This window comes from Psychromarinibacter halotolerans (assembly GCF_029168315.1).
Classification (GTDB): domain Bacteria; phylum Pseudomonadota; class Alphaproteobacteria; order Rhodobacterales; family Rhodobacteraceae; genus Psychromarinibacter; species Psychromarinibacter halotolerans.
On record NZ_JARGYD010000008.1, the window covers coordinates 1 to 210,739 of the forward strand.

Genomic DNA, 210,739 nt, shown 5'->3' on the forward strand with positions numbered 1-210,739 from the left:
GGCGCGCGGGTCGGACCGGGCGACAGCCCGGTCCGATAAAGGGTCAGTTCTTGACCACGTCCTTCAGCAGCAGGAAGAACGACGGCTCCAGCGCGAAGTTCTCGACCGCCGAAGAGGTCACGGCGTTCTGCTTCCAGTTCGCGACGAAGACCCAGGGTGCGTCGTCCTGCACGATCTCTTGCATCTGCTTGTACAGCTCGGCGCGTTCGTCCTGCGACGTGGACACGCGGGCCTTCTCAAGCAGCTCGTCCACCTCGGGGTTGGAATAGTAGCCCGAGTTGAACCCGCCCGCCTCGGGGAAGGCGTCGGTGCGCAGCGCAAGATACGGCAGGGTGTCCGGGTCGTTGGTCATCCACGCCATCTCGGCCATGTCGGCCTTGCCTTCCAGACCCGGGTTCACCTCTCCTAGGAAGGTGTTCCACTCGTAGGTCTCGATGGTGACGTCGAAGCCGACGGCCTGCAGGTCCGCCTGAATGGCGGTGCCCATCGCGATCGGATCCAGCATCCCCGATCCGCCTTCCGTGACATAGAAGGTCACCGACGGGTTCTCGACACCGGCTTCGGCCAGCAGTTCCTTGGCCTTCTCCGGGTCATAGGGGTACGGGTCCAGCGCGTCGTTGTACGCCCACGCGAAGGCCGGCGGCGTCGGGCCGGCGGCGACATCGGCGGTGCCTTCCAGCACGTCGTTCACCAGCGCCTCTTTGTTGACCGCGAAGTTGGCGGCCTGGCGCACCAGCTTGTCCGCGAAGGGACCTTCCTTGGCGTTCAGGATCAGGAACCAGACGTGCGGGCCCGCCTGTTCGATCACGCTGTACTGGTCGCCCTCGAACTCCGACAGCGCGACGGGCGGCACCTCGACCATCAGGTCGATGCCCCCGGCCAGCATCTCGGCCACGCGGGTGTTGGCATCGGTGATCGGACGGTAGATCACCGCCTGAAGCGACGGCGCCCCGCCCCAGTAGTCCGGGTTGCCTTCGACCACGACAGCCTCGTTCGACCGCCATTCAGCGAAGGTGAACGGCCCGGTGCCCGACGGGTTGCGCCCAAAATCGGCGCCGTACTGTTCCACCGCGGCGGGCGAAACGATCAGGCCCGTGGGATAGGCGAGGTTCGACAGGAACGGCGCGTAGGGCGCGGACAGGGTGAACTTCACCGTCAGGTCATCCACCGCCTCGACCGTGTCGACGGACGAGAAGAAGAACGCCAGCGGGAACGGCCCGGTGTCGGCGTAGGGGTGATCTTCGTTCAGCATCCGCTCGAAGTTGAACACGACCGCCTCGGCGTTGAATGGCGTGCCGTCGTGGAAGCTGACGCCTTCGCGCAGGTTGAACGTGTACTCGGTGCCGTCCTCGCTGATCTCCCAATCGGTGGCCAGCGCGGGTTCGACTTCCAGCGTGCCCGACTTGTAGCGCACGAGGCCGTCGTAGATGTTCATCAGGATGCGGAAATCGTTGACCGCGGTCACCGCCGCCGGGTCGAGCGCCTTGGGCTCGGCGATCTGGCCGACCACCAGCACCCCGGGCGGGGTCTGCGCAGCGGCCGGCGCGCCGCCAAGCGTCCCCACCGCCAGTAGCGCGCCGGTGGCGGCAAGAACCGCGCGGCGCGTCAGGTTACGGATGTTCATTTGGTTCCCTCCAGTGGACTGTGAAAAGAAATTTATCACGATAATTCCCTCAGATCAAAATTTTCATTATAAATACCTGCAGGAGGGATAACCCATGACATTTTCGATCCTTGCGCGCGATGAAACTTCAGGCTGGATCGGCGGCGCGGCCGCCACGGGCAGCCTGTGCGTGGGCGGCTGGGTGCTGCGCGCGAATCCCCTCGGCGGCGCTTCGGCCTCGCAGGGGGCGGCGCCCAGCACCTTCTGGGGCGAGGACGTGCTGACCCGTATGAAGGACGGCGCGACGGCGGCAGAGGCGGTGCGCGCGGTGACCGAGCCCGACGCCGGACGCGCCGCGCGGCAGCTTGCGGCGCTGGACCCGCAGGGCGGCACCGGGGTGCATACGGGTGCGGACAACAGCGACGTGAAAGGCAGCCGCGAATCCGACGGCTGCGTCGTCTCGGGCAACCTTCTGTCGGGGCAGAACGTGCTGGACGCGATCGCGGATGGCTTTGCCGGGGCGGCGGGCAACCTGCCCGCGCGCCTGCTGGCCGCCGTGCAGGCGGGCGAAGCGGCGGGCGGCGACAGCCGGGGGCTGATGTCGGCGGCGCTGCTAATCGTGGGACCGGACATCGCGCCGCTGACCCTTCGGATCGACTATAGCGAAACGCCGGTGGCCGACCTTGTTCGGCTGCACGAGCGGGCGACCAGCGGCGACTATGGCGACTGGACCACCACCGTGCCGACCCTTAGCGATCCGCAGCGTCACTGATCAGCGACCATGCGTCCCGGGCGATCTGGCGCTCTTCCTTCGCGGGGATCACGTGCACGGGGATGTCGCCCAGCCATGCGAACCCGTCGGTGATGCGCTGCCGGATCTCGGCAGAGTTCTCTCCGATCCCGCCGGTGAAGGCCAGCGCGTCGACCCCGCCCATCACCGCGATCAGCCCGCCGCCGACCCGCAGCACGGACCAGACGAAATGCTCGACGGCAAACGCGGCGTCTTCGCTGTCGCTGTCCAGCAGCGTCTTCATGTCGGCAGTGCCCGCCAGACCGCGCAGGCCGGATTCGGTGTTCAGCCGCCGCGTCGCCTCGTCGATGCCGTGCTCGCGCGCCAGCCGCAGCACCGCCATGCCGTCGATGTCACCCGACCGGGTCGCCATCGTCGGGCCGGACAAGGGCGAATAGCCCATCGAGGTGCAGACGGACTTGCCGTCCCGGATCGCGCACAGGCTGCACCCGGCGCCAAGATGCATCGCCAGCAGCCGCTTGGGCAGCGCGTCGCCGAACTGATCCACCATCCCGGCATAGCTGAGCCCGTGGAAGCCATAGCGCCGGATCCCCTCGTCACGATAGCTGCGCGGGATGGCGTAAGTGGTGGCAAGCTCGGACTGGGTGGCGTGAAACGCGGTGTCGAAGCTGGCGTATTGCGGCAGATCGGGCCGCGCCGTGGCCATCGCGCGGATACCCGCAAGGCCCGGCGGATTGTGCAACGGCGCCAGCGGCACGTTGTCCTCGATCACGCCGATGACCTCGGGCGTCAGCCGCACGGGACGGGTCAGCGCCGCGCCGCCGTGGACGATCCGGTGCGCGGCGGCTGTGATGTCCCCGGCCCCTTCCCGGCCCAGCGCGTCCAGCATCGCGGCCAGCCCCGTTTCATGATCGGGCGCGTCGATGGCGGCGTCCGTCGCCCCAAGCCGCAGCCGCGCCCCCTGCGCCTGCCCGATGCCGGTGACCTTGCCGCCCAGAACCTCGGTCAGGTCCCGGTCGAACAGCGCCGCCTTGATCGAGGACGACCCGGTGTTCAGCACCAACAGCATCAGGGCGTCCCCGAGGCGATGACCCCCAGCGCCGCCGACGCCAGCCGCGCCGCCGCGCCCTGACTGCGCGACGTCAGCAGGATCGGCACCTTCGCCCCCAGAACGATGCCGCCCGCGCAGCAGCCCATGCCCAGCACCATCAGCTTGAACACCGCGTTGCCGGTGGTGATGTTCGGGGTCAGGATGATGTCGGCGTTCCCGGCGACGGGGCTGTCATAGTTCTTCACCTCGGCTGCCTCGCGCGACAGGATCAGGTCCATCGCCATCGGGCCGGACACGTCCGCCTCGGGCAGCTTGTCCTTCGCCCACGCGGCGATCTCTGCACTTTCCATCGTGTTGGGCACCGACTCGATCGGGTCCTCGGTCGGCGCCAGAAGACCCGCGCGGGGGCGTTCGACCCCAAGGATCTGACACAGGCGGACGGCATGGGTCAGGCAGGCCTGCCGCGTCTCGACCGACGGGTTCACGTTCAGCGCCGCGTCGGTCAAAAGCAGCGGGCGGTCGCTGCCGGGCGCGGTGATGTGAAAGACATGGCCACAGCGCGCCCCGGGCTCGCGCAGGCCCGCGCGGGTCGGCAAAAGCCCCTTGAGAAAGGTCGAGGTGTGGATCTGCCCCTTCATGATCGCGTCGGCCTCGCCCGTGCGCGCCAGCTCTGCCGCCATGTCGGACGCCGCCGCGTGCGGGGCGTGGATCAGCCGAAACTGCGAGATGTCATAGCCGATCTCTTCCGCCGCGCCTCGGATCTTCAGTTCGTCCCCGATCAGGATCGGCTCTGCCAGCCCGGCCTCGGCGGCCTCGCGGATGCCTTCCATCGGGTTGACCGCCCCGGCGTTGACCAGCGCCACGCGCGGCGTGTCGTGGTTCTTTGCCATCTGCATCAGGCGGTTCGGCGGCGTCGGCTCGGTCTTGCTGAGAAAAGGATAGGCCTCGGGCATGTGCGCTCCTGAATCGTCTGCTCAAATCTGGGCGGATCACACCACGCGTCCGCGGCGGGCGCCAGCCGCGCCCACCGCTTTTCCCGCCGATTTCGCAGGGTTGCGACGAGACGAAGCAGGCACTGCCCCCTAGGCAGGCATCTGCGGCCGCATGTCGGACGGATCGATCCCCGCCACCTCGACCGGCTTTTTCATCGCGTCGCGGCGGAACGGCTCTCCGAGTTCCTGATTGATCATCGCCTCGATCAGCGTGGTGATCCCCGCCGCCTGATCCTTGATCGCCTGCGCCAGCGCCGCGGTCAGTTCGTCCATCGTCCGCGCCACCACGCCCTTCAGCCCGCACGCCTCGGCCAGTTTCGCATAGGACACGCCCTCGCCCAGTTCGGTGCCGACGAAGTTGTCGTCGTACCACAGGGTCGAGTTCCGCTTTTCGGCGCCCCACTGGTAGTTGCGGAACACCACCTGCGTGATCGCGGGCCATTCCTCGCGGCCGATCGCCGTCAATTCGGTCACCGCGATGCCGAAGGCGCCGTCGCCCGAGAACCCCACGACCGGCGTGTCCGGACAGGCGATCTTGGCGCCGACGATGGACGGCAGGCCATAGCCGCAGGGGCCGAACAGGCCCGGGGCAAGGTATTTCCGCCCCACCTCGAACGACGGATAGGCGTTGCCGATGGCGCAGTTGTTGCCGATGTCGGAACTGATGATCGCCTCACGCGGCAGCGCCGCCTGGATCGCGCGCCATGCCTTGCGCGGGCTCAGCCAGTCGGGCTTGGCGTCGCGGGCGCGCTGGTTCCACGTCGTGCCGGGATCGTCGTCTTCGTGATCCATCGAGCTCAGCTCTTGCGCCCATGCCGATTTCGTCTGCGCGATGGCGGCCTCGCGGTCAGTGCGGCCCGCGTCGCCGGCGCTGTCGGACAGCCCGGCCAGCAGGGTCTTGGCGACCTTCTTCGCGTCCCCCACGATCCCGACCGAGATCGTCTTGGTCAGGCCGATGCGGTCGGGGTTGATGTCGACCTGTATGATCTTCGCGTCCTGCGGCCAATAGTCGATGCCATAGCCCGGCAGTGTCGAGAACGGGTTCAGCCGGGTGCCCAGCGCCAGCACCACGTCGGCCTGCCGGATCAGCTGCATCGCGGCCTTCGACCCGTTATAGCCCAGCGGCCCCGCGAACAGCGGGTGCGAGCCGGGGAAGGCGTCGTTGTGCTGGTAGCCGACGCCGACCGGCGCCGACAGCCGTTCCGCCAGCGCGATGGTGTCGGGGATCGCACCCGCCAGCACCACGCCCGCGCCGTTCAGGATCACCGGGAACTTCGCGTCGGACAGCAGTTTGGCCGCCTCGGCCAGTGCGGTCTCGCCGCCCGCAGGGCGTTCGAACTCCACCGGCTCGGGGATCGCGATGTCGACCACCTGCGTCCAGACGTCCCGCGGCACGTTGATCTGCGCCGGCGCACTGGCGCGGCGGGCGTTGGTGATGACGCGGCTGAGAACCTCGGCGATGCGGGACGGGTCGCGCACCTCTTCCTGATAGGCGACCATGTCCTTGAAGGCCGCCATCTGCTCGACCTCTTGGAAGCCGCCCTGCCCGATGGTCTTGTTGGCCGCCTGCGGCGTGACCAGCAACAACGGCGTGTGGTTCCAATACGCGGTCTTCACGGCGGTGACGAAGTTGGTGATGCCCGGCCCGTTCTGCGCGATCATCATCGACATCTTGCCGGACGCGCGGGTGTAGCCGTCGGCCATCATCCCGCCAGATCCTTCGTGCGCGCAGTCCCAGAAGGTGATGCCCGCCTTCGGAAACAGGTCCGAGATCGGCATGAAGGCCGAACCGATGATGCCGAAGGCATGTTCGATCCCGTGGCGTTGCAGCGTTTTGACGAAAGCTTCCTCGGTGGTCATCTTCACGGCCGGTCTCCTCTCCTGTGTTGGCGCAGGAAAGGCGCGCGGCGCGGGGTGTGTCAACCACTGACGGTCGGGGTCAGAAATACGTGCTGATCTTCAACTCGACAAAGCTGTCGCGGTCGACGAAGGACAGCGGGTCGGACCAGCCGTCGGCGCGGACGTGCAGCGCGGTGAGATCCAGCCGCACCGCGTCGTTCAGCCGGGTCGAGGCGGACAGCTGGAACAGCTGCGCATCGCTGTCCAGATCGTGGAACCCGCCCAGCCGGATCGCGGTGTCGCGACTGTCGTTCAGGAACAGGTTGAGGCCGAGAAACAGGTCGTTGCCGAACAGGACCGACGGCGCCCGCGTGCTGCGGTCGTCCCACAGGTATTCGGCGACCAGTGTCAGGCTGGCGTCCGCCGGCCCTATTCCATGAAAAGTGTAATCCCCACCCACAACGCCGGACCAATAGCCGTCCATATTGTCGGGTTTGGTAAAGGCCAGTTCCGTCCGCAGCTGTAGATCGCCGCGCGCATAGACCGCGCTGAGACCACCCTGCTGGATGTGCTGGTAATACGGCACGATCCCCAATCCGGGGATGGCCGAGACTTGCTGAACGGCCTGCTCGACCACGTCTTCGGGCAGATCCGCAAGCTGGTCGAACAGGTCGCGGACACTGGACACGGCGGGGTCGCCGGATCGGAAGGCATCGACCACGGCCGCGTTCACCGCATCGCAGGTCGCGTCCGTCACGCCGCCGGTCGGGGCGCAGCCCAACAGCCCGACCGGCGTCCGGCTGGTGCCGTTGAAATAGCTGGCCGCGACGTCCAGCGCGCCATCGCCCAATGCGAAGTTGTTGCGCCAGCGGAACGCGAAATCCAGATGGCGGCCGTCACCCTCTTGGTACACCGCCTGTCCGTCGGCCACCGGAACCGGCGCGCGCAGGCGCGACGAGGCGCCGGGGCTGACAGGCTCGACAAAGCCGGTCAGGGCATAGGCGCTGAAGGTCCCGAAATCGCTGTAGTAGCTGGCGTTGATCATCGGCGTTCCGACGAAGTCGCCGCCATATATCACGTCGGTCCCGTCCTGCGGGTTCAGCACGTTCAGCACCGACCGGCTTTCCGCGACGCCCCATGTGTCGACGTTCATCCCCGCCAGCAGATCCCAGTCGCCGAACGACCGGGTGTAATAGGCGCGTTGCAGGTTGAACGCATCGCGCGCGCCGTCGGTGTCCGCGCTGGCCGAAAACTGCAGGACGACCTGCCCCGTTCCCAAGGGCATCGTCGCGTTTACCGTCGTGCCGAAGAAGACCTGCGCGCCCGCGTCCGACTGTCCGGCATAGCGCCCGTCGTCCAGATAGGACCGCAGCCCGAAATCGAACTGCCCGGACACGGAAAGCCCATCTCCGGACAGGTCGGACTGCGCGCTGACCGCGGCAGGCGCCAAAAGGCACCCGGCAACGGCAAGGCCGCGCAGGCGGGTCCGCCGCATCTTGCGATGACCGTCCGACATCGGCGCAGTCTGGGCGATCCTCCGGGCCAAGGTCAACGGATGCGGCTAAGCGCGTTGGGCGACAGCGCGTTGGGGTTCACCCCCGCATTGAAGCGATAGCCCGACCACGTCAGCGTCGTCGCCTTCCCGGTCAGGTGGTTCTGCATCACCATCCGGCTCGCCCGCCAGAACCGGCCCTGATACTGGCGGTAGCCGCTGATCGCCAGCGTTTTCACGTGCGCACCGCGCCGGTCGTAATACTGCACCTGCCGGATCGTCAGGTTCGACGTGTCGAACCACACCCGTTGCAGGCTGTAGCCCGACGCGGTGCGCGGACGCCGGTCGACGATGTGACAGGTGCCGCCGCCGGGACAGGCGCCGTCCTGCACCCATGTGTGGGTGAACTTGCCGATTTCCTGATCGGTCATGTCCTCGTAGGCGAATTCGCTGCCCACGAAGGACCCGCTGCGCCCCGAGGACGAGATGCGCCGCACCTTCGACAGCGACGGCAGCCAAAGCCACTGGTCGTCGTTCCGCCCCGCATAGCCGTGGGTCAGCAGCGCCGTGCCCTGAATGTCGCCGGGCCAGCGAAACACGATCAGCGACCGCGACGCGCCCCGCCCCGTCTCGACCCACTGCGCGTCGAACCGGCGCGTGCTGGACGCCCCCCCGGCGGTCAGGATCATCTCGCCGCTGACCGACAGGTCGCCCCAGCCGGAATTGCGCGACGCGGCCTCTTCCGCGATGGCGGTGCCTTTCTCGATGGCGGGCTGCGCCGACGCGGGCAGGACGGTCAGGGACAACAGGGCGATCAACAGAAAACGGAACAGCATCAGCGGCGTCCTTTCAGGGCAAGCAACAGGGCGGGCAGGAACAGCAGGTCGGCCAGCAGCGCGAAGCCCACGACGAAGACCGTCAGCGCGCCGATGTGGCGGTTGATGACGAAGCCCGACAGCGTCATCACCGCGAACCCCGCCATCAGCGCCAGCGAGGTGATCACGATGGCCGCGCCCACGACAGAGAACGTATCGCGCAGCGCCGCCTCGGCCACGCGCCCGGCGCGGCGGCGGCGCAGGTAGTGCATCAGGAAATGCACCGTATCGTCCACGACGATGCCGAAGGTCATGGTCGTCACCACGGTCGATCCAAGGTTCACGTCCCTGAAGGTATAGCCCCAAAGCCCAAAGGCCAGCACGGCAGGCACAAGGTTGGGCACAAGGCTGATCGCGCCGTAGGTGAAACTGCGCAGGGTCAGCACCATGATCCCCGAGATCGCCGCCAGCACCACGGCCAGCCCCATCAGCATCTGCCGGTTGTTCTGCTGCGACAGACGGGCAAAGGCGATGGACACGCCCGACGCACGAGAGGCGATGGCGGGCTCGTTCGCGGCCAGCCATGCCTCGGCCCGGTCGGCAAGGTCGCGGGTCTCGTTCGAGCTGGCGACGCGCAGCCCCGCGATCAGACGGGTCTGGGTGCGGCTGACGTCGATGGTCGAGGTCAGATCGTGCCCCGGTGGCAGCGAGAACTCGTACAGCATCATCAGCTGCGCCCCGGCTTCGCGGCTGTCAGGCAGCGCGGGGTCCTCGCCGGTCATCGCGCCGTTCATCCGTTTCAGGATGTCGGCGATGGACGTGACCGAAACGACGCCCGGCTGCCCCGCCAGCCAACCGGCGAAGCGGTCGACCGAGGCAAGGAACGCCGGATCGAAGACCGAACCGTCCGGCGCTTTGAACGAGAATTGCAGGCTGTCCAGCCCCGACAGCTTGTCCTGGATCGCGTCGGCGGACTGACGGAACTCGGTCCGGGGGGCGAAATAGCGGAAGATGCTGTCGTCGTAGCCGATCCTGAGGATGCCGGTGATCGCCACCAGCACGGCCACCGGGAACAGCCACAGCCAGAGTTTCCAGCGCGTCAGGATCGCGGTGGCGATGCCCTGCATCATCGCGGGCGTGATCGGGATGCGCGCGGCGTGGGCGCGGCGGTCGAACCGCAGCCCCGCCGGGACGACCACCAGCGTCGCGGCCAGCCCGACCAGCAGCCCGAATGCGATGATGTTGCCCATGTCGCGCAGCGGCGGCGCCTGGCTGAAGTTCAGGCACAGAAAGCCGATGGCGGTGGTCAGGTTTGTGACCGTGACGGCGCCGAGGTTCTCTTCCAGCGCGGTCTCGATGGCGCGGTCGGGGCCGTCGCTGTCCAGCGCCCGCATCCAGCTGAGCAGGACGTGGATGCAGGACGCGGTCAGCAGCACCAGCACCGACAGCGGGCTTATCGCGGTGCCGGCGGTCAGCACGATCCCGGCCCAGCCCGCGATGCCAAGCGTCGCCACGGTGCCGCAGATGGCCACCACCAGCGTGGTGATCGCCCCGACGATGGTGCGCATCATGAACAGCAGAACCGCCACCACCATCAGCGCCGCCAGCGGCACCAGCCACGTCAGGTCTTGGATCGCGATCCGTTCCAGCGCCAGCCCGCCAAGAAAGCCGCCGGTGACCTTGAAGCTCCAGTCCGGATGCGCCGCGCGCCAGATGTCCAGCATGGCGTCGACATACGCGGCGGCCTCGTCCCGGCCCGCCTCGGTCCCCGGGAGAACAAGCTGCAGGCTCATCCCGAACGCGTCGCCGTCCGCCGACACGAACCGGCCCTCGGCCTCGTCCAGATCGGCCAGCCCCTCGCGAAAGCGGGTGGCATCGGCCAAGGTCAGGGGGCCGGTGTCGGGCAGCAGCGGCTCGATCAGGATCTCGTCGCCCTCGGACCGCGACAGGGTCAGGTTCACCGGGCTGTCGACGCGCAGGACATACGGCACCTGCCACGCGTCATCGGTGAAATCGCGCAGTGCCGTCAGGGCGTCGGGGTCGAAGGCCGCGCCCTCGGGCGGGGTCAGCAGGAACAGCAAACCGTCCGTGCTGTTGTAGGCGGCGTCCAGCGCCAGCAGGTCGCGGTATTCCGGGTTGTCGCGCGAGAAGAAGGCGCGGTTGTCGGTCGAGAATTGCAGGCGCGGTATACCGGTGGCCAGCACCGCGACCAGCAGCGCCAGCACCAGCAGGAACAGCCGGTTGTGCCGCAGGATCGCCCGCGCGATGCGCTGAGACGCGGTCAACGGCACGGGTCCAGATCGGTCATGGCATTGAAACGGCGGCGCATTGTCCCGGTCCGGTCCTCCCTCGGCCTGTGGCAGAGGTAGTGCACGGCGGGTGGGTCGGGCAAGGGCACGTCCCGCCGCACCCCTACACGTTTGCGGGGGGTCAGGCCGCGCTGCGCGCCCCGACGTAGCCATGCGCCGCGACCGCCAGCAGCGCCGAGGCCGCGACGCCGTCGATCAGCAAAGGGCCGCCCGGTCGCGACAGCGCCGACCGATGCCGCGCCATCCCGGCACAGCCCAGCACCACGCTTCGCGCCCCGTCGGCGGCGGCGGCGGTGATCTCGCGGTCGAGCGTGGCCAGCACATCGTCGCCGCCTTCTTCCACCGCCAGAACCGGCAGGCCGCTGGGACGCACCCCGGTGCAGGCGTCGGCGAAGCCGTAGGAGGCGATGTTGCCCTCGATCACCGGGACCGAGATTGGCAGCGTCGTGACGACGCCGAACCGTCCGCCCATCAGCACCGCCATGTGAAACCCCGCCTGCCCGATGCCCAGCACCGGGCAATGCGCCATCGCGCGGGCGCCGTCCAACCCGGTGTCGTCGAAGCAGGCGATGACGATGGCGTCCACGTCGGCCGTCCGTGCCTTGGGCAGCAGCGCCAAAAGCCCCGGCACCGCCGCGTCGCCATCCGCCGCCCCCTGTATCGCGGGGGGGCCGTCGGTGTTGGTCCAGCCGATCACCTCGGCCTCCGGCACGGCGGCGCGGGCGGCCTCGACGATGCTGTCGGTCATCTCGGCGGTGGAATTGGGGTTGATGTACAGCAGACGCATCAGACGCCCTTGCCGGCATCCGACCCGTGGCGGGCCCGGCGTTTCGCCATGATCCAGACGGTGAACAGGAACGCCCCGATGATCAGGAATGAGAATACCGTCGTCAGTGTGCCCAGCGCATAGATCACCGGCGTGGTCACGTTGGTGGTCATCCCGAAGATTTCGAGCGGCAGGGTGTTGTAGCTGCCCGCAGTCAGCAGCGTCCGCGCGAACTCGTCATAGCTGAGGGTGAAGCCGAATAGCGCAACGCCCAGCAGCGACGGCGCGATGATCGGCAGCACGACATAGCGGATCGTCTGCCATGCGGTCGCGCCTTGGTCGCGGGCGGCTTCCTCGTAGGATTTGTCGAAGCGGTTGAACACGGCGAACATGATCAGCAGGCCGAAGGGCAGCGTCCACGTCAGTTGGGACCCCAGACCCGAAGTGGCCCAGTGGATCTTAAGACCCAACTGGTTGAAGATCAGGCCGACACCCAGAGAGATCAGGATCGACGGGATCACCAGCGACGCGATGGCAAGGTAGAACAGCAGCGCCGATCCGGCGAACCGCTTGCGGAAGGCAAGCCCCGCCATCACCGAAACGACCACGGTGACGACCATCACCAGCAGGCCCAGCGCAAGGCTGCGGCGGAAGGCGCCCCAGATGTCGCCGACCGCCTGTTCCTGAAACAGGTCGCGGAACCAGTGCAGCGACACGCCGCGCATCGGGAAGGTCAGGCCACCGCCCTCGCCCTGAAAGGACAGGATACCGATGGTGATCGTGGGCCCGTAGAGGAACAGCACGAACAGGCCGAAAAAGGCGGCGAGGACGTAGAAGCTGCGGGGGCGTTTTTCCATCGGTCAGAGCTCCTTCCGGATGTTCACGAACCGCAGCAGGATGCCGATCACGATCAGCACCGTGCACAGCAGCACCACCGCCGTCGCGGCGGCGGACGGGTATTGCAGCAGCGCGATGTCGTTCGAGATCAGGCGGCCCACGTTGGCCTTCTGCGAGCCCGACATGAACCGCACCGTGATGAAGTCGCCCATCACCAGCGTGACGACGAAGATGGTGCCGATCATGATACCCGGCTTGGTCAGCGGGATGATGACGTGAAGCAGCGTCTGGAAGCCCGACGCGCCGTTGTCATAGGCCGCTTCGATCAGCGACTTGTCGATGCGCATCATCGTGTTGAAGATCGGCACGACCATGAACAACGTGTACAGGTGCACGAAGGCAAGGATCACCGAGAAATCGGAATACAGCAGCCATTCCAGCGGCTGGTCGATCAGGCCCCAATCCTGAAGCGTCTGGTTCGCGATGCCGTTGCGGCCAAGGAAAGGAATCCAGCTGATCATGCGGATGATGTTCGAGGTCCAGAACGGGATCGTGCACAGCAGGAACAGCGCGATCTGCATCGTCTGGCTGCGCACGTGGAAGGCCAGAAAATACGCGACGGTAAAGCCGATGGACAGCGTGAAGGCCCATGTGATCAGCGCGTATTTGAACGTCGCCAGAAACACCCGCCACGTCACGGACGATCCGAACAGGAATTCGTAGTTCTCGAACGAGAAGTCCGGGATGATCGAGAATTCGGTCGCACGCCAAAAGCTGACGATCACGATCATCACGATCGGCGCGACAAGGAAGGCCAGCAAAACCAGCGTCAGCGGCGCGGCCTGAAGCCAGCCCAGCAGGTTGCGGCCCATAGATCCCGGCGGTTTCGGCGGGCGCGTCGACTGCGGCACGGCAGGCGGCGTGTCGGTCAGCGTCTCGGTCATCGGCAGGCCTTCGAAAAAGGAAAAAAGACGCGGAGGCCGAAACCCCCGCGCCAGTGGTTCATCATGCAGCGATGAATTCGTTCCACTTGCGGACCATGTACTGGTTCTCGTCCATGACGGCGTTCCAGCAAGCCACGCGGCCCATGCGCTCTTCGAACGAGCCGCCGTCGCGGACTTCGCCAGCCTGGGCCAGCGCGTCGCCGGTGGGCGAGGTGATGACGTCGGTGGCTTCCTTGCCCTCGAACCAATAGCCCCACTCGTTCTCGGACATGTACTCTTTCGAGGTTTCCGGAACGGCTGAGTAATAGCCCTGACGCATCAGATAGCCGCCGACCCAGCCGGACAGGTACCAGTTGATGTATTCATAGGCCGCGTCCAGCTCGATGCCCGACAGCGCGTTCGACAGGCCGATGCCGCCGCCCCACGAACGATAGCCCTCTTCCAGCGGCTGGTAGACGCAGGGAATGCCGCGCGACTTCACAGCGGTGATCGCCGGCGACCACATCGACTGGATCACGACCTCGCCCGAGGCCATCAGGTTCACGGATTCGTCGAAGGTCTTCCAGAAGGCGCGGAACTGGCCGTTCTGCTTGGCCTCGGTGAAGATCGCGAAGGTGGCGTCGATCTCTTCGCGGGTCATGTTGCCCTTGTCGCCATAGGTGATCTCGCCCATCGATTCACAGACCATCGCCATGTCCATGATGCCGATCGAGCTGATGTCGAGGATCGAGGCCTTGCCCTTGAACTCGGGGTTCAGCAGTTCCGACCAGTTGTTGATCGGACGGCCGATCAGGTCGGGGCGGATGCCCAGCGTGTCGGCGTTGTAGATCGTCGGGATCAGGGTCATCCAGTTGGTCTGTTCGTCCGCGAACTCGGTCGCGCCCGGCTCGGGGATGAAGCCCACGGTGTGCGGCGCGGTACCCTGTGCGATCTCGCTGTCCGGGGTCAGCTTGCCGTCTTTGAAGATGCCGACGATCTTGTCGTAGTTGGCGATCTTCGACACGTCCATCGCCTGCAGGTTGCCGGTCGGCCAGACCTTTTTGCAGATCCAGTACTCGATGTCGGCGATGTCGAAGCTGTCGGGCTGGGTGGCCGCGCGCTGGGTGACGCTGTCGGAATCGAGCGCGGTCATTTCCAGCGTGAAGCCAAGGTCTTCCTTCACCTTCTGGGCCACGTCGTTCAGGTTCGACACGCCGGTGCCGAACTGGCGCAGCGTGACGTCCTTGATGTCCTGCGCCCAGACCATCGGGGCGGGCAGCGCCGTTGCGGCGATCGCGGCGCCACCGGCTTTCAGCATCGACCGGCGGGTGTATCCAACTCTGGCTTTGGCCATCGTGTTCCTCTCTTCTCTTCCCTGTGCCTTGCGGCGTTTCGTTGGTGTTTGGGGTTTGGCCCGGGCGGCGCCCTAAGCCAGGAGGCGGTGCAGCCGCCCCTCATCCCAGGCAAGGCCGACGGCATCGCCCGGATTCTTCGGATTGGCGTAGAACTCGGCCTCTGGCACCAGCGCCAGAACCTCGGTCTCGCCCAATTTCGAGGTCACGGCGACGCGGTCGCCTTGGTACTCGACCACGCTGACGGTGGCGGCGTGGCCGCTGTCGGCCAGCTTCACGTCGTCGGCGCGCAGCGCGAAGCGGCCGCCGTTCAGGTCGATGACGTTGTGGCCGCCCATGAAGCGAGCCACGAACTCGGTCCGGGGGGCGCCGAACACATCGCGCGCCGTGCCGGCCTGTTCGATGACGGCGTTGTTCATCACCACCACCTCGTCGGCCAGCGCAAGCGCCTCGTCCTGTCCGTGGGTGACGTGGATGAACGAGATCCCCAGTTCGCGTTGCAGGCGCTTCAGCTCGCCCCGCACGCGGATGCGCAGGAACGGGTCCAGCGCCGACAGCGGTTCGTCCAGCAACAGGACGCGAGGCTTGGTGACCAGCGCGCGGGCCAGCGCCACGCGCTGCTGCTGGCCGCCCGAAAGCTGCGCCGGAAGACGTTCGGCCAGATGCCCCATGTCGACCAGCGCCAGCATGTCGTCGGCGGCCTTGTAGCGCGCGGTCTTGTCGATGCCCTTCATTTTCAAAGAGAACGCCACGTTGTCACGCACCGACAGGTGCGGGAACAGCGCGTAGCTTTGGAACATCATCGCGGTGCCGCGCTGTGCGGGCGGAAGCCGCGAGATGTCCTGTCCGTCCAGCAGGATCGACCCGTCGCTGACCGACTCGTGCCCGGCGATCATCCGCAGCGTGGTCGACTTGCCGCAGCCCGACGGGCCCAGAAGACAGACGTATGTACCGTTCGCGAAGACATGGTTGATGTCCTTCACCGCCACGGTGTCGCCGTAGCGTTTGGTCAGATGCACGAGTTCCAGATCGTTCGGTGTCCGCATGTCCGTCCCTGCTGGCTGCTTGAAAGCACTCTTCGCGATGCCGCGCGTCAGAGGGCAGGCAAATCGCCACCGCGCCGCGGCCGAAACAGCATTTGCCCAATTATCAGGCAACGGCGCGATACCCGCGCACAGGATAGCGTCCAACATTGTATACGATCCTGAATGCGACCCGACGTCCCCTCCCGAATCCTTGCCCCTCTAGCCCATCGCGCGCAGGTTCGGGTCCGGAGGCAGACAATGGCAGATTCAGTTAATCAGGCACCCAGCAGCGAGCGCGTGGCAGACGACATGTCTCGGGCGATCCACGAGCATCGCCTGTCGCCCGGAACCAAGCTGAACGAGGACGAGGTGGGCGCGATCTATGGCGTCAGCCGCACCGTCGCCCGCGCCGCATTGCAAAGTCTTGCGCACAAGCGGCTGGTCGAGCTGCGGCGGAACCGGGGCGCGTTCGTCGCGCAGCCATCCGCCCGCGAAGCGCGCGAGGTGTTCGAGGCCCGCGCCCTTCTGGAACCCCGCACCGCGCGGTCGGCGGCGGAACGGGCGACGCCCGAGGACATCGCGGTTCTGCAGCACCACATCGACGAGGAACACGCGGCGATCCGGGCGGGCGAGCTTGGGCGTTCGGTCCACCTGTCCGGCATGTTCCATCTGGAAATCGCCCGTATCGCGCATCAGGAAACCATCGCCGAATTCATCGCGCAGCTGATCGCCCGGTCGTCGCTGATCGTGGCGCTGTACTGGAAGCGGCGCGGCGCGATGTGCGAAAGCCATGCGCACCACGCGCTGATACAGGCCTTTGCGCGGCACGACGGCGACCTCGCCGAAGAGTTGATGAAGCACCACCTTGTGGATCTTGTGACCTCGCTGGACCTCAGCAACGTGTCATCCGCGCCGGCGTCCCTGCGCGAGGCATTGCGTCCATGACGGCGACGTACCGGACCGCCAGTGCGTCCGAGGTCGCGCTGATGCTGGACTGGGCGGCGGACGAGGGCTGGAATCCCGGTCTGGACGATGCTGCCGCCTTTTTTGCCGCCGACCCCGACGGGTTCTTCGTCGCCGAGGTGGACGGTACCCCGGTCGCGGCGATCTCGGTGGTGAACCACGACGACACGATGGCCTTCCTTGGCCTGTACCTGTGCCGCCCGTCGCATCGCGGCCGCGGCATTGGGTTCGGCCTGTGGCAGCACGCGCTGGCCCACGCAGGCGACCGCACGGTCGGGCTGGACGGCGTTGCGGCGCAGCAGGCGAATTACGCGCGGTCGGGCTTTGCGCCAGCCGGGGCGACGCGCCGGTTCATGGGACAGCTTCCTGCCGGAACGACCGTGGGGCACCGCCCCGCCACACCGGCGGACCTGCCCGCGCTTGCGGCTTTGGACCGGGCCGCCTGCGGCTATGACCGCCCGGCGTTCCTGTCGAACTGGATGATGGGAAGCGCGACGCGCCGGACGGTTGTGTCCGAAACCGGCGGTGCATTGGATGGGGCGGCAACCGCCCGAGCCTGCCGCGAGGGGATCAAGATCGGCCCGGTGATCGCGGTGGACGCAGAGCGCGCCCTGTCGCTGGCAGCCTCGGCGGCAGCCGCCCTGCCCGTCGACGGGCCGCGATTCATCGACGTCGCGCCGGGACAGGATGCGCTGGCAGAGCGCCTTACATCGCTGGGATTTCAGGAAACCTTCGCGACGGCCCGCATGTACCGGAGCGCCCCGCCGCAACCGGACGGGACATTGCAGGCCGTGGCGACGATGGAGCTGGGTTGACGCGCAGCCGTCAGGCCGGATCCGGCGCTGGCAATCCCTCGCGACGCGGGCGCGGCGCGCTGACTTCGGCGACCGGCGCATTCTCGACAAACCGCCGCAGCAGGTAGACGAAGAACCGCAGTTCGTCCTTGTTCTCGGCCAGCCCCTCCAGCCGGCGGGCGACCTGTTCCAGAACCTCGCTCTCGCCGTCAAGCTCGACCTCGGCAAGGTCAAGGCAGGGGCGCAGCAGGTACAGCAAAGCCTCTGCCGCGGACCTGTCCAACGCCTCGCGCGTGGTTTGTTCGGTGCGGTATTTCGGAAGCAGGACCGACTGCATCGCGCCCAGCGCCTGCTTGAACCGCATGATCACGCCCTGCACGCCATGCCGCGCCTGCTGCGCCACCACGCGCACGCCCCCCAGCACAAGCCGCTGGGTCTGAACCACGCTTTCGGATTCCACAATCACCGCCGCATCGGTGGTCTGAGGCAGGTGCTTGCGGATCTGTGCCACGAAATCCGCTGAGAACGCGCTGCCGATCGGCGTCGCGCATTTGAACGTCGTCACGTTTCGGGCCCCACCCAAGTGGAACTCGATCCGATCCGCGAACCATTCATCGGTCAGCAGATCTCTGGTCAGGGTCAATGAGACCTGGCAACGGCCTTGCTGGTCAGTACCCGCTTCGGCAAGCACGTCTCTGGTTCCTTCGGCTGGGATAAGCCCCTTTTTGGTACGAAGATTTGGTTTACAAACTGTTAACGCACCACCCGAGCCACCAATATAATAAGAGGAAATCCGCCTAGGCCTCTAGTTCGAACGTCCCGAACAGGTACAGCGGCTTGCCGTCTTCATCGAGATCCAGATCCCCGGTCACCCGGCACCGGACCTCTTTGCCTTCGCCGGTTTGCAGGGTCTCGACCACGTCGAACGGGTCTTTCTTTTGCAGCGCCCGGCGCAGGTGCGTCTCTAGCCGGTCCCGCGAGTCCGGGGCGAACTGTCTCAGCGCGGCGCCGAAGCTTCGGGTCTCTGTCTGGTCCTGCCACAACAGGTCCTGCAACCACGGGCTCCAGAAGGTCAGGTCGTTGCCGATGTCGTGAGAATAGAAACCGGTCGCCTGCTTTGCCGCGATCCTGTTGTAGTGCCGGACCAGAAGGTCGTCCGTCCGCGCCCGGGTATAGTCGCGGAACACGCCGACCATCGCCACCGTCTCGCCGGTCTCGTCCCGGACGGCGGCGCCTGCCGCTTCCACCACGATCACCCGGCCGTCCGCCCGCATCAGCCGCGCGAAATAGTGGAACGGCGTGCCCGACTCTGCGGCATCGTCAAGCTTCGACCGGATGCGCGCCCTGTCTTCCGGAACGTAGTAAGCGATGGCGGCGTCGATCGTCGGCGGGGCTTGGGTTTGCGTCAGGCCGTGGATCGCGAAGGTCTCGTCCGACCATGTCAGCGACCCGCTGCCCATGTTGAACCGCCACGTCCCGATGTTTCCGAACGACCGCAGCGTGTCGTTCAGCAAGGTGTCGCCGGCCATGTCCATGCTGTCGATCATCACGACAAGCCCGATCAACTCGTCCCCGTCGGTCAGCAGCGGGGTCACGGTCAACAGCTTGAGTTGCCAGTACAATTCAAAATGGCGGTTGCAACTGCGCCGCTCTACCAGCGCCTGCGAACAGATATCCACCAGCGGCGGATACCCCGGCGGGATGCGGCACTGCGACAGGTGCCCCATCGACTGCCCCCGGTCGCGGATCTCGAAGGTCTCGACAGCACTGCCCGACGCGTGACGGATCAACAGCCCCGGATCCAGCATCATCATCACGGTCGGCAGCCGCTTGATCAGCCCGTTCAGTTCGACCCCAGTGCGTTCAAGCTGGGCGCTGTTCACGATCAGCTCTTCGTTGACGGTGATAAGTTCCTCGTTGGTGGACTGAAGTTCCTCGTTCGAGGTCTCAAGCTCTTCGTTGGTGGATTGCAGTTCTTCGTTCGACGACTGCATTTCCTCGTTCAGGGACTGCAACTCCTCGTTCGAAGTCTGCAACTGCTCGATCGCCACCTGCAACGTCTCGCGGGTGCGGGTCAGTTCGGTTTCCAGATACTCGGCGTAGTCGCTTTGCTTGTCTCCGCCCGGCACCGGTGGCACGCGTTGCTCGGTCTCGAACGCGACCAACACCAGCGCCTCGGTCTCTTCGTCCGGCTTGACCGGATAGGCGGTCATCCGAACTGTGTTGAAATCGCGCGCCTCGATCTGGTGCCATTGGCCATACCGGGGCTCGCCGTGCTTCAGGGCCACCATCACCATGCTGTTGGCGTCATAGGCCAGCGCCTTGCGCAGCACGTTCAGCGTCATGTTCCCCTGAATCGGAACCTTCATCTCGACGAACGGGGCGATGTCGCCATAGATCCGCTGCACCACCCGTTCGGCGTTGACCAACAGCCCGGTCCCGGCAACCGACCGTGCCAGCGCATCGAACCGTTTGCGATCCTCGTGCGGCGCCTCGCTGCTGCGGGACGGCACCGGGGACGGACGCCGCCGCAAATCCGGCGGAAGCGACTGGTCCAGCGCCGCGACCGCGGGCAGTCGGCTGCTTTGCTTGCGAAAGATCTTGCCGCCCGGCAGGACCGATGAAAACAGGTGTTCCAGCACGCCCGTGGTCTCGGAGGTGCCAAGGAACAGCAGCCCGTTCGGCTTCAAAGCGTACTGAATCCGGGTCAGGACGCGTTCCTGCAGGCGCGGCTCGAAATAAATCAGCACGTTGCGAATGCTGACCAGATCGATCGACATGAACGGCGCGTCCTGAAACACGTTGTGCCGCGTGAACATCAGGTGCTTCTTCAGCCGCGGGCTGGCCTCGATGTGGTCATCGCCGAGAATGAAATACCGCGACAGGTACTTCTGCGGGATATCCGCAATCGCGGCCGCCGGGTACATTCCCGCCCGACCGATCTTCAAGGCGCGGTCGTCGATGTCGGTGGCGAAGACCTGAAGGCGGTCGGTGGGCACGTTGTCCAGCCCGCCCATCGCCTCGACCGCCAAGACCGCGATGGAATAGGCCTCTTCCCCGGTCGCGCAGCCCGGCACCCAGATCCGCACCGCCGCGTCCGGCGTCTCTGACAGCTTGTCGGCCAACACCTTCGACAGCAGATTGAACTGCTCGGGGTCGCGGAAGAAGTTGGTGACCGAAATCAGCAGGTCGCGGTACAGCGCGTCGACCTCCTCGACCGACACGCGGCAGTGTTCGACGTAGTCTTTGAACTCTTCGATGCCCTTGGCGATCATCCTGCGGTGGATGCGGCGATTGATCGTGGTTTCCTTGTAGTGGCGGAAGTCCACGCGGGTGTGGGCCAGCAGGATCTGGAACAGATCCGAATTCCGGTTGTCGCGTTCGTACATCGCGCGCAGGCTGTCCAAATCGCGCGGGCGTTCGAGGATCTTGGCAAGGTGAAGGCCGATCTGCTGCGGGGTCAGCGTAAGATCGACACAGCCCGTCCGAATGGCGGCGACGGGCATACTGTCGTATTTGCAGGACTCCGGCTGCTGCGCGATCGTGATGCCGCCCGCCTCGCGGATCGCCTGTATCCCGTAACTGCCGTCGCTTCCCGTGCCGGACAAGACGATGCCCACCGCGTATTCCCCGGCGTTCTGCGCCAAGGACTTGAACAGCCGGTCCGCCGAGGGCTTGGAACTGGCGGGGTGCCCCAAGGGTTCGGCCAGCTTCAGGTGGCCGTCCACGTAGATCACGTCGTTGCCCGGCGGCGGGATGTAGATCGTGCCTTCGACCGGCTCGACGCCATCCTCGATCTCGGCCACCGCCAGCAAGGTTTCCCGCGCCAGAAGCTGCACCAGCATGCTTTTGTGGCTGGGCGACATGTGTTGCGCCAGCACGTAGACGCAGTTGAGGTTCTTCACGAGGTTCTGCACCAGCAGCGAGGTCGCCTCGAGCCCGCCCGCCGACGCACCGACACCGACAATGACCATCGGTCTGTTCGTCTCCTGCTCAGACACCGCACCCCCTCATGCTTGGCCCCGAACCGTAGGGTCTGAATAGGACCACAGCTTTTCCGCGCACGGCAACATCGCGACCCGCAAAAAGGCGAAACATGGCTGATTATGTTGCATTCAAAACTTTAAGAACGCTAATTAACTCCTTAATTTAAATAACTTTAACCAGAACTTTGAACGACCTGAGAACCGGCATCACAGCGTATCGCTGCGTGGATCTCACATTGATTTCAAAGCGGAATTCGGGACGGCCGCCGACGCCCCGGCAGACCGTCACCACGCGCCACCAATCGCACCAAGGGCCAAAGCGGGACGGCACCGGTCGCGACCTTCGCGCCGCCTTGGAAACGGTGGATGGATGAATTTCCGGCACGGCTGGCAACGATGATTCGGCGCTAGACGCCGCCGACCGCCCCCGCCCGTTGAAACGAGGCCGAAAATGCGCCGCCCCGCACCCCGGCGACCGCCTTGGTTTTCAACCCTTTTTCGGCAAGACCCGGCCGCTGTGGCGCGCAGGCAACGTCCAAGGCGCCCGGCGGACAATCCGATACCGCTTAATACGCGCGCGAGTCGGAAATGGCCCCGTGTCACCCAACATCCGCGTTATCAGCACCGAAAAGGGCCTGACTCTCCGTTTCGGGCTGATAAATATTAAACGTCTTCGAAGCGGATACCCGCATGCGAAGGGATCGCGGGCCGAAAATCCGCGACGGAGAAAAGAAGATACAGGGGGACCTTCACGCGCATGGACAGTGCATTGCTTCCGATCATGGCGATCCTGCCCTTCCTCGGGGCGCTCGTTCCGGGCCTGATGATCCGTGCAGGCCGCAACGCTTGCGCGACGTTCACCGCCGTCCCGACCCTCCTTGCGCTGGTGTTCCTTGGCCTCATGGCGCCCGCCGTCTTCCGCGGCGAGGTCGTTCAGGCCCAGTTCGAGTGGCTGCCCGCCCTTGGCCTGTCGGCCTCGTTCTTCCTTGACGGTTTGGGCCTGCTGTTTGCGGCGATGATCCTTGGCGTCGGGCTGTTGATCATCCTGTACGCCCGGTTCTACCTGTCCGGCGACGACCCGATGGGGCAGTTCTACACCTACCTGCTGCTGTTCCAAGGCGCGATGCTGGGCATCGTCGTGTCCGACAACATCCTGCTTTTGCTGATTTTCTGGGAACTGACCTCGCTGTCGTCCTTCCTGCTGATCGGCTATTGGAAACACCTGCCCGATGGCCGTCAGGGTGCGCGCATGGCGCTGACCGTGACCGGCGCGGGCGGTCTGGCGATGATCGGCGGGATGCTGATCCTTGGGAACATCGTCGGCAGCTACAACCTGACCGACATCCTTGCCGCCGGTGACCAGATCAAGGCGTCGGACTGGTATTTGCCCGCGCTGATCCTGATCCTGCTGGGCGCTTTCACGAAGTCGGCGCAGTTCCCGTTCCACTTCTGGCTGCCGCACGCGATGGCCGCACCGACCCCGGTGTCGGCCTACCTGCACTCGGCCACGATGGTGAAGGCGGGCGTGTTCCTGATGGCCCGTATGTGGCCCGCGCTGGCGGGGACGGACGCGTGGTTCTACATCGTTGCCTCTGTCGGCCTGATCACGATGGTGCTTGGCGCACTGATCGCGCTGTTCAAGGACGACCTGAAGGCGCTGCTGGCCTTTTCCACGGTGTCCCACCTTGGCCTGCTGACCATGCTGCTGGGTTTCGGCACCCCGATGGCCGCCCTTGCCGCGGTGTTCCACATCATCAACCACCTGACCTTCAAGGCGGCGCTGTTCATGACCGCCGGCATCGTCGACCACGAAGCCCACACCCGCGACATCAAGCGTCTGGGCGGTCTGGCGAAGCTGATGCCGATCACCGCCGTCATCGGAACCGCCGCTGCCCTGTCGATGGCGGGCATCCCGTTGTTCAACGGCTTCCTGTCGAAGGAAATGATGCTGGAAGAGGCGTCGCACACCTATTGGCTGGGCAACGACTGGCTTGTGCCGGGCCTTGCGACCATCGGCGCGCTGCTGTCGGTCGCCTATTCGCTGCGCTTCATCTTCCACGTCTTCGGCGGCCCGGTCCGCGACGACTATCCGCACACGCCGCATGACCCGCCCGTCGGCCTGTGGGCCTCGCCCGCGATCCTCGTGGTGCTGGTGGTGGCGATCGGCGTCCTGCCGTGGCTGGCCGAGCCCATCGTGATGCTCGCTGCCGGCGCCGTCACGGGCGGAGACCTGCCCGACGTGCACCTCAAGCTGTGGCACGGCGTCACCCCGGCGCTGTTCATGTCGATCATCGCCGTTGTCGGCGGGGCGATCCTGCTGGCCGTGCACCGCCCGCTGGACCGGCTGTGGATCGCATCCCCCCGCCCCGAGGCGAAGACGCTGTTCGATGGGCTGGTGAGTGCCTGCGTCGCCGCGACCCGCCGGTTCACCGACGTGACCCACAACGGCGCGATCAGCCGCTACCTTGCGATCTTCGTCGCCGCGACGGTGCTGCTGGGCTATCTCGCGTGGCGCGGCGGCGGCATGTTGCCCCCGACGCGCGACCTTGTTCCCGTGCCGCCGGTCATGGCGGTGGGGTGGCTGCTGCTGGTTTTCGCCGCCGGGTACATCGTGGTCCGGCACCACAACCGCTTTCACGCGCTGGTCCTGATCAGCATCGTCGGCCTGATGATCTCGGCCGGGTTCGTCTACATGTCGGCGCCCGACCTCGCCCTGACGCAGATCACGGTCGAAACGGTCACCATCCTGCTTCTGCTGCTGGCGCTGCACTTCCTGCCCAAGCATTCGCCGGACGAAAGCGGGACGGGCAAGCGGTTCCGCGACGGGGCCATCGCGCTGTGCGCAGGCGGAGGCGTCGCCGCCCTGACCTTCGCGTTCCTGACGCGCGACTTCTCGACCATCTCGGACTATCACCTCGCCAACTCGTACAAGGGCGGCGGCGGCACGAACGTCGTGAACGTCATCCTCGTCGATTTCCGGGGCTATGACACCTTCGGCGAGATCATCGTACTGGGCATCGCGGGCCTGACCATCTACGCGCTGATGGAGGCGCTGCTGAACGGTCCCGCCTCGCGCCGTCTGCGCAACATGGACTTCAGCCAAGACCGGTCGCGCGACCGCCACCCGCTGATGATGGTGATCGCCACCCGCGTGATGCTGCCCATCGCCGTCGTGGTCGGCATCTACATCTTCCTGCGCGGCCACAACCAGCCGGGCGGCGGCTTCGTCGCGGGTCTTGTCGTGTCGATCGCGCTGCTGATGCAGTACATGGCCTCGGGCTTCGCATGGACGCAAAGCCGCCAGCGGATCGAGTACCACTCGATGATCGGGTCGGGCGTCGTGATCGCCGGGCTGACCGGCATGGGCGCGTGGCTGGCGGGCAAACCGTTCCTGACCAGCGCCTTCGGCTACGTCCACCTGCCCCCGATCGAGGAATTCGAACTGGCGACCGCCATGCTGTTCGACCTTGGCGTGTTCCTGTGCGTGCTGGGGGCGGTGATGCTGATGCTGTACTCGCTGTCACGCATCGCGCGCTATGCCGGCGAAACCGTCAACATCGACCCGATGGACTATGACCCGTCCCTCGCCATCCTCGGCGACGAGACAGTAGACCCCGCGTCCGCTTCCGCGAAGGAGGAGAACTGATATGGAAATCCTCGTCGCAAGCGCGGTCGGCTTCCTGACCGCCGCCGGTGTCTACCTGATCCTGCGGCTGCGCGCCTTCCCGGTGATCCTCGGGATCTCTTTCCTGTCCTACGCGGTGAACGTGTTCCTGTTCGCCACCGGACGCATCGCCGTCAACATGCCGCCCGTTCTCGATCCTTACGGGGACGCCTCTTACACAGACCCGCTGCCGCAGGCGCTGGTGCTGACCGCCATCGTCATCTCGTTCGGGATGACGGCGGTGCTGGTGATGGTGGCGCTGGGGGCCTACCTCGAATCCTCCGATGACAAGATCGACATGACCGACGACCACGACACCACGACCGAGCCCGCGGAGCAGCCCGAATGAACCACTGGATCATCGCTCCGATCATCCTGCCGGCCATGATTGCGCCGATCGTGGCCTATGTGATGCGCTACGACATGGTGCTGTCGCGGACCTTCTCGCTGGCCACGACCGTGCTGCTGACCGCGATCTCTTTCGCTCTGGTATTGCAGGCCGCCGACGGCACGGTGCATGTCTATCGCCTTGGCGACTGGCCCGCGCCCTATGGCATTGTGCTGGTGCTTGACCGGCTGTCCGCCATGATGCTGCTGGTGACCTCGGTGCTGGGGCTGCTGGTGCAGACCCACGCCATCGCCTCGGGCTGGGACGCCCGCGGCCGGCACTTCCACGCGCTGTTCCAGTTCCAGCTGATGGGCATCAACGGCGCCTTCCTGACCGGCGACGCCTTCAACCTGTTCGTGTTCTTCGAAGTGCTGCTGATCGCGTCCTACGGGATGATGATCCACTCTGGCGGCAAGCGGCGGCTGCAGGCGGGCCTGCAATACGTGGTGATGAACCTTGTCGGCTCCACCCTGTTCCTGTTCGCACTCGGCACGCTTTACGCGGTGACCGGCACGCTGAACATCGCCGACCTCGCCGTGAAGGTGCAGGAGATCCCGCCCGAGGACGCGGGCCTGATCCGCGTCGCGGCGATGCTGCTGATGATCGTCTTCGCGATCAAGGCGGCGCTGTTCCCGGTGCAGTTCTGGCTGCCGGGCGCCTATTCCAACGCCCCTGCCCCTGTCGCGGCCCTGTTCGCGATCATGACCAAGGTCGGCGCCTACGCGATCATCCGCATCCACACCGTGGTGTTCGGACCGCAGACGCCCGCGCTGGACGGGCTGCCGGGCGACTGGCTGTTCCCGGCGGCGGTCATCACCACCTTCATCGGCGCCTTCGGCGTGCTGGGCGCGAAACGGCTGATGCAGCTGATCTCGTTCTCGGTGCTGGGGTCGATGGGCACGCTGATGCTGGCGATTGCGGCCTTCACCCCCGAGGCCGGGCTGGCCGCGCTGTACTATCTGCTGCACTCGACCTTCGCGGCGGCGGCGCTGTTCCTGCTGGCCGACCTCGTGGTGACGCACCGCAACTCTGGCGACCTGCTGAAGGCCGCACCGCCCACGGTGCAGAACGGGCTGTTCGCGGCGCTGTTCTTCGGCGCGGCCATCGGCATGGCGGGGATGCCGCCGCTGTCGGGCTTCCTCGGCAAGCTGCTGATCCTCGACGCGCTGGCGGACCACCCGCAGATGGCGTGGGCCTGGGTCGCGGTGCTGGGCGGATCGCTGATCACGATCGTCGGTTTCGCCCGCGCGGGCAGCCTGCTGTTCTGGAAGTCCACCGCGACCGACGTGAAACCGGCCGAGGCGCATGACGCCTTGCCCGCCGACATCACACCGTCGGGCCCCGCCGTGCTGTTTCCGACCTTCGCGGCCCTTGGCGTGCTCGCTGCGCTCACCATCCTCGCCGGCCCCGTCTCGCGCTACCTTCAGGCCACCGCCGACGAACTGCACGACCCGGCCGCCTATATCGAACAGGTGCTGGTCAATCAGGGCGAAACGAAGGACCTGTCCGACCACGGCGACGCTGACTACGGCGATGGTGACGGCGACCATGCCGAAGACGACCACGGCGACGACGCCACCGAAGGAGGGACCGACTGATGCTGTTGAAACGGATCTTTCCCCACCCGCTCGTCAGCCTTGCGCTGGTCGTGGTCTGGCTGATGTTGGTCAACAAGGTCACCCTCGGCAACCTGATCCTCGGCAGTGTGATCGGCATCATCGTGCCAGCCATGACCGGGCCCTACTGGCCTAACCGGCCAAAGATCCGGCGGCCGCTGAAGATCGTGGAATACGGGCTGGTGGTGCTGTGGGACATCGTCGTCGCCAACGTCACCGTCGCCGCGATCATCCTGTTCAAGCGCAACGAGAATATCCATTCGCGCTGGGTCTGCGTGCCGCTCGACCTGACCTCGCCCGAGGCGATCACGGTGCTGGGCGGAACGATCACGATGACCCCGGGCACCGTCGCGTCGGTGCTGGCGGCGGACGGGTCCAGCATCCTTGTCCACTGCCTGCACACCGACGACCCCGACGGCACACGGGACCAGATCAAGCACCGCTACGAACGCCGCCTGATGGAGATTTTCCAGTGATCACCTACGCTCTCTTCTTCGCTTTCGGCTGCTTCGGCCTCGCCCTTCTTCTGAACCTGTGGCGGATCATCACCGGGCCGGACTCGGCGGACCGCATCCTTGCGCTGGACACGATGGTGATCAACGCGATCGCGATGATGGTGCTCTACGGCATCTGGCAGGGCACCTCGGTCTACTTCGAGGCGTCGATGCTGATCGCCATGGTCGGCTTCGTCTCGACCGTCGCCTATTGCCGCTTCGTCCTGCGCGGCGACATCATCGAGTAGGAGACCGCCCATGCACATCGCGCTCGAAATCGCCGTATGCGTCTTCCTCGTCATCTCCGGCGTGTTCGGACTGGTGGGGTCCTTCGGCCTCATCAAGCTGCACGACACCATGCAGCGGCTGCACGCGCCGACCAAGGCCACCACGCTGGGCGTCGGCGGCGTGCTGATCGCCTCGATGATCTACCATTGGGCATCGACCGGGCAGGTCACCTTCCACGAACTGCTGATCACGCTGTTCCTGTTCCTGACCGCGCCGGTGTCGGCGAACTTCATCGCCAAGACGTACCTTGCGCCCAACGTGGATGAAGACGCGCTTCCCGATGCGCAGACCGAACACGGCTGGGCGATCTACAACGACCCGCCGCTGATCGCGGAAGCCCTGGACTCGGAAAACGAAAAAGGCGCCTGACCCGGCGCCTTCTTCTCTTTCAAAATACCTCGGGGGGCCGCGCACCGCGCGGCGGGGGCAGAGCCCCCTCCGCCGGCATGACACGCACACCGCAGCGCGCGACGGGGGCAGAGCCCCCTCCCCCGCCGGTCATCCGGGCCTTGGCCCGACCGGGAAGGAACCGCCGCCCACCGGGTACGGGACCCCGGCGGCGGCGGCGACCATCACAGCTGGATGGTGATCTCTTCGATCTCGGCCTTCGAGGCGCCGCGGTACGCGGTCACTTCGATCTCGACCTTGAAGTCCGGCGCGCCCAGCGGCGAGCAGGTGACGGTGCGCTGCGGGTCGATGCCCTTCAGGCGCTCGCCGACGTAGGTCATGACGGCCTTCGCGTCTTCCACGTAGGGGATGAAGATCTTCGACTGCACGACGTCTTCCAGGCACGAGCCGACGGACTTCAGCGCGCCTTCGATGTTGTTGAAGCACTGCTTGGCCTGCTCCACGGCGTCTTCCGACATCTCGCGGGTCTTGTAGTTACGGCCTGCGGTGTTCGACACGAAGATCCAGTCGTCCACTGCGACGATGCGCGAGTAGCTTTCCTTCTCTTCGAAGATCGAGCCGGATTTCACCTTGGTAATCTTGACCATTGCCTATGTTCCTTGTGTTGGCGTTGGTTTTTGGGCGAGAAAAGCCGGCCCGGTCGCGGATGCGACCGGGTCGGAGTTGGAGCACCTCGGGGAGGAGTCAGGCGCTCAGGTTGTAGACCGATTGTGCGAGATCGGCGCTGATGCGGCCTTCGGCAAGGTCGCGGCGCACCGCGTCCTCGGGCCGCTTGGACGGGTCGCCGTAGCCGCCGCCACCTGGGGTGACGATCGACACGATCTGGCCCGGTTTCAGGTCGACCATGCCGGAGAACTCGGTGCGGCCGTCGCCGAAGTCGAGATGCGTGCAGTCCGCCTGCAGCCCGCCTTCAAGGCCCCACGGGTTCGACCCCACGCGGCTGCCTTCGACGGTGAAGCGGCATTCCTTCTCGGCGCGGTAGACGCGGCGAATGCCCATGCCGCCCCGGAACTCGCCGGACCCGGCAGAGTCGTCGACCAGTTCATAGCGCAGCAGGGTCAGCGGATATTCCAGCTCCAGCGCCTCGACCGGCAGGTTCGAGGTGTTGGTCAGGCCGACGTGGATGCCCGACAGGCCGTCCGCCGAGGGACGCGCCCCGCCGCCGCCGCCGATGGTTTCCAGGTAGACCCAGATGTCGCCGTTGTCGTCGGTGCCGTTGAAGATCGCCCCGGTGCAGCAGCCGTTCCCCGCCGCCATCACCTTGCCCGGCAGCGCCTTGGCCAGCGCGCCGTATACAAGGTCGGTCACCCGCTGCGCCGCCGCGATACGGCCGTCCACGGCCGCCGGGTGCTCGCAGTTCAGGATCGTACCCTTGGGCGCGGTCACGGTCAGCGGACGGGCCAGGCCGGCATTCGGCAGGATCGTCGGATCCAGCACCGATTTCACGGTGAAGTAGCAGGCCGCCAGCAGCGAGGTGTAGATCAGGTTCAGACCGCCCCGCACCTGCGGCGGGCCGTCGAAGGCAAGCGTCATCTCGTCGCCTTTGACGGTGATCTCGACCTTGAAGGTCATGCCGCCCGACCGCTGGTTGCTGTCGAACACGTCCTCGAAGGCATAGGTCCCGTCAGGGATCGCCGCGATCGCGGTGCGCATCTTGCGCTCGGCGTAGTCCTGCAGCGCGTCACCGGCGGCCAGCACCTTGTCGCTGCCGTATTTCTCGCACAGGTCGGTCATCCGCTGCACGCACAGCCGGTTTGCCGACATCTGCGCACGCAGGTCCGACAGACGTTCGCGCGGCACCTGGCAGTTCAGCAGGAACATCGACTGCAGGTCGGTGTTCAGCTCGCCCTTGCGGTACAGGCGGACCGGCGGGATGCGCAGGCCTTCCTGGAAGATGTGGTCGTGGCCACGGTCCGCGAAGTCCGAGTGGTGCGCGGTGTTGACGGCCCAGCCGATCACGGTGGCATCCACGAAGATCGGTTCCGCCAGCACGATGTCCGGCAGGTGGGTGGCGCCGCCCGCGTAAGCGTCGTTCGCCATGAACACGTCGCCCGGCGCGATGTCCTGCAGGTCGAACCGTTCGAGGATCGCGGGGATCACACCAAGGAACGACCCAAGGTGCATCGGGATGTGTTCCGCCTGGCACAGGGTGTTGCCGCGGTGGTCGAACAGCGCGGTGGAACAGTCGCGCCGTTCCTTGATGTTGGTCGAGTAGGACGCGCGCACCAGCGCCTCGCCCATTTCCTCGACGATGGATTGCAGCGCCGAGCCGATGACCTCGACGGTAATGGGATCGATGGGCGTGCTCATGCCTTCACCTCCAGGATGAGGTTGAGATAGGGGTCCACGGTACCGGTCATGTCGGGCAGGATCACGGTGGTCGTGTCCATTTGCTCGACGATGGCCGGGCCTTGGATGACGTTGCCGGGGCGCAGCTTGTCGCGGGCGTAGACCGGCGACGGAACGAAGTCCTTCGCCTCGGCCATATAGACCTCGCGGCTGTCGATCTGCGCGGCCGAGGGGTCTTCGCCCTCGATCTCTTGCGCGGCGAACTGGGCCTTTTTCACGATGCCCGCCGCTTCAAGGCGCAGGGTGACCAGCTGGATCGGCTCGCCTTCCACGACGAAGCCGAACCGCTGCTTGTGCGCGGCCTCGAAGCCCGCTTCCAGCGCCTTGAACGTCTCGGCGGTGATCGGGCCCGCGGGGACCGGCACCGACAGTTCGTAGTTCTGGCCCATGTACCGCATGTCGGCGGTGCGGGTCATGACTTGCCGGTCGGCTTCGATGCCTTCCTTGTCGAACCAGTCCGCGGCCTGCCCTTGCAACTCTGTATACCCAGCCTCGACCGGGCCAAGAGCCTCGCTGCCCAGCGGCATCAGGCGGGACACGGCGAAGTCGGCACGCAGGTCGGTCAGCAGCAGACCCAGCGCGCACAGGGTGCCGGGGGTCAGCGGAACGATGACCTTGCCCATGTCCAATTCGCGCGCCAGCCGCGCGGCGTGAAGCGGGCCTGCGCCGCCGAAGGCCATCAGCGCATAGTCGCGCGGGTCATGCCCCCGCTGGACCGAGATCACGCGGATCGCCTTCGCCATGTTGGCCGTCACGACCGAGATGATACCCTGCGCGGTTTCCATCACATCAAGGCCCAGCTTGTCGGCCAGACGCTGCACGCTTTCGACCGCAAGGTCGCGGCGCACCTTCATGCGGCCGCCAAGGATCTCGACCGGGTTCAGCGTCTGTAGCACGATGTTGGCGTCGGTCACCGTCGGTTCGGTCGAGCCGAGGCCATAGCAGACCGGGCCGGGGTTCGCGCCCGCCGAGCGTGGGCCGACCTTCAGCAGGCCGCCGGTGTCGACATGGGCGATCGAGCCGCCGCCCGCACCCACGGTGTGGATGTCGAGCATCGGCGCCTTGATCGGATAGCCGTGCACGTCCGCCTCGCCGGTCAGCTGGCACACGCCATTCTGCAGCAGCGCCACGTCGGACGAGGTGCCGCCCACGTCGAAGGTGATGATGTTGTCGAAGCCGGACATCTTACCGATGGCCTGCGCCGCGACCACGCCGGTGGACGGGCCGGACAGCACGGTGCGCACCGGCAGGTCAGCCGCGGTGTCGAAGCCGATGACGCCGCCGTTCGACTGGGTCAGTTGCGGCGCGACCTTCAGGCCGATCTCGTCCAGACGGTCCTTCAGGCGGCGGATGTACCGCTGCATGACCGGGCCGAGGTAGGCGTTGACCACGGTGGTGGACAGACGCTCGAATTCGCGAAATTCGGGGGCGACGTCGTGGCTGGTGGACACGAAGACATCCGGCAGTTCCTCGGCGATGACCTTCTTGGCCATCTCCTCGTGCTCGGTGTTCAGGAAGCCGTACAGGAAGCAGACGGCCAGCGCCTTCACGTCTTCCTTGGCCAGCGCCCGAACCTCGGTGCGCAGGGCGTCGACGTCCAGCGGAAGATCGACGGTGCCGTCGTACTTCAGACGCTCGGGAACCTGACGGCGCAGGTCGCGGGTGACCAGCTGCTCGGGCTTTTCGGCGAACATGTCGTACAGGTTCGGACGCTTCTGGCGGCCGATTTCCAGCAGGTCGCGGAAACCATCCGACACGATCAGCCCGGTTTTCACGCCGCGCAATTCGATCAGCGCGTTGGTCGCGACCGTCGTGCCGTGACCAAGAAAGCCCAGCTCGGACGCGTCTGCGCCCACCTGTTCCAGACCTTCGACCACACCTTGCGTGATACCGCGCGACGGATCGTCCGGCGTGGACGAGACCTTCCAGATCTCGACCTTGCCGGTCTCGTCATCGAACAGGCAGACGTCAGTGAACGTCCCGCCGGAATCTACGCCAATTCTCCATGTCATTGGTTTTAGTCCCTGCTTTGTACTCTTACGCCGCGGCCGGAGTGACGGCCTCGGAATGCGTGTTGCGGAACCGTTCCAGCCGGAACGGCTTGGGGTCGACCACCGGCGCGGTGCCGCGCACGATGTCGGACATCAGTTGCCCTGCTCCCGGACCCGAGCCGAAGCCGTGCCCCGAGAAGCCTGCGTTCAGGTAAAGACCCGGCACTTTCTCGACCGGACCGATCACCGGGATCGCGTCTGGCGTCGCGTCGATCATGCCTGCCCAGCCATGCGTGACGCGCGCGTCCGAGAAGATCGGGAAGGCGCGTGGAAGCGTCTTCAGGATCAGGCGGTTGAACGGCTCGTGCGGCTGCGGATCAAGGACGCGCACCATTTCGAACGGGCTGCGCGCGTCCAGCGCCCAGCGCCGGGGCAGCTTCAGCTCGGTCACGAACTGGCCGTTCACGCGCAGCTTCAGCTCGCGCCAGCTTTTCAGGAAGGTCGGGAAGAAATCCCCGAACAGACGGAAGCTGTCGGGCACGATGGGCGCCACGTTGGCGTTGCGCACCGCGACGGTGAACCCGCCGTCCTGCCGCTTGCGGAAGGCGAAATCGCCGCCGCCCACCGGCATATCGGTCACCTGCGCCGCGCTTTCGATGCGGGCGGCGGTGCCAAGGATCTTCAGTTGCGGGAAGTTGACGCCGAGATTGCCAAGGAACATGCGCGACCACGCCCCCCCGGCGATGACAGCGCGTTCGCAGCGGATCGTGCCACGTTCGGTCACGATGGCGCTCAGTTGCCCGGCTGACGTCTCGATCCCGCGCACCGCGCAGTTCTCGAAGATCTTCACGCCAAGACGCTGCGCGCCCTTCGCCATCTGCGGCACCGCTTTCCACGGCTCCGCCTTGCCGTCGTTCGGCGTGTAAAGCCCCATGCTGTAGCGCGGGCTGATCCCCGGCAGCAGCTTGGCCAGCCCCTTGCCGTCCAGCACCTCGGACGCCATGCCGGCGTCCTTGGCATAGTCGGCCCACGCGCTGAACTCGGCGATCTCGTGCTTGGTGCGGTTGACGTAGGTGATGCCCGTCTCGCGGAACCCGGTGTCGATCCCGAACCGCTGATCAAGCTCGCGCCAGCGGTTAAGGCTTTCGATCGTCAGCGGCAGTTCGACCGGATCGCGGCCCATCTGGCGCACCCAGCCCCAGTTGCGGCTGCTTTGTTCCGCGCCGATCTGTCCCTTTTCGCACAACACCACGTTCACCCCGGCCTCGGCCAGGTACAGCGCCGTGGTGACGCCCGCGATGCCACCGCCGACGATCACCACGTCCGCTGAGGCGGGCAGCGTTTCGTCCGGTGTAATGCGCTCGATCAGTCCGGGTATCATCATGACCTCACAGGGTATCTTCCAGCCGGCAGTTCACCAGCATTTCGGCCATCGCCGCGTTGTTCGGAAGCTCGATCGCGGTGCGGACAAGGTTCGCCATCGTCTCGGGCTGGATCATCTCTTCGGGCGTCACCTTGCTGGTGTACGCGCTCATCTCGGTGCGCACGAACGAGGGGCAGATCGCGGTGGCGCGCACGCCCTTCTCCCAGCCGACCTGCCGGGTGGTGTGGGTCAGACCCATCGCCGCGAACTTGGTCATGTTGTAGCCCACCAGCGGGTTGCGCACGCGCTTGCCCGACATCGACACAACATTGACGATACGGCCACGGCCCGTCGCTTCGAGATGCGGCATGCACAGTCGGATCATCCGCAGCGGCGCCTTGACGTTCACGGCCCAAAGCCGGTCCAGCGCCTCGTCGTTGTCGTCCATCAGGTGGACATGTTCGCCCAGCCCCGCGTTGTTCACCAGCCCGTCGATGCGGCCGAACTTCGCCGCCGCCTCGGACACCCAAGCTTCTGCCGTCGCCGGTTCGAACGCGTCGAAACGTGCATAATGCGTCATGTCATCCGCCGGGCCGTGCTCGCCTTCCAGCGCCTCGACATTCCGGGCCCCCAGCGAAAGCCGATAGCCGTGCGCCTTCAGCTCGCGCACGATGGCCGCGCCGATCCCGCGGTTTGCGCCGGAAATCAGGATGACGGGGCTATCTTCAGTGGCGGTTGCCATAAAACTGTTCCTTCTTTGTCATGGGCGAGTCACCCGCTGACACTGACCCTTGCGCATTCATGCTCGTTTGTGAACGAAAAATCGTGGCTCAGTCGGAAATTTGCAGCTAAGCCGCAAATAGTCGCATCATTTGATTGATATTTAGGCATTAACCGCGACGTCATACGGTAGTTTTGCGAGAATGATTGACACAAAGCGTCACATTATGCCTGCATCGAGTCGTGAACGCGCACTTAATGCCATTATGCGCACGCAAACGATCACATCCGGGCACGCGCCACCACTGCGTCGCCGCCAACAGAGAGAGAGGAACGGACTATGACCTTTTCGCGTAGATCCTTCATGAAGACCGCCGCCGCGACTGGCGCCCTTACGGCCCTCGGCCGTCCCGCGCTTGCGCAGGGCATCCGCTGGGACATGGCCGACGAATACGGCGAGCAGGCGCTTTCGGGCAAGGCGTCGAAGTACTTCCTTGAGCAACTGAACGAAAAGATCGGGGACGCGCTGACCATCACCTACCAAGGCGGCGGCGCACTTGGCTATAACTCGGTCGACCACTTCGACGCCGTGCAGGACGGTGCCGTGCAGGCTGCCGTGACGCTGGTGACCCAGCTGGGCGGGATCGACCCGTTCTTCAACCTGTCCTCGCTGCCCTTCATCGCCTCGACCCCGGAAGAAGCCATGATGCTGTGGCAGGCCGCGCGCGAAGAATACGCGAAGATCTTCGAGGAAAACGGCATGGTCCTGCTGTGGGCGATGCCGAACCCGCCGTCGGGCATCAACGCGCCCGAACCGATCACCTCGCCCGAGGCGCTGGAAGGCCTGCGCATCCGCACCTACGACGTGAACGGCACCAACACCATGATGAACGCCGGCGCCGCGCCGCTTCAGGTGGCATGGTCCGACCTGATCCCGCAGCTGTCCACCGGCGGCATCGACGCGGTTCTGACCTCGGCCGACGGCGCGATGCAGCTGTCGCTGTGGGACTACGTGTCCGACTTCACCGAGCTGAACTACGCGATGGGCCTGTTCATGTGCCACGTGAACAAGGACGAGTTCGACGCCCTGCCGGAAGACGTGCAGACCGCGATCATGGAAATCCTGCCGGCCTGTGACGAGTACAACTGGTCGATCATGGTCGATTCCATCCAGACCGCCTACGACACGATGGAAGAAAACGGCATGACCATCACGCTTGACGATGATGTGCCCGCCGAGGTCTTCGAATTCCTGCAAGAAGCCGGCACCAGCGTGCGCGAGGACTGGGTCGCCCAGACCGGCGAACGCGGTCAGGCCGTGCTTGCCCGCTTCGAAGAGCTGAAATCGCAGGCCGGCTGACGCCGTAACCTGCGCTATACTGCCCGCGCCCTTTCCCTCCCGGGGGCGCGGGCACCCGGTAACGATTGCCCGAAGGAGGTCGCATGAGCGCCCAGACCCACCACGAAATGCCTGAGATCGAAGAACACCACCATCCCGAGGTGAACGACGACCCTGCATGGCTGGCCGTCATCGCGCGGATCTCCACGGCTCTCAACAAGCTGGCCGCCGTCGTCTCGGCGGCGCTGCTGGTCTGCATGACCTCGCTGATCCTCGTCGAGATCTGCATGCGCTTCTTCTCGAAATCCACCTACATGGCGGATGTCCTTGTGGGCTACGGCGTGGCCGCGATCACCTTCCTTGCGGCCCCTTGGGCGCTGGAGGAAGGCGCGATGATCCGCGTCACCGTTCTGACCGACAAGATGAAGGGCGCGGTCCGCTGGATCGCGGAAGCCTTTGCGCTGGCCTCTGCCGGTGCGCTGATGTGGTTCCTGATGATGCACCAGTGGGGGTCGGTCACCAAGCTGTTCGCCCGCGGCTCTGTCAGCCAGCACTTCATCCCCATCCCGCTCTGGATTCCCGAGGCCTTCTTCCTGACCGGCCTTGTCCTGCTGCTGTTCCATATCGTCGTTCGCGCCCTGCGGCTGCTGGCCGTTGGCCACGCCGAAGAACGCGCCCTGACCCTGTAAGCCCGAAGGACGACGTCTCATGACCACCGCCGCTTCCTCTCTTGTCCTTCTTGGCCTTCTGGTGCTGTTCCTTGGCGCCGGCACATGGATCTTCTCGGGCCTCATGCTAGTCGGCGCCAGCGCGATGTATTTCGTGCTGGACTTCAACCTGACCCGCATCGGGTCGATCGCCACCAAGGTGATCTCGTCCTCGGCGATCTCGTGGGAGCTTGCCGCGATCCCGATCTTCATGTGGATGGGCGACATCGTCTTCCGCACCGACATTTCACAGCGCCTGTTCCGCGGTCTTGCCCCGATGGTCGCGCGCATCCCCGGCGGGCTGCTGCACACCAACGTGTTCGGCTGCACCGTCTTCGCCGCCATCTCGGGTTCGTCCACCGCCACCACGGCGACGGTGGGCAAGATCACCATCCCCGAACTGCAAAAACGCGGCTATGACATCAACCTTGCCTCCGGCTCGCTGGCAGGCGCCGGCAGCTTCGGCCTGCTGATCCCGCCGTCCATCGCGATGATCGTCTACGGCGTGTTGGCGCAGGTCTCGATCGCGGACCTGTTCGCCGCCGGTCTGATCCCCGGCCTGATGATGGCCCTGCTCTACTCTGGCTACATCGCCATCTCGGCGCTGATCAGCCCGTCCAAGGCGCCCCGCTACGAAGGCGAGATCACCCTTGGCACGCTAGGCAAGGGCCTGCTGGAACTGGCGCCGATCATGATCCTGATGTTCATCGTGCTGGGCTCGATCTATTCCGGCATCGCCACCCCGTCCGAGGCGGCGGCGGTCGGCGTCGCGGGCGCCATCGTGATCACCATCGTGACCGGACAGTTCTCTTTCGCGCTGATGCGCGACAGCCTGATGAACACCATCCGCGTGTCGGCGATGATCCTGATGCTGATCGCGGCCTCGGCCTTCCTGTCGGCGGCCATCGCCTACATGCACCTGCCCACGCAGATTACCGAGGCGATCTCGGCAATGGATCTGTCGCCCTATGGCGTGCTGCTGATCCTTGCCGCGCTGTACATCGTGCTGGGCATGTTCCTTGACGGTACGTCGATGACCGTGATGACGGTTCCGATCGCCGTGCCGCTGATCGTGCAGGCCGGGTTCGACCCGCTGTGGTTCGGCATCTATCTTGTCATCATGATCGAGATGAGCGCCCTGACCCCGCCCGTCGGCCTGAACCTGTACGTTCTGCAGGGCCTGACCGGGGACAGCATGGGCCGCACCGTGCGCGCCGCTGCCCCGTTCTTCATCCTTCTCTGCATCGGTACGGTCATTCTGGCCGCATTCCCTCAGGTTGTCCTTTGGCTTCCGAACGCTCTGTGACAATCGTTGCACATAATAAACGAACGACCGGAACAAGGACTTTTCAGTGGGTGATTTCGAGGATGCGATAAGCGAAGAGATGCTGCCGGCAGAACGGCGGCAGCGTCTTATCGAGTGGTTCAAGACCAACCAGGCGGGCGTCACGCAGGACCTTGCGCGGATGTTCAACATCTCGGTCTCGACGATCCGCCGCGATCTTGACCTCCTGGCCTCGGAAGGGCTGGTACGCCGGACCCACGGCGGCGCGGTGGCGATCCGCAACCGCGCCACCTTCGAACTGTCCACCGACATGTCGCGCCGCACCGCGGTCGAGGAAAAGCAGGCCATCGTCGAGGTGGCGCTGAAGCTGATCGAACCGGACCAGTCGCTGCTGATCGACACCGGCGCGGTGATCTGCCACCTGCTGGCCGACGGCGTGGCGCAGCTAGACCACAACCTGACCGTCATCACCAACGACCTCTACGTCGCCAAGGCGCTGACCTACCGCGAGAACATCAAGCTGATCGTGCCCGGCGGCGCTTGCCGCTTCGGGTCGTTCTCTTTGTTGGGGGAACCGGCGCTGAGCTATCTCAAGGACATCCGCTGCGACACCTTCTTCATGTCGGCGGCGGCCATCGACGAGGAATGCGTGTCCGAGACGATGCTGGAGATGGTGCAACTGAAACGCGCGATGGTCGACGCCGCGCGCGAGACGGTCCTTCTGGCCGACAGCAGCCGCTTCATGGCCCGCGCCCTGCACCGCACCGCGCCGATCGAGCGGATCTCGACCATCATCACCGACCCCGGCCTCGCCGACGAGGACCGCGTGCGCTTCCCCTCGCCCACACCGTCCTTCCGCATCGCACAGATGTAGACCGCGCCTCGTCGGGCCGCGGCTCGGCGATCCGACGGTCGAGGCGTGGCAGTTTATGCCCGCCAAGCATCTCTGCCTTCGCCGCGTCGCGATGCCCTTGGCCAAATCGCCGGGCCGTGCGGGCGGCCCGACGATGCGCGGCGGCCCTAGGGGCCGCGGTTTCGCGCCGGGTGGGCGGAGCTGGGTGCAGGCAGGGCAAATCAACCGGAATTGTATTCTAAGGTGGATTACGCCTATTCGGAACTCAGCTAAGGCTAATATCCCATTTCGAACGACCGCTATGCGGACAGAGCCGACACAGGCTCAATGACACGAACGAGACCCAGCGAGAATATCGGCGATTTCTTTGGCACGGTCCCACTCAAACCCCGCGAGGGCTAAACCACTAGTAATCGGAGATAAAATTCTTGGACGACTAACAACTTCTCCACAGACACTTATGACAACCTGGCCTCCAACGTTTTCTGAAGTCAGCTTTGTCAATGCTGTTGACGTTGGCCCGTCAACTCGAAAAGAAATCTGATTGAATTCGGCATTTTCACCAAGTCGCACGTCCGAGATCGCGTTGCTTCCGAAGGCAAGGTCGCTACCGTTGTTCGCCGTGATCTGAATAACTGGTGCGTTCATATCATCTGCTCGAACCACCGAAACACTCCCCAACAGAACCAGCCCTATAGAGAGTATCCCAATCATGCTTTTCCCTCTGTTCTTCCCAATCCTCCATCAGACATTGGATGGCTTCTAAGAAACTTACAAGATGGGGCTCCAAGCCGACATTCGCCCTTCGGCACATCACCCCCTCAACGCAAAAGGGGCGCACCTCCCGGCACGCCCCTCCCATAGCTCATTCGCCCCCGATCAGAACGGGTAATGCTGCCCCGGCTGTTCGATGGTGATCCAGCGGGTCTCGGTGAAGGCGTCGATGCCCTGCTGGCTGCCGAACCGGCCATAGCCCGAGTCCTTCACGCCGCCGAACGGCATCTGCGCCTCGTCCTGCACCGTCGGGCCGTTGATGTGGCAGATGCCGGCGTTCAGGCGGTCGGCCACGTCCAGCGCGCGGGTGATGTCCGAGCCGAAGACCGCCGAGGACAGGCCGTATTCGGTGGTGTTCGCCAGCTCGACCGCGTGGTCGGTGTCGCGGGCGCGGATCACGCAGACCACGGGGCCGAAGCTTTCCTCGGTGAACAGCGGCATCGCGTCGGTGACGTGGTCGACGATGGTCGGCGGCATCACGGTGCTGTCCTTCGGCGCGCCGCCGGTGGTGACCTTGGCCCCCATCTGCACCGCCGAGTCGATCAGCCCATCGACCTTCTCGACCGTATCCATGTCCACGACGGACCCGATCACGACCTGCTCGGTCGGCTTGCCCACCGGCAGACCCGCGGTCTTCTCGGTGAATTTCTTCACGAACTCATCCGCGATCTTGTCGTCCACGATCACCCGCTCGGTCGACATGCAGATCTGGCCCTGGTTCATGAAAGCGCCGAAGCAGGCGGCGTTCACCGCCGCGTCGATGTCGGCGTCCTCAAGAACGACCAGCGGCGCCTTGCCGCCCAGTTCCAGCAGGCAGGGCTTCAGGTGCTTGCCCGCCTGTTCGGCGATGATGCGGCCCACGCGGGTCGAACCGGTGAAGTTGATGCGGCGGGTTTTCGGGTGCGCGATCAGGGCGCTGACCACCTCGGGCGCGTCCTCGGCCGAGTGAGTCACCACGTTCAGCACGCCGTTCGGCAGACCGGCGCGGCGGAACACCTCGCCGATCAGCATGTGAACGCGCGGGCATTTCTCGGACGCTTTCAGGATCACCGTGTTGCCGCAGGCAATCGGCATCGCCACGGCGCGGACGCCTAGGATGATCGCCGCATTCCACGGCGCCATGCCGACCAGAACGCCGACCGGCTTCTTCTGCGCCATCGCCAGCGTGCCCGGCTTGTCGGACGGGATGACCTCGCCCTTCAGCTGGGTGGTCATCGCCGCCGCCTCGCGCAGGATCTTGGCCGCGAACATCGCGTTGAACCCGGCCCACGGGCCGGTGCAGCCAACCTCGTCGACATAGGCCGAGATGAACTCGTCGGTCATCGCCTCCATCTCGTCGGCGGCCTTGTTCAGCAGCGCGCGCCGCTCGGACGGGCCGGTCTTCGACCAACTGGCAAAGGCGGCATCGGCGGCGGCCACGGCACGGTCGACGTCGGCCTTGCCGGCGGCGGGCGCGGTGGTGGCGACGGCGCCGGTGACCGGGTTCTTCCGGTCGAAGGTCCGTTTGCTGACGGCTTCGGCTTCTTGGCCGTCGATGAACAGGTCGATCTTCAAGGGGGTATCCTCCTCCAAAGGTGCAGTCTGCGGGTCGCGTCAGTCGCGCCCGATGGAAACTTCGATCAGCGCCAGACCCTTGTCGGCGCGGGTGTGGGCCAATGCCTCGGCCAGCGCGGTTTCGAACCCGTCAGCGGTCGAGACCTTGCGGGCCCACGCCCGGCTGGCTTGCGCGACGCGGACGAAATCGGGGCTGGGTTCCAGTGCGGTCAGCGGGATTTCGTTCGCCCGGGCGGCATAGCCGTTCGGGTACAGCCCCACGACGGACTGGCGCACGGCGCCCCACTCGGTGTTGTTCAGCACGACAAGCACGACCGACAGTCCTTTCGCCTCGGCAATCTGGTGGCACGCCACCGGGTTCGAGAACATGTAGGACCCGTCGCCCATCGTCGCGATCACGGTTCGGTCAGGATCGGCCATCTTGAAGCCCAGCGCGGTCGGGAAGCTCCAGCCCAGCCCGCCGGAATGGGGTTCCTGATACCACGCCTTGGAATGGCCCAGCGTCATCGGCCCCATCGGGCAGCCGAGTTCCGAGAACACCGTCGCCTCGTCACCGTCGATCGCGTCGGACAGCGCCTTGGCCACCCATGCTTTCGTCAGTTGCGGTGCATCACGGCCCGCGTCTGCGGCGCGCAGCCGGGCCTCGCGGTCGGCTTCGTTGCGTTTCGCCACCGTGGCGGCGCGTTTTTCGTTGCGCGCCTTCCGGCCCGACAGACGCGCATCCATCGCCGCCTTCAGCGCGCGGATGGAATCGCCGGTCTCGCCCACCAGCCCAAGGTCGCAGCGGAAGTTGCGCACGCCTGTCCGGCTGTGCAGCGGGTCGGGGCCCATCTGGATCACCTGCGCCTCTTCGCGCGGCTCGGCCACGTCGGGCGCCCACGGTGCAAGGCTGTTGATCACAAGAACCACGTCCGCCTCGGCCAGCAGCGGCTTGGGGTCGGGACCGGCGGCCATCGGGTGATCGGTCGGGATCGCAAGCTGCACGGCCCAGTACTGGCACACCGGGATGCCCCATTCCTCGGCCATCTCGGCCAGCGCCCCGAAGGCATGTTCGTCCCCTGCCCCGCGCTGCGCGAAGATCACCGGCGACTTCGCCTCGGCAAGGTAGTCGGCGGCAAGGTCGATCTCGGATTGCGGCGGCACCACGGCGCCCGCCTGCATCTGCGGACGGCGGCGGCCCCGGTCGGCCGGGATGGTTTCGCACAGCACTTCGCGCGGCAGGCTGACATAGACCGGCCCCTTGGGGCTGGAGGTCGCGATGCCATGCGCGCGGTCCATCACGTCATAGACCTGTTCCGGGAAGCGCAGTTCATAGTCCCACTTGCACGCCTCGCGCACCAGCGCGGTCTGGTCGAGCATTTCCTGCCCCCAGCCGATCGGCACGGTGCGCACGCCAAAGCGGCCGCGTTCCAGCGTGGGCGTGCGGCCGCCGATCAGCAGCACCGGCACCTGTTCCGTCGCCGCGTTGATCGCGCCCATCGAGGCATTCGCCAGCCCGACGTTCGTGTGCACCATCACCGCCTGCGGGCGGCCCGATGCAAGGTAATAGCCGTGCGCCATGCCCATCGCCGCGCTTTCGAACGGCATCACGATGGCCTCGGGCAGCTTCATGCCGCGCGCGCTGGCCTCGGCCAGACCTTCGATGATCGGCGGAAAGTCGGTGCCGGAGTTCGCAAAGATCACGTCGACACCCAGTTGTCCAAGCCGCGTCAGCAGCCCTGCGCCCGCGGTGATTGTTGTGGCCCCTGCCGTCGTCTCGGCGTTGCTGTCGTCGCGCATTTCGCTCCTCCCCTTGACTTCATCTCAATATTTGAGAAAGTTAATTCATATTATGATTTATGCCGCACCCGAGTCAATCCGGGTCGCGCCACGGGGGGGGGGTGGATGAGCACACCGCTGAATGGATCGCTGCTGCGCGGGTTCGAGATTCTGGGCCTGTTCACCGCCGACCGGCCCGAGATCACCGCCGCGCTGGTCCAGAAAGAACTGGGCCTGAACGCGGCGACGGCCCATCGGTTCCTTGCCACGCTGGAAGCCGCCGGCGCGCTGCACGCGGTGCGGCGCGGGGCCTATCGGCTGGGCACGGGGCTGATAGAACTGGGCGCGCTGGCGGAACAGACCAACCCCGCCCTGCGCCGCATTCAGCCGATCCTGGACGAACTGCGCGACCGCCTGAACGAATCGGTGATGGTCTGCCGCCTGTCGCGACAGGGCCCGACCTGCGCGCTGGTCGCCACCGCCGAACGGCCGATCACCGTCAGCATCCGCACCGGCACGACGCTTAGCCTGCTGAACTCGGCACAGGGGCGGCTGTGGCTGGCAGAGCTGTCGCCGACCGAGCGCGCGACGCTGGCCCAACGCACGGGCGAGACGCCCGCGGCGGAGCTTCCCGCCCTGCTGGACGCGATGGAACCGGAACTGGATCGCATCCGCGCCGACGGCGTTGCGCGCAATGCGGGCGACGCCGAGCCCGACATCGGGGCGGTCGCGGTGCCGCTGCGCGACCGGCAGGGAAAGGTCGCCCTGACGCTGTCGGTGTTCGGGCCGCTGAACCGCTTTACCGCCGAGCACGGCGACCGCCTTGAACCCGCCATCCGCGAGGCCGCGACCCGGATCTCGGACCTGCTGTCCGCCTGACGGCAGCATGCCGGGACGAAAACTGTTCGCCAAAGCAACCGACTGTGCTAACCACGCTTCCCGAACGAGCCATCCTGTTGCCTGACGCATCCGACGGCTTGGGACCGGAGATCCCGCGATGACGAACGCACAGGCCGAACCGGGCCAGCCCGACCTGAATTCCGACGTCCTTGGGCGCATCCACCAGATGATGCCGACCCTGTCGAGGACACAGCAGAAGATCGCCACGGCCATCATCTCGTACCCGCGCTTATTCGTGGAAAAGCCGATCGAGGATCTCGTGCCGTGGATCGGCGTCTCGGCCCCGACCATCACCCGCTTTTGCCGTGCCACAGGATGCGACGGGCTGCGGGACATGAAGCTGAAGGTCATGGGCGCGATGCGGGTCGGCGCACGCTATCTTGAAGAACCGGCGCCGCCCACCACCTTCGAGGCGATGCGCGAACAGGCGGCGATGCGGGCGCAGAACGGGGTCGCCGACGCGATGCGCATCCCCGAAGAACTGATCGAAAAAGCCATCGACCGCCTGCTGGGCGCGCGGGTGATCTATGCCTTCGGCAGCGGCGGCGTGTCTTCGTGGCTGATCGAAGAGGTCCAGAACCGGCTGTTCCGGCTGGGCATGAAGGTGATCCCCTGCCGCGACGGCGTGATGCAGTCGATGTTCGCGTCAACCACCAGCCGTGACGACGTGGTGCTGTGCTGCTCGCTGGGCGGCAACAACCGTGCCGAGCTAGAGGCGATGCGGATCGCGCAGGAATACGGCGCCTACTGCATCGCGATCTGCCCACCCAACACGAGTATGCAAGAGGCCGCCGACCTGGGGCTGCCGGTGGAAACCCACGACGACGGCGACGTCCTCGGGCCGACGTCAGCCCGGTACTCGATGCTGTTCGCGATCGACCTGATCTCGTTCGGCGCCGCGATTCGGTCGAAGACGCTGGCGGCAGAGTCGCTGCGGCGACTGAAGCAGCAGTTCGTGTCGCACATCGATCCCGACGACCGCCGCCCGCTGGCAGACTGATACAAAAATGTAAAATTTTGTGCAGCAGGTCGTCCGTTTTTTGGTCAGATAGCGAACCTCACAGCTATTTTGATCCAAAAATGCAAATTTTTAATTGAGCGACTTTCAGAAACTTCCAAGCTCGAAGGCAAGACAACCGGCGGGAAACGTCGGGACGACAGCCATCTCCAGCAAGGGAAGTTCTCTCATGAATACCAAATTGGACCAGTTTCTCGCCTCGCGGCGGCAGGTGCTTCAGGGCGGTGCTGCCGCGCTTGGCGCATCCACGATGCTTGGCCGCAGCGCCTTCGCCCAGCCCGCCGAGGCGATCTCGTTCATCGGCTGGCAGTTCCAGCCGCAGATGGTCGAGGAAAACGTCGGCATCTTCGAAGAGCTCTACACCGAGAACGTGAACTACGAACTCGTCAGCGGTGAATACCACCCGATCGCCGAAACCCGTCTGATCGGCGGCGAGCAGATCGACATGCTGTACGGCGAGGAAGACCGCGTCGCCCGCTGGAACATCGCCGGCTGGACCCGCGACCTTGAAGGTCTTCCGGGCGTCGAAGAGATCAAGGAAGGCCTGTACCCGGCGTCGCTGAACTCGCTGTCGCTGCCCGATGGCCGTCTGGCCGCGATGCCCTACTACGCCGGGCACCTTGCGTTCATGTACAACGCCGAGGCGCTGGAACAGGCCGGGCTGGAAGTTCCCACCACCATCGAGGAACTGCTGGACGCCTGCCGCAAGCTGAAGGCCGACGGCATTTCCGACGCCCCGTTCAACGGCGCGTGGGGTCAGGGCTGGCCGGAACTGTCGTGGTCGCTGTTCGGCTCTTGGTACGCCGAGGGCGCGCAGGTGTTCGATGCCGAAGGCAACTTCGTCGACGAGCCCGCCCTGCGCCGCGTGCTGGAAATGTACCGCACCCTGTACGAGGAAGGTCTTGTCGTCGAAGACATCATGACCCAACCGAACGAGGGCGTGCCCGCCTTCTCGTCGGGGGCGCATGTCTTCACCTTCCACCACGACTATAACCAGGCCGTGTTCAACAACCCCGAGCTGTCGCAGATCGCGGGCAAGGTGCAGAACGCGCTGATGCCGGGTGCGACGCAGTCGACCTTCGCTTGGACCGCGACCTACATGATGGGCGCCAACGCAGATCCCGAACGCGTCTGGGACATGCTGCAGTTCTTCGGCGGCAAAGCGTCGGACGGCGAATACTATGTCTGCAAAAAGTGGGCGCTGGCCTTCGGTCTGGGCTCTGCCCACCGCGAACTGATGGCCGACCCGGACGTGGTCGCCAGCTTCCGCGAATGGCGCGATCTGGACGTCACCAACGAGCAGATCGGCAACGCCACCTCGCGCAGCATCGCCAAGGAAATCTGGTTCTCGGAATGGGACCTGTTCATGATGCAGCGCGTACAGGAATACATCCGCGGCGCCGGCGACACCGACAGCCTTGTCGCGGCTCTGGCCGAGCAGGCGGAAGGCCTGAAGGCCGAGTACCAGTAAGACAGCCAAGGGTTCGGGCGCGGTCTTCCTCTCGCGCGCCCGCCTCGACGCTACGGCTTGCTTTCGGCAAGCCATTCCGCCGGGCCTCTCTCCCTGGGCCCGGCGGCACAAGCCCCAAATCCCCGCGCCGCCGCCCCAGGAGACCGATTTGACCGCTGTGGAAACCGAAGCCCGGGCCGTCCCCCGCCCCCCGCGCCGCCGCAAAGGCGGTGGCCGCGCACGGCCGCCCCTGTTCGCCTATCTCGCCACCGCGCCGACCCTGCTGCTGGTGCTTCTGGTGGTCGGCCTGCCGCTGGCCTATTCGATCTGGCTTGCCACGCACAAATCCAACCCGATCACCAAGCGCACCAGCTTCGTCGGGCTGGACAACTTCCGCACGGTGATCGCGCAGGACAGCTTCTGGAGCGCGTTCTACCGGACGATCTATTTCGTCGGCTTCTCGATGGTGCTGACCACGGTGCTGGGCATCGTGATGGCGCTGGTCCTGAACAAGGCCTTCCGCGGCCGCGGCTTCATGCGGTCGGTGATGCTGGTGCCGTGGGCGATGGCCCCGGTGTCCATCGGCGTTTTGTGGTCGTTCATCTACGCGGGCGACATCGGCACGCTGAACGGCCTTTTGCATGACCTCGGGCTGGGCTTCCTTGCCACGCCCTGGCTGGGCAACAATACCCGCGCGCTGAACCTTGTCGCGCTGACCCACGTCTGGAACCAGACGCCGCTGACCGCGCTGATGGTGCTTGCCGGGCTGCAGTCGATGCCCGCAAGCCTGCACAAGGCGGCGATGCTGGACGGCGCCGGTCCGGTCACCCGGTTCTTCCAGATCACCCTGCCGTGGCTGAAACCCACGCTGTTGTTCGTGTCGATCATCGCCACGATCAACGCGCTGATGGCCTTCGACATCATCATGATCATGACCGGCGGCGGCCCGGGCGAGGCGACGACCGTCTTCGCGTGGCTGGGCTATGTCTATTCGTTCCAGTTCCTGCGCTTCGGCCAGGGCGCGGCGATGCTGTACATCCTGACCGGCCTGTCGTTCCTGCTGGCCATCGTCTATGTCTTCGTGCTCAGCCCGCGCCGCCGCAAGGCGCGCGCCGCCGCCGTCGCCACGACGCCGGACACCACCACCCAGCGCATCCGCCGCCCCTACAGCATCACGCCGCCGCCGCCGCGCGACCCGGTGCTGTCGCCGCGCACCCGCGCGATCCTGTCGGACATCGGCTTTCGCCTGCTGGTGGCGCTGATCTTCATCTGGTCGGCCGTGCCCGTGCTGCTGCTGGTGATGATGAGCCTGACCCCCGCCAGCGACCTGATCCGCACCCCGCCCTCGGCGATCCCCTCGGGCTTCACGCTGGACAACTTCAAGGCCGTACTGTTCCCGGACGGCGGCACCACCTCGGTGCAGGCCCGCCGCGTGCCGCTGTCGCTGATGAACAGCTTCATCATCGGTGCGATCACCGTGGCGGTAGCTCTGGCGATCGCGCCCTTCGCGGGCTACGTTTTCGCCCGCTGGCCCCGCGCCCGCGTGTTCCAGGCCGGGCTGTGGGCCATGCTGTTCACCCGCATGACCCCGGCGCTGACGCTGGTGCTGCCCTTCTTCGTCATCTACCGCACGCTTGGCCTGATCGACACGCGGACCGGCATGGTCATCGCGCACCTGTCGATCCTGCTGCCGCTGGTGTCGTGGATGATGAAATCCACCTTCGAGGGCATCCCGAAAAGCCTTGATGCCGCCGCGCGCATCGACGGCTGCACCAATTTCCAGATGATGACCAAGGTGCTTCTGCCGGTGATCCGGCCGGGCATCATGGCAGCCGCGATCTTCGGCTTCCTCGTCAGCTGGAACGAGTTCCTGTTTGCCATGATCCTGACCTCGACGCCCGACAGCCAGACGATCACCGTCGTCCTGTCCGGCTTTCTGCAGCAGGCGCGGTTCCACGAGTACGGGCCGATGTTCGCGGCCTCTGTGCTGTCGGTCCTGCCGCCCGTGATCATCGCGTTCGTCTTCCAACGTTACCTCGTGCAGGGCGCATTGTCCGGCGCGGTCAAAGGCTGAGGAGTAGTCCAATGGCTTCCATCACCATCGACAACGTCATCAAGGACTACGGCACCACCCGCGTCCTGCATGGCCTGAACCTCGACATCCGCGAGGGAGAGTTCGTGTCGCTTCTCGGGCCCTCGGGCTGCGGCAAGTCCACGCTGCTGTTCTGCGTCGCCGGACTTGAACCGATCAGCGACGGGCAGATCCGGTTCGACGGCACCGACATGGCGCAGCGCAGTTCGCGCGACCGCAACATCGCGCTCGTGTTTCAGGACTATGCCCTCTACCCGCATATGTCGGTCCGCGAGAACATCGCATTCCCGCTGAAGCGGCTGAAGGTCGACACCCAGACCATCGAGGCACAGGTCAAATGGGCCGCCGAGACGCTGGGCCTGTCGGCCCTGCTGGACCGCGCCCCGTCCGACCTGTCGGGCGGCCAGCGCCAGCGCGTCGCCGTGGGCCGCGCCATCGTGCGCAACCCCGCCGCGCTGCTGATGGACGAACCGCTGTCGAACCTCGACGCCTCGCTGCGGGTCCACATGCGGACCGAGATCAAGCGGCTGGCGCGCGAGCTGGGACTGACCGTGCTGTTCGTCACCCACGATCAGGAAGAGGCGATGGTGATGTCCGACCGCATCGCGGTGCTGTCGAACGGCTATCTTCAACAGTTCGCGGAACCGATGGAGGTCTATCGCAACCCGGCCAACCGCTTCGTGGCCGAGTTCATCGGCTCGCCGAAGATGAACCTGCTGCCGGGAGCCGACAGCAAGATCCTGATGGGCCTGCGCCCGCAGGACCTGACGCCCGCCAGCTCCGCCGACGCGTCCGACGCCTATGCCGTCACCGGCAACGTCGCCCTGATCGAACCGGCGGGGCCCCACTATTTCCTCGACGTCATGGTCAACGGGCAGATGGTCAAGGCCACCGCCAACGAGATCGACGGCATCGGGCAAGGGTCCGAGGTGAAACTCACGGCCCCGGCGCACCGCGTCTATCGCTTCGACAGCGAAAGCGGCGTGGCTCTCTGACGCGCATTGCGGGGACAAGCGGCGGCACGACCGCCGTGCAGAATAAAGACAACGAAAAGGAACATTGTATGAGTTTCGACCTTCTCCTTCGCAACGGGCACGTGATCGACCCCGCCCAAGGGATCGACGGCGTGCAGGACGTTGCGCTTAAGGACGGGAAGGTGGCCGCCATCGGTCCCAACCTGACCGGCGATGCGAAGGAGGTCTCTGACCTGTCCGGGCTGATCGTGACCCCCGGCCTGATCGACCTGCACACTCACGTTTACTGGGGCGGCACCTCGCTGGGGATCGACGCGGACATGTTCGCCAAGACCTCGGCCGTGACCACCGCCGTCGACACCGGCAGCGCCGGGCCCGGCAACTATCCCGGCTTCAAGAAACACGTCATCGAACCCGCGACCGCGCGGATTCTCGTGTATCTGCACGTCTCTTTCGCCGGCATCTTTGCCTTTTCGAAGAACCTGATGGTCGGCGAAAGCCACGACTGGCGGCTGATGGCCCCGCGCGAGGCCGTCGAAGTGGCCAAGTCCGACCCCGACAACATCATCGGGATCAAGGTCCGTATCGGCAAGCACGCCTCTGGCCCCACGGGGATCGACCCGCTGGTCGTCGCACTTCAGGTCGCCGACGAGACCGGCCTGCCGCTGATGTGCCACATCGACGAACCGCCCCCCTCGTACGAGGCGGTGGTCGACATGCTGCGCCCCGGCGATGTGCTGACCCACTGCTTCCGTCCCTTCCCGAACTCGCCCCTGACAGGCGATGGACAGGTGAAACCCGCCGTGCTGGCCGCCCGCGAACGCGGCGTGATCTTCGACATCGGCCACGGCATGGGCTCGTTCGGCTGGGAAACCGCGCGCGGCATGATGGCGAACGACTTCCCGCCCGACGTGATTTCGTCGGACGTGCACGCCTTGTGCATCGAAGGCCCGGCCTATGATCAGGTCACCTCGCTGACCAAGTTCCTGCCACTGGGCATGAGCCTGTCCGAGATCGTCCGCTCGTCCACCGAAACGCCCGCCAACGCGATCCGGCGGCCCGAACTGGGGTCGCTGAAGCCGGGGACCCCGGGCGACGTGTCGGTGCTGTCTATGAAGAAGGGCAGCTTCGATCTGGAAGACGTCCGGGGCGAGATCGTCACCGTGGAGGAACGCCTGTTCGCCGAGGGCTGCGTGATCGGCGGGAAATGGTTCAAGGAAGCCGGAAAGGTCGTGGCATGAACGAGCAGGCAAAGATCATGGCGGCGGACCTGCCCGCCCTTGCGGACACCCCCGCGAATTTCATCGGCGGCGCGTGGGAAAACGCGGAAAGCGGCACCTTCCCGGTCGTAAACCCCGCCACCGGCGAAACCATCGCACTGCTTCCCGCAAGCAGCCGCGCGACGGCGCACCGGGCCATCGAAGCCGCGAACGCGGCGCAGCCCGCGTGGGCCAAGGTTCCGCTGTGGGACCGCGCCGCGCTGTGCGTGAAGCTGGCCGACGCGATCGACGCCAACCTCGAAGACCTTGCCCGCGTGCTGTCGATGGAACAGGGCAAGCCGCTGGCCCAGTCGATGGGCGAGGTCGGCAAGGCCGCCGATGGCTTCCGCATGAACGCGGAACTGGTCAAGTACATGACCGGCGAGACGATCCCCGGCGAAACGCCGAACCGGCAGGTCATCACCCGCCGCTTCCCGCGCGGGGTCTACGCGGTGATCACGCCGTGGAACTTCCCGGTCAACATCCCGACCGAATACCTCGCCCCCGCCATCGCCACCGGCAACACCGTGGTCTGGGTGCCTGCGCCGACCACCTCGCTTGTCGCGGTGGCCTTCATGCGGGTGCTGGCCGAAGCCGGGCTGCCCGAGGGCCTGATCAACCTTGTGCTGGGCGAAGGCGCGACCGTCGGGGACGAGATCGTCGTGAACCCCGGCACCCACGCCATCGGCTTCACCGGCTCGGCTGCCACCGGCAAGCGCATCGCGGAACGCGGCGCGGGCAAGCCGATGCTGCTGGAACTGGGCGGCAACGGCCCGATGATCGTGCGCGCCGACGCCGATCTGGACAAGGCGGCTGCGGCCGCGGCGGACGGGGCCTTTGGCAACGCGGGTCAGATATGCGCCGCCACCGGCCGCGTGCTGGCGCATGTCGACGTGGCCACGCCGCTGGCCGAGAAGATCGCGGAACACGCCCGCGCCCATGTCGTCGGCGACCCGATGCACCAAGGCACGACGATGGGGCCGCTGAACAACGCGGCCGTCGCCACGAAAGTTGCGCAGCACGTCACCGAGGCCATCGCCGACGGCGCCCGCGTGCTGGCTGGCGGCAAGGCCCTTCCCGAGGCGGGCAGCGACCTGTTCTATGCCCCCACCGTGTTGGACGGCGTCACCCCCGAGATGCGGATCGCCCGCGAAGAGACCTTCGGCCCCATCGTTCCGGTGATCGCCCTTGGCGACGACGCAGAGCTGATGCGGGTGGCGAAGGACACCGAGTACGGCCTGTCGATGTCGATCTTCTCGAACGACATCGAAACCGCGATGGCGATGTCGGGCGAACTGTCCGCCGGGATCGTGAACATCAACGAGGGCACGACCTACTGGGAAATCCACATGCCCTTCGGCGGCGGGTCCGGCACCAAGTCGGGCATCGGCCGGATCGGCGGCAAGCACACACTGGAAGCGATGACCGAGGTCCGCTCGGTTTCGGTTCCCCTCCCCCATTTCGGATAGAGCCGGAAAAGGAAACGGTAGAATGACGGTACATGACGGAACGAAGGGCGTTGCGCTGGCACAGCTTGCCGACGCGCTTGCCGCTTTCGTGGACGAGCTTTTGCCCGGCGGCAACGGCTGGCCCAAGGCCTCGGTCGTCGGGATTCAGTTCCCGCTGGTCGAGCGGCTGATCGAGCAGAACGGCGAACCGGCGCTGACCGCGCTGGCCCAGACGCTGAACAAGATCGGAGCGCCGTGGGCCGGGATGGAACCGGCGGAACGGGTCGAGGCGGTGAAATCGCTGGAAGCGTCCGATCCGGGCCGCTTCGGCTGGCTGCGCGACGCTGCGTTTCAGGCCTATTACGAAAGCCCCGTCATCGTGATGCTGATCGACGCGAACGGCACGCCCTACAAGATCCGCCCGCACCTGTCGGGTTACGACCTGCCCAAGTTCGACCGCGCCACGCAGACCCCGCGCCACAACCGGGGCCACTACATCCCGACCGATCAGGTGAAACCCGTGGATACCTCGGGGCTGAACCTCGACACCGTGAAGACCGAGAAATGGGGGCTACAGCGATGAGCACCGAAACCGAACGCGACGTTCTCATCATCGGATCGGGCGCCACGGGCGCGCTGTCGGCGCTGGTGTTGTCGCAGGCCGGGCTGGACGTCCTGTGCCTTGAACAGGGCGGCTGGGTCGAGAAGAACGAGTTCGTGCACAACCACACCAACTGGTCATGGCAGCGGGCGACCAACTGGAACCCCGACATCACCCAGCGCGACCATCCCGACGACTACGAGATGCAGACCGACAGCAGCCAGCCGCTGATGTGGAACGCGGTGGGCGGCTCGACCAACGCTTACGGCGCGATCTGGCCGCGCTATCGCCCGTCGGATTTCCGCAAGGGGGACGAGCACGGACTGCAGCCGAACTGGCCCATCGCCTATGAGGACATCGCGCCGTTCTACGAACGCGTCGACGCCATTCTTGGCACCTCGGGCCTGTCGGGCGACCCGGCGATGCCGCCGCGCCCCGAATGCCCGACCGGGCCGCTGCCCTTCACCAAGCCGGCGCAGAAGCTGGCCGAAGGGTTCGACAAGCTGGGCTGGCATTGGTGGCCCGCCGAGGCGGGCGTGATTTCCGAAGACTACGACGGCCGCCCGGCCTGCAACAACTGCGGCCTGTGCAACGGCTGTCCGCGCGGGTCGATGACTCTGTATGCGGAATCCGTCTGGCCCAAGGCGCTGGCCGCCGGGACCGAGTTGCGCACCCACGCTCGGGTGCTGAAGATCCTGACCGGCACCGACGGCCGCGCCACCGGCGCGCGGTTCAAGGACCGCCTGACCGGCGAGATCCACGAGGTCACCGCCAAGATCGTCATCGTCGCGGCCAACGGCGTGGGCACCCCGCGCCTGCTGCTGGCGTCGGGCATCGCCAACTCGTCGGACATGGTGGGCCGCAACCTGCTGCACCACACGCTTGTCTCGGCGCAGATCTGGGTCGACGAACAGGTCGACGGTCAGATGGGCTATGTCGCCTCGGTCCTCGGGCGCGAATTCGCGGAAACCGACACCAGCCGCGGGTTCGTCAACGGCTTCAACTTCAACTGCACCACCTCGACCCCCTCGGCGGGCGAACTGGCCACCGGCTGGATGAGCGGCACCAAAGCCCCGTGGGGCGCCGAGCATCACGACTGGATGGAAAAGCGGTTCGGCCACTCGATCGGGCTGTTCGCCATCGGCGACGACCTTCCCAACCCGGAAAACCGCGTGTATCTGGATGACAGCGTCACCGACGAGGATGGCATCCCCGTCATCAAGATGCACTACGAACCCGGCGAGAACGACAAGCGCATGATGAACTACATGCTCGACCGTTTGCAGGAGATCGGCGAGGCCTGCGGGGCCTTCGACATCGCGCTGAACGACTATCGCGATGAAGACGGCGTGTACCGCACACCCGCGTGGCACATGATCGGCACCTGCCGGATGGGCGACGACCCCGCGACCTCGGTGGTCAACGGGTGGCACCAGTCCTGGGACGTGCCGAACATGTTCATCGTCGACGGCTCGGTGCTGGCGACCGGCGGTGTGGTGAACCCCACCCCGACGATCTCGGCACTGGCGCTGCGCGCGGCGGAATACATCCGCGACAACTTCGCCGACCTGACCACACCGCAGCGGACGATGGCCGCCTGAAGATCGGGAAGACAATGACAGCAGACCGTTCGGTCGCAGTGATCGGTGCCGGCTTCGTCGGCACCTCCTGCGCCCTTCACCTGGCCCGCAAGGGCTGGACCGTGACGCTGATCGACAAGGGAGGCCCCGCCAACGGGGCCTCTTTCGGTCCGGCGGGCATCATCCAGCGCGAGGCGGTGGCGCCCTATGCCTTTCCCCGCTCGGTGTCGAAGATCCTGTCGGTGCTGATGCGCCGGGGCATCGACATCCGCTATCACACCACCGCCCTGCCCGGCGTGGCGCGCGGGCTGGCAAGCTACTGGTGGAATTCGGCCCCGAAACGCCACGCGAAGGCGACGCAAGCCTACGCGACGCTGATCGAGCATTCGCTGACCGAACACGGTCGCCAGATCGACTGGGCCGGACAGGTGGCGGACGACCTTATCCGCCGCGACGGTTGGTACGACCTGTACCGCACCCCCGCCGGGCTGGCCGGTGGACTGGCCCACGCCAAGGAAAACCACGACGGTTTCGGCGTGCCCTTCGAACGCCTGTCCGGCGACGAGGTCGCCACGCTGGAACCGCACCTTCAGGAACGCTTCACCGGCGCGATCCACTGGCCCGACACATGGTCGGTGCGCGACCCCGGCGAACTGGTCGCGGCCTATGCAGACGCCTTCGTCGCATCGGGCGGAACATTGGTCACCGGCGACGTCACCGACATCGCCAAGGTCAAGGACCGCTGGGTCCTGTCGTCGAACGGCACCGAGATCGCCGCCGCCGACAAGGTGGTCGTCGCCACCGGCGCGTGGACCGACAAGGTCGTGGCAAAGCTGGGGTGGAAACCGCCGCTGTTCGTGAAGCGCGGCTATCACCGCCACTTCAAGGGCGAAGGCAACCGCCCCCTGAACAACTGGGTCGCCGACCTTGAAACCGGCTTCCTGATCGCCCCGATGAAACGCGGCATCCGCCTGACCACCGGCGCGGAACTTGGCCGGCTAGAGACTCCGCAGACCCCGGTCCAGATCACCGAGGCCGAGAAGATCGCCCGCCGCATGTTCCCCATCGGCGAGCCTGCAGATCCAAAGCCGTGGATGGGCGGTCGCCCCTGCACGCCGGACATGCTGCCCGTGATCGGCCCGTCGCCGGACCGCGACGGCATCTGGTACGCCTTCGGCCACGGCCACCAAGGTCTGACGATGGGCCCCGCCACGGGCCGCCTGATCGCCGAGATGATGGGGGGCGAGACGCCGTTCGTCGACCCCGCGCCGTTCCGGCCGTCGCGCTTTCGCTAGGCGGCTGCCGACGGATCAGGGATACGCCACCATCGGCAGGATCAGGCCCCACTTCGTCTCACGCGCAGGGCCCTCGGGTCTGAACCCCACCTTGTGATAGACGGCGATGGCCCGGGCGTTGTCGGGATGCGGATCTATCGCGATCACCGGCGCGCCCGCGTCGAACAGCGCCCGCATCCGCGCCGCGATGAACGCCGTGCCATGCCCGACGCCGACCATCGCGGGATCGCCGATGTATTGGTCGATGCCACGCGACCCTTTGGGCAGATGGGCGAAAGGATGCCCGTCCCAGCCGTGCACGGTATAGTCCTGAATATACGCAAGAGGCCGCCCGCCATGCGACACGATCAACCGGACAACGCGCGGGTCTTTCAGATGCGCGGCGTCATAGGGTTCGTCGTCCTCCCACCACGCGCGAACGTGCGGCATCGCCTGCCACGCGCGCAACATCGGCAGATCGTCCAGCGTCGCCGCCCGGAAGTCATAGTCCTTGGCGCTCATGCCTCGACACTACCGGATCGGGGGCCAGCTGTCCCGCCTGCGCCGCTCAGGCCGTCGTCGTCGCCTCGTCGGCCCACGGCATCCGCTCGAACCCTTCGCGGAAGGCGAAGGTCTTCAGATGGCTGTCGATCACGCCCTTGGCCCGCGTCAGCCCCTCCGCGTCCGGCGCGGTGACCTCGATGGTCAGCGCCTCTGCATCCGCCGTCATGACCGACGGCCCCATCGGCAGGTCCGCCCGGCCCTCTGACGGGGTGTAGGAAACCTCGACCTTATGGCCGAAGTGCTTGCACAGCTGCTGCAAATACTTGGATGCATTTTCAGTCGGCCAGCGCGCGTAAGTTTTCAGCATGGGGGATATCCTTGCGTTTCTGTCAGGATAGTGACTGGACGCCAGCCCGACAATACCCTAGCAAAAGCCTCGGAAACGCCCGCCAGACGGGCCGAGTCAAGGAGTCCCCGATGTTCCGCACATTCACTGCCACGGTTGCCGCCGCAGCGCTGCTTGCCCTGCCCGCGCTGGCCCAGCCCGTCACCATCGAGACCGCGACCGGCCCGGTCGAACTTGAAGCCGCGCCCGAGACCGTAGCCGTCTACGACATGGCCGCGCTCGACACGCTGGACGCGCTTGGCGTTCCGGTGGCCGCGTCGATCGGCAACATCATGGTGGACTACCTTACGCAGTACGAAGGCGACATCGGCACCCTGTTCGAACCCGACTTCGAGGCGCTGTACGCCCTTGGGCCCGACCTTGTGGTCGCCGGTGGCCGGTCCGCGTCGCAGGTGACCGAGCTGCAGAAATACGCCACCACCATCGACATGACCACGATGGGCGGCGACCAGTACGCCACCACGCTGGCCCGTCTCGACGCCTACGGCAAGCTGTTCGGGCTGGAAGACAAGGCCGCCGAACTGGCCGACGCGCTGAACACCCAGCTTGAGGCCACGAAAGCCGCAGCCGAAGGCGCGGGCAACGCGTTGATGATCCTGACCAACGGCCCGAAGATCTCGGCCTATGGCGGCGGCTCGCGCTTTGGCTGGATTCACGGCGCGCTGGACCTGCCAGAGGCGGTCGCAGACGTCGAGGACACCACCCACGGCGAGGCGATCTCGTTCGAGTTCATCGCCGAGGCGAACCCCGACTGGCTGCTGGTGATCGACCGCGTCGCCGCCATCGGCGCCGAGGGTGACAGCGCGCAGGCCACGCTGGACAACGCGCTGGTGGCCGAAACCAACGCTTGGAAGAACGGCCACGTCGTGTACCTGAACGCCGCCGACATCTACATCTCGGGCGGTGGCTATACCTCGACCATGAACACGCTCAAGCTGCTTGAAAAAGCCTTCGGCGGCGCCGCTTCGTGATCGCCACGCGGCTGACTGTCGTCGCGGGACTGCTGGCCCTGGCCCTCGTGAGCGTGCTCACGGGGGTCGCGTCGTTAAGCGGGGACCCGTGGCTTGTGCTGGTCAGCCGCCTGCCGCGCACCGCCGCCGCGATGCTGGCGGGGGCGGGTCTGGCGGTGTCGGGCGTCATCATGCAGATGCTCGTCCGCAACCGCTTTGTCGAACCCTCGACCGCCGGCACCGGACAGGCGGCAGGCTTCGGCCTTGTCGCGGTGACCCTGCTGTACCCGGCCGCCGGGATCTGGCTTAAGATGCTGGCCGCCATCGCCACCGCGCTGGCCGGCACCGCCGGGTTCCTTGCGCTGGTGCGCCGCCTGCCGCCCCGCGACCCGCTGCTGGTGCCGCTGACCGGCATCGTCTACGGCGGCATCATCGGCGCCGCGACCACCTTCCTTGCCTTCGAACGGGACCTGATCCAGTACATCTCGATCTGGATGAACGGAGAGTTCTCCGGCGTCATGCTGGGCCGGTACGAATACCTCTGGATCGCCGGCGGCCTGACGGTGCTGGCCTATCTTTACGCCGACCGCTTCACCATCGCGGGCATCGGCGAAGACGCCAGCCGTAACCTTGGCCTGAACTACGGTCAGGTCATGGCGATCGGGCTGGCCATCGTGTCCGTCGTGACCGCCGTCACGGTCGTTACCGTCGGCATGATTCCCTTCGTCGGGCTGGTGGTGCCCAACATCGTCTCGCGGCTGATGGGCGAGAACCTGCGCCGCACCCTGCCCATCGTCGCCGCCTCGGGCGCGGGGCTGGTGCTGGCCTGCGACATCATCGGCCGCCTCATCCGCTTCCCCTTCGAGATCCCCGTCGGCACCGTTCTTGGCGTCGTCGGCGCGGTCGTCTTCCTCTGGCTTCTTCATGTTCGCCCGCGCCCTGCCCGATAAAACCGTGCTCTTTGCCCTCGGCGCCCTTGCCGCCGCTGCCGCCGCCTACCTTGCGGTCGGCGCGCGCGGGGACCTCGGGTTCATCCTGATGTTCCGTGGCAGCAAGCTGCTGGCGCTGATCACCGTGGCTGTCGCCGTCGCGGTGTCGACGGTGGTGTTCCAGACCCTGTCGAACAACCGCATCCTGACGCCGTCGATCATGGGCTTCGACGCGCTTTACCTGCTGATCCAGACCGCGCTGGTGTTCTTCCTGACGGGCCTTGGCTTCGCCTATCTCGACCCCTTCTCCAAGTTTGCGCTGGACACCGGCATGATGCTGGGCGCGTCTTTCCTGCTGTTCGGCACGCTACTGCGGAACTCGCGCGACCTCAGCCGGATGATCCTGACCGGCATCATTTTCGGCGTCCTGTTCCGCAGCCTTACCGGCCTGCTGAACCGGATGATCGACCCGTCCGAATTCTCGGTGGTCCAGTCCGCCAGCTTCGCGCGGTTCAACTCGGTCAACGCCGACCTCACATGGCTGGCCGCCGGGATCACCCTGCTGGTCACCGGCTGGCTGATCTACCGCCACCGGACGCTGGACGTCATCGCCCTTGGCCGCGAAACGGCGATCAACCTTGGCGTCAACCACGACCGCGAGGCGCGGCACCTGCTGGCGCTGGTGGCGCTGCTGGTCTCGGTCTCGACCGCGCTGGTCGGGCCGGTCGTGTTCTTCGGCCTGCTCGCCGCCGCGCTGACCAATCAGGTCGCGGGCACATGGCGCCACATCGTGCTGCTACCGCTGTCGGGGCTGATCGCCGCGACGATCCTTGTCGGCGCGCAGACGCTGTTCGAACGCGTGCTCCGCCTGCAGACCTCTGTCTCGGTGGTGATCGAGGCCCTCGGCGGCCTCGCGTTCCTGTACCTCATCCTTCGAAAGGCCAGCAGATGATCGGCATTCGCGATCTCGACGTCAGCCTGACCGGCAGCCCGGTGCTGCACGGCATCACCACCACCCTGCCCACCGCACGCCTGACCGCGCTGGTCGGCCCCAACGGGGCGGGCAAGTCGACGCTGCTGTCCGCGCTCGGCCGGCTGGTCGCCCCCACCCGTGGCGAGGTGCTGCTGGATGGCCGACCGCTGGCCGACTACCCCAACCGCGATCTCGCGCGCCGTCTGTCGGTCCTGCGGCAGGACGCGCTGATCGGTCCCCGGCTGACGGTCGAGGATCTCGTCTCCTTCGGCCGCTACCCGCACTCCCACGGCCGCCTCACCGACCTCGACCATGCCCGCGTGGCGCGCGCGATCGACCGGCTGGACCTTCGGGACTTCGCCGGCCGCTACCTCGACTCGCTGTCGGGCGGCCAGCGGCAGCGCGCGCTGATCGCGATGGTGCTGGCACAGGACACCGACGTGATCCTGCTGGACGAGCCCCTGAACAACCTCGACCTCGCCCACGCGCGCCGCGTCATGCAGATCGCGCGGGAAGAGGCCGACGCGGGCCGCACCGTCGTCGTCGTGCTGCACGACCTGACCGTCGCCGCCGCCTATGCCGACCACGTCGTCGCCCTGAAGGACGGCCGCGTCTACGCGCAGGGCGCCTCGGACGAGATCATGACCCCCGACGTCCTGTCCGCCCTCTACGACACCGAGGTTTCGGTCGCGACCGTCGACAACCGCCGCGTGGTCCTTACCCTCTGACCAAAGGCGGCCCACCCGGCCTGCTTCTTCTCTTCCGAAATACCTCGGGGGAGTCACACCACAGGTGTGACGGGGGCAGAGCCCCGTACCTTTTTACGTCACGCACCTCCGGTGCGTCAGATCCCCGCCGCCTGCGGCAGGACGAACGGCACCGGTCCGTCCGGCACCGCATTCACCCGGACCCGGCAGCCGTAGACGCGCGACAGCAGGTCGTCGGTCAGCACCTCGGACGGGTGTCCCTGCCGCGCCATCCGCCCGCCGTGCAACAGCGCCAGCCGGTCGGCGTACATCGCCGTCAGGTTCAGCTCGTGCATCACCGCGACCACCCCGCCACCGCGCCGGGCATAGTCGCGGGCGATCTCCATCACTTCCAGCTGGTGGCCGATGTCCAGCGCCGACACCGGCTCGTCCAGCAACAACCACGACGGACGCCCGTCCGCCACCGGCTCCCAGACCTGCAACAGCACGCGGGCCAGTTGCACACGCTGACGCTCGCCGCCGGACAGATCGTGGTAGAACCGCCCCTCGAAGCCGGCCAGCCCCACGCGGTCTAGCGCCGTCACCGGCAACTCGGTTCGCCGCGCCATGCGGCCCGCCTGCAGGCCAAGGCGCAGGATCTCCAGCACCGTGAACGGGAACGACAACTGGCCCGCCTGCGGCAGCACGCCCCGGCGCGCCGCCAGCTCCCAGCCCTTCATCGCCGACACGTCCGCGCCGTCCAGCGTGACCGTGCCGGAATACGGCACCTCGCCGGTCATCGCCTTCAGCAGCGTCGTCTTGCCCGATCCGTTTGGCCCGGCGATCACCGTGACCTCGCCCGCCCGCGCCTCGAAGTCGACGCCCTTCAGCACCGGCGTCCCCGCCAGCGCCACCTCTATTCCGACAGCGTGCAGCATCAGCCCCCCAATGCCGCGCGGTTGCGCAGCAGGATCCACAGAAAGAACGGCCCGCCCAGCACCGCCGTGACGATGCCGATGGGTAGTTCGGCGGGTGCGACCACGGTGCGGGCGATCATGTCCGCCGCGATCAGCAGCGCCCCGCCCAGCAGCGCCGAGGCGGGCAGCAAAAAGCGGTGGTCCGGTCCGATGGCCAGCCGCAGCAGGTGCGGGACGACGATCCCGACAAACCCGATGCCGCCGGACACCGCCACCGCCGCCCCGGCCGCCGCCGCCACGCAAAGGATCGAGATGTTTTTCATCCGCTGCACCGGGACCCCCATGTGCGACGCTGCCGCCTCGCCCAGCGCCAGCGCGTTCAGCGCGCGCGACAGAAACGGGACGACGCACAGCGCCAGCAGGATGATCGGACCGGCGGCCAGCACCTTGTTCCACGTCGCGCCGGCCAGCGATCCGAGGTTCCAGAACGTCAGGTCGCGCAACTGCGCGTCATTGGCCATGTAGACAAGAATGCCCGACAGCGCCCCCGCCAGCGCCTGCAACGCGATGCCCGCCAACAGCATGACGGCGACCGAGGTGCGCCCGTGGTGCGTCGACACGCGGTACAGCAGCAGCGTGGTGATCCACGCCCCCGCGAAGGCCGCAATCGGCACAAGATAGCCCGCGAAGGGCGCCGCGATCCATGCTGGCAGCAGGCCGCCCAGAACGATGGTGCCCACCGCGCCAAGCCCCGCGCCCGCGCTGACGCCGACCAGCCCGGGGTCGGCCAGCGGGTTGCGGAACAGCCCCTGCATCACCGCGCCCGACACCGCCAACGCACCGCCCACCAGCAGCCCCATCGCCATGCGCGGCAGGCGGATGTCCAGCAGCACGATGCGGTCGCGCGCCGCCAGCGGCTCGCCCGCCACCAGCGCCTTGAGCACCGGCCACAAGGCGGTGCCCGTCGCACCGACCGTCAGGCTGACCACCGCCACGGCGCACAACAGCACCGCCAGCCCGGCCAGCACCAGCCGCGCCCGCGCGCTGCGATCCCCGGCCAAACGTGCGCCGGGGGCAGAGCGCATCCGCCCCGCCCCCGGTCCGATCTCTGTCGACGCCATCGGTCAGGCGCCGCCGTACAGCGCGTCGTGCAGGCTGCGCACCGCGTCCGGCGTGCGGGGACCGAAGCCCAGCAGCAGCAATCCGTCGATCCGCACGACGCTGCGGCTTTCGGCTGCCGGCGTCGCAGAGACGGCGGGCAGCGCGAACAGGTCGTCGTCCGACATGGCGTGTTCGCCGCCCCGGTCCATCATCAGGATCACGTCGGGGGCTGCCGCGATGATCGCCTCTTCGCTGACCGGCTTGTAGCCGTCGAAGCCCTCGACCGCGTTGACCGCGCCGGACATTCGGATGATCCCGTCCGCCGTGGTGTCGGTGCCCGAGGCCATGATCCGACCGCCCTGCGCGGTCAGGATGAACATCACCCGCTTCGGCGTCTCCGGCATCTCGGCGGGGATCGCCTCGGCCAGCGCGGCGTCGACCTCGTCGGCCAGCGCAGCACCCTTCTCGGCCACGTCCAGCGCGGCGGCCACCGCCTCGATCTTGGCGCGCACGGTGTCGCGGTCGAAACCGTCCGGCACCGCGACGAACTCGATCGCCGCCTCTTCCAGCACGTCGATCGTCTCGGCCGGGCCGCTGCCCGCTTCGGCGATCACAAGGTCGGGGTTCACCGACAGCACGCCCTCGGGCGACAGCGCACGCATATAGCCGACGTCGGGCAGCTCCAGCACCTCGGGGGGATAGCTGGATGTGGTGTCGCGCGCGACCAAGCGGTCCTGTTCGCCAAGGGCATAGACGATCTCGGTGACCGAGCCGCCGACCGACAGCACACGCTCGCCCGGGGCCACGTCCTGCGCCAGCGCCCCGCCCGTCAAAGCCGCAAGCGCAACGGCGCCAAGGATGGGAACGGAAGTGATCCGAAAGCTCATGCGACGGCCTCCTTCTCGGCCTCGGCCCGGACGCTTTCGAGTGTCGCGACCACCTCGGCGAAGGCGGGGCGGTGGTCCGTCTCGCCCGACCGGCTGCCGAACACCTGCAGGATCAGCATCCCGTCCTTGTCGAAGCCTTCGATCGACAGCGCGGGCCCGCGCCGGGTGGGCTTTTCCACCGCCCAAAGCTCGGCGACATGGTCCGACCGCAGGTGCAGGTTGAAGTCGGGGTCCAGCACGTTCTGCCACGGCCCCATCTTCTTCATCGTGTTCAGCGGCCCGGTGTGGATCTGGATGCAGCCACGGTTGCCGACAAAGACCATCACCTCGACGCCCTGCGCCGAACAGGTCTCTAGTGCGGTGTCCAGCGCGGCGGGGTCCAGCTGCCGCACCCACGGCGCGCCCGCGATGCGGTAGGCGCCCAGCCGGTTCATCCGCAGCTTGGCCGTCAGCCGCAGGAACTGGTGGGTGTCGGTCATCCGCTCCCATTCCTTCAGCAGGATGTCGCGCTTTTCCGGCTCGGACTTCGGCGCCTCGACCGGTTCGCGCGGCTGCAGCGTCAGCGATTGCGACGCATCGCCGGTGGCCAGCGCGTCGCGGATGGCCAGCCACTCGGTCGGGTCGGCATCCAGCGGCAGGATCACCTTGTGCACGGCATCCCCGGCGGCGTCGAACACCTGAAAGCTGCGGCGCACGCCGTTGTCCGTCTCGACCTCGACCGCAAAGCCGTGGACCCACGCATTCGGGAAGATCCGCAGATCGATCGCGCCATTCAGCACCATCGACGCATGGGCGCCGGATTTGTAATTGTCATACACGCCGGTCTTTTCGCTGACGGCGCTTTCGTTGCGGGTCAGGGCCATCACCGGCCCCAGCGCGCCAAGTCGCGGCACCAGCGCATCGGGGGTCGCGTCGATTCGCGTCGCGCCCTGCCCGACACGCGCGGCGACCAGATCCGCCTCGGTCACGCCGAGTTGAGCGGCGAGGTCGCGCGGGCGCGCCTTGGGGTTGTCATTCATTGCGCGCAGAAGGGCCTGCGGCGAGCTGCCTGCCTTGGCATCCATAGAACGGAGTCCTTGTGGTGTTGGGTATCACGTAGCCTGGCTCGCCGCGCCATGCGCAGGCTTCGCTGGGGCGCCGCAGGATGCTGCCATGCGGCGGATATACTTGACGACTTTAGTCAGCCATTCTAACCAGTGCAACAAGCGATCTGCGTCACACTCGCGCAAATCGGCACCAGCCAGCCAAGCGCCAGCTCCAACACATCATTATCACCACGATTGGGGAAGACATGCGCGTCGGCCACTCGAAAAGTTTACTGTTCTGCACGACCGCGCTGACCGCGCTTCTGGCCGCGCCCCTTGCCGCCCAAGAGACGGTCGACGAAACCGCCGACGGCGGCGTTTTCACCCGCCTTGGCCGGATCGTCCTTGGCTTCGGCGGCACAGAGACCGTCGCGATCGACACCCCGCAGGCCGTCACCGTCCTGAACCAGGACGACATCGACAAGGAACAGGCGTCGACCGCCGCCGACCTGTTCGACATGGTTCCCGGCGTGCAGGGCATCGGCACCGGCCGGGTCGGTGGCGTGTCCTTCAACATCCGGGGCGTCGGCGAACTGGCCTCCTCGGACGAGTCGAAGATCATCGTCACCGTCGACGGCGCCACCAAGTTCTACGAACAGTACCGCATGGGCTCGTTCTTCTCGGACCCCGAACTGTACAAGCAGGTCGAGGTGCTGCGCGGCCCGGCGTCCTCGACCCTGTACGGGTCCGGCGCAATCGGCGGTGTCATCAACTTCGAGACCAAGGACGCCGGCGACTTCCTGACCACCGGCAACCACGCCCTGCGGTTCCGCACCGGCTATACCAGCAACGGCAACGAAAAGCTGGTCTCGGCGATCTACGCCACGCGACCGGTCGACACGTTCGAGACGCTGTTCGCGCTGAACTACCGCAAGGCGGGCGACTATGAAGACGGCGACGGCAACGACGTGGCCGGGTCGGCCTATGACGCGCTGTCCGGCCTGATCAAGGCCAAGTACACCTTCGGCGATACCCTGTCGAAATCGCTGACGGCGTCCTACTCGGCGTGGAACAGTTCGCTGGACGACACCAGCTATGCCCAGACCGACAGCTTCAATTTCGGCACCATCGACCGGGACATCTTCGACCAGACCTTCGCGCTCCGGTACGAGGATTCCGCCCCCGGCAACCCGTGGCTGGATCTGGATGTCGTGCTGACCTACTCGGACACCGACGTCGAGCAGGGCGACTCCTCGCTTCCGGCGATTTCGCCGCTGTTCGAGGATTCGCATTATGCCTACCGCACCCTCAGCCTGAAGGCCGAGAACACCTTCGACGTCAGCTTCGGCGCGTGGCAGAATTTCCTGACCGCCGGTATCCAGCTGTCCCGCCAGGAACGCATCGCGAAAAGCACCAGCGGATCCATCGAATTCCACCCCGAAGGCACCGACCAGAAGATCGGCGCGTACCTGCAGGGCGAATTCGTCTGGAACGACCGCCTGACGCTGGTGCCCGGCATCCGCGCCGACCTTGTGTCGCTGCAACCCGGCGACGGCGGGCAGGACTATGACACGACGCTGATCTCTCCGAAGATCGCGGCGCATTACAAGCTGACCGAGGACCTGTCCGTTTTCGGCTCGCTGGCGCACACCGAGCGCACGCCGACACTGGACGAGATCTATTCCTTCAGCCCCACCGAGCCCGCCAGCGGCGGTCTGGACCCCGAGATGGCGAACAGCGTCGAACTGGGCGTAAGCTATTCCCACTACGGCATTTTCACGGCGAACGACGTGGTCGAGCTGAAGGCGACCGGCTTCTACTACGACATCACCGACATGATCTCGCGCGATACCACGGCAGGCACGCCGTTCTACCGCAACATCGACCATGTGAAGCTGTGGGGCGTCGAACTGGAAGGCGCCTACGAGGCCGAGCGCGGCTTTGCCCGCGCGGCGTTCTCCGACGTGCGCGGCGAGGATACCGCCACCGGCCTGACCCCGACATCCGTGCCGCAACGCTCGCTGGTGCTGACGCTGGGCGGACGGGCACCGGAATACGGGCTGGAATACGGCTGGCGCGGCCACTTCTACGGCGACATCGACTATGGCGACGGCACGACCTACGACGGTTACAACCTGCACGATCTTTTCGTGAACTGGTCGCCGCAGCAGGGCCCGCTGGAAGGGCTGACAATCGGCCTGACCGCCGACAACATCTTCGACACCACGTACCGCAACAGCCTTGCCGGCGACAACGGCGAGGGCCGCTCGTACAGCATCGCGCTGACGCGCACCTTCGAATTCTGATGACAGGAGACACAATGCGCATTTCCAGACACCGCACCCCGTGGCTGGCCGCCGCCGTGATCTCGGCGTCGCTGACCGGCGTCGCACTGGCACAGGACGCCGCGCCGGATACGGAAACAGACACGGACACCGGCACCGCGCCCGCCCTGAAGGTCGAGCTGAACAGCGCCAGCCCGCTGGACGGCGCCTGCCGCCTGACCTTCATGGCGACCAACGGCACCGGCGTCGACGTCGACAAGCTGGTGCTTGAAACCGTGCTTCTGACCACCGACGGCGTGGTCGACCGCCTGACGCTGTTCGACCTGCAGGCCCTGCCCGCCAACCGGCCCCGCGTGCGCCAGTTCGACGTGTCGGGACTGGACTGCGGCAGCCTTGGTCAGGTGCTGATCAACGGCATCCAGACCTGCGACGGCGAGGGGCTGGACCCCGCGACCTGCACCGACGAACTCGACCTGTCGACGCGCGCCGACATCGAGGTGCTGGGGTGACTGTCATCGATGTCCTGCGGGACCGCCTGAACGCCATTCTCGACCTCGGCGGCCCTGTCGTCGCGATCCTGCTGTGCCTGTCCGTCGTGTCGCTGGCGGTGGTGCTGTACAAGCTTTGGCAATACGCCTCTGCCGGGGTCGGCCGCCACCGCAGCCTGCGGCAGGCGATGGCCGAGCTGGACGCCGGGCGAACCGACGCCGCCGCCGGCTACCTGCGCAAAAGCCGCAGCCACCTTGCGCCGGTCCTGCTGCGCGCGCTGAACGCGGGCACCGCCCCCGACAAGACCCGGATCGAGGCCGAGGCCTCTGCCCGCCTCAACCGTCTGGAACGCTGCTTCCGCATCCTCGACAGCATCGCGCAGATCTCGCCGCTGCTGGGCCTGTTCGGCACCGTGCTTGGCATGATCGACGCGTTTCAGGCACTGCAGGACGCGGGGTCTGCGGTCGATCCCTCGACCCTTGCAGGCGGCATCTGGGTCGCGCTGATGACCACCGCCGCCGGGCTTGCCGTGTCGATGCCCACCAGCCTGCTGCTGACGTTCCTTGAATCCCGTCTCGCCCGCGAACGGTCCATCGCAGAAATCGCGATAGAGACGCTGTTCGCGCCGCTGCCCAAGGCCCGCGACAAGGGCGACGTGCTGCAACCCTTCCCGCAGGCCAATGCCCGTTAGAAGCCCTGCCCGGCCCCGCCGCGCGGTCTCGGTGACGTCGCTGATCGACGTGATCTTCCTGCTGCTGCTGTTCTTCATGCTCAGCTCGACCTTCACGAAATTCGCCGAGATCCGGCTGGACACCGGAACCGGCGGACCTGCGGCACCGGCCCCGGCAGCGACGCCGCCGCTGTTCCTGCAGCTTGGCGCCGACACGATCCGGCTGAACGCGCAAGAGGTGTCGCTGGAAGACCTGCCCGACCGGCTGGCCGCCGAGGCGCCCGACGACACCGAAACCGCCAGCCGCACCCTGATCATTGCCCCCTCTGGCGACGACCTGACCTCGCAACGGCTGATCGACCTTCTTGTCGTGCTTCGGCAGCAGCCGGGCTTCGACATCCGCGTTCTGGAGTAACCCATGGCCCTCCGCCGCACCGCCGAACGACGCAAAGGAGAGCCGACGATCGCCCTGATCAACATCGTGTTCCTGATGCTGATCTTCTTCATGATCGCCGGTGCGCTCGCCCCGCCGCTGGATGCGCGCGTCGAACTGGTGGACACCGCCGACCTGGACGGCCGCGCGCCGCCGGACGCGGCGGTCGTGCTGGCTGACGGCAGCCTGCTGCTGCGCGAACAGCCCGTCAATGCCGCCGCCGTGGTGGCCCGGGCGCGGGAACAGGACCCCGCGTCCGACGCGCCCGCCGTGCGGTTGGTGCCCGACCGCAACCTTCCCGCCGCGAGCCTGCTGGCGCTTGCCGCCGACCTTCGCGACGCGGGGGCCGGGGACGTCTGGCTGGTCACAGAGAAGGGGCTGGAATGAAACGCGCGGCCACCATCGCCGCCGGCGCCGGTCTGCTGTCGCTGCTGGCCCACGGCACCGCCCTCGTCGCCTTCCAAGAGGCCCCGGCCCCCGCCGCGATGGACAGCGCGCCGCCGGGAACCGCCCGCCTCGGCAACGCCTTCGCCGACATGGTGGCCGGCGCCCCGGCCCCGGTCGATGCGACAGAGGTCACCGAACCGGCGGACACCGACACGGCCACGCCGGTCGAGACGCCCGAGACCGAACCCGCGCCACCCACCGAGCTGTCCGAGGCCACTGAAACCATCAGCGCCCCCGAAACCGCGCCGGAGCGGGTCGAAGCCGCGCAACCCGGCCAGACCGAACCCGCAAGCCCCGACGCCGCAACGCCCGTCGCCCCGCCGGAAATGGCGGACACGCCGCCCCCGGACCCTGCGCCGTCGGCCAGCGCACCCGTCGATGTCGAGATATCGACCGCAGAGCCGGTGCTGCCGGTCCAGCCCGAGACGACCGAGGACCCGGACCCCGCCCCGCCGACCGAAACGGCAGAGCCCCCAACACCGGAAGCCGCCCCCGTCGCGCCCGAAACGGTCGAGGCCCTGCCACCGGACGGGTCCGAACTGGCCGTGCTCAGCGCCCCGCCGCCGCCCTCGCGGCCAGAGGATCTGGTTCCCGAATCCGAACGCACGCCGACGCCTCCGCCGCCGCAGCCGACACCGCCCCCCCGCAGCGCCGGCAACGCCGCCGAGGACACCCGGCGCGGCACGGCGACGGGCACCGAAACCGCCAACGACGCCAGCCAAGGCAACGGCAATTCCGCAGCCGCCGCCGCCGCGACCGCCCGCGCCGCAGCGCAGTACGACAACGCGGTGATGACCCGCATCGCCCGCACCCGCCGCGAACGCACCCGCCTGCCCGGCGTCGCGCTGGTGGCATTCCAGATCGGATCGAACGGCGGCCTCGTCTCGGTCGGCATCGCCCGCTCGTCCGGCAGCCCGCAGCTGGACCAGATCGCGATGAACCACATCCGCCGCGCCGGCCCCTTCCCGCCGCCGCCGCCCGGCGCGCGCACCAGTTTCTCGGTCGAATTCGCGGGCGGCTGACCGGGCAAGCGAGGGGCCAGCCCCTCGCGCTCCCCGAGGTACTTGGAAAGAGAAGAAGACAAAGCGCCCCTACCCTTCTTCTCTTTTGAAATACCTCGGGGGAGCGCGCGCAGCGCGCGGGGGCAGCGCCCCCTTGCCGCGGGTCAGTCCGTGCCGAGGTGTGTCTGGCGCACCGGGCCGCGGTATTTTTCGGTCAGGTCCTCCGGAACCTCGCTGCCGTCCACAAGGAACGGCAGGATGCCCTTCCGCGCCGACCGGCCGCGCATGGCGGCGATGTCGGCGTCCGAGCGGGTGACGCGCTGCGACATCCGGCGGCCCCAGCGGGCGAGGGATTCGTACAGACGGGCGATCTCGGCCTCGTGGCCCGGGGCTTTCGCAAGATCGCGGAACTCGTCCGGGTCGGTGTCCAGATCGAACAGCATCGGGCGGAAGCCGCCTTCGAAATGGATCAGTTTCCAGCGGCCGTCGAACACCATGAACATGCGGGCGTCGCGGCTGTCGAGGCCCAGCGCGGTGCACATCGGCGTGACGGAATAGTCGTATTCGCTGATCGCCACGTCGCGCCAATCGGGCGTGCCGGGCGTTTCGCCGTCGAGCCACGGCTGAAGCGAGCGGCCCTCGACGATATGCGACGGGACTTCGCCGCCTGCCGCCTCGATGAAGGTGGCCGCAAGGTCGATGGCCTCGACCAGCGCGTCGCAGGTGGTGCCTCGGGTGGCGTCGGCGCGGGCGCGTGGGTCGCGGATGATCATCGGGATCTTGACCGCGGGCTGGTGGAACATGTCCTTTTCGCCCAGCCAGTGATCGCCGAGATAATCGCCGTGGTCCGAGGTCAGCACGATCATCGTGTCGTCCATCCGGCCCGTGCGTTCGAGGTAGTCCAGCAGACGCCCCAGTTGGTCGTCGCATTGCCGGATCAGACCCATGTAGGCCGGGATCACCTTGTCGCGCACATCGTCGCGCTGGAAGGCGGACGCGATGCGGTTCGACTGGTAGGCCGCCAGCACCGGGTGCGGGTCATCCCGTTCCATCTGGTGCCGGGTCGCGGCGGGGACGTGGTTGGGCCCGTACATCGCATGGTAGGGTGCGGGCACGATGTAAGGCCAGTGCGGCTTGATGTACGAGACATGCGCGCACCACGGGCCGTCGGCCCGTTCGATGAAGCGGATCGTCTCGCCGGTCAGCCACGGCGTCTCGCTGTCTTCCTCGCGGATGTTGGCGGGTTTGTCGGCGTTGGCGAACATCCAGCCGCTGGCGATCTCGCCGTCCTCGATCCCGGCATTCGCATAGTCGGCCCACGGGTTTTCGCCGTCGTAGCCCTTGGCCTTCAGGTACTCGTTGTAGGGCGAGCGTTTCGCGTCGTAGAACCCGTCCGGCCCCTGCCCCCATAATCCGTCGTCACGGATCCATGCGTCGAAGCCGCACTCGGCCTGCCGCGCGCCGATGAGGCTGTCGGGGGCAAGGCCCAGCCGTTCCATCCCCTCGGCATCCGCTTTCATGTGGGTCTTGCCGATCAGCCAGCAGCCCATGCCAAGCTTTCGCAGGTGGTCGCCCATCGTCTGTTCGCCCACCCGCAGCGGGAACCCGTTCCACTGCGCCCCGTGCGAGGACGGGTAGCGCCCGGTGTAGAAACTCATCCGCGACGAGCCGCAGACCGGCGACTGGACATAGGCGTTGGTAAAGCGCACGCCGCCCGCCGCGACCCGGTCGAAATTGGGCGTGTGCAGGTGCGGGTGACCGGCGCAGGACAGGTAGTCGAACCGCAACTGGTCGTACATGATGAACAGGATGTTCAACTTGGTCACTGACGCGCCTCCTCCTTGCCGTGCCGGCGCACGATAGGCGGGATGGCGGCGGGGGGAAAGCACCCCCGCCCGGTCTGTGGCTTATGCGGTCAGAAGGGCACGTCGTCGGCCCGGTCGGCGGCAACGACGAACTTTGCCACCACCTTCTTGGAGCCTGCCTTTTCGAACTCGATGTCCAGCTTGTCGCCCTCGATCCCCATGACGTAGCCGTAGCCGAACTTGGTGTGGAACACCCGGTCGCCCTGCGTGTAGGCCGAGACGGCGGTGGAATCGATCGTCATGTTGCGGCTTTCCTGCGGCTGGCTCATGCCGCGTGTCGACTGCCGCGCCTGCAGCCGTTTCCAGCCGGGCGAGTTGTAGACATTCGCATCGGCCGCGCGATCGACGATGGTGGACCCGCCGCCCATCCCCGCCGCGCCATAGCCGCCGCCGTACAGGCCCGGCGGGGTCAGCACCTCGACATGGTCCTCGGGCAGTTCGTCGATGAACCGCGACGGAAGCGCCGACTGCCACTGGCCGTAAACCCGGCGGTTGGCGGCGAAAGAGATGGTGCACAGTTCCTCGGCCCGGGTGATGCCGACGTAGGCAAGGCGGCGTTCCTCTTCGAGCCCCTTCAGACCGCTTTCGTCCATCGACCGCTGCGAGGGGAACAGCCCGTCTTCCCAGCCCGGCAGGAACACGGCGGGGAACTCAAGCCCCTTGGCCCCGTGCAGGGTCATGATCGACACCTTGGCGCCGCCATCGTCGGTTTCGTTGTCCATGATCAGCGCGACGTGTTCGAGGAACCCCTGAAGGTTCTCGAAGTTCTCCAGCGCCTTCACCAGTTCCTTGAGGTTCTCCAGCCGGCCCGGCGCCTCGGGCGTTTTGTCGTTCTGCCACATCGTCGTGTAGCCGGAATCGTCAAGGATCTGTTCGGCCAGTTCGATATGGTTCTGCTTTGGGTCCAGCGCCTTGGCGTGCCAGCGGTCGAACTGTTCGACCAGCGCGCCGACCTGACCCTTGGCCTTGCCGGTCAGTTCGCCCGCCGATACGCACAGGCGCGCGCCTTCCAGCAGCGACACGCCGTTCGCCCGCGCCGCGCGTTGCATGGTCTGCTGGGCCTTGTCGCCCGCACCGCGCTTGGGCGTGTTCACGATGCGCTCGAACGCAAGATCGTCGTCCGGCGAACAGGCGACGCGGAAGTAGGCCATCGCATCGCGGATCTCCATCCGCTCGTAGAAGCGGGGGCCGCCGATCACGCGGTAGGGCAGACCGATTGTCAGGAATCTGTCCTCGAACGCCCGCATCTGGTGCGAAGCACGCACCAGAATGGCGCATTCGTCCAAGTTCATCGGACGCTGGCCGCGGGTGCCGCCCTGCATCGCTTCCAGTTCCTCGCCGATCCAGCGGGCTTCTTCTTCGCCGTCCCAGTGGCCGATCAGGCGCACCTTCTCGCCGTCGTTCTTGTCGGTCCACAGCGTCTTGCCCAGCCGCCCTTCGTTCGCGTCGATCACGCGCGAGGCGGCGGCAAGGATGTGCGGGGTCGAGCGATAGTTCTGTTCCAGCCGGATCACCGTGGCGCCGGGGAAATCCTTTTCGAACCGCAGGATGTTGCCGACCTCGGCGCCGCGCCAGCCGTAGATCGACTGGTCGTCATCGCCGACGCAGCAGATGTTGCGGTGCCCCTGCGCCAGCAGCCGCAGCCACAGGTACTGCGCCACGTTCGTGTCCTGGTATTCGTCCACCAGCACGTAGCGGAACCACCGCTGGTACTGGGCCAGCACGTCGGAATGGGTCTGGAAGATCGTCAGGACGTGCAGCAGCAGATCGCCGAAATCGACCGCGTTCAATTCTTTCAGGCGGGCCTGATACTGAGCGTAAAGTTCGGTGCCGCGCTGGTTGAAAGCCGCCGCTTCGGCGGCGGGCACCTTGTCGGGCGTCCACGCACGGTTTTTCCAGTTGTCGATGATCCCCGACAGCATCCGGGGCGGCCAGCGTTTCTCGTCGATGTTGGCGGCCACGATCAGCTGTTTCAGCAGGCGGATCTGGTCATCGGTGTCGAGGATGGTGAAGTTCGACTTCAGCCCCACCAGTTCCGCGTGCCGCCGCAACAGCTTGACGCAGATGGCGTGGAACGTGCCCAGCCACGGCATCCCCTCGACCGTCTGGCCCAGCAGCTTCGCGACGCGCTCTTTCATCTCGCGCGCGGCCTTGTTGGTGAAGGTGACCGCGAGGATCTCGTTCGGGCGCGCCTTGCCCGAGTTCAGCAGGTGGGCGATGCGGGTGGTCAGCGCCTTGGTCTTGCCCGTGCCCGCGCCGGCAAGCATCAGGACGGGGCCGTCCAGCGCCTCGACCGCCGCACGTTGCGCGGGGTTAAGGTCGTCCAGATACGGGGCGGGCCGCGCCGCCATCGCACGGGCCGACAGGGACCCGGACGCGGCAGCCTCGAAGGCGTCGTCTTCGGCGAAATTGCTCATGCCGCCAATCTAGCCGGTCCGGTGCGCGAGGAAAAGCCTTGTTCTCTTAATGTTCTCAACACTTACGGTGAGCGACTAAATCCGTTTAATCCTGTACGGGCGTTTCCTGCGATGCAGGAATTTCCTCCAACGGGGGCACTTCAAAGGCGCTTCCAAGATTGCAATGCTGCTTGGCCAAAGGCTCGTCCGGCAAATCGAACAAGTCTTTGTCTAGCCCTAACTCTCGGTAAGGAGAGGTCGCGACCCACCGTCGGACGAAATCCCGAGAACAGACTGCGTAGGCAACACCAGCGCGCTTCGTGACCTCCCGCAGCTCGTACTGATACCGATCTTCGATCCCATCTGTGTCTATGACGATCACCATCGGCGTTTTGCCCGTCAGTATCCCAGCGAATATTGCTTGGTGGACACTGTCACGGTTGGATGGCGTGTTGTCCAACCCGACCTCAATGACATGGGTCGGTGTTTCACAATCAATGCGGACATATCGCTCCTCGCCGATATTCGGGAAGTAATGGCGGGTTTCCGTCTCCCCTCCTGACAACAGCGTACACAATAAGAAAGTACTCGCCAGTTCGTTCATAGTGAGGCTCCTCCAGACCAAAACGTTAATAAAAAGTTAATCCTGGATACCACACGTTAACGCTTACCGATATCCTCGCCACGCAGCCGTCTTCCCCACCCCCGCGCGCCGCGCTAAGCAGTCGGCATGATCGAGGCGATCCTTTATTCCCTGCTGGCTGGCGCAATGATGCCGCTGGGCGGCCTGCTGGCGCGGGCCGAGCAGGCGCGTCCGGTCTCGATTGAGCCGGAACTGGTGCATTTCGTCGTGGCGTTCGGCGGCGGCGCGCTGGTAGCTGCCGTGGCGCTGGTGCTGGTGCCGCAGGGGGCCGAGGCGCTGCCCGCGTTCTGGGCGGTCGCCTGCCTGTTCGGCGGCGGCGGCCTGTTCCTGCTGATCGACCGCGCACTGGCGAGGACCAGCGGGCACAAGGGCCAGTTGCTGGCAATGCTCGCGGATTTCGTGCCCGAAGCGGTGGCGCTTGGCGCCCTGTTCGCGACGGGCAGCGACGCCGCCCCGCTGCTGGCGATGCTGATCGCGCTGCAGAACCTGCCCGAGGGGTTCAACGCCTACCGCGAGACCGCCGCCAGCGGGCATCCGGGCGGCAAAACCTTGAAAGTCTTCTGCCTTCTGGCGCTTATCGGTCCCGCCGCCGCATTGGTGGGGCATCTTGTCATGGCGGACATGCCGTCGCTGCTGGGGGCGCTGATGATGACAGCCTCTGGCGGTATCCTGTATCTCATCTTCCAGGACGTTGCGCCACAGGCGCCGCTGGCCAACCGCTGGGGACCTTCCTTCGGCGCGGTGCTGGGGTTCGGCCTGGGCCTGTTCGGACATCTGGTGACACATTGAGCGATCTCGACCAAACACACCCCTCTATCGCCGACCTGCGCGACCGTGCCCGGCGCCGCCTGCCCCGCTTCGTGTGGGACTTCATGGACAGCGCCACCGGCACCGAAAGCACCGAGAAGCGCAACCGCGACAAGCTGGACGAGATCCGCTTCCGCCCCGACGTTCTGTTCGGCGAACCCGAGTTCCGGCTGGGCAAGTCCCTGCTGGGCCGAGATTACGCCCTGCCCATCGGCATCTCGCCCGTCGGCATGTCGGGGCTGGTCTGGCCCGGGGCCGAGGTCGCGCTGGCCAAGCTGGGGGCGGAACGCAACATCCCCTACGGCCTGTCCTGCGTAGCAACGCAATTGCCCGAGAACGTCGGCCCGTACACCAACGGCGACGGCTGGTTCCAGCTGTACCCGCCGCGCGATCCGAAGATCCGCGCCGACATGCTGAAACGGGCGAAGGACAGCGGGTTCCGCACCCTCGTGCTGACCGCCGACGTGCCCTATGCCAGCCGCCGCGAACGCCAGCGCCGGGGCGGCATGACCAGCCCGCCCCGCATCACCCCGCGCATCGCGTGGCAATGCGCCACCAAACCCGCGTGGTCGCTGGCCACCGCCCGCACCGGGATGCCCCGGCTGGCGTTCATCGAAAGCTATACAGGCCGGTCCGGTGCCCTGTCGTCGACGGCGCATGTCGGCTACCTGATCCGCACCTCGCCCGACTGGGACTATCTTCGGGCGCTGCGCGAGGAATGGGACGGGCCGCTGGTGGTCAAGGGCATCCTCGTGCCCGAGGACGCGGCGCGGCTGAAACAGGAAGGCGCCGACGCCGTGTGGGTGTCCAACCACGCCGGACGCCAGTTCGACGCGGCGCCATCGTCGATCGAGGTGCTGCCCGCGATCCGCGACGCGGTCGGCCCAGACTATCCGCTGATCTTCGACAGCGGCGTCCGCAGCGGTCTGGACGTGCTGCGCGCGCTGGCGCTGGGGGCGGATTTCGTCTTTCTCGGCCGCGCGTTCCACTACGGGCTGGCCGCTTTCGGGCCAAGCGGGGCGGCGCATGTGGTCGACCTGATGACCGAGGACCTGAAGGCGAACCTTGGCCAGCTGGGGCTGCCAAGCTACGACGGGCTGGCACAGCGTCTGTTGACGTAACACCCCACGCGGTTAGATAAACTTGGCATACGCGGCGGCCGGACTTCGGCCCATCTCGGCACGCGTACAGATCGGACGGATACACCCATGGCGCTTCCCGCGAACCAGCAGCTTAGAATCTGGAGCATCGCCATCGTGGTGTTCCTTGTCGTCATGTGGTTCCTCGGCGACGTTATCCTGCCCTTCGTGCTGGGCGGCGCGGTCGCGTACCTTCTGGACCCGATCGCCGACTGGCTTCAAAAGCGGGGCCTCAGCCGGATCGCCGCGACGATCCTGATCTCGGTCTGCGCGGTGCTGGTCTTCGCCATCGTCAACCTTGCGCTGGTGCCAACGCTTGTCCGTCAGGCCAACGCGCTGATCGAGACGTTCCCCCGCCTTGCCGAGAACCTGCAAGCTTGGCTGGCGACGCATGTCCCATCGCTGATGGATCAGGATTCGACGATCCGGCAGTCGCTGCAATCGCTGGGCGAGATGCTGAAGGAACGCGGCGCGGCGCTGGTCGAGACGGTTCTGTCCTCGGCGGTGAGCGTGCTGAACATCCTGCTGCTGGTCGTGATCGTGCCGGTGGTGGCCTTCTATCTGCTGCTGGACTGGGACCGCATGGTGGCCCGCATCGACGACCTGCTGCCCCGCGACCATGCCCCGACGATCCGCAAGCTGGCCTCTGACATCGACCGCACGCTGGCGTCGTTCATCAGGGGTCAGGGCGTCGTGATGATGATCCTCGGGGCCTATTATGCCATCGCGCTGATGCTGGCGGGGCTGCAATTCGGGCTGGTCATCGGCGCCATCGGCGGGCTGCTGACCTTCATCCCCTACGTCGGCGCCCTTGTCGGCGGCGCGCTGGCCATCGGGCTGGCGCTGTTCCAGTTCTGGGGCGAATGGCTGCACATCGCGATCGTGGCGGGCATCTTCTTTTCCGGCCAGTTCATCGAAGGCAACATCCTGACCCCCAAGCTGGTCGGCGATTCCGTCGGGCTGCACCCGGTCTGGCTGCTGCTGGCCCTGTCCGCCTTCGGGTCGTTGTTCGGGTTCGTGGGGATGCTGGTGGCCGTGCCCGTGGCTGCGGCGCTTGGCGTGCTTGCACGGTTCGCAGTGGACCAATACAAGCAGGGCCGCCTCTACAAGGGGTACGACACGCAGGACGACGCAGGGCGCGACTGACCCTTGGACGAACAGTACAGCTTTGACCTGACCCGGCGCCCGTCGCTGGGGCGCGGGGATTTCTTCATCTCTCCCGCCAACGCCACAGCCGTGGCGACCGTCGAATCGTGGCCGGACTGGCCCTCGGCAAAGCTGGTGCTGCACGGGCCGGAAGCCTCTGGGAAAACCCATCTTGCACATGTCTGGGCGGCCCAGACCGAGGCGACGATCACCGACGCCGCCGACCTGTCCGCCGCCGACATTCCGGTGCTGGTGACGGCGCCGGTGGTGATTGAGGACGCCGATACGCTGGCCGGCGACGACGCCGCCGAACGCGCCCTGTTCCACCTGCACAATCTGTGCCTTGCCGAGGGGCGCCCTTTGCTGCTGACCGCCGCGCGTCCGCCGCTGCAATGGGGCCTGCGCCTGCCCGACCTTGCCAGCCGGATGCAGGCGACCGCGACGGCCGAACTGCAACCGCCTGACGACATGCTGCTGACCGCCGTTCTGGTCAAACAGCTGATCGAACGGCAGATCGATTTCGCCCCCGACATCGTCACCTATGCCATCCAGCGGATGGAGCGCCGATTCTCCGCCGCTGCGGATCTGGCCGCCGCGCTGAACCGCGCGGCGTTTTCCGGTCGCCGCAAACGGTTGACCAAACCACTTGTCCGCGACGTCCTCGACAAGTTGGGACAGCCGGGGTCATAACTGTCACCGCAGTGTCACCAAGAACGGCTTAACAGGCGGACATGACTCAGGCAGATTTCCTTAAGGCGCCCTTCCCGGCCGCCGTCGAGCTTCCCCCCGAAGAGGTGGATGGCCCGAAACGCTTCTTCAATCGCGAACTCAGCTGGCTGGGCTTCAACTGGCGTGTGCTGGAAGAGGCCGAGAACCCCAAGGTGCCGCTGCTTGAGCGGCTGCGCTTTCTGTCGATCAGCGCCACGAACCTAGACGAATTCTATACCGTCCGCGTCGCGGGCCTGCGGGAACTGGCCCACGCCGGAAACGAGACGCCCGCCGCCGACGGGCTGTCGCCCTCGGAACAGCTGGTGCTGATCAACGCCGACGCCCGGTCGCTGATGGAACACCAGCAGGTCGTCTGGAACGCCCTGCGGTCCGAGATGGAAACCGCCGGGATCGTGCTGGAAACCTCCGAGACGCTGCGCGACGAGGACCGCGCCCATCTGGACGAAATCTTCCTGTCGAACGTCTTCCCGGTGCTGTCGCCGCTGGCCATCGACCCGGCGCACCCCTTCCCGTTCATCCCCAACACCGGCTATGCGCTGGCGCTGCAGATGAAGCGGTCGTCGGACCGGCAGGAACTGAAGGCGCTGCTGCCGATCCCGCACCAGATCGACCGTTTCGTGGCACTGCCCGATGTCGGCGAGACCCGCCGCTTTCTGCCGCTGGAGGAACTGCTGCTGCTGTACGTCGGCGTGCTGTTCCCGGGCTACAAGGTCACCGGCCACTGCTCGTTCCGGGTGCTGCGCGACAGCGACCTGGAGGTCGAGGACGAGGCAGAAGACCTTGTGCGCGAATTCGAGGTGGCGCTGAAACGCCGCCGCCGGGGCGAAGTGATCCGGCTGTCGATCTCGGCGAACGCCCCGCAGCCGCTGCAAAAGGTCATCGTGGACGAACTGCACGTCGGCGAAAGCGAAGTGATCGAACTGTCCGGCATGATCGGCGTCGCCGACCTGAAGGAACTTGTGTTGGACGACCGGCGCGACCTGCTGTGGCCATCGTTCACGCCGCGCGTGCCGGAACGGGTGCAGGACCACGACGGCGACATGTTCGCGGCGATCCGCCAGAAGGACATGCTGCTGCACCACCCGTATGAGACGTTCGACATGGTGATCCGCTTCCTGAATCAGGCGGCGGCGGACCCCGATGTGCTGGCGATCAAGCAGACTCTTTACCGGACCTCGACGGAATCGCCCATCGTCACCGCCCTGTGCGAGGCCGCCGAGGCCGGCAAGTCGGTCACGGCATTGGTCGAACTGAAAGCGCGGTTCGACGAGGCCGCCAACATCCGTCAGTCGCGGCGTCTGGAACGCGCGGGCGCCCATGTCATCTATGGCTTTTTGAACTGGAAGACCCACGCGAAGATCTCGACCGTGGTCCGCCGCGAAGGCGGCAAGCTGGTGACCTATACGCACTACGGCACCGGCAACTACCACCCGATCACCGCGCGGATCTATACCGACCTGTCCTTCTTCACCTGCGACACCGCGCTGGGTCGCGACGCGACCAAGGTGTTCAACTACGTCGGCGGCTATGCCCCGCCGGAAGGGCTGGAGAACCTTGCCATCTCGCCGCACGGGCTGAAATCGCGCCTGATCGAGCTGATGGAGAAGGAAGGCGACAACGCCGAGGCGGGCAAACCGGCCGCGATCTGGGCCAAGATGAACTCGGTGATCGAACCCGACGTGATCGACGCGCTGTACCGCGCGTCGCAGCGCGGCGTGAAGATCAGCCTTGTGATCCGCGGCATCTGCGGGCTGCGGCCCGGCATCAAGGGCCTGTCCGAGAACATCCGGGTCAAGTCCATCGTCGGCCGGTTCCTTGAACATTCGCGCATCGTCTGCTTCGGCAACGGCGCTTCGCTGCCGTCGAAGAAGGCGCGCGTGTTCATGTCCTCGGCCGACTGGATGGGCCGCAACCTGAACCGCCGGATCGAAACGCTGGTGGAATGCACCAACGCGACGGTGAAGGCGCAGATCGTCAGCCAGATCATGGCCGCGAACCTTGCGGACGAGGCGCAAAGCTGGGTCATGGCGCCCGACGGCAAGTTCACCCGCGAGATCCCGCAGGACGGCCAGCAGCTGTTCAACTGCCACCGGTTCTTCATGGAGAACCCGTCGCTGTCGGGACGTGGGTCCGCGGGCGCCGCGGATGTCCCCGAACTGACGCACACCGAGGATTAAGAAGACTTTTTTGCCTCCGGCGGGGATATTTGAGGACCAAAGAGGGGGCGCATTCCCCTGTCTCTTTGGTCCTCAAATATCCCCGCCGGAGGCTCCCGGACCCTCCGGGCGCGCTGTCCGTTGGGGTGCGAAAGCCGCCCACCGCCGCGCCACGCGCACGCCGCGATTGACCCCCGGGGGCTGGTGTGCGATTTGGCCACACCACGACGAGGCGAGAGACAAGCATGGACGGCGGCAACGACCCGCAAGCCGACGACTGGGGCCCCTTCGGGCGGCCGCTGTTCGACGATCCGGCATCCCAGTGGCTGAAACGCGTTGGCGTCGTGGACGTGGGGTCGAACTCGGTCCGTCTCGTCATCTTCGACGGCGCCGCCCGCAGCCCTGCCTATTTCTACAACGAGAAGATCATGGCCGGCCTCGGTGCCGGCTTTGCCGAGACCGGCCGCCTGAACCCGGAAGGCCGCAAGCGCGCGCTTGAGGCGCTGCGCCGGTTCAAGCTGCTGTCAGAGGATTTCCAGATGGCGCCGCTGACCGTGGTCGCCACCGCCGCGATGCGCAACGCCGAGGACGGCCCCGAGTTCTGCGAGGAAGTGCTGCGCGAGACCGGCCTGCGGGTCTGGGTGATCGACGGCGAGCAAGAGGCGCAGCTGTCGGCGCAGGGCGTGCTGCTGGGCTGGCCCGACGCCACCGGCATCGTCTGCGACATCGGCGGGTCGTCGATGGAACTTGCCGCGCTGCTGGAGGGCGAGATCGGCCTGTGCCAGACCTCGCCGCTGGGCCCGCTGCAATTGCAGGGCATCAAGGACAAGAAGAAGCGGCGCGAGCACATCCGTTCGACCATCGAAGAGATGTGGGACAAGATCGGCCCGCACGAGGATCGCCTGTACCTTGTCGGCGGATCGTGGCGCGCCATTGCACGGCACGACATGGTGCGGCGCGATTATCCGCTGCACGTCCTGCACGAATACCGCATGACGCCGCGCGACGTGATCGACACGATCGACTGGATCGCCGAGAACGATTCATCGGAACTGGCGTCTAAGTCCGGCACCTCGTCCAGCCGGATGGCGCTGGTGCCGCTGGCCTGCGAGGTTCTGCGCGAACTGGTGGGCGTTCTGAAGCCGCGCGAGATCGCGATTTCAAGCTATGGCCTGCGCGAGGGGCTGCTGTACCAGCAGATGCCGACGGAACTGCGCGAACGCGACCCGCTGATCGAGGCCTGCCGCTTCGCCGAGCAGAAGGACAGCCGCCGGCCCGGCTTTGGCCGTGTCCTGCATCACTTCGTCTCGCCGCTGTTCGAGGATCTGCCGCTGGCCCGCCGCCGCATCGTCAAGGCGGCCTGCCTGCTGCATGACGTCAGCTGGCGCGCCCACCCCGATTACCGCCACGAGGCCTGCTTCGACTATGTCACCCGCGCCTCGATGGGCGGCCTGACCCATCCGCAGCGGATCTTCCTTGGGCTCGCGCTGTTGCACCGCTACAAGAACAGCCGCTCCGGCACCCATTTCGAGCACCTGCTTGGCCTGCTGTCCGAAGAGGAACTGCATCAGGCCGAGGTTCTGGGAAAGGCGATGCGGTTCGGGTCGATGCTGACGGCCGACACCGACGAAAGCATCGGCACCCTGTCGTGGAAGCCGCGCAAGCAGTTGCTTGAACTGACGCTGAGCGACCGCGTCAAGGTCCTGTTCGGCGAGGTCGCGCAGGCCCGGTTCCAGTCGCTTGCGAACACGCTGGGCGCGGAAACCAAGATAGACTGACGCCGCGGATCGCGGTCGGAAGAGTTAAAGTTCGACCGCGCCGTCTTCGCCGATTTCGGGGCCGGTCTCGGGGTCCAGTTCGGGCTCGACCTGAAGCGGGACCTTGCGGCGGATCAGGATGTCGCCGTTCGGCAGGATCTCGGGCGCGTGAAACGCGGACAGGTTGCCAAGCGCGTTGCGCATCTCTTCCGACATCTCTTCCATCGCCGGCCCCATCTCGTTCATGAGACCGCGCAGCAGAAGCTTCGTACCCTCTTCGAGAAGACCAAGACCCTCGGACATCTCGGAGTCGTCCTGCGCCGTTGCGGGCAGCGGCGCGGCAAGCATGGCGGCGCACAGCACCGCGGGAACAATCTGTTTCATGCCCTGAATATAGGCGCTTTGCGCGACAGGTCCATGACCCGGCGGCACCATCCGTCTTATGACAGGTCCAGATCCAGCGACACCGGGAAGTGATCGGACGCGGTCAGCAGCGCCTCTCGCAATTCCGGGGTTCGGTAGCAGACCGGGTCGTCGAACGGGTGCCAGATCCGCCAGCGGGGATCGCGGCGCCGCAGCCTCGGCGACACCATCACGTAGTCCAGCAGCGCCGAGAGATAGCGTTCCTCCTGCTGGATATAGAACCGCGCGGTCGAGGGCATCGCGCCCACCCGCTGCGACAGCGCCATGTGGGCGTGGGGGTCGTATAGCGGCGTGCGGCCATCGTCGTCGCCCAGCACGATCTCGACGCCGGAACGGCCGAACAGCTTCTCATATTCGTCCAGCCCGGGGCCGTCGTTGAAGTCGCCCAGCACGATCAGATCCTCGCCTTCCTGCAGCACCTCGTCGACCCGGCGGCGCAGCCAGACGCATTGCGCCAGTTGCTTGCGGCGGTTCTCGATCGAGATGCGCATGACCTGATCGGGGTTGGTGGCCCCGTGCGGCGCCTTGGACTTGACGTGAACGCCGATCAAACGCAGCGCGCGGCCGCCCTTGGTCCGCAGCGCGGCTTCCAGCGGCGGCTTTGAAAACACGATGGGTTCCGGCGCCGCGTCGGTATCCAGATCCAGCCGGAATGTGCCATCGAAGCGCGGCAGGCCCTGTCCGCCCCGCTTGCCCGAGGGCGCGCCCCACGGGTCGTGTGCGGCGGTCAGCACGTCCGGGTCGTACAACAGGGCGATCTCTTGCTGGGTCTGGTTCGAGAAGCCCAGAAGCGCCTTGCGCGTGCGCAGGTCATAGCGGGCGGCGAAGGCTTCCAGTGCGGCGACGGTCGAACGGTCACGCACCGTGTCGGGCGCCTCGACCACTAGGACGGCGTCGGCATTCATCGCGGTGAACACGATGCCCAGCGCGCCCAGTTGGTCGGCGCGGGTCACATCCCTGCGCGAGGACCAGCCGTCGTCTTCCAGAAGACCGTTCGCATCGTCGAACAGGGAATTGAACCATTCGACGTTGTAGGTCGCGATCCGCACCGGATCAGGCCGCCATCGCCTGAATTTCTTCCCATGCGTTGTTCACGTCGATCAGCCGTTTCTCGGCCATCATCACCGCCTCTTCCGGCAGCCCCCGCGCGACCAGCCGGTCGGGATGGCTTTCGCGGACGATCTGCGACCAGGCCCGGCGGATCTCGGGCAGCGGCGTGTCGGGCGACACGCCCAGCACGTCATAGGGGTCGGGCGCGCAATCGGCCACGAACCGCGACCGCACGCGGCGAAACTGCATCTCGCTGAGACCGAAGATCGACGCCACGTTCGACAGGAAATCGTCCTCGGCCTTGTGATAGTTGCCGTCGGCCACCGCCACGTGGAACAGACCTTCCATCAGGTCGCACAGGACGCCGGTTTCCGAGGGGAACATGCGCGCGATGCGGCGGGCGTACTCCTCGTAGCCCGCGACGTCGGTCCGGGCGAGGTTGAAGACGCGGGCAGCGTTGTATTCCTCTTCCGGGGCGATGGTGAACACCTCGCGGAAGGCCGAGACCTCGTTGCGGGTGACCCGGCCATCGGCCTTGGCCATCTTGGCGCCCAGCGCGACCACCGCGATGGTGAAGGCAACCGACCGTTCCGGCGGCGTGCGCAGCCTGTCGAACACAGCCGACAGGCCCTCGCCCTTGGCGAGCGCGGCAATGGCTTGGGCGATGCGGGTCCAGATCGACATGTCGGCACCCTAGTGCGAAACGGACAAGGCTGTAACGGCAAATCGCCGTGACGAATGCGCACTGCCGCGCAGTCTGCGTGCGACGGCGCGGGAACGGGCAAACCGGCGTTTCGCCGGTCGCCGGTGTTACAGGTTCTCGGTCTGCGGCATCCCGAGGACGTGGAAACCGCCGTCCACGCGGATCGTTTCACCGGTGGTGTCGCGGCCATAGTCGGACGCAAGGTACACCGCCGTGCCGCCCACCGATTCCAGCGCGGCGTTGCGGCGCATGGGGGCGTTCATCTCGGTATGCTTGAAGGTCTTGCGCGCCCCGCCGATGGCGGCGCCGGCCAGCGTCTTCATCGGACCGGGCGAGATCGCGTTCACGCGGATGCCTTCGGGACCAAGGTCGTTGGCAAGGTACTTCACCGTCGATTCCAGCGCCGCTTTCGCCACGCCCATGACGTTGTAGTACGGCGTCACGCGCGACGAGCCCTGATAGGTCATCGTCAGCACAGTGCCGCCGTTCGGCATCAGCGCGCGCGACCGGCGGGCGACGTCGATCAGCGAATAGCACGAGATCGCCATCGAGTTGGTGAAGTTCATCAGCGACGTGTCGATGAACCGCCCGGACAGCTCGGCCCGGTCGGAATAGGCGATGGCGTGCACCACGAAATCGAGGCTGCCCCAAGTGTCCGCGATCTGCTGGAAGGCCGCGTCCATCTTCGCTTCGTTCATGACGTCGCAGTCGATCATCATGCAATCGCCCAGCGTTTCGACCAGCGGCTTCACGCGCTTCGCGAAATTCTCGCCTTGGTAGGTAAATGCAAGCTCGGCCCCCTCGGCGGCCAGAGCCTTTGCGATGCCCCAGGCGATGGAACGCTCGTTCGCAACGCCCATGATCAGGCCGCGTTTGCCGCGCATCAGGTCAGCCATGTCGTGTCACCCGTCGTACTTGCTTAGCAGCATCGAACCGTTGGTCCCGCCAAAGCCGAAAGAATTGGTCATCACGGTGTCCAGCCCGGCGCCGGTTACCGTTTCGGTCGCGATCTCTTCGGGCTTCAAAGCCGGATCCAGAGTCTCGACGTTGATCGAAGGCGCGATGAAATCGTTCTTCATCATGAGCAGGCAGAAGATCGCCTCGAGCGCGCCCGCGGCACCCTGCGCGTGGCCGGTCATCGACTTGGTCGAGCTGACCGGCGGCGTCTGGCCGTCACCGAACACGCGGCGCACGGCTTCGATCTCGCCCACGTCGCCCACTGGCGTCGAGGTGCCGTGCGCGTTGATGTAGCTGACCTTGCGGTCCTCGGACAGCGTCTTCAGCGCCAGCCGCATCGCACGCTCGCCGCCCTCGCCCGACGGCGCGACCATGTCGTGCCCGTCCGAGGTGGCGCCGAAGCCGGTGACTTCCGCGTAGATCGTCGCACCGCGCGCCTTCGCCCGTTCGAGATCCTCTAGCACGACCATGCCGCCGCCGCCCGAAATCACGAAGCCATCGCGGTTCGCGTCGAACGCGCGAGAGGCCAGCGCGGGGGTGTCGTTGTACTTGGACGACATCGCGCCCATCGCGTCGAACAGGCAGGACAGGGTCCAGTCCAGTTCCTCGCCACCGCCCGCGAACATGATGTCCTGCTGGCCCAGCATGATCTGCTGCGCCGCCATGCCAATGCAATGCAGCGAGGTCGAGCAAGCCGAGGTGATCGAGAAGTTGACGCCCTTGATCTTGTAGGCCGTCGACAGGTTGGCCGAGATCGTGGACGACATGCATTTCGGAACCGCGAACGGGCCAATCCGCTTGGGCGCGCCCTTTTCCAGCACCGTCTGGTGCGCGGCGAACATGGCAGAGGTCGACGGCCCGCCGGATCCGGCGATCAGCCCGGTCGACGGGTTCGACACGTCGGCCTCGGTCAGGCCCGCGTCGGCGATCGCCTGTTCCATCGCGATATAGCTGTAGGCCGCGCCCGGTCCCATGAACCGAAGCAGACGCTTGTCGACGAGCTCGGACACGTCGATGTTGATTTCGCCCTTCACCTGACTGCGGAATCCGCGCTCGGTGTAGTCGGGTGCGGCGACGATGCCGGATTTTCCGGCCTTCAGGCTGGCGGTGACTTCCTCGGCATTATTGCCGATGGATGACACGATCCCCAGCCCGGTAATGGCGACGCGGCGCATTGACGGACCTCCCCGTGGTCTGTTCAGGCTTCTTTGGCGGCGGACAGGCCGACTTTCATGCCCTTGGTCTCGCAGACGAGTTCACCATCGGCGAAGACCTTGCCGTCGGCAACGCCCATCTTCAACTTGCGGTCGATGACGCGGGTAAAGTCCACCTCGTAGGTGACCAGCGTGCGGTCGGGCCGCACCATGCCAGAGTTCTTCACCTCGCCCACGCCCAGCGCGAACCCCTGCCCCAGCCAGCCACGCCAGCCAAGGTTGAACCCGGTCAGCTGCCACAGGCCGTCCAGCATCAGGCAGCCCGGCATGACCTCGTTCCCCGGAAAGTGGCACGGGAAGAACCAAAGGTCGGGTGTGATGTCGAGCTCGGCCCGGATGTGGCCCTTGCCGTGTTCACCGCCGTCGGCGGACACCTCGGTGATCCGGTCCATCATCAGCATCGGGGGCTCTGGAAGCTGTGCGTTGCCTGGCCCGAACAATTCGCCCCGAGCGCATTTCAGCAACTCTTCCTTACCGAAGGATGTCGGATACTGGCCCATGCCCGCGAGGCTCCCTGCATTCGCCTTGTTTAATCTGACGGGTCTCTATCACTCGCTGGCGCGCCGTTGCAAGGCGGTCCGGACGCAGGAACAGCCGTACCGGACGCCTTATCTGTCAGGAAACCGTTTGAAACTCTGCCGACAGCACCTTTATATTAAACAAGTGCGGGATTGGGACCATGATGCAAGAGACCGACATTCGCCAGAAACGCGGAACCGAATGGCTGGGCAAGGCCGGGCTTCGCCCGACGCGGCAGCGCGTCTCGCTTGCCGCCCTGCTGGTCGGTGACGGGCACGACCGCCATGTCACCGCTGAAAGCCTGTACGCCGCAAGCTGCGACACCGGCGAGAAAGTATCGCTGGCGACAGTGTACAACACCCTGCGCGCGTTCTGCGACGCGGGCCTGATGCGGGAAATCACGGTGGACGGCTCGAAAAGCTATTTCGACACCAACACCTCGAACCATCCGCATTTCTACTGGGAAGACGATTCGCACCTGTCCGACGCCCCGGCCGAGGAACTTGAGATCGCGCGCCTGCCCAACGCACCCGAAGGCGCAGAGATCACGAATGTCGACGTGGTGATCCGCCTGCGGCCCAAGCCGAAGCACAGCTGATCCGGCGAATATCACGAATGTGATGGACGCGGCGCTTTCGGCGCCCCTTTTGCTGTTCGGATTGTGGGTATTGTGCTGGCCGTCGGGCCTGCCCCGCTTTCGCGGGGCGAAGGCTCAGGTCAGCCGCTTGTCCGGGTGCAGCGAGTTCGACAGCACATGTTCCGAGTTCTGCACGACGTGCTGCGCACGCCCCACGATCAGCGGGTCAGGCCGGCCGACGATCTCTTCGTCTTTGTCGGGATAATCGACGCTGGCAAGGAAGTGCTGCATGCAGTTCAGCCGCGCACGCTTCTTGTCGTTCGACTTGACGATCACCCACGGCGCATCCGCCGTGTCGGTGTAGAAGAACATCGCCTCTTTCGCCTCGGTATAGTCGTCCCACTTGTCGAGGCTGGCCTTGTCGATCGGCGACAGCTTCCACTGTTTCAGCGGATCTGTTTCGCGCGATTTGAACCGGCGCCGCTGTTCGTCCTGCGTGACAGAGAACCAGTACTTGAACAGTTGTATCCCCGACCGGACCAGCATCCGTTCCAGTTCCGGCGCCTGCCGCATGAATTCGAGGTATTCGTTCGGGCTGCAAAAGCCCATCACCCGCTCGACCCCCGCCCGGTTGTACCAAGACCGGTCGTAGAAAACCATTTCGCCCACCGTCGGAAGCTCGGCGATGTAACGTTGGAAGAACCACTGCCCCTGCTCTTCCCACGTCGGCTTGTTCAGAGCCACGATCCGCGCATGACGCGGGTTGAGATGTTCCATGAACCGCTTGATGGTGCCGCCCTTGCCGGCCGCGTCGCGCCCTTCGAAAAGCAGTACGAATTTCTGCTCTGTTTCCTGCGCCCAGATCTGCAGCTTCAGAAGTTCGGCCTGCAGCTCTGCCTTGCGGGTTTCGTACTCGGCGCGCGGCATCTTGCGGCTATAGGGGTATTGCCCCGTCTCGAACGCCTCGCGCACCTGATCGGGCGTCACGGTCGGGAACGCGGTCAGCGAGTCGGCGGCAGCGGCCCCGTTTGCCGGCCGCGAGGCGAGGGGTTCGGTTGCCTTTGAAGTCATGCGGTTTCTCCTTGCCTTGCGTTGCGACCACGCTAGTTGAAATCGCCCCCGAAAACCTTGATCCGCATCAATGCCCCGCGACTCACCCTCAAGGCGTATGCGCATTTGATCACCCACCGCAGCCGAACGCGCCAACTGACGGGAATTTCACTTTTAAAGTGAGAAATTAACGTAAAGTTCGCGGCATCGCAGCATACATAAATTATTCTATCATAATGATTTTAAGTCTCTTCCGACGACAAAATCATTTGATCCATGCCGGAAGCAGCTTTTTAACTTACATGCCAAAATTTAGCCACGTTCGACACCTAGCGGTTGTCTTAACGGGCCTTTGATCAAACTGGCCCACCAGTGAGCAGTACCATTTTCCGGAGGCGAACGTGGGCTTTGAAACTATCTTCGGACGCAAGGGTCAGACCCACGCGTACGGATCTTCGCAACCGACGAAAAGCGTCGAGATGCCGTTCGGGTATCGCGAGTCGGTAGAGTGGGTTCCGCGGATCGGCGACATCTTTCCGAACTTCCGCGCCGACAGTACCCATGGCAGCATCGACTTCCACAAATGGGCCGAAGGCCGCTGGATCTATTTCTTCAGCCACCCGACAATCCGGTCGGGCGTCAGCGCAACCGAAGTGGCCAGCATCGCGAACGCGGCGCCCTTCTTCCGCAAGCGCGGCGTCGAAGTGCTGGGCCTGTGCGCCGACTCTGCCGCCGCCCATGCGAAGTGGGAGGCCGAGATCGGCCGCATCTTCGGACTGCAAATCGACTATCCCGTGATCGACGATCGCGACGCCCACCTGAGCCAGGCGTTCGGTGCCGTGCACCCCAAGCAGGGCAGCGCGATGGCGATCCGGAAAAGTTTCATCATCGACCCCGCGCTGCGCGTGCGCATGATCTTCGAATACCCCCTGAACGTCGGCCGCAGCGTCGACGAGATCCTGCGGGTCATCGATGCGCTTCAGCTTGTCGACACCCACCGCGTCGGCATCCCCGCCGACTGGGAGGCCGGCGACAGCGTGGTGGTTCCCCCGTACATGGACAGCGACCAGGCCCTCGACCTGCACGGACAGGTGGAAGAACTCTCTCCCTCCCTCCGACTCGTGCCGGCTCCGGACCCGTCCGGTGATCACGCAGAAGCGCCGATGCCGGACACCCTTGAGGGGATCTACGGTCGCTGACATCGGCCTTCGGCGGCGGGCAAGACCCGCCGCCGGGCCAATGAAAACCTGCTGCCCGCGCATCGCCTGCGCGGGTTTTGCTTTTCCGGGCGCCCGCATATGCGGCAGGCATGCCCCGGGCGACAGAACCGTCCACAGCTTTTCCCGCCACGCCGCTTCCCATCGCCTGCAAAAGCTGGTCTAATCCGACCTCAAACACGAAAAAAAGAGCAGAGCATGGCGGCAGACGATCTTCTGGCCGGCGCGGGCGCCGACCAATCCTACGACGCAAGTTCCATCGAGGTGCTGGAAGGGCTAGAGCCCGTCCGCAAACGACCCGGCATGTACATCGGGGGCACCGACGAACGCGCGCTGCACCACCTTGTGGCCGAGGTTCTCGACAACTCGATGGACGAAGCGGTCGCGGGCTTTGCCAACCGGATCGAGATCGAGCTGCACGACGACTACTCGATCACCGTGCGCGACAACGGGCGCGGGATGCCCTTCGACCCGCACCCCAAGTTCCCCGGCAAGTCGGCGCTGGAAGTGATCCTGTGCACCCTGCACGCGGGCGGCAAGTTCTCGGGCAAGGCGTACCAGACATCAGGCGGCCTGCACGGCGTGGGCGCGTCGGTGGTGAACGCGCTGTCGGATTCGATGGTGGTGCAGGTCGCGCGCGACCGGAAGCTGGTGGAACAGCGTTTCTCGCGCGGGATTCCCCTTGGCCCGGTCGAGGAAATCGGCGCCGCCCCGAACCGCCGCGGCACCACCACGACCTTCCATGCCGACGAACAGATCTTCGGCAGCCACCGGTTCAAGCCGAAGCGGCTGTTCACGATGGTCCGGTCCAAGGCCTACCTGTTCTCGGGCGTCGAGATCCGCTGGAAATCCGCCATCGACGACGGCGAAACCCCGACCGAGGCGACGTTCCACTTCCCCGGCGGTCTGGCCGACTACCTTGCCGAACAGCTGAACGGGTCCTCGACCTATGCCGACCGCCCCTTCGCGGGCACGGTGGAATTCCAAGAACGCTTCAACACACCGGGCAAGGTGGAATGGGCGATCAACTGGACGCCCTCGCGCGATGGCTTCCTGCAGTCCTACTGTAACACGGTCCCCACCCCCGAGGGCGGCACCCACGAGGCCGGGTTCTGGGCCGCGATCCTGAAGGGCATCCGCGCCTACGGCGAGTTGGCCAACAACCGCAAGGCCAAGGACATCACCCGCGAGGATCTGGTGTCCGGCGGCTGCGCGCTGGTGTCGTGCTTCATCCGCGAGCCGGAATTCGTGGGCCAGACCAAGGACCGTCTGGCCACCACGGAAGCCGCGCGACTGGTCGAAGCCGCCGTGCGCGACCACTTCGACAACTGGCTGGCGTCCGACACCAAGTCGGCGGGCGCGATCCTTGATTTCCTAGTGCTGCGTGCCGAAGAACGCCTGCGCCGCCGTCAGGAAAAAGAAACCGCCCGCAAGACCGCCACCAAGAAGCTGCGCCTGCCGGGCAAACTGGTGGACTGTTCGACCTCGGCCCGCGAGGGCACCGAGCTGTTCATCGTCGAGGGCGACTCGGCCGGTGGCTCGGCGAAGATGGGCCGCAACCGAAAGACGCAGGCGCTGCTGCCGCTGAAGGGCAAGATCCTGAACGTGCTGGGCGCGGCGTCGTCGAAGCTGGGCCAGAACCAGGAAATCAACGACCTGTGCCAGGCGCTTGGCGTGGGCATGGGCACCAAGTTCCGTTTGGATGACCTGCGCTACGACAAGATCATCATCATGACCGACGCCGACGTCGACGGCGCCCACATCGCGTCGCTGCTGATGACGTTTTTCTTCACCCAGATGCGCCCGATGATCGACGCGGGCCACCTGTACCTTGCCTGCCCGCCCCTGTTCCGGCTGACGCAGGGCTCGCACCGGCAATACTGCCTGGACGAAGCGGAACGAGATCACTGGCTGGAAAAGGGTCTTGGCGGCAAGGGCAAGATCGACGTGTCCCGCTTCAAGGGTCTTGGCGAAATGGACGCCAAGGACCTGAAGGAAACCACGATGGACCCCGAGTCCCGCAAGCTGATCCGCGTCACCATCGACGAGGACGAACCCGGCGAAACCGGCGACCTGGTGGAACGCCTGATGGGCAAGAAACCCGAACTGCGCTATCAGTACATCCAAGAGAATGCACGGTTCGTGGAGGAGTTGGATGTTTAGGGATGCGTCCGTGATCTGAGATACATGAAGCTGCTTAACCTATTCAGTGGAATTCCCAATAAGGTTCGCGCAACAGCTTCCCTAGCGCTGCTCATTATCGCATGCCTAATCATTTCCAAGACTTTCGTTGTTGAACGCGTGTTTCTACCTGACCAACTGCGGAGCTACACCCCGGGATTGGTGGCAGGACTTGTGGCTATCTTGCTCACCATACCGATTGCACGCGCAGATCTTTTGGCCGTTCACCAGGACAGCATCTTCGAGATGTTTATGACACTAGGGATCTGTGTCGCGATCGTTTATCTCACAGCCGCCTTGGCGACGATAGGGCTCGGAGGCAACGGCGGATGGCTCGGTCGGCCCGTGTCATTCTTCGTGATATTCATCATCATAATATCCAACTTGAACCCATCAAGGTACGGCGAACTCGCCGTACTTTCCATTGGCGCGCTTAGTGCGTGGAACATCAGCGAAGCCGACAACATAATGGGTATATATGGATTTCTGATTTGGGTATTTGCTGTCCCAGGGTTCGTTTTGGCCTTGGACTTGGAGAAAGCGATTGAGCAGATGCGCTCAAACCCGGCAAACGACGATAGGCACTCGCGATAGCTAGGCTGCCCTGGATGGGGTGAAACCCCATCCTACCGGTCCCGTAGGGTGCGCTTCAGCGCGCCAAATTCGCCGCAACAAACGCAACCAACCGCCACCACCCCGTAGGGTGCGCTTCAGCGCACCGTCGCCCCACCCCCCGCGTCTACCGCTGCGCCGCCTCCAGCCAGCGCACCAGTCCCGCGATGGCTTCGGTCGTCATCACCGGCTGTCCGGTCTCGGCCTTCAACATGACCGTCGCGCCCTCCAAAGCCGCGCCGAACTCCGGCATCTCGGTGTGCGCCGTCACCGGGTCGCGGCCGTCGATGCGGAAGACGACGCGGGCCAAGGGGAAGACGCCGCCGTTTTGCTCTGCCAGCTTCGTCAGGTCCGGCGGCGTGGTGTCGAGAATGAAGGACACCGGCCCCCCGCCCCGCGCGTCTTCTCCGTGGCAGCCCGAGCAGTGGATGAAGAAATTCCGTTCCGCCGGGCCGAAATCCTGCGCCGGGGCCGCCCCCGCCGCGCAGGTCAACAGAACCGCAATCAACTGTCGCATGGCAAGATCCTCCTCCCCGCAGTTTGCCCCATCTTCCCGACCCCCGCCTTGATCCGGCGCAATTCGGTGCTTTGGCGCCCGGCCCACGCCAAGCGCGGACAAAAAAAGCCCGCCGTGGGTTTCCACACGACGGGCCAGAACACCTTTTAACGAAAGCCGAGGCGCGACGGTCAGGCCGCGCGACGGAAATCGATCACCTTATGAACGCCCACGTCGGGCGTATGTTCCTCGTTCATGTTCGAACGGGCGATTTCCCACGCGAAACTTACGGGATTTCCCGTGCTGGACCACACCGCCGCTTCGGCGATGGGCATTTCCAGCAGGGTCACGCGCGGATCGTCGCGACCGCCTTCGAACCAAGCGGCGGCGATGTTGCTCCACAGCTCGTCCAGCTTGGCGCTGTCGTTCGACACGCGGATCGGCCCCTGCAGGCCGGCGTAGAAGTCGTGATCCTTGCCGGTCAGGGCGAACCGTGCGTCGGCACCGTTGCCGATTGCCTTCACAAGGTCCGTATCGGACGCGGTGATGAAATACAGCGCCCGCGCGTCGCGATCGGCGAAGTGGCTCATGGGCTGCATGTGGTCATCCGCACCGCGAATGCCCAGCATCCCGGCGCGCACGCGGTCCAACTCGTCAAACAGCTGGCCGGTGGCGTCGTCTTGGGTTCGCTTGATGTCAGCCATTGCTTACACCGCCGCGTGCCATTGGTCGACTTGGCGCTCTGCCTCTTCCTTGGCGATCCCGTACTTTTTCTGGATCAGACCGACCAGCTGCTCGCGCTCGCCACGGACTTCCGCCAGATCATCATCGGTCAGTTCGCCCCATTCTTCACGGGCCTTGCCTTTGATCTGGTTCCAATTGCCTTTGACTTGTTCCCAGTTCATGTGTGCCTCCTTTGGCTGGTCCGGCCGAGTTGGCCGGCTCTTGCACATGAAACGAGAGCGGTCCGCCCACGGTTCCGAGAAATCGGATCAAGTTTCCATGACAGGCGGGATCCGACCTATTCGGCGTCGGTCCCGTCGCGCTGGATCGACCGGATGTATTCGGCCAGTTCGACAAGCGGTTCTGGCGTGGGCGTCAGGATGCCGTCGCCGGTCTGCACCAGCACGGTCCGCCCTTCCAGCAGCGGCCAGAAGGCGGGCATCGCGCCGTGGTGTTCCTCTCCCTTGGCGTAGCCGTCGATCTTCGACATCACCTCGACCATCGGGAAGCGGCCGCCGTTGCGCGCGGCGATCAGCGTCAGGTCGGCCGGGACCGCATCCAGCGACACCGCCGCCGGACCCGTGCCGCGACCGTCGTCGCCGTGGCATCCGGCGCAAAGGTTCATGAAGTTGGATTCGCCCGTGTCGGTCTCTGGTGTGCACGCCCCAAGGGCGGCGAGACCGATGAGTGCGACTAGGCTGCTCGTTGCCCGCATCGTTCGTCTTTCTTTATTCTGACTTTTCCCAAGCCTATCACATCCGAACCGCGCGCGAAAGAATCCCCCACGCGCGCCGCCCGACGAATTCGGCGTCAGCGGCCCTGCAAAGCCGAGAGGTACTCGGCGATCCGAACCACATCGCCGCGTGTCTGGACCACCGATCCGTCCGGCCCGTCCAGCACCGCCGCACCGCCGCCCAGCATCGGGCCGAACACCGGCATCGGGCCGCCGTGGCCCTGCAAAAGCTGGCGGCCGTCGATCAGTTCGACCACCCGGATCAAGGGAAATTCGCCACCGTTGCGCGCCGCAAGGCCCGTCAGATCGGCCACCGGCACCGCCAGAAGCGGCGCAAGAGGGCCTTCGCCCTTGGCTTCGACGCCGTGGCATCCGGCGCAATAGGACTGGAACAGCGCCTCTCCCGTCTGGATGTCGCCGGACGCGTCCTGCGCCATCGCAGCGCCAGCCGAAAGCGAAAGAGAGAGTAGAACAAGTGCGGCCGTCTTCATAAGGTCCTCCCGGCTTGAAACACCGGAAGTCTGCGCCCGGGCACCGAACGGCGCCTTGACGCAGGTCAAACCCTAGACGATGCGGCCTTCTTCCAGCCGGACGGTGCGATCCATGCGCGCCGCAAGCTCTAGGTTGTGGGTCGCGATCAGCGCGCCCATACCCGTCTCGCGCACCAGTTCCATCAGCGCGTCGAACACGACGTCCGAGGTGCCGGGGTCAAGGTTGCCGGTCGGTTCGTCGGCCAGCAGCAGCTTTGGCCCATTGGCAAGCGCCCGGCAGAAGGCCACCCGCTGCTGTTCCCCGCCCGACAGGGCCGAGGGGCGATGGTCCACGCGACCGGACAGGCCGACGCGGGCCAGAAGGTCCTGCGCCCGCGCATCGGCCTTGCTGCGCGACACGCCATCCGCCAGTTGCGGCAGCACGATGTTCTCCAGCGCGCTGAACTCGGGCAGCAAGTGGTGGAACTGGTAGACGAAGCCCACCTGTTGGCGCCGCACCCGCGTGCGCTTGCGGTCGGACAGGCCGTCCATCCGGTCCCCGGCGATCTTCACCTCGCCCGTGTCGGGCGTGTCCAGCAGGCCCGCGATGTGCAGAAGCGTCGACTTGCCCGCCCCCGACGGCGCGACCAATGCCACGACCTCGCCCGGTCCGACGGTCACGCCCGCGCCGCGCAGCACCGCGACCTCGCCCGGCTCGCCGCGCTTGTAGACCTTTTCCAGCCCCGACAGTTCCAGCACCGGATCACTCATAGCGCAGCGCCTCTACCGGGTTCATCCGCGCCGCCCGGCGGGCCGGGAAGATCGTCACGATGAACGATAGCCCCAGCGACAGGACCACCGCGCTAAGAACGTCGGCCAGCTGCAGCTTTGCGGGAAGGTTATAGATGCCACGGATCGACGGATCCCAGACACCGCCGCCCATGATGTAATTCACGAAGCTGAAGATCGGGTCGATGTAGATCGCGAACAGGCAACCCAGCACCACGCCCGCCGCCGTGCCCACCAGCCCGACAGACGCGCCGCACAGGAAGAACACCCGCAGGATCGAGCCTTCGGTCAGGCCCACCGTCCGCAGGATGCCAATGTCGCGGCCCTTGTTCTTCACCAGCATGATCAGGCCCGAGATGATGTTCATCGCCGCGATCAGCACAAGGATCGACAGGATGATGAACATCACGTTGTCTTCGACATCCAGCGCCCGCAGGAAGCTTCCCGCGCTGTCGCGCCACGTCCAGATCAGCGCCGTGTCCCCGGCGGCCTGAAGAAGCGGCAGCGAATAGGCGTCGATCTCGTCCGGGTCTTCGACCATCACCTCTATCTCGTCGGCAGAGCCTTCCTTGTTGAAGAAGCTCTGCGCCTCGGCGAACGGCAGATAGACCCGTGTCCGGTCGATGTCATAGCGCCCGGCGCTGAAGACATAGACGACCTCGTAGGCGTTGATCCGGGGGCTGGTGCCGAAGGCGGTCTGCACCCCGTTCGGAGAGATGATGCGGATCGTGTCCCCGACCATCGCCCCAAGTTCACGCGCAACGCCCGACCCGATGGCGATGCCGCTTTCGAAACTGTCGATGTCACCGGCGGATGTTTCGGGGTTGGCGATGCGCGGCAGCCCCTTGAGATCCTCCAAAGAGATACCGAACACCTCGACGCCCGCGTTGTCGGACCGCAGGTTGGCCATCACCTGTCCCTTGACCAGCGGCGCGGCGCGGATGACGCCGGGGATCTGGGCGATGCGGTCGGCCATCTCCTCGAAATCGGTGATCGCGCGCGAGGTCTGCCCCGTCTCGGTCTGGTAGACCGAGGAATAGACGGTGCTATGCGCGTTGGCACCAAGGATGGTGTCGACGAACTCGGCCCGGAACCCGGCCCGGACAGACAGCGTGGCGATCAGGGCGAAGACGGCAAGCGTGATGCCGACAAGGCTGATCCATGTCATGACGCTGACGCCCCCGTCGGCCCGCCGGGCCCGGAGGTAACGCCATGCGATCATCCATTCGAAACGGGAAAATGCGGCCATGCCGGAGCCATACCCGAACCGCCGTGGGCGTCAAGCATCGCCCGCGTCGCCATCACGCGGGTGTGCGGACAGTGCGGGAAAGGCACAGTGTGCTGGTGCGCCGTGCAGCGACGGTCAGGCGAACCGCCGGAACGGCCGCATCAGCAGCCCGAACAGCAGCGTCAGCGCCAGCCAGCCGCCGGCGAACCCGATGCCCGCGCAGATCAGCCCGTCGGTCGTGACGGGAACGGCGGGGCGGAAATCGTCCCACGTCCGCTGGGCAAGGTCCGGATCGTCAAAGCGCCAAAATTGCGCCAGCCGTTGCAGCGGTTCCGCCTGACGCAATGCGGTGTAGTCCGCTGACAATCGCTCGTAGCGATGCACTTGCTCTCCGAAATGCGCCTGAAGCCCGGACTGGAAGGTCGAGCCGTCCAGTTCCGCCAGCGCCTCTTCGCGCGTGATCCCCGCCGCCGTGGCAAGGGTGTCGAACGCGACGACCTGGGTGCGCAGTTCGTCCACCGCGCCGGACAGGCGCTGAAGATACTGCTGCGAGAATTCGGGAAACTGCGACAGCGCAACCGCACCGGCCACGCCCCCCGCAAGGGTGAGAATCTTCAACATGCCTGCCTGTCCTGCTCTTTTGCGACGCAGGCTAGCCGATTCCGCGCGTCCGGCCAACGCGCGGGACCGCGCGGGCCGGAACGTGGCGGGCGGGCCGCTGTGACGTGCTATGCTTTCGCGACGCGCTTGTGTTCCGCCTTGCGGGCCTTGGCCTTCTTGTCGGCCTTTTCAGCGATTTTCCCGGCCTTGGCGGCCTTCTTCGCAGCCTTGGCGGCCTTTTCCTCGGCCTTGGCCGCCTTTGCGGCCCTGCGGGCCTCCTCGGCGGCGGCCTTCTCGGCGATCCGCGCGGCCTTTTTCGCGGCTTTCTCGGCAGCCAGCGCCGCTTTCTTCGCGGCCTGCTCCGCCGCGCGCTGCGCCTTCTTCTCTGCCTTCGCCTTCGGCGCTGCCTTGGCCTTTGCCTTCGCTTTTGCCTTCGGCTTCGGGTCCGACTTGGCTTTCGCCTTCGGCTTCGCTTTGGGCTTGGCCGTCGCCGGGGGTTCGGCCTTCGCCTCGGGCGTATCCTGTGCAGGAGCAGGCGGCTGCGGTTCTGCGGCCTTCGGTTCTTGTGGCGCTTCGGTGGGCGCATCCGACCCGGCCTGAGCCGCATCCGCCGCGGCGGCGGCAAGCATCACGGCGCGGGCGCCGCCGATGCCGGGCACGGTCATCAAAACCTCGGGCCCTGCGGCGGCCATCGCCTCTGCGTCCGGGATACCGGCGGACTGCAGCGCCTTGGCCAGCGCGTCCCCGACTCCTTTGACCTTGGTCAGATCCGTCATGCGTCACTCCTGTCAGCAACCGGGCCAGCTTGGCCCGGCCATCCTGTTTCGTCCATGCGTGGCGGCGGGCTTAAGCCGCCTTTTTCAGGGCCTTGCGGGCCTTTTTCAGCTTGCCCTCGTGCTTCGCGATCTTGGACTTCCGCGCCTTGATCTCACGCTTCAGGTCTTTGACCTTGCTCTTCTTCGACATCGCAATCTTCTCCTTCGTGCAGATGGCCCGCCATGCGGTGCGCCGGCGGGCCGTGACGGTGAGGTATACCACAAAGATATGCTTTGTATATACCTTATCATGAAGACGCCGACACAAGCAAAAAGGCGCCACCCCGGCAGGGGCAGCGCCTTTCGTGTCCCGTCCAGCGGGAAAGCCTTGGCTCAGGTCAGCGCGGCGGCGACCAGCTCGGGCTTGATTTCCTCGCTTTCGCCGGTGCGGCGGTCGGTGAGTTCGACAACGCCCTTCTCTAGCCCGCGCGGGCCGACGGTGATGCGCTTTGGCAGACCGATCAGGTCCATCGTCGCGAACTTTGCGCCCGCCCGCTCTTCGCGGTCGTCGTACAGCACCTCCAGCCCGGCAGCGGTCAGTTCCTTATACAGCGCATCACAGGCCGCATCGGCGGTCGCGTCGCCCTGCTTGACGTTGACGATGCCCACCTGGAACGGCGCGACTTCCCAAGGCCAGACGATGCCCTTGTCGTCGTGGTTCGCCTCGATCAGCGCGCCCACAAGGCGGCTGACGCCGATGCCGTGGCTGCCCATGTGCACCGGGGTGGCCTTGCCGTCCGGCCCCTGAACGGTGGCGCCCATCGCCTCCGAGTACTTGGTGCCGAAATAGAAGATCTGGCCGACCTCGATGCCGCGCGCGACGCGGCGGCGGTCTTCGGGGATCTGGTCGAAGATCGCCGGATCGTGGGTTTCATCGGTGCGCGCATAGCGGCTGGTGAATTCTTCCAGCACCGACTGGCACTGCTGGACCGAGTCGTAGTCGATCTCGCGGTCGCCGAACTTCAGATCGGTGATCTCGCTGTCATAGAACACCTCGGACTCGCCGGTCTCGGCCAGCACAAGGAACTCGTGGGTGTCGTCGCCGCCGATCGGGCCGCTGTCGGCACGCATCGGGATCGCCTGAAGGCCCATGCGCTCGTAGGTGCGCAGGTAGCTGACAAGGTGGCGGTTGTAGGCGTGCAGCGCATCTTCCTTGGTCAGGTCGAAGTTATAGCCGTCCTTCATCAGGAATTCGCGGCCACGCATGACACCGAAGCGCGGACGCACCTCGTCGCGGAACTTCCACTGGATATGGTACAGCGTCATCGGTAGGTCTTTGTAAGAACTGACGTGGCTGCGGAAGATGTCGGTGATCATCTCTTCGTTCGTCGGACCGTACAGCATGTCGCGGTCGTGCCGGTCGCGGATACGCAGCATTTCCGGGCCATAAGCGTCGTAGCGACCGCTTTCGCGCCACAGGTCGGCGGACTGAAGCGTCGGCATCAGCACCGGAATATGCCCGGCGCGCTGCTGTTCCTCGTGGACGATACGCTCGATGTTGCGCAGCACGCGATAGCCCAGCGGCAGCCACGAATAGATCCCGGCGCTGGCCTGTTTGATCATGCCCGCGCGCAGCATCAGGCGATGGCTGGCAATCTGGGCCTCGGCCGGGGTCTCTTTGAGGACCGGCAGGAAGTAACGAGAGAGGCGCATAAAGGCTCCTTGGCAGGAAATTCCACGTCGAAAGCGGTCTATGGGAAAGCCCACACCAAGACAAGCTGGCGCAGGGCGCGGCACGCAGGGGAATTGACGCTACGTCGCGACGCAGCCGGGGTCGCGCGGCTTGACGTGGAAACGCGGTGGCACCAAATGTGAACCCGCCGAAAAACGCTTGGCCGGTACGGTTATCCCGGCCCCCGCATCGCGGGAGTTAGTCGATCTTTCGAACCCACGGCACCCCGAAACCAAGGGGGTGCGTGGCCGTCGGAAACGGCTTGCGGCGCCTCCGCTATGCGAAAGGCTTTATTGATGACCGATACCGACCAGACCACTCCCCTAAACCCCAAGGCCACCGTCATCGTGGCGCAGGTGTTCATCTCTTGCCTGATGGCCTTCCTGATGACCGGCATCTTCACCGCCATCCCGATGCAATTCCAGCCCGGCTGGGTTGGCGCATGGATTGCGCGCTGGCTGACCGCGTGGCCCATCGCCTTCGTGCTGTCGCTGGGCGTCGGTCCGATCAGCTTTGCCCTGTCGACCCGCGTGCTGATGGCCGCCCGGCGCGGTTAGGCCTGCATCGACCCGGTCTCCATGAACCGCTGGTGCCACGACAGCGCCTCGCCCGGAAGCATCGGCGCGTGCTGACCGTAAGACCCCTTCGCCGCGCGGGCCATGTACTCCTCTAGCATCGGGCGATAGGCCGGGTGCGCGCATTTCTCGACGATCAGCCGCGCCCGCTGTTTCGGGGACAGGCCGCGCAGGTCCGCAAGGCCCTGCTCGGTCACGATCACCTGCACGTCCTGGCTGATGTGGTCGACGTGGCTGACCTGCGGCACGATGGCCGAAATCGCCCCGCCCTTGGCCGTCGATGGCGTCATGAAGATCGACACATAGCCGTTCCGCGCGAAGTCGCCCGAACCGCCGATGCCGTTCTGTATCCGTGACCCCATGACATGAGTCGAGTTGACGTTGCCGTAGATATCCGCCTCGATCAGGCCGTTCATCGCGATGCAGCCCAACCGCCGCACGAGTTCCGGATTGTTCGATATGTCCTGCGGACGCAGGAGAAGCCGATCGCGGAACCGCTGCGCATTTTCGTTAAAGTACTGGGCTTTCTCGGGCGACAGCGAAAACGCCGTGGCCGAGGCCATGCGCAGCGTCCCCGCCTCGATCATGTCCAGCATCCCATCCTGGATCACCTCGGTGAAGGCGGTCATCCCCTCAAACGGCGTTTCGATCAGCCCCGCCATCACCGCGTTCGGCACGTTGCCGACGCCCGACTGCAATGGCAGCAGCGACGGCGGCAGACCGGCGCGCTTTGCCTCCCACGTCAGGAAATCGAGGATGTTCGACGCAATGGCCAGCGCGGTGTCGTCGGGCGGCGAGAACGGCGCGTTGCGGTCCGGTGCGTCGGTCTCGACCACCGCGACCACCTTCGCCGGGTCGATGCGGAAATGGGGCTGGCCGATCCGGTCGTCGGGCTTGACCAGCGGGATCGGCACCCGGTTCGGCGGCAGCGCGGTGCCGTAGTAAATGTCGTGCATCCCGTCCAAGGCCGGGGACTGCCAGCGGTTCACCTCTAGGATGACCTTGTCGGCCAGTTCCAGCCACGTCTTGTTGTTGCCGACCGACGACGACGGGATCAGATCGCCCTCGGGCGTGATCCCCGACACCTCGACCACCGCCACGTCCATATGGCCAAGAAAGCCTTCCCATGCCATCGGGGCGACGTGGCTGAGATGCAGGTCGAAATACTCCATCTCGCCCGCGTTGATCTTCTGCCGCGCGATCGGGTCCGAGTTATAGGGCATACGGAATTCGATCCCGTCGGCCTTCGCCATCGCGCCGTCCAGTTCTGGCCCGGTCGAGGCGCCGGTCCACACCTTCACGCGGAACGGATGGCCTGCGGCATGTTCCGCTTCGATCCGCTCGGCAAGGGCCACGGGCACCGCCTTGGGATAGCCCGAGCCGGTGAAGCCGCTCATGCCCAAGGTGTCGCCCGGGCGGATCAGGGCGGCGGCGCTTGCTGCATCGGTCACCTTCGCCGCCAGTCCGGCGTGGCGGATTCGGTCGCTGGTCATTGCGGGCTCCTCCCGTGTCAGATCTTCTGCATACGATGGAATACATCGGCCGAACGCGGCGCGTCACCGGTCCGCTGCGTCACGGAATTCCGGTATGCGGCCGCGGCATGTCATGCAGGCGTTTCAGGGCGCTTTCCGCCCCGGTCCCGGCACATTCCGGGCGAGCATCCCGCAGGGTGCAAACGAAATTTCAGTTTACGCCGCGACGGCACCGGTTATTCTGCATGTGCAAAATAGCTTACAGGGGGTGCAGCCGTGGCCGACTTCAAGAAGATCCTGATCGCGAACCGCGGGGAGATCGCCATCCGGGTCATGCGCGCCGCCAATGAGCTTGGCAAACGGACGGTCGCGATCTTCGCCGAAGAGGACAAGTTGTCGCTTCACCGGTTCAAGGCCGACGAGGCCTACAAGATCGGCGAAGGCATGGGCCCCGTGGCGGCGTATCTGTCGATCGAAGAGATCATCCGCGTCGCCAAGATGTGCGGCGCCGATGCGATCCACCCCGGTTACGGCCTGCTGTCCGAGAACCCGGACTTCGTGGACGCCTGCGCCGCGAACGGAATCACCTTCATCGGTCCCAAGTCGGACACCATGCGCGCGCTTGGCGACAAGGCCAGCGCCCGGAAGGTCGCCATCAAGGCCGGCGTGCCGGTGATCCCGGCGACCGAAGTGCTGGGCGACGACATGAAGGCCATCGCCAAGGAAGCCGAAGAAATCGGCTATCCCATGATGCTGAAGGCGTCGTGGGGCGGCGGCGGACGCGGGATGCGGCCGATCATGGGCCCCGACGAGCTTGAGTCGAAGGTCAAGGAAGGCCGCCGCGAGGCCGAAGCCGCCTTTGGGAACGGCGAAGGTTATCTTGAAAAGATGATCATGAAGGCCCGCCACGTCGAGGTTCAGATCCTCGGCGATCAAGAGGGCAACATCTATCATCTGTGGGAACGGGACTGTTCCGTTCAGCGCCGCAACCAGAAGGTCGTGGAACGCGCCCCCGCCCCCTACCTGTCGCCCGCCCAGCGCGAAACGCTGTGCAATCTTGGCAAGAAGATCGCCGAGGCGGTGAACTACGAATGCGCCGGCACCATCGAATTCCTGATGGATATGGAAAGCGGCGAATTCTACTTCATCGAGGTGAACCCCCGCGTGCAGGTGGAACACACCGTCACCGAGGAAGTCACCGGGATTGACATCGTCCGCGCGCAGATCCTGATCGCCGAGGGCAAGTCGCTGACCGAAGCCACCGGCGTCGCCAGCCAGTACGACGTGCAGCTTGACGGCCACGCGATCCAGTGCCGGATCACCACCGAGGACCCGCAGAACAATTTCATCCCCGACTATGGCCGGATCACCGCCTATCGCGGCGCGACGGGCATGGGCATCCGGCTGGACGGCGGCACCGCCTACAGCGGCGCGGTCATCACGCGGTATTACGACTCGCTGTTGGAAAAGATCACCGCGTGGGCGCCGACGCCCGAGGCCGCGATCAAGCGGATCGACCGGGCCCTGCGCGAATTCCGCATCCGGGGCGTGGCGACGAACATCGATTTCGTCATCAACCTGCTGCGGCACCCGACGTTCCTGTCGAACGAATACCACACCAAGTTCATCGACCAGACGCCCGAACTGTTCGACTTCAAGCCGCGCCGCGACCGCGCGACGCGCCTGCTGACCTACATCGCCGACATCACGGTGAACGGGCACCCGGAAACCGAAGGTCGACCCAAACCGCACCCGGAACTGAAGCCGGCCCGCGTGCCGGAACTGAAGCTGGGCACACCGCCGCCGGGCACCCGCCAGATCCTTGAGGAAAAGGGCCCTAAAGGGCTGGCCGACTGGATGCTGGACCAAAAGCGCCTGCTGATCACCGACACCACCATGCGCGACGGGCACCAGTCGCTGCTGGCCACCCGGATGCGGTCGATCGACATGATCAAGGCGGCGCCCGCCTATGCCGCCAACCTGCCGGAATTGTTCTCGGTGGAATGCTGGGGCGGCGCGACCTTCGACGTGGCCTATCGCTTCTTGCAGGAATGCCCGTGGCAACGCCTGCGCGACATCCGCGCGGCGATGCCGAACCTGCTGACCCAGATGCTGCTACGCGGCTCGAACGGGGTGGGCTATACCGTCTATCCCGACAACGTGGTGAAGGCCTTCACCAAGCAGGCCGCCGAGTCCGGCGTCGACATCTTCCGGGTGTTCGACTCGCTCAACTGGGTCGAGAACATGCGCGTGTCGATGGATGCGGTGCTTGAGACTGACAAGGTGCTGGAAGGCACGGTCTGCTACACCGGCGACCTGTTCGACGCGGCGCGGCCCAAGTACGACCTGAAGTACTATGTCACGATGGCGAAAGAGCTGGAGAAATCCGGGGCCCACGTCCTTGGCGTCAAGGACATGGCTGGGCTGCTGAAGCCGGTCGCGGCGCGGACGCTGTTCAAGGCGCTGAAGGAAGAGATTTCGATCCCGATCCACTTCCACACCCATGACACCGCAGGCATCGCCGCGGGCACGATCCTTGCCGCCGCCGAGGCGGGCGTGGACGCGGTCGATTGCGCGATGGACGCGCTGTCGGGCAACACCAGCCAAGCGACGCTGGGCACCGTGGTCGAGATCCTTGCCCAGACCGAGCGCGACACCGGGCTGGACGTCGAGGCGATCCGCGCGATGTCGAACTACTGGGAAGCCGTGCGCGGCCAGTACGCGGCGTTCGAGAGCGGCATGCAGGCGCCCGCCTCTGAGGTGTACCTGCACGAGATGCCGGGCGGCCAGTTCACCAACCTCAAGGCGCAGGCCCGCAGCCTCGGGCTGGAAGAACGCTGGCACGAGGTGGCCGAGATGTACGCCGAGGTGAACCTGATGTTCGGCGACATCGTGAAGGTGACGCCGTCGTCCAAGGTGGTGGGCGACATGGCGCTGATGATGGTCAGCCAAGGCCTGACCCGCGCGCAGGTCGAGGATCCGAAGACCGAAGTGTCGTTCCCGGATTCGGTGATCGACATGATGAAGGGCAACCTTGGCCAGCCGCCGGGCGGGTTCCCGGACGCGATCCTGAAAAAGGTCCTGAAGGGCGAGAAGCCGAACACCGAACGCCCCGGCGCGCATCTTGCCGCCGAGGATCTGGAGGCCAAGCGCGCCGAGTTGGCCGAGAAGTTCCCCGACGAAGAGTTCGACGACGAGGATCTGAACGGCTACCTGATGTATCCCAAGGTCTTCACCGACTACGCGGCGCGGCACGCGACTTATGGGCCGGTGCGCACCTTGCCGACGCTTAACTTCTTCTACGGGATGGAACCGGGCGAAGAGATCTCGCCCGAAATCGAGCCCGGCGTGATGCTGGAAATCCGGCTGTCGGCCCTGTCCGAGACCAACGAGGACGGCGACGTCCGCGTGTTCTTCGAACTGAACGGCCAGCCCCGCGTGATCCGCGTGCCGAACCGCAAGGCGGGCGGCGCATCGACGGTGCGGCCCAAGGCCGAGGTCGGCAACCCGAACCATGTCGGCGCGCCGATGCCCGGCGTCGTCGCAACCGTCGCGGCGCAGGCAGGGGCGAAGGTCAAGCAGGGCGATCTGCTGCTGACCATCGAGGCGATGAAGATGGAAACCGGCCTTCATGCCGAAAGGGATGCTACGGTGAAGGCGGTTCACGTCTCGCCCGGCGCGCAGATCGACGCGAAGGACCTGCTGGTCGAGTTCGAGGACTGATCGCCATCCCGACCACAGGACACCACGCATGACGGGCGTGCACTGGGCCGCTTGGGCCATCGGGGCCGGCTATGTCGCCGGCTTCCTTGCACTGACCTTACTGGCCTCGCGCCGGGCCGGGCGCAGCCTTTGGCTGTTCGACCGTCCCGGCCAGTCCGGTCCTGCTTGGGGCTTCCGGCTGGCCTTTGCCGCGCTGGTCCTGTGGCCGCTGGCCGGGCCCGGATGGTCGTCCGCCGCGCTTTGGCTGCTGCCGGTGGCGCTTGGCGCTGGGTTCGCGCTGTTCTCGCAGGCCTACATGGGCAGATCGTGGCGCATCGGCACGGCCGAGGGCGAATTGGGCGCGCTGGTCGACGGCGGCCCGTTCCGCCTGTCGCGCAATCCGACCTTCGTGGGACAGATCCTGTTGGCTTGGGGTCTGGTGCCGCTGGCGGGCCTGCCGATGCTGGCGGGCGCAGTGCTGATGACGGTGTCCGCCGTGCTTCAGGTTCGGTCCGAAGAACGGGTGCTGTCGCTTGATCCCGCATGGCGCGACTTCGCCGATCGCACACCAAGGTGGATTGGACCGATCTGATCCACGCGGGGGCGCTTGCCGTGGCGGCAGCGCATGGCATGCTGGGCAATGTCCTGACACGGAGCCTTAGCGATGCCCCCTTCCATCACTGCCATCTACGCCAGCCTGCTGGCCCTGCTGTTCCTTGGCCTGTCCGCATGGGTGATCCGGGGGCGTTATGCGTTCCGGGTCAGCCAAGGGGATGGCGGAGAGGCGTTACTGGCGCGGCGCATCCGCGCCCACGGAAACTGCGCGGAATACGCCCCTATCGGCGTTCTCATGCTGTTGCTGGCAGAATTGCAGGGCATGTCCCCTGCCCTGCTGCACCTGTTCGGCCTGATGCTGGTCGCCGGTCGGCTGTCGCACGCCATCGGGTTCGGACGCACCCCGCAGATCAGTCGGCTGAGGATCGCGGGTATGGTTCTGACGGTGGTCGCGATCACGCTAGCCGCAATTGGGAATCTGGTGCTCGCGATTTTCTAACCACATCCCACAAAGCTTGAGGCCATGTCGGCCCCGTTCGCCTGCCCGAAAGCCACCGCCGGCAATGACATCGCAGTGATGAGGGTCGCGAACCTGCGTCACCAGAAACCGCGGAACGCACGGCGGGCCATGCCGTAGCGGCATCGGAAAAAATCGGTGGGACGGGTCAAAAACCTGCATTTTTCCTCTTGCAGCCCCCCGCCGTTCTTTATATCTCACGCCTCACCCAAGGACGCGGGCGTAGCTCAGGGGTAGAGCATTACCTTGCCAAGGTAAGGGTCGTGAGTTCGAATCTCATCGCCCGCTCCAATATCTCTCCGGATGGAGAGGGGTGTGACAAAGGGCTGCCTTCGGGCAGCCCTTTTGTGTTTCAGACAAACGTTCACGCCCATTCCCACCCAGCCTTGGCGCTACCCCCGGTGAACCTTCTGCTGATGCGTGGCCACATCAAACGACACCGGCATCCGAGGCTCGCGGCAAATCCTGCCGTCCCGACCCAAGAACCAAACCAAACGCAAATGAACTGGACGCCACCCCAAGCCCTGCGACGGAAAGGCGAAACGCATGTCCACTGTCACCGTCTGGCCGATGATCTCGCAACTTGCCCGATGGCATCGGTCCGGATCTGGCGACGTTCCGGCTCTTTTGAGAAGGGCGCGGATGACGACGGGGGCAAATTCGCAATCAAGACAGGCGCGGCATTAAATCCGTCAAAAACTGTCGGCCATAGCCAGCCAAGCCAATCATACACATGCCGATGGCAGAATTGTTTCACAACATTACAGTCAATCACGCTAGAAGTAAGAGTTTCGATTAAGAAACTACTCTGACTTACTTCAAAGAACTGTCATTCAGACAGGCGGCCCGAAGGCTCTGGAGTCAGCCGCGCAAGGCGACAAGCGAGATTGCGCCGATCTCAGAGACCCCTAGGATTTATCTTTTCCCAGCGCGACACGCACAGGTTGAAACGGGGATGTAACCCGCCTTTTGCATTAACAAAACAAGGGAAATCGGGATCTTGGGCGGCTCACACGCCGTCACCGATTCGGAAATCCGCGACGACCGCGCCTTCACCGGCGGCAGCGACACAGCCCCGACGCGTTCCCATTCCGCCTTCGGAATCGGCAGACTTGGCGGAAAAATGCCAAACCGCCATAAATATTGACTACTTACCAAGTTCCTCTGCGTCACTCGCCTGTTGATAATTTAAACCTCCTCAAAACCAGTCTTTGCTGATAGGTATTGAGCAGTCCTACTTGGTGAGTGCTCGCTGCGGGGTGGTTCCTGCAGCACGGTTGATGGGTTGGTTCTCGCTTGGGGGCGTATTGTGAGCCAGATAGATTTTCATGACAGCGCGGTGCCTATTCACCGCGAACAGGCTGCACCTTCGATCCGGCCAGCGCACCGTGGCTATCGGGTATTTGGAAAACGGGTGGCGGACCTTCTGGCCTGCGCCTTTCTTCTCCCCATCTGCATCCCGCTGATCGCTGTGTTCTGGCTGCTGATCCGGCGCGACGGCGGTCCCGGGTTCTTCCTGCAGGACCGCGTCGGGCGGAACGGCGAAACCTTCAAGTGCTACAAGCTGCGCACGATGGTCGTGAACGCCGAGTCCGTGCTGGACGAGATGTGTAAGAAAGACCCCGAGCTGGCGGCGGAATGGAAGCGGGATCAGAAGCTTCAGATCGACCCGCGCATCACACGGCTGGGCGCGTTCATGCGCAAGACCAGCATCGACGAGCTGCCGCAGATCTTCAACGTGCTGACCGGGGACATGAGCCTTGTGGGCCCCCGCCCGATGCTGACCAACCAGCGCGAGCTTTATACCTCTGCCGGGGGTGGCACCGGCTACTTCGCCATGCGCCCCGGCATCACCGGCCCGTGGCAGGTCGACGGTCGCGGCGAAACCGCGTTCGTGGATCGCATCGGCTATGACAACCGCTATTGGGCCGAAGTGTCCTTCGGCAAGGACCTGTCCTACCTCGCGCGCACCGTGAAGGTTCTGCTGCGCCAGACTGGCGCCTGACAGGTATTCCCTGGATCGGATCGCGTTCGGGGCCGGATTGTCGCGGCCCCGTCAGCCCAATTCCTGCTTCAGCCGATCAAGGTGCGCGGTCACCAGTTCCTCTGCCCGGTCCGGGCTGGACGCCTCGGCATAGCAGCGGAACTCTGGCGCGTTGCCGGACGGGCGCAGGTGCACGATCTCGTCCCCGTCGAAGCTGACACGCAGACCGTCGGTCAGATCGGTGCCGGTTTCGGCCCCCACCCCGGTAAAGAACGCCGCGCGCCGCGACGGGTCGTCGGTCATCTCGGCAAGGAAGCGTTGCGACGTTTCCGGCTCGATCCCCGCGATGCGGTCGGCGGCGGTGAAACGGCGGGGCATGGTCGCCACAAGGTCGGCCAGTGACATCCCCTTCGCAGCCGCGCTGGCCAGCGGGGCCACCATCGGCAACAGGCTGTCGCGCGTCGCCAGCGGCGACAGGCGACCGGTGTCGAAGCCCAGCAGGAAGCCGCCGTTCGCCTCGTACCCGACGACCTTCTCGCCTGCGTGGGTGTCCATCGCGGCGATCACGAAGGGCGAGCCGATGCGCGTGCGGTCGACGCGGGCAAAGCCCATTCCGTCGACGGCGGTGTTCGAAGACACCGGCGTGCAGATCACCTGCGCGCCCAGCGCCTTGGCGGTCAGCGGCCCAAGCACGTCACCGGGCACGATCCGTCCGGTGGCATCGGTCACCATCGGCCGGTCGGCATCGCCGTCGGTCGAGATCACCGCGTCCAGCCCGTGGTCGGCACACCAATCGGCCAGCATCGCGCGGGTGTCCGGATCGACCGCCTCGGTGTCGACGGGGATGAATTCGTCGGATCGGGCAAGCGGCACGGCGGTCGCGCCCAGTGCCTCGACCACCGCCACCATGATGTCGCGCGCGACCGAGCTGTGCTGGTAGACGCCGATGGTCAGCCCCGCCAGTGCGTCGTGCCCGAAGGCGTCGGCATAGCGTGCGACATAGGCCGGGGCCGCGTCGTGGTCCTGTACCGGGGCCGAACCGCCCTGCGGCGCCGCGCCCAGCGCGCCGGTGATCCGCGCCTCGTCATCCTTCGAGACTTCGCCCCCTGGCAGGTAGAACTTCAGGCCGTTGCGGTCGGCGGGGATGTGGCTGCCGGTGACCATCACCGCCGCCTGCCCCGCGCCCATCGACGCCAGCGCCAGCGCGGGTGTCGGCGCCGGGCCAACCCGCGTCACCGGCAGCCCAAGGTCGGTCGCCGCCGCCGTCACCGCCGCCGCGATGCGCGGGGACGAGGCGCGCAGGTCCTCGCCCACATAAACCCCGCCGCCGGTATCGCACGACGTCAGGAAGGCGCGGGTGTAATCCGCGACCAGCTCGTCGGTCAGCTCTGTCACCAGCCCGCGCAGGCCGCTTGTTCCGAACTTGGGCGCCATCGTCCCCTCTCCTCAGGTCCGTGCGTAGATATCGTCGTAACGGGTGATGTCGTCCTCGGCGAGGTAACTGCCCGTCTGGATCTCGATCAGTACCATCGGGACAATTCCCGGATTGGCAAGGCGGTGCTTTTCGCCCAGCGGCACATAGATCGACTGGTTCTCGGTCAGCAGCCGTTCGGTTTCGCCGATTGTGACCTTGGCGGTGCCCTCGACCACGATCCAGTGTTCGGCCCGGTGGTGGTGCGATTGCAGCGACAGCGCCGCCCCCGGCTGCACGACGATCCGCTTTACCTGAAAGCGGTCGCCGCCGACCAGCGTCTCGACCCAGCCCCACGGGCGGTGGTCTTTCGGAAAGCTCTCGGCCTGCGCCGCGCCCCGGTCCTTCAACGCAGAGACCGCGATCTTCACGTCCTGCGCCCGGCTGGCGTCGGCCACCAGCACCGCGTCGGGCATCGCGACGGCAACGATGTTCTGCAGGCCGATCCCGACCAGCGCCTGACCTTCGGCCTCGGACCGCAGCAGCGTATCCTCGCAGTCAATCGCCAGCGCGTTGCCCGCCTGCGCCACCCCGGTGTCGTCTGCCGTCTCGCGCCAGACCGCGTACCAGTCGCCAAGGTCGGACCAGCGCCCGTCGAACGGCACCACCGACAGGTTGTCGGCCCGTTCCATCACCGCGTAGTCGATCGAGATATCGTCGGCGCCTTCCCATGCCTCGGGATCGAGCCGCAGAAACCCAAGATCTTCGCGGCCCTTGTCCAGCGCCGCGCCCACAGGCTCCATAAGATCCGGCGCATGGGCGCGGAAAGCATCAAGGATGGTGCGGACCGAGAACAGGAAGATCCCCGCGTTCCACAGGAACCGCCCGGCGTCCAGCATGGCGCTTGCCTTGTCCTCGTCCGGCTTTTCGACGAACCGCACAAGATCCTGCACCCCTTCGCCGCCGGCCTCTGCCAGTTCCAGCCAACCATAGCCGGTTTCCGGGCGGTCGGGCGCGATGCCGAAGGTGACCATGCGCCCCGCGCGCGCTGCTTCGGCGCCGGTCTCCAGCACGGCGTGGAACGCCTCTGGCTCGGGGATGACGTGGTCCGAGGGCGCGACCAGCATCAGCGCGTCGGGATCGGTTTTTTCCAGCCACAGCGCGGCGGCCAGTACGGCGGGGGCCGTGTTGCGGCCTTCGGGCTCGATCAGGATGGCGCCGGGGTCGATCCCCGCGCCGCCAAGCTGTTCCGTGACGATGAACCGGAATTCCGATGCCGTGACCACCAAAGGCGGCGCGAACCCCTCGCCCGACAGCCGCTTTGCCGAGGCCTGGAACAGGCTTTCCCGCCCAAGGAACGGCGCGAATTGCTTTGGATAGGATTTGCGCGACAGCGGCCACAGGCGTGTGCCCGAGCCGCCGCAAAGGAGAACAGGGGTTATCGTCAAAACAGCTCCATCCCGGAAATCGGTGTCATGCAGTCGGTATCGCCATCGAAATCGTCGGCAGCCCGACGTTGGGAATGACAATAGCCTGCGACCCTACCGAGACAACCAGCAACCCGGCCCCTATACTGCCCCGATCCGGCGGGTCGGCGTCCGGTTCAGAGCATCCCGTCGTAGCGGACAAGCAGCGACAGAAGCGTATCCAATTCCTTGCGGGTCAGCCCGGTTTCGGCGAAGGCGCGGCGCTCTTCCGCCTCGACTTGCCGCAGTGCAACATCGCCCAGCGCGACGCCCGCCTCGGTGATCGCGACCGGCCGCGATCGCTTGTCCTCTGCCCCGTCGGGGCGGGTCACAAGGCCTTTTTCCTCCAGAGATCGCAGCACCTGCGTCATGCCCCCAGAGGATATCACCAATGCATCATACAGCATGGACGGCGTCATGGGTTTGCCTTCCGCCTCGGTGCGAAGGATCATCAGAACCTCGAACTCTGTCGGGTTAAGATCATGTTTTCGCATAACCTTTCTAGCCCTCCGCGCGACGACCTGCCCGGTATGCTGCACGACTCCCGACACTGCGAGCACGTCGTGATCAAGGTCGGGCCAGTGGCATTGAACCCTCAGTTTTCTGTCTTCACCCATCTTCAGGCATTTCTCCCCTTGCCCCCTCCGGCCCAAGTTCAATATCTTAGAAGAAAGATAAATGCGACGGAAATGTTTCCCTCGCGCGTAGAGACAGACGAACACCGCCGCTGCACTGCAGCGGCGAAATGCATGTAAGGGGACCCGGTTTGAAGGTTTCAGGAAAAGACGCGCGGACACGGCGCGAAGATAGTCGCGTGGTGCGCCCGTTCGCTCACCTGTTTCATGTCGCCGCGCTGGTCGCGGCGGGCTGGGCGGCCTCGCCCGCGCTGGCGCAGATGCCCGGCGGCGGTGGCCCCACGAATGTCGGCGTGATCGAACTGGACGAAGCGCGGGTGCCCTACTCGGTCACGCTTCCCGGACGCGCGGTCGCCTTCGAGGAAACCGACATCCGGCCCCGCGTTGCCGGTGTGATCTCCGAAATCGTGTACGAACCCGGCACCGAGGTCGAAGTCGGCGACGTGTTGTTCCGGATCGAGGGCGACACCTTCGCCGCCGATCTTGCAGCCGCCGAAGCCACCGTTGCCAGTGCCGAGGCGTCGGTCTCGGCCGCGGAAACCACGCTGGCCCGATACGAAAGCCTTTCGGGCACCGGCGTGACCGCCGAAACCGTCGAGAACGCCCGCGTGACGCTGGCGCAGGCCGAGGCGACGCTTAGCTCTGCCCGCGCGGCGCGCGACCTTGCGCAGCTGAACTTCGACCGCACCGAGATCCGCAGCCCGATCACCGGCATCGTGGACATCGCGAACGTGTCCGTCGGCGCGCTGGTGACGGCGAACCAGACAAACGCGCTGACCACGGTCACGCGTATCGATCCGATCTATGTCGATGTGCAGGAAAGCAGCCGACGGGTTCAGACGATCCGCGACCGGGTCGAGGCAGGCACCCTTGCGCCGGGCGAGAACCTGGACGTGTCGCTGCAACTGGAAACCGGGAACACCTATGCGATGCCGGGCACGCTGGTCACCGGCGGCACCTCTGTGTCCACGACCACCGGCACCTCTATCTTCCGCTTCCGGTTCGACAATCCGGACAGAGAAATCCTGCCCGGCCAGTTCCTTCGGGTCGACATCACGCTGGGCGAAACCCCCGCGATCCTTGTACCGCAACGCGCCACGTCGCGTGCCGCCGACGGCACCCTGACGGCCTTCATCGCGGTCGACGGCGTTGCCGAGGAACGCACGCTGACGGAAACCGGCGTCTACCAGAACGCATGGATCGTGACCGACGGCGTGTCGGACGGCGAGATGCTGATCATGGATGGCCTGACCAACCTGAGCGCCGGCGCAGAGGTGCAGACCGTTCCGGTGACGATCTCGGAAGACGGTGTCGTCTCGGACGTCGCCACGGCGGATGCGTCGGAAGACACCGCCGAAGAACCGGCGACGGAAACTCCGGACGAGGACGGCTAAGACATCATGGGTACCTTCTTTATCCGGCGCCCGGTTTTCGCCTGGGTCGTTTCCATCATGATGATGCTGGCGGGCGCGGCTTCGTTCCTTGGCCTGCCGGTGTCGCAATATCCCGACATCGCACCGACGACTGTCCGCGTCTCGACCAACTACCCCGGCGCGACCGCGTCGGCGGTGCTGAACTCGGTGACCCGCGTGGTCGAAGAGTCGATGTCCGGTCTCGATGGCATGCTTTACATGACGTCGCAGTCCCGCGAGGGGTCGTCCTCTATCACCATCATCTTCGACGAAAGCGTCGAGGCGATCGATGCGCAGAACGAGGTCCAGTCAAGGGTCAGCCGGGTCGAGCGCCAGCTGCCCTCTGTCGTGCAACAGCAGGGCGTGAACGTCACCCGGTCGGACAGTTCGATCCTGCTGGTGGGCGCGCTGGTCGACACCTCGGGCAACTACACCACCCTTCAACTGGGCGACCTGCTTGACGAAATCGTCGAAAGCGCCGTCGAACGGACAGAAGGCGTCGGCGGCATCAGCACCTTCGGCTCCAGCTACGCGATGCGCGTCTGGCTCGATCCGCTGGCTCTGGTCCGCTACCAGCTGACCCCGGCCGACATCACCGCGGCCGTGCAGGAACAGAACACCACCGTGTCGGTCGGTTCGCTGGGCGATCAGCCCACGATGTCCGGGCAGCAGTTCACCGCGACGATCACCGCGCAAAGCCAGCTCACCACCGCCGAGGAATTCGAACAGATCCTGTTGAAGACCGAAACGGACGGTTCGGTCGTCCGGCTGGGCGACGTGGCCCGGATCGAGATCGGGCAGGAAAGCTATGGCGTCGAGTCGCTGTACAACGGCCAGCCCGCCGCTGGTTTCGGCGTCAACCTCGCCACCGGCGCGAACGCGGTCGAAACCTCGGAGAACGTCCGCGCCACGCTGGAATCCCTGCGGGCCGCTTTGCCCAATGGCGTCGAATACCGCATCGCCTATGACACCTCGCCCTTCGTGGAACTGTCGATCGAGCAGGTGGAACACACCCTGATCGAGGCCGTCCTGCTGGTGCTGCTGGTGCTGATCGTCTTCCTGCAGTCGTGGCGCGCCACGCTGATCCCGCTGGTCACCGTGCCGGTGGTTCTGCTGGGGACGCTCGCCGTGCTGTATGCCGCAGGCTATTCGATCAACACACTGACGATGTTTGCGATGGTGCTTGCCATCGGCCTTCTCGTCGACGACGCGATCGTCGTGGTCGAGAACGTCGAACGCCTGATGGAAGAGGAAAAGCTGTCCGCACGCGAAGCGACGGCCAAGTCGATGGGACAGATCCTGTCGGCGCTGGTCGGCATCAACGTGGTGCTGGCGGCAGTGTTCCTGCCGATGGCGTTCTTCCCCGGTGCAACGGGGGTGATCTATCGCCAGTTCTCGCTGACGATGGTCACCGCGATGGCGCTGTCGCTGATCATCGCGGTCGTCCTGTCGCCGCCGATGTCGGCGCAGTTGCTGAAGGCGAACCACGGCGAGACACGTTTCCCGCCCGCGCGCTGGTTCAACAACGGCATGTCGAGGTTCACCGACTTCTACTCGGGCACCGTGAAGCTGTCGCTGAAGGCGCCCTTGGTAATGCTGCTGATCCTCGGCGCAATCGGCTATGTGGCCTACAGCGCCAACAGCCGGATCACCTCGTCCTTCATCCCGACCGAGGACCAAGGCGTGCTGATCACCATCGTCAACCTCGACGAGGGATCGACCGCCCAGCAGACATCCGCGGTGGTGGACCAGATTAACGGTTTCTTCATCGGTAACGAAGAGGCTGCTGTAGAGTCGACCTTTGCAGCCCTTGGCTTCGGGTTCGGCGGATCCGGGCAGAATCGCGCGATGGTCTTCGTTAAGCTTCGGGAATTCGAACAAAGGGCCGACAATCCGCAGCTTGCGGCCTCGGCGGTCGCCATGCGCGCCAACATGGCGTTCATGACCAACCGGGCGGGGCAGATCTTCGTGATGCAGCCGCCCGCGATCATGGGCCTCGGCAACACCGGCGGCTTCTCGATGTACCTCGTCGACCAGGGCGCGAACGGCACCGAGGCGCTGATCGAAGCCGCGACCGAACTGGAAGCCATCGCCAACCAGGACGAGCGGGTGGTCAACCTGCGCGTCACCGGCACCGAACAGGAAAGCGCCCTGCGCATCGAGATCGACCAGCAGAAGGCCGAAAGCCTTGGCCTGTCCCTGTCGGCGATCAACTCGATGCTTTCGGTCGTCTTCTCGGGCTCGGAAGTGAACGATTTCATCCTGGGTGATTCGCTGCGACCGGTTATTGTTCAGGCAGATGCACCCTTCCGGATGCAGCCTGACGACGTGTTTGATTGGTATGCGCGCAACACTTCCGGAGAAATGGTACCTTTCTCGGCCTTCGCCACAACCTCGTGGGAGCCGGTTTCTCCGTCGCTTCAGCGGTACGAGGGAACCAACGCGATCGAGGTCTCCGGCTCGCCCGGGGAAGGCGTCTCGACCGGGACCGCGATGGAGGTCATGGAGGAGCTCGTCGCAAGCCTAGACGGGGGCTACGGAGCGGCCTGGACAGGCATTAGTTACCAAGAAAGACAGTCCGGAGACCTTGCTTACATCCTTTACGGCATCTCGGTTCTGGTGGTCTTTCTGGCGCTTGCCGCACTGTACGAAAGCTGGTCGATTCCGTTCGCCGTCATGCTGTCCGTTCCGGTCGGCGTGATGGGTGCAATGGTGGCCGCTTGGTACTTCGGACAGCAGAACGACGTGTACTTCAAGGTCGGTTTGCTCACCACCATCGGGCTTGCAGCACGCAACGCCATCCTTATCGTGGAGTTCGCAGAAACCTTGCGCAGTGAAGGACGCACGGTCACAGAGGCAGCTATCGAGGCGGCTCGGCTCCGGCTGAGGCCCATTTTGATGACAGCATTGGCTTTCATCCTCGGCGTGCTGCCGTTGGCGACCGCTTCTGGCGCGGGGGCTGCGGCGCAGAATGCCATCGGCATCGGCGTTATTGGCGGCATGATCGCCTCGACTTTCCTCGGCATCTTCATGGTGCCGGCGCTGTACGTTCTTATCATGCGCCTGACGCCGGGCGCGCGGACCAAGGAGGCTTGAACTTGCCCCGTCTGAAACTCACTGCCCTGGCAGTGCCCGCCCTTCTGGCGGCGTGCACGGTCGGTCCGGACTTCAAGTCACCCGGCATCCCGCTGGCTAACAGCTTCGCCGAAGGGGCCCACGCCCCGATCGGCGACGCCGCGGCCCAACAGTGGTGGCTGCAGTTCAACGACAAGATGCTGAACCAGCTTGTCGCCGCTGCGATGCGCCAGAACCTAGACGTGCGGACCGCGCTGGTCCGCATCGACGAGGCGCAGGCCGCCGCCCGTGCCACCGGCCTTGCGGGCCTTGTGTCCGGGGGCGTCACCGGCCAGTGGACGCGCCAAGGCGGGGACAACATCCCCGTCAGCGAAACCCGCAGCGCCGGGTTCAACCCGTCGATCATCATCGACCTGTTCGGCAGCCAGCAGCGCCAGCGCGAAGCCGCACTGGCCAACCTGCGCGCGACCGAACTTAGCGTCGGGACGGCGCGGCTTGCCGTGCTGTCGGCGCTGGTGTCGTCCTACCTCGACCTGCGTTACTTCCAGCAGGCGCTGGCGCTGACCCGCGGCACTATCTCCAGTCAGGCCGAAACGCTTGAGCTGGTCCGTGGCCAGTTCGGCGCCGGTGCGTCGACCCAGCTTGACGTTGCTCAGGCCGAAGCCGCCTACAACCAAGCCCGCGCCAACCTGCCGGGACTGGAAAGCGGCTATTACAGCGCGCTGTATTCGATCGCGACGCTGCTGGCGGTGCCGGTGCAGACGATCCAGACCCAGCTGCAGGCTGGCGGGCGTCAGCCGAACGTCTACGCGGGTGCCGGTGCCGGCATTCCGGCGGACCTGCTGCGCAATCGCCCCGACGTCCGCTCGACCGAGGAAAGCTATGCCGCCGCCGTCGCACGCGTCGGTGTCAGCGAGGCCGCGCTGTACCCGTCCCTGTCGCTGGGCGGCAACGTCGGCATCAGCAATGGCGTCAACACCTGGAGCTTCGGCCCCACCGTGTCGATCCCGCTGCTGAACATGCCGGTGCTGCTGGCCAACCGCGATCAGGCGATCGCACAGGCCGAACAGGCCCGTCTGGCATGGCGCGCCTCGGTGCTGGGCGCCGTGGAAGAGGTCCAAAGCTCGCAATCCGCCTATATCCGCGCGCGGCGCGAGGTGTCGGCGCTGCAGGGGTCGGTCACGTCGTTCTCGCGCGTGGTGGACCTGTCGCAGCAGACCTACGACGCGGGCGCGACCACGCTTCTTGACCTGCTGAACGGTCAGCGGTCGCTGTCCTCGGCGCAGCTGTCGCTTGCCGCGTCGGTGCGCGACATGGCCGCCAACTGGGCGGCGCTGCAGGTCGCGGCCGGTCGTGGCTGGGCCATCGTGCCACCGGCAACGAACTGATCGCCGTTCCATTTCATTCAAAAGCCCCGGCCACCGCGCCGGGGCTTTTTCTTTGCGCATGAATCCCACGCCCCGGGTCGACCGGTCGACCACGCTCGCGCTATGATGCCGGGCCGGCAGGAGGAGGCCGGCGCAATCAGCGGAGTTTTCATGCCCGAGTTCGCGTCCGACATCGAGATCGCCCGAGCCGCCCGTAAGAAACCCATCCAAGAGATCGGCGCCCGCCTTGGCATCCCGCCAGAGCACTTGCTGCCCTACGGCCACGACAAGGCCAAGGTCGGGCAAGAGTTCATCGCCGGGCTGAAGGACCGCCCCGACGGCCACCTTGTCCTTGTGACCGCGATCAACCCGACCCCCGCGGGCGAGGGCAAGACGACCACCACCGTCGGACTTGGCGACGGTCTTGCGGCGCTGGGAAAGAACGTCGCGATCTGCATCCGCGAGGCAAGTCTTGGCCCCTGCTTCGGCATGAAGGGCGGCGCGGCTGGCGGCGGCCATGCGCAGGTCGTCCCGATGGAGGACATGAACCTTCACTTCACCGGCGACTTCCACGCGATCACCTCGGCGCACAACCTGCTGGCCGCGATGCTGGACAACCACGTCTACTGGGGCAACGCGCTGGACATCGACGTGCGGCGCGTGGCGCTGCGGCGGGTGATGGACATGAACGACCGCGCCCTGCGTGGCATCGTCACCTCTTTGGGCGGCGTCGCCAACGGCTTCCCGCGCGAATCCGGCTTCGACATTACGGTCGCGTCCGAGGTCATGGCGATCCTGTGCCTTGCGACCGACCTGTCCGACCTTGAACGCCGGTTGGGCGACATCATCGTGGCGTGGCGGCGCGACCGCACGCCGGTCTATGCCCGCGACCTGAAAGCTGAAGGCGCGATGACCGTGCTGCTGAAGGACGCGATGCAGCCGAACCTTGTGCAGACGCTGGAAAACACGCCCGCCTTCGTGCACGGCGGGCCCTTCGCCAACATCGCGCACGGCTGCAACTCTGTCATGGCGACGACCACCGCGCTGAAGCTGGCGGATTTCGTGGTGACCGAGGCGGGCTTCGGCGCCGACCTTGGGGCCGAGAAGTTCTTCGACATCAAGTGCCGCAAGGCCGGGTTGAAGCCCGCCGCCGCGGTCGTGGTGGCGACGGTCCGGGCGCTGAAGATGAACGGCGGCGTCGCGAAGGCCGACCTTGGCGCCGAGAACGTGGACGCGGTGCGCGCGGGCTGCGCGAACCTTGAACGCCACCTGAACAACGTGGGCCGGTTCGGCGTGCCCGCCGTGGTGGCGATCAACCACTTCACCGGCGACACCGAGGCCGAGATCGCCGCCGTCACCGACCATGTGTCGCAATTGGGCGCCAAGGCCGTGGTCTGCCGCCACTGGGCGGACGGGTCGTCCGGCATCACGGATCTGGCGTCCGAGGTCGTCGCGCTGGCCGAGGCCGGCAGCGCCGACTTCACGCCGCTTTACCCCGACGAAATGCCTCTGTTCGAGAAGATCGAGACGGTGGCGAAAAAGATCTATCACGCGGGCGACGTCACCGCCGATGCCAAGGTGCTGAATCAGTTGAAGGAATGGGAGGCGCAGGGCTACGGCCACCTGCCGGTGTGCATGGCGAAGACGCAGTATTCCTTCACGACCGACCCGAACCACCGGGGCGCGCCCGAAGGGCATGTCGTGCCGGTGCGCGAGGTGCGGCTGTCGGCGGGCGCCGGGTTCGTCGTGGCGATCTGCGGCGACATCATGACGATGCCGGGCCTGCCCAGCGTGCCCTCCGCCGAAAGCATCCGGCTGAACGACGCCGGAGAGGTCGAAGGCCTGTTCTGACCGGCCCCCGCGCTGCCGCCGAGTAAGCGGGGGCGCGGGTTGCAGTGGCCGGAAATTTCCGAAAAACCAGTCGGGCCGAAACCCGGCATGAGAACCAAAGGGGGTCAGACATGACGAAATCCTTTCTGAACGAGGGCGCCGTCGCCGTCATCACCGGCGCCGCGTCGGGCATCGGCCGCGCCGCAGCCGTGGCGTTTGCCGGGCGTGGCATGAAGGTGGTCATGGTCGATGCCGACGGCGACATGCTGGCCGACGCGGTCGAACGCGTGTCCGGCATCGCGGGCGAGGACAACGTGATGAACCGCGTGATCGACGTGTCGGACGTGCACGCGATGACCGATCTGGCCGACGCGGTGTTCGACCGCTTCGGGCAGGTGGATCTGCTGATGAACAACGCCGCGATGCGGGTGGCGGGCGGCAGCGACGAAAGCCTGCACGAATGGCGCCGCACGATGGACGTGAACTTCTGGGCCGCAGTCTATGCCGAACGCGCCTTCCTGCCCCGGATGCAGGACCGCGGCGCCGAGGGCGCCATCGTCAACACCGGTTCCAAGCAGGGCATCACCAACCCGCCGGGGAACCTTGTCTACAACGTCACCAAGTCGGCGCTGAAAAGCTACACCGAGGGGCTGCAGCACATCCTGCGCAACACCGAGGGCTGCAAGATCTCGGCGCATCTCTTGGTGCCCGGCTTCACCACCACCGGCACCCGCACCCACAAGCCCGAGGCATGGCTGCCCGAGCAGGTGGTCGACCGGATGATCGGCGCGCTGGAGGCGGACGACTTTTATATCATCTGCGAGGATGGCGAGGTCACCGCCGAGATGGACGCCAAGCGGATGCGATGGGCCGCCGGGGACATGATCGAGAACCGCCCCGCCCTGTCGCGCTGGCATCCCGACTGGGCCGAGGCGTTCAACGCCGCCGACTGAGGCTTCGGCCACACACGACATTCCACGTCCGGGCCGGCAGGTGTCGCGCCCGGACGCTTTCCGTCTGCAAGGAGACTTTCATGAAAACCGTACAGATCCGCGACACCGGCCTTTCGGTGACCGATATTTGCTTTGGCACCTCGGCGCTTGGCAACATGCCCGACACCTATGGCTACGCGGTGGACGAGGACCGCGCGCGCGCCACGCTGAAGGCGATCTTCGACGGTCCGGCGAACTTCCTCGACACGTCGCGCGCATATGGCCTTGGCGAAAGCGAACGCCGCATCGGCGCGGTGATCCGCGAGATGGGCGGCCTGCCAGAGGGGTTCGTGCTGTCCACCAAGCTGGACCGCGATCTGGACACGGGCCGCTTCGACGCCGCCCGCGCCCGCGCCTCGCTTGAGGAAAGCCTTGAGGTGCTGGGGCTGGACAGCATCCCCGTCCTGCACCTGCACGACCCCGAGCACGCCCGCGATCTGGAAGAGATCACCCGCGACGGCGGCGCGATGGACGAGCTGTTCAAGATGAAGGAAGAGGGCCTGTGCCAAGCGGTCGGCCTTGCGATGGGCCGCATCGACATGATGTTCCCGCTGGTGAAAGCCTATCCGTTCGACACGCTGATCTCGCACAACCGCTACACCCTGCTGAACCGGGCGGCGGACGAGATGTTCACCTATGCCCATGCGCAGGGCATGGCGGTGCTGAACGCGGCGCCCTATGCCTCGGGCGTGCTGGCCAAGGGGTCGGCCGAGATGCCGATGATCACCTATCAAAAGGCCGACGACGCGGCGCTGGCCCCCGTCCGCCACATCGAAGAGGTCTGCGCGGCACAGGGCATCGCGACCGGGCCGGTAGCGCTTCAGTTCTCGATGCGCGACCCGCGCGTGGCCTCGACCGTGATCGGCGTGTCGAAGCCCGAACGCGTGGCGCAGACGCTGCAATGGGCGGCGGTCGACATTCCCGACCAGATCTGGGACGCGCTGGAAGAACTGCCGTATTCGATGGAAGACCCGGAAGCGAACCGCGACTACAAACCCGGCTGAGTCCGAGAGGATCAGGGCGGGGGCTCTGCCCCGTCGCACCGAAGGCGCGCATTGAAAGGGCGATCGGGGGCTCTGCCCCCGTCACCTTCGGTGACTCCCCCGAGGTATTTCGGAAGAGAAGAAGCAGGGGGCGTGGCCCCTACTCTGCCGCTTCGACAGCCTTTTCCGCGCGGACGGCCGAGAACTTGAACTCGGGAATCTTGCCGTAGGGATCCAGCGACGGGTTCGTCAGGATGTTCGCCGCCGCTTCCACATAGGCGAAGGGCAGGAAGACGTTGTCGGGGGCGACCGCACGGTCCTCGCGCACCATGACGACAAGCGTGCCGCGCCGGGTGGTCAGGCGCACCATGCCGCCGGCCTCGATCCCGAGGCGGCGCAGCGTCGACGGGTGCATCGAGCAGTTCGCTTCGGGCTCGACCGCGTCCAGCACCGTGGCGCGGCGGGTCATCGAGCCGGTGTGCCAGTGTTCCAGCTGGCGGCCAGTGATCAGCACCATCGGGTATTCGGGGTCGGGCAGTTCGTCCGGCGGCACCACGTTGGCAGGTGTGAACCGGGCGCGCCCGCCGGCGCGGGGGAAGCCGTCGCCGAACACGATGGGCTGGCCGGGATCTTCGGGCGACAGCGAGGGATAGGTCACCGCCTCGGCTTCCAGCCGGTCCCACGTGATGTTGTCGAAGGATTTCATCGAGTGTTTCATCTCGGCGAAGACTTCGGACGGGTGGGTATAGGTCCACGGCAGGCCAAGCCGTTTCGCCAGCTCGACCTCGATCCACCAATCCTCGCGCGCGTCGCCCGGGGGCGGCACCGCGGGGCGGCCCATCTGGACCTGCCGGTTGGTGTTGGTCACCGTGCCCGTCTTCTCGGGCCACGCGGTGGCGGGCAGGATGACGTCGGCGTAGTTCGCCGTTTCGGTCAGGAAGATGTCCTGCACCACGAGATGTTCGAGCTTTGCCAGCGCGTCGCGGGCGTGCTCGACGTCGGGGTCCGACATCGCCGGGTTCTCGCCAAGGATGTACATGCCGCGAATGTCGCCGGCGTGGATCGCGTCCATGATCTCGACCACGGTCAGGCCCTTGTCGGGGCTGAACTCGGTCCCCCACAGGTCGCGGAACAGCGAGCGGACGCCGTCGTCGCCCACCGGCGCATAGTCGGGCAGGAACATCGGGATCAGACCCGCATCCGACGCGCCCTGCACGTTGTTCTGGCCCCGCAGCGGGTGCAGCCCCGTGCCGGGACGACCGACGTGACCGCACATCAGCGCAAGGCTGATCAGGCAGCGCGAGTTGTCGGTGCCGTGGATGTGCTGGCTGACTCCCATGCCCCAGAAGATCATCCCCGCCCGCGCGGTGGCGAAGGTGCGGGCCACGTCGCGCAGCGTGTCGGCGGGGATCCCGCAGACCTCGGCCATCTTTTCGGGCGGGAAGGCCTTCAGGTGGTCCTTCATCGCGTCGAAATTCTCGGTGAAGCCGGCGATGTACTGGTCGTCGTACAGGTTTTCCTCGACGATGACGTGCATGATCGCGTTCAGCATCGCCACGTCGGCGCCGGGCTTGAACTGCAGCATGTGCGAGGCGAAGCGGCGCAGGCCGACACCGCGCGGATCCATCACGATCAGCTTGCCGCCGCGCTTGGTGAACTGCTTGAAGAAGGTCGCCGCGACGGGATGGTTCTCGATCGGGTTGGCGCCGATGACGATGGCGACATCGGCGTTCTCGATCTCGTTGAAGGTCGCGGTCACCGCCGCCGAGCCCACGTTCTCCATCAGCGCCGACACCGAAGACGCGTGGCACAGGCGGGTGCAGTGGTCGACGTTGTTGTGGCCAAAGCCCTGCCGGATCAGTTTCTGGAACAGGTAGGCTTCCTCGTTCGAGCACTTGGCAGAGCCGAAGCCAGCCACGCGCGTCCCCGCGTCGTCGCGCAGCCGTGCAAGGCCACCCGCGGCGCGGTCCAGCGCCTCGTCCCACGTCGCCTCGCGGAAATGGGCCTGCCAGTTTTCCGGATCGACGTTCAGCCCCTTGGCGGGCGCGTCGTCGCGGCGGATCAACGGTTTCGTCAGGCGGTGCGGGTGGTGGATATAGTCGAAACCGAAGCGGCCCTTGACGCACAGCCGCCCCTCGTTCGCGGGGCCGTCGACGCCGTCGACGTATTTCACCTTGTCGTCCTTGATCTTGAACGACAGCTGGCAGCCGACGCCGCAATAGGGGCAGACCGATTTCACCTCGCGGTCGTAGTCGGCGCTGTCGCCCTGCTGCGCGTCGTCCAGCACCGTGGCGGGCATCAGCGCGCCGGTCGGACAAGCCTGCACGCATTCGCCGCAGGCCACGCAGGTCGAGGCGCCCATCGGGTCGTCCTGATCGAACACGATCTCGGCGTCGTGGCCGCGACCCGCCATGCCGATCACGTCGTTGACCTGAACCTCGCGGCAGGCGCGGACGCACAGGTTGCAGTGGATGCAGGCGTCAAGGTTGACGCGCATCGCGACATGGCTGTCGTCCAGCAGCGGCACGCGCTGGTCCTCGATCCGGGGGAAGCGGCTTTCGGTGGTGCCGTTCAGCGCGGCCATGTCCCAGAAATGGCTGGACGCATCATGCGGCGCCTCGGGCTGGTCGGCGACCAGCAGTTCCATCACCATGCTGCGGGACTTCACGGCGCGGTCGCTGGCGGTGTTCACCACCATGCCGTCCGCCGCCTCGCGGATGCAGGACGCCGCAAGTGTGCGTTCGCCTTCCACCTCGACCATGCAGGCGCGGCAGTTGCCGTCGGGGCGATAGCCGGGCGCGGGTTTGTGGCACAGATGCGGGATAGTCAGGCCACGGCCATGCGCGGCGTCCCAGATCGTGGTGCCCTGCGGGACGGTGACCTTGTCGCCGTCGAGGGTGAAGGTCACGGTCTTTGTCTGGCTTCCGTCGGGCATGGTCAGACCTCCTCCGGGAAATGTTTCATCACCAGCCGGATCGGGTTCGGTGCCGCCTGCCCCAACCCGCAGATGGACGCATCCGTCATCACCTGGCACAGGTCTTCCAGCAGGTCGCCGTCCCAGCGGTCGGCCTGCATCAGCTTGACCGCCTTCTCGCAGCCGACGCGGCACGGGGTGCACTGGCCGCAGCTTTCGTCCTCGAAGAACCGCAGCATGTTCAGCGCCGCGTCCTTGGCGCTGTCATGGTCCGACAGCACGACAACGGCGGCAGAGCCGATGAAGGTGCCGTGCGGTTGCAGGGTGTCGAAATCCAGCGGCACGTCGTCCATCGACGCGGGCAGCAGCCCGGACGACGGACCGCCCGGCTGGTAGGCCTTGAACGTGTGGCCCTTCAGCATGCCGCCTGCCGCGTCGATGATGTCGAGGATCGTCGACCCGGCCGGCAGCAAATACACGCCCGGCGCCGCGACGCGGCCCGAGACCGAATAGTTGCGATAGCCGGTGCGCCCGTTTCGTTCGACCCCGTTCAGGATGTCGGGCCCCTCGCGGCAGATCATCGCGACCCAGTGCAGCGTCTCGACGTTATGGACCAGCGTGGGGCGACCGAAGATGCCGTTCTGCGCGACATAGGGCGGGCGGTGGCGCGGCAGGCCACGGTTGCCCTCGATCGACTCGATCATCGCGGATTCCTCGCCGCAGATGTAGGCCCCCGCCCCGCGCCGCAGTTCGATATAGCCCGGCGCAACCAGCCCCGAGGCCTCGAGCGCGGCGATCTCGCGCCGCAGGATTTCCAGCACCGCCGGGTATTCGTCGCGCATGTAGATGAAGCAGCGTTCCGCCTCGACGGCGGCGGCGGCGATCAGCATGCCTTCCAGCGTGACGTGCGGCTCGCGTTCCAGGTGCACGCGGTCCTTGAAGGTGCCCGGTTCGCCCTCGTCCCCGTTCACCGCCAGATAGCGCGCGCCCGGCGCGGCGCGCACAAAGCCCCACTTGCGCCCCGACGGGAACCCGGCGCCGCCCATGCCGCGCAGCCCCGCCGCTTCCAGCAGATCCTGTACCGCGTCCCAGTCGGCCCCCTTCCGCAGCCGCTCCAGTTCGACATAGCCGCCCCGGTGACGATAGGCCGACAGACCTTCGTAGTATGGCAGATGCGCATGGGTGTCGCCCGCCGCGATGGCCGCCTGCACCTTGTCAGGCGTCGCGTGACCGATGTGGTTGTGCCCGAGTTCCAGCACCGGCGCGCTGTCGCAGCGGCCCATGCAGGGCGCGCGCAGCACGCGCACCTCGGACGGGTCGAGCCCCTGCTCCAAAGCGGCACGCAGGGCGCTTGCCCCGGCAATCTCGCACGACAGGGAATCGCAGACCCGGATCGTCAGCGCGGGCGGCGGGATTTCCCCTTCGGCGACCACGTCGAAATGGGCGTAGAAGGTCGCGACCTCATAGATTTCGGCCTGCGCCAGACGCATCTCTTCGGCCAAGGCACGGATGTGCACGGCGGACAGATGGCCGTGGGCGTCTTGGATCAGGTGCAGGAATTCGATCAGCAGATCGCGTCGGCGCGGGCGGTCGCCCAGCAGGTCGCGGACCTCGGCCAGCGCGGCATCGTCCAGCTGACGTCCTTTCGGCGTCCGACGGCCCTTGCCCCGGCCCGATTTCCAGACACCTTTACGCTCGTCCAGGGGCGCCATGCCGATCCTCCCAATGACATGAACGGAAAATGGCACCGCGCACCCGTCCCGTCAAACCCATATACTCGCCCATAGGGAAACATTTATTCCCCAAGGGAAATCAACTCAATCAAGCGGCGCGGCCTTCCGCCGAGAGCTTCGGTTGTCACTGATTAGCTTCCCCGCACCGGCCAAGGCGCGACATGGACGGCACTTTTTCCGTCATCCGCGACACCCGCACCACCTGAACCAGGGCCCACCGGGCGGGCACACCAGACCCAAGCGCAAAAGCGCGTCTCACATAATTATGAGGGGGGAATGGTGGGCGACCCTGGAATCGAACCAGGCATGGGTCTCCCCGGCGGAGTTACAGTCCGCTGCCGCACCTTGCAGCACGTCGCCCGACGCGTCGCGTTGATTATCCGTAGCACTTTTGGACGTCAACCGTTAAATCCCCGCAAACTGAGGATGCCGTAACCGGAAGGCGCGAGACGATGAAAAAGCCCAAGTGGGTGGTCGAGAAGGAACGCGGCAAGCGGGCCGCGGCGGCGGAAACCGTGTGGCTGTTCGGTCTGCACGCGGTCCGCGACGCGCTGATGAACCCCCGGCGCGAGAAACTGCAACTGGTCCTGACCAAGAACGCCGCCGACCGGCTGGGCGATGCCGTTGCCAACGGGCCCGAACCGCAGATCGCGGACCCGCGCAAGTTTCCTGCCCCGCTGGACCCCGGCTCGGTCCACCAAGGCGCGGCGCTGGAAGTGCGGCCGCTGGACTGGGGCCCGATGGGCGACCTGTGCCATGCCCCCCCGGGAGAGTCGCCGTCCGTGGTGCTGCTGGACCGCGTCACCGACCCGCACAACGTGGGCGCCATCCTGCGGTCGGCCGAGGTGTTCGGCGCCCGCGCGGTGATCGCCCCGGCGCGCCATTCCGCCCCCGAAACCGGCGCGCTGGCCAAGACGGCCTCGGGCGCGCTGGAACGGCAGCCGTACCTGCGGGTGCAGAACCTGTCGCGCGCGATGGAAGAGCTGCGCGAGATGGGCTACCGCCTGCTGGGTCTGGATGGCGAGGCGGACACCACGCTGGAGGACGGGCTTGCCGGCGCTGTAACCGATCCCGTGGGGCTGGTGCTGGGCGCAGAGGGTCCGGGCCTGCGCGAGAAGACGCGCGACACCTGCGATACACTTGTTCGCGTCGATTTCGCCGGGCCGTTCGGGTCACTAAACGTGTCGAACGCGGCGGCGGTGGCATTGTACGCAGCCACCCGGCGCTAGACCCGTCGCGTCAAGGACCGGGTCGCCTTAAAGCTGCGAATCCAATGGTCAATTCCCGGCATTAACATGGGTTTGCCGATTTTTTAGGCGGATTTCCGCGTATGCGAACGGATTTTAATTCAACCGTAACACGAAGAGCCGAACCGATTCGTGGTACGGTTGGCGCCTTGCAAGCACCTGAAAAGCCTTCATTCGGCAGGTCCGCTTGTTCAGAGTCGGGTAAAGTCGACAGACCAGATCACCCTTCAGTCACGCCGATATTACGTGACCTTTAAAGCCGCCGGTGCAATTCTAAATATCAGAGTGAGCGTGGGAACGGAACATCCACGCTTCACTTCACTGTCCCTCGTTCCGTGACTTGCGCCCGGCCCATTGTGGCCCGGGCGCTTTTTTATGTGCCTTGCCCGGACGTCTCGTGGCATACCCAAGGCGACCATGATGGTAAAGAACCGATGACCTACTCCGACGCTTTCCTGCGCAACGTGTTGCACGGAACCAAGACCATCGCCTGCGTGGGCGTGTCGCCGGACCCCGTGCGGCCCAGCCATTTCGTGGGCCGATATCTGTCGCTGAAAGGCTACCGCGTGATCCCCGTGAACCCGAAGGTCGCCGGGACACGGCTGTTCGGCGAAACCGTGGTGCCCGACCTTGCGGCGATCCCGGCGGACGCCAAAGTCGACATGGTCGACATCTTCCGCAAGTCCGATGCCGTGCCGCAGATTCTGGACGAGGCGCTGGCACACCTGCCCCACCTGCGCACGGTCTGGATGCAGATCGGCGTCGAACACGCCGAGGCCGCCGCCCGCGCCGAAGCGCAGGGGCTGACCGTGATCCAGAACCGCTGTCCGAAGATCGAACATCAGCGGCTGTTCGGAGAACTGCGCAAGGCCGGGTTCAACACCGGGGTCATCTCGTCAAAGCTGTGACCCCGCCCCAGGTTCAGGCGCGGCGGGTCAGTTCGTCAGCGTGCGCTTCCACGTCTGCGTGTCGCAATCGCCGACGGTGTTGCAGACCTTGACCTCAAGCCGGTTGCCGGTGGCGATCAGCACGGTGGGATACTCGTTCCGCATCACCGGCACGTACATGTTGCCCTTGCCCCAGCCTTCGACGCTACGGACGTTCCAGATGATCCGGCGCCCGACGTTCGGCGACCCGCTGGGCTTGCCGTGCTTGTCGACCGACGCGATCAACGTCCCGCACAGCCGGTTGCCACAGGGATAGATCCGCACATATCCGGTCTGGTTCTTCGCATCGCGTTCGGTCTGCCATACGCCCAACAGCGTTTCCCCCGCCGAGGCCGCGCCAGCGACAGAGATCATCAGGCCGGCGATGAATAGTACAATTCTTGTCATCTTGTGCTGCTCCACTATGCCCCGAGCCCTATTCCTTGGCTCTATGCGACATACTGTGGCCCATGACGTAGCGTCGGGCAAGCATCAACGCCGTCTTTGCCCGGCACTGGAACGGCGGCGCGGCATTAATGTTTGCTTGGCAATCGGGGGACAGGGTGGCAAAGACCGCGCCGTACAGTCCCAGCCGGAGCGAAGCCCATGATCCTCTACCCCGCCATTGACCTGAAGGACGGCCAGTGCGTGCGGCTTCTGCGCGGCGAGATGGACGCGGCCACCGTGTTCGGCGACGACCCCGCGGCGCAGGCGAAAAGCTTCGTCGAGGCGGGCTGCAAGTGGCTGCACCTTGTCGATCTGAACGGTGCCTTCGCCGGTCGCCCGGTCAACGGCGCGGCGGTCGAAGCGATCCTTGCCGCCGTGGACGTGCCGGTTCAGCTGGGCGGCGGCATCCGCGACATGGCCACCATTGAGGGCTGGCTGACCAAGGGCGTCAGCCGCGTGATCCTTGGCACCGTCGCGGTCGAGAACCCCGACCTTGTCCGCGAGGCGGCAGCCGCGTTCCCGGGGCATGTCGCGGTGGGCATCGACGCCCGCAACGGCCGCGTCGCCACCAAGGGCTGGGCGGAAGAGACCGACGTGATGGTCACCGACCTCGCCCGCCAGTTCGAGGACGCGGGCGTCGCCGCGATCATCTACACCGACATCGACCGCGACGGCGCGATGCAGGGCCCGAACGTCACCGCGACGGCGGCGCTGGCCAACGCGGTGCAGATCCCGGTCATCGCCTCGGGCGGCGTGTCGTCGATCGATGACCTCGTGGCGCTGCGCGATTGCGGTGCCGCGCTGGACGGGGCGATCTCGGGGCGGGCGCTGTACGACGGTGCGATTGACCTGTCGGAGGCGCTGCGCGTAGTTTCGGCCTGACCCGACCGGAGGCCCCGACGTGCTGAACGACCTGCTATTATCCTTCTTCTTCGGGATGCCGGCTGTCGTGGCGCCGTTCCTTGCCGCCGACCTGCGCAACCCCGCGTCGCGCTTCATCATGTTCTGGGGCGGCATCGCCTTTACCGTGATGGTCGCGATCGTGGTGATCCCGATGCTGTTGTGCGACGGGTCGATCACCGGCGCCTATTCGAACTGCGTCGGCGGCACCGGGCTGGCCGCGGCCTTCACCTCGGCCCAGCCGGTAATCCGCGCCTCGGCCTTCGCCTACATCATGGCCGGGCCGCCGCTGGCGATCCTCGCCTACCTGCTGGAATGGCTTTACCGGCGGCAGCGCGCGGCCTGAGGCGACCGGCATGAAATGGGTCCACCGCATCTTCGCGATCCTCACGCTTGGCCCTTGGGTCGTCTGGCTGGCGTGGGTCGCACTGGCGCTTGGCCTCAGCTATTTCGGCGGCTGCCGGATCGACGAAAGCGGCGTCCACCCCTGTACCGTCGCGGGACGCGAGGCCGGAGAGCTGGCCTATACCGCAGGCTTCTGGTCCGCATGGGGCGTGATGCTGATCGGGCCGTTCTCGTTCGGGTTCGGGCTGACGTGGGCGATGGCGACCTTCGTCGCCGCCCGCATCCGCCGCCACCGTCAGCCGCCCGCCGCCTGAGCCGTCAGCCGTTCCAGCGCCCCGGCGATCGGCGCGACATAGTCCGCATCGGCGTCACCGCCCGCATCCTCCAGCATGTCGCCGACATCCTGATACGACAGCCAGACCGCGCCATCGGCATCCTCATAGGCCAGAACCCGCAGCGGCAGCATCAGCCCGGCCATCGGCGCATCCCGGATGGCGGGCGTCCCCAGCGTCGGGTTGCCGAAGATCAGCAACTCCATGTCCGGCAGATCCTGCCCCACGGTTTGCGCAGCACCGGCGTGATCGACCCGCGCGAAGACAAGCGCGCCCGCGCCTTCGACCGCCACCACCAGGCGGTTCATCACCTCGGCCACCGAGGCGTCGGCCCGAACCTTCACGAAATCGGCCTCGGCCCATGCCGGGGCAGCACCCGTCACCAGCGCAAGGGCCGCAAGAAAACCCCTCATCGCAAACTCCTTTCCCTTCCCCCCATTCCGGAATAGTACGAGCCCGACACGGAAAGACCAGTCTGCCATGCTTAAGACCCGCATCATTCCCTGCCTCGACGTGGCCGACGGCCGCGTGGTGAAAGGCGTCAACTTCGTCGATCTGATCGACGCCGGCGATCCGGTCGAGGCCGCGCGCGCCTATGACGCCGCCGGTGCCGACGAACTGTGCTTCCTCGACATCCACGCCACGCACGAGAACCGCGGCACGATGTACGACCTTGCGACGCGCACGGCGGAACAGTGCTTCATGCCGCTAACCATCGGTGGTGGCGTACGCACCTCGGAAGACGTCCGTAACCTGCTGTTGGCGGGGGCCGACAAGGTGTCGTTCAACTCGGCCGCCGTGGCCGACCCCGACGTCATCGCCCGCGCCGCCGACCGCTTCGGGTCGCAATGCATCGTCTGCGCCATCGACGCCAAGACGGTCGAAACGGGGCGGTGGGAGATCTTCACCCATGGCGGCCGCAAGCCCACCGGGATCGACGCGGTGGAATTCGCCGTGATGATCGCCGAGAAAGGCGCCGGAGAGATCCTGCTGACCTCGATGGACCGCGACGGCACCAAGCAGGGCTTCAACCTGCCCCTGACCCGCGCCATTGCCGACGCGGTGGACGTGCCGGTGATCGCCTCGGGCGGCGTCGGCACGCTGGACCACCTTGTCGAGGGCGTGACCGAGGGCCATGCCAGCGCGGTGCTTGCCGCCTCGATCTTCCACTTCGGAACCTACACCATCGGCGAGGCCAAGGCCCACATGGCCGCCGCCGGCATCCCGGTGCGCCCATGACCCACACGCTCGACCGCCTCGCCGCCACCATCGCATCCCGCAAGGGCGCCGACCCCGACAGTTCGTGGACCGCGAAGCTGCTGGCAAAAGGCCCCGAGAAATGCGCCGAGAAGTTCGGCGAGGAAGCGGTCGAAGCGATCATCGCCGCCGCGAAGAACGACCGCGCAAACTTGACCTACGAGGCCGCCGACGTTCTCTACCACTTGTTGGTCATGCTGGCGGCGCGCGACGTTGACCTTGCCGACGTGCTGGCCGAACTCGACCGCCGCGAAGGCACGTCGGGCCTCGACGAGAAAGCCGCGCGCAAGGGCTGAGCCGCCACGCCTGCCCCTTCTTCTCTTCCTAAATACCTCGGGGGAGTCGCCGCAGGCGACGGGGGCAGAGCCCCCGCCCCGCGCCCGACGCGATTGTCAGACCGTCAGGGTTTCCAGTTCAGGAAATTCCCGATCAGCCGCAGACCCGCGGCCTGGCTTTTTTCCGGGTGGAACTGGGTGCCGACGATGTTGTCGCGCCCGACGATGGCGGTGACCGCCCCGCCATAGTCGCAATGCGCCAGCAGATGTGCCGGGTTGGCGACGCGGAAGTGGTAAGAGTGCACGAAATACGCGTGCTCGCCCGTGGCGACCCCGTCCAGCACCGGGTGCGCGTTGTCGACGACCAGATCGTTCCACCCCATGTGCGGCACCTTCAGCGCCGGGTCGGACGGGTCGATGTGCACGACGTCGCCGCCGATCCAGCCCAGCCCCGCGACCTCTTCGTATTCGTGGCCCGCCGTCGCCAGCATCTGCATCCCGACGCAGATCCCCATGAAGGGCACGCCGCGCTGCATCACCGCCTCGGTCATCGCTTCGGCCACACCGTCCACCGCGTACAGCGCGCGCTGGCAGGCCGGAAAGGCTCCGTCGCCGGGCAGCACCAGCCGGTCGGCCCGCGCCACGTCCTCGGGCTTGTCGGTGACGATCACCTCGCCCGCGCCGGTCTCGGCGGCCATGCGCTGGAACGCCTTCTCGGCGGAATGCAGATTGCCGGATTCGTAGTCGATGATCGCGGTCAGCATCGGGCGTTCTCCTGCGGTTGCGGAACCACCGGGTGACTAGGCGGTTTCGCCGCCGTTTCCAAGCCCCGCCGTGCCAAGCGCGCCCGTCGCACCCACCCCGTCCAGCAGCGTCATCACCGCGTCGAACAGCCCATCGGGCGCACCGGACCAGAATCGCCCAGCCAGGTAGAGGCTCGCGTAGCCGTGCGCCAGCGACCAGACCTGCGCTTCGACCACCTGGGGCGCGGTCCCGTCCGGCACGAAGGGCGCGCAGCAGCGGCGCAGCGGCTCATAGGCGAAATGACCGGCGTCGGCGCCTGCCTTACCGGCACCGGACAGGTCATAGCCGAAGATCAGGTGAAACAGCGCGCGGTTGTCGCGGGCAAAGTTCAGATAGCCGCGCGTGATCGACTTCAGACGACCCCGGTCGGTCTGGTCCCCGGTGACCTCGGCGTCGACCATGTAGTTGCGAAAGCGGCGAAATCCCTCGTCGGCGATTGCGCCGCGCAGCCCCGGCAAACCGTCGAAGTGATGCGCGGGCGCGGCATGGCTGACCCCCGCAAGGGCAGCGCAGCGGCGCAGGGTCAGCGCCTCTGGTCCGCCCTCTTCCAGCAATTGCAATCCGGCCAGCACCAGCGCCTCGCGCAGGTTGCCGTGGTGGTGCGGTTTCTTGGGGGACGCATCGGTCATCGGACGGCCAGCCTAACGCCGAACTTGACAGCGTCAAGTCAAGGTGATCTTTACACTGTCAAGTTGCCTGCAATCACCCCCAACGAGGTCGCACATGCCCGCCTTTCTCCGCACCCGGACCGCCCTGTTCTGGCTGTTGTCCTTCGCCGTCGCGCTGGTGTCCTATCGCTGGCTCGTGTTCGGGGTCGAAGCCTCGATGGACTTCATGCTGCACCATTTCATCGACCGGCGGGCGGCGTTCCTTGCGCATGTCCTGTTCGCCCCCGTCGCGCTGGTGCTGGCCCCGTTCCAGCTGGCCCGCGGGCTGCGGGCGCGCCGCCCGGCCCTGCACCGCTGGCTGGGCCGGGTTTATGGCGTGGCGATCCTGATCTCGGGGCTGGGCGGTCTGGCAATCGCGCCCTTCACCTCGGCCGGTCCGGTCGCGGCGTGGGCCTTCGGCATCCTCGCGGTGCTGTGGATGGGAATCACCGGGCGCGGCATCTGGCTGGCGATGCAGAGGCGCATCGCAGAGCACCGCCGCTGGATGATCCGGTCCGTGGCGCTGACCTTCGCGGGGGTCACGCTGCGGCTGGAGCTGCCGCTGCTGATGGCGGCGTTCGGGTTCGACACCGGCTACCAGATCGTCGCCTGGCTGTGCTGGGTGGCGAACCTGCTGATCGCGGAATGGTGGCTGCGGCGGGACCGGGCGCGCGCGCCGCTGGCCGCCTGACGCGCGGCCCCGGGCGGTATCGGGCGGCTTACAGCGCGCCCTTGGTGGACGGGATCGCGTCGGATTTGCGCGGGTCGGTCTCGACCGCCTCGCGCAATGCCCGCGCCACCGCCTTGAACGCGGCCTCGACGATGTGGTGCGCGTTGATCCCGTGCAGCGCATCGACGTGCAGGGTGATCCCACCGTGGGTCGACAGCGCCTGAAAGAACTCGCGCACCAGTTCGGTGTCGAAGGTGCCGATCTTCTGTGCCGCGATGTCCACGTTCCACACAAGATAGGGCCGGCCGCTCAGATCCAGCGCCGCGCGCACCAAAGCGTCGTCCATCGGCAGCAGGCACGACCCGTACCGGCGGATGCCCTTCTTGTCGCCCAGCGCCTTGGCCAGCGCCTGCCCGATCGCGATGCCGGTATCCTCGACCGAGTGGTGGTCGTCGATGTGCAGATCACCCTGACAGCGGACCTTCATGTCGATCAGCGAATGCCGCGACAGCTGGTCCAGCATGTGGTCGAAGAACCCGATGCCGGTGTCCATCTCGTAGGACCCGGTCCCGTCGAGATCGATCGACACCGAGATGTCGGTCTCGGCCGTCTTGCGGACGATTTCTGCAGTTCTCATAGCGACCTCCATGACGTCGGCGGCGTTATAGGACCGGCAGGTCGGCTTTGGAAGCAGGGGCCATTGATTCCCGCGCCGACCGCGGCCATTCTGCCGCTCGACCAAGGGAGACCCCGATGACCACCTGCGTTTTCATCCAGATCCGCTGCAAGCCCGGCACCACCTATGCGGTCGCCGAAAAGATCGCGCTGGAAGAGATTCACTCTGAACTTTATTCCACCTCGGGCGAGTACGACCTGCTGATCAAGCTGTACGTCCCCGAGGGCGACGACGTGGGCAAGTTCATCAATGATCGACTGTTGCACATTCCCGGCATCGAGCGGTCGCTGACGACCCTGACCTTCAAGGCATTCTGATCGCGTGGGACGGGCCGCCGCCGATGGCGGCCCAGCACTTTTCCCGCAATTCCCGTGGTGTGACGCAAGTTGACGCAGCGTTTTCCACACGGGCGAAAATCGGGCGAAATGCCGATTTTCCATTTTTATTCAGCGCCTTAATTCGTGACATTTATGTGAATGCGGATTCGCTCCACCAAGTTATCCCCCGCGTGTGGACACCTGTCCCGCGACCCGGCGTCAGGAAAACTCTGCCGCCAGCCGCTTGCCCGCAGCTGTGTATTCTTCCCGGATCCGGGCAATCAGGCTGGCCGCAGGCTGCACCGCGCGGACCGCGCCGATGCCCTGCCCGGACCCCCAGATGTCCTTCCACGCCTTCGCGCCACCGCCAGTGTCGGCCTTGGCGAAATCCATCATTTGCGCGTCCGCCCCGGACAGCGCGTCGGGGTCCAGCCCCGCGCGCTGGATCGACCCGCGCAGGTAGTTTCCCGAGATGCCGGTGAACAGCGCCGAGGTCACGATGTCCTCTGCCCCGCCGTCGACGATGGCCTGCTTGTAGTCCGGGATCGCGTTCGCCTCGTCCGTCGCGATGAAAGGCGAGCCGATATAGCCAAGGTCCGCCCCCATCGCCCGCGCGGCCAGCAGCGCCTCGCCGGTGGCGATGGCCCCCGACAGCAGCAGCGGCCCGTCGAACCAGTCCCGGATTTCGCGCACCAGCGCGAAGGGCGACTGCGGACCGGCGTGTCCCCCGGCCCCGGCCGCGACGGCGATCAGCCCGTCGGCGCCCTTCTCGATCGCCTTGCGGGCGAAGGTGTTGTTGATGACGTCGTGCAACGCCAGCCCGCCGCAGTCATGCGCCGCCGCGTTCACCTCGGGCCTTGCCCCAAGCGAGGTGATCCAGATCGGCACCTTCCACTTGTGGCAGATCTCGATATCGCGTTGCAGGCGGGCGTTCGTGCGGTGGACGATCTGGTTCACCGCGAAGGGCGCAGCGGGCGTGTCGGGGTTTGCCTGATTCCACGCGTCCAGTTCCTCGGTGATCCGCTTCAGCCATGCCTCCAGCATCGGCGGCTCGCCTTCGGCCTCGCGGGCGTTCAGCGCCGGAAAGCTGCCGACGATCCCGGCCTTGCACTGGGCGATGACCAGATCCGGCCCCGACACGATGAACATCGGCGCGGCCACGGCGGGCAGGCGAAGATTGCGAAACACCTCGGGCAGCTTGCGGTCGGTCACGGTCATTGCGTCCTCTTGTCCATGTAGCGTCGGTTGATCCAGTCGGCGGCCAGCGCGGGGCGGTCCTGCCCCTCGATCTCGACCGTTACGGCCAGCGCGAAGGTCACTTCCCCCGGGCGGGTTTCCTCGACCGAGGTGACATCGAAATGCGCGCGGATGCGGGCGCCCGCGGGCACCGGCGACAGAAAGCGCAGGCGGTCGAACCCATAGTTCACGCCCATACCCGCCCCCGTAAGCCCCGGCAGGGCCTCAAGCGACATGGGGGCCAGCAGCGACAGCGTGAGGAAGCCGTGCGCGATGGGGCCGCCGAATGGCCCCTCGGCGGCACGGACCGGGTCGGTGTGGATCCACTGGTCGTCGCCGGTCAGCGTGCCGAAGGCGTCGATCGTCTGCTGCGACACCTCGTGCCACGCCGACGTGCCCGCCCGTTGTCCGACCAGCGCACGCCATTCGTCCAGCGTCAGCGTCCCTGTCCGATGTTCCTCCAACGCACGGCCCTCCCGTTCCTGCAGGGCAACCTTGGGCGCCGGGGGGCCGGGTTGACAAGGTGTGACGGTGCGGCACAGCTTCGCGTCGAAGGAGACGCCGATGACTGCCAAAGCGATGCTCAGCCGGGCCCCGGGCGGCCCCGAAACGCTGGAGCTGTCCGACATCCCGATGCCAAAGCCCGGACCGGGCGAAGTCCGCGTCGCGGTGAAGGCTGCGGGCGTGAACTTTCCCGACACGCTGATGATCCGCGACCTTTACCAGTACCGCCCCGACCGCCCTTTCGCCCCGGGCGGGGAAATCGCGGGCGTGGTCGATGCGGTCGGGCCGGGTGTCGCGATGACGGTCGGGACGCGGGTGCTGGCGCTGACGCTGTACGGCGGCTTCGCAAGCCACGTCGTGATCCCGGCGGACGATGCGATCCCCTTCCCCGACGCGATGCCGTTCGACGAAGCGGCAGCGTTCATTTTCACCTACGGGACAAGCTATTACGGCCTGACCGACCGCGGGCACCTGTCGTCGGGCCAGACGCTTCTGGTGCTGGGCGCAGCGGGCGGCATCGGGGCCTCGGCGGTGGAACTGGGGCTGGCGATGGGCGCGCGGGTGATCGGCGCTGTGTCGTCCGAGGACAAGGCCGCCTTCGTGCGCGGCTTGGGCGCGCAGGACGTTCTGGTCTACCCGGCAGAGATGGACCGGGCGGGGCAAAAGCAGTTCGGGTCCAAAATCAAGGCGCTGTGTCCCGACGGCATCGACGTCGTCTACGATCCCGTCGGCGGCCCCTATGCCGAACCGGCGCTGCGGGCGATGGCGTGGGGCGGGCGGTATCTTGTGGTGGGGTTTCCGGCGGGCATCCCCGAGATCCCGCTGAACCTGCCCCTGCTGAAAGGCTGCGACATCGCGGGCGTGTTCTGGGGCGCGTTCACCAAGAAAGACCCCGCCCGTTTCGCGCATCAGGTCGCCGAGATGTTTCGCCTGTATCGCGCCGGGCAGATCCGGCCCCGCGTGTCGGAAACCTACCCGCTGGCGCAGGCGGCGGTCGCGCTGAACCGGATCGCGGACCGCAAGGCCACCGGAAAGATCGTGCTGACGATCTAGGGGCAACGCCCCCGGGGCCTAGTGGACCTCGGGCAATGTATGGTCCGCGTATTCCTGCCGAAGCGTCAGCTTCGACACCTTGCCCGTCGCCGTCAGCGGCAGCGTATCCACGAACACCACGTCGTCGGGCAACTGCCACTTGGCGAAATGCGCCCCAAGGTGCCGCAGGATGTCGGCGCAGTCGGGCGTCTTGCCTTCGGCGGGGACGGCGATCAGCACCGGGCGTTCGTCCCACTTCGGGTGCGGCACCGCGATCACCGCGCAGTTTGCGATGTCGGGATGCGCCATCGCCATGTTCTCGACGTCGATAGAGCTGATCCATTCGCCGCCCGACTTGATCAGGTCCTTGGTCCTGTCGGTGATCTTCAGATACCCGTCCGGCGTGATCGCCGCCACGTCGCCGGTGCCGAACCAGCCGTCGGCGTCCAGCGCCTTGGCGGTCGCTTCGGCGTTGTCGTAATAGCCCGCGACCACCCCGTTGCCGCGCACGAACAGTTCGCCGACGGCGGTGCCGTCATGCGGTTGCGGGTGGCCGTCTTCGTCCACGATCTTCATCTCGACCCCGAAGGCGCGGTGGCCCTGCGTGGCCTTTAGCGGCAGCCGGTCCTCGATCGGTCCGGCCTGCGTGGCCGGGTCCAGCTTAGTCAGCGTGCCGATCGGCGACATCTCGGTCATGCCCCATGCGTGGACGACGTCGACGCCCCGGCTTTCGAACGCCTCGATCAACGAGGGCGCGGCGGCGGACCCGCCGATCACCACCTCGGCGAACCCTTCCGGCAGGCGGCCCTGCTTCTCGATCTCGGCCTTCAGACCCAGCCACACGGTGGGCACCCCCCATGCCGAGAACACGGTCTCTTCCTCCATCAGCGTGAACAGCGACGGCCCGTCCAGATGCGGCCCGGGCATCACCAGCGTCGCCCCCGTCAGCGGAGCGGCATGCGCCAGCCCCCAAGAGTTCGCATGGAACAGCGGCACCACCGGCAGGATACGCCGACCGACCCGCATGGCGTCCTGCATCGACAGGGCGACGGTGAAGGCGTGCAGGACCTGACTGCGGTGGGAATACAACGCGCCCTTCGGGTTCCCGGTCGTGCCAGAGGTATAGCACAGCCCTGCGGCGGTATCCTCGGAGAACTCGGGCCAGACAAGCGTGCCGTCTTCGGCGGCCAGCAGATCCTCGTAGCACAGCAGGTCCAGCGCGCTGTCCTTCGGCATGTGGGCGGCATCGGTCATCAGCACGTATTTCATGTCGGCCGGGAAATGCGCGGCCAGCTTCTCGACATGCGGCAGAAAGGTGAGATCGAAGAACAGGATGCGGTCTTCGGCGTGGTTGACGATGTAGATGATCTGTTCGGCGGACAGGCGGGGGTTGATGGTGTGACAGACGCCGCCGATGCCGGGAATGCCGTAGTACAGCTCGATATGGCGATAGCCGTTCCACGCCAGCGTCGCCACGCGGTCCCCCGCGCCGATGCCCAGCCGCTGAAGCGCGGCGCCCAGCTTGCGGGCGCGGACGCCGGTTTCTTTCCACGTTTGCCGGTGACGCCCGCCCTCGACCGTGGCGGACACGATGCCTTCTTGGCCGTGGATCTCTGCGGCGAAGGTCAGGATGTCCGCAATGTGCAGCGGACGGTGCATCATCTGGCCAAGCATCGTCTGGTTCCTCCCTTACGTGCCCGGTTCAATACTTCCCCAGCGTCCCCTTATGTTTCAATAAGAAATCCCCGACGGTCTCTCGCGTGATCCACATTTGGCGGGAAACCGTCGAAACACGTCTCAGGCGTCCGCACCGACCCGGACCAGCTGCTTGCCGAAGTTGCCCCCCTTCAGCATATCGAGAAACGCCTGCGGCGCAGCCTCCAGCCCCTCGGCCACGGACTCGCGATAGTGCAGGTCCCCGCCGCCCACCAGCGGGCCGACCTCGTCAAGGAACGGCTGCAGCTTGTCGGCGTGGTCGAACACAAGGAACCCCTGCACGCGCAGGCGCTTGGTCAGGATGGTGCGCCAGACCGGCGGCAGGGTCGGCGGGTCCTGCAACCCTTCGGGTGAATACCACGCCACCATGCCGCAGATCGCGATGCGGCCGTCTTGGTTCATCCGGGGCAGCACGGCCTCCAGCACCTTGCCGCCAACGTTCTCGAAATAGCAGTCCACCCCCTGCGGCGTCAGGGCTTCCAGTTCTTGCGCAAGGTCCGGGTCGCGGTGGTCAAGGCAGACGTCATAGCCAAGGTTCTCGACCGCATAGGCGCATTTCTCGGACCCGCCCGCGATGCCGACGGTCTTCAACCCGGCCCGCTTGGCCAGTTGCCCCGCGACGCCCCCGACCGCGCCCGTTGCGGCGCCGACGACCAGCGTCTCGCCGCGCTGCATCTTCAGGATCTCGTTCAGACCGACCCACGCCGTCTGGCCCGGCATCCCCAGCACGCCCAGCGCGGTCGAGACCGGGGCAAGATCCGGGTCCAGCTTGCGCGCCTCGGCCCCCCGCACGATACCGTGGGTCGTCCAGCCGATCCGGGCCAGCACGATGTCGCCCGCCACGAACCGGGGATCGCGGCTTTCGGTGACCTCGGCCACGACCTCGCCCGTCATCACCTCGCCGATCTCGGTCGCGGCGGCATAGGACGGCCCGTCGTTCATGCGGCCGCGCATGTAGGGGTCCAGCGACAGCCAGATGGTGCGCAGCCCAAGTTCGCCGTCTTCGGGCGCGGGGATCTGCGCGGTCTCGGTGCGGAAATCGTCAAGGGTCGCGTCGCCCTTCGGACGGCTGGCAAGTACGATACGAGTGGCGGTGGTCATGGTGCTGTCCTCCTGTGCTGGCATCAGCCTAGCCCGGCGGGTTGCCTTGCCAAGGGCTTTACGCACGACGCCGGATGGCGGATACCCAAACACGCAGGTGAAGGGAGAGGAACCATGCCAAATCCGTTGTACGACAGGCTGTTCGGGCGCTACGCCGGACAGCAGACGCCGTTCCTGCACCTGCCCGACGGGTCGGTGATCGCGCACGACGCCTTCCTGCGGATGGCCGCCCGGTTCGCCCACGCGCTGACGGCGCAGGGGCTGACCCCCGGCGACCGGCTGGCCGTGCAGCTGGCGAAATCGCCCGAGATGCTGGCCGTCTATGCCGCCTGCGCGCAGGCCGGGATCATCTTCCTGCCGCTGAACACCGCCTATACCGCCGCCGAGGTCGATTACTTCGTCGGCAATTCGGGCGCGAAGCTGGTGTTGTGCGACACCGCCGCCGAAGCCGCGCTTGTCCCCGTCTGCGCGGCGCACGGCGCGGCCCTGATGACGCTGGACGGCGACGGCACCGGCAGCTTCGCCGACGCGGCACAAGGCCTGCCCGAGACGTTCGACACCGTCGATCGTAGTGCCGACGATCTTGCCGCGTTCCTGTACACCTCGGGCACCACGGGCCGGTCCAAGGGGGCGATGCTGTCGCAAGAGAACCTGCTGTCGAACAGCGCCACGCTGGCTCAGGTCTGGCGGTTCACCGAAGACGATGTGCTGCTGCACGCGCTGCCGATCTTCCACACCCACGGGCTGTTCGTCGCGACCAACGTCACGCTGCTGGCGGGCGGGTCGATGATTTTCCTGCCGAAGTTCGACACCGACACCGTGATCGCCAACCTGCCGAAGGCGACGGCGATGATGGGCGTGCCGACGTTCTACACCCGTCTGCTGGACGACCCACGCTTCGACCGCGACCTTGTCGGCCACTTCCGGCTGTTCGTGTCGGGCTCTGCCCCCCTGCTGGCCGAGACGCACCGCCAGTTCGAGGACCGCACCGGGCACCGCATCCTTGAACGTTACGGGATGACCGAAACCAACATGAACACCTCGAACCCGTATGACGGCGACCGCCGCGCGGGCACCGTGGGACCGGCCCTGCCCGGGGTGGAACTGAAGGTGACCGACCCCGAAACCGGGGCCGAACTGCCAAGGGGCGAGATCGGGATGATCGAGGTGCGCGGGGCCAACGTGTTCCAAGGCTATTGGCAGATGCCCGAAAAGACGAAGGAGGAACTGCGCGAGGACGGGTTCTTCATCACCGGCGACCTTGGGCTGGTCGAGCCTGACGGCTATGTCACCATCGTCGGGCGCGGCAAGGACCTGATCATTTCGGGCGGGTTCAACATCTATCCGAAAGAGATCGAGCTGGTGCTGGACGATCTTCCCGGCGTCAAGGAAAGCGCGGTCGTCGGCGCGCCGCATCCCGATTTCGGGGAAAGCGTGGTGGCGGTTCTGGTGCCCGAGACGGGTGCCACGCTGGACCACGCCTTGGTCGCGCCGGCGCTGGCCGACCGGCTGGCGAAGTTCAAGCAGCCGCGCCATGTCGCGGTGGTGGACGCCCTGCCCCGGAACACGATGGGCAAGGTGCAAAAGAACGTCCTGCGCGACCAGTTCGCGGGGGTCTTCACCGATGGCTGAGCCGCACAGCACCGTTGTGCTGCACGACGTGGCGACGGGCCGAGAAGAGATCGCCTTCGAAACCGACGCGCTGATCGAGGCGCCGAACTGGTCGCCCTGCGGCAGCTTCCTGATCGTCAACGGCGACGGACACCTGTTCCGGCTGGACTTGGACGGGACACGGGCGCTGCAGCGGATCGACACCGGCGACCTGCGCAGCCTGAACAACGATCACGGCATCTCGCCCGATGGGACGACGCTGGTGGTCAGCGAAAGCCCTGCGCGCGGCACCTCGGTGATCTACCGTCTGCCCATCGGCGGCGGCACGCCCGAGCGGGTGACCGATCTGGCGCCGTCCTATTATCACGGCTGGTCGCCCGACGGCCTGACGCTGACCTACACCGCGCGGCGCGACGGCGTGTTCCAGATCGCGACCTGCCCGCTGGCCGGCGGCGCCGAGACGGTGCTGACCCAAGGCCCCGGCCACCGAGACGGCCCGGACTATACCCCGGACGGGCAATGGATCTGGTTCAACTCGGACCACCACGGCGGGCTGCCCGAGCTTTGGCGCATCCGCACCGACGGCAGCGGGCTGGAACGGATGACGGACGACGGCCGCGTGAACTGGTTCCCGCACCCGTCGCCGGACGGCAAGCTGGTCCTGTTCCTCGCCTACCCGCCCCACGTCGAGGGGCACCCGCGCGGCGAGGATGTGGAACTGAAGCTGATGCCGTCAAACGGCGGCGCGCCGTGGACGGTTGCGGCGTTCCACGGCGGTCAGGGGTCGATCAACGTGCCGAACTGGGCGCCGGACGGGGCACGGTTCGCCTATGTCCGGTACGAAAAGGAATAGCGGCGCACGGCCCCTACTGAAGCACGTCACCGCGCTGGTATTCTGCCCACTCGACGGTTCCGTCGTCATAGGTCAGCTCGATCCGCAGTTTCTCGACCGACTTCAGCGGGAACGTCGTGAACGGCAGGCGGTCGGCGGGGATGTCCGAGAACGCCTCGTCCCCTTCGCAGGGCGGCGTCTCCCACACGGCGGGTTTGCCTTCGTTGATCACGTAACGGATCTGGTCGATGCCGCAGCGGTAGACCTCGAGCATCGTGAAATACAGCAGGTCCTGCCCCTCGTACTCGCGCAGCGACACCCACTGCGGCTTGATCATCTTCAGGATCGGTTTGACCTGTTCGGCCGAGTCGAACTGTGCCTGCGCGGGCGCCACGCCAAAAACTGCCGCGGCCAGCGCCGCCATGATGATCCGCATCGAAAACCTCCTGCTTCAATTCATTCTTCCGGGAAACCCGCTTCCCGCCTATAGTCCGCCCAAAACGGGCAGGTAGCAGTAATATGGCGAAAAAGCCGGAAGAACGCCAAGCGTTCAACGTGATGATCGTCGGGCAGGACGGCCGTCTGGGCTATGAAGCGGCGCTGTTCGCCGCCAGCCTGCGCCAGTCCGACCCGGGTTTTGCCGGTCGCCTGTTCGTCGCGGAACCCCAGCCCGGCCCGTTGTGGAAAAGCGATCCGCGCATCTCCTCGCCCGAGCTTCGCGCCCTGCTAGCCGACTTGGACGCCGAGATCGTGCCATTCGAAAGCCGCAGCTTCGGGTCGCGCTATCCGCAGGGCAACAAGATCGAGGGCCTGTTCGCCCTGCCCAAGGGCGAGCCCTTCGTGTTCTTCGACACCGACACCTTGGTCACCGGGCCGCTGTCGTCGGTGCCCTTCGACTTCGACCGGCCCTGCGCGTCGCTTCGGCGCGAAGGCACCTGGCCGCAGCCCGAACTGTACGGGCCCGGCTATCACCAGATCTGGCAGTCGCTTTACGACAAGTTCGGCCTGGACATGGGCCCCACCGTCGATGCGACCGAGCCAGAGGAATACTGGCAGCGGTTCATGTATTTCAACGCGGGCTTTTTCTTCTACGCCTGCCCGCACGCCTTCGGCCGCCTGTTCCACGACTATGCCGTCGCGGTGCGCGACGATCCTCCGCGTGAACTTGTCGGGCAGGAAATGATGCCGTGGCTGGACCAGATCGTGCTGCCGCTGGTGATCCACGCGCTTGGCGGCGCGCGCCAGACGATCCCCGACGGTCTGCTGGACGGCTCTGTGACCTGTCACTATCGCCTGCTGCCGCTGCTTTACGCGCGCGAGGCGGACGCGGTGATCAAGGTGCTGGAAAGCGTCGCGGCGCCGAACCGGGTGAAGAAGGTGCTGAAGGAATACGATCCGATCAAGCGGATGGTGTTCCAGCGGAAGGGCGAGAAGGTGCGCGCATTGTTCGATCAGGACAACCTTCCCCGGCGCGAGCAGGTGATCCGCAACCGGATCAAGAAGGAAAAGTTGTGGATGCGCTGAGACCGCCAAAGGCCCAGCGCGGAGTGGCGGGCCGGTAAGCGCGTCACGCGCCCCCGGCCCTGCCGGATCAGAAGTTGTAGGTCACGCCAAGGCTGATGAACGGCACGACCGAGAAGTCGTCCAGATCGTCCTGATAGTCCTGGATGTCAGCCTCGAAATCGGCCTGTGCGCTGGCCGACAGCTGGTCCTGGCCCTGGGTCTCGATCTCGTACTGGGTGAACCGCGCGCCGCCTTCGACCACAAGACCCCAGCTGTCGTTGAACATGTGGCGATAGCCGATCGCCAGTACCGGCGAGACGTTGTTCTTCGCACGCACCGTGCCGGTGATGTCGCCTGCCAGCGACTCTCCGTCGATGGTGGGGGCGACCATGATGGCGTCGGCTTCGTACCCGCCAAAGGCCAGACCGCCGGACAGACGGAAGCCCGTGCCCATCACGTAGTAGTCCGCCATGACGGCGACCGAGGAAAACGACAGGTCGGTGTCGACGTCGTTATCATCGTATTCGTAGGTGTCGCTGAAATTGCCGAAGTACAGCGGCGTCCGCAGGTGGACGTCACGGTGCAGCTGAAAGTCCGGGGCGATGAAGACGCCAAGTGTCGAAACACCCGCTTCCAGTCCGAAGGACGACATGTCCTGAGCGGCGGCCTGCCCGGTCATGGCTGCCGTGGAAAGGGTGACCGAGGCGACAAGTGCTGCGGCGCTGCGGGTGAAATTCATGCTCTGCTATCCTCTGTGGGGCCGACGCGGCCCGGTCTTGATTGAAGGCAGAGTATCAACAGAAGGTTAATTTCCGCTAAGCGACGTAGCGGAAAGAAAGTTAACATGGTTAAGCGTTACTTCCGTGCAACGCCAAGTTGTCAACTTTACGTCCGGGGCCGCGGAAAACGGCCCCGGCGTGTCAAATCGAAGGTCGCGCGAAGGACTTAGCCGTAATAGGCGACCGGCGTCCCCGCCAAAGCGGACATGTTGAGAAGACCGCGCGCGGTGATCGACGGCGTCACAACGTGGGCGCGATTCCCCATGCCCATCAGGATCGGCCCGACTTCCAGCCCGCCGGCCTTCATCTTCAGCACGTTCCGCACCCCAGAGGCCGCGTCGGAAGACGCGAAGATCAGCACGTTCGCCGCGCCATCGAACCGCGAGCCGGGAAGCAGGCGGTCGCGCAGGGTCTGGTCCAGCGCGCTGTCGACGTGCATCTCTCCCTCGAACGCGAAATCGACCTGCTGTTCTTCAAGCAGTTCCATCGCCCGCCGCATCCGCAGACCGCTTTCGCTGTCCAGACTGCCGAACTGCGAATGCGAACACAGCGCGATCTTCGGTTCGATCCCGAACCGGCGGACGTGGCGCGCCGCGCCGATCGCCGTTTCGCAGATCTCTTCCGCCGTGGGCTGCTGGTGAACCTGCGTGTCCGCGATGAACAGCGGGCCGTCTTCAAGGATCATCAGCGACAGCGCGCCCACCGGGTGCAGCTTGTGGTCCGCCAGCACCTGACGGATGTAGTTCAGGTGCCAGCCAAACTGGCCGAAGGTGCCGCAGATCAGGCTGTCCGCCTCGCCCCGGGCCACCATGACCGACGCAATGGCCGTGGTGTTCGTGCGCATGATCGCACGCGCCAGATCGGGGGTGACACCGCGACGGGCCATGACCTGGTGATAGGTTTCCCAGTACTCGCGATAGCGCGGGTCGTTTTCGGGGTTCACAAGGTCAAAGTCGCGGCCCGGCCGGATCGCAAGGCCGGCCCGTTCGCAGCGCGCCTCGATCACCTCGGGGCGGCCGATCAGGATCGGCGTGTCGGTGGTTTCCTCGATCATCGCGCTGGCCGCACGCAGGACGCGCTCGTCCTCGCCCTCGGCGAACACGATGGACCGGCGTGCCGTCGCCGCCGCTTGGAACACCGGACGCATGATCAGGGCGGACCGGAACACCGACCCGTCCAGCCGCGCCTTGTAGGCCGCGATATCCTCCAGTGGCCGCGTCGCGACGCCCGACTCCATCGCCGCCTTCGCCACGGCCGATGCCACCACGCCGATCAGGCGCGGGTCGAACGGCTTGGGGATCAGGTAGTCGGCGCCAAAGCTCAGTTGTTCGCCCTGGTAGGCTGCCGCCGCCTCTGCCGAGGTGGTGGCGCGGGCCAGTGCCGCGATGCCCTCGATGCAGGCGATCTGCATCTCGTCGTTGATCTCGGTCGCGCCGACGTCCAGCGCGCCCCGGAAGATGAACGGGAAGCACAGCACGTTGTTGACCTGGTTCGGATAATCCGACCGCCCCGTCGCGATGATCGCGTCGGGCGATACCGCGCGCGCGTCCTCGGGCAGGATTTCCGGCGTGGGGTTGGCCAGCGCGAAGATGACCGGACGGTCGGCCATCTTGGCCACCATGTCCGGCTTCAGCACGTTCGGCCCGGACAGGCCAAGGAACAGGTCGGCGCCGTCGATCACCTCGTCCAGCGTGCGCAGGTCGCTGTCCTGCGCGTATTCGGCCTTTTGCGGGTTCATGTCCTCGGTCCGGCCCTTGTAGACCAGCCCGTGAATGTCGCACAGCCACACGTTCTCGCGCTTGACGCCCAGCTTCAGCAGCATGTTCAGGCAGGCGATGCCCGCCGCGCCGCCGCCGGTCGAGACGATCTTGATATCCTCGAACGCCTTGCCGGCCACCTCCAGCGCGTTGGTCGCCGCCGCGCCCACCACGATGGCGGTGCCGTGCTGGTCGTCATGAAACACCGGGATGTTCATCCGCTCGCGGCACAGCTTCTCGACGATGAAACAGTCGGGCGCCTTGATGTCTTCAAGGTTGATCGCGCCGAAGGTCGGTTCCAGCGCGCAGACGATGTCGGCCAGCTTTTCGGGATCGGATTCATTCAGTTCAAGGTCGAAGCAGTCGATGTTCGCGAACTTCTTGAAAAGAACCGCCTTGCCCTCCATCACCGGCTTGGACGCAAGCCCGCCGATGTTGCCAAGCCCAAGAACCGCGGTGCCGTTCGACACCACCGCCACAAGGTTGCCCTTGGCGGTATAGCGGCTGGCGGCCTGCGGGTCGGCCTTGATCTCTAGACAGGCCTCGGCCACGCCGGGGCTGTAGGCAAGCGACAAGTCGCGCCCGTTCGCCAGCGGCTTGGTCGCGCGGACCTCCAGCTTCCCCGGCTTCGGGTTCTCATGGTAATGCAGCGCCGTCTGGCGGAACGCGTCTCTGTGTTGGTCTGACACCTGTCTTCTCCCCGACTTCAGAGTCGCGCGCTGATTAGCGGGAAAATCTCCGGGCTGGAATGGCAGAATGCGAAACGGACCCGGCGGCGTCCTCCCTGCCGCCGGGTCCGCCGCTTACAGCCGGTCGCGCAGCCGGGCGATCCTGTCCTGCGCCTCGCGCCGGGTCAGGGTGGCCGCGAAGGGTTCCCCAAGACGGTCGGCAAGCGTCCGCAGTTCCGCAATCTGCAGGTCGGTCATCGGGGCGGCTTCGGCCTTCCGGTTGGCGGTGTCGAGGAATACGGGCGTGGCGCAGGCCACCACGTCCGCGGGGGTCTTCACATCTGACATTCAACGTCCTCCCAGTCCGTGGGCCAGTATAACGCGACGGAAGGATTCGGGCCAAATTTCCATCGGCAATTGTCCGCTGCCGCCCAAGCCCCTGACCGGGCGGGATTTCCAGTCCGCAAAGGCCGCGGTTCGCCGGACAGGCGCCCAAGGCCGCCGCATCTCGGCCCGCCGTCCGCGACACAGTCGGCCCGCCGCGCGCTTGGGGCTTGCGCTTCCAGCAGCGCCAAAGCAGGCTTGCCGGAAACGGTACAAGGTCCTGCCCATGCCCCTTCTCGACGACGCCGCCCGTGTGCGCGACAACGCCTACGCCCCCTATTCGAACTTCAAGGTCGGGGCGGCGCTGCGAACCGCGTCCGGCAAGGTCTTTGTCGGCGTCAACGTCGAGAACGCGGCCTATCCCGAAGGCACCTGCGCGGAAGCCGGGGCCATCGCGGCGATGATCGCCGACGGAGAGTTGGAGATCGTCGAGCTTGCCGTGATCGCGGACGCCCCGCGCCCGGTCGCACCCTGCGGCGGCTGCCGCCAGAAGATCGCCGAATTCGCCGCCCCGGAGACCGAGGTGACGATGGCCACGACGCGCGGCGCGATGAAGACCATAACGGTGGCCGACCTGCTGCCCGGCGCTTTCGAAAGCGGCGACATGGAACGGGACAAGGGCTGAGCCGTGGATGCCCGGGCGATCCTGTCGCGGCTGCGGCGCGGCGAACACCTGACCCCGGCCGAGATCGGCTGGTTCGCGGACGGCCTTGCCAGCGACGCCGTGAGCGACGCGCAGGCCGGCGCCTTCGCGATGGCGATGTGCTTGTCCCCCCGAACCGAGGAAGAGCGCATCGCCCTGACCCTCGCGATGCGCGATTCCGGCACGGTGCTGGACTGGGACCTGCCCGGCCCGGTGCTGGACAAGCATTCCACCGGCGGCGTGGGCGATTGCGTGTCGCTGTTGCTGGCGCCCGCGATGGCGGCGCTGGGAACCTTCGTGCCGATGGTATCCGGGCGCGGGCTGGGCCACACCGGCGGCACGCTGGACAAGCTTGAATCGATCCCCGGCCTGTCGACCGAGATCGACGAGGACCGCTTCCGCGCCATCACCGCCGAGGCGGGCTGTGCCATCGTCGCGGCGTCGGAACACACCGCCCCCGCCGACCGGCGCCTGTACGCGGTGCGCGACGTGACCTCGACCGTGGAATCCATCGACCTGATCTGTGCCTCGATCCTGTCGAAGAAGCTGGCCGCCGGGCTGGATGCGCTGGTGCTGGACGTCAAGGTCGGTTCCGGCGCGTTCATGAAAACGATGGAGGACGCCGTCGATCTGGCCGAGGCATTGGTCGACACGGCGAACGGCGCGGGTTGCCCTTCCAGCGCGTTGATCACCGACATGAACCAGCCCTGCGTCCCCGCCGTCGGCAACGCGCTAGAGGTGATGGAGGTGATGGAGGCCCTGACCTGTGGCGACACGGGTGGGCTGCTGTGCGACCTTACCGGCGACCTTGGCGGAGAGATGCTGCGCCTTGCCGGCATGGCCGACACCCGCGCGGAAGGCGCCGAAATGGTTCTTCAGGTCATCGCAAGCGGCGCGGCCGCCGAACGCTTTGGCCGCATGGTCAGCGCGATGGGCGGCCCGGGCGATTTCGTCGACCGCTGGCGCGACCGGCTGGGCTCGGCCCGTGTGATACAGGCGGTTCCGGCGCCCGAGGCCGGGTATCTGTCCGCCATCGACGGAGAGATGCTGGGCAACGCCGTGGTGCGCCTTGGCGGGGGCCGGATGCGGTCGGGCGACCGGATCGACCCCTCCGTCGGCCTGTCGGACATCGCGCTGCTGGGCGACCCGGTCGATGCCGGGGCGCCACTTGCCATCATCCACGCCGACAGCGACAAGGCGGCCGAACACGCCGCCGACGTGCTGTCGCGCGCCTTTACGGTATCGCCGGACGTCCCGGACCTGCCGCCCACCGTGTACCGGAGTGTCGGCTGATGCCTCGCGCCTTCCTTGTCGTCCTTGATTCCGTGGGCTGCGGCGGTGCGCCCGATGCAGCCGCGTTCGGGGACGAGGGCGCGAACACGCTGGCCCACATCGCCGCCGAATGCGCCGCTGGGCGCGCCGAAGAGGGCCGCAGCGGGCCGCTGGCCCTGCCCAACCTCGACGCGCTGGGGCTTGGCGCGGCGATCCGGCTTGCGTCGGGCGCGGCGACGCCGGGCCTCGACGCGACACCGCAGGGGCTGTGGGGCGCGGGCACCGAGGTGTCGAACGGAAAGGACACGCCCTCGGGGCATTGGGAACTGTCCGGCGTTCCGGTGCCGTGGGACTGGACCTATTTCCCCGAAACCGTGCCCTGCTTTCCCGACGATCTTGTCGCGACGGTCTGCGCCGCCGCCGGAACGGACGGGATCCTTGGCAATTGCCATGCGTCCGGCACCACCATCGTGTCCGAGCTTGGGGCCGAGCACATCCGCACCGGCTGGCCGATCTGCTATACCTCTGCCGACAGCGTGTTCCAGATCGCCGCGCACGAGGATCACTTCGGCCTCGACCGTCTGCTGGACCTGTGCAAGACGCTTGCCCCTACGCTTCACGCGATGAAGGTGGGCCGCGTCATCGCCCGGCCCTTCGTCGGCTCCGAGACCGAAGGCTTCACCCGCACCACCAACCGCAAGGACCTTGCCATCGCGCCGCCCAGCCCGACGCTGTGCGACTGGGCGCAGGCCGCCGGGCGGCGGGTGCAGGCGGTGGGCAAGATCGGCGACATCTTCTCGATGCGCGGGATCGACGAGGTGCGCAAAGGGGCGGACGATGTCCTTTTCGAACATTTGACGGCCTTTGCGGACGAAGCTCCTGACGGATCCTTTACCTTTGCGAACTTTGTCGAATTCGACAGCCTGTATGGCCATCGCCGCGACGTGTCCGGCTACGCCCGCGCGCTGGAATGGTTCGACGCCGCCTTGCCCCGCTTTCTGGATCGCCTGCGTCCCGGCGATCTGGCGATTTTCACCGCCGATCACGGCAACGATCCGACGTGGCGCGGCACCGACCACACGCGGGAACGGGTGCCGATCGTGGGATACGGGCTTGGCGCGAAGGAAATCGGCAATGTCGGCTTCGCGGATGTCGCCGCCTCTGTCGCCGCGCACCTTGGAATACCGGCGCAACCGCCGGGGAGGTCTTTCCTGTGAGCTTCACCGAATTGCCGAAGGTCGAACTGCACCTGCATCTCGAAGGCGGCGCCCCGCCCGCCTTCATCGCCGGGTTGGCGAAAGAGAAGAAGTTGGACATTTCCGGCATTTTCAAGCCGGACGGCAGCTATGATTACCGGGATTTCTGGCACTTTCTTGAGGTCTACGAAGCCGCTACCTCGACCCTGCAAACCCCGGACGACTACAAAAGGCTGACCCTCGCGGTGCTGGAAGAAAGCGCGAAGAACGGCGTGGTCTATTCCGAAACCTTCATCAGCCCCGATTTTTGCGGCGGTCGCGATCTGGGCGCGTGGCGGGAATACCTGCACGCGATCCAAGAGGCGGCGGACGAAGCCGAGCGCACGATGGGCGTCACCCTGCGCGGCATCGTCACCTGCATCCGGCACTTCGGCCCGGAGAAGGCCAAGGAGACCGCGCTGTGCGCCGCCGAGACCGCCGGCGACTGGCTGGTGGGGTTCGGCATGGCCGGCGACGAGAAGAAGGGCAAGCCGGCGGACTTCGCCTATGCCTTCGACATGGCGCGCGAAGCGGGGCTGGGGCTGACGGTTCATGCCGGCGAATGGGACGGCCCCGACAGCGTCCGCGATGCGCTTGACGCCCTGCGCCCCGCACGGATCGGGCACGGCGTGGCGGCTTGGCACGACAGGCACCTTGTCGAACGGCTGGCGCGCGAGAACATCGTGCTAGAGGTCTGCCCCGGGTCCAACGTTTTCCTGGGCGTCTATAAGCAACTTCACGACCACCCGATCGAGAAGCTGCGCGAGAACGGCGTCGCCGTCACGGTGTCGACCGATGACCCGCCGTTTTTCCACACCACGATGACGCGAGAGTTCGAGCAGCTTAACCGGGTGTTCGGCTGGAACGAGGAAGACTTTGGCTACCTCGCGAAAGAAGCCCTTGATGCCGCCTTCTGCGACGACGTAACCCGTGCGAAAATCCGCAAGAGACTGGAGCCTGCCGATGTATGATCACCTGACCGTCGTGAAACACCCGCTTGTGCAGCACAAGCTGACCATCATGCGCAAGCAGGACACCTCGACCGCGTCCTTCCGCCGGCTTCTGCGCGAGATCAGCCACCTGCTGGCCTACGAGGTCACCCGCGAAATGCCGATGACCACCGAAACCATCGACACGCCCCTGTGCAAGATGGAGGCCCCGGTGATCGAGGGGAAGAAGATGGCGCTGGTGTCGATCCTGCGGGCCGGCAACGGGCTGCTGGACGGCGTTCTGGAACTGATCCCCGCCGCGCGCGTGGGCTTTGTCGGCCTGTACCGCGACGAGGAAACGCTGCAGCCCGTGCAGTACTATTTCAAGGTGCCCGACAACCTTGGCGAACGCCTGACCATCGCCGTCGACCCGATGCTGGCAACCGGCAACAGCTCTGCCGCCGCGATCGACCTACTGAAGGAAGCGGGCGCCAAGGACATCCGGTTCCTTTGCCTGCTGGCCGCGCCCGAAGGCGTCGCCCGCATGAAAGAAGCGCACCCCGACGTGCCGATCATCACCGCCGCGCTGGACGACCACCTGAACGAGAAGGGCTATATCGTGCCCGGCCTCGGCGATGCGGGCGACCGGATGTTCGGAACCAAGTGATCCGGCTTGGGACTTTACCCACAGTCAGAATCCGTCCATGTTGGGATAACATCATGTGTGGGGGCACATTATGAAACGATTTAAGACCATTACCGCCACCGCCCTGTGTTTTGTCGCCGGTCTCGGAACGGCACAGGCGCAGTCCGTGGACGACATTACCGGCCCTGCCGAGGTTCCGCCGACCGATTACACGGGGAAAGAGTACGTCGACAGCAACGGCTGCATCTTCGTGCGCGCCGGTCTGGATGGCGCCGTGACATGGGTGCCGCGCGTCAGCAGCGACCGCCAGCTTCTGTGCGGCTACACGCCGTCGCTTGCCAACGCGCCCGTGCCGACGCCCGCACCGCTGGCCCAGCCCGCGCCGGAACCCGCACCTAGGGTCGTGACCGCGCCGCCGCCTGCCGCGACGACGCCCGCGCCAACCCCCGCGCCCACCATGGTCGCGACCAACGTGGTCCGCACCACGCCGCCGCCGCGCACGGTGACTGTTCACGCGCCCCCCGCCGCGACCCGCGTGGTGTGCACCTCGCAGTGCGGCCCCGGCCCCTACGTGCTGTCGGACGGCACCCGCGTCATCCACGTTCCGAAGCCGCCAGCGATCACGCCCCCGCCGGGCTATCGCATGGCGTTCGACCCGGAAGACGGCCGGTTCAACCCCTACCGTGGCCATGTCACGCCCGAGGGGTTCGTACAGATGCGGCTGGTCTGGACCGCCGGTGTGCCGCGCAAGCTGGTGACGCCCGAAACGGAACGCTACACCGTGATCAACGGCCGCCCGACGCCGGACCGCGAATACATCCTGACGCACGAGGCGCCCCACGGCCCGGCCTATACCGTGTCGACCAAGAACACCCCGCCCACCGGGCATCGGTTTGTCGAGGTCGGGGTCTTTTCGACCCCGGACAAGGCGCGCGCCGCCGCTGCGGGGCTGTCGCCGCTGGGCCTGCCGATGAACCTGTCGACCGCCCGGCGTGGCGGCACGGAGTATACCGTGCTTCTGGCCGGTCCGTTCGCCAGCACCGGCACTCTGTCGAACGGCCTGAGCATGGTGCGCGGCGCTGGCTACACCGGCGCGACCACGCGCCGCTAGGGCGACCGAAAACCGCCCAAAACCTGCAAACCCGGCCGCGCGCGGTCGGGTTTTGCGTATACACACAAGGGTTTGCACCGCGTCTCGACGCCGGGGTTTACATTCGGCGCCTCGGATGGAACGATTCCCGGATGAACCACGAGCACCCGCAGGACGCGGCCTCGGCAATTCCCCCCCTATTCAGGAGCCCTCATGACCCAGGTGAAAACCGGCGACACCGTCCGTCTGCATTACACAGGAACCCTAGACGACGGGACGCAGTTCGACAGTTCGGCGGGTCGCGATCCGCTTGAATTCACCGTCGGGTCCGGTCAGATCATCCCCGGCCTTGACCGCGAGATGACCGGCATGGAAGTCGGCGAGAAGAAAACCGTGAAGATCGCCCCGGAAGACGCTTACGGATCGCACGATCCGGGCCGCGTTCAGGCCGTGCCGCGCGACCAGATCCCCGATCACATCCCGACCGAGCCCGGCACCCAACTGCAGATGCAGACCCCGCAAGGTCAGGCCATCCCGGTCACCGTGACCGACGTCAACGACAGCGAGATTACGCTGGACGCCAACCACCCGCTGGCCGGCAAGACGCTGACCTTCGACGTGGAACTGGTCTCGGTCAACTGATCGCGCGCGGCGGGTTCGAATTTTCATTGAAAATTCGGGCGTACCGCTGCGGACGCATGGACAAGCATGCGGGCAGGATTAATCTTGCCCGCATGACAGACGATTTCTCTCCTGCCAGCTTCTGGGACGACCGGTACGATCGGTCGGATTACCTGTTCGGCACCCGCCCCGCCGGTTTCGTCGAACAACAGGCCCACCGCATCCCGCACGGCGCCCGCGTACTGGCCGTCGCCGATGGCGAGGGGCGCAATTCGGTCTGGCTTGCCAAGCGCGGGCTGGACGTCACCGCGATGGACAACTCGCAGGTCGGGCTTAGCAAGGCGCGCGCCCTTGCCGCAAGCGAAGGCGTCTCGGTCGATTTCCAGCTGGCCGACATCCTGTCCTACGGCTGGACCGCCGACAGCTATGACGTGGTGCTGGGCGTCTACTTCCAGTTCCTGTCACCCGACGACCGCCCGGCGGTGTTTCATGGGATGAACGCCGCCCTGCGGCCCGGCGGCCTGCTTATGATCCACGGGTTCGCCCCGCGACAGGTGGATTACGGCACCGGCGGCCCCGGCAAGATCGAGAACATGTACACGCTGGACCTGCTGCACGACGCCTTTCCAGACTACGAAGTGCTGCACGAGGCCGACTACGACGCCCATGTCGACAGCGGAGAGGGCCACAACGGCACCGCCGCGCTGATCGATTTCGTCGCCCGCAAGCCCGGCGCCTGACGCTCCGGGCCACTGGCCCGCTCTTGCCCCGACCGACGTGCTGCCCTAGAGGCAGCGCATGAGCCGCTGGCGTACATACAGGCCGCATGTCGCGGGTCTTCTCGGGCTTGGCCTGCCGCTGATCGGCAGCCACCTTGCACAGGTTGCGATCGGCGTGACCGACGCCCTGATGCTGGGCTGGTACGACGTCGAGGCACTGGCCGCCGCCACCCTCGCACATTCCATCTGGTTCGTGATCTTCATCCTCGGCTCGGGCTTCGCCTTCGCCGTCATGCCGATGGTCGCGCAAGCCATCGGATCGGGCGACGACCGTCAGGTCCGCCGGGTGACGCGGATGGGTATGTGGATCTCGATCCTGTTCGGACTGGCCGTGATGCCCGCCCTGATCTGGTCGCGCCCCCTGCTGGAACTGATGGGCCAGACAGAGATCGTGGCGACGCTTGCGCAAACCTACCTTGCGATCACCGCAGTCGCGATGGTGCCCGCCCTGCTGGTGATGGTGCTGAAAAGCTATCTGTCGTCGCTGGAACGCACGCAGGTGGTTCTGTGGATCACGCTGGCCGGGGCCGGTGTGAACATCGCGCTGAACTACATCCTGATCTTCGGCAAGCTGGGCCTGCCCGAGATGGGCATCGCCGGCGCCGCGACCGCCTCTTTGACGGTGCATGTCCTGAGCTTTCTTGCCTTCGCGGTCTATGCGGCGCAGGTGACCCGCGAACACACGCTGTTCGCCCGCTTCTGGCGCCCCGACTGGGAAGCCTTCTGGCAGGTCTTCCGCCTTGGCTGGCCCATCGGCATCACCAACCTTGCAGAGACGGGGCTGTTCGCCGCGACGGCGGTGATGATGGGCTGGCTGGGCCCGGTGCCGCTGGCGGCGCACGGGGTGGCGATCCAGCTGGCATCGCTGACCTTCGTGGTTCACCTTGGCCTTAGCCAAGCCGCCACGGTGCGGGCCGGCGCGGCGCTTGGGCGCGGCGACCTCGACTTTCTGCGGCTGGGCGCCCGCGCGGTCACCGGCTTGTCGATTCTGTTCGCCATCGTGACGATGGTCGTCTACCTGTCGGTGCCCGAACTGCTGGTCGGCCTGTTCGTCGACCCCGCCGACCCACGCCGCCCCGAGATCCTTGCCATCGGCGTCGTCCTGCTGTCGGTCGCGGCGCTGTTCAACACCGTGGACGGGCTGCAGGTGATCGCCCTTGGGCTGCTGCGCGGCCTGCAGGACACGCGAACCCCGATGATCCTTGCGGCGGTGTCCTACTGGGTATTCGGCTTTCCGGCGGGCTACGTGTTCGGCTTCGTCCTGGACTTCGGCGCGCCCGGCGTCTGGGCCGGGCTGGTCTGCGGCCTTGCCGTTGCGGCGTTCACCCTGCTTTGGCGATTCTGGGCCGAGTTCGCACGCCGCGCCCGCCGCGCCGACCCGGCACAGGCCTAGGCGCTACAGCGGCCAGAACACCAGGATCGCCGGAACCGAGACCGCGACGACCAGAATTTCCAGCGGCAGCCCCATCCGCCAGTAATCGCCGAACTTGTAGCCGCCCGGCCCAAGGATCAGCGTGTTGTTCTTGTGCCCGATGGGCGTCAGGAAAGCACAGGACGCGGCGACCGCGACAGCCATCAGGAACGGGTCCGGGTTCACCTCCAGCGACTGCGCCATTCGAATGCCGACCGGCGCCGCGACGATGGCGGTGGCGGTGTTGTTCAGCACGTCCGACAGGCTCATTGTGACGACCATCAGCACGGTCAGGATCGCCCAAGGCGGCATCCCCTCGGTCAGGCCGACCAGCGCCCCGGCGATCAGTTCGGTGCCGCCCGAGCTTTCCAGCGCCGCGCCCAGCGGGATCATCGAGCCCAGCAAGACCACAACCGGCCACTCGATGTGGGTATAGACCTCTGTCACCGGCACGATGCGCGTCAGCACATAGCCGACCACGACCAGCCCCAGCGCCACCGGCAGGTAAATCAGCCCAAGCGACGCCGCCGCCACCGCCGCGGCGAACATGCCGATGGCCAGCCACGTCTTGCTGTCCTGCGTCACCGACAGGCCGCGCTCTGCCAGCGGCAGACAGCCCAGCCACTCGACAACCTCGGCCTCCTCGCCTTCGGGCACCAGCAACAGCAGGATGTCCCCGGCGCGGATCGTCTCGCGGCGCAACTGGCCCGAGACGCCGGCGCCCTTGCGCGAGATCCCCAACAGGATCGACCGCCGTCGCCAGTTCAGCCCGATCGCCCGCGCGCTGCGCCCAGCGATGCGCGCGTCCTGCGGCACCACGACCTCGATCTTCGAGACGCCATCGCTGTTGTCCAGCAGGTACGACTCGCGCTTGGGATCGGCGAACTTCAGCGACAGCGCGGTGCGGAACTCGTCCAGCGCCTGCGGCGTCGCCTGCAGCACCAGCGCATCCTGCGCCTCAATCACCATGTCGCGCCGCTTGCCCTTCAGACGCTCTCCGCTGCGCACGATACCAAGGATCACGACGTCGGCCTTTTCGGCCTCTTCGTCCAGATCGTCCAACCGCATCCCGATCTGCGCGCCGTCCTCCGGCACGGTCAGTTCGGCGATATAGGCCGCGTCGTCCATCGCGCTATCGGACACGGTGGCCGCCGCCGTCGGGATCAGCCGCCAGCCCACCAGCGCCACGAAGGCCAGCCCCACCAGCGCGGTGATGCCACCGACGGGGGCAAAGTCGAACATGCTGAAGCTTTCGCCCAGCGACTCGGCCCGGATCGAGGCGATGATGATGTTGGGCGGCGTGCCGATCAGTGTCGCCATGCCGCCAAGGATGGTGGCGAACGACAGGGGCATCAGCGACAGGCCGGGCGCCCGGCCCGCCTTGCGCGCGGTCTGGATGTCCACCGGCATCAGCAACGCCAGCGCGGCGACGTTGTTCATGAAGGCCGACAGCACACCGCCGACCCCGCCCATGATCGCGATATGCGTGCCCAGCGCGCGCGAACTGTCCACCAGTGTCCGGGTGATCAGATAGACCGCGCCGGACCGCACAAGCCCGGCGGACACCACCAGCACCAGCGCCACGATCAGCGTGGCGGAATGGCCGAAGCCGGAAAACGCCTCTTCCGTCGGCACCACGCCCAGCACCACCCCCAGCATCAGCGCCCCGAAGGCCACGAGGTCATAGCGGAACCGCCCCCATAGAAGCAGTCCGAAGACGGCGATGAACAGCGCGAAAAGGATGATCTGGTCCTGGGTCATGGCGCGACCCTATGCCGGTTTCGCGCCAAGCTGAACCACTCGTTACACGCCCCGGCGCGCGCCCGCCCGAACGTCGCGGCGGCGTCGAGTGCGGGAGCCTCCGGCGGGGATATTTGAGGACCAAAGACATCGGGACGCACGGCAGGTCTCTTTGGTCCGGAAATATCCTGGGGGTGAATGCGGGCGCAGCCCGCAGAGGGGGCAAAGCCCCCTTCCCCGATGGCCCCTGACCTACAAGGCCTACCGCTTCGCGGCGAAGAAGTCCTTCAAAAGCGCCTCGCAGTCGCGGGCCGCGATGCCGTCGATCACCTCGGGGGCGTGGTGCATCTGGGGATGGCTGAAGACGCGCGGGCCGTGGGCCACGCCGCCGGACTTCGGGTCGGACGCGCCGTAGCACAGCCGCGCGATGCGGGCGAAGCCGATGGCGGCGGCGCACATCGGGCAGGGTTCCAGCGTCACGTACAGGACGTGGCCCGGCAGCCGTTCCGAGCCGGCGGCGGCGCAGGCGGCGCGCAGGGCGAGGATCTCGGCGTGGGCGGTGGGGTCGGACAGTTCGCGGGTGCGATTGCCCGCGCGTGCGACGATGCGGCCCGCGGGGTCTGTGATCACCGCGCCCACCGGCACCTCGCCGCGCAGGGCGGCGGCGCGCGCCTCTTGCAGCGCGGCATCCATCTGGCTTGCAAACGCGGTCATGGCGTTTCTTCGCGCAAACGTCAGCACTTTGCCAGCGGCAATCTTTCCGCGCGCGCCTTGACCCTCGCGCCGCCGGGCGAAAGGATCGGTGCGACCGCCTCCATTGACCGCCCGGACCTTCATGCAGCAGACACCCCTTTTCAATCTCGTGCTTTTTCTGGTGCTGGCGGTCACGCTGACGACGATCCTGTACCTTGGGCGCGGTGTGATCCTGCCCATCGTCGCCGCCACGATCCTTGTCTACCTGATGAGCGCCGCGACGGCCGCGCTGGCGCGGGTGCCGATGCTGGACCGGCTGCCGAACGGGATGCTGAGCTTTCTGGTCGTCCTGGTATTCTCGCTGGTCGTCGCCCTGTTCGCCGCCGTCGTCGCCGCCACCGTGCGCAGCATCATCGAGGTGATCCCGGGCTACGAAGCGAACCTGGACCGCTTCATCGTCGGGATGGCGGACCGGCTGAACCTTGACGCGACCGAGATGTGGGACAGCCTGCGCACCGCCACCATCGACCGGATCGACATCGAGGCGCTGACCATCGCCCTGCTGGGCAACTTCACCAGTCTTGGCGGCATGATCTTCGTGATCCTGATCTACGCCGCCTTCCTGACCGGCGAGCGGATGCGGTTTCCCGCCAAGATCGCCCGCGCGCTGCCCGAAGCCGGCGACGCCGAGCGGGTGATGAGCGTGGTGCAGCAGGTCAACGCGCAGATCACCACCTATCTGGGCGTCAAAACGCTGATCAACATCATCCTTGCGTCGATCTGCTATGTCATCCTGTGGGCGCTGGGCATCGATTTCGCGCTGTTCTGGGCGATCGTCATCGGGATGCTGAACTACATCCCCTATTTCGGCTCGTACCTTGGGGTCGCCTTCCCGGCGGTTTTGTCGCTGGCGCAGTTCGTTTCGGTGCCGTGGACGTTGCTGGTCACGGTCCTGCTGACCGCCGCGCAGTTCGTCGTCGGCAACATCCTGGAACCGCGCCTGATCGGCAGGCAGTTGAACCTTAGCCCCTTCGTCGTCCTGATCGCGCTGGCGTTCTGGGGCGCGCTGTGGGGCATTCCGGGGGCGATGCTTGCGATCCCGATGACGTCGATCCTGATCATTGTTCTCAGCCAGTTCCGGTCCACCCGCTTTCTTGCCGTGCTTGCCGCCGAACGGCTTGACCCGGACCCCGGTCTGCCCGCGCGGTCTCGTCCTGCCGCGGACGAGGTTTCCGCGCCCTGACAACGCGGGCTGACGCCGCTCTTCCAAAGCGCCGCACGGCGCGGTAAGGCGGGCGCATGACCGAGACCCCTCCTCCCGGCGACCGGATCGCCAAGGTGCTTGCCCGCGCGGGCATCGCCAGCCGTCGTGACGCCGAGCGGATGATCGAGGCCGGCCGCGTCGCGGTGAACGGCAAGGTGATCGGGTCCCCGGCCCTGAACGTCACCGCGCAGGACCGCGTCACCGTCGACGGCGCGCCGCTGGCGCCGCCCGAGCCGCCGCGGCTGTGGCTGTACAACAAGCCCACCGGGCTGGTGACCACCGCCAAGGACGAACAGGGCCGCGAGACGGTGTTCGACGCCCTGCCCGAGGATATGCCCCGGGTGATGAGCGTGGGGCGGCTTGACCTGAACTCGGAAGGGCTGCTGCTGCTGACCAACGACGGGGGCGTCAAGCGCAAGCTGGAACTGCCCTCGACCGGCTGGCTGCGCCGCTACCGCGTGCGGGTCAACGGAAAGCCCGACGATGCGACGCTGGAGCCGCTGCGCAAGGGTATCGAGATCGAGGGCGAGCGGTTTCAGGCGATGGAGGTCGTACTGGACCGCCAGCAGGGCGCGAACGCGTGGCTGACGGTCGGCATCCGCGAGGGCCGCAACCGCGAGATCCGCCGCGCGATGGAAGCCGTCGGCCTTGCGGTGAACCGGCTGATCCGGGTCAGCTATGGCCCCTTCCAGCTGGGCAACCTCGGCACCGGCGAGGTCAGCGAGATCAAGGGCCGCGTGCTGCGCGATCAGCTTGGGCTGGACACCTCGGAGACCGAGGCCCCGGGCCGCGCGCCAAAGGGCAAGGGGCGACCTGACCGGTCCGGCCCCGGACAGACCAAGGGTCCGCGATCCGGGCCGGGAAAGCCGGGTTCCGGCAAACCGGCCTCGGCTAAGCAAGGATCGGGCAAACCGGGCCGGGCACGGGGTGCTGCGGCGCACAAGGACGAGTGGCAGTCCGGCAAGTCATGGCGCGGCGCGGGCGGGCCCGCTGCCAAAACAGGGCCCAAGTCCGGCCCGAAATCCGGCCCGAGGGGCAACGCCACCGGCGGCAAGCGTCCGGGCGGCGACGGTCGTGGCCCCAACCAAGGACCTAAGAAAAGCCCGGGCCAAGGTCCGGGCCGGGGCCCCAAACCGCGCGGCTGATCCCGGCGCATCGCACCCGCTTACCTTGCCGTCCGACCAGAACCGGCGCGCAATGCACGCACCGGTCCGAAAGGCGTGGCGTGCGGGGCCAATCCCGGCGGCGCCCTTGCCTGCGGATGTGCCTGCTGTATCTCTAATCACAGATTTTTGACCGAGCGGGACGAATACATGGCCGATCTTCTTACACTCCAGAACCTCGGCAACCTTTTGATGCTGTGCTTTCTTCAGGCGGTTCTGGGCTTTGACAACCTTCTGTACATCTCGATCCAGTCGCAACGCGCCCCCGTGGCGCAGCAGAAAAGCGTGCGGTTCTGGGGGATCATCATCGCTGTGGCGCTGCGGGTGATTCTGCTGTTCGCGATGGTCCACCTGATCGACCTTCTGGCCGAGCCGTTCTTCGTGATGAACTGGGAGGGCGTGCTGGAAGGCGGCGTGAACTTCGCGACCTGCGTGTTCATCTTCGGCGGCGTGTTCATCATGTACACGGCGGTGAAAGAGATCGCGCACATGCTGTCGATCAACCACCTCGCGACGGATGTCGAGGGTGGCGCCGGCATGTCGGCGGCCAAGGTTGTCGGGCTGATCGTCATGATGAACCTGATCTTCTCGTTCGACTCGATCCTATCGGCGCTGGCCATCACCGACGTGTTCCCGGTCCTTGCGATCGCGATCATCCTGTCGGGCGTGGCGATGCTGGTGCTGGCCGACGGCGTCACCACCTTCCTGTCCAAGAACCGGATGTTCGAGGTGCTGGGCCTGTTCATCCTGCTGATCGTCGGCGTCGTGCTGCTGGGCGAGGCCGGGCAGGCCGCCGCCCATGCCGCCCATGACGAGACGCTGGCGCTGCATGTCTTCGGCTACGAAATCATCCCGATGTCCAAGACAACCTTCTATTTCTCGGTCATCGTGTTGTTCGCGGTCGAGGCGATACAGGCGCGCTATTCGCGCAAGCTGGCGGCCGAACGGCAGGCCGCGACGCGCCAGATGGCGGGCCACTGAAGAACATCGGGCCGGTGCGCAATGCTCGCTGGCCCGGACCCTGCAAATGACCTAGGCTGCGGGTAAGAAGAAGGAGGGCTTGCCCTTGGCACGGCTGGTACTTGCCGTTCTATTCATCGGCATTCTGGTTCTTGCCGGACTTGCCGTGGTTCGCACCGTGCGCGGCGGCATCGCCGCCGTGGATCAGGGAAAGGGACTTGATATGGCCGAGAACGGAATGCTTCCGAAGATCGCCTACGTTCTGCTGATCGCCCTGATCCTCTACGTCGTCCTCTGGGGGAGCTGACGATGGCGCAACGCTTTGGCGGGCGGTTCAGCCCGGACGGCAGCAATCAGCCGGGACCTCAGGGCGCGCCGAATGCGCGCGGCTGGGCCGGGCGGCGCCCCCGGTCGGGCGGACGGGCCAACCTGCTGTTCATCGCGCCCCTGCCCCTTGTCGTCACCGCGTTCTTCAAGGAACCCGTCGGGCTTGCGCTGGATCTGGTGGCGTTCGGCATCCTGATGGCCGCCGCCTTCATGACCCGCGAGGGGCTGAAGGCCGAGGCCGCCTATGACGCACGCCGCATCGCCCGGCGCCCAGCCCTGCCGCGCAAGATCCTTGGCTCGGTCCTGACCGGGCTCGGGCTGGCCGTCGCGGGCTGGAGTGGGGACGGCAGTGTGCTGAACCCGCTGATCTTCGGCGTACTGGGCGTGGTGCTGCACGTTCTGTCCTTCGGGCTGGACCCGATGTCGGACAAGGGTGCCGAGGGCATCGACCAGTTTCAGTCCGACCGCGTCGCCCGCGCGGTGGACGAGGCCGAGAAGCACCTTGCCGCCATGTCCGACGCCATCCTGCGGGCCGGCGACCGCAGTCTTGAACGGCGGGTCGAGAAATTTCAGGGCACCGTCAAGACGATGTTCCGCACGATCGAGGACGATCCCCGCGACCTGACCGGCGCGCGCAAGTACCTTAGCGTCTATTTGCTGGGGGCGAAGGACGCGACGGTGAAGTTCGCCGACCTTTACGCCCGCACCCGGGACGAAGGCGCGCGGTCCGATTACGAATCCCTGCTCGACGATCTAGAGGCGAATTTCAGCGCACAAACCGAGAAGCTGCTCGGCGACAATCGCACTGACCTCGATATCGAGATAGAAGTTTTGCGTGACAGGCTTGCCCGTGAAGGGGTCCGGCCGGAGTAGGGTATTGAATTGGCATATTTCGGGGACAATTAGGGGGTTAGCACCATGACCGAGGCCGTACGTCAGAAAGCCGCTGAAACGTTGAAAGAAGTCGAAGAAGTCACCGCCGTTCTCCTGCCCGAGCCAAGCACCGAGCTTGTGCCGCTGAAAACGGCTGACGCGCCCACCGCCGACGCCATCCGCAAGCGCATGGACGAGATCGACATCACGGATGCGAACTCGATCATCTCGTTCGGGTCCGCCGCGCAGGCGGAATTGCAAGAGATCAGCCAGTCGATGCTGACCGACGTCCGCAACAAGGACGTGGGCCCGGCGGGCGACTCGTTGCGCGACATCGTCACCACGATCCGCGGTTTCTCGGTCTCTGAACTGGACGTGCGCCGTGACCGGTCGTGGTGGGAAAAGCTGACCGGCAAGATGGCCCCGATGGCCAAGTTCGTCGCCCGTTACGAAACGGTGCAGGGGCAGATCGACAAGATCACCGACACCCTGCTGGGGCACGAGCACAAGCTGCTGAAGGACATCAAGTCGCTGGACGTCCTGTATGAAAAGACGCTGGCCTTCTACGACGAGCTTGCGCTGTACATCGCCGCCGGCGAGGAAAAGCTGGAAGAGCTTGACGCCGTGACCATCCCCGCCAAGGAGAAAGAGGTCGAGGCCGCGCCCGAGGACGAGGGCGTGATGAAGGCGCAGGAACTGCGCGACGTGCGCGCCGCCCGCGACGATCTTGAACGCCGGGTGCACGACCTGAAGCTGACGCGGCAGGTCACGATGCAGTCGCTGCCGTCGATCCGGCTGGTGCAGGAAAACGACAAGTCGCTGGTCACCAAGATCAACTCGACCCTCGTGAACACCGTGCCGCTGTGGGAAACCCAGCTGGCGCAGGCTGTCACGATCCAGCGCAGCGCCGAAGCCGCGCAGGCCGTGCGCGAGGCGAACGACCTGACGAACGAACTGCTGACCTCGAACGCCGAGAACCTGCGCACCGCGAACCGCACCGTGCGCGAGGAAATGGAACGCGGCGTGTTCGATATCGAAGCGGTGAAGAAGGCGAACGCCGACCTGATCGCGACGATTCAGGAAAGCCTGCAGATCGCGGACGAAGGCAAAGCCAAGCGCGCCGTCGCCGAGGAAGAACTGCAGAAAATGGAAAAAGAACTGCGCGACACGCTGGCCTCGGCCAAGGCGCGTGGCGACCGGACCGGCGACACCGTCGGCACCGCGGTTCCCGGGGTCTGACGGGGGATCGTGAGGGCGCGCATACGGATATCGGCGGTCGCGGGGCTGCTTCTGGCGCTCGCGGCCTGCGAGGACTCGGTGCGCTTTTCACCTCCGCCCGCGGCGCGCCCCGACCTGCCCGAAGCCGAAACCGCGCCAGAGCCTTCGGCGGTCAGCCGCGAACTTGCGGGCTATTACGCGCGGGTCGAGAATGACCTGCGCGCGCAGGGCCTTCTGCGGACCGACGGCGGCGGGACCGACACGCCCTACAGCACCCGTCAGCTTGTCGAGAACTTCGTGCGCATCGCCCTGTACGAGGAATTTGCGAACGTGAACGGGCGGCTTGTGGCGCAGCAGACGGAAAGCCGCCTGCACCGCTGGACCCAGCCGATCCGCATGAAGGTCCACTTCGGCGACACGATCCCCGAAGACCAGCGCAAGACCGACCGGGACGAGATCGCGCTGTACACCGCACGGCTGTCGCGCGTGACCGGGCTTCCGGTGCTGCTGACCGACCGCAACCCGAACTACCACGTCTTCATCGTCAACGAGGATGAGCGCCGGCAGATCGGCCCTGAACTGCGGGCGATCATCCCCGACATCAGCCAAAGCGCGATCACGACCGTCGAAACGATGCGCCGGTCGACCTTCTGTCTGGTGTTCGCCCGCGATCCGCGCAACGACGGCGCCTATACGCAGGCCGTCGCGGTGATCCGTGGCGAGCATCCCGACCTGCTGCGGAAATCCTGCATCCACGAGGAACTGGCCCAAGGCCTTGGCCTGTCCAACGACAGCCCGATGGCGCGGCCGTCGATCTTCAACGACGACGAGGAATTCGCGCTGCTGACCCGGCATGACGAGCTGCTTTTGCGGATGCTGTACGATCCCCGGATGCGCAACAACATGTCCGAGCGCGAAGCCCGCCCGATCGCCAACATCATCGCCGCAGAGCTTTTGGGCGGCGATTCGTAAGGCTTCCTTAGCTCTTGCCGGCGATACAGTGCCACTGGACCCGTTGCCTGACCGGACCCGATGCTTGACCAGACCGACATCCGCCGCATCCGCACCGGCTTTGCCCGGATCAAATGCGCCCCCGACGCCCTGACGCGGGACTTCTACGAGCGGCTGTTTCGCGCCGCGCCGGACGTGCGCCCGATGTTTCCCGACGACATTCGCCGGCAGGCTGGCAAGCTGCAAAAGATGCTGGCGCTGGTGGTCCAGACGCTTGACGACCTTGATGCGCTGATCCCGCAGCTTCGTGCGCTGGGGGCCCGCCACGTCGGCTATGGCACGGCGGACGCGCAATACGCCGTGGTGGGCGAGGTGCTGATCGACACGCTGGCCGCGCATATCCCCGGCTGGACCGATGCCGACCGCCGCGCGTGGACCGCCCTGTACGGGCTGGCCACCGCCGCCGCGCTGGAAGGCGCCGCAGAGGCGCGCGCGGCGGGCTGACGCCGTTCCCCCGACGCCGGGCCGTTGCGCGACCGGTCCGAGGGCAAGCCGCCACCGCCGCCTCCGCCACCTTCGGCGAATTGGCCGCGCCGCAACACGCTTCCCGCCCCGGCCCCCGTTTGCTACACCGCTGACAACAGGGCCTTGGAGGTTTGCATGGGCATCTTCGATTTTCTCAGCGGCGAATTCATCGACGTCATTCACTGGGTGGACGACACCCGCGACACGATGGTCTGGCGGTTCGAACGCCACGGCCATGAAATCAAGTACGGCGCCAAGCTGACCGTGCGCGAGGGACAGGCCGCCGTCTTCGTCCACGAGGGCCAGTTGGCCGACGTCTTCACCCCCGGTCTCTACATGCTCGAGACCAACAACATGCCGATCATGACGACGCTGCAGCACTGGGACCACGGCTTCAAGTCGCCGTTCAAGTCCGAGATCTACTTCGTCAATACCACCCGCTTCACCGACCTGAAGTGGGGCACCAAGAACCCGATCATGCTGCGTGACCCCGAATTCGGGCCGACCCGGATCCGCGCCTTCGGCACCTACTCGGTCCGCGTCGCCGACCCCGCGAAGTTCATGACCGAGATCGTCGGCACCGACGGCGAGTTCACGATGGACGAGATCGGGTATCAGGTCCGCAACATCATCGTGCAGGAATTCTCGCGGACCATCGCGGGCTCGGGCATTCCGGTGCTGGACATGGCGGCGAACACCGCCGACCTCGGCAAGATGATCGCCGCCGAAATCTCGCCCATCGTGGGCGAGTACGGCCTGTCGATCCCCGAGTTCTACATCGAGAACATCTCGCTTCCCCCGGCGGTCGAAGAGGTGCTGGACAAGCGCACCTCGATGGGCGTCGTCGGCGATCTGGGCAAGTTCACCCAGTTCTCGGCGGCAGAGGCGATGACCCACGCGGCGCAGAACCCCGCAGGCGGCGGCATGGCCGCCGGGATGGGCGCCGGAATGGGGCTGGCGATGGCGCAGAACATGGGCGCTGGAATGGGTCCGTGGGGCGCCCGCCCCGCGCAGGCGCAGCCCGCACCCCAGGCCGCCCCCGCGCCGCCGCCCCCGGCCGAGAAGGTCTGGCACATCGCGGCGAACGGCGAGACGACCGGCCCGTTCTCGAAGGCGTCGCTGGGCCGCATGGCCGCGGCGGGCGACCTGACGCGCGAAAGCTATGTCTGGACCGCCGGGCAGGACGGCTGGATGAAGGCCGAGGATGTGCGCGAACTGGCGCAGCTGTTCACCATCCTGCCGCCCCCGCCGCCGCCGGGCATCTGACCCGCATCGGGCTGCGCGTGGGAAGATGGGGGCTCTGCCCCCGTCTCCTGCGGAGACTCCCCCGAGGTATTTTCGAAGAGAAGAAGCCCCGGCGTTAGTCCGCCAGCGGCAGCGCGCTAAGGATCATCGTGCCGTGGCAGGCATCGGCGGGAAAGCTGAAGCCATCGTCGCGCGCCGCCGGGAAGGGGCGTGTCGGCGGCACCTGGCTTTCGACCAGCAGCGCGCCGCCAAGGCAAAGGTCCTGCGCCGCGTTGCCGATGTTGAAGCCGAAGCCGTCGGGGCCGCAGTCGGTGCCGATGCCGTTCATATTCCACGCCTGCGGCATCGGCGCACCCGGGCCGAACACCACGAACTGTTCCAGCACCGGGTCGAAGGTCATCGTCCAGGTCGTCGTTTCGGTCAGCATTCCCAGCGCCCAGCGCCCGATCGGCGCGCCGTCGTGGGTGCCCTCGACCACGAAGCAGTCGACGTCCTCTTCGGTCACGATCTGTTCGCCCAGCAGCGCGGCGTCGAACGACAGTGCGCCGCGCATTGCATAGCCGCCGCCGCCGGGCCATTCGAAGCTGTAGGTCACGGTTTGCGCGCCCGCCGCCGGGGCGAGGCCAAGCGCCAGGGTCGCGGCGGCGCAGGTGATGCGGAACTGCTGCGTCATCGGGTCATCCGTCGGTTTCGGTCGCTCAGAACCATAGGCCCCGCGCCCCGCCGCGCAACCCGCGTCACGGCGGAAATCACGGTTCCTTCCCCGTCGGTTGCAAGCTACGGTCGCGCCGCGACCCCGTGCGGAGATTTCCATGACCGAAGAGCATCGTTTCCCCTGTGACCAATGTGGCGCCGACCTGCGCTTTGATCCGGTGGCGGGGAACCTGAAGTGCGATCATTGCGGCAACGAGCAGCCGCTGGAGGAGCACTACACCGGTCCCGCGATCCGCGAGCTGGATTTCCGCGCCGCGCTGGACAAGCAACTGCCGGATGCCGAGATCGAAGAGACCCGGGTGCTGCAGTGCCCGAACTGCGGCGCACAGGTCGAGTTCGACGACACCGTGCATTCCAAGGAATGCCCGTTCTGCGCCACCCCGGTCGTCACCGACACCGGCACGCACCGGCACATCAAGCCGCGCGGCCTGCTGCCCTTCGCGCTGGAGGAAGGCGCGGCGCGCAAGGCGATGACCGACTGGCTGGGCCGGTTGTGGTTCGCGCCGAACGGGGTGCAGGAATACGCCCGCAAGGGACGCAAGATGCAGGGCGTCTACGTGCCCTACTGGACCTTCGACGCCGACACCACGTCAGCCTATCGGGGCGAGCGGGGCACCGTCTATTACGTCACCCGCACCGTCACCCGGAACGGCAAGACCCAGCAGGTGCGCGAGCCGCGCGTGCGCTGGTCTCCGAAATCCGGCCGCGTGGCGCGGTTCTTCGACGACGTGCTGGTGCTGGCCTCGAAGTCGCTGCCCAAGCGGTACACCGACGGGCTGGAGCCGTGGGACCTGAGCGCGCTGGTGCCCTACAGCCCCGAGTATCTTGCCGGGTTCCGGGCCGAGGGCTATCAGGTCGAACTGGACGAGGGGTTCCACGAGGCGCGCGCGCGGATGGACCGCCAGATCGAGCGCGACGTGCGCTTCGACATCGGCGGCGACCGGCAGCGAATCCACGGGATCGACACCGACATCCGCGACATCACCTTCAAGCACATCCTGCTGCCGGTCTGGCTTGCGGCCTACAAGTACCGGGGCAAGACCTATCGCTTCGTGGTCAACGGGCGCACCGGGCGGGTGCAGGGCGAACGGCCCTGGTCCGCCTGGAAAATCGCCATCGCGGTGGTGCTTGGCCTGATCGTGGCCGGGGTGTTGGGCTACTTCGTGGCGCAGAACCAGTAACGGGCCGCCAAGCTGGCACCTTCTGGCGCTTTGGGATAGGAGCGCAGGACATCCCGCGCCCGAGGCCCTTCGGACGCCTGCAGCCGGACCGAACACCTTGCGTGGCGACGACACCCGATCCCATCCCCTGACGGACGCGCTGACCGGCGCGGTCATGGCCTGCCTGACGCTGGCGGTGATCGGCGTGGAATGGGGCGGATCGGCGCTGGCGGGCACCATCGCGGTGCTGCTGGCGGGCGCGGCGCTTGCGCTGAACGTGGCGCGGGTCGGGCGCACCGGGAAGATCTTCGTGGGCGTGGGCCTTGCCCTGACCGCCGCCGCCGCCGCGGTGCATGGGGACTGGCGGTCCGAAATCGCCGAGGGGCTGGCGAAAGCCGCGTTCATCGGCGCCTTCTTTACCGCGTTGACCACCCTGCGCCACGCGGCGGACACCTCTGCGTCGATCGCCCGCTGCGGCCGGTTTCTCGCAGAGCAGCCGCCGGGCCGCCGTTACCTTGCGCTGACCGCCGGGGGGCACCTGTTCGCGCTGCCGCTGAGCTATGGCGGCATCGCCCTGCTGGGCGGGCTGTCGCTGGCCAGTGCCGGAAAAGAGCCGAACGAAGAGATCCGCCTGCACCGGATCCGGCGGATGCTTCTGGCGATTCAGCGCGGCTTCATCTCGTCCTTGCCGTGGTCGCCGCTGTCCTTCGCGGTTGCAATCTCGACATCGCTGGTGCCGGGGGCAAGCTGGGGCAACTCGGTGCTGCCCTGCGCGATCAGCGGCCTGATCCTTCTTGGTCTGGGCTGGGCGCTGGACACGATCTTCAAGCCGCGCCTGTCGACCGCGCTGCCGCCGCGCAAACCGTCGACCGACAACTGGTCGGCGATGCGCCCGCTGATCGTGCTGCTGACGATCCTGGTCCTGTCGGTGGGCTCGCTGGCGCTGGCGACCGGCATTCGCGCGGTGGGCGTGGTGATGCTGGTGGTGCCGCTGCTGTCGGCGGGATGGATCCTGATCCAGTCGCAGGGCAACCGCGTCGCCGAACTGGCGCGCCGCACCGGGCTGTACCTGTCGGGCGACCTGTCCCGCTATCGCGGCGAGATCGTCCTGCTGATGATGGCGGGATTCATCGGAACCGTGGGCAGCCGCCTGCTGGCCCCGGTGATGGAGTCGTCGGGACTGGACCTGACGGTGGTGCCGTCGTGGGTGATCCTGCTGGCCTTCGTCTGGGGCATTCCGCTGACCGGACAGATCGGCATGAACCCGATCCTTGCCGTGTCGCTGGTGGCGCCGGTGCTGCCCGCCCCCGAGGCGCTGGGCCTGACCGCGCCCGAGTTGATCGTCGCGATCACCGCGGGCTGGGCGATCTCGGGCGCCAGTTCGCCTTACACGGCCACGACCCTGCTGATCGGCGCCTTCGGCGATGTCAGCCCGCGGCACGTGGGACTTGTGTGGAACGGGCTCTATATTGCGCTGGCAGGCGTGATCCTGTCGGCGTGGTCGCTGATCTTCGCCGCACTCTGGTAGCGGGCCACCCCGCGACGATTGCGGCCCGGCGCAAGCCCGGCTAGACCGTCAGAACCCCAAGACCGCCGGCGCCGACCGGCGCCAGAGACTGGAGCGACCAAGATGATCCTCTGTTGCGGCGAAGCCCTGATCGACATGCTGCCACGGACCTCCGAACAGGGAGAAGAGGCGTTCGCGCCCTACCCCGGCGGTGCCGTGTTCAACACCGCCATCGCGCTGGGACGGCTAGGCGCGCCCGCCAGCTTTTACTGCGGTGTCAGCAAGGACATGTTCGGCGAGATGTTGCAGAACGCGTTGTCCGAAAGCCGGGTCGACACCGGCTATCTGCCGTCGGTGGACCGCCCCTGCACGCTGGCCTTCGTGCGGCTGGTCGACGGGCAGGCAACCTATGCCTTCTACGACGAGGGTACCGCGATGCGGATGATGACGCCGGACGACCTGCCCGAGGTGGGGGACGACATCAACGCGCTGTTCTTCGGCGGCATCAGCCTTGTCAGCGAGCCCTGCGGCAGCGCGTTCGAGGCGCTTGCCACCCGCGAGGCCGAGGATCGCGTGATCATGATCGACCCGAACATCCGCACCGGGTTCATCACCGACGAGGCCGCCTATCGCGACCGGGTTCAGCGGATGATGGCGCTGTCGGACATCGTGAAGGTATCGGACGAGGATCTGGAGTGGATCATGGGCGACGGCGACACCGGCGCGCTGGCCCGCAAGGTGCTGGAGATGGGGCCGAAGGTGGTCTGCATCACCGAAGGGGCGAAGGGCGCGCTGGGTGTCACCGCGTCTGGCGAGGTTCGCGTGTCCGCCCCGAAGGTCGAGGTGGGCGATACCGTCGGCGCGGGCGACACGTTCAACGCGGGCGTTCTTGCGGCGTTGTCGAAGGCCGGGGTGCTGACCAAGGCGGCGCTGGCCGATCTTGACGACCGGGTGCTGACGGACGCGCTGACGCTGGGCGTGAAAGCCGCCGCCGTCACCGTCAGCCGCGCGGGGGCGAACCCGCCGTGGGAAAACGAGCTGTAACATGCGGGCGCTGATCCAACGGGTGACCGACGCCGCCGTGCGCGTCGAGGGAGCGGTGATCGGGGAGATCGGGCCGGGCCTGCTGATCCTGATCTGCGCCATGCAGGGCGACACCGAGGCGCAGGCCGACAAGCTGGCCGCCAAGATCGCCAAGCTGCGCATCTTCGAGGATGACGCGGGCAAGATGAACCGCTCGGTTCTGGACGTTGGCGGGTCGGCGCTGGTGGTCAGCCAGTTCACGCTGGCCGCCGACACCTCGCGCGGGAACCGGCCCGGCTTTTCCACCGCCGCCGCCCCGGCGGACGGTCAGCGGCTGTACGAGTATTTCGCGGCGCAGGTGCAGGCGCAGGGCGTGCCGGTGGCGACGGGCCGCTTCGGCGCCGACATGAAGGTCAGTCTGGTCAACGACGGCCCGATCACGATCTGGATGGACACCGACGCCTGAAGCCACGGGATTTTCTGCAAAATCGCGTGCGGCATGCTTTGCCAGAGAAGTTTGTCCGGCACGCCTTAAGCGATCAGTCCGTCACGCCGCAGGCCGCCAGTTCCTCGGCGGTCAGGAACCCGCGCAATTCGCGCGCCATCGGTTCCAGCGCCGGGCCATAGCGCCGCCAGCGTTCCACCGCGCGGCGGTAGATCGGCTCGCGCACCTGACTGACCGAGGCGGTGTTCACCTGCCGCAGCGACGACTTGTAGTCCAGCACGTCCGGCGTCCAGTCCAGCCCGACGAAGTCCAGCACCTCGCGCATCTGGCCCTCGGGGTCGGCGGTCACGTCCTCGTAATGCCCCTCGCGCACGCGGTCAGGCAAGGCGCTGGCCCAGTGTGTCGCCGCCTTGTCGAACGACGCGTAGACCGACGCCAGATGCGCGAAATCGGTCGAGAACGGCTGGTTTCGGCCAAAGTGCTGCATGTAGTTCGACAGCAGGTTGTCCAGCGGATGCCGGCGCATCACCAGAAACTTGGCGCGCGGCAGCGCAAGGGCCAGCAGCCCGATATACTGATAGTTGGCGGGCATCTTGTCGGTGTGGAACTCGGACGTGATGCCTTCCTGATGCACCGATGCGGCGTAATCCTCGCCCAGCCGGCTGAAATCGTCGGCGGTGATCTCGGCGTCGGGCAGCTTTTCCTCAAGCGCGTCGCGCAGGCGACGGTTGCGGGCCAGTGACATCACGGCAGCCCGCAGTTCGCCGCCGGCCTGCACCTTCGGATGGCGCGAGAACATCTGATCCATCAGCGTCGTGCCCGACCGGGGCATGCCGCATATAAAGATCGGCGCGGTTTCCGACAGGCCGCCACCGGCGCAGCGGGTCATCAGGTCGGGAGAGCAGAATTCAAGGACCCGGTCGGCCCGCTCTGCCGCAGCGACCGGATCGAAGGGGTGGATTTCCTTGTTGATGTCGTTCGCCTTGCGGAAGTGGGCAAAGGCCGTGGCATAGTCGCCGAGGTCGTCGAACGCCTTGCCGGCGGCGAAATGCACCGTCGCCTTCTGTTCCGTGGTCAGCTTGTCTTCCTGCCGCAGCGCGCTGGCCAGCAGCGCCTGCTCGGGCGAGTCTGCGGTGGTCTTGCGCAGGTGGATCAGCCGCGACAGCGCCGCCAGCGGCATCACCGGGCCGCGCGCCACCTTCAGCAGAACCTCGGCGGCCTCTTCCATCTTGCCAGACGACGCCAGCGCGTTGCCAAGGTGCAGCGCCGCCTCGGGGGCGTTCGGCGCCAGTTCCAACGCGCGGCGGGCGTGGTGCTCGGCGCTTTCGTAGCGTTCGCGCCGCAGCAGCGCCCCCGCCAGCGAGATATGCGCCCCGACCGCTTGCGGGTTGATCGCAAGCGCGCGGAACAGCACGTCAATCGCCTTGTCGTACTGGTGCGTCCGCATGAAGGCGGTGGCGAGGTTGGTGTGCGCGTCGATCAGCGAGCTGTCCAAAGCGATGGCGCGTTCAAGATGGCGGATCGCAGGCTGAAACTTTTCCTGAAGCACCAGCGCGGCTCCAAGGTTCGACCGGGCGATGGCATAGTCCGGCGCCACCTCGACGGCGGTCTCGAAATATTCGGTCGCCTTGTCCAGTTCGCCGTTCTCGGCAAGGTGGCTGGCAAGGTCGCACAGCTGCAGCGGATCCTCGGGCGCCATGGCAAGCGCCGCTTCCATGATGGCGCGCCCCTCGTCCTTGCGGCCCATCAGGATCAGGTTCATACCCTTGTAGTGTTGCAGCCGGATGTTGCCCGGATGCTCTTGCAACAGGTCGTCCAGCAGGACCATCGCCGCGTCGTGGCGGCCAGCGGCCTGATGCTGCTTGATCCGGCGGAAGGTCTCGTTGGCGCGCGCCTCCGGCGTCTCGGACGGCTGTTTCGCATCGGCCAGGTTGGAGAAATCGGTCATGCTGAACGGCGCCTTCAAGTCGGAATTACAGCCGTAACCGTACCCGCGCACCGGTCGGTGTCAATCGACCGGCGCGGGGCAATGACTTACCTGGCTCGGTGTCCCGTTACGGCATCTGGTAGCCGGGGGTCGAGCGCGAGATTTCCTGCTCTGCCTCGGACATTTCGGAGGGGATGTCTTCGAACAGCGGGGTCGAAAGATACCGCTCGCCCGTGTCCGGCAGCATGGCCAAGATGACCGAACCCGGCGCGGCATCCTGTGCCACCTTCATCGCCACGGCGAAGGTCGACCCGCCGGACACGCCGGTCAGGATGCCTTCCTGCGCCGCCAGCTTGCGGGCCCACTCGATCCCTTCGGTCCCCGCGACCGGCAGAAGCTGGTCGTAGTTCCCGGCATCCAGCGTTTCCTGAAGAACCAGCGGAATGAAATCCGGGGTCCAGCCCTGAATCGGGTGCGGCTCGAACGCGCCGTGGCTGGCGGCGGGCTGGCCGCTGTCGGTGCGGTCCTGCGCGATGCCAGAGGCGACCAGCTGCGCATTCGCGGGTTCCGACAGGACGATCTTCGTCTCGGGCCGCTCGCGCCGCAGCACGCGGGACACGCCCGTCACCGTACCGCCGGTGCCGTAGCCGGTGACGAAGTAATCCAGCCGACGGCCTTCGAAGTCCGCGATGATCTCGCGGCCCGTGGTCGCCTCGTGGATGTCGGCGTTGGCCACGGTCTCGAACTGGCTGGCAAGGAACCAGCCGTTCGCTTCGGCCAGTTCGACCGCCTTGCGGTACATGCCAAAGCCCTTCTCGGCCTTGGGCGTCAGGATGACCTTCGCGCCCAGCATCCGCATCAGCCGCCGCCGTTCGACCGAAAAGCTTTCGGCCATCGTGATGACCAGCGGATAACCCTTCGCGGCACAGACCATCGCCAGCCCGATGCCGGTGTTGCCCGACGTCGCCTCGACCACGGTCTGCCCGGGTTTCAGCGCGCCCGACGTTTCGGCGGCCTCGATGATGCCCAGCGCCAGCCGATCCTTCACCGACGCTGCGGGGTTGAAGAATTCGGCCTTCACGTACAGCTCGACCCCTTCCGGGGCGAGCGAGTTGATGCGTACGACGGGCGTGTTGCCGACGGTCTGGACAATGTCGTCGTAGACGCGGCCGCGGCCTTCGGTGGTAAAGCGGGTGGTTCCGGCCATGACGGGCCTCCTGTCAAAACGGGTGCATGACAGGTAACACCTCTGGCCGCCGGTTGGACCCTGCCGGAGAAAAGAGGTCTAGTTGTCCGCCCGGGGTGCGTTTCGCGGGCTGTCCTGTTCCTCGGGTCCGTTGTCGGCCAGAACAAGCGTCATCACGTTCTCGCCCTTGGTCAGAACAACCGCATCGGTGAACGGGTCGAAGGACACGAGGATTTCGCCGCTCAGAAGCGACTGGATCGCGCCTTCCTGCGCATTGATCGCCTCGCCCTCGCAGAACATCCGGGTCAGCGCCATGGGCCGCTCGATCAGCAGCTTGTCGTCCTCGAACCGACCGCTGCCCTGAAATCCGTTGCAGCCGGTGTTACCCACGATCTCTCCGGCGACGGTGAAACCGATCTGCGCGTCGCCCGCGGCGGGAAGCCCGTTGACGGACTGGATGCGCCACTCGGCGGCGCCAGCGGGAAGCGCGATAGCGGCGAACAGGGCGGTCAGGCGTTTCAGGTTGCGTTTCACGGGCGGGCCCCTTCGGTCGATGGCATCAGGGCCGGCGCGACACCCGCGACCGGCCCTGACAGATATAGGCATCACCTTGTGCCGACGTTAGTGCCCCGGCGCACGTTCCGCCGCGTCGGCGACCCTTCGCGCGGTTTCCCGCGAACGTCGCGGTCAGGCCACCTGCGCCGAGGCGGCGGGAACCTGCGCCATGATCACTTCCAGCGGGTCATGCTCGGCCACGAAATGACCGGGCGCGACCTCTGTCAATTCGGGCACGTAATCCACCTGCCCCGCCGACAGACGGCTGGGCAGAAACCGCAGCGCCGCCCTTGGGTCCAACGGCGAGGGCAGTTCCCCCGGAAGCCGGATCCGTTCGCGTGTGCGTTCGACCTGCGGGTCGGGGATCGGCACCGCCGAGATCAGCGAGCGGGTATAGGGGTGCAGCGGCTGGCCGCAGATCGTCTCGCCGTCGCCCAGTTCGACGATCCGGCCAAGGTACAGCACCATGATCCGGTTCGAGATCGCGCGGACCACCGACAGGTCATGGCTGATGAACAGCATCGACATGCCGAATTCGGCCTGCAACTCCTTCAGCAACTGCACGATCTGCGCCTGAATCGACACATCCAGCGCCGACACCGCCTCGTCACAGATGATAAGGCGGGGCTTGTTGATCATCGCCCGCGCGATGCCGACCCGCTGGTTCTGGCCGCCCGACAGTTCGTGCGGGTAGCGGTTGAACATCGTCCGGTCCAGCCCGACGCGGTCCATCATCGCCAGCACCTCTTCCTTGCGCTCGCGCGATGTCAGGTCGGGGCGGAAGGTCTTCAACGGCTCGGCGATAGAGGCCGAGATCGTCATGCGCGGATCAAGCGAGGCCAGCGGATCCTGAAACACGATCTGCAAGTCCTTGCGGGCGTCCAGCATCTGTTTGCGGTCAAGGTCGGTCAGATCGGTGCCCAGCCACGCGACGCGGCCATCGGTTGGCTCGATCAGGCGCAGCACGCCGCGCGCCAGCGTGGACTTGCCACAGCCGGATTCCCCGACGATGCCCAGCGTCTCGCCCTCGGCAAGGTCGAAGCTGACGCCGTTGACGGCCTTCAGCGGCACGGTGCGACCAAAGATGCCGCCCTCGACCCGGATCGGGAAATGCACCTTCATGTCGTCGACCGACAGGATGGGTTTGCCCTCTTTCACGCCCGGCGCGTCCCCGGCGTCGATGCGGGGCATCGCGTCCAGCAGGCGGCGGGTGTAGTCGTGGGTCGGGTTCGCGAAGATGTCGCCCACGTCGCCCTCTTCCACGAAGGCGCCCGTGCGCATCACGTCGATCCGGTCGCACATCCGCGCCACCACGCCCATGTCGTGGGTGATCAGGGCGATGGCGGTGCCGTGGTCCTTCTGAAGCGCCGCGATCAAATCCAGCACCTCGGCCTGAACGGTCACGTCCAGCGCGGTGGTGGGTTCGTCCGCGATCAGCAGCTTGGGGTCGCACAGCATCGCCTGCGCGATCATCACGCGTTGGCGCATCCCGCCCGACAGTTCGTGCGGGTACTGCTTCAACCGGCGCGCGGCCTCGGGGATGCGCACGCGGTCCAGCCAGTCAAGGCAGTGCCGCCGCGCCGCCGCGCCCGACATGCCCTTGTGAACCTTCAGAACCTCGGCCATCTGCTCGCCCACCCGCAGGTGCGGCGTCAGCGCGGTCAGCGGGTCTTGGAAGATCATGCCCACGTCGGCGCCACGCACCTTGTTCAGACGCGCGGGCGGGAGGTTCAGGATCTCGTTCCCTTCCAGCTTCACCGACCCGGTGGCGCGGCCGTTCGGCGGCAGCAGACCCATCGCGGCCATGAAGCTTTGCGATTTGCCCGATCCGCTTTCGCCGACGATACCAAGGCATTCGCCTGCCTCGATGTGGAAGGACACGCCCTTTACCGCCTCGACCACGCCATCGGGCGTGTCGAAGCTGACGGTCAGGTTTTCGACGTTCAGTACCGACATATCAGCGATCCTTCGGGTCGAGCGCGTCACGCAGGCCATCGCCGATGAAGAACATCGTGATGATGATGGTGACGTAGAAGAACAAGGGGAACAGAAGCTGCCACAGGGTGCCATAGGCCATCGTGCCCGCCCCTTCCGCGATCAGCCGCCCCAGCGAGGTCATCGGTTCCGAGATGCCAAGGCCAAGGAACGAGATGAACGACTCGGCAAGGATCATCTCGGGCACCAGCAGCGAGGCATAGACGATCACCACGCCCATCAGGTTCGGCAGGATGTGACGGAAGATGATCTTGCCTTCGCTGACGCCACCGGCGCGGGCGGCCTCGATGAACTCGCGGGTCTTCAGGGTCAGCGTCTGTCCCCGGACGATGCGGCTCATGGTCAGCCAGGACACGGCGCCCAGCGCGATGAACAGCGTGGTGAACGACCGGCCCGCGATGACAAGGATCAGGATCAGCACCAGCGTCAGCGGGATCGCCAGCAGGATGTCGACGAAGCGCATCATCACGCTGTCGAGGCGGCCGCCGTAGAACCCGGCGATCACACCATAGGCGGTACCCACCAGCAGCGCCATCGCGGCGCCGATCAGCCCCACCAGCAGCGACGTGCGCGTCGCCTGGATCACGCGGCTGTACAGGTCGCGGCCAAGATCATCGAGACCGAAGTAATGCCCCGTCTCGACCGAGGGCATCCCCTGCCCCCTGATGTCGCCCATGCGGTTCCAGTCGATTTCCTCGTTCGACCACTGCGCGACCAGCGGCCCGAAGATCACGAACAGAACGATCAGTCCCAGCACGAAGACGGACGCCATCGCCGCCTTGTTGCGCAGGAAGCGGTCCATCGCGTCGCGCCACAGCGACCGGCCCCGGACGGCAGTGAAATCGGTGATGTCGGCCGCAAGTTCCTCGGCCCGTTCGGATTTGCCAAACACGCGCGTCTCCTCAGTACCGGATCTTGGGGTCGAACCACGCATAGGCGAGGTCGGTGGCAAGGTTCACCACGACGGTGAGGCCGCCGTACAGGATGGTGACCCCCAGAAGCACCGCGTAATCCCGCGTCAGCGCCGAACTGACATAGGATTGCCCCAGCCCCCCGGTCGAGAAATACAGGTCCACGAAGACCGAGCCGGTCAGCACGTAGACGAACACGGGGCCAAGGTAAGAAATCACCGGCAGAAGCGTGGGCTTCAGCGCGTGCCGCCAGATCACGGTGCGGGCGGGAAGGCCCTTGGCCCGGGCGGTGCGGATGAAGTTGGAGTTCAGGACCTCCAGCATCGACGACCGGGTGATCCGGGCGATGTTGCCCATGTAGCTGGTCGACAGCGCGATGACGGGCATGATCAGGTATTCCCACTGACCGCCGTTCCAGCCGCCGCCGGGCAGCAGTCCCAGCCACAGGGTGAAGGTCAGGATCAGGATCGGACCCATGATGAAGTTCGGAAGCGCCTGCGCGGCGATGCCCAGCGACACGGCGAAATAGTCGACCCAGCTGTTGTGGCGGATCGCGGCGGCGATACCCAGCGCGATGCCCACGACCGAGGCGACGACGAAGGCCAGCGACCCGTAGGTCAGCGAGATCGGGAAGCCCTGCGCGATGATGTCGTTCACGTCGCGGTCCTTGAACCGGAACGACGGGCCGAAGTCGAAATGCAGGACGATGTTGGTCAGATAGTCCCAAAGCTGCTTCCACAGCGGCTGATCAAGGCCATAGCGCGCCTCGATGTTGGCCAGCACCTCCGGCGGCAAAGGCCGTTCCGACGTGAACGGACCGCCCGGCGCGGTGTGCATCAGGAAGAAGGACGCGACGACCAGCAGCAATAGCGTGGGGATCGCGATCAGGAGACGGCGGATGATATAGGCGGTCATGTGGGTTTTCGTGTCACCGGCGCTTGCGGAAAGACCCCGTCCCGGCCCTGCGCCGGGACCTTGGCGCGGATGGCCCGTCGGGCGGCATCGGCACGTGGTCCCCGGTCAGGCCCGGTACGGATAAGCCATGCGACGCCCACGCGGGCGCCGCATCTTGGATCGCGACGTTACTCGGCGATCTTGTACAGGTTCTTGGAGTACCAGTTCTGTTCGACGTTGTTCACCGGCCAGTTCCCCACGTCGCTGTCCATCATGTAGACGCCAGCATAGTGGTAGATCGGGATCACCGGCATTTCGGCGGCCAGGATCTGTTCGGCTTCGGTGTAAAGCGGCGTGGTGTCGTCCGCCGTCTTCGCGTCTTCCAGAAGGCCGTCGTACGTCTCGTTGGCGTACTTGCCGTCGTTGTAGCCCGACGCGCTGTCGAGCAGGTCGAGGAAGGTGGATGCTTCGTTGTAGTCGCCGCACCATGCGCCACGGGCCAGTTCGAAGTTCTGGTTGCCCCGCTCTTCAAGGAACACCTTCCACTCCATGTTGGCCAGCGTCGCCTCGACGCCCAGCTTCTGCTTCCACATCTGGCTGAGGGCGACGGCCACTTTCTCGTGCGCTTCCGAGGTGTTGTAGATCATCTCGAAGGTCAGCGGATTGTCCGGGCCATAGCCAGCCTCGGCCAGCAGTTCCAGCGCCATGGCGTCACGGTCGGCCTGCGACATGCCGGCCATCTCGGTCGCCGGAGGCTCGAAGCCCGCAACGGCAGCCGGGGTGAACGTGTAGGCCTCGGGCTGACCGCCGGCCATGATGTTCTCGACGATGATCTTGCGGTCCACGGCCAGCGCCAGCGCCTTGCGCACGTTCACGTCCTTGAAGGCCTCGGGGCCGCTGTCGGACAGGTTGAACGTGTAATAGTAGTTGCACAGACGCGGGAAGCTGATCGCTTCTTCGGGGTATTCCTCGGACAGGCGCGGGAACTGACCAGCCGGGACTTCGGTGCGGTCAAGCTCGCCCGCCATGTAACGGGTCAGCGCGACGTTCTCGTCGTTGATGACCAGCGCCACGACCCTGTCGATGATCGTGTTCTCGTTGTCCCAGTACATCTCGTTGCGCTCGCGCACGGACCGTTCGTTCGGCAGGTGCTCGGTCAGCACATAGGCGCCGTTCGACACGATGTTCTCGGGCCGGGTCCAGTCGGCGCCGAATTCCTCGACGACGCTTTGCGGCGCCGGGAAGGTCGTCGCGTGCGTGGTCATGAACGGGAAGTACGGCAGCGGCGAGGTCAGGCGGACCTCAAGCGTGTGGTCGTCCACCGCGGTCACGCCCAGTTCTTCGGGGGCCATGTCGCCCGCAACGATCTCGGACGCGTTCTCAAGCGACATCAGTTCGATGAACCACTGGTAGGGCGAGGCAAGCGCCGGGTCGGCGGCACGGCGCCACGCAAAGACGAAATCGTTCGCGGTGACGGGATCGCCGTTCGACCACACCGCCTCGGGGCGCAGGGAGAACGTGTAGGTCAGCTTGTCGTCGCTGACTTCGTAGCCGGTGGCCACGCCGGGAACCAGTTCGCCATTCTCGTCCTGGTTCATCAGGCCTTCGAACAGGTCGCGCACGATTTCCGAGCCCGACACGTCTTCGACCACCTGCGGATCGACCGAGCTATGCTCGTCCAGAACGCGGTAGGTAAAGGTCTGGTCGGCGGCCAGCGGCTCGCCGGTTTCCGGATGCGTGTCCTGCGCCAGCGCGGCGCCGGCCAGAATCGAAGTAGACAGCAGCGCCGAGAGCGTTGCCCGGGTAACGATCTTCATGGAATTGGTCTCCCCTTGTTCGTGCCCGGTCCCTTGTTTCCGTCAGGGACCGCCGCACGGTTTTTGGATGGATCGATCTTAACGGAGTCGAACGCACCGGCAACCCGTGCCCAAGGGCGGACCACCCCCATCGGCGGCGTTCTGCAGGCGGCGGTGGCGGCCGCACGGTGCCGCAACGGAAGATCTGACGACAGGTCAATTATTAAGCAACTGCCTGAATTTACTCGCAATCCGCGAACACTCGCCGCCCGGCTGGAAACAACCATTCCGCGAATCGCGTTCGTTCAAAACGTCGCGTCATGACGCCGGGGACCTCGCGATAAATTGCCGTTCGGCGCCGCAAGACAGCGTGGCTGGCAATCCGCGCGGGGCCTGTTATCTGTCGCAAAAGCCCGCGAAAATCCCACCGGAGCCGCACATGGCGCATATCCTGATTCTGTCCAGCTGGGTCGCGCACGGCCATGTCGGCCTGTCCGCCGCGACGCCGGTGCTTCAGGCGCTGGGCCACCGGGTCACGCAACTGCCGACCGTGGTCCTGTCGAACCACGCGGCGTGGCCGCATGTGGCCGGCGCGCGGGTGCCGGTCGACCAGATCGCGGCAATGGCCGACGCGGCGCAGGCGAATGGCTGGCTGCGGGATGTGGACGCGGTTCTGACCGGTTATCTTCCGACAGCGGACCACGTCGCCCTGGCGGTACGCCTGCTGGACGACCTGCCCGACGCCCGCAAGGTCGTGGACCCGGTGCTGGGCGACGCGCCCAAGGGTCTGTACATCGCAGAGGATGCCGCGCGGGCGATCCGCGATGACCTTGTTCCCCGCGCCGACATCGTGACCCCCAACGCGTTCGAACTGTCGTGGCTGACGGGGCAGGACGTGGGCAGCGTGGCGCAGGCGCTGTCCGCCGCCCGCACGCTTGGCCCGCGCCTTGGCCCGCGCGTGCTTGTCACCTCTGCCCCGGCGGGCGACGGCCAGACCGGGGTGCTGGACAGCGGCGACGCGACCCTGTTCGCCACCCCGCACCGCGATGGGGTGCCGAACGGCGTGGGCGACGTGTTCTCGGCCCTCGTGGCGGCGGGGGTGCCGTTGCCGCAGGCGATGGGGCATTTGCAGGCGCTGATCGATGCCAGCCTTGGCGCCGACCACCTGCGCATCGCCGAGACGGCAGCGGACTGGACCGGCGCCGCCCCCCTGACCCATACTCATATAACCGGAACGGAGACCTAGGCGCATGGCGTTCGACTTCATCCTGATGCTGACCGAGAACGACCGCACCATCCCCGACGCCAAGCGACGGCTGGACGAGGCGCTGGAAGGCGGCGCGCGACATATCGGGTTCAAGGACGTGGGCCTGCCGCTGACCGAGTTGCAGGACCTTGCCGACCGCATCCGCGCGGCGGGCGGGCGCAGCTATCTTGAGGTGGTCAGCCTTGACGAGGACAGCGAACTGGCCTCCGCCCGCGCGGCGGTCGGGCTGGACGTGGATTGCCTGCTGGGCGGCACCCGGGCCGAGGCCGTGACGACCATCACCCGCGATCATCCGCTGCGGTATTATCCCTTCCCGGGCCGCATCGTCGGACACCCCAGCGTGCTGGAAGGACCCGCCAGCGCCATCGCGGACAGTGCCCGCGCGCTGGCGGAGCTGGAACATGTGCACGGGCTGGACCTGCTGGCCTACCGGTTCGACGGCGACGTCGCCGGGCTGATGGCGCAGGTCTGCGGCGGCATCGACAAGCCGGTGATCATGGCGGGCAGCATCGACAGCGCTGATCGCGTGTTCGCCGCCGCGCAGGCCGGGGCCGCAGGATTCACCGTCGGCACCGCCGCCCTGGCCGAGGCGTTCCCCGCCGAGGATCGCGGCTTTGTCGCGCAGGTTCGGGCGATCCTCGACATCACGCGGCGCGCCCGCGCCCGGTCCACCGCGCCAAGGCGGCTGGCGCTGGTGGCGCACGATACGCGCAAGTCGCACCTGAAGGCATGGGTACAGCGCCATGCCCGCGCCCTGTCCGGGCATCGGCTGGTCTGTACCGGCGGCACCGGGCGCATGGTGGCCGAGATCGCGCCCGAGCTGACCGTCCGCCGCCTGCAGCGCGGCGCGCGGGGCGGCGACCAGCAGCTTGGCGCGCTTGTGGCCACGGGAGAATTGGATGCAGTGATCTTCTTCGCCGACCCAACCATCGCCCACGGCGGCGACGCCGACCTTCAGGCGCTGACCCGGCTGGCGATGCTGCACGACACGCCGCTGGCCCTGTCGCCGGGGTCTGCCGACCTGCTGGCATCGGCCCTGCTGATGCAGGAAGACTAAGCCGGGCTGCGACCAATATTTGACGCTACGTCATACGATAGTCGACAGCCACGGCGTGCCGCCGGACGCGATCTGGATCGGTATGGTCGTAGGGGAAGCTTGCCGCCCTGCGTACGTGGGGCTGGAAAAAGATCGGCGCGGCCCCGTCGAAGCGGGTACCGCGCCTTTCGCACCTTTGTCTAGCAAGGTAACTCCAACGGCGAAAACATCAATACAGGAAATGCGTTCCGGGCCCCCGACCGCACGATTTTGCGGGTTATCACGGCGGATTTACCCCGGCACTTTCCTTTCGGCGCGCGATCAGTAGGCTGCGCGCGAACTCAGACAGGAGACTTCCCGGAAATGACCGATCTCAGGATCATGGTCGTGGGCGCCGGCGTGATCGGACGCACCCATATCGAAACGCTCGGCACGGCAAAGGGCGTGGCCCTGTCGGCCATCGTCGACACCGCCCCCGAAGCGAAGGCGCTGGCCGAAACGAAGGGCGTCCCGTTCTTCGAAGACGCCGAGGCCGCGCTTGCGGCCGGTGTGGCGGACGCCGTCGTCGTGGCGACCCCAAACGACAGCCACCTGCCGCTTGGCCTGCTGTTCCTGAAGGCCGGCCTGCCCGTCCTGATGGAGAAGCCCGTCGCCGGTACGCTGGCCGAGGGCGCGGAACTGGCGCAGGCGGTGAAGGACACCGGCGTGCCGGTGCTAGTCGGCCACCACCGCCGCCACAACCCGATAATCCAGACCGCGAAGGCCGCGATCGATCAGGGCGAGATCGGGGATCTGGTCACAGCCACCGTGATCAGCACCCTGACCAAGCCCGACCCCTACTTCGTCGCATGGCGCGTGAAGCCGGGCCACGGCGGCCCGCTGCTGATCAACGCCACGCACGAGATCGACCTGCTGCGGCATTTCTTCGGAGAGGTCGCCAGCGTCTCGGCCGTCACCTCGGACCTGCGGGGCGGTCGCCCGGTCGAGGACACCGCCGCCGCCATCCTGACCTTCGAACGCGGCGGCATCGCCACGATCACCCAGTCCGACGCGGGCGCCGGTCCGTGGTCGTGGGACGTCACGGCGGGCGAGAACCTTGCCCGCTTCCCGGCGCACGACACGATCTGCCACGCCTATTCCGGCACCAAGGCGGCGCTGTCGCTGCCCGACCTGTCGCTGTGGCGTCACCCGGGAATCCCCGACTGGACCACCGAGATGTCCCGCACCACGCTGCCGCACCCGGACGGCGACGCCTATATCGGGCAGCTGGAACATTTCGGCGCCGTCGCACGGGGCGAGATCGCCCCGATCAACAGCGCCGAGGACGGTCTGGGCACCATGCGCGTGGTCGAGGCGATCAAGCGGTCGGCCTCGACCGGTTGCGCCGTCGCGCTGTCCGAACTGGGCTGAAGCCGGCTGAACTGGGCTGAACTGGGCTGAACCGGGCCGGGGCCCGGCAAAACCCGGCGCTCGGGGCCCCCGCGCGCCTTTGCCCGGTTGATCAGAAGCCCGTCATCGTCTAGGCGAAAGCCAACGATTATCTCGGGGATCACCGGGCCGCGGCCCCGCCCATGAAGGGTGCGGCGCACGCAGGCCTCTGCTTTCAATCTGACAGGAAGGGCTCTTTCGACAATGGCCGACGCAAAGCAACCAGACATTGTGTATACCACGGTAGACGAAGCGCCGGAGCGTGCCAGCGCCTCGCTGCTGCCGATCATCCGGTTCTTCGCCGACGCGGCCGACGTCACCGTCGACACGCGCGACATCTCGCTGGCCGGCCGTATCATCGCAACGTTCCCGGACGTGCTGACCGACGACCAGAAGCAATCGGACGATCTTGCGTGGCTGGGCGAGTGGGTGAAAACCCCCGAGGCCAACGTGATCAAGCTGCCGAACATCTCGGCGTCCGAGCCGCAGCTGGTCGCCGCCGTGAAAGAGCTTCAGGCGCAAGGCTACGCCCTGCCCGACTATCCCTATGAACCCTCGACCGACGAGGAAAAGGCGGTCCGCGCCCGCTATGACGGCATCAAAGGCTCGGCGGTGAACCCGGTTCTGCGCGAAGGCAACTCCGACCGCCGTGCCGCCGCCGCCGTCAAGAACTACGCGATGGCCAACCCGCACCGCATGGGCGACTGGTCCAAGGACAGCAAGACGCGCGTCGCCTCCATGTCCGGCGGCGACTTCTTCTCGAACGAAGTGTCGGCCACGCTGGACGGCGCCGCGACCGCCAAGATCGTGCTGGAGACCGCCGATGGTGAAACGGTGCTGAAAGAGGGCGTCTCGTACCCCGCGGGCACCGTCGTCGACGCGACCTTCATGTCGGCCAAGGCGCTGGACGCCTTCCTTGCCGAAGAGATCGAGAAGACGAAGGCCGAGGGCGTTCTGTTCTCGCTGCACATGAAGGCCACGATGATGAAGGTCTCTGACCCGATCATCTTCGGCCACGCGGTGAAGGAATGGCTGAAGCCGGTGTTCGACACCTACGGCGACAAGATGAAGGAACTGGGCGTGAACCCCAACGGCGGCCTCGGCGCGCTGCTGGACCGCGTCAAGGACGAGCCCGAGATCATGGCCGCCATCGAAGACTGCCGTGCCGCGCGTCCGCCGATGTACATGGTGAACTCGGACAAGGGCATCACCAACCTGCACGTCCCCTCGGACGTCATCATCGACGCCTCGATGCCCGCGCTGATCCGCGCTGGCGGCAAGGGCTGGGGCCCGGACAACAAGGAACACGACGCGGTCTGCGTGATCCCGGACAACAGCTATGCGCCGGTCTACGACGAGTCGATCGAGTTCTTCAAAGCCAACGGCAAGCTGAACCCCGCCACCGCCGGCACCGTTCAGAACATCGGCCTGATGGCGCAGAAGGCCGAGGAATACGGCAGCCACCCGACCACCTTCGAGATCCCGGAAGACGGCACCGTGAAGATGGTGCTGGATGACGGCACCGTGCTGCATTCGCACAAGGTCGAAGCCGGTGACATCTGGCGCTCTGCCTCGGCCCGCAAGGCACCGATCGAGGACTGGGTGAACCTTGCCATCGACCGCCAGAAAGCGACCGGCTACCGCTCGATCTTCTGGCTGGACGAGACCCGCGCCCACGATGCGCAGCTGATCGCGATGGTGAAGCCGATCCTCGAAGCCAAGGGCGTCGCCGACAAGTTCGAGATCATGGCCCCCCGCGAAGCCACCCGCGCCTCGCTGGAGACGATCACGAAGGGCGAGTCGACCATCGCCATCACCGGCAACGTGCTGCGCGACTACCTGACCGACCTGTTCCCGATCCTCGAACTGGCCACCTCGGCCAAGATGCTGTCGATCGTGAAGCTGATGCAGGGCGGTGGCCTGTTCGAAACCGGCGCCGGCGGCTCGGCCCCGAAACACGTTCAGCAGCTGGACGAGGAAAACCACCTGCGCTGGGACAGCCTTGGCGAGTTCTGTGCACTCGGCGAAAGCTTCAAGTTCCTCGCCGACGCCAAGGACAATGCCAAGGCGCGCGTTCTGGGCAACGCGGTGGACGCGGCGACGCAGGGCATCCTTGACCACGACCGGTCGCCGTCGCGCAAGGTCGGCGAGCCCGACAACCGCGACAGCCACTACTGGTTCGCCCGCTACTGGGCCGAGGCGCTGGCCGCCCAGTCCGACGACGCCGAGCTGGCCGAGAAATTCGCGCCGGTCGCCAAGGCGCTGGCCGACGGCGAAGCCGCGATCACCGGCGAGTTGGCGGCGGCACAGGGCAAGCCGGTCGACACCGGCGGCTATTACCACCCGGATGCGGACAAGATGTCCTCGGTGATGCGCCCCTCGGCCACGCTGAACGCCATCTTCGGCTGATAAAGACGCTCCCCCGGCGCCACTGGTGCCGGGGGACACACCCGCACCGGGCGCCACGGCGCCGGCGGTTCCCCACCGATAAATTCCCCTGCGTCACTTTTGACTTTGCGCCGCGCGACTTCCGCGCGACCGTGGACCGCATAGGCGCGCGTTTCACGGGACAAGGGGGACACCACCATGACCACGCTTCGCACCATGACCGGCCTTGCGGTCGCATCCGTCACGCTTGTCGGCTGCATCGACATGGAAGACGACACGCCCAGCGGCCCGGACCGCCCGGCGGAACTTGCGCTGTTCGGGACCGGCTATCCTAACCCGGGCGACCCGTGCCTGCGCGCGGGCGAAAGCGCCTTCACCGCCACCTATCTTGACGATGCGGCCGACCTCGTGGCCTGCCCGCCCGGCACCGATCCGGGGCTGTTCGCCTACACCACCGGCGGGCGCGAGGTGGCGCGGCTGGACGGATGGATCGTGTTCTCGATCCCGCGCCGCTAGACCTGACCCGCCCGGCGCAGTGACCCGTGCGCCAGCGTCAGCTTCTCGCGCACCCCCTCGCCCAGCACGAACGGATACAGGTCCGGCAGGTCCAGCGCGCGGTTGACGTGGTTCACCCGCATCGCGAAATCCGCCGCGCGGTGGATCAACTCCTTGGTCGACGGCTCGGCATAGGGGTCCTGCCCGTCCAGCAGACCGACGGCGCAACCGCTGTCCGCCAGATCCGTCAGGTGCAGCAGGTGCGCCACCGTCTCGGCCCAGTCCTCGTGCGGGTGGGCCGTGGCGTAGCTGGTGATGAAGTCCGGGCCAGCCTGCCCCGGATTCTCGTAATGGGACTGAAGCGCGGCGCCATAGTCCTGCGTCTCGTCCCCGAACAGGGCGCGGAAGTCCTGCAGGAACTGCGGGTCCTCGGCCAGCCGGACGAACAGGAAATGCGCCAGCTCGTGCCGCATGTGGCCGATCATCGTGCGATAGCGTTCCGACATATCCTCGCGCCGCGCCTCGCGCACGGCGCGGCTTGCCTCGGCCACGTTGATCGTGATCACACCGTTGGCGTGGCCCATCGTGATCTGCGCGGGGCCGTCGGACGTCTGCTCGGCCACCAGATCGAACACCGGCTTGCCGCCGCCGTCGGCAAAGCCGAACCAGCCCCACCGGTGCAGCCCCGCCAGCACCCAGCGTTTCGCGGCCTCGGTCGCGGCAAGGTCGCGCAGGTTGTCCTCCAGCGCGAGGTCCGGCACCGTCCGCGTCATCGCGCAGGACCGGCAATAGCCGTCACCGGACGGGTCGGCGGCCCAGTTGCAGCCGATCTGCGCACGCCAGTTGCAATCCGCCGCCGGCACCATGCGCTGGCTGTCGGGGTCGAAATGAAGCGTATGGCCCTGCGGGCAGACGAGGTTGTCGAACCAGACCTGCGCGTTGCACTCGGGGCAGTGGAAGACCTGCATGGAACCGTCCTGTATCGGGGGTCGCGCTCGGGGCGCGCCCGGGGCAATCTAGGGCGGCGGATGCGCCGAGGCGAGGTTTTTGCGCGCGGTGCCGTCCGGCCGGTGCTAGGGCGCGCCGAACTCCACCCACAGCGGCCAGTGATCCGAGCCCTGCGCGGTGTCGTCGATCCGCGCCGACCGCACCAGCCCCGCCATGTCGCCCGACACGAAGCAGTGGTCGATCCGCCCGTCGCCGCCATGATAGGTCACACCCGAGGCCTCGTCGTGCCCGGCCAGCACCCACGCGTCCAGCGGGCCCATGCGGTTGGTCAAGCGCCCGTAGCGGGGTGCCATGCCGCCAACCATCGCGTCGTATTCCGCGCTTTCGGGCAAGAAGTTCATGTCGCCCATCAGGATCCAGCGTGTCGGCATCGGCGGCTCGGGTTCCTCCAGCCAACCGGAAGACGGGTCGGGATGCCCGCCGCACCATGCGCCGCCTTCCGATGGCGCGGCGGTCAGGATCTCGCGCATCCGCGCCACCTGCGGCAGGCGGATCGCCGGCGACAGGTGCGACAGGTGGACCGAATAGATCCGCACCGGCCCGATCCCCGGCGCGTCGATCACCGCTTCGAGCATCCCTTGCTGGATCGAATGGTGCCTGCGGTCGCCGAACTTCGGCAGCGGGAAGTTGCGCGACGAGATGATCGGCCAGCGCGACAGGATCAGCGTCCCGAACTGCTTGCGGCGGTGCAGGATGCGGCCCGCCTCGGTCACGCTGGCGTCCATGTCTAGGTTGGCGCCGTAAACGTAGTGATGGCCCGGCAGACAGTCGGCCAGCACGGCGGGCGCGTCGCGCATCCCCGAGCGTTGCCAGAAGCGGTCCACCTCTTGCATCGCGATCACGTCGGCGTCCGCCACCTCGGCCGCGATGCGTTCAAGATCGTACCGGCCGTCCATGCCAAGGCCGTACTGGATGTTGTAGCTGACGCATTTCATGCGCTGTCCTTTCCTTGTGTCCGGCCGGGACAGGGGGGGCTCTGCCCCCGTCGCTGCGCGACTCCCCCGAGGTATTTCGGAAGAGAAGAAGCAATGAACTGCCGCTTGCGGCCGGGTGGGTCCCTCTGCCGGACCGGGGGAGGGTCAGGGAGGGGGTCGTGGTGCGATAGGGCCGGTGGATGACGGTTGCGTGACAGGGCGCCGTCGCGGGCGCGGGTTGGCTGCGGCGGCCCGCGATTGTCGCGTGGCTGTCATGCGGCTGTCATTGCGGCGCAAGGTTCGCCCCCTAGCAGGGAGTCATTCGGATGAATGACCCTGAGGCGAAACCGTGGACACGACGAACTGGGAGCGGGCGCGGGACTGGATCCGCGCGGAGATTGCCGCGAACGCGCTGGCAGAGGGCGACCAGTTGCCGCCGGAGTCGGACATGCAGCGCGAGATCGGCGTCGGACGCCATTCGCTGCGCCGCGCCGTGGCGGCGCTGGCGGCGGAGGGCGTGCTGAGCGTCGAGCAGGGGCGCGGCACCTTCGTGCGCGAGCCCGCCCGCATCGCCTATCGGATCGGCAGCCGCACCCGGTTTCGCGAGAACTTGCAGGGACAGGGCGTCGTGCCGGGCGGCGAGACGATCTCGGCCGAGGTGCTGCCCGCCGATGCCGAGGTCGCCGGGGTGCTGGGGCTGGCCGAGGGCGCGGACGTCACGCGGGTGATCACCCGGGGCCGGGCCGACGGGCGCCCCATCCTGCTGACCTGCAGTTTCCACCCGCACGACAGGTTTCCCGATCTGGAACGTCGCCGGCTGGCGCGCGAGTCGGTGACCGAGATCTACGCCGCGCATGGCGTGGCCGATTATGTGCGGAAGGAAACCGCGCTGTACGCCCGCCTGCCCCGGAAATGGGAGGCCCGGATGCTGGAGCAGCCCGCCGATCAGCCCGTCGTCGTGATCTCGAAGATCGACGCCGACGCGGACGGTTTTCCCATCGGCTACGCCGAAAGCATCTGGTCCGCCGGACGGGTGCGTTTCTCGCTTGACCACGCGCTTCCGAAAGGACCGACCCGCCATGTTTGACCATACCGCAGACCCTGACGACGTGCTGCTTTCGGTGCTGGCCCGCGCCGATGCCGCCGCGCTCAAGGCCGAGGCCGAGGCGGTGCTGCCGCTGCTGGGCGAGTTGGACGTGATCCAAAGCCGCACCGGCCTTGTGATGCTGCCGATGCGCGATCCGGTGCAGGGCACCGAGTTCCACCTTGGCGAGGTGCTGGTGGCCGAGGCGCATATCCGGCTGCCGGGTCCGGGCCCGCATCAGGGCACCGAGGGCTACGGCATGGTCATCGGCCGCGATCTGGAACGCGCGATGGCGATGGCGCTGCTTGACGCCGCGCTGCAATCCGGCATCGCCGCCGACCGCATCCACGCTTTCATCACCGCCCAGCGCGCCGCGCAAGAGGACGAAGACCGCGAGACCCTGCGCCGGATCGAGGCCACCCGCGTCGACATGGAGACCTTCTGAATGCCCGCCACGCTTGCCCAGTCCGATCCCAACGTCCCCGCGCCGGACGCCGCCGAGGCGCGCGACAACGCGACCTTCCTTGCCGTGCTGTCGGCCCTGTCGCGTCCCGGGACGGTCCACGGCCTGCCCGACGCGGGCGCCTGCCCGCTGGCGCAGGCGCTGATCGACCGCGAGTGCCGGGTCTGGACCGACAGCCCGCATCTGGCCGAGGTTCTGGCGATGACCGGCGCCACGCTGGTTCCGCCGGAGCTTGCGGATCACCTGTTCCTGTCGCTCGACAGCGCCGAGGGGGTGGAACGGCTGTCCCGTGCGCAGACCGGCAGCCGCCTTTACCCCGATCAGGGCGCCACGGTCGTCGCGCCTGCCCGGATCAGCCAAGGCCCGGCGCTGGACCTGACGGGACCCGGCATCGACGGCACCCGGCGGCTGAGCCTTGGCGGGCTTGACCCGCAGGTCTGGCGCGTCCGCGCGGCGCTGAACCGCTATCCGCAGGGCATCGAGATGCTGTTTCACGATGGCGCCGCTTTGGTGGCGCTGCCCCGGTCCACCCACGTCACGGAGATCTGATCCATGGCCTATGTCGCAACCCGAGGTGGCGAACGCGCCATCGAACAGGCGGAACGGCTGTACCGCGCCCGCACCGGCCGGATCACCCCCGCCCGCGTGAAAGAGATCGGCGCCGCCCTGCCCGCCCTTGTCGACCGGGTGCAGGGCGAGGCGTCGCTGTACGCGCCCGACCTTGCGGCGCTGGCGCTGGCACAGTCCGGCGGCGACCTCTACGAGGCGCTGCTGCTGCTGCGCGCTTGGCGCACCACGCAACCGCGCCTGCAGGTCGCCCGCCCCGTCGCCGCCGACGAAGGCTTCACCCACCGCCGCATCTCGGCCGCGTTCAAGGACATCCCCGGCGGCCAGATCCTTGGGCCGACGCTGGACTATGCCCACCGCCTGCTGGCCACGCAGGTGCTGGAGGGCGAGGCCTACAAGCCCGCCGCCGTCACACCGGCCGCCTCCCCCGCCCCGGCGCGGCATCCGTCGCTGGCGGCGTGGCAGGCGGCGCAGGGGCTGGTCGAGCCGCCCGCCGCCGACCCGGTCGAGCCCGACGCCATCCCCGACCTGACGCGCGAGCCGCTGCTGTTTCCCGCGAAACGCGCGCACACGCTGCAAAGCCTTGCCCGCGCCGACACCGGCGGCACGCTGGCGCTGGGGTATTCTGCGATGCGCGGCTATGGCACCGCCCACCCCACGGTGAACGAATTGCGCCTGTCCGAGGTCGAGCTTCGCGTCCGCCATCCGCGCGGCGTCACCTTCTCGGCCGGTCGGGTCATGACCAGCCAGGCCGAGGTCGTGACCACCAAGGGCCGCGAAAAGCTGCGGCTGGGTTTCGCCGCCACGCTGGGCTGGAACGAGGTCAAGGTGATCTCGGCCGCGACGCTGGACCTCAACAGCCCCGGCGCGCCGAAGAATTCGCCGGTGAACGAGGAGTTCTTCCTGTACCACACCGAGCCGGTCGAAAGCTCTGGCTTCTGCATCCACTTCAAGCTGCCGCACTACGTGACGTTCCAGTCCTCGCTGGACGCCCTGCGCGACGCGACCGCGAAACGGGACGCCCCCGCGCCGGCCAAGACCGAGGAAACCGCATGAGCCTGTCCGACCTTACCCGCCCGTGGCGCGCCTTTTCCTACGGGTTTCTGGACGCATCCGCGAAGCGCGAGATGCGCCGCAAGATGATCAAGGCGGTGGCCGTTCCCGGCTGCCAGATGCCATATGCCAGCCGCGAGGTGCCGATCGCGCGCGGCTGGGGCACCGGCGGGCTTCAGGTCACGCTGACCTTGGTGACGCCGAAATCCGTGGTGAAGGTGATCGACCAGGGCGCCGACGACAGCGTCAACGCCGCCTCGATCCGCCGCTTCCTGACCCGCGTGTCCGGCGCCGACGCCACCAACGACACCCGTGCGGCCACGCTGATCCAGTCGCGCCACCGCATCCCCGAGGAAAAGCTGGGCGCCGACCAGATCCTGATCCTGCAGGTCCCGAACCCAGAGCCGCTGCGCCCGGTCGAACCGAACATGTCCGCCGCGCGCCGGATGCACGCCGATGCCGACTATGGCCGGCTGTGGCTGACCCTGTACGAACAGATCGTGCGGTCAGGCCGCGTGATGCAGGGCGCGTCCTATCCGTCGATGGTCAACGGGCGGCACGTCATGTCGCCCTCGCCCATCCCGCGCTGGGATGTGCCAAAGCTGCACATGGCCGACCACCTGACGATCCTGTCGGCGGGGCGCGAGAAGCGCATCTTCGCGGTGCCGCCCCACACGCGGGTGGAACCGCTGGTGTTCGACGACGTCCCCTACCGGGTCGAGGATCACGCGGGGGTCACCTGCGCCCGGTCGGGCCTGACGGGCTATTTCATGAACGAGATCCCGCAGGACGGCGGCGGCGCGGCCTACGAGGTCTCGGACAGCGAGCTTGGCGCCAAGGCGATCCGCCACGCCGAGGGCGGACCGGACGAGACCGGCGCAACATGGTACGTGAACGGAGAGATGCAGGGATGAGCGCGCTGGCGAAATCCGAACCCCGGCTGGTCGAAGCGACCCCGCTGATGCGGCTGGACGGCCTGTCGAAACGCTATGGCCCGGTGGTGGCGCTGGACGACGTGTCGGCCCATGTCTACCCCGGCGAGGTGCTGGGCATCGTCGGCGAAAGCGGATCGGGCAAGTCCACGCTGCTGCGGATGATGAACCTGCAGGAGACCCCCGATGCCGGGCGCTATGCGCTGGATCTGCCGGACCTGCCCGGCAACCTGTTCGACCTTGACCGGTACGAGCGCCGGATGCTGTGCGCCCGGCGCATCGGCATCGTCTATCAGAACCCGCATCAGGGCCTGCTGATGACGAACTCGTCCTCGGGCAACGTCGCCGAACGCCTGCTGATCGCGGGCGAACGCCGCTTCGCCGTGCTGCGCGAAAAGGCGCGCGGCGCGCTGGATGCGTCCGAATTCCCGCTGGACCGGATGGACGCCCCGCCGATCGAGCTGTCGGGCGGGATGCAGCAGCGGGTGCAGCTGGCCAAGGCCATCGCGCTGGAACCGGCGCTTTTGCTGCTGGACGAGCCCACCACCGGGCTGGACGTCAGCGTGCAGGCGCTGGTGCTGGATACGCTGAAGCGGCTGCAACAGGACCGTCGCATGACGATGGTGCTGGTCAGCCACGACCTTGGCGTGATCCGCACGATGGCCGACCGCGTGGTGGTGATGCGCCGCGGGCAGGTCGTCGAAGAGGGCCTTGCCGATCAGGTCTTTCAGGACCCGCAGCACGCCTACACCCAGCAACTCGTTCACGCGAAACTGTGACACCCGGACAGGACCCCGCCGCATGACACCCCTTCTTACCGTGGACGCCTTGTCCAAGACCTTCCGGATGCACCACCTTGGGCAGGCGCTGCCTGCGTTCGAGCGGCTGTCGTTCACCCTGTCGCGGGGCGAGTTCCTGCTGTTGTCGGGGCCCAACGGCGCCGGCAAGTCCACGCTGCTTCGCACGCTGTACCGCAGCTATCTGCCCACCGGTGGGCGGCTGATCTATGACAGCGAACAGGGTCCGATCGACCTTGCCACCGCCGCCGACGTCGATATCGCGCACCTGCGCCGGGCCGAGATCGGCTTTGTCACGCAGTTCCTGATCGCCCGCCCCCGTGTCGCCGCCGAAGAGATCGTGGCAGAGCCGCTGCGCCTTGCCGGCACCCCGCGCGAGACGGCGCTGGACGCCGCCCGTCACTGGCTGGCGACCTTCGGCGTGAAGCCCGACCTGTGGCGTGCCTACCCCACGACCTTCTCGGGCGGCGAGCAGCAGAAGGTGAACCTTGCCCGCGCGCTGATCCGGCCCCGGCGGCTGCTGTTGCTGGACGAACCCACCGCCTCGCTTGACGCGGGCGCCCGCGCGGCGCTGGTCCAGCGGCTGACGGAACTCAAGGATCAGGGCGTCGCGATGATCGGTGTGTTCCACCACCCGGGCGACGTGGCCAGCCTGATCGACCGGGAAATTCCGTTGAAGACGAAGGAGATGGCCGATGTGGCTGAGTGATTTCCGGGTCGTTCTGCCCGATGCCGTTCTCGACCACGGCGCGCTGCGGATCGCAGACGGCACCATCGCCGAGATCCGCGACACCCCTGTCTCAGGCGCAGAACTGGACGGCGGGATCAACGGCGGCGGCCTGCTGCTGATGCCCGGCTTCATCGACATGCACGGCGACATGATCGAACGCGAAGTCGAACCCCGCCCCAACGTGAAGATGCCGATGGAGCTTGGACTGCGCGACCTCGACCGCAGGCTGAAGACCGCCGGGGTGACCACCGGCTACGCCGCCGTGTCGTTCAACCCGAAATTTGCCTATGGCCATCTGCGCAGCTACGACCACTCGAAAGAGATGCTGCGCGCCCTGAAGGCGATGCGCGCGATCCTCAAGGTCGACCACCGCGTCCATGCCCGGTTCGAAATCAACTATCCCAACGCGCTGGCCGTGGTCGAGGAACTGATCGCCGACGGCACCGTTGACCTTGTGTCCCTGACCGACCACACGCCGGGACAGGGCCAGTACCGGGACATCGAACGGCTGACCCGCCGCACGCAGGCCGAAAAGGGCGTCTCCGAGGCCGAGGCAATGGCCGCCGTGCAAGCCCGGATCGACGAGAAACAGCAGGCGGCGGGCGACACCGCCGCGACGCTGAAGGCGATCTCGGCCACCTGCGCCCGCCACGGCATCGCGCTGGCCAGCCACGACGACGACACACCCGACAAGGTCGCGCTGATGCAGTCACTGGGCGCCGCGATCTCGGAATTCCCGGTGACCGAGGAAGCCGCCCGCGCCGCCCGCGATCACGGCCTGCTGACCGCGATGGGCGCGCCCAACGCGCTGCGCGGCGAAAGCTACTCCGGCAACCTCTCGGCCCGCGCCTGCCACGCCGCCGGACTGCTGGACATTCTCGCCGCCGACTACCACCCTTCGGCCATCCTGCCCGCCGTGCTGATCCTCGGCCGGACCGATCCCCACGGCCTCGCCGGCGCGGCGCGGCTTGCCACGCTGAACCCGGCCCGCGCGCTGGGGCTTGCCGACCGGGGCGCCATCGCCCCCGGCAAGCGCGCCGACCTCGTCATAGCCGACGACGAGGGCGTGGGGCACGTCCGGGCGACCCTGCGCGGCGGGCGGATGATCTTTTCCGACGGCACGCTGACCGCGCGCGCCGCGGCCTGACCGAAAGGACGACGACATGACGCTTCCCGTGATCGGCGCAGCCCTTGGCGTAGGCGACCTGCCCGCCTACCGCGACTGGCTGTTCGAGAAGGACCGCGACCTCGAACTGCAAAGCTTCTGGTCCGCCGAGATGCTGAACACCGAAAGCTGGAAGGACCCCGTCGCCGAGGCGCGCCGGCAGCTAGACGGCTGGGCCGGGCGGCTTGGCATCCACGGGCCGTTCTGGGGGCTCGACTTCGCCAGCTTCGACATCGACATCCGCGCCATCGTGGCGAAACGCATGATGCAGGGCCTCGACGTCTGCGAGGCGCTCGGCGCCACCCAGATGGTCGTGCACTCGCCGTTCTCGACATGGGACCACTACAATCTCGACATGTACGACGACGGCCGCGCGCGCATCTTCGAAACCACCCATGAAACCCTCGGCCCGGCGGTGAAACGCGCCGCCGACGCCGGGATCGAGATCGTGCTGGAGAACATCGAGGACGGCAATCCCGCCGACCGCAAGGCGCTGGTGGAAAGCTTCGCCTCGGACGCGCTGAAACTCTCGATCGACACCGGCCACGCCCACTATGCCCACGGCATCTGCAACGCCCCGCCGGTCGACTATTACGTCAAGTCCGCCGGTAGCCTGCTGGCCCATGTCCACCTGCAGGACGCCGACGCCCACGCCGACCGCCACTGGTCCATCGGGCGCGGCTCGATCCACTGGCACGCGGTGTTCGAGGCGCTCGGCAAACTCGACGCCAACCCGCGCCTGATCCTAGAGTTGAAGAACCGCGCCGAGATCCCCGCCAGCATGGCTTGGCTCGAAGCCGAAGGGCTCGGCCAGTAACCGGCCAGCAACAGCAACCGGCCCCCTTCTTCTCTTTCCAAATACCTCGGGGGAGCCGCGCAGCGGCGGGGGCAGCGCCCCCACCGCCCCTACGCCATCACCGCCTCACGCATCAGCCCGGTGTCATAGGCCACCCGCCCGCCACTGACCGTAGCCCGCACGCGCGGATAGGCGCCCTCCGGCCAGTCCAGCAGCACAAGATCCGCCCGCTGTCCCACCGCCAGCGCGCCGCGGTCCGTCAGGTTGGACGCCGCCGCCGCGTTGGCCGACACCAGCTTCCACATCTCGTGCAGCGGCCCCACACCGTCTGCCACCAACCGCGCCACCGCAGCCAGCATCGCCGGATAGTAGTAATCCGACGCCAGCACGTCGCACAGCCCGCGCGCGATCATGTCCGCCGCGCCCGGCGATCCAAGGTGACTGCCCCCGCGCAGCACGTTCGGCGCGCCGAACACGATCAGGTCGCCGGCGTCCCGCGCCGCCTGCGCCACGCGGTCGTTCATCGGAAACTCGGACACCCGCGCCCCGTGACCACGGTAGAAGGCGCGGGTCTCGGGCTGGGTGTCGTCGTGGCTAAACATGGCCGCCCCCGCGCGGCCCGCCGCCGCACCGACGCGGGCGATGGCGTCGGGCACGTCCGGCCGCCGCTCCCACGTTTCACGCAAAAGCGCCACGTAGTCCTCTGCCGGGATGTCCGACCGCGCGGCGCGGGCCGACATCTTGCGCAGGAACGCGGCCGAGGACGTGTCGACCACCGGGAAGTCCGGCGCGTGGTCGAACGGCCGGTCCTGCAACCGCACGTCGGGCGCCAGCATCGCCATCGTCGTGTGATCGTTGAATGCCACCGAGGGCGTCAGCGGACCCGCCAGCGCCTCGGCGATCAGCGGCTCGGCTTCGAAGCAGAAGGTCTCCCACCGCAGCTGCACCCGGTTCTCGACCGTCAGCCGTGCCGCCATCGCCTGCCACAGCCGCACCAGTTCCGTCCCCCGCGCGACCGAGCGCAGGCCCGGCTCCCATCCCAGCGTCAGCGCGTGATAGGCGGTGGCGATCCCGTTGCCCGCAAGCTGTCGGTCCGTCTCCATCACCGCGACGTCCAGCGGGAAGAACACACCGGGGCGCGGCATCAGCTGGCGCTCGAACGCGTCGCCGTGCACGTCGACCAGCGCCGGGGCCAGCACCAGCCCGCGCGCGTCCACCACAGGCGCGCCGTCGCGCGGGCCGTCCAGCGCGGCGATGCGCCCGTCCTCGACCCGCAGCGCCACGGCTTCGGTCCCGCCCGGAAGCACCGCGCGGGCACCCTCGATCACATAGCTGTCCATTCTGTCCGCTCCTTCTGTGCGCCGGTCCCGGCCAAATGATCGGGTTGATCGGATGATCCGGATGATTCCCCCCGGCGCCCTTCCCTGCCTCAGCCGCATCACAGGAATAGGACAATCGCCCCGCCCGCCGTTCCCCCGCAACCGTCGAATGTGACACCCGCACGACGCTGGACCCATTCGACACGGGCAAGCGGTGGAAAAACCCGGCCGTGACGGCCCCAAGACCCGGACCGACAGGCAAGGGGGTCACATTTCCGTTGCCCAACATGCGCGAAAAATTCATTCGGATGATAGCGGGAGTTTACGATGCGCCTGCAGCATCGGGGGCATGGAACACGCAAGCCTCAGCCTCACCCGCCTGACCCGCCGCTTCGGCCAGACGACTGCCGTGCGCGACGTCACCCTCAGCATCCCGCCCGGCCAGTTCGTCGGCGTCATCGGCCGGTCCGGGGCGGGCAAGTCCACCCTTCTTCGGCTGGTGAACCGCCTTGTCGAGCCGTCGGACGGGTCGATCTTCTTCGGCGACCGCGAGATCACGCGGCTGAAGGGGCGCGCCCTGCGCGACTGGCGCCGCGATTGCGCGATGATCTTCCAGCAGTTCAACCTTGTCGAACGGCTGGACGTCCTGACCAACGTGCTGGTGGGTCGTCTTGCCGGCCACGGCTTCGTGTCGTCGATGACCATGCGCTTCACCGACGAAGAACGCGCACTGGCGATCGAGGCGCTGGATCGGCTGGACATGGCGCCCAAGGCTCTGCAGCGCGCCGGTACCCTGTCGGGCGGCCAGCAGCAGCGCGTCGCCATCGCTCGCGCGCTGGTGCAGAACCCGCGCATCATGCTGGCGGACGAACCCATTGCCTCGCTCGATCCCGGCAACGCCACCCGCGTGATGGACGCGCTGGCCCGCATCAACCGTGAGGACGGTCTGACCGTTCTGGTCAACCTGCACACACTGGATACCGCGCGCGCCTATTGCGACCGGATCATCGCCATGCGCGAGGGCGCGGTGATGTTCGACGGCTCGGCGACGCAACTGACCGACGACGTCGTGGCCGACATCTACGGCGCCGAGGGGCTGGCCGAGTTCGACGCGGCCGTGACCTCGACCTCGATCCGTCCGCAGGCGGAGAAAATCCCCGCCTGACGACGCCCCAACCACCCCTTCATTGGCAACCACGGGAGAGACACCAATGAAACTGTTCACCACCGCCGCCATCGTGGCGCTTGCCGCCGCCGGTCCGCTTCTGGCCGAGGGCTGGCGCGACGACTATCAGGTCATCAAGTTCGGCATCCTCTCGGGCGAGAACGAGCAGGACCGCCTGATGCGCAACGAACCGCTGCGCGTCTACCTCGAAGAAACGCTGGGCGTCGACGTCGAGATCTTCACCGCCGGCAACTACGACGGCGTGGTTCAGGCCATCGCCGCCGACCAGATCGAGGTCGCCCGCTTCGGGTCGTCCTCTTACGCAGCGGTCTACACCGCGACCGACGGCGGCGTCGTCCCGACGCTGACCTCGATCGCCGAGAATGGCAACACCGGCTATCACTCGATCGTCGTGACCCGCTGCGACAGCGGCATCGAAAGCCTCGAGGACGCGGCGGGCAAGGTCCACGCCTTCGCCGACCCGGATTCGACCAGCGGCTATGCCGTGCCCTATTTCAACATGGTCGAGCGTGAAGGTTTCGTGCCGGAAGAACATTTTGCCGCCGTGCCCTTCTCGGGCAGCCACGAGGCCGGTGTGCAGGGCGTCGTGAACGGCACCTTCGACACCGCGTCCACCTATCAGGACAACGACACCGACGGCGTCTATCAGCGCATGGAAATCAAGGGGATGATCGAGGAAGGCGTGATCTGCAAGATCTGGGAATCGCCGGAGATCACCTCGGGTCCGTGGACCTTCCGCAAGAACCTGCCCGCCGAGATGATCGAAGAGGTCACCGCCGCGATCGAGGCGTTCCCGACCGACGACGTCGAGGGCTTCCGCCTGTACTCGTCGTGGACCGAGGACAACCCGAACCCGGACGCCGGCTTCACCCGCGTCGACCACGACCGCTATCAGTGGATCGTGGACATGCGCGAGTGGCTGCGCGAACAGCGCCGCGGCTCGTAATCTGACAGACACGAAACGGGGCGGGAGCGTTTCTTCGCAATCAAAGGATCGCCCCCGCCCCGACCCCTTACAGGCTGCCATTCCATGACCCTGACCGCCGATTTTCCCGGGCCGTCCCGCGCGGGAGACGCCCGCGCCGCGTTCGAACGCGACTTCGCCGACAAACGCCGCCGCGCCCGCGCCCGCTGGACCGTCGGCGCAGTCCTGTTCTTCGCCGCCTTCCTCGCCTCGGCCTGGTTCGGCGACTTTTTCCGCGTCACGCAGGTGACACTGCCGGACGGATCGCGCAACTGGCGCTGGATCATCCCGGCGGGCCTGCCTCGGCTGGGCGAATACATCGTCCAGACCTTCCCGACCCTGCGCTGGGACAGCCTTGGCGCCGATCTGGCAGAGTGGTTCTGGCGCTGGCAGACGTGGCTGCGGCTGCTGCTGGAAACCATCCTGATCGCCTTCATGGCCACCGTGTTCGGTGTGATCGGCGGCTTCGTTCTGGCCTTCCCCGCCGCCCGCAACCTGTCGCCCAACCGGGCCGTCCTGTGGGTCTGCCGCCGCTACCTTGAAATCGCGCGCACCGTGCCGGAACTGGTCTGGGCGCTGATCTTCGTGTTCTGCTTCTCGGTCGGCCCTATGGCGGGGGTCATGGCCGTCGGGCTTCACGCCACCGGGGCCTTGGGCAAGCTCTATTCCGAGGCGGTCGAGAACATCGACATGAAGCCGCTGGAGGGCGTGAAGGCCTCGGGCGGCGGCTGGTTCGACCAGATCCGCTATGGCGCGGTGCCGCAGGTGCTGCCGAACGTGATCAGCTACACGCTGCTTCGGTTCGAGATCAACGTCCGGTCCTCGTCGATCATCGGCTACGTCGGCGCGGGCGGGCTGGGACAAGAGATCCGCACCGCCATGTCGTTTCAGGAATACACCGACCTTTCGGCCCTGTTCGTGATCATCTTCGTGACCGTCGTCGTGATCGACTACGCGTCCGAAAAACTGCGCCACCGCATCATCGGCATGGGAGACCGGACATGAGCCTGACCGAAGATCGTATCACCGCAGCCCGCGCCGCGCATCCCGGCGCCTTCCGCGCGCCGCTGTCCGTGCGCCTGCGCCGCGCCGCCGGCTGGACCCTGTTCACCGGCCTGTTCGTCTATTGCCTTTGGGCGTTCGACTTCTCGCCCGCCCGGATCTGGACCGGGCTGCAACGGTTCGGCGACGTGCTGGGCTTCATGTTCCCGCCCTATGTCTGGTCCAGTTGGGAAGAGTTCTGGCCGATCCTCGAAGGCTTGGGCGAAACGCTGTCGATGGCGTTCCTTGGCACCCTGCTGGGCGCGGTGGTGGCATTTCCGGTGTCGTTCCTTGGCGCGAAGAACATCAACCGGCTGGGTGTCCTGCGGCTGGGCGTGCGGCGCGGATACGACGTGATCCGCGCGTTCGAGACGCTGATCCTTGCGCTGATCTTCATCCGCGCCTTCGGTCTGGGCCCGCTGGCGGGCATCCTTGCCATCGCCGTCAGCGAGATCGGCACCTTCGCCAAGCTGTTCTCGGAGGCGATCGAGAACACCTCGGACCGGCCGGTGGACGGGGTGAAAGCCTCGGGCGGGTCGCGGCTTCAGCAGATCCGGTTTGGCACCCTGCCGCAGGTGATGCCGGTGATCTGGTCGGTGCTGCTGTACAACTTCGAATCCAACGTCCGGTCCGGGACCATTCTGGGCATCGTCGGCGCGGGCGGCATCGGCTTCCTGCTGTCGGACCGGATCGCCGCCTATCGCTGGAACGAGGCATGGTCGATCATCTTCCTGATCATCGCGATGGTCTATGTGATCGACTATCTCTCCGGCCTGATCCGGGCGCGGATCATCGGCACCGGGGAGCTTTCCAGATGAGCCGCCTGTCCGAAACCCCCACCGTCCACGAGACCGCCACCGTCGTCGACTGCACCCTTGGCCGCTGGACCGAGGTGAAGGCCCGCGTATCGCTGCGCGAGGTCGCGTTCGGGGACTATTCCTATATCGTCAGCGACAGTTCCGCCGTCTGGGCGAGCGTCGGCAAGTTCTGTTCCATCGCACAGGGCGCCCGGATCAACCCCGGCAACCACGCGACGTGGCGTGCATCGCAGCACCATTTCACCTACCGGGCCGAGATGTTCGATCTTGGCGAGGACGACGACGACTTTTTCCAGTGGCGGCGGCATCACTGGGTCACGATCGGCAACGACGTCTGGATCGGCCACGGCGTGACCGTGCTGCCCGGCGTCACCATCGGCGACGGCGCCGTGGTCGGCGCGGGGGCGGTGGTGTCGAAGGACGTGGCCCCCTACGAGATCGTCGGCGGCGTCCCGGCGCGGCACCTGAAGCGGCGGTTCACCGAAGCGCAGGCCGAGGCGCTGCAACGCATCGCGTGGTGGGACTGGAGCCACGAGGCCCTGCGCGCCGCCCTGCCCGACATCCGGCGGCTGTCCATCGACGCGTTCATCGAACGTTACGGCTGATCGGAGCTTTCGGGGGCTCTGCCCCCGTCGCACCAGAGGTGCGCTTCACAGGCGGCGGCGGGGGCGCTGTCCCCGTCGCACCCAAGGTGCGCCTCAAAGGTGGCGGCGGGGGCGCTGCCCCCGTCGCTGCGCGACTCCCCCGAGGTATTTTGCAAAGAGAAGAAAGGGACGCGCGGGCGCGGGAACGGGTGCGGCTGAGCGGTTCCCTCCCCCGGTCCGGGGGAGGGTCAGGGAGGGGCGCGCGGGTTTCCCGGATGCCCAACAACCGGTCACTCTGCGGGCCGTAGCGCGTTTTGAGAGAAAACAAGGGCGGCGGCGCGAAAAAAGTTTTTACCGCGCGCCATGATGTGCCAGGCTTGGATCGAACGTCGAGAAACAGACGAGGGACAGGCATGAAACGCATCGCAAGCCTGGCGGCGCTGGCCGCAGTTTTCGCCACCTCTGCCGTTGCAGAGCCGCTGACGGAACGGGAAAAGGCCATCTATTCCAGCACCTGCGCGCATTTCGACAACCGGGTCGAAAGCGCACCGGCAGACGTCGACACGGGGCTGCTGTTCGCATTGGCCGAAAGCTGTGCCAGCGCCCTTGGTGATCTGGGCGAGGAAAGCGGCGACGCCGCCGCCACCTATCTGGCGCGGCTGGCCGAGTTCAAAGCGATCGTGGTGGGTATGAATGTCCGGCGCGTGTTCGGCGACGGGCCGGCCACGCCGGTGTCCGCGACCGGGGAATACCTGATCGCGCGGCGCATGGGCCTGCTGGGCGCCTACCGCGCCTATGCCAGCGCGGCGGACATCCGGCTGGCCGGGATCGACTGAGACCGGAGGTTTCCGATCAGGCGTTGAACAGGAAGTGCAGGACGTCGCCGTCCTTCACCTCGTAGCCCTTGCCCTCGACGCGCATTTTGCCCGCGTCCTTGGCGCCCTGTTCCCCCTTCAGCGCGACATAGTCGTCGTAGCCGATGGTTTCGGCGCGGATGAAGCCGCGTTCGAAGTCGCCGTGGATCACGCCCGCCGCCTGCGGCGCCAGCGTGCCCGTGCGGATGGTCCAGGCGCGCGCCTCTTTCGGGCCGACGGTGAAATAGGTCTGCAGGCCCAGAAGCTGATAGCCCGCGCGGATCACGCGGCTGAGGCCCGCCTCTTCCAGCCCCATCTCGGACAGGAACATCTCTGCTTCCTCGTCGTCGAGCTGGCTGATCTCTTCCTCGATCCGGGCCGAGATCACCACCGAGACCGCTCCTTCGGCGGCGGCCTTCTCGGCCACCTTGGCGGAATGCGCGTTACCTTCGGCGGCTTCGCCCTCGTCGACGTTGCAGACGTACAGCACCGGCTTCTGCGTCAGCAGTTGCAGGCCCTTCCACGTCTTCATGTCGTCGTCCGACACCTCGACGGTGCGCGCGGGGCGGCCGTCTTCCAGCGCGGCCATCGCGTCTTTCAGCAGCCGTTCCTGCTGGACGGCTTCCTTCTCGCCGCCGCGCACCTTGCGCACCAGACCCTGCAGGCGCTTTTCGATGGATTCCATGTCCGCCAGCATCAACTCGGTCTCGATGGTCTCGGCATCGGCCAGCGGGTCGACGCGGCCGTCGACATGGGTCACGTCCTCGTCCTCGAAACAGCGCAGCACATGGGCGATGGCGTCGCATTCGCGGATGTTGGCCAGGAACTGGTTGCCCAGCCCCTCGCCCTTGCTGGCGCCCTTCACCAGCCCCGCGATGTCCACGAAGGTCATCCGCGCCGGGATCACCTGCTTGGAGCCGGCGATCTCGGACAGGGTCGCAAGCCGCGGGTCCGGCACGGCGACCTCGCCCACGTTCGGTTCGATGGTGCAGAAGGGAAAGTTCGCCGCCTGCGCCGCGGCGGTCCGCGTCAGCGCGTTGAACAGCGTCGACTTACCCACGTTGGGAAGCCCCACGATACCGGTCTTGAAGCCCATTTCACGTCCTCTGGTGATGCCGGGCGCATGTAGGGTGCCGGGGCCGTCAGGGTCAAGGGGGCCGGGCGTCAGAACCCGACCTTGTCGCCCCCCTTCAGCCCAAGGATCTCGCGCGCCTCGTCGGCGGTGGCGGGTTCGATCCCCAGTTCGGCCATGATGCGCCCGATCTTCTCGACCTGCTGGGCGTTCGACACCGCCAGTTCCCCGCGCGAGATGAACAGCGAATCCTCGAGCCCCACGCGCACGTTGCCGCCCAGTTGCAGCGCGGTGGCCGCCAGCGGCATCTGCGCCGCCCCCGCCCCCAGCACCGACCAGCGATAGTCGTCGCCGAACAGACGGTCGGCGGTGCGCTTCATGAACAGCAGGTTGTCCACGTCGGCACCGATGCCGCCGGTGACGCCGAACACGAACTGCAGGAACACCGGCGCCTCGAACAGGCCGCGGTCCATCAGGAAGCGCAGGTTGTAGAGATGGCCGACGTCGTAGCATTCATGCTCGAACTTCACCCCCAGCGGCAGCAGCGCCTCGGCGGCCTCGCGGATGTCGGCCAGCGTGTTGCGGAAGATGTTCGCCTCGGACCCTTCGATATAGGGCTTCTCCCAGTCGTGCAGAAAGCTGTCGTACCGTTCGGCCAGCGGATGGAAGGCGAAATTCATCGAGCCCATGTTCAGCGAACACATCTCGGGTGCCAGCGTGCGCGACGCGTCGATCCGTTCGCGGATCTGCATGGTCGGCGCGCCTCCGGTGGTGATGTTCACCACCGCGTCGGTCGACTGTTTCACCCGCGGCAGGAAGGCCATGTAGTCGTCAAGCTTCACCGAGGGACGGCCGTCGGTGTTGTCGCGGGTATGAAGGTGCAGGATGGCGGCGCCTGCCTCGGCGGCGGCGATGGCCTGTTCGGCGATCTGGTCGTGGGTCACCGGCAGGTGCGGCGACATGGTGGGCGTGTGAATCGCCCCCGTCACCGCGCAGCTGATGATCGCCTTTTTCGGCTTGGCCATGATCTCCTCCCTCTGGTCAGGCTCCTCGGACGGGAGTGAACCCGTTTTCGGGCCCAGAGGGAAGCCAGAGGAAAGCCAGAGGAAAGATCAGGCCGGAAGGAAGCCGGGGCCGCGAGTGTCGTCGCGGCCCCGAACGTTTTAACCCAGCGCCTCGTCGCAACGGCCGCAGACGCCCGGATGGGCGTGGGTGCCGACGTCGGGCAGGATCTTCCAGCAGCGCTGGCACTTCTCGCCGTCTGCGGTCTCGAACACCACGCCGACACCTTCGATCTCGGGCAGGCGGAATGCCTCGGCCGGGATCGGGTCGTTGGTCAGCGAGATCGCCGAAGTGATGCATATGTCCTCGAAATCGACGGATTTAACGTCAGAAAGCACGTCGGATTCGCGGATATGTACAACTGGCGCGGCCTCAAGCGAGGCGCCGATGACCTTGTCGCGGCGCTGGATTTCCAGCGCGGCGGTGACCACGCGGCGCACCTTGCGGATGCCGACCCACTTGGCCGCCAGCGCCGGGTCCAGCCACGCGGACGGGGTCTCGGGGATGTCGACAAGGTGGACCGAGCTGTCGTCGCCCGGGAACCGTTCCAGCCAGACCTCTTCCATCGTGAACACGAGGATCGGCGCCAGCCACGTCGTCAGGCGGTGGAACAGGATGTCCAGCACCGTCCGCGATGCGCGGCGCCGCAGCGCGTCGTCGGCGTCGCAGTACAGCGCGTCCTTGCGGATGTCGAAATACACCGACGACAGGTCGATGGTGCAGAACTCGAACAGCGCGCGGAACACACCTTGGAAGTCGAAGGCGGCGTAGCCTTCGCGCACCCGCACGTCCAGTTCGGCCAGACGGTGCAGCACCCAGCGTTCCAGTTCCGGCATCTCGGACGGATCGACCTTTTCCGTATCGGTAAAGCCCGACAGGTTGCCCAGCAGGAAGCGCATGGTGTTGCGCAGGCGGCGGTAGCTGTCGGCGGTGCCCTTCAGGATCTCGGGGCCGATGCGCTGGTCGCCGGTATAGTCGGTCTGGGCCACCCAAAGGCGCAGGATGTCGGCGCCGTACTGCTTGATCACGTCCTCGGGCGCGATGGTGTTGCCGAGCGACTTGGACATCTTGTTGCCCTTCTCGTCCAGCGTGAAGCCATGCGTGACCACGTTGCGATAGGGCGCGCGGCCCAGCGTGCCGCAGGCTTCCAGCAGGGACGAGTGGAACCAGCCGCGGTGCTGGTCGGTGCCTTCCATGTAGACATCCGCGATGCCGTCCGGCGCGCCGTCGGCGCGGTCGCGCAGAACGAAGGCGTGGGTCGAGCCGCTGTCGAACCACACGTCGAGGATGTCGAACACCTGTTCCCACTCGGCCGGATCATGATCGGATCCAAGGAAGCGTTCCTTGGCGCCGTCCTTGTACCACGCGTCCGCGCCCTCGGCTTCGAAGGCCTCTGCGATGCGGGCGTTGACCGCCGCGTCGCGCAGCAGAAAGTCCGGGTCGGTCGGCAGCGCGCCCTTCTTGGTGAAGCAGGTCAGCGGCACGCCCCATGCCCGCTGGCGGGACAGCACCCAGTCGGGCCGGGTTTCCATCATCGCGTGCAGGCGGTTGCGGCCCGAGGGCGGGGTGAACTTGACCAGTTCCTCGATCGAGGTCAGCGCACGCTCGCGGATCGTTTCGCCGTGGGTGTCCTGCCCGTCGCCGACCTTGCGGTCGATGGCGGCGAACCACTGCGGCGTGTTGCGGTAGATCACCGGCGCCTTGGACCGCCACGAGTGCGGGTAGCTGTGCTTGATCTTGCCGCGCGCCATCAGGCCCCCGACTTCGACCAGCTTGTCGATGACCGCCTTGTTCGCGTCACCCTCTCCGCCCTTGCGGTTCAGGATGTACTTGCCGCCGAAGAACGGCAGGTCGGCGCGGAAGCCGCCGTCGTCCATCACGTTGTAGGTGATAACCTGTTCCAGCATGCCAAGGCCGCGGTACAGTTCGTATTCCTCCATCCCGTGCGACGGGGCGCAGTGGACGAAGCCGGTGCCCTCCTCGTCGGTCACGAAATCGGCGGCGCGGAAGTCGCGGACATCGTCCCACTCGCCGTTCGCGCCCTCGGCGCCAGCCAGCGGGTGCTTGAGCGTCAGCGCGGAAAGCTGATCGGTGGTCACGTCCTGAACGCGCGTCCACTGGCTGTCTTCCAGCCGCGCCTTGGCAAAGGTCTGCGCGGCCAGCTTGTCGGCAAGGATGTAGCGTTCGCCGGTCTTCAGCCAGCATTCGTCCGGCGTGCCGGTGACCTCGTACAGGCCATAGTCATAGTCGGCGCCGAAGACGACGGCCTTGTTCGACGGGATCGTCCAGGGCGTGGTGGTCCAGATCACGACATAGGCGCCGACCAGCGCGTCGCGCACGTCCTGCGCCGCCGCCACGACGGCCGCGCCCTGCGTGTCGGTCGCTTCCTCGTCCGAGGCGTCGGTCGCGCCGGGCGCGTAGCTGTCGACGCGGAACTTCACCCAGATCGTGAAGCTTTCCTTGTCGTGGTATTCCACCTCGGCCTCGGCCAGCGCGGTCTGTTCCATCGGCGACCACATCACGGGCTTCGACCCCTGATACAGCGTGCCGTTCATCAGGAACTTCATGAACTCCTCGGCGATGACGCGCTCGGCGTGGAAGTTCATCGTCAGATAGGGATCGTCCCACTTGCCGGTGACGCCAAGGCGCTTGAACTCGTCGCGCTGGACGTCGACCCAGCCCTCTGCGAACTTGCGGCATTCCTGGCGGAAGTCGATGACCGGCACGTCATCCTTGTTGCGGCCCTTCTTGCGGTACTGTTCTTCGATCTTCCATTCGATCGGAAGGCCGTGGCAGTCCCAGCCGGGCACGTAACGGGCGTCGCGTCCCATCATCTGATGCGAGCGGACGATCATGTCCTTGATCGTCTTGTTCAGCGCGTGGCCAATGTGCAGGTGGCCGTTCGCGTAAGGAGGCCCGTCGTGCAGGATGAACGGTTCGCGGCCCTCGGCGGTCTCGCGCAGGCGGTCGTAGACACCGATCTGCGCCCAGCGGTCAAGCCAGCCGGGCTCGCGCTTGGGCAGTCCCGCACGCATCGGGAATTCGGTTTCGGGCAGGTTCAGCGTGTCTTTGTAGTCGGGCGTGTCAGCACACATGAGGCGGTGTCCTCAGGTCGATCAGCGAAAATTGGATGAGGTTCGGCGTGGAGTGCATGCGCCTTGTCCCGGCGGCTCGTGGATCAGAGCGCCGGGCCGGTAATTCGGATGATGATCGCGAACCGGTCCGTCATGCGCCGGGTTATAGGCGCGGCAGGCGGGAGCGTAAAGCGGTCATCCGCTTGTGTGTCTTGGCGATGGAATGTGTCGCGGGAGCCGGCTTGGCTGGCGGAAGCTGGCGGAAGCTGGCGGAAGCTGGCGGAAGCTGGCGGAAGCTGGCGGAAGCTGGCGGAAGCTGGCGGAAGCTGGCGGAAGCTGG

Annotated in this window: 193 protein-coding genes and 2 tRNA genes; 110 read left to right on the forward strand and 85 right to left on the reverse strand. The window is 66.4% G+C overall.

Translation table 11 applies throughout. The annotated features are described in order from the left end of the window. Positions 1-43: 43 nt before the first annotated feature. Positions 44-1,624, reverse strand: coding sequence for an ABC transporter substrate-binding protein (locus P1K30_RS17955; RefSeq protein WP_275634151.1), 1,581 nt, complete (start codon positions 1,622-1,624; stop codon positions 44-46). A 94-nt stretch (positions 1,625-1,718) separates the two neighbouring features. Between P1K30_RS17955 and P1K30_RS17960 the strand changes: the two genes are divergently transcribed. Further along, positions 1,719-2,375, forward strand: coding sequence for a DUF1028 domain-containing protein (locus tag P1K30_RS17960; RefSeq protein WP_275634152.1), 657 nt, complete (start codon positions 1,719-1,721; stop codon positions 2,373-2,375). Here the strand turns inward: P1K30_RS17960 and P1K30_RS17965 are convergent. The 11 genes from P1K30_RS17965 to P1K30_RS18015 all read right to left on the reverse strand — a co-directional run bounded on the left by P1K30_RS17965 (position 2,353) and on the right by P1K30_RS18015 (position 15,776). After that, entirely contained in the window at positions 2,353-3,423 is a 1,071-nt protein-coding gene (locus P1K30_RS17965; protein ID WP_275634153.1) for an acetate/propionate family kinase, read from the reverse strand. The two genes, P1K30_RS17960 and P1K30_RS17965, sit on opposite strands and share 23 nt — an antisense overlap. Further along, complete coding sequence (locus P1K30_RS17970) at positions 3,423-4,358, reverse strand: phosphate acyltransferase (RefSeq protein ID WP_275634154.1); 936 nt, start codon at positions 4,356-4,358, stop codon at positions 3,423-3,425. The genes P1K30_RS17965 and P1K30_RS17970 overlap by 1 nt, the downstream gene beginning before the upstream one ends. A gap of 129 nt (positions 4,359-4,487) precedes the next feature. After that, positions 4,488-6,263: a sulfoacetaldehyde acetyltransferase gene (gene xsc, locus P1K30_RS17975; RefSeq protein ID WP_275634155.1), complete on the reverse strand. Its 1,776-nt coding sequence runs from the start codon at positions 6,261-6,263 to the stop codon at positions 4,488-4,490. A 73-nt stretch (positions 6,264-6,336) separates the two neighbouring features. Beyond that, entirely contained in the window at positions 6,337-7,752 is a 1,416-nt protein-coding gene (locus P1K30_RS17980) for a hypothetical protein (RefSeq protein WP_275634156.1), read from the reverse strand. A 32-nt stretch (positions 7,753-7,784) separates the two neighbouring features. Continuing rightward, positions 7,785-8,564 carry an outer membrane lipoprotein-sorting protein gene (locus P1K30_RS17985; protein ID WP_275634157.1) on the reverse strand — a complete coding sequence of 260 codons (780 nt, stop codon included), beginning with the start codon at positions 8,562-8,564 and terminating at the stop codon, positions 7,785-7,787. Next, a complete protein-coding gene (locus P1K30_RS17990; protein ID WP_275634158.1) occupies positions 8,564-10,828 on the reverse strand; it encodes an efflux RND transporter permease subunit in 2,265 nt (754 codons plus the stop codon). Before P1K30_RS17990 ends, P1K30_RS17985 begins: the two co-directional genes overlap by 1 nt. A gap of 145 nt (positions 10,829-10,973) precedes the next feature. After that, positions 10,974-11,639, reverse strand: a complete 666-nt coding sequence (locus P1K30_RS17995; protein ID WP_275634159.1) for an aspartate/glutamate racemase family protein — start codon at positions 11,637-11,639, stop codon at positions 10,974-10,976. Then, positions 11,639-12,475: an ABC transporter permease gene (locus tag P1K30_RS18000; protein WP_275634160.1), complete on the reverse strand. Its 837-nt coding sequence runs from the start codon at positions 12,473-12,475 to the stop codon at positions 11,639-11,641. Before P1K30_RS18000 ends, P1K30_RS17995 begins: the two co-directional genes overlap by 1 nt. Positions 12,476-12,478: 3 nt before the next feature. After that, positions 12,479-13,327: an ABC transporter permease gene (locus P1K30_RS18005; protein ID WP_275634336.1), complete on the reverse strand. Its 849-nt coding sequence runs from the start codon at positions 13,325-13,327 to the stop codon at positions 12,479-12,481. A 133-nt stretch (positions 13,328-13,460) separates the two neighbouring features. Further along, a complete protein-coding gene (locus tag P1K30_RS18010; protein ID WP_275634161.1) occupies positions 13,461-14,732 on the reverse strand; it encodes an ABC transporter substrate-binding protein in 1,272 nt (423 codons plus the stop codon). Between the two features lie 72 nt (positions 14,733-14,804). Beyond that, positions 14,805-15,776, reverse strand: coding sequence for an ABC transporter ATP-binding protein (locus P1K30_RS18015; RefSeq protein WP_275634162.1), 972 nt, complete (start codon positions 15,774-15,776; stop codon positions 14,805-14,807). A gap of 237 nt (positions 15,777-16,013) precedes the next feature. On the opposite strand from P1K30_RS18015, the gene P1K30_RS18020 reads away from it, so the two are divergent. Beyond that, positions 16,014-16,700 carry a GntR family transcriptional regulator gene (locus tag P1K30_RS18020; RefSeq protein WP_275634163.1) on the forward strand — a complete coding sequence of 229 codons (687 nt, stop codon included), beginning with the start codon at positions 16,014-16,016 and terminating at the stop codon, positions 16,698-16,700. Beyond that, positions 16,697-17,533, forward strand: a complete 837-nt coding sequence (locus P1K30_RS18025) for a GNAT family N-acetyltransferase (protein ID WP_275634164.1) — start codon at positions 16,697-16,699, stop codon at positions 17,531-17,533. Before P1K30_RS18020 ends, P1K30_RS18025 begins: the two co-directional genes overlap by 4 nt. Before the next feature lie 10 nt (positions 17,534-17,543). On the opposite strand, the gene P1K30_RS18030 is transcribed toward P1K30_RS18025, so the two are convergent. Both P1K30_RS18030 and P1K30_RS18035 read right to left on the reverse strand, forming a co-directional pair. Continuing rightward, complete coding sequence (locus P1K30_RS18030) at positions 17,544-18,155, reverse strand: hypothetical protein (protein WP_275634165.1); 612 nt, start codon at positions 18,153-18,155, stop codon at positions 17,544-17,546. Between the two features lie 154 nt (positions 18,156-18,309). Next, positions 18,310-21,486, reverse strand: a complete 3,177-nt coding sequence (locus P1K30_RS18035) for a chemotaxis protein CheB (protein WP_275634166.1) — start codon at positions 21,484-21,486, stop codon at positions 18,310-18,312. A 769-nt stretch (positions 21,487-22,255) separates the two neighbouring features. Between P1K30_RS18035 and P1K30_RS18040 the strand changes: the two genes are divergently transcribed. From P1K30_RS18040 to P1K30_RS18065, 6 genes are read left to right on the forward strand one after another with little or no spacing between them, the layout of a single operon-like run. Further along, a complete protein-coding gene (locus P1K30_RS18040; protein ID WP_275634167.1) occupies positions 22,256-25,144 on the forward strand; it encodes a monovalent cation/H+ antiporter subunit A in 2,889 nt (962 codons plus the stop codon). Between the two features lies 1 nt (position 25,145). Then, on the forward strand, positions 25,146-25,511 hold the full coding sequence (locus tag P1K30_RS18045) for a Na+/H+ antiporter subunit C (protein ID WP_275634168.1): 366 nt from the start codon (positions 25,146-25,148) through the stop codon (positions 25,509-25,511). Further along, the gene (locus P1K30_RS18050) at positions 25,508-27,148 is read left to right on the forward strand and encodes a monovalent cation/H+ antiporter subunit D (RefSeq protein WP_275634169.1); all 1,641 of its coding nucleotides are present in this window, start codon (positions 25,508-25,510) and stop codon (positions 27,146-27,148) included. The genes P1K30_RS18045 and P1K30_RS18050 overlap by 4 nt, the downstream gene beginning before the upstream one ends. Before the next feature lie 2 nt (positions 27,149-27,150). Further along, a complete protein-coding gene (locus P1K30_RS18055) occupies positions 27,151-27,642 on the forward strand; it encodes a Na+/H+ antiporter subunit E (protein WP_275634337.1) in 492 nt (163 codons plus the stop codon). Next, on the forward strand, positions 27,639-27,908 hold the full coding sequence (locus tag P1K30_RS18060; protein ID WP_275634170.1) for a K+/H+ antiporter subunit F: 270 nt from the start codon (positions 27,639-27,641) through the stop codon (positions 27,906-27,908). Before P1K30_RS18055 ends, P1K30_RS18060 begins: the two co-directional genes overlap by 4 nt. 10 nt (positions 27,909-27,918) lie before the next feature. Then, the gene (locus P1K30_RS18065; RefSeq protein ID WP_275634171.1) at positions 27,919-28,317 is read left to right on the forward strand and encodes a Na+/H+ antiporter subunit G; all 399 of its coding nucleotides are present in this window, start codon (positions 27,919-27,921) and stop codon (positions 28,315-28,317) included. A 203-nt stretch (positions 28,318-28,520) separates the two neighbouring features. Here P1K30_RS18065 and P1K30_RS18070 read toward each other — a convergent pair whose 3' ends face one another. The 5 genes from P1K30_RS18070 to P1K30_RS18090 form a co-directional block, all read right to left on the reverse strand. After that, positions 28,521-28,943, reverse strand: a complete 423-nt coding sequence (locus P1K30_RS18070; RefSeq protein ID WP_275634172.1) for a RidA family protein — start codon at positions 28,941-28,943, stop codon at positions 28,521-28,523. Between the two features lie 97 nt (positions 28,944-29,040). Beyond that, positions 29,041-30,666: a hydantoinase B/oxoprolinase family protein gene (locus tag P1K30_RS18075; protein WP_275634173.1), complete on the reverse strand. Its 1,626-nt coding sequence runs from the start codon at positions 30,664-30,666 to the stop codon at positions 29,041-29,043. Continuing rightward, on the reverse strand, positions 30,663-32,717 hold the full coding sequence (locus P1K30_RS18080; protein WP_275634174.1) for a hydantoinase/oxoprolinase family protein: 2,055 nt from the start codon (positions 32,715-32,717) through the stop codon (positions 30,663-30,665). The genes P1K30_RS18075 and P1K30_RS18080 overlap by 4 nt, the downstream gene beginning before the upstream one ends. A 25-nt stretch (positions 32,718-32,742) precedes the next feature. Beyond that, positions 32,743-34,080: an NAD(P)/FAD-dependent oxidoreductase gene (locus tag P1K30_RS18085; RefSeq protein WP_275634175.1), complete on the reverse strand. Its 1,338-nt coding sequence runs from the start codon at positions 34,078-34,080 to the stop codon at positions 32,743-32,745. 4 nt (positions 34,081-34,084) lie between these two features. Then, a complete protein-coding gene (locus P1K30_RS18090) occupies positions 34,085-34,801 on the reverse strand; it encodes an SDR family NAD(P)-dependent oxidoreductase (protein ID WP_275634176.1) in 717 nt (238 codons plus the stop codon). A 318-nt stretch (positions 34,802-35,119) separates the two neighbouring features. On the opposite strand from P1K30_RS18090, the gene P1K30_RS18095 reads away from it, so the two are divergent. From P1K30_RS18095 to P1K30_RS18110, 4 genes are all read left to right on the forward strand, one after another. Beyond that, positions 35,120-36,139, forward strand: a complete 1,020-nt coding sequence (locus tag P1K30_RS18095) for a TRAP transporter substrate-binding protein (RefSeq protein ID WP_275634177.1) — start codon at positions 35,120-35,122, stop codon at positions 36,137-36,139. An 83-nt stretch (positions 36,140-36,222) separates the two neighbouring features. Further along, entirely contained in the window at positions 36,223-36,807 is a 585-nt protein-coding gene (locus tag P1K30_RS18100; RefSeq protein ID WP_093994442.1) for a TRAP transporter small permease, read from the forward strand. A gap of 19 nt (positions 36,808-36,826) precedes the next feature. Beyond that, positions 36,827-38,131 carry a TRAP transporter large permease gene (locus tag P1K30_RS18105; RefSeq protein ID WP_275634178.1) on the forward strand — a complete coding sequence of 435 codons (1,305 nt, stop codon included), beginning with the start codon at positions 36,827-36,829 and terminating at the stop codon, positions 38,129-38,131. 46 nt (positions 38,132-38,177) lie between these two features. Beyond that, positions 38,178-38,984, forward strand: coding sequence for a DeoR/GlpR family DNA-binding transcription regulator (locus tag P1K30_RS18110; RefSeq protein ID WP_275634179.1), 807 nt, complete (start codon positions 38,178-38,180; stop codon positions 38,982-38,984). Between the two features lie 303 nt (positions 38,985-39,287). Here the strand turns inward: P1K30_RS18110 and P1K30_RS18115 are convergent, their stop codons facing one another. The 3 genes from P1K30_RS18115 to P1K30_RS18125 all read right to left on the reverse strand — a co-directional run bounded on the left by P1K30_RS18115 (position 39,288) and on the right by P1K30_RS18125 (position 43,070). After that, complete coding sequence (locus P1K30_RS18115) at positions 39,288-39,677, reverse strand: SecDF P1 head subdomain-containing protein (RefSeq protein ID WP_275634180.1); 390 nt, start codon at positions 39,675-39,677, stop codon at positions 39,288-39,290. A 165-nt stretch (positions 39,678-39,842) separates the two neighbouring features. Then, a complete protein-coding gene (locus P1K30_RS18120; protein WP_275634181.1) occupies positions 39,843-41,291 on the reverse strand; it encodes an aldehyde dehydrogenase in 1,449 nt (482 codons plus the stop codon). A 39-nt stretch (positions 41,292-41,330) separates the two neighbouring features. Beyond that, the gene (locus P1K30_RS18125; protein WP_275634182.1) at positions 41,331-43,070 is read right to left on the reverse strand and encodes a thiamine pyrophosphate-requiring protein; all 1,740 of its coding nucleotides are present in this window, start codon (positions 43,068-43,070) and stop codon (positions 41,331-41,333) included. Between the two features lie 105 nt (positions 43,071-43,175). Here P1K30_RS18125 and P1K30_RS18130 point away from each other — a divergent pair, with 105 nt between their 5' ends. From P1K30_RS18130 to P1K30_RS18175, 10 genes are all read left to right on the forward strand, one after another. Next, positions 43,176-43,928, forward strand: coding sequence for an IclR family transcriptional regulator (locus P1K30_RS18130; protein ID WP_275634183.1), 753 nt, complete (start codon positions 43,176-43,178; stop codon positions 43,926-43,928). Positions 43,929-44,046: 118 nt separating this feature from the next. After that, a complete protein-coding gene (locus P1K30_RS18135; protein ID WP_275634184.1) occupies positions 44,047-44,949 on the forward strand; it encodes a MurR/RpiR family transcriptional regulator in 903 nt (300 codons plus the stop codon). A gap of 187 nt (positions 44,950-45,136) precedes the next feature. Beyond that, positions 45,137-46,438, forward strand: a complete 1,302-nt coding sequence (locus P1K30_RS18140; RefSeq protein WP_275634185.1) for an ABC transporter substrate-binding protein — start codon at positions 45,137-45,139, stop codon at positions 46,436-46,438. Positions 46,439-46,595: 157 nt separating this feature from the next. Next, positions 46,596-48,491 carry an ABC transporter permease gene (locus tag P1K30_RS18145; protein ID WP_275634338.1) on the forward strand — a complete coding sequence of 632 codons (1,896 nt, stop codon included), beginning with the start codon at positions 46,596-46,598 and terminating at the stop codon, positions 48,489-48,491. Positions 48,492-48,502: 11 nt separating this feature from the next. Continuing rightward, positions 48,503-49,504 (forward strand): ABC transporter ATP-binding protein, encoded by a 1,002-nt coding sequence (locus tag P1K30_RS18150; RefSeq protein ID WP_275634186.1) that lies wholly within the window; start codon positions 48,503-48,505, stop codon positions 49,502-49,504. Positions 49,505-49,572: 68 nt separating this feature from the next. Beyond that, entirely contained in the window at positions 49,573-50,724 is a 1,152-nt protein-coding gene (locus P1K30_RS18155; protein ID WP_275634187.1) for an amidohydrolase/deacetylase family metallohydrolase, read from the forward strand. Next, positions 50,721-52,211, forward strand: a complete 1,491-nt coding sequence (locus tag P1K30_RS18160; protein ID WP_275634188.1) for an aldehyde dehydrogenase family protein — start codon at positions 50,721-50,723, stop codon at positions 52,209-52,211. Before P1K30_RS18155 ends, P1K30_RS18160 begins: the two co-directional genes overlap by 4 nt. 22 nt (positions 52,212-52,233) lie before the next feature. Then, positions 52,234-52,773 carry a hypothetical protein gene (locus P1K30_RS18165; RefSeq protein ID WP_275634189.1) on the forward strand — a complete coding sequence of 180 codons (540 nt, stop codon included), beginning with the start codon at positions 52,234-52,236 and terminating at the stop codon, positions 52,771-52,773. After that, positions 52,770-54,392 carry a GMC family oxidoreductase gene (locus P1K30_RS18170; RefSeq protein ID WP_275634190.1) on the forward strand — a complete coding sequence of 541 codons (1,623 nt, stop codon included), beginning with the start codon at positions 52,770-52,772 and terminating at the stop codon, positions 54,390-54,392. The genes P1K30_RS18165 and P1K30_RS18170 overlap by 4 nt, the downstream gene beginning before the upstream one ends. Before the next feature lie 14 nt (positions 54,393-54,406). Continuing rightward, a complete protein-coding gene (locus P1K30_RS18175; RefSeq protein ID WP_275634191.1) occupies positions 54,407-55,666 on the forward strand; it encodes an NAD(P)/FAD-dependent oxidoreductase in 1,260 nt (419 codons plus the stop codon). 15 nt (positions 55,667-55,681) lie between these two features. Here P1K30_RS18175 and P1K30_RS18180 read toward each other — a convergent pair whose 3' ends face one another. Together P1K30_RS18180 and P1K30_RS18185 are read right to left on the reverse strand one after the other, a co-directional pair. Continuing rightward, complete coding sequence (locus tag P1K30_RS18180; RefSeq protein WP_275634192.1) at positions 55,682-56,167, reverse strand: GNAT family N-acetyltransferase; 486 nt, start codon at positions 56,165-56,167, stop codon at positions 55,682-55,684. A gap of 46 nt (positions 56,168-56,213) precedes the next feature. Beyond that, positions 56,214-56,516: a DUF2218 domain-containing protein gene (locus tag P1K30_RS18185; RefSeq protein WP_275634193.1), complete on the reverse strand. Its 303-nt coding sequence runs from the start codon at positions 56,514-56,516 to the stop codon at positions 56,214-56,216. Between the two features lie 110 nt (positions 56,517-56,626). Here P1K30_RS18185 and P1K30_RS18190 point away from each other — a divergent pair, with 110 nt between their 5' ends. The 4 genes from P1K30_RS18190 to P1K30_RS18205 are packed head-to-tail and all read left to right on the forward strand — an operon-like array spanning position 56,627 to position 60,135. Continuing rightward, positions 56,627-57,526 (forward strand): siderophore ABC transporter substrate-binding protein, encoded by a 900-nt coding sequence (locus P1K30_RS18190; protein ID WP_275634194.1) that lies wholly within the window; start codon positions 56,627-56,629, stop codon positions 57,524-57,526. After that, a complete protein-coding gene (locus tag P1K30_RS18195) occupies positions 57,526-58,455 on the forward strand; it encodes an ABC transporter permease (protein WP_275634339.1) in 930 nt (309 codons plus the stop codon). Before P1K30_RS18190 ends, P1K30_RS18195 begins: the two co-directional genes overlap by 1 nt. 4 nt (positions 58,456-58,459) lie before the next feature. Further along, positions 58,460-59,386, forward strand: coding sequence for an iron chelate uptake ABC transporter family permease subunit (locus P1K30_RS18200; RefSeq protein ID WP_275634195.1), 927 nt, complete (start codon positions 58,460-58,462; stop codon positions 59,384-59,386). Beyond that, on the forward strand, positions 59,383-60,135 hold the full coding sequence (locus tag P1K30_RS18205; protein ID WP_275634196.1) for an iron ABC transporter ATP-binding protein: 753 nt from the start codon (positions 59,383-59,385) through the stop codon (positions 60,133-60,135). The genes P1K30_RS18200 and P1K30_RS18205 overlap by 4 nt, the downstream gene beginning before the upstream one ends. Before the next feature lie 116 nt (positions 60,136-60,251). On the opposite strand, the gene P1K30_RS18210 is transcribed toward P1K30_RS18205, so the two are convergent. The 4 genes from P1K30_RS18210 to P1K30_RS18225 are packed head-to-tail and all read right to left on the reverse strand — an operon-like array spanning position 60,252 to position 64,062. Further along, positions 60,252-61,031, reverse strand: a complete 780-nt coding sequence (locus P1K30_RS18210) for a heme ABC transporter ATP-binding protein (RefSeq protein WP_275634197.1) — start codon at positions 61,029-61,031, stop codon at positions 60,252-60,254. Next, positions 61,031-62,095, reverse strand: coding sequence for a FecCD family ABC transporter permease (locus P1K30_RS18215; RefSeq protein WP_275634340.1), 1,065 nt, complete (start codon positions 62,093-62,095; stop codon positions 61,031-61,033). The genes P1K30_RS18210 and P1K30_RS18215 overlap by 1 nt, the downstream gene beginning before the upstream one ends. A gap of 39 nt (positions 62,096-62,134) precedes the next feature. Continuing rightward, positions 62,135-62,998 (reverse strand): heme/hemin ABC transporter substrate-binding protein, encoded by an 864-nt coding sequence (locus tag P1K30_RS18220; protein WP_275634198.1) that lies wholly within the window; start codon positions 62,996-62,998, stop codon positions 62,135-62,137. Continuing rightward, positions 62,995-64,062, reverse strand: coding sequence for a hemin-degrading factor (locus P1K30_RS18225; RefSeq protein ID WP_275634199.1), 1,068 nt, complete (start codon positions 64,060-64,062; stop codon positions 62,995-62,997). The genes P1K30_RS18220 and P1K30_RS18225 overlap by 4 nt, the downstream gene beginning before the upstream one ends. 227 nt (positions 64,063-64,289) lie before the next feature. Between P1K30_RS18225 and P1K30_RS18230 the strand changes: the two genes are divergently transcribed. From P1K30_RS18230 to P1K30_RS18255, 6 genes are read left to right on the forward strand one after another with little or no spacing between them, the layout of a single operon-like run. Then, a complete protein-coding gene (locus tag P1K30_RS18230) occupies positions 64,290-66,329 on the forward strand; it encodes a TonB-dependent receptor domain-containing protein (RefSeq protein ID WP_275634200.1) in 2,040 nt (679 codons plus the stop codon). 14 nt (positions 66,330-66,343) lie between these two features. After that, entirely contained in the window at positions 66,344-66,817 is a 474-nt protein-coding gene (locus P1K30_RS18235) for a hypothetical protein (protein WP_275634201.1), read from the forward strand. Beyond that, on the forward strand, positions 66,814-67,488 hold the full coding sequence (locus P1K30_RS18240) for a MotA/TolQ/ExbB proton channel family protein (protein WP_275634202.1): 675 nt from the start codon (positions 66,814-66,816) through the stop codon (positions 67,486-67,488). The genes P1K30_RS18235 and P1K30_RS18240 overlap by 4 nt, the downstream gene beginning before the upstream one ends. Next, a complete protein-coding gene (locus P1K30_RS18245) occupies positions 67,478-67,882 on the forward strand; it encodes a biopolymer transporter ExbD (protein WP_275634203.1) in 405 nt (134 codons plus the stop codon). The genes P1K30_RS18240 and P1K30_RS18245 overlap by 11 nt, the downstream gene beginning before the upstream one ends. Before the next feature lie 3 nt (positions 67,883-67,885). Further along, positions 67,886-68,287: an ExbD/TolR family protein gene (locus P1K30_RS18250; RefSeq protein WP_275634204.1), complete on the forward strand. Its 402-nt coding sequence runs from the start codon at positions 67,886-67,888 to the stop codon at positions 68,285-68,287. After that, positions 68,284-69,369 carry an energy transducer TonB gene (locus P1K30_RS18255; RefSeq protein WP_275634205.1) on the forward strand — a complete coding sequence of 362 codons (1,086 nt, stop codon included), beginning with the start codon at positions 68,284-68,286 and terminating at the stop codon, positions 69,367-69,369. The genes P1K30_RS18250 and P1K30_RS18255 overlap by 4 nt, the downstream gene beginning before the upstream one ends. Before the next feature lie 143 nt (positions 69,370-69,512). On the opposite strand, the gene P1K30_RS18260 is transcribed toward P1K30_RS18255, so the two are convergent. The 3 genes from P1K30_RS18260 to P1K30_RS18270 form a co-directional block, all read right to left on the reverse strand. Next, the gene (locus P1K30_RS18260) at positions 69,513-71,165 is read right to left on the reverse strand and encodes a sulfatase-like hydrolase/transferase (protein WP_275634341.1); all 1,653 of its coding nucleotides are present in this window, start codon (positions 71,163-71,165) and stop codon (positions 69,513-69,515) included. Between the two features lie 98 nt (positions 71,166-71,263). Further along, complete coding sequence (locus P1K30_RS18265; protein WP_275634206.1) at positions 71,264-73,630, reverse strand: ATP-dependent helicase; 2,367 nt, start codon at positions 73,628-73,630, stop codon at positions 71,264-71,266. A gap of 85 nt (positions 73,631-73,715) precedes the next feature. Beyond that, positions 73,716-74,213 (reverse strand): hypothetical protein, encoded by a 498-nt coding sequence (locus tag P1K30_RS18270; RefSeq protein ID WP_275634207.1) that lies wholly within the window; start codon positions 74,211-74,213, stop codon positions 73,716-73,718. 126 nt (positions 74,214-74,339) lie between these two features. Between P1K30_RS18270 and P1K30_RS18275 the strand changes: the two genes are divergently transcribed. The 6 genes from P1K30_RS18275 to P1K30_RS18300 all read left to right on the forward strand — a co-directional run bounded on the left by P1K30_RS18275 (position 74,340) and on the right by P1K30_RS18300 (position 82,007). Continuing rightward, on the forward strand, positions 74,340-75,041 hold the full coding sequence (locus P1K30_RS18275; RefSeq protein ID WP_275634208.1) for a ZIP family metal transporter: 702 nt from the start codon (positions 74,340-74,342) through the stop codon (positions 75,039-75,041). Next, positions 75,038-76,180, forward strand: a complete 1,143-nt coding sequence (locus P1K30_RS18280) for an alpha-hydroxy acid oxidase (protein WP_275634209.1) — start codon at positions 75,038-75,040, stop codon at positions 76,178-76,180. Before P1K30_RS18275 ends, P1K30_RS18280 begins: the two co-directional genes overlap by 4 nt. 87 nt (positions 76,181-76,267) lie before the next feature. After that, the gene (locus P1K30_RS18285) at positions 76,268-77,344 is read left to right on the forward strand and encodes an AI-2E family transporter (RefSeq protein WP_275634210.1); all 1,077 of its coding nucleotides are present in this window, start codon (positions 76,268-76,270) and stop codon (positions 77,342-77,344) included. Positions 77,345-77,347: 3 nt separating this feature from the next. Continuing rightward, positions 77,348-78,034 carry a P-loop NTPase family protein gene (locus P1K30_RS18290; RefSeq protein WP_275634211.1) on the forward strand — a complete coding sequence of 229 codons (687 nt, stop codon included), beginning with the start codon at positions 77,348-77,350 and terminating at the stop codon, positions 78,032-78,034. Between the two features lie 41 nt (positions 78,035-78,075). Then, positions 78,076-80,250, forward strand: coding sequence for an RNA degradosome polyphosphate kinase (locus P1K30_RS18295; protein WP_275634212.1), 2,175 nt, complete (start codon positions 78,076-78,078; stop codon positions 80,248-80,250). A gap of 224 nt (positions 80,251-80,474) precedes the next feature. Beyond that, complete coding sequence (locus tag P1K30_RS18300; RefSeq protein ID WP_275634213.1) at positions 80,475-82,007, forward strand: Ppx/GppA family phosphatase; 1,533 nt, start codon at positions 80,475-80,477, stop codon at positions 82,005-82,007. A gap of 24 nt (positions 82,008-82,031) precedes the next feature. Here the strand turns inward: P1K30_RS18300 and P1K30_RS18305 are convergent, their stop codons facing one another. The 6 genes from P1K30_RS18305 to fabA form a co-directional block, all read right to left on the reverse strand. Continuing rightward, complete coding sequence (locus tag P1K30_RS18305) at positions 82,032-82,370, reverse strand: hypothetical protein (protein WP_379561528.1); 339 nt, start codon at positions 82,368-82,370, stop codon at positions 82,032-82,034. 56 nt (positions 82,371-82,426) lie between these two features. Next, on the reverse strand, positions 82,427-83,458 hold the full coding sequence (locus P1K30_RS18310; RefSeq protein WP_275634214.1) for an endonuclease/exonuclease/phosphatase family protein: 1,032 nt from the start codon (positions 83,456-83,458) through the stop codon (positions 82,427-82,429). Between the two features lie 4 nt (positions 83,459-83,462). Further along, positions 83,463-84,143 carry a molecular chaperone DjiA gene (locus tag P1K30_RS18315; RefSeq protein ID WP_275634215.1) on the reverse strand — a complete coding sequence of 227 codons (681 nt, stop codon included), beginning with the start codon at positions 84,141-84,143 and terminating at the stop codon, positions 83,463-83,465. Between the two features lie 126 nt (positions 84,144-84,269). Beyond that, positions 84,270-85,058, reverse strand: a complete 789-nt coding sequence (locus tag P1K30_RS18320) for an enoyl-ACP reductase FabI (protein ID WP_275634216.1) — start codon at positions 85,056-85,058, stop codon at positions 84,270-84,272. A gap of 6 nt (positions 85,059-85,064) precedes the next feature. Further along, positions 85,065-86,294 carry a beta-ketoacyl-ACP synthase I gene (gene fabB / locus P1K30_RS18325; RefSeq protein WP_275634217.1) on the reverse strand — a complete coding sequence of 410 codons (1,230 nt, stop codon included), beginning with the start codon at positions 86,292-86,294 and terminating at the stop codon, positions 85,065-85,067. 23 nt (positions 86,295-86,317) lie between these two features. Beyond that, positions 86,318-86,833 (reverse strand): bifunctional 3-hydroxydecanoyl-ACP dehydratase/trans-2-decenoyl-ACP isomerase, encoded by a 516-nt coding sequence (gene fabA, locus P1K30_RS18330; RefSeq protein ID WP_275634218.1) that lies wholly within the window; start codon positions 86,831-86,833, stop codon positions 86,318-86,320. A 179-nt stretch (positions 86,834-87,012) separates the two neighbouring features. On the opposite strand from fabA, the gene irrA reads away from it, so the two are divergent. Beyond that, positions 87,013-87,450 (forward strand): iron response transcriptional regulator IrrA, encoded by a 438-nt coding sequence (irrA, locus tag P1K30_RS18335; protein WP_275634219.1) that lies wholly within the window; start codon positions 87,013-87,015, stop codon positions 87,448-87,450. A gap of 114 nt (positions 87,451-87,564) precedes the next feature. On the opposite strand, the gene ppk2 is transcribed toward irrA, so the two are convergent. Continuing rightward, entirely contained in the window at positions 87,565-88,500 is a 936-nt protein-coding gene (gene ppk2 / locus P1K30_RS18340) for a polyphosphate kinase 2 (protein ID WP_275634220.1), read from the reverse strand. A 380-nt stretch (positions 88,501-88,880) separates the two neighbouring features. Between ppk2 and P1K30_RS18345 the strand changes: the two genes are divergently transcribed. The 3 genes from P1K30_RS18345 to P1K30_RS18355 all read left to right on the forward strand — a co-directional run bounded on the left by P1K30_RS18345 (position 88,881) and on the right by P1K30_RS18355 (position 92,471). Next, complete coding sequence (locus P1K30_RS18345) at positions 88,881-89,678, forward strand: redoxin domain-containing protein (protein WP_275634221.1); 798 nt, start codon at positions 88,881-88,883, stop codon at positions 89,676-89,678. A 216-nt stretch (positions 89,679-89,894) separates the two neighbouring features. After that, positions 89,895-91,859, forward strand: coding sequence for a DNA topoisomerase IV subunit B (gene parE / locus P1K30_RS18350; RefSeq protein WP_275634222.1), 1,965 nt, complete (start codon positions 89,895-89,897; stop codon positions 91,857-91,859). Between the two features lie 24 nt (positions 91,860-91,883). Further along, on the forward strand, positions 91,884-92,471 hold the full coding sequence (locus P1K30_RS18355; RefSeq protein ID WP_275634223.1) for a hypothetical protein: 588 nt from the start codon (positions 91,884-91,886) through the stop codon (positions 92,469-92,471). 145 nt (positions 92,472-92,616) lie between these two features. Here P1K30_RS18355 and P1K30_RS18360 read toward each other — a convergent pair whose 3' ends face one another. From P1K30_RS18360 to proS, 11 genes are all read right to left on the reverse strand, one after another. Further along, complete coding sequence (locus P1K30_RS18360; protein WP_275634224.1) at positions 92,617-93,006, reverse strand: c-type cytochrome; 390 nt, start codon at positions 93,004-93,006, stop codon at positions 92,617-92,619. A gap of 170 nt (positions 93,007-93,176) precedes the next feature. Further along, positions 93,177-93,689 (reverse strand): pyridoxamine 5'-phosphate oxidase family protein, encoded by a 513-nt coding sequence (locus P1K30_RS18365; RefSeq protein ID WP_275634225.1) that lies wholly within the window; start codon positions 93,687-93,689, stop codon positions 93,177-93,179. Between the two features lie 3 nt (positions 93,690-93,692). Beyond that, positions 93,693-93,890 (reverse strand): CsbD family protein, encoded by a 198-nt coding sequence (locus P1K30_RS18370; protein ID WP_275634226.1) that lies wholly within the window; start codon positions 93,888-93,890, stop codon positions 93,693-93,695. Between the two features lie 116 nt (positions 93,891-94,006). Further along, entirely contained in the window at positions 94,007-94,423 is a 417-nt protein-coding gene (locus P1K30_RS18375) for a c-type cytochrome (RefSeq protein WP_275634227.1), read from the reverse strand. Positions 94,424-94,518: 95 nt separating this feature from the next. Beyond that, complete coding sequence (locus tag P1K30_RS18380; protein WP_275634228.1) at positions 94,519-94,932, reverse strand: c-type cytochrome; 414 nt, start codon at positions 94,930-94,932, stop codon at positions 94,519-94,521. A 72-nt stretch (positions 94,933-95,004) separates the two neighbouring features. Continuing rightward, entirely contained in the window at positions 95,005-95,682 is a 678-nt protein-coding gene (locus P1K30_RS18385; RefSeq protein ID WP_275634229.1) for an ABC transporter ATP-binding protein, read from the reverse strand. Beyond that, positions 95,675-96,949: a lipoprotein-releasing ABC transporter permease subunit gene (locus P1K30_RS18390; RefSeq protein WP_275634230.1), complete on the reverse strand. Its 1,275-nt coding sequence runs from the start codon at positions 96,947-96,949 to the stop codon at positions 95,675-95,677. Before P1K30_RS18390 ends, P1K30_RS18385 begins: the two co-directional genes overlap by 8 nt. Positions 96,950-97,063: 114 nt before the next feature. Next, the gene (locus tag P1K30_RS18395) at positions 97,064-97,549 is read right to left on the reverse strand and encodes a DUF2937 family protein (RefSeq protein WP_275634231.1); all 486 of its coding nucleotides are present in this window, start codon (positions 97,547-97,549) and stop codon (positions 97,064-97,066) included. A gap of 107 nt (positions 97,550-97,656) precedes the next feature. After that, positions 97,657-98,304 (reverse strand): helix-hairpin-helix domain-containing protein, encoded by a 648-nt coding sequence (locus P1K30_RS18400; protein ID WP_275634232.1) that lies wholly within the window; start codon positions 98,302-98,304, stop codon positions 97,657-97,659. A gap of 70 nt (positions 98,305-98,374) precedes the next feature. Then, positions 98,375-98,566 (reverse strand): hypothetical protein, encoded by a 192-nt coding sequence (locus P1K30_RS18405; RefSeq protein ID WP_275634233.1) that lies wholly within the window; start codon positions 98,564-98,566, stop codon positions 98,375-98,377. 110 nt (positions 98,567-98,676) lie between these two features. After that, positions 98,677-99,996 carry a proline--tRNA ligase gene (proS, locus tag P1K30_RS18410; protein WP_275634234.1) on the reverse strand — a complete coding sequence of 440 codons (1,320 nt, stop codon included), beginning with the start codon at positions 99,994-99,996 and terminating at the stop codon, positions 98,677-98,679. A gap of 315 nt (positions 99,997-100,311) precedes the next feature. Here proS and P1K30_RS18415 point away from each other — a divergent pair, with 315 nt between their 5' ends. Next, a complete protein-coding gene (locus P1K30_RS18415) occupies positions 100,312-100,572 on the forward strand; it encodes a DUF2798 domain-containing protein (protein ID WP_275634235.1) in 261 nt (86 codons plus the stop codon). Here P1K30_RS18415 and P1K30_RS18420 read toward each other — a convergent pair. After that, a complete protein-coding gene (locus P1K30_RS18420) occupies positions 100,569-102,083 on the reverse strand; it encodes an acetyl-CoA hydrolase/transferase family protein (protein ID WP_275634236.1) in 1,515 nt (504 codons plus the stop codon). The two genes, P1K30_RS18415 and P1K30_RS18420, sit on opposite strands and share 4 nt — an antisense overlap. 255 nt (positions 102,084-102,338) lie before the next feature. Here P1K30_RS18420 and P1K30_RS18425 point away from each other — a divergent pair, with 255 nt between their 5' ends. From P1K30_RS18425 to P1K30_RS18445, 5 genes are all read left to right on the forward strand, one after another. Further along, positions 102,339-105,785, forward strand: coding sequence for a pyruvate carboxylase (locus tag P1K30_RS18425; RefSeq protein ID WP_275634237.1), 3,447 nt, complete (start codon positions 102,339-102,341; stop codon positions 105,783-105,785). Between the two features lie 28 nt (positions 105,786-105,813). Further along, positions 105,814-106,356, forward strand: a complete 543-nt coding sequence (locus P1K30_RS18430; RefSeq protein ID WP_275634238.1) for a methyltransferase family protein — start codon at positions 105,814-105,816, stop codon at positions 106,354-106,356. Between the two features lie 72 nt (positions 106,357-106,428). Then, the gene (locus tag P1K30_RS18435; protein ID WP_275634239.1) at positions 106,429-106,818 is read left to right on the forward strand and encodes an MAPEG family protein; all 390 of its coding nucleotides are present in this window, start codon (positions 106,429-106,431) and stop codon (positions 106,816-106,818) included. Between the two features lie 234 nt (positions 106,819-107,052). Beyond that, positions 107,053-107,127 (forward strand) — tRNA-Gly (locus tag P1K30_RS18440). Between the two features lie 1,123 nt (positions 107,128-108,250). Next, positions 108,251-108,841, forward strand: a complete 591-nt coding sequence (locus tag P1K30_RS18445; RefSeq protein ID WP_275634240.1) for a sugar transferase — start codon at positions 108,251-108,253, stop codon at positions 108,839-108,841. 51 nt (positions 108,842-108,892) lie between these two features. Here P1K30_RS18445 and P1K30_RS18450 read toward each other — a convergent pair whose 3' ends face one another. The 3 genes from P1K30_RS18450 to P1K30_RS18460 form a co-directional block, all read right to left on the reverse strand. After that, positions 108,893-110,254, reverse strand: a complete 1,362-nt coding sequence (locus P1K30_RS18450) for a phosphomannomutase (protein WP_275634241.1) — start codon at positions 110,252-110,254, stop codon at positions 108,893-108,895. A 12-nt stretch (positions 110,255-110,266) separates the two neighbouring features. After that, positions 110,267-111,679: a mannose-1-phosphate guanylyltransferase/mannose-6-phosphate isomerase gene (locus P1K30_RS18455; RefSeq protein WP_275634242.1), complete on the reverse strand. Its 1,413-nt coding sequence runs from the start codon at positions 111,677-111,679 to the stop codon at positions 110,267-110,269. Positions 111,680-111,834: 155 nt separating this feature from the next. After that, positions 111,835-112,191: a MarR family winged helix-turn-helix transcriptional regulator gene (locus tag P1K30_RS18460; RefSeq protein WP_275634243.1), complete on the reverse strand. Its 357-nt coding sequence runs from the start codon at positions 112,189-112,191 to the stop codon at positions 111,835-111,837. 323 nt (positions 112,192-112,514) lie between these two features. Here P1K30_RS18460 and P1K30_RS18465 point away from each other — a divergent pair, with 323 nt between their 5' ends. The 6 genes from P1K30_RS18465 to P1K30_RS18490 all read left to right on the forward strand — a co-directional run bounded on the left by P1K30_RS18465 (position 112,515) and on the right by P1K30_RS18490 (position 122,012). Beyond that, positions 112,515-113,726: an efflux RND transporter periplasmic adaptor subunit gene (locus P1K30_RS18465; protein WP_275634244.1), complete on the forward strand. Its 1,212-nt coding sequence runs from the start codon at positions 112,515-112,517 to the stop codon at positions 113,724-113,726. A gap of 6 nt (positions 113,727-113,732) precedes the next feature. Continuing rightward, the gene (locus P1K30_RS18470) at positions 113,733-116,840 is read left to right on the forward strand and encodes an efflux RND transporter permease subunit (protein ID WP_275634245.1); all 3,108 of its coding nucleotides are present in this window, start codon (positions 113,733-113,735) and stop codon (positions 116,838-116,840) included. Positions 116,841-116,872: 32 nt separating this feature from the next. Further along, positions 116,873-118,207, forward strand: a complete 1,335-nt coding sequence (locus P1K30_RS18475) for an efflux transporter outer membrane subunit (RefSeq protein ID WP_275634246.1) — start codon at positions 116,873-116,875, stop codon at positions 118,205-118,207. 150 nt (positions 118,208-118,357) lie between these two features. After that, positions 118,358-120,037, forward strand: a complete 1,680-nt coding sequence (locus P1K30_RS18480; RefSeq protein WP_275634247.1) for a formate--tetrahydrofolate ligase — start codon at positions 118,358-118,360, stop codon at positions 120,035-120,037. A 110-nt stretch (positions 120,038-120,147) separates the two neighbouring features. After that, entirely contained in the window at positions 120,148-120,969 is an 822-nt protein-coding gene (locus tag P1K30_RS18485; RefSeq protein WP_275634248.1) for an SDR family NAD(P)-dependent oxidoreductase, read from the forward strand. 80 nt (positions 120,970-121,049) lie between these two features. Beyond that, positions 121,050-122,012 (forward strand): aldo/keto reductase, encoded by a 963-nt coding sequence (locus P1K30_RS18490; RefSeq protein WP_275634249.1) that lies wholly within the window; start codon positions 121,050-121,052, stop codon positions 122,010-122,012. A gap of 139 nt (positions 122,013-122,151) precedes the next feature. Here the strand turns inward: P1K30_RS18490 and fdhF are convergent, their stop codons facing one another. The 3 genes from fdhF to P1K30_RS18505 form a co-directional block, all read right to left on the reverse strand. Then, on the reverse strand, positions 122,152-124,926 hold the full coding sequence (fdhF, locus tag P1K30_RS18495) for a formate dehydrogenase subunit alpha (RefSeq protein WP_275634250.1): 2,775 nt from the start codon (positions 124,924-124,926) through the stop codon (positions 122,152-122,154). A 2-nt stretch (positions 124,927-124,928) separates the two neighbouring features. Further along, positions 124,929-126,617: an NAD(P)H-dependent oxidoreductase subunit E gene (locus P1K30_RS18500; RefSeq protein WP_275634251.1), complete on the reverse strand. Its 1,689-nt coding sequence runs from the start codon at positions 126,615-126,617 to the stop codon at positions 124,929-124,931. Between the two features lie 298 nt (positions 126,618-126,915). After that, positions 126,916-126,999, reverse strand: a tRNA-Tyr gene (locus P1K30_RS18505). Positions 127,000-127,090: 91 nt separating this feature from the next. On the opposite strand from P1K30_RS18505, the gene rlmB reads away from it, so the two are divergent. Continuing rightward, positions 127,091-127,867: a 23S rRNA (guanosine(2251)-2'-O)-methyltransferase RlmB gene (gene rlmB / locus P1K30_RS18510; RefSeq protein ID WP_275634252.1), complete on the forward strand. Its 777-nt coding sequence runs from the start codon at positions 127,091-127,093 to the stop codon at positions 127,865-127,867. A gap of 452 nt (positions 127,868-128,319) precedes the next feature. After that, a complete protein-coding gene (locus P1K30_RS18515; RefSeq protein WP_275634253.1) occupies positions 128,320-128,793 on the forward strand; it encodes a CoA-binding protein in 474 nt (157 codons plus the stop codon). Positions 128,794-128,820: 27 nt separating this feature from the next. On the opposite strand, the gene P1K30_RS18520 is transcribed toward P1K30_RS18515, so the two are convergent. Continuing rightward, on the reverse strand, positions 128,821-129,219 hold the full coding sequence (locus P1K30_RS18520; protein WP_275634254.1) for a DUF2147 domain-containing protein: 399 nt from the start codon (positions 129,217-129,219) through the stop codon (positions 128,821-128,823). A gap of 198 nt (positions 129,220-129,417) precedes the next feature. Here P1K30_RS18520 and hisA point away from each other — a divergent pair, with 198 nt between their 5' ends. The 3 genes from hisA to P1K30_RS18535 are packed head-to-tail and all read left to right on the forward strand — an operon-like array spanning position 129,418 to position 130,817. After that, positions 129,418-130,140, forward strand: a complete 723-nt coding sequence (gene hisA, locus P1K30_RS18525; protein WP_275634255.1) for a 1-(5-phosphoribosyl)-5-[(5-phosphoribosylamino)methylideneamino]imidazole-4-carboxamide isomerase — start codon at positions 129,418-129,420, stop codon at positions 130,138-130,140. A gap of 19 nt (positions 130,141-130,159) precedes the next feature. Further along, positions 130,160-130,504 (forward strand): hypothetical protein, encoded by a 345-nt coding sequence (locus P1K30_RS18530; RefSeq protein WP_275634256.1) that lies wholly within the window; start codon positions 130,160-130,162, stop codon positions 130,502-130,504. A gap of 10 nt (positions 130,505-130,514) precedes the next feature. Then, positions 130,515-130,817: a hypothetical protein gene (locus tag P1K30_RS18535; RefSeq protein ID WP_275634257.1), complete on the forward strand. Its 303-nt coding sequence runs from the start codon at positions 130,515-130,517 to the stop codon at positions 130,815-130,817. On the opposite strand, the gene P1K30_RS18540 is transcribed toward P1K30_RS18535, so the two are convergent. Then, the gene (locus P1K30_RS18540; RefSeq protein ID WP_275634258.1) at positions 130,799-131,248 is read right to left on the reverse strand and encodes a DUF302 domain-containing protein; all 450 of its coding nucleotides are present in this window, start codon (positions 131,246-131,248) and stop codon (positions 130,799-130,801) included. The genes P1K30_RS18535 and P1K30_RS18540 overlap by 19 nt on opposite strands. A 67-nt stretch (positions 131,249-131,315) precedes the next feature. Here P1K30_RS18540 and hisF point away from each other — a divergent pair, with 67 nt between their 5' ends. After that, positions 131,316-132,074, forward strand: a complete 759-nt coding sequence (gene hisF / locus P1K30_RS18545; protein WP_275634259.1) for an imidazole glycerol phosphate synthase subunit HisF — start codon at positions 131,316-131,318, stop codon at positions 132,072-132,074. Beyond that, complete coding sequence (locus P1K30_RS18550) at positions 132,071-132,388, forward strand: phosphoribosyl-ATP diphosphatase (protein WP_275634260.1); 318 nt, start codon at positions 132,071-132,073, stop codon at positions 132,386-132,388. Before hisF ends, P1K30_RS18550 begins: the two co-directional genes overlap by 4 nt. A gap of 104 nt (positions 132,389-132,492) precedes the next feature. Here P1K30_RS18550 and hisH read toward each other — a convergent pair whose 3' ends face one another. Beyond that, positions 132,493-133,131 carry an imidazole glycerol phosphate synthase subunit HisH gene (gene hisH, locus P1K30_RS18555; protein ID WP_275634261.1) on the reverse strand — a complete coding sequence of 213 codons (639 nt, stop codon included), beginning with the start codon at positions 133,129-133,131 and terminating at the stop codon, positions 132,493-132,495. Positions 133,132-133,167: 36 nt separating this feature from the next. Further along, positions 133,168-133,800, reverse strand: a complete 633-nt coding sequence (locus P1K30_RS18560; RefSeq protein ID WP_275634262.1) for a TetR/AcrR family transcriptional regulator — start codon at positions 133,798-133,800, stop codon at positions 133,168-133,170. A 94-nt stretch (positions 133,801-133,894) separates the two neighbouring features. On the opposite strand from P1K30_RS18560, the gene P1K30_RS18565 reads away from it, so the two are divergent. Continuing rightward, positions 133,895-134,509 (forward strand): DUF2306 domain-containing protein, encoded by a 615-nt coding sequence (locus tag P1K30_RS18565; protein WP_275634263.1) that lies wholly within the window; start codon positions 133,895-133,897, stop codon positions 134,507-134,509. A 28-nt stretch (positions 134,510-134,537) separates the two neighbouring features. On the opposite strand, the gene hisB is transcribed toward P1K30_RS18565, so the two are convergent. Then, a complete protein-coding gene (gene hisB / locus P1K30_RS18570) occupies positions 134,538-135,125 on the reverse strand; it encodes an imidazoleglycerol-phosphate dehydratase HisB (protein WP_275634264.1) in 588 nt (195 codons plus the stop codon). A gap of 116 nt (positions 135,126-135,241) precedes the next feature. Here hisB and P1K30_RS18575 point away from each other — a divergent pair, with 116 nt between their 5' ends. Then, complete coding sequence (locus tag P1K30_RS18575) at positions 135,242-135,481, forward strand: Lrp/AsnC family transcriptional regulator (protein WP_275634265.1); 240 nt, start codon at positions 135,242-135,244, stop codon at positions 135,479-135,481. Between the two features lie 219 nt (positions 135,482-135,700). On the opposite strand, the gene P1K30_RS18580 is transcribed toward P1K30_RS18575, so the two are convergent. After that, positions 135,701-136,699, reverse strand: coding sequence for an NAD(P)H-dependent flavin oxidoreductase (locus tag P1K30_RS18580; protein ID WP_275634266.1), 999 nt, complete (start codon positions 136,697-136,699; stop codon positions 135,701-135,703). Beyond that, positions 136,696-137,181 (reverse strand): MaoC family dehydratase, encoded by a 486-nt coding sequence (locus P1K30_RS18585; protein WP_275634267.1) that lies wholly within the window; start codon positions 137,179-137,181, stop codon positions 136,696-136,698. Before P1K30_RS18585 ends, P1K30_RS18580 begins: the two co-directional genes overlap by 4 nt. A gap of 100 nt (positions 137,182-137,281) precedes the next feature. Between P1K30_RS18585 and P1K30_RS18590 the strand changes: the two genes are divergently transcribed. After that, positions 137,282-138,274 (forward strand): NADPH:quinone oxidoreductase family protein, encoded by a 993-nt coding sequence (locus P1K30_RS18590; RefSeq protein ID WP_275634268.1) that lies wholly within the window; start codon positions 137,282-137,284, stop codon positions 138,272-138,274. Positions 138,275-138,292: 18 nt separating this feature from the next. Here P1K30_RS18590 and P1K30_RS18595 read toward each other — a convergent pair whose 3' ends face one another. Continuing rightward, positions 138,293-139,927, reverse strand: a complete 1,635-nt coding sequence (locus tag P1K30_RS18595) for a long-chain-fatty-acid--CoA ligase (RefSeq protein ID WP_275634269.1) — start codon at positions 139,925-139,927, stop codon at positions 138,293-138,295. A 123-nt stretch (positions 139,928-140,050) separates the two neighbouring features. Further along, positions 140,051-141,070 carry an NADP-dependent oxidoreductase gene (locus P1K30_RS18600; protein WP_275634270.1) on the reverse strand — a complete coding sequence of 340 codons (1,020 nt, stop codon included), beginning with the start codon at positions 141,068-141,070 and terminating at the stop codon, positions 140,051-140,053. Positions 141,071-141,184: 114 nt separating this feature from the next. Between P1K30_RS18600 and P1K30_RS18605 the strand changes: the two genes are divergently transcribed. Both P1K30_RS18605 and P1K30_RS18610 read left to right on the forward strand, forming a co-directional pair. Continuing rightward, on the forward strand, positions 141,185-142,702 hold the full coding sequence (locus tag P1K30_RS18605) for a malonate--CoA ligase (protein WP_275634271.1): 1,518 nt from the start codon (positions 141,185-141,187) through the stop codon (positions 142,700-142,702). Continuing rightward, complete coding sequence (locus P1K30_RS18610) at positions 142,695-143,534, forward strand: TolB family protein (protein ID WP_275634272.1); 840 nt, start codon at positions 142,695-142,697, stop codon at positions 143,532-143,534. The genes P1K30_RS18605 and P1K30_RS18610 overlap by 8 nt, the downstream gene beginning before the upstream one ends. 13 nt (positions 143,535-143,547) lie before the next feature. On the opposite strand, the gene P1K30_RS18615 is transcribed toward P1K30_RS18610, so the two are convergent. After that, positions 143,548-143,949 carry a hypothetical protein gene (locus P1K30_RS18615; RefSeq protein WP_275634273.1) on the reverse strand — a complete coding sequence of 134 codons (402 nt, stop codon included), beginning with the start codon at positions 143,947-143,949 and terminating at the stop codon, positions 143,548-143,550. 83 nt (positions 143,950-144,032) lie between these two features. Here P1K30_RS18615 and P1K30_RS18620 point away from each other — a divergent pair, with 83 nt between their 5' ends. After that, positions 144,033-145,037, forward strand: coding sequence for an alpha/beta hydrolase family protein (locus tag P1K30_RS18620; protein WP_275634274.1), 1,005 nt, complete (start codon positions 144,033-144,035; stop codon positions 145,035-145,037). A gap of 67 nt (positions 145,038-145,104) precedes the next feature. Here P1K30_RS18620 and P1K30_RS18625 read toward each other — a convergent pair whose 3' ends face one another. From P1K30_RS18625 to P1K30_RS18635, 3 genes are all read right to left on the reverse strand, one after another. Continuing rightward, on the reverse strand, positions 145,105-145,755 hold the full coding sequence (locus P1K30_RS18625) for a hypothetical protein (protein ID WP_275634275.1): 651 nt from the start codon (positions 145,753-145,755) through the stop codon (positions 145,105-145,107). Positions 145,756-145,961: 206 nt separating this feature from the next. After that, complete coding sequence (locus tag P1K30_RS18630; RefSeq protein ID WP_275634276.1) at positions 145,962-148,241, reverse strand: NADP-dependent malic enzyme; 2,280 nt, start codon at positions 148,239-148,241, stop codon at positions 145,962-145,964. Positions 148,242-148,355: 114 nt separating this feature from the next. Continuing rightward, the gene (locus P1K30_RS18635; RefSeq protein ID WP_275634277.1) at positions 148,356-148,568 is read right to left on the reverse strand and encodes a DUF3072 domain-containing protein; all 213 of its coding nucleotides are present in this window, start codon (positions 148,566-148,568) and stop codon (positions 148,356-148,358) included. Between the two features lie 262 nt (positions 148,569-148,830). Between P1K30_RS18635 and cdd the strand changes: the two genes are divergently transcribed. The 9 genes from cdd (at position 148,831) to P1K30_RS18680 (ending at position 157,212) form a co-directional block, all read left to right on the forward strand. Then, on the forward strand, positions 148,831-149,229 hold the full coding sequence (gene cdd, locus P1K30_RS18640; RefSeq protein ID WP_275634278.1) for a cytidine deaminase: 399 nt from the start codon (positions 148,831-148,833) through the stop codon (positions 149,227-149,229). 3 nt (positions 149,230-149,232) lie between these two features. After that, positions 149,233-150,540, forward strand: a complete 1,308-nt coding sequence (locus P1K30_RS18645; RefSeq protein WP_275634279.1) for a thymidine phosphorylase — start codon at positions 149,233-149,235, stop codon at positions 150,538-150,540. After that, complete coding sequence (locus P1K30_RS18650) at positions 150,540-151,736, forward strand: phosphopentomutase (RefSeq protein WP_275634280.1); 1,197 nt, start codon at positions 150,540-150,542, stop codon at positions 151,734-151,736. The genes P1K30_RS18645 and P1K30_RS18650 overlap by 1 nt, the downstream gene beginning before the upstream one ends. Continuing rightward, entirely contained in the window at positions 151,733-152,725 is a 993-nt protein-coding gene (locus P1K30_RS18655; RefSeq protein WP_275634281.1) for an adenosine deaminase, read from the forward strand. Before P1K30_RS18650 ends, P1K30_RS18655 begins: the two co-directional genes overlap by 4 nt. Continuing rightward, a complete protein-coding gene (gene upp, locus P1K30_RS18660) occupies positions 152,718-153,350 on the forward strand; it encodes a uracil phosphoribosyltransferase (protein WP_275634282.1) in 633 nt (210 codons plus the stop codon). The genes P1K30_RS18655 and upp overlap by 8 nt, the downstream gene beginning before the upstream one ends. Positions 153,351-153,420: 70 nt before the next feature. After that, positions 153,421-154,440, forward strand: coding sequence for an SPOR domain-containing protein (locus P1K30_RS18665; RefSeq protein ID WP_275634283.1), 1,020 nt, complete (start codon positions 153,421-153,423; stop codon positions 154,438-154,440). Between the two features lie 192 nt (positions 154,441-154,632). After that, positions 154,633-155,061 (forward strand): FKBP-type peptidyl-prolyl cis-trans isomerase, encoded by a 429-nt coding sequence (locus P1K30_RS18670; protein ID WP_275634284.1) that lies wholly within the window; start codon positions 154,633-154,635, stop codon positions 155,059-155,061. A gap of 92 nt (positions 155,062-155,153) precedes the next feature. Then, a complete protein-coding gene (locus P1K30_RS18675; RefSeq protein ID WP_275634285.1) occupies positions 155,154-155,780 on the forward strand; it encodes an SAM-dependent methyltransferase in 627 nt (208 codons plus the stop codon). A 58-nt stretch (positions 155,781-155,838) separates the two neighbouring features. Further along, positions 155,839-157,212 carry an MATE family efflux transporter gene (locus tag P1K30_RS18680; RefSeq protein ID WP_275634286.1) on the forward strand — a complete coding sequence of 458 codons (1,374 nt, stop codon included), beginning with the start codon at positions 155,839-155,841 and terminating at the stop codon, positions 157,210-157,212. Between the two features lie 3 nt (positions 157,213-157,215). Here the strand turns inward: P1K30_RS18680 and P1K30_RS18685 are convergent, their stop codons facing one another. Together P1K30_RS18685 and P1K30_RS18690 are read right to left on the reverse strand one after the other, a co-directional pair. After that, the gene (locus tag P1K30_RS18685) at positions 157,216-158,991 is read right to left on the reverse strand and encodes an SLC13 family permease (RefSeq protein WP_275634287.1); all 1,776 of its coding nucleotides are present in this window, start codon (positions 158,989-158,991) and stop codon (positions 157,216-157,218) included. Between the two features lie 240 nt (positions 158,992-159,231). Next, a complete protein-coding gene (locus P1K30_RS18690) occupies positions 159,232-159,684 on the reverse strand; it encodes a nucleoside deaminase (protein ID WP_275634288.1) in 453 nt (150 codons plus the stop codon). A 121-nt stretch (positions 159,685-159,805) separates the two neighbouring features. On the opposite strand from P1K30_RS18690, the gene P1K30_RS18695 reads away from it, so the two are divergent. The 9 genes from P1K30_RS18695 (at position 159,806) to P1K30_RS18735 (ending at position 168,210) form a co-directional block, all read left to right on the forward strand. Further along, complete coding sequence (locus tag P1K30_RS18695) at positions 159,806-160,906, forward strand: AI-2E family transporter (protein WP_275634289.1); 1,101 nt, start codon at positions 159,806-159,808, stop codon at positions 160,904-160,906. A 56-nt stretch (positions 160,907-160,962) separates the two neighbouring features. Beyond that, positions 160,963-162,072, forward strand: a complete 1,110-nt coding sequence (locus P1K30_RS18700) for a pseudouridine synthase (RefSeq protein ID WP_275634290.1) — start codon at positions 160,963-160,965, stop codon at positions 162,070-162,072. A 168-nt stretch (positions 162,073-162,240) separates the two neighbouring features. Then, positions 162,241-163,071, forward strand: a complete 831-nt coding sequence (locus P1K30_RS18705; protein WP_275634291.1) for a TerC family protein — start codon at positions 162,241-162,243, stop codon at positions 163,069-163,071. An 85-nt stretch (positions 163,072-163,156) separates the two neighbouring features. Continuing rightward, complete coding sequence (locus tag P1K30_RS18710; protein WP_275634292.1) at positions 163,157-163,357, forward strand: hypothetical protein; 201 nt, start codon at positions 163,157-163,159, stop codon at positions 163,355-163,357. A 2-nt stretch (positions 163,358-163,359) separates the two neighbouring features. Beyond that, positions 163,360-164,250, forward strand: coding sequence for a 5-bromo-4-chloroindolyl phosphate hydrolysis family protein (locus P1K30_RS18715; protein ID WP_275634293.1), 891 nt, complete (start codon positions 163,360-163,362; stop codon positions 164,248-164,250). Positions 164,251-164,295: 45 nt separating this feature from the next. Then, complete coding sequence (locus P1K30_RS18720; RefSeq protein ID WP_275634294.1) at positions 164,296-165,489, forward strand: toxic anion resistance protein; 1,194 nt, start codon at positions 164,296-164,298, stop codon at positions 165,487-165,489. Between the two features lie 9 nt (positions 165,490-165,498). Then, positions 165,499-166,440 (forward strand): DUF2927 domain-containing protein, encoded by a 942-nt coding sequence (locus P1K30_RS18725; RefSeq protein ID WP_275634295.1) that lies wholly within the window; start codon positions 165,499-165,501, stop codon positions 166,438-166,440. A 60-nt stretch (positions 166,441-166,500) separates the two neighbouring features. Next, a complete protein-coding gene (locus tag P1K30_RS18730) occupies positions 166,501-166,923 on the forward strand; it encodes a globin domain-containing protein (RefSeq protein ID WP_275634296.1) in 423 nt (140 codons plus the stop codon). Between the two features lie 156 nt (positions 166,924-167,079). Further along, on the forward strand, positions 167,080-168,210 hold the full coding sequence (locus P1K30_RS18735) for an SPFH domain-containing protein (protein ID WP_275634297.1): 1,131 nt from the start codon (positions 167,080-167,082) through the stop codon (positions 168,208-168,210). Positions 168,211-168,304: 94 nt separating this feature from the next. Here the strand turns inward: P1K30_RS18735 and P1K30_RS18740 are convergent, their stop codons facing one another. After that, positions 168,305-168,862 carry a hypothetical protein gene (locus P1K30_RS18740; protein ID WP_275634298.1) on the reverse strand — a complete coding sequence of 186 codons (558 nt, stop codon included), beginning with the start codon at positions 168,860-168,862 and terminating at the stop codon, positions 168,305-168,307. Between the two features lie 139 nt (positions 168,863-169,001). Between P1K30_RS18740 and P1K30_RS18745 the strand changes: the two genes are divergently transcribed. The 4 genes from P1K30_RS18745 (at position 169,002) to dtd (ending at position 173,059) form a co-directional block, all read left to right on the forward strand. After that, positions 169,002-170,084 carry a TFIIB-type zinc ribbon-containing protein gene (locus P1K30_RS18745; RefSeq protein ID WP_275634299.1) on the forward strand — a complete coding sequence of 361 codons (1,083 nt, stop codon included), beginning with the start codon at positions 169,002-169,004 and terminating at the stop codon, positions 170,082-170,084. Between the two features lie 97 nt (positions 170,085-170,181). Further along, positions 170,182-171,591 (forward strand): hypothetical protein, encoded by a 1,410-nt coding sequence (locus P1K30_RS18750; protein ID WP_275634300.1) that lies wholly within the window; start codon positions 170,182-170,184, stop codon positions 171,589-171,591. Positions 171,592-171,693: 102 nt separating this feature from the next. After that, positions 171,694-172,614: a carbohydrate kinase family protein gene (locus P1K30_RS18755; RefSeq protein ID WP_275634301.1), complete on the forward strand. Its 921-nt coding sequence runs from the start codon at positions 171,694-171,696 to the stop codon at positions 172,612-172,614. 1 nt (position 172,615) lies between these two features. Then, entirely contained in the window at positions 172,616-173,059 is a 444-nt protein-coding gene (dtd, locus tag P1K30_RS18760) for a D-aminoacyl-tRNA deacylase (protein WP_275634302.1), read from the forward strand. Positions 173,060-173,132: 73 nt separating this feature from the next. Here the strand turns inward: dtd and P1K30_RS18765 are convergent, their stop codons facing one another. The 7 genes from P1K30_RS18765 to P1K30_RS18795 form a co-directional block, all read right to left on the reverse strand. After that, positions 173,133-174,986: a tetratricopeptide repeat-containing sulfotransferase family protein gene (locus P1K30_RS18765; protein ID WP_275634303.1), complete on the reverse strand. Its 1,854-nt coding sequence runs from the start codon at positions 174,984-174,986 to the stop codon at positions 173,133-173,135. A gap of 106 nt (positions 174,987-175,092) precedes the next feature. Continuing rightward, positions 175,093-176,172 carry a cysteine synthase A gene (gene cysK, locus P1K30_RS18770; RefSeq protein WP_275634304.1) on the reverse strand — a complete coding sequence of 360 codons (1,080 nt, stop codon included), beginning with the start codon at positions 176,170-176,172 and terminating at the stop codon, positions 175,093-175,095. 78 nt (positions 176,173-176,250) lie between these two features. Then, on the reverse strand, positions 176,251-176,685 hold the full coding sequence (locus P1K30_RS18775; protein ID WP_275634305.1) for an META domain-containing protein: 435 nt from the start codon (positions 176,683-176,685) through the stop codon (positions 176,251-176,253). A gap of 153 nt (positions 176,686-176,838) precedes the next feature. After that, positions 176,839-178,662, reverse strand: a complete 1,824-nt coding sequence (locus P1K30_RS18780) for an ABC transporter ATP-binding protein (protein ID WP_275634306.1) — start codon at positions 178,660-178,662, stop codon at positions 176,839-176,841. 1 nt (position 178,663) lies between these two features. Next, the gene (locus P1K30_RS18785) at positions 178,664-179,593 is read right to left on the reverse strand and encodes an ABC transporter permease subunit (RefSeq protein WP_275634307.1); all 930 of its coding nucleotides are present in this window, start codon (positions 179,591-179,593) and stop codon (positions 178,664-178,666) included. A gap of 10 nt (positions 179,594-179,603) precedes the next feature. Then, positions 179,604-180,527, reverse strand: coding sequence for an oligopeptide ABC transporter permease OppB (gene oppB, locus P1K30_RS18790; RefSeq protein ID WP_275634308.1), 924 nt, complete (start codon positions 180,525-180,527; stop codon positions 179,604-179,606). Positions 180,528-180,694: 167 nt separating this feature from the next. Further along, positions 180,695-182,323, reverse strand: coding sequence for a peptide ABC transporter substrate-binding protein (locus P1K30_RS18795; RefSeq protein ID WP_275634309.1), 1,629 nt, complete (start codon positions 182,321-182,323; stop codon positions 180,695-180,697). A 418-nt stretch (positions 182,324-182,741) separates the two neighbouring features. On the opposite strand from P1K30_RS18795, the gene P1K30_RS18800 reads away from it, so the two are divergent. From P1K30_RS18800 to P1K30_RS18820, 5 genes are all read left to right on the forward strand, one after another. Continuing rightward, complete coding sequence (locus P1K30_RS18800) at positions 182,742-183,548, forward strand: PfkB family carbohydrate kinase (RefSeq protein ID WP_275634310.1); 807 nt, start codon at positions 182,742-182,744, stop codon at positions 183,546-183,548. A gap of 4 nt (positions 183,549-183,552) precedes the next feature. After that, the gene (locus P1K30_RS18805; protein WP_275634311.1) at positions 183,553-184,626 is read left to right on the forward strand and encodes a methylglyoxal synthase; all 1,074 of its coding nucleotides are present in this window, start codon (positions 183,553-183,555) and stop codon (positions 184,624-184,626) included. A gap of 342 nt (positions 184,627-184,968) precedes the next feature. Next, a complete protein-coding gene (locus tag P1K30_RS18810) occupies positions 184,969-186,015 on the forward strand; it encodes a Gfo/Idh/MocA family protein (RefSeq protein ID WP_275634312.1) in 1,047 nt (348 codons plus the stop codon). Positions 186,016-186,237: 222 nt separating this feature from the next. Then, positions 186,238-188,442 carry an NADP-dependent isocitrate dehydrogenase gene (locus P1K30_RS18815; protein WP_275634313.1) on the forward strand — a complete coding sequence of 735 codons (2,205 nt, stop codon included), beginning with the start codon at positions 186,238-186,240 and terminating at the stop codon, positions 188,440-188,442. Positions 188,443-188,619: 177 nt separating this feature from the next. Further along, on the forward strand, positions 188,620-188,937 hold the full coding sequence (locus P1K30_RS18820; protein WP_275634314.1) for a hypothetical protein: 318 nt from the start codon (positions 188,620-188,622) through the stop codon (positions 188,935-188,937). Here P1K30_RS18820 and P1K30_RS18825 read toward each other — a convergent pair. Both P1K30_RS18825 and P1K30_RS18830 read right to left on the reverse strand, forming a co-directional pair. Continuing rightward, positions 188,934-189,884 carry a zinc-binding metallopeptidase family protein gene (locus P1K30_RS18825; protein WP_275634315.1) on the reverse strand — a complete coding sequence of 317 codons (951 nt, stop codon included), beginning with the start codon at positions 189,882-189,884 and terminating at the stop codon, positions 188,934-188,936. The genes P1K30_RS18820 and P1K30_RS18825 overlap by 4 nt on opposite strands. 105 nt (positions 189,885-189,989) lie before the next feature. Then, on the reverse strand, positions 189,990-190,859 hold the full coding sequence (locus P1K30_RS18830; protein WP_275634316.1) for an endonuclease/exonuclease/phosphatase family protein: 870 nt from the start codon (positions 190,857-190,859) through the stop codon (positions 189,990-189,992). A gap of 328 nt (positions 190,860-191,187) precedes the next feature. On the opposite strand from P1K30_RS18830, the gene phnF reads away from it, so the two are divergent. The 9 genes from phnF to P1K30_RS18875 are packed head-to-tail and all read left to right on the forward strand — an operon-like array spanning position 191,188 to position 198,446. Continuing rightward, positions 191,188-191,925 (forward strand): phosphonate metabolism transcriptional regulator PhnF, encoded by a 738-nt coding sequence (gene phnF / locus P1K30_RS18835; RefSeq protein WP_275634317.1) that lies wholly within the window; start codon positions 191,188-191,190, stop codon positions 191,923-191,925. Continuing rightward, positions 191,918-192,367 carry a phosphonate C-P lyase system protein PhnG gene (gene phnG, locus P1K30_RS18840; RefSeq protein WP_275634318.1) on the forward strand — a complete coding sequence of 150 codons (450 nt, stop codon included), beginning with the start codon at positions 191,918-191,920 and terminating at the stop codon, positions 192,365-192,367. The genes phnF and phnG overlap by 8 nt, the downstream gene beginning before the upstream one ends. Next, entirely contained in the window at positions 192,368-192,934 is a 567-nt protein-coding gene (gene phnH, locus P1K30_RS18845) for a phosphonate C-P lyase system protein PhnH (protein WP_275634319.1), read from the forward strand. A gap of 3 nt (positions 192,935-192,937) precedes the next feature. Further along, positions 192,938-194,008 (forward strand): carbon-phosphorus lyase complex subunit PhnI, encoded by a 1,071-nt coding sequence (locus P1K30_RS18850; RefSeq protein ID WP_275634320.1) that lies wholly within the window; start codon positions 192,938-192,940, stop codon positions 194,006-194,008. Continuing rightward, on the forward strand, positions 194,005-194,919 hold the full coding sequence (locus P1K30_RS18855) for an alpha-D-ribose 1-methylphosphonate 5-phosphate C-P-lyase PhnJ (protein WP_275634321.1): 915 nt from the start codon (positions 194,005-194,007) through the stop codon (positions 194,917-194,919). The genes P1K30_RS18850 and P1K30_RS18855 overlap by 4 nt, the downstream gene beginning before the upstream one ends. Next, positions 194,916-195,716 (forward strand): ATP-binding cassette domain-containing protein, encoded by an 801-nt coding sequence (locus tag P1K30_RS18860; protein ID WP_275634322.1) that lies wholly within the window; start codon positions 194,916-194,918, stop codon positions 195,714-195,716. Before P1K30_RS18855 ends, P1K30_RS18860 begins: the two co-directional genes overlap by 4 nt. 22 nt (positions 195,717-195,738) lie before the next feature. Then, complete coding sequence (locus P1K30_RS18865; RefSeq protein WP_275634323.1) at positions 195,739-196,443, forward strand: phosphonate C-P lyase system protein PhnL; 705 nt, start codon at positions 195,739-195,741, stop codon at positions 196,441-196,443. Beyond that, positions 196,430-197,611 (forward strand): alpha-D-ribose 1-methylphosphonate 5-triphosphate diphosphatase, encoded by a 1,182-nt coding sequence (locus P1K30_RS18870; RefSeq protein ID WP_275634324.1) that lies wholly within the window; start codon positions 196,430-196,432, stop codon positions 197,609-197,611. Before P1K30_RS18865 ends, P1K30_RS18870 begins: the two co-directional genes overlap by 14 nt. Positions 197,612-197,627: 16 nt before the next feature. Continuing rightward, the gene (locus tag P1K30_RS18875; protein ID WP_275634325.1) at positions 197,628-198,446 is read left to right on the forward strand and encodes a sugar phosphate isomerase/epimerase family protein; all 819 of its coding nucleotides are present in this window, start codon (positions 197,628-197,630) and stop codon (positions 198,444-198,446) included. Positions 198,447-198,535: 89 nt separating this feature from the next. On the opposite strand, the gene P1K30_RS18880 is transcribed toward P1K30_RS18875, so the two are convergent. Further along, the gene (locus P1K30_RS18880; RefSeq protein WP_275634326.1) at positions 198,536-199,765 is read right to left on the reverse strand and encodes an alpha-D-ribose 1-methylphosphonate 5-triphosphate diphosphatase; all 1,230 of its coding nucleotides are present in this window, start codon (positions 199,763-199,765) and stop codon (positions 198,536-198,538) included. A 328-nt stretch (positions 199,766-200,093) separates the two neighbouring features. On the opposite strand from P1K30_RS18880, the gene phnC reads away from it, so the two are divergent. The 6 genes from phnC (at position 200,094) to P1K30_RS18910 (ending at position 205,173) form a co-directional block, all read left to right on the forward strand. Further along, positions 200,094-200,909: a phosphonate ABC transporter ATP-binding protein gene (gene phnC, locus P1K30_RS18885; RefSeq protein WP_275634327.1), complete on the forward strand. Its 816-nt coding sequence runs from the start codon at positions 200,094-200,096 to the stop codon at positions 200,907-200,909. A 46-nt stretch (positions 200,910-200,955) separates the two neighbouring features. Beyond that, positions 200,956-201,876, forward strand: a complete 921-nt coding sequence (gene phnD / locus P1K30_RS18890) for a phosphate/phosphite/phosphonate ABC transporter substrate-binding protein (protein WP_275634328.1) — start codon at positions 200,956-200,958, stop codon at positions 201,874-201,876. Between the two features lie 84 nt (positions 201,877-201,960). Further along, complete coding sequence (phnE, locus tag P1K30_RS18895; RefSeq protein ID WP_275634329.1) at positions 201,961-202,899, forward strand: phosphonate ABC transporter, permease protein PhnE; 939 nt, start codon at positions 201,961-201,963, stop codon at positions 202,897-202,899. Beyond that, a complete protein-coding gene (phnE, locus tag P1K30_RS18900) occupies positions 202,896-203,753 on the forward strand; it encodes a phosphonate ABC transporter, permease protein PhnE (protein WP_275634330.1) in 858 nt (285 codons plus the stop codon). Before phnE (P1K30_RS18895) ends, phnE (P1K30_RS18900) begins: the two co-directional genes overlap by 4 nt. Further along, positions 203,750-204,358, forward strand: coding sequence for a DapH/DapD/GlmU-related protein (locus tag P1K30_RS18905; RefSeq protein ID WP_275634331.1), 609 nt, complete (start codon positions 203,750-203,752; stop codon positions 204,356-204,358). The genes phnE (P1K30_RS18900) and P1K30_RS18905 overlap by 4 nt, the downstream gene beginning before the upstream one ends. A gap of 392 nt (positions 204,359-204,750) precedes the next feature. Further along, positions 204,751-205,173, forward strand: a complete 423-nt coding sequence (locus P1K30_RS18910; RefSeq protein WP_275634332.1) for a hypothetical protein — start codon at positions 204,751-204,753, stop codon at positions 205,171-205,173. Positions 205,174-205,189: 16 nt separating this feature from the next. Here the strand turns inward: P1K30_RS18910 and ychF are convergent, their stop codons facing one another. The 3 genes from ychF to ileS form a co-directional block, all read right to left on the reverse strand. Then, the gene (ychF, locus tag P1K30_RS18915) at positions 205,190-206,287 is read right to left on the reverse strand and encodes a redox-regulated ATPase YchF (RefSeq protein ID WP_275634333.1); all 1,098 of its coding nucleotides are present in this window, start codon (positions 206,285-206,287) and stop codon (positions 205,190-205,192) included. 68 nt (positions 206,288-206,355) lie between these two features. Continuing rightward, complete coding sequence (kce, locus tag P1K30_RS18920) at positions 206,356-207,288, reverse strand: 3,5-dioxohexanoate:acetyl-CoA acetone transferase (protein ID WP_275634334.1); 933 nt, start codon at positions 207,286-207,288, stop codon at positions 206,356-206,358. 138 nt (positions 207,289-207,426) lie between these two features. Further along, the gene (ileS, locus tag P1K30_RS18925) at positions 207,427-210,420 is read right to left on the reverse strand and encodes an isoleucine--tRNA ligase (protein WP_275634335.1); all 2,994 of its coding nucleotides are present in this window, start codon (positions 210,418-210,420) and stop codon (positions 207,427-207,429) included. Positions 210,421-210,739 lie beyond the last annotated feature (319 nt).

Coding starts and splice junctions, on each gene's coding strand:
- P1K30_RS18490 (WP_275634249.1), top strand. CDS start 121,050: ATGAAAACCGTACAGATCCGCGACACCGGCCTTTCGGTGACCGATATT.
- proS (WP_275634234.1), bottom strand. CDS start 99,996: ATGCGCCTCTCTCGTTACTTCCTGCCGGTCCTCAAAGAGACCCCGGCC.
- P1K30_RS18205 (WP_275634196.1), top strand. CDS start 59,383: ATGATCGGCATTCGCGATCTCGACGTCAGCCTGACCGGCAGCCCGGTG.
- phnE (WP_275634330.1), top strand. CDS start 202,896: ATGAGCCTGACCGAAGATCGTATCACCGCAGCCCGCGCCGCGCATCCC.
- P1K30_RS18015 (WP_275634162.1), bottom strand. CDS start 15,776: ATGCGGACACCGAACGATCTGGAACTCGTGCATCTGACCAAACGCTAC.
- P1K30_RS18780 (WP_275634306.1), bottom strand. CDS start 178,662: ATGTCGGTACTGAACGTCGAAAACCTGACCGTCAGCTTCGACACGCCC.
- P1K30_RS18095 (WP_275634177.1), top strand. CDS start 35,120: ATGACCTTTTCGCGTAGATCCTTCATGAAGACCGCCGCCGCGACTGGC.
- P1K30_RS18860 (WP_275634322.1), top strand. CDS start 194,916: ATGAGCGCGCTGGCGAAATCCGAACCCCGGCTGGTCGAAGCGACCCCG.
- hisF (WP_275634259.1), top strand. CDS start 131,316: ATGCTTAAGACCCGCATCATTCCCTGCCTCGACGTGGCCGACGGCCGC.
- P1K30_RS18810 (WP_275634312.1), top strand. CDS start 184,969: ATGACCGATCTCAGGATCATGGTCGTGGGCGCCGGCGTGATCGGACGC.
- P1K30_RS18300 (WP_275634213.1), top strand. CDS start 80,475: ATGGACGGCGGCAACGACCCGCAAGCCGACGACTGGGGCCCCTTCGGG.
- hisB (WP_275634264.1), bottom strand. CDS start 135,125: ATGAGAACTGCAGAAATCGTCCGCAAGACGGCCGAGACCGACATCTCG.
- P1K30_RS18385 (WP_275634229.1), bottom strand. CDS start 95,682: ATGAGTGATCCGGTGCTGGAACTGTCGGGGCTGGAAAAGGTCTACAAG.
- oppB (WP_275634308.1), bottom strand. CDS start 180,527: ATGACCGCCTATATCATCCGCCGTCTCCTGATCGCGATCCCCACGCTA.
- P1K30_RS17995 (WP_275634159.1), bottom strand. CDS start 11,639: ATGCGTCTGCTGTACATCAACCCCAATTCCACCGCCGAGATGACCGAC.
- P1K30_RS18165 (WP_275634189.1), top strand. CDS start 52,234: ATGACGGTACATGACGGAACGAAGGGCGTTGCGCTGGCACAGCTTGCC.
- P1K30_RS18515 (WP_275634253.1), top strand. CDS start 128,320: ATGACCTACTCCGACGCTTTCCTGCGCAACGTGTTGCACGGAACCAAG.
- hisA (WP_275634255.1), top strand. CDS start 129,418: ATGATCCTCTACCCCGCCATTGACCTGAAGGACGGCCAGTGCGTGCGG.
- rlmB (WP_275634252.1), top strand. CDS start 127,091: ATGAAAAAGCCCAAGTGGGTGGTCGAGAAGGAACGCGGCAAGCGGGCC.
- P1K30_RS17965 (WP_275634153.1), bottom strand. CDS start 3,423: ATGCTGTTGGTGCTGAACACCGGGTCGTCCTCGATCAAGGCGGCGCTG.
- P1K30_RS18855 (WP_275634321.1), top strand. CDS start 194,005: ATGAGCCTGTCCGACCTTACCCGCCCGTGGCGCGCCTTTTCCTACGGG.
- P1K30_RS18435 (WP_275634239.1), top strand. CDS start 106,429: ATGCCCCCTTCCATCACTGCCATCTACGCCAGCCTGCTGGCCCTGCTG.
- P1K30_RS18105 (WP_275634178.1), top strand. CDS start 36,827: ATGACCACCGCCGCTTCCTCTCTTGTCCTTCTTGGCCTTCTGGTGCTG.
- P1K30_RS18245 (WP_275634203.1), top strand. CDS start 67,478: ATGCCCGTTAGAAGCCCTGCCCGGCCCCGCCGCGCGGTCTCGGTGACG.
- P1K30_RS18755 (WP_275634301.1), top strand. CDS start 171,694: ATGATCCTCTGTTGCGGCGAAGCCCTGATCGACATGCTGCCACGGACC.
- P1K30_RS18230 (WP_275634200.1), top strand. CDS start 64,290: ATGCGCGTCGGCCACTCGAAAAGTTTACTGTTCTGCACGACCGCGCTG.
- P1K30_RS18875 (WP_275634325.1), top strand. CDS start 197,628: ATGACGCTTCCCGTGATCGGCGCAGCCCTTGGCGTAGGCGACCTGCCC.
- P1K30_RS18155 (WP_275634187.1), top strand. CDS start 49,573: ATGAGTTTCGACCTTCTCCTTCGCAACGGGCACGTGATCGACCCCGCC.
- P1K30_RS18460 (WP_275634243.1), bottom strand. CDS start 112,191: ATGCGAAAACATGATCTTAACCCGACAGAGTTCGAGGTTCTGATGATC.
- P1K30_RS18590 (WP_275634268.1), top strand. CDS start 137,282: ATGACTGCCAAAGCGATGCTCAGCCGGGCCCCGGGCGGCCCCGAAACG.
- P1K30_RS18735 (WP_275634297.1), top strand. CDS start 167,080: ATGGGCATCTTCGATTTTCTCAGCGGCGAATTCATCGACGTCATTCAC.
- upp (WP_275634282.1), top strand. CDS start 152,718: ATGTATGATCACCTGACCGTCGTGAAACACCCGCTTGTGCAGCACAAG.
- P1K30_RS18500 (WP_275634251.1), bottom strand. CDS start 126,617: ATGGCGCCCCTGGACGAGCGTAAAGGTGTCTGGAAATCGGGCCGGGGC.
- P1K30_RS18600 (WP_275634270.1), bottom strand. CDS start 141,070: ATGACCACCGCCACTCGTATCGTACTTGCCAGCCGTCCGAAGGGCGAC.
- phnC (WP_275634327.1), top strand. CDS start 200,094: ATGGAACACGCAAGCCTCAGCCTCACCCGCCTGACCCGCCGCTTCGGC.
- P1K30_RS18910 (WP_275634332.1), top strand. CDS start 204,751: ATGAAACGCATCGCAAGCCTGGCGGCGCTGGCCGCAGTTTTCGCCACC.
- P1K30_RS18215 (WP_275634340.1), bottom strand. CDS start 62,095: ATGCGCTCTGCCCCCGGCGCACGTTTGGCCGGGGATCGCAGCGCGCGG.
- P1K30_RS18180 (WP_275634192.1), bottom strand. CDS start 56,167: ATGAGCGCCAAGGACTATGACTTCCGGGCGGCGACGCTGGACGATCTG.
- P1K30_RS18535 (WP_275634257.1), top strand. CDS start 130,515: ATGAAATGGGTCCACCGCATCTTCGCGATCCTCACGCTTGGCCCTTGG.
- P1K30_RS18815 (WP_275634313.1), top strand. CDS start 186,238: ATGGCCGACGCAAAGCAACCAGACATTGTGTATACCACGGTAGACGAA.
- P1K30_RS18390 (WP_275634230.1), bottom strand. CDS start 96,949: ATGGCCGCATTTTCCCGTTTCGAATGGATGATCGCATGGCGTTACCTC.
- P1K30_RS18265 (WP_275634206.1), bottom strand. CDS start 73,630: ATGAGCAATTTCGCCGAAGACGACGCCTTCGAGGCTGCCGCGTCCGGG.
- P1K30_RS18730 (WP_275634296.1), top strand. CDS start 166,501: ATGCTTGACCAGACCGACATCCGCCGCATCCGCACCGGCTTTGCCCGG.
- P1K30_RS18625 (WP_275634275.1), bottom strand. CDS start 145,755: ATGAATTTCACCCGCAGCGCCGCAGCACTTGTCGCCTCGGTCACCCTT.
- ileS (WP_275634335.1), bottom strand. CDS start 210,420: ATGTGTGCTGACACGCCCGACTACAAAGACACGCTGAACCTGCCCGAA.
- P1K30_RS18140 (WP_275634185.1), top strand. CDS start 45,137: ATGAATACCAAATTGGACCAGTTTCTCGCCTCGCGGCGGCAGGTGCTT.
- P1K30_RS18185 (WP_275634193.1), bottom strand. CDS start 56,516: ATGCTGAAAACTTACGCGCGCTGGCCGACTGAAAATGCATCCAAGTAT.
- P1K30_RS18850 (WP_275634320.1), top strand. CDS start 192,938: ATGGCCTATGTCGCAACCCGAGGTGGCGAACGCGCCATCGAACAGGCG.
- P1K30_RS18400 (WP_275634232.1), bottom strand. CDS start 98,304: ATGACGGATCTGACCAAGGTCAAAGGAGTCGGGGACGCGCTGGCCAAG.
- P1K30_RS18150 (WP_275634186.1), top strand. CDS start 48,503: ATGGCTTCCATCACCATCGACAACGTCATCAAGGACTACGGCACCACC.
- ychF (WP_275634333.1), bottom strand. CDS start 206,287: ATGGGCTTCAAGACCGGTATCGTGGGGCTTCCCAACGTGGGTAAGTCG.
- P1K30_RS18635 (WP_275634277.1), bottom strand. CDS start 148,568: ATGTCAGATGTGAAGACCCCCGCGGACGTGGTGGCCTGCGCCACGCCC.
- P1K30_RS18070 (WP_275634172.1), bottom strand. CDS start 28,943: ATGGTCAAGATTACCAAGGTGAAATCCGGCTCGATCTTCGAAGAGAAG.
- P1K30_RS18040 (WP_275634167.1), top strand. CDS start 22,256: ATGGACAGTGCATTGCTTCCGATCATGGCGATCCTGCCCTTCCTCGGG.
- fabB (WP_275634217.1), bottom strand. CDS start 86,294: ATGCGCCGCGTCGCCATTACCGGGCTGGGGATCGTGTCATCCATCGGC.
- P1K30_RS18375 (WP_275634227.1), bottom strand. CDS start 94,423: ATGCGGGCAACGAGCAGCCTAGTCGCACTCATCGGTCTCGCCGCCCTT.
- P1K30_RS18080 (WP_275634174.1), bottom strand. CDS start 32,717: ATGACATGGAGAATTGGCGTAGATTCCGGCGGGACGTTCACTGACGTC.
- cdd (WP_275634278.1), top strand. CDS start 148,831: ATGCCCCTTCTCGACGACGCCGCCCGTGTGCGCGACAACGCCTACGCC.
- P1K30_RS18575 (WP_275634265.1), top strand. CDS start 135,242: ATGACCACCTGCGTTTTCATCCAGATCCGCTGCAAGCCCGGCACCACC.
- P1K30_RS18255 (WP_275634205.1), top strand. CDS start 68,284: ATGAAACGCGCGGCCACCATCGCCGCCGGCGCCGGTCTGCTGTCGCTG.
- P1K30_RS18740 (WP_275634298.1), bottom strand. CDS start 168,862: ATGACGCAGCAGTTCCGCATCACCTGCGCCGCCGCGACCCTGGCGCTT.
- fabA (WP_275634218.1), bottom strand. CDS start 86,833: ATGGGCCAGTATCCGACATCCTTCGGTAAGGAAGAGTTGCTGAAATGC.
- P1K30_RS18420 (WP_275634236.1), bottom strand. CDS start 102,083: ATGACCAGCGACCGAATCCGCCACGCCGGACTGGCGGCGAAGGTGACC.
- P1K30_RS18065 (WP_275634171.1), top strand. CDS start 27,919: ATGCACATCGCGCTCGAAATCGCCGTATGCGTCTTCCTCGTCATCTCC.
- P1K30_RS18580 (WP_275634266.1), bottom strand. CDS start 136,699: ATGACCGTGACCGACCGCAAGCTGCCCGAGGTGTTTCGCAATCTTCGC.
- P1K30_RS18905 (WP_275634331.1), top strand. CDS start 203,750: ATGAGCCGCCTGTCCGAAACCCCCACCGTCCACGAGACCGCCACCGTC.
- P1K30_RS18225 (WP_275634199.1), bottom strand. CDS start 64,062: ATGGATGCCAAGGCAGGCAGCTCGCCGCAGGCCCTTCTGCGCGCAATG.
- P1K30_RS18210 (WP_275634197.1), bottom strand. CDS start 61,031: ATGCTGCACGCTGTCGGAATAGAGGTGGCGCTGGCGGGGACGCCGGTG.
- dtd (WP_275634302.1), top strand. CDS start 172,616: ATGCGGGCGCTGATCCAACGGGTGACCGACGCCGCCGTGCGCGTCGAG.
- P1K30_RS18100 (WP_093994442.1), top strand. CDS start 36,223: ATGAGCGCCCAGACCCACCACGAAATGCCTGAGATCGAAGAACACCAC.
- P1K30_RS18670 (WP_275634284.1), top strand. CDS start 154,633: ATGACCCAGGTGAAAACCGGCGACACCGTCCGTCTGCATTACACAGGA.
- P1K30_RS18130 (WP_275634183.1), top strand. CDS start 43,176: ATGAGCACACCGCTGAATGGATCGCTGCTGCGCGGGTTCGAGATTCTG.
- P1K30_RS17960 (WP_275634152.1), top strand. CDS start 1,719: ATGACATTTTCGATCCTTGCGCGCGATGAAACTTCAGGCTGGATCGGC.
- P1K30_RS18825 (WP_275634315.1), bottom strand. CDS start 189,884: ATGCAGGTCTTCCACTGCCCCGAGTGCAACGCGCAGGTCTGGTTCGAC.
- P1K30_RS18550 (WP_275634260.1), top strand. CDS start 132,071: ATGACCCACACGCTCGACCGCCTCGCCGCCACCATCGCATCCCGCAAG.
- P1K30_RS18830 (WP_275634316.1), bottom strand. CDS start 190,859: ATGAAATGCGTCAGCTACAACATCCAGTACGGCCTTGGCATGGACGGC.
- P1K30_RS18415 (WP_275634235.1), top strand. CDS start 100,312: ATGACCGATACCGACCAGACCACTCCCCTAAACCCCAAGGCCACCGTC.
- P1K30_RS18005 (WP_275634336.1), bottom strand. CDS start 13,327: ATGGGCCGCAACCTGCTGGGCTGGCTTCAGGCCGCGCCGCTGACGCTG.
- P1K30_RS18745 (WP_275634299.1), top strand. CDS start 169,002: ATGACCGAAGAGCATCGTTTCCCCTGTGACCAATGTGGCGCCGACCTG.
- P1K30_RS18085 (WP_275634175.1), bottom strand. CDS start 34,080: ATGATGATACCCGGACTGATCGAGCGCATTACACCGGACGAAACGCTG.
- P1K30_RS18820 (WP_275634314.1), top strand. CDS start 188,620: ATGACCACGCTTCGCACCATGACCGGCCTTGCGGTCGCATCCGTCACG.
- P1K30_RS18305 (WP_379561528.1), bottom strand. CDS start 82,370: ATGAAACAGATTGTTCCCGCGGTGCTGTGCGCCGCCATGCTTGCCGCG.
- P1K30_RS18595 (WP_275634269.1), bottom strand. CDS start 139,927: ATGCTTGGCCAGATGATGCACCGTCCGCTGCACATTGCGGACATCCTG.
- P1K30_RS18275 (WP_275634208.1), top strand. CDS start 74,340: ATGATCGAGGCGATCCTTTATTCCCTGCTGGCTGGCGCAATGATGCCG.
- irrA (WP_275634219.1), top strand. CDS start 87,013: ATGATGCAAGAGACCGACATTCGCCAGAAACGCGGAACCGAATGGCTG.
- P1K30_RS18610 (WP_275634272.1), top strand. CDS start 142,695: ATGGCTGAGCCGCACAGCACCGTTGTGCTGCACGACGTGGCGACGGGC.
- P1K30_RS17955 (WP_275634151.1), bottom strand. CDS start 1,624: ATGAACATCCGTAACCTGACGCGCCGCGCGGTTCTTGCCGCCACCGGC.
- P1K30_RS18685 (WP_275634287.1), bottom strand. CDS start 158,991: ATGACCCAGGACCAGATCATCCTTTTCGCGCTGTTCATCGCCGTCTTC.
- P1K30_RS18380 (WP_275634228.1), bottom strand. CDS start 94,932: ATGAAGACGGCCGCACTTGTTCTACTCTCTCTTTCGCTTTCGGCTGGC.
- P1K30_RS18190 (WP_275634194.1), top strand. CDS start 56,627: ATGTTCCGCACATTCACTGCCACGGTTGCCGCCGCAGCGCTGCTTGCC.
- P1K30_RS18870 (WP_275634324.1), top strand. CDS start 196,430: ATGTGGCTGAGTGATTTCCGGGTCGTTCTGCCCGATGCCGTTCTCGAC.
- phnD (WP_275634328.1), top strand. CDS start 200,956: ATGAAACTGTTCACCACCGCCGCCATCGTGGCGCTTGCCGCCGCCGGT.
- P1K30_RS18045 (WP_275634168.1), top strand. CDS start 25,146: ATGGAAATCCTCGTCGCAAGCGCGGTCGGCTTCCTGACCGCCGCCGGT.
- P1K30_RS17980 (WP_275634156.1), bottom strand. CDS start 7,752: ATGTCGGACGGTCATCGCAAGATGCGGCGGACCCGCCTGCGCGGCCTT.
- P1K30_RS18865 (WP_275634323.1), top strand. CDS start 195,739: ATGACACCCCTTCTTACCGTGGACGCCTTGTCCAAGACCTTCCGGATG.
- P1K30_RS18360 (WP_275634224.1), bottom strand. CDS start 93,006: ATGCGACAGTTGATTGCGGTTCTGTTGACCTGCGCGGCGGGGGCGGCC.
- phnH (WP_275634319.1), top strand. CDS start 192,368: ATGCCCGCCACGCTTGCCCAGTCCGATCCCAACGTCCCCGCGCCGGAC.
- P1K30_RS18175 (WP_275634191.1), top strand. CDS start 54,407: ATGACAGCAGACCGTTCGGTCGCAGTGATCGGTGCCGGCTTCGTCGGC.
- P1K30_RS18025 (WP_275634164.1), top strand. CDS start 16,697: ATGACGGCGACGTACCGGACCGCCAGTGCGTCCGAGGTCGCGCTGATG.
- P1K30_RS18050 (WP_275634169.1), top strand. CDS start 25,508: ATGAACCACTGGATCATCGCTCCGATCATCCTGCCGGCCATGATTGCG.
- P1K30_RS18690 (WP_275634288.1), bottom strand. CDS start 159,684: ATGACCGCGTTTGCAAGCCAGATGGATGCCGCGCTGCAAGAGGCGCGC.
- P1K30_RS18695 (WP_275634289.1), top strand. CDS start 159,806: ATGCAGCAGACACCCCTTTTCAATCTCGTGCTTTTTCTGGTGCTGGCG.
- P1K30_RS18320 (WP_275634216.1), bottom strand. CDS start 85,058: ATGGCTGACCTGATGCGCGGCAAACGCGGCCTGATCATGGGCGTTGCG.
- P1K30_RS18170 (WP_275634190.1), top strand. CDS start 52,770: ATGAGCACCGAAACCGAACGCGACGTTCTCATCATCGGATCGGGCGCC.
- phnE (WP_275634329.1), top strand. CDS start 201,961: ATGACCCTGACCGCCGATTTTCCCGGGCCGTCCCGCGCGGGAGACGCC.
- P1K30_RS18250 (WP_275634204.1), top strand. CDS start 67,886: ATGGCCCTCCGCCGCACCGCCGAACGACGCAAAGGAGAGCCGACGATC.
- P1K30_RS18285 (WP_275634210.1), top strand. CDS start 76,268: ATGGCGCTTCCCGCGAACCAGCAGCTTAGAATCTGGAGCATCGCCATC.
- P1K30_RS18705 (WP_275634291.1), top strand. CDS start 162,241: ATGGCCGATCTTCTTACACTCCAGAACCTCGGCAACCTTTTGATGCTG.
- P1K30_RS18680 (WP_275634286.1), top strand. CDS start 155,839: ATGAGCCGCTGGCGTACATACAGGCCGCATGTCGCGGGTCTTCTCGGG.
- P1K30_RS18540 (WP_275634258.1), bottom strand. CDS start 131,248: ATGAGGGGTTTTCTTGCGGCCCTTGCGCTGGTGACGGGTGCTGCCCCG.
- P1K30_RS18235 (WP_275634201.1), top strand. CDS start 66,344: ATGCGCATTTCCAGACACCGCACCCCGTGGCTGGCCGCCGCCGTGATC.
- P1K30_RS18520 (WP_275634254.1), bottom strand. CDS start 129,219: ATGACAAGAATTGTACTATTCATCGCCGGCCTGATGATCTCTGTCGCT.
- P1K30_RS18370 (WP_275634226.1), bottom strand. CDS start 93,890: ATGAACTGGGAACAAGTCAAAGGCAATTGGAACCAGATCAAAGGCAAG.
- P1K30_RS18715 (WP_275634293.1), top strand. CDS start 163,360: ATGGCGCAACGCTTTGGCGGGCGGTTCAGCCCGGACGGCAGCAATCAG.
- ppk2 (WP_275634220.1), bottom strand. CDS start 88,500: ATGACTTCAAAGGCAACCGAACCCCTCGCCTCGCGGCCGGCAAACGGG.
- P1K30_RS18560 (WP_275634262.1), bottom strand. CDS start 133,800: ATGACCGATGCGTCCCCCAAGAAACCGCACCACCACGGCAACCTGCGC.
- P1K30_RS18020 (WP_275634163.1), top strand. CDS start 16,014: ATGGCAGATTCAGTTAATCAGGCACCCAGCAGCGAGCGCGTGGCAGAC.
- hisH (WP_275634261.1), bottom strand. CDS start 133,131: ATGCTGACCGCGATCATCGACTACGAATCCGGCAATCTGCATTCCGCC.
- P1K30_RS18355 (WP_275634223.1), top strand. CDS start 91,884: ATGAAGCTGCTTAACCTATTCAGTGGAATTCCCAATAAGGTTCGCGCA.
- kce (WP_275634334.1), bottom strand. CDS start 207,288: ATGGCCAAGCCGAAAAAGGCGATCATCAGCTGCGCGGTGACGGGGGCG.
- parE (WP_275634222.1), top strand. CDS start 89,895: ATGGCGGCAGACGATCTTCTGGCCGGCGCGGGCGCCGACCAATCCTAC.
- P1K30_RS18365 (WP_275634225.1), bottom strand. CDS start 93,689: ATGGCTGACATCAAGCGAACCCAAGACGACGCCACCGGCCAGCTGTTT.
- P1K30_RS18880 (WP_275634326.1), bottom strand. CDS start 199,765: ATGGACAGCTATGTGATCGAGGGTGCCCGCGCGGTGCTTCCGGGCGGG.
- P1K30_RS18010 (WP_275634161.1), bottom strand. CDS start 14,732: ATGGCCAAAGCCAGAGTTGGATACACCCGCCGGTCGATGCTGAAAGCC.
- fdhF (WP_275634250.1), bottom strand. CDS start 124,926: ATGCCCGACGGAAGCCAGACAAAGACCGTGACCTTCACCCTCGACGGC.
- P1K30_RS18795 (WP_275634309.1), bottom strand. CDS start 182,323: ATGAAGATCGTTACCCGGGCAACGCTCTCGGCGCTGCTGTCTACTTCG.
- P1K30_RS18620 (WP_275634274.1), top strand. CDS start 144,033: ATGGCGAAAAAGCCGGAAGAACGCCAAGCGTTCAACGTGATGATCGTC.
- P1K30_RS18125 (WP_275634182.1), bottom strand. CDS start 43,070: ATGCGCGACGACAGCAACGCCGAGACGACGGCAGGGGCCACAACAATC.
- P1K30_RS18480 (WP_275634247.1), top strand. CDS start 118,358: ATGCCCGAGTTCGCGTCCGACATCGAGATCGCCCGAGCCGCCCGTAAG.
- P1K30_RS18485 (WP_275634248.1), top strand. CDS start 120,148: ATGACGAAATCCTTTCTGAACGAGGGCGCCGTCGCCGTCATCACCGGC.
- P1K30_RS18665 (WP_275634283.1), top strand. CDS start 153,421: ATGAAACGATTTAAGACCATTACCGCCACCGCCCTGTGTTTTGTCGCC.
- P1K30_RS18295 (WP_275634212.1), top strand. CDS start 78,076: ATGACTCAGGCAGATTTCCTTAAGGCGCCCTTCCCGGCCGCCGTCGAG.
- P1K30_RS17970 (WP_275634154.1), bottom strand. CDS start 4,358: ATGCCCGAGGCCTATCCTTTTCTCAGCAAGACCGAGCCGACGCCGCCG.
- P1K30_RS18115 (WP_275634180.1), bottom strand. CDS start 39,677: ATGATTGGGATACTCTCTATAGGGCTGGTTCTGTTGGGGAGTGTTTCG.
- P1K30_RS18720 (WP_275634294.1), top strand. CDS start 164,296: ATGACCGAGGCCGTACGTCAGAAAGCCGCTGAAACGTTGAAAGAAGTC.
- P1K30_RS18000 (WP_275634160.1), bottom strand. CDS start 12,475: ATGGAAAAACGCCCCCGCAGCTTCTACGTCCTCGCCGCCTTTTTCGGC.
- P1K30_RS18605 (WP_275634271.1), top strand. CDS start 141,185: ATGCCAAATCCGTTGTACGACAGGCTGTTCGGGCGCTACGCCGGACAG.
- phnG (WP_275634318.1), top strand. CDS start 191,918: ATGTTTGACCATACCGCAGACCCTGACGACGTGCTGCTTTCGGTGCTG.
- P1K30_RS18805 (WP_275634311.1), top strand. CDS start 183,553: ATGGCGTTCGACTTCATCCTGATGCTGACCGAGAACGACCGCACCATC.
- P1K30_RS18765 (WP_275634303.1), bottom strand. CDS start 174,986: ATGACCGATTTCTCCAACCTGGCCGATGCGAAACAGCCGTCCGAGACG.
- P1K30_RS17985 (WP_275634157.1), bottom strand. CDS start 8,564: ATGCTGTTCCGTTTTCTGTTGATCGCCCTGTTGTCCCTGACCGTCCTG.
- P1K30_RS18450 (WP_275634241.1), bottom strand. CDS start 110,254: ATGGCGCCCAAGTTCGGAACAAGCGGCCTGCGCGGGCTGGTGACAGAG.
- P1K30_RS18270 (WP_275634207.1), bottom strand. CDS start 74,213: ATGAACGAACTGGCGAGTACTTTCTTATTGTGTACGCTGTTGTCAGGA.
- P1K30_RS18675 (WP_275634285.1), top strand. CDS start 155,154: ATGACAGACGATTTCTCTCCTGCCAGCTTCTGGGACGACCGGTACGAT.
- cysK (WP_275634304.1), bottom strand. CDS start 176,172: ATGGCCGGAACCACCCGCTTTACCACCGAAGGCCGCGGCCGCGTCTAC.
- P1K30_RS18135 (WP_275634184.1), top strand. CDS start 44,047: ATGACGAACGCACAGGCCGAACCGGGCCAGCCCGACCTGAATTCCGAC.
- P1K30_RS18700 (WP_275634290.1), top strand. CDS start 160,963: ATGACCGAGACCCCTCCTCCCGGCGACCGGATCGCCAAGGTGCTTGCC.
- P1K30_RS18395 (WP_275634231.1), bottom strand. CDS start 97,549: ATGTTGAAGATTCTCACCCTTGCGGGGGGCGTGGCCGGTGCGGTTGCG.
- P1K30_RS18615 (WP_275634273.1), bottom strand. CDS start 143,949: ATGCGGATCATCATGGCGGCGCTGGCCGCGGCAGTTTTTGGCGTGGCG.
- P1K30_RS18090 (WP_275634176.1), bottom strand. CDS start 34,801: ATGGCAACCGCCACTGAAGATAGCCCCGTCATCCTGATTTCCGGCGCA.
- P1K30_RS18075 (WP_275634173.1), bottom strand. CDS start 30,666: ATGAGCACGCCCATCGATCCCATTACCGTCGAGGTCATCGGCTCGGCG.
- P1K30_RS18430 (WP_275634238.1), top strand. CDS start 105,814: ATGACGGGCGTGCACTGGGCCGCTTGGGCCATCGGGGCCGGCTATGTC.
- P1K30_RS18650 (WP_275634280.1), top strand. CDS start 150,540: ATGCCTCGCGCCTTCCTTGTCGTCCTTGATTCCGTGGGCTGCGGCGGT.
- P1K30_RS18035 (WP_275634166.1), bottom strand. CDS start 21,486: ATGGTCATTGTCGGTGTCGGTGCGTCGGCGGGCGGGCTCGAGGCGACC.
- P1K30_RS18315 (WP_275634215.1), bottom strand. CDS start 84,143: ATGTCGATCTGGACCCGCATCGCCCAAGCCATTGCCGCGCTCGCCAAG.
- P1K30_RS18470 (WP_275634245.1), top strand. CDS start 113,733: ATGGGTACCTTCTTTATCCGGCGCCCGGTTTTCGCCTGGGTCGTTTCC.
- P1K30_RS18160 (WP_275634188.1), top strand. CDS start 50,721: ATGAACGAGCAGGCAAAGATCATGGCGGCGGACCTGCCCGCCCTTGCG.
- P1K30_RS18220 (WP_275634198.1), bottom strand. CDS start 62,998: ATGAGCTTTCGGATCACTTCCGTTCCCATCCTTGGCGCCGTTGCGCTT.
- P1K30_RS18800 (WP_275634310.1), top strand. CDS start 182,742: ATGGCGCATATCCTGATTCTGTCCAGCTGGGTCGCGCACGGCCATGTC.
- P1K30_RS18565 (WP_275634263.1), top strand. CDS start 133,895: ATGCCCGCCTTTCTCCGCACCCGGACCGCCCTGTTCTGGCTGTTGTCC.